The sequence below is a fragment of the Legionella birminghamensis genome, assembly GCF_900452515.1.
Lineage (GTDB): Bacteria > Pseudomonadota > Gammaproteobacteria > Legionellales > Legionellaceae > Legionella_C > Legionella_C birminghamensis.
The window spans coordinates 1153426-1384111 of record NZ_UGNW01000001.1 but is presented as its reverse complement, the minus strand read 5'-3'; the positions used below and the strand labels follow the sequence as shown (position 1 = coordinate 1384111).

The following is a 230686-nucleotide window of genomic DNA, read 5'->3' as shown; positions in this document are numbered from 1 at the left end:
TTCCATTTCAATGGCCAGAGACGCTTCAGAAATTAAATCACCCGCGTTAAGACCCACAATCCCCGCACCAAGAATACGTTTGCTGTCTGGGCAAAAAAGCAATTTGGTCATGCCCTCTTCACGTCCCATACTCAAAGCGCGGCCGCTTGCCATCCAAGGGAATACCGCTTTCTCATAACGAATACCTTTCTCTTTGGCCTCTTTTTCAGTCAGGCCGGTCCAGGCAATTTCAGGATCGGTATAGGCAACGCTGGGAATGCAACGGGGATCGAAGTAATGCTTCATGCCAGCAATCACTTCCGCAGCCACACGTCCCTCTGGCATTGCTTTATGTGCAAGCATTGGCTGACCCACTACATCACCAATGGCAAAGATGTGCGGTATGTTGGTGCGCATCTGGTTATCAACCTTAATAAAGCCTCGCTCGTCCACTTTAACGCCAGCAGCTTCCGCATTTATTACCCCGCCATTCGGTTTTCTTCCGACAGACACCAGGATTTGTGCAAATTTCATGGGCTGTTCGGTTGCATGCTCACCATCCATTGTGACATACAAAGCATCCTCTTTTGCTTCTATTCCGGTTACCTTGGTCTTAAGCAGGAATTTCACGCCTTTTTTGCTCATGCGCTTTTGCAGAACATTAACCAAATCAGAGTCAGCGCCAGGGATCAATTGATCCATGAACTCAACGACAGTAACGTTTACGCCCAGAGAAGAATAGACAGTTGCCATTTCAAGGCCAATAATCCCTCCGCCAAGAACAAGCAGATCACCCTTAATATCAGCAAGCTCCAGTGCACCGGTTGAACTGAAAATTCTTGGGTCCTCTGGAATAAATGGTAAATTCACCGACTCACTGCCTACAGCAATGATGGCATTATCAAAATCGATAGTGGTGGTCTGGCCCTCATTTTCTACTGTAATCTGATGAGTGCCTGAAAAACGTCCTACCCCAGTGACCACTTCAACTTTGCGCTGCTTGGCCAGAATTTTTAATCCGCCCGTCAGCTTGCCAATGACTTTATTTTTCCAGGCAACCAATTTGCTGCTGTCAAATTCCGGCTGATTAAAGCTAACGCCCATCTCATTCATTTCATGCGCTTCATCAACGACCTTGGCAATGTGCAGCAGCGCTTTTGAAGGAATACAACCCACATTCAAACAAACACCACCCAAGGTGTTATAACGCTCGATCAGAATAACTTTTTTACCCAGATCCGCTGCCCTGAACGCAGCCGTGTAACCCCCAGGTCCACTGCCTAATACCACCACTTCAGCTTTCATATTTACACTCATTAGACGCCTCTTTTAACGTTGTAGCACATATATTCTATTTAAACCGAACAAAATCGCTTTACAGCAAAATCTTTCGTATGTCAGCCAAAGCTTCTGCAATATAACGGGTAAAACGGGCCGCTTCTGCACCGTCAATCACTCTGTGGTCATACGACAGGGATAGAGGAAGCATTAAACGAGCTTTGAATTCTTTCCCATCCCAAACGGGTTTCATGCTGGAACGCGATAATCCCAGAATAGCGACTTCGGGACTATTCACAATAGGCGTAAAGGCTGTTCCGCCAATACCACCGAGACTGGAAATGGTGAAACAGCCCCCGCTCATATCCGCTGGCATCAATCCTTTGTCACGCGCCTTCGCACTCAATCTCGCCATTTCAGTTGCTATCCCGGCTACACTTAGCTTGTCGACTCCCTGAATAACAGGAACCACCAGGCCGTTAGGGGTTTCAACCGCAATTCCTATATTAAAATACTGTTTATAAATCAGATTTTCACCGCTTTTATCCAGCGATGCATTGAACTGGGGAAACACTTGCAAGGCTTTGCATACAACCTTGGTGACAAAAGCAAGAACTGTAAGCTTGTAGCCAGCTTTATTGGCGGTTTCTGACTCGGATTTACGGAATGCCTCAAGGTCAGTAATGTCTGCTTCGTCAAACTGGGTCACATGTGGAATGCTTACCCATGAGCGGTGGACATTTATCCCGGTTAAACGCTTGATTTTGTTCAGAGGTTTGGTTTCAATTGATCCAAACTTGCTAAAATCGATAGCGGGCGCTTCCGGTAAGGAAAATCCTGATGCAGCAGGCTTCTCGGCAAGACGGCTCTTCACATAATTCTGGACGTCTTCTTTACTAATGCGTCCTTTTCGACCACTGCCCTTTACCAGCTTTAAATCAACACCAAATTCTCTTGCCAATCGCCGAACCGCAGGACCTGCATAGGCCGTAGTATCAGAACCGGCTGCTACTGGCTTTTCTTCAATAACCGGCGCTTTTTTCACTTCCTGTTCAACTGGTTTTGGTTTCTCCGGCACAACAGCGAGATTTTCCGTTTCAGCCTGGACAGGTGTAGAGACTTCATCAGACGATTTCATAGTAAGCACCAGAGATCCCTGGGATACCTTATCACCTATTTTCACTGCAACTTTTTCAACTATTCCCTTTGCCGGAGAAGGAATATCCATTGTCGCCTTATCACCTTCCAGCGTGATTAGGGCCTGGTCTTTTTCAATCAGGTCACCGGCCTGAACCATCACTTCAATCACATCGACATCGGATGCACCGCCGATATCCGGGATGTTAACAGCCAGGAGAGATGTGCCCTGAGGGATGCTTGGTTGTTTCAGTTCGGCTGACTGGTTGACTGATGGAGCTAAAGCAGAGCTTGACTTTTCTTCTTCAGGATTAATGTCTGCCTGTGTTTGTTCCGCTGGCTGATCCAATGCATCCGTTAATAAAATGAGGATATCATCTCCTTCGGAGACCTTATCACCTACATTAACCAGGACTGACTTTATTTTCCCAGCTTTCGGTGAAGGGATTTCCATGCTTGCCTTATCAGACTCTAATGTAATCAGCGGCGTATCCACATCGATTTCATCACCAGGCTTTACCAAAAGTTCGATTACATCAACACTCGCAGCACCTCCGATGTCTGGAACCTTTACTTTAATCTCATCTGACATATTTTTCCTCAGCAAACTGGCCAAACTGTCTCGATGCAGCAGTAATCGCTGCATACTGACGCTAATTAGGATTCCCGCTTGCGCGGGAAGGATTCATTCTACTGCGTTATCGGGTTAGGTTTCTCCTGATTAATCTGATATTTCTTAAAGGCATCAGCTAACACCGACTTGGGCAAACTACCCTCTTTTACCAACGCTTCCAAAGCAGCAATAACAATGAATTTTGCATCGACTTCAAAGAAGTGGCGCAAACGCTCCCGGGTATCACTGCGTCCATAACCATCTGTACCCAATGTAGTGTAAGGAGCTGCGATATAGGGACGAACCTGCTCCGCGTAGAGGCGCATATAATCGGTAGCAGCAATGATCGGCCCCTTGCGGCCAGCCAGAAGCTGGGTAATATATGCTTCACGAGGTTCTTGCTCTGGATGCATTCGGTTATGGTGCTCTACCGCAAGACCATCCCGCCTTAACTCATTGAAGCTGGTGACACTCCAGACTTCTGAACTGACATCATACTCTGATAGCAACCATGAAGCTGCTTTTTCAACCTCACGCAATATTGTACCGCATCCCATTAACTGGACATGCGCTTTGGACTTTTTCTTATTGCTGCCATGGAGCAGGTACATTCCTTTGATAATTCCTTCTTCTACTCCTTCAGGCATGTCAGGTTGTATGTAATTTTCATTCATGACAGTAATGTAATAAAACACATTTTCCTGCCGGGAAAACATGCGCTCAAGCCCATTTCGAATTATAACGGCTACCTCATAGGCATAAGTTGGGTCATAAGACACGCAGTTAGGAATTGTCGAAGCCATAATATGGCTATGACCATCCTGATGCTGCAAGCCCTCACCAGCCAGCGTAGTCCGACCGGCTGTTCCACCTAGCAAAAAGCCGCGAACCTGCATGTCGCCTGCCGCCCAGGCCAAGTCGCCAATGCGCTGGAAGCCGAACATCGAGTAATAAATGTAAAACGGAATCATCGCCAATTTATTGGAGCTATAAGAGGTTCCTGCAGCAATCCAGGAGCAAAATGCGCCGGCTTCATTAATTCCCTCTTCGAGAATCTGGCCATCGCGTGCTTCCCGGTAATACATAACCTGCTCATGATCCACTGGCGTATAGAGTTGCCCTACGGGAGAGTAAATTCCAATTTGCCTGAAGAGCCCTTCCATTCCGAAAGTACGGCATTCATCGGGAACGATTGGGACAATTCGCGGCCCCAGAACCTTATCTTTCAATAGTACAGATAAGATTCTGACAAACGCCATGGTTGTTGAGATTTCACGATCCCCTGTCCCTTTGGTAACGGCAGAGAATGCAGAGAGCTCAGGTACTGGCAAGGCTTCAACAGCAACATTTCGAGCGGGTAAATATCCGCCTAAGGCTTCACGTTGTTTTCGAAGAAACTGGATTTCCGGGCTGTCTTCGGAAGGACGGTAAAATGGGATTTCAGTAATATCTGCATCACTGACCGGAATGCTGAAGCGGTCACGGAAAGCACGAAGCTGTTCAATAGTCATTTTCTTTTGCTGATGCGTAATATTCTGGCCTTCGCCGGCTGCACCCATACCATAACCCTTGATTGTTTTGGCCAGGATCACAGTTGGACTGCCTTTATGCTCTACTGCAGCGGAGTAGGCTGCATACACTTTCTGTGCATCGTGGCCGCCCCGGTTGAGACGCCAGATTTCTTCATCTGACATGTTTTCAACCATTTTCTTTAATTCTGGGTATTGGCCAAAGAAATGCTCTCTGACATAGGCACCGTTATTTGCTTTATAGGCCTGGTAATCTCCATCAACGCATTCTTCCATACGCTTGAGCATGATTCCTGTTTTGTCCCGGGCGAAAAGATTATCCCAGCGCCCGCCCCAAATTACTTTAATGACATTCCAGCCTGCCCCGCGGAAAATACCTTCCAGTTCCTGAATAATTTTACCATTGCCTCGAACTGGCCCGTCCAGTCTTTGCAAATTGCAGTTAACAACGAAAATCAGGTTATCCAGCTTTTCTCTTGCTGCAATCGACAAGGCCCCCAGTGACTCAGGCTCATCCATTTCACCGTCGCCAAGAAAAGCCCAGACCTTGCGTCCTTCTGCTTTTATTAAACCCCGGTTTTCCAGGTATTTCAAAAAGCGGGCCTGATAAATCGCCTGCAAAGGCCCCAGTCCCATAGAAACAGTAGGAAATTGCCAGAAATCGGGCATCAGCCAGGGATGGGGATAAGAGGATAAACCATTAACTTCCACTTCCTGTCTGAAGTTGGCTAATTGCTGTTCTGATAATCGTCCTTCAAGAAAAGCGCGGGCATATATACCAGGAGATGAATGTCCCTGGATATAGATTAAATCGCCGCCATTTTCGCCATTAGGGCCTTTGAAAAAATAATTAAAGCCGGTTTCATACAGGGTGGAGGACGAAGCGTAGGATGCAATATGCCCGCCTAGCTCAGGAGCGTACTTGCCAGCACGAAGCACCATTGCTACGGCGTTCCAACGAATAAGGGCACCAATTCGTTTTCCAAGCCCTTCATCTGGGGGCATTAGATTTTCTTCATGCGGCTTAATGGTATTTCGATAGGGAGTATGTATTTTATTGCCCAATGAAACGCCTTCTGCATTAGCCTTGTTTAACAGTTGCTGCAACAGGAATGCAGCGCGTTCATTTCCGTCATTACTGACCACAGCCTGTAAAGCATCCAGCCATTCACGCGTTTCAATGGGGTCAATATCGGTATTTATTTCATTCGCCATGAATGTTTCCTCATAAATCTAATTGGTTAACAAACTGGGGCAGCCCTCAATTCTTTATGAATTTTTCCGCCACAGGCCTGGATGCAAACCTGGTAATCAGCCTTGCAGCTACAAGTTGTTTTGCGGCATTGTAGTGGATCCCGGTAAGATTTCAACTGACGCGCAATTGTACCTCCACGAATCACCTGCTCACGCTGGTATTGGCGATAGCTAAGCTTGCTGGTTTGATTAGCGTGTGCAGAGCATTGGGTACAGTTATTCCGACAACTATTCTGACATTTTTCGTTTCTGATTTCACAACCCTGAGAGCAATTGACAAAATCAATATTATTTCCCCTGATAACACGATGCTCGGAGCATGCGCTAACGAAGAATAACAAACATCCTGTTAATACATAGACTATCTGTTTCATAGTTAAAACATTTCCTTCATTAAAATGTAATTTGGAAATCCTTTTATAACCAGGCAACCAGTGTAAAAAAGGCAATTAGCACTAAAAAAACAACCAGTGCATGCTCAACCAGTGTTTGGGCATTCGTTAAGCTCACCGCGTCGCCATCATGTAGTTTTGCAGCCAGCGTCCCACCATCACTTAGGAATTGCTCATTTGCTGCAGGGGAACTTAAAAATTGCTCTCTATAGAAAACAAATCCACGCTGAAAATTTCCAACCAGCAAGTAAAGCATGACAGTAATTCTTGCCGTTACCCAATCCAGAATATTAACCAGGGTTTCCGCTGTTTGACGGGTTGGCGCATACTTTTCGGATAAAGTGAGCAGCCTGTAAAGTAAAAGACCCACAGGGCCAACCAGGATGTACCAGAAAATAACGGCGAACAACTCGCTGTTCACTGAATAAAAATAATGCTCGGCAGTCTCGGTATTACCAGACTCCGCAGCGCCTGGATTAACTGGATAGAAAGGATTCTCAGGCCCAAGGCAATAATAAAAAATAAAAAGATGGAGCATGAATCCAATAAAACCAAAAAACCAGCCGCCAATTAACCCCAGGAGGAGCCAAAGCAATAAAACCGGAGGCAGAACAACCAAAGCCAACAATAAATAAGGATTTAATAAAAAACTGTTCTGCGGAACTGCATTAACAATACGCTGATAATAGCTGCCAAACCAGTTAAACCGCTGCTGGGAAATCGAATGAATCAGATATCGCTCACTGAGTAATGAAAGTACGATAATTAACAGTTTCATATTAGTCCTTACGCATCTTGTCGGATAACGCTATTGGCGTTGGGTATTTTAAAACTACTAAATAAGAAGAAACGATAAAGGTTAAAATAGTGGTAGCCTGAATTAAATTGGTCGCTACCTCCGAGATTAATTTGGTACTAAAGGCGATACTGGCTACCAACAACGAGAACTCGCTTGCCTGCCCCAGCCGAAGCCCGACCTCTTTCGCAACCCCTTTCTTTTCCCCCGCTTTGGATAAAAGATAATTGAATAACAAGGGTTTAAAAATTAACATCAGTACTGAGAGAATCAATGCCGGTATAACCACCTGGGATGCAAAACCAAAATTGAAGGTTGCACCGATCGAAAAGAAAAACATGACCAGAAAAAAATCGCGCAAGGGCTTAAGGCTTTCTGCAATGTAGAGGGAAATCGGACTTGATGCAAGGGCCACCCCTGCAACGAATGCGCCGATATCCTCCGAGAGTCCCACTTCCTGTGCCAGAACAGACATCCCCAGACACCAGCCGATTGACAAGAGAAACACATACTCCTGCGTTCTATCAAAGCGAGCCAGTAACTTGACCAGAACATAACGCTCTACTGCAAAGGCAAATAATGTCAGTGCAGGCAAGGCAACCCCTACCAAAACCAGATCATTGAGAGAATATCCCCCTCCCTGCTGGGCACCATTAATCAGGATAAGTACGATGATTGCAATAACGTCCTGCATCAATAGAATGCTAATCATCACCTCACCCGTGTGCTGGTGGTGAAGAATGGTGGTGGGCAACAGTTTCAACCCGATGATCGTACTGGAGAACATCATGGCGGCCCCCAAAACTGCAGACTCCATATGGCTTAATCCAAACCATAGACCAATCAGATAGGAAACCAGTGCAAACAGAACAGAGCTAATTAGTGCAATCCAGGTTATCTTTTTAAGCATATGAACGAGATTCTGGGGTTGAAGATGAAGGCCCAGCAAAAAAAGGAGGAATACAATACCCATGTCCCCAACCTGCTGAACTGTACTGACATCCCCTACCAGTTTTAAGCCCCAGGGACCAAACACTGCCCCAAGCAGAATATAGGCAACCAAAAGGGATTGTTTGGTGTATAACACCAGGGTCGAGAAGACGGCAGCTCCTGCAAAAATAAGGAAAATTGTATAAAAAACTGCACCATCATGCATAAACACTAGCCTCGAACATGCAAACCATTTTGGGAAAATATCGATTATTACGCGATTCCGGATTAAATCACAATATCACTGTATTGCGCGCGCTAAGAATAACACAGTTTAAATATCTATTGAAAGCAAGCCATTATCCGGGAATTTTAATGATAGCCCTCCTGCGTCGATTTACCACGAAATATATGATAAGCGTACGCTGTGTAGGCTATAAGTATTGGCAGCATAATTACCACACCAACCAGGATAAATAGCAAGGTAGAGGCAGGCGCCGCTGCTTCCCATATTGTCAGCTGATGCGGAATCAGATAAGGATACACGCTAATTCCGATTCCAGCATAGGCGCATAAGAAAATTACCACACTGTATATGAAAGGCCGCAGCTCCTGCTTTAAAGACAGGCTGCGCCAGGTCAGAAATATCATAAATGCCGTAACAGCTGGCAGAGGCATTAATAAGAAAAAGTTCGGGAAACTATACCATCGGGCAAAAATCTCGGCGCTATGCAAAGGAGTCCAGATGCTGACAATAATCAGGAAAAAACTGACCATTATTAAAAAACCTTTGGCAAAATGGATCATCTTTCTTTGCAAATGCCCTTCGCTTTTGATGATTAACCAGCTGGCCCCGAGCAAACCATAGCCACAGATTAAGGCAATGCCTGTCAGCAAGGTAAAAGGTGTCAACCAATCCGAACTACTGATGGTCATGGCCGACTCATTGATGGGAAAACCCTGTACGAAACTTCCTAAAACAATACCCTGAAAAAATGCAGCAGAAATCGAGCTGATGGTAAACAGCCAGTTCCACACTGGTTTTGACTTATCCGCCTTGAACCTGAATTCAAAACTGACGCCGCGGAATATTAATGCCAATAACATAAGCATTAACGGCATATACAGAATGGGCAGCAGAAGCCCATAAACCACTGGAAAAGCGCCATAAAGCACTGCTCCCCCAAAAACCAGCCAGGTTTCATTACCGTCCCAGACCGGGGCGACAGAGTTCATCATTTTATCGCGCTCAGCTTCACTCTGGGTAAATGGGAACAGAATCCCAATTCCCAAGTCAAAGCCATCCAGAATGACATACATGATGATGATAAATCCCAGAATTACCGCAAATAGAAAAGCTAGCATTATTCGTCTTCCCCTGGTTTGTCGGTCATATATTGGAAGGAGTGATGTTCAGACTTATCCGCATCAAGCGCATGAGGCCCAATCTTGATCGTCTTTATCAAATAGGTCATGTAAAAACCAAAAACAACAACATAGGCTAGAATCAGCAGGCATAAGGATATTACGACCTCCTCTACGCCAATCGCAGAAACAGCATCCCGTGTTCTCAATAGATTGTAAACCACCCAGGGCTGGCGGCCAATTTCCGCTGTCAGCCATCCGCTAATACTTGCGACAAACCCCAGGGGCGTTACCAGCAGACACCAGCGATGAAACCAGGAGGTATTATACAGTTTTCCCCTCAGGCGCAAATAAAGCCCCGCCAATGCAGTCAGCAACATTAACAAGCCTATACCAACCATAACCCTGAAAGTGAAAAAAACAGGCGCTACTCGGGGCTGCTCATCAGGTGCCACTGATTTAAGCCCCAGCATTTCACCATCCCAGCTATGGGTGTTTATTAAGCTGGCGACACCTGGAATTTCAAGCGCATAGAGGTTTTTCTGTTCTTTTTGTGAGGGCCAGGCAAATAATACCAGTGGAGCTGACTTCTGGGTCTCCCATACGCCTTCCATCGCCGCGGTTTTCAAGGGCTGATATTTATGAACATCCAGACCGACCACATCGCCCAGGAAAATCTGCAGAGGAACAACTATTAAAGCTGCCCACATGACAAATGACAAACAAGTAGTGGCAATTGCGTCATGAATGCCTTTGATTAAGAAATAACTCGCAACACCGGCCACCACAAAACAGGTGGTGGTATACGATGCCAGAAGCATATGCAGCATTCGCGGAATAAACGAAGGGTTAAATACAACTTCCCACCAACTGGATACAACATACTTACCCGCTATCAATTCGTAACCGGAAGGCGTTTGCATCCAGGAATTGGCTGACATAATCCAGAACGCTGAAATGGTAGTGCCAATCGCCACCAGCAAGGTTGCCGTGAAATGAAGACTGGGCGGCACCCGGTTCCAGCCAAACAACATCACCCCTAAAAAGCCTGCTTCCAGAAAAAAAGCCGTAAGTGTCTCATAGGCGAATAGCGCACCCAGGACATTCCCAAATTGGGCGATGAAAGGCCCAAAATTAGTGCCAATCTGGTAGGCAAGGACAATGCCGGAAACAACCCCCATCCCAAATGTCAATGCAAAAATTTTAGTCCAGAATCGGCAGATCTGAAGGTAGATTGGATTTTGAGTTCTCAGCCACAAGGCCTCCATTATCACCAGGAAGAATGCCAATCCCAAATTCAAGGTAGGGAAAAGGATGTGAAAACCGATACTAAATCCGAATTGTATTCTCGATAAGAGCTCGACCATTAGCTTCTCCAGGGGAAGTGAGAACAAACTAATTTAAGACAGGAACAGAAAAGTCCTACCATTATAGCGCTTAAATCTTCCTGGGCTCAAATGTTAATTCAAAAATTCAATAAGTGATAAGCTGAGCCGTTAATAGACAATTCCTGCACATCCTGATAATATTTTATTTTTTTCTTAACAGTCAGCCTCAACTTAGGCTAAAATATTCTGCTGTAATAGTTTTAGAGAGATTTTGTCTGTCTAATTATTTCAGGGAGCATAACATTTAATGGCCTACGGCAACGAGCACTTACCGACTAGGGACAAACAATCTCTTTCATTTCTAAAACCCTGGATAGTTTGGGGGCTTGGCTGTCTTTTCTATTTTTACGAATGGGTATTACAGGTTTCGCCAGGCGTGATGAGCAATGAACTCATGCGCGATTTTGCTGTAACCAGCCAGACACTGGGGATTATGTCTGGTGTTTATTTTTACTCCTATGCCTTCATGCAATTGCCAGGCGGTGTATTAATGGATTATTTCGGCCCGCAACGTCTGTTAACCATTGCAACACTTATCTGCGCTCTCAGTACTATAGCTTTTGGCATGACTGAAAATTTCTTCGCCGCCTGTTTTGCCCGCCTGATGATTGGTTTTGGCTCCGCATTTGCAGCAGTTGGTGCAATGAAGTTGGCAGCAAACTGGTTCCCCGCCTCGCGCTTTGCGCTTTTGACAGGCATGATGGTTACCATTGGCATGTTAGGGGCAATTGGGGGGGAAACACCCCTGGCTTTATTTATTGACTATGCAGGCTGGCGCGACAGCATGACCATTCTGGGTTGTATAGGGATTTTGCTGGCAATTTTGATTCTGCTTATTGCTAAAGACTCCCCTACGGAACCGACTCACCACGAGCATCACGGGGATGAAGAACCACTAATTTCCAGCCTCCTCACCATTGTTAGAAACAGACAACTCTGGCTTGTAGCGCTTTATGGCGGCCTGATGTATATGGCTACTCCAGTCTTTTGCGGATTATGGGGCGTCCCCTATCTTATGTTCAAAATGAACATAAGCAAACCAGTCGCCGCCAATTTCGTCTCGCTTGTTTTCGTCGGCTGGGCAATTGCCAGCCCCTTATGGGGTATTTTTTCAAACCGCATTGGCAGAAGAAAACCTTCTTTATACATTGGCAGTATTGGAGCTCTAATTACCTCGCTGCTTTTTTTATATGCCCCCCTGGACTCAAAACTTGCCATTCAATTCCTGCTATTTTTATTCGGCGTATTTTCCTCAGGGTTTCTGCCGGCATTCGCAGTCGCCAAAGAAATTTGCAGCCGCCGCTATGTGGCAACCAGCTTAAGTTTCATGAACATGATGAACATGGTTGGCATTGCTATCGCACAACCCTTGATCGGTTTTATCCTTGATCAGTTGTGGCAAGGCGAAATCGTTGATAAAGTGCGCGTCTATCCCCTGGAAGCCTATCATATTGCATTGGGTATTTTACCCATGGGTATACTGATTTCCCTGCTTATATTGCCCAGGATTAAAGAAACTTATTGTAATAATATTCAATAAAACGAGTTAAGAAGTCTATTGAATCAGAAGTAGAAGAAGCTTATGTCTAAAAAATTATATATTAAAACCAATGGCTGCCAGATGAATGAATATGATTCTTCAAAAATGGCAGAAGTCTTGTTGCAATCACACGGTTTGCAAAAAACCGAACAGGTCGAGGAAGCAGATGTTATATTGTTGAATACCTGCTCAATCCGGGAAAAAGCCCAGGAAAAAGTGTTCTCCCAACTCGGTCAATGGCGTGAATTCAAAGCGCAGAATCCTGAAGTGATTATTGGCGTCGGAGGCTGTGTCGCCAGCCAGGAAGGTGCCGATATTATAAAACGTGCGCCTTTTGTCGATCTAGTATTCGGCCCGCAAACCCTCCATCGCCTTCCAGATTTAATTGAGGAGCGCCTCAAATCCAAAAAGCCTGTGGTTGATATCAGTTTTCCTGAAATTGAAAAATTTGATCACTTGCCGGCACCGCGTGCTGAAGGCCCCGTAGCCTTCGTGTCCATTATGGAAGGATGCAGCAAGTACTGCAGCTATTGCGTTGTTCCTTATACACGCGGCGAAGAAATCAGCCGCCCCTTTGATGACGTGCTGGTGGAGTGTTATCAATTAGCAGCTCAAGGAGTGCGAGAAATTAATCTTCTCGGTCAAAACGTTAATGATTACCGCGGTAAAATGAATTCCGGGGAAATAGCGGATCTGGCTCTCCTGATTCATTACTTGTCAGCTATCGAGGGGATTGGCCGCATTCGCTTTACCACCTCTCACCCCCTGGCATTTTCTGATAATTTAATCAATGCCTATGCAGAAGTGCCAGAACTTGCCAATCATTTGCATTTGCCAGTGCAAAGCGGTTCCGATCGGATCCTGGCGATGATGAAACGCGGGTATACAGCACTTGAGTTTAAATCCAAGATTAGAAAGCTTCGTAAAATCAGACCCGATATTCGTTTGTCAACCGATATAATTGTGGGTTTTCCTGGTGAAACTGACAAAGACTTCCAGGATACTATGGACTTAGTCCATGAAATGGGATTCGACACCTCTTTTAGCTTCATTTATAGCCCAAGACCAGGAACTCCTGCAGCGAATCTACCTGACGACACGCCAATGGAAGTTAAAAAGCAGCGCTTACAAATTTTGCAAAACCGTCTGCTGACCAATGCTGCCCGCTATAGCCAGTCAATGATCGGAAGCTGCCAAAGAATATTGGTCACGGGCTCCTCCAAGAAAAACAAAGAACAGCTGGCGGGACGAACAGAGTGTAATCGCGTCGTCAATTTTGATGGTTCTTCTTCCTTAATTGGCCAATTTGTCACGGTTAATATTAGTGAAGCATTACCGAACTCCCTGCGTGGCCGCTTGGTGAACGATGAGGCACTGGCACTTAATGACTGAAAATAGTATGGCGTTAATTGTTCCCCGTGAGCTTCACGGGGAACGCGTTGATGTGGTTCTGGCTCGTATGTTACCTGACTATTCACGCTCACAGCTTAGCCAATGGTTGAAACAGGGAAAAATTACTGTTGACAATAAAATAATCAAGCCTAAAGAAAAGGTAGCCCATGGAAGCCAGATCCTGTTACAGCTTGATCAATTGGCCGAGAAGAAGACCGGTGAAGCGGAAGCAGAAGACATCCCCTTAAATATTGTCTATGAAGATGAGTTTCTAATAGTTATCAATAAACCGGCAGGGCTTGTTGTTCACCCAGGGGCAGGAAACTGGAAGCATACGCTGGTAAACGCCCTTTTACATCATCTCCCGCAATTATCCGCCTTACCGCGCGCCGGGCTGATCCACCGCCTTGATAAAGATACAACCGGGTTATTAGTGATCGCTAAAACTCTGACAGTTCATACACAGCTCGTGAGAATGATGCAGGATCGTGAAATCCATCGTCATTATCTTGCCTTGGTCCAGGGGCACTTAATCTCTGGCGGCGAAATCGATACCGGGTTTGGAAGACATCCAGTCAATCGACTTAAAATGGCAGTTTGCGCGCAGGGACGTCAGGCAGTCACCCATTATTCATTGAAAAAACAATATCAGTATTTTACATTGCTCAACGTTCAATTACTGACTGGGCGCACTCACCAGATCCGTGTGCATATGGCTCATATCAAACACCCGGTTGTGGGCGATCAACTCTATGGCAGCCGTACCCGCGTTCCAGCAGAGGCAGACGAATCGTTAATCACTTTGCTCCAGCAGTTTAAACGACAGGCTCTTCATGCATATAGTCTAAGTTTTGAGCATCCTCAAACCGGGGAAATGATAAGCGTTACTGCTCCCCTGCCCGATGATTTTACTAGTTTGTTAGCCGCCCTGGATAAATATAAGGAAAATAGATGACTTATTTGCAAGCGAACTGGAATGCGCCCACCAACGTAAAAGCAGTAACAACAACCCGGATAGAGGGATTTAGCCAGCCCCCTTACGATAAAAACAATTTAGGGCTGCATGTCGGCGATAATGCCGGGCACGTTCAGGCTAACCGGGAGCGATTGATTACTTCATTGCAGCTGCCGCGTGAACCTGAATGGCTGGATCAAACCCATAGCACCGATTGTATAATAGTCGAGCAGGATAATAATCGCCAGGCCGATGCAGCAATTACCCGTTCCAATCAGCACGTCCTGGCTATCATGACAGCGGACTGCCTGCCAATCGTCCTATCCAACCGTCAAGGCAGTGAAGTTGCCGCTATTCATGCCGGCTGGCGTGGTTTAGCCAATGGCATTATTGAGAAAACTCTGAATAAAATGAACAGCCAACCCCAGGATCTGATTGCCTGGGTAGGTCCGGCTATCTGCCAGTCTTGTTATCAGACGGGTGCTGAAGTCTATGACTATTTTCTTACTCACTATCCTTTCGTTGCTGATTGTTTCTTCCCTGATGAGTCTAAATGGCGGGCAAACTTATCATTAATCGCTGAAAAAGTGCTTATTCACCAGAAAGTTGCCCAAATAACGCAGTCTAATATCTGCACATTTGAGCAAAAAAATGAATTTTATTCCTATCGTCGTGCATCGCAAACAGGTAGAATGGCTACTTTAGTATGGTTTATTTAGTATCAGATTTTAATAACAGGAAAAAAATTATGTTTCGTCATTTGCGTTTACTGGGGAGCGGTATTTTACTGGTCCTGATGTCCTCTTCGACCCTGGCAGCTGAACAGGAAGCACCGATGCCCTCTTTGGCCCCGGTACTTAAAAATGCAATGCCTGCAATTGTGAATGTTGCGGTTCAGGGATTTCTTCCGCCGGCAGGTCCAACTGAAGACGAGGAAGATGAAGATAATAATCAGGAAAGCCCGCAGGCAACACCACCCAAACCTAAAAAATTTCAAAGCATTGGTTCCGGGGTTATCGTTGATCCAGAGCATGGTATTATTATCACCAACGATCATGTTGTCCGTAATGCCAACCTGATCACAATTACTTTAAATGATGGTAGACGCCTGAAAGCCAAGCTGATTGGCGGCGATGCGGATACTGATTTAGCGGTTTTAAAAATCGATGCAAAAAATCTGAAAACCCTGCCCATTGGCGACTCGGATAAAGTCGAAGTTGGTGATTTCGTGGTTGCAATTGGTAACCCTTTCGGCTTAAACAGCTTCGGGAACAGCCAGACTGCAACCTTTGGTATTGTCAGCGCCATGAAACGAAGCGATCTGAACATCGAAGGTATTGAGAACTTCATTCAAACTGACGCAGCCATTAACCCCGGTAATTCTGGTGGTGCGCTGGTCAATGCAAAGGGCGAATTAATTGGTATTAACACCGCCATTCTTTCCCCCTACGGCGGCAACGTTGGTATTGGTTTTGCCATTCCTGTGAACATGGCCAAAGATGTAGTCCAGCAAATTATGCAGTTTGGTTCTATCCACCGCGGCTTAATGGGAATATTCGTACAACATCTGACACCAGAATTGGCACAAGCTATGGGGTATTCCGAAGATTTTCAGGGCGCATTAGTCGCACAGGTGAATGAGGACTCCCCCGCTGAAAAAGCAGGCCTCAAACCCGGTGATGTTATTACTCAAATTAATAACACCAAAATCACCCAGGCGACCCAGGTTAAAACGACTATCAGCCTGCTGCGTGTGGGAAGCGAAGCGAAAATGACAGTACGCCGTGACGGTAAGGAAATGACACTTACAGCGGTTGTGACTGATATCAAAAAGCATGAGCAAAAACTGCAAGCCAATAATCCATTCCTTTATGGACTTGCACTGCGCAATTATGAACAGGATTCCCCTCTCCACGGTAATGTAGTCGGTGTCCAGGTCACAGGCGCGTCTGAAAACAGTGCAGGATGGCGAGCTGGACTACGTCCCGGGGATATTATTATAAGTGCAAATAAACAGCCTACCCCGAATGTAAAAGCCCTGCAAAACCTTGCGATGCAGAAAAAACAACAACTTCTGGTACAAGTTCTGCGCGGCCCAGGGGCATTGTATATTCTGGTTATCTAGAGCTTGTTCTTTAACCGGGCTATTCACAAATGTTCCCCCTCCGAATCCCCGCGGCATCGACCGCGGGGCTCATGGTGGGTTCCAAAATGAGCTTAGAAAAATCTACAAGCCTTTCGGAGTAAGATTGGATAAACTGCTCAGTAAATTATTGCTCTGAATAAGATTCATTGGACCCCGCGGTCGAAGCCGCGGGGATTCGGATAGCTCCGTGGCGGAGCTTCGGATCGGAAAACCTATGTTAGACAACAAAGCTTGTTCTTAAGAAGCACCACCAAAAGTGAATTCCTAAAAAATTTATTTTATATCTTGACAGGGAAGCCAATCCGCGACAAAATGGCGACCTCTGTGGCTATGTAGCTCAGCCGGTTAGAGCGCGGCACTCATAATGCTGAGGTCGGTGGTTCGAGTCCACCCATAGCCACCACATCTTCCTACACCTCATTAAATTGATACGCAATAATCAACGCTATTATTCTTTTTTATTATAACAAAGCAAAAGCATTGGAATACTCTCAAAGCGCCTGTTTTAAAAGGTATTTACGCATAATTAATAAAAACTCTATTGTCTCACTTCTTTTTTCGCTATGATGTGGGGCAACATGGATTTAATGGTTGTTGAATGCGAACAGGTGCGTTACTTATTTCTTTATTGTTTCTAACATTCACTGCTTTTGCCGCAGACGTTGGACTTAAAACAATAACTATCGATGGAGAAAAAGCCTATGTGCTTGAGGCTGGCGCCTTTCCTAAAGAAAGCAGCGCATTACAGCTTAAGCTTAAATTGTCTGCCCTTTTTAAACAGCCGCTAACTATTGATTATCAGAAAGATCGAAAGCTATATGTAGTCAAAATGGGCCCTCTTAAAAACCTGGAACAGGCCCAGGAACTTCAAAAATTATTAGGCAAGGACTCCTCGTCCTCCAGTACCGCTCAAACTTCTTCTACTTCGACACAAGGCGCAGTCAACTCGACAAAGAAATTATGGAATTTACGCGGTGCTGATATCAGGGCAGTTATTGCTGAGGTATCACGGGTGACTGGAAAAAACTTCATTATTGACCCACGAGTACAGGGCAAAATATCGATTGTATCGAGTACGCCGATGTCCGATAAGGAACTTTATCAGGTGTTCCTCTCCATGCTGCAGATTTCAGGCTATGCGGCCATTCCCTCTGGCGATGTAATTAAAATTATTCCTAATATTGATGCGAAAACAGTCTCATCAGACTACGAATATGATTTAAGAAACCCTCCCCGCGGGGATGATATGCTGGTGGAAGTGATTCCGGTAAAATATGTACCCTCCGAACAGCTTGTCCCGGTATTGCGTCCGCTTATGCCGCAATGGAGCAGTGTTTCCGCCTACGCCCCGTCAAATATGCTGATTCTTTCAGGCCGCGCCAGCAACATCAGGAAATTGGCGGCAATTATCAAACAGGTCGACAGTTCGTCTACGAATGGTATTGATATGGTGCCCCTGCATTATGCCCTGGCCATGGATGTCGTTGCCACATTAAAAGACCTGATGAAAACACAGCCTGGCTCCACAGCTCATTCACAAACCATGCTCGCAGCTGATGATCGAAGCAATGCCATTTTAATCAGCGGCAATAAAACGGAGCGGATTCGTCTTCGCCTTTTAATTTCCCAATTGGACAGACAGCATCCCAATGGGAGCAATAGCAATACCCAGGTGATTTATTTGAATTATCTGCGTGCCGAGGATTTGGTTCCTATTCTGGCAGGTATAGCCCAGGCTAATTTCAGCGGTAATGTGGGAACAACGATAGGCACCATTACCCGTCCTGAACTTGATAGCACTAATCCGGCATCCAATCTTGTTTCAAATAATAGTTCCACTAACAATCTTACAAATAGCAGTAGCGGAAATAATTCTTTAGGCCAGGGTGGGCAATCGGGGAATGCTGCTGCAACGCCCAACACTTCAGGCAGTACGACTCAAAATGAGGGTACGACCAAACCCACTGTTCAGATTATTGCTGAGCCTAACACTAACTCCATTATTGTTAATGCACCCGCCAGCCTTATCCGCATTCTAAAATCAGTCATTACCCAACTGGATATCAAACCAGCCCAGCTGCTAATTGAAGCGCTGGTTGCCGAAGTTGATGAAAGCGATATTAATAGCCTGGGGATTGAATGGGGTTCGGACCGTCAAACAGGCAACCCTGCCAGCTTTAGTCCCGGTTTTGCCATTATCAATAGCAAAACCAGTATTGATGATTTTCAGGCACAGATCTATGCATTAGCTAGGGAAAGAAAAGCAAATATTTTGTCTACCCCTTCTGTTGTTGTCCTTGATAACAGACAAGCGAAAATTCTGGTCGGGAAACAGGTATCAGTCGCCTCAACAACCTATCCCAACAATGCTGGGGGCACCACCACAGCCAGCCCCTATGTGACCTTTGATCGAGTCAATGTAGCCTTGCATTTATATGTGCGCCCACAGATAACGCGAGGTCAGGGAATTCAATTGCAGATCGATCAAGGGAATGACACTCTGGATCCATCTACAACACTAAATACTGATAATCCAACCTTTAAAATCAGTAGTATTGTGACCTCTGTTCATGTGGAAAGCGGCGATATTGTTGTATTGGGAGGGCTTACCCAAGATAGTCTGGCAAACGACGACAACAAGCTGCCCATCATTGGTGACATACCCGGCCTAGGCAGACTTTTCCAGCATAATATACGTAATCGTGAAAAACGCGTGTTAATGGTCTTTATTCGTCCTATAATTTTAAGAAATCCAAGAGATTCATTCTCGGTAACTGGCGGTAAATATAATGATTTGAGACAGTATCAGCTTGATTCCTTACGCCAGCAGGAAAGCTTCCACCAAAGTGATGATGAGATTGTTTTACCTGCATTGAGCGGGGCTGAATTGCCTAAACCATTCAACCGTGCAATAAAACAGGTAGTGATTACTCCAATGACGACTAAATAACGATGGAAACTCAGGATAAACCCAGGCAGATCCCTTATGGATTCGCTAAAAATAATGGCATGATTGCATCCTCACCGCGTGAAGATGGGGTTGCCCTGGTTTATCATCTCCCCCAACCATCTTTTACTGCCCTGGCTGAATTGCAGCGTTCCCTCCAGTGCCGTCTTGAGCTGAAAGAAGTTTCTGAAGTGGAGTTTCAGCAGCATCTGGCTCATCACTATGAATCGCGGTCCTCAGTACTCGATGCCGCCGAAGGTATGGAAGACGATATGGACTTATCGCTTTTGGCAGACCAACTGCCAACCAGTGAAGACTTATTAGATAATCAGGATGATGCGCCTGTGATTCGCTTAATCAATGCCTTATTTACACAGGCTATTAAGCATAAGGCATCTGATATACACATCGAAACCTATGAAAGCCGCGTATTGGTGCGTAACCGGATTGATGGTGTGCTGCACGAAGTCCTTGAAATTCAACGTGCAATTGCCCCACTGGTGATATCGAGGGTCAAGGTAATGGCCAAACTTGATATTGCTGAAAAGCGTATTCCCCAGGATGGCCGTATTGCATTGCGTATAGGCGGACACAATATTGACGTGCGTGTTTCTACCCTGCCATCCAATCATGGCGAACGCATTGTGCTCCGTATTCTCGATAAGCAGGCAGCCCAGCTGGATCTGAGCTTATTGGGAATGCCTGATTATATTTTGAAGATCATGCGCGACATGATTTCGCAGCCGCATGGCATTATTCTAGTAACCGGTCCTACAGGTTCAGGTAAAACGACTAGCCTCTATGCCATGCTCACCGAATTAAATGAAGTGAGCCGCAATATTCTTACCATTGAAGATCCCATTGAGTATGATTTACCCGGTATCGGCCAAACTCAGGTCAATACCAAGGTGCAGATGACTTTTGCCAAGGGTTTACGCGCTATTCTGCGCCAGGATCCTGATGTGGTAATGATTGGGGAAATCCGCGACCTGGAAACGGCCGACATTGCGGTTCAAGCCAGTCTAACCGGACACTTGGTGCTTTCGACCTTGCATACTAACAGCGCCCTTGGCGCATTAACCCGTCTGAATGACATGGGGGTTGAATCCTTTCTGCTATCATCCAGCCTTGTCGGTTTAATTGCCCAACGCCTAGTCAGGAGGCTATGCGCCTATTGTAAGGCCCCTCATTCTTTAAGGCCTGACGAGATAGAACTGATGAATCTCAATCCTGGCACGGATATCTCAAAAGTATCTGAACCCAAAGGCTGTGAAGAATGTAATTTCCTGGGTTATCGCGGACGAAGCGGGATCTATGAACTGATACCCATGGATGAAACTTTGCGCGGCATGATTCACCGAAATGACAGTCTGCAAGTGATTGAGAAATATCTAAGGCCTGCAATTCCCACCATACGTCAGGATGGATTCAAACGTGTCCTCGCTGGCGATACCTCAATTGCAGAAATACTAAGAGTAACGAGTCAGCATTAAGCATCAACCCTGGATTGCTCAGCGAGTATAACCTTGGGTACTGCGAACAAGTCGCATCAAGTAGACGCCCTAACTAAGTTGACTCCCCGCGGCTGCCGCGGGGAGTCGACTGTATAGATGTGATACCTATGCACTATAAGGGTGGTTTTCCTATCACAGACATAAAAATCGTTTCTTCAATGGGTGTTAAACTTGCTGTCATTTCGCCGACCGAGATCCCATCCAAAACGGGCGGCGTACTTTTACATCGCGCCTCTTTCTGCAAGGCGGAACCACTCTCTGCCTGTTTGAGCGATTGAGGCCGTCTTGGGCTTTCTTCACCCGGCATTGATCTTGAAGAACCAAAAAATAATAATTGCGTTTTTAATTTATTTAGCGCAGCTCTTGGGCTGTCCAATGCGCCTTTATTCAATGCGGATCCTTTTATACGCTCCATATGCAGGGAAAATGTTTGAAAGTAATTATCATATTGGTTGTCGGCAAGCTGAGGATATTCCATCTTTTTTACATAGGAATTGTTATATATTTCTAATGCTCTTGAAATACTCTCTTTTAAAGCAAAAACCGTTTTTTGTAGTAGTTGGTATTGCTCTTCAGATAATGAGGGAATAGATTTTACCCATTTCTGAAAAGCAGATAATATTTTTTTTAAACATTGTTCCGGAAAGTAGAAGTTTTTACCGAGTTTGATTTTGGGCAACAGACCCTCCGCCAGAAACTTTTCATTCAATCTTTCAAGTATTGGTGTAATTGTTTCAAAATTAATCACGCTTAAATCAAGCACTTCGTTTTTAGGGTATAACATATACGATTCATGGGATAATTCTTCTTCATTTGAAAGCTGATAATCCCCCAACAGTGCCGTAATATCTGTGCGAAAGTTATGTAACTTAAACTGATTTTTGTATTTTTTTTGAAACACTTTAATAAGAACGGCACCTAATTGCTCCGCCTTAGGCACAAGTTCCGGATTTCCCTCTATTCCCATTGTAATATCTGTCAAGATGCCTGGGAAAAAAGGCAGTGAGCTGTCAAAGGCATTCGTGACCTGTCGCAAACGATTGAAATTACCTGCTCCCGAAACCAGCTCATCAAGTTCATCGCAAATTTCCTGATCTGCAGGAGACATATATTCCTGCTTGAGACGCATAATCCGATGAGAATTCAATATACTGGCCATTAACATCAAATGGTGCAAATCTGCTTCCTGCTCACCCTCAAAATTACATAGGGATTGGGCAATTTGTAAAAGCAGTTGCAGGGCATTGCTTACGTCCCTGGATTTTTGAGTTAGAATTTTTTGAATGAAATAATCATTCAACTTGTTAAAATAATCAGTATATTGAACGATTGTACTCGACTTTGATGAGGCTTCTTTCTTGGTCCAGTTGCAATGACTAAACTCTTGTGGTGAAACGCGGCGATAAAATTCACGCGTAAGCGTACGCAGCTCATGGGCAACCAATTCGACCTCAGCCCCGCGTTCGGCTGGTTTCTTTTTTAAAGCGCTATCCACTAACTTGTCAAACGATATTCTTTTTTTCGGTATTTCAGGATGGTTCAACCAGGCTACCAGCTGCCGATAATTTCTGAATAGAGGAGAGTTATGAAGATTAGCCACTTCATTAGAGGTTTTATTCAGGACAATCCCCATCCCTTCAGAAAACTGGAGACTGCATTGTGTAAATGAATCAAGCTCCTGTTGGAAGGATGGATTTTGAGGGAGATTTCCAATGGAAGCATTATAATAAATTAGCTGCCAATTAATATATTGGGAGAGCATTTTCTGCCTGCCATTCAATTTGGGGTACAAAAGGCGCAACCCGGCAAGAATTTCTTCAAATGTATATTCCTGCTGTAAACCCAGGATTCGCTGGTTTAATTTCTCAATTAGAAAATGTCCATTTTCTGAAATGAGGTCTTCCATTTCGGTTATAACCCATAACCCCTTAAGTAACTCAAGCCCATCGGCATCAAGCCCTGGAAAAACAGGCATCTCTCCTTTCGTGTGTTTTTGCAGAAATCCATCAATTATAATTTGCTGCAGGGAATCTTGTATTAACTGGAAATGTCTCTCGTACAGGCGCCTGGATTCCTCTTCCACAATGGGTTGAAGCACATATAAAAGGCCCAATAATACTTCTTCACTACCCTCATTATGCAAGATAACAGAGCCAAGCTGACTTTGGGATAATGATGTTTGTTTCACTCTATGAATAAACTGTGAAAGATATTTTAGATATTCTGCGGATGAACTTTTTGTATAATACTTTATCAAATCGAGGAAATTACAGGATGGCTCATCAAGAGAACCATATTGGTCCTCAAATTGAGGAGAATTTCTTTTTTTTAATTTTAGCAATTCCTGCCAGGTCCACATGTCGCTATTTTCCAGTGCAACCGGAAGTACGTTGCTTTTAAGGGCCGGGGAGCAAAATTTTGAAAAGTCCCTTTTTATCTCAGCCCTGGTTGATGGAAAAGATAAATTACAGGCGCCAAGGCTTTGTGAACCCGCATGATTCAGTTCTTTACTGACCAGAGCACTCAGAAGGACTCGATTACCTGCTGCAAGATCAAAAACTGTCTTCCCATCATTATTTTTTTGGAGCAAGCTGATTTTTTCATGCATTGCGAGCACTTTAATAGCCCAAACGTGACCTGCCCTAACCGCCAGATGAAGTGCTGTATCACCATTTTTTGTTGGCTCATTCAGCAGGCCGGGACAATGCCTGAGGATTGTAGATAACAATCTTGAATTATCTTGCTCTTTTTTAACCAAATAGTGAATCAGGTTTTGCATCTCACTGTCTTTATGCAACAAAGTTAGCCACAGTTTCTCGGCATCGATTAGCATGAGGACGACTGATTCTCTGTTATTTTCGAGCAGATATTCAAAAAGTGACAAGCCAGTCACGCCTGAATTGCTGTTGAATCGAATATTCATCAGGCCAGGTTTTCTGGAAAACCAGCGATCTATTTTTTTAAAGATATGCCGATTTGATTTCTTATCATTCAATATGAGTTTAACGATCTTTGTCTTGCTCAAAATAAAATCCTTTTTTTAGATTAAGATACTAATTAATAGAAAAAAGCAAAGATAGAAGAAAAAAATCACATAAAGGAGAAAATTTATAATAGATTTAAATGAAGCAATTGCCAAGTGATTTGTTCAGCAATTGCAGGCTGGGCTATAAAGCCCAGCGAAAGATAGGAAGGCTAGTTTTTGCGACGCCAGCTGGTTCCTGTGGCACTATCTGCTAACTCAACCCCGCTTTGCGCCAGTTGATCGCGAATTTCATCAGCACGTTTCCAGTTCTTTTCAGCTTTAGCCTGTGCCCGTTCGGAAATGAGTTGCTCAATGACCGCTTTCTCCATTCCAGCAGGCTCGGCCTGTAAAAACTGCTCCGGTTCTGTCTGCAGCAGACCCAAAATTTCTGCTAAGTTTCTTAAGGTTGCAGCCTGTCTCGGATCTCGGGTTTTATTCAGCTCATGGCTCAATTGAAACAACACAGAAAGAGCGACAGGCGTATTGAAATCGTCGTTCATGGCCTGAATAAATTGATTTGACCAATCAGTATCCATTTCTTCATTCCCTGAAACAGGTACACCTTTTAGAGATTGATACAATCGGGTTAAGGCCTTGGCTGCATTGGACAAATTTTCTTCTGAGTAATTCAGCGGGCTGCGGTAATGGCTGCTCAGCAGAAAATAGCGGATTACTTCCGGATGATGCGCTTTCAGCACATCTTCAATGGTATAAAAATTTCCCAGTGATTTTGCCATTTTCTCATTATTAACTTGCAGCATCCCTACATGGATCCAATAGTTGGCAAATGGTTTACCAGTAGCGGCCTCACTCTGCGCAATTTCATTCTCATGGTGGGGGAATTGCAGATCCAGTCCACCGCCATGAATATCAAACTGCTGACCTAACTCATGCATCGCCATGGCTGAACACTCAATATGCCAACCAGGACGCCCTTCACCCCAGGGGGAAGGCCAACTGGGTTCACCCGGTTTAGCTGATTTCCATAACACGAAATCAAGCGGGGAACGCTTTTCCTTGACCACTTCAACTCTTGCGCCGGCTACTAAACCTTCAAGATCTTTATGCGACAGCTTTCCATAATCCTTGAAGTTACGAACCTCAAAGCAAACATCGCCATTATCGCTGATATAAGCGTATCCTTTTGCTATCAGTTTCGCAATTAACTGAATAATCGATTGGATATGGGCAGTTGCCCTCGGCTCCACATCTGGCGGCAAAATGTTTAATGCACGCTCATCATCGTGCATGGCCTGGATATAATGACTAGTCAATTCGTCAATAGGGATTCCCCGCTCTTGTGCTCGAACAATTATTTTATCGTCAATATCAGTGATATTGCGCACAAAGGTTACCTGATAACCCTGGCTGCGAAGAAAACGTACAATGACGTCAAAACCGACCATCGAACGGGCATGTCCGAGATGGCAGCGATCATATACCGTTATACCACAGGCATAGAGGCCTATTTTCCCTGGCGTTAACGCTTGAAATATTTCCTTCTGCCTTGTCAGCGAATTATATAAACTTAACATGCCTGCTCTCTTAACTGATTTTTGCCCAGGTATCTTTTAACCCTACAATGCGATGGAAGGCTTTCACCTGCCCTGCCTCGCTCTCATTGACACAGTAGTATCCCAGACGTTCAAACTGGAAGACGTCATCTGCCTTCGCTTTTGCCAGCGATGGTTCGCAAAACGCATTTTGAACCAATAGGGAATCATGATTTAAAAACTGCATGAAATCGTCTTCCCGACCCGGATTGGCATCGTTGAACAAGCGATCGTACTGGTAAACAGTGACCGGATGCGCGTGCCTGACTGACACCCAATGTATCACTCCCTTTACTTTTCTTCCAACCGGGTTTTTACCCAAGGTATCGGGATCATAACTGCAGCGCAGCTCAATAATTTCACCCTGCTCATTGCGTATTACATCTGTACAGCGGATGACATAGGCATGTCTTAATCGAACTTCCGCTCCCACTGACAAACGAAAATAATCTTTAGGGGGATTTTCCATAAAGTCACTTCGCTCAATATAGATCTCACGGGCAAATGGCAGGCTGCGGCTTCCGGCTTCCGGATCCTGGGGATGATAGGATGCATTCAACTCTTCGACCTGATCTTCCGGGTAGTTTTCAATGACCAGTTTAAGCGGATCAAGTACACATAAAGCCCGTTTAGCATGGCGATTTAACTCGTCACGAACGCAAGCCTCCAGAATGGACATGTCAATCACAGAATCACTGCGAGAGATTCCAATCTGCTCACAAAATTCACGGATGGCCGCTGGCGGATAACCTCTTTTTCGCATGCCACGAATGGTTGGCAAACGCGGATCATCCCAACCGTTTACCCGACCTTGTTCAACCAATTCCCTTAATTTACGCTTACTGGTCACGGTATGTGACAGATTCAAGCGGGCAAACTCGGTTTGAATGGGTTTGGCTGGAACTGGCAAATTATCAATAAACCAATCATACAGGGGCCGGTGGTCCTGAAACTCCAATGTACACAGGGAGTGAGTGATTTTTTCAAGCGCATCAGAAATCGGATGCGCGTAATCATACATTGGATAAATACACCATTCATCACCGGTACGTTGATGGCTGGCATGGCGAATGCGGTACAGCACCGGATCCCTCATATTGATATTACCGGATTGCATATCAATTTTTGCTCTTAGTACATGCGTACCATCAGGGAACTCACCATTCTTCATACGTTCGAATAAATCGAGATTTTCTTCAATGCTGCGGCTGCGGTAGGGACTGTCTTTTCCAGGCTCTTGCAAGCTGCCTCTATAAGCCCTGATTTCTTCCATACTAAGACTATCGACATAGGCCTTGCCTTCTTTAATCAGCAGAACCGCATAATCATACAATTGATGATAATAATCCGAGGAATGCGTCATCTCATACCAGTTAAAACCCAGCCATTTTACATCTTCAATCATAGCTTGAACGTACTCATCTTCTTCCTTGATGGGGTTAGTATCATCAAAACGGAAATAGCATTTGCCGGAAAATTCCTCTGCTAAACCAAAATTCAGGCAGATTGATTTAGCATGTCCTACATGTAGATAACCATTGGGTTCAGGGGGGAAGCGGGTGATGATTTCCTTATATTTCCCTGTTTCCAGATCATCAGTCACTAGTTGTCTAATAAAATGAGCTCTTTTCTCGTTAATATCATTCATCATTTTTCCCATCTATCGCATTTCGCATCGAATTGATTAAAGTTTTTGCCGCCAGGTTAATGTCCTGTTTATGATTGTAGGCTTCAATCATTGTATTAATTAATGCGGCTCCTACAATGACGCCCTCTGAAAATTCAGATACACTGGCTGCCATTTGCGGTGTTTTAATTCCAAATCCAACCATCAAGGGCAAGTTAGTCTGCGTCTTTCGGTATTGGTAATTGTCTTTGACTGCCTTCATATCCAACGCATCAGATCCCGTGACACCCTTCAAGGATACGTAATAAAGATAGCCTTGCCCATACTCATTTATTAATTTCATCCGCTCGTCAGAGGTAGTCGGGGAGCATAAGTAAATGCTGTATAAACCGTGAGCTTTCCAGATGGCACTCACCGTTTTGCTCTCTTCCGGCGGTAAATCGACCAGGATGGTTCCATCAACACCAGCTTGCTGCGCTTTTATTGCAAAGCGTTCATAGCCATAAATTTCCACAGGGTTAACATAGCCCATAATGACTATGGGTGTTTGGCTATCCTTGCGGCGAAACTCGCTTACCATGTCTAAAACTTGTTCACAATTCACCTGATGGTTCAATGCCCTTTCCATAGCCGCCTGGATTACTGGCCCTTCTGCCATGGGATCAGAAAAAGGGATACCTATCTCAAGCACGTCAGCCCCTGCATCCACTAAAGCATGCATTAGATCGACAGTGTGCCTGGGCGTAGGGTCGCCAGCGGTTATATAGGGGCTAAGCATTTTTTTATTAGCTGCTTTTAATGCAGACAGCGTTTTATCTATACGATTCATTCAGTCACTCTATACTTGGTTAAACGGTCATCCCATCAATTGCTGCCACTGTATGCATGTCTTTATCGCCACGGCCTGACAAATTGACAATAATATGCTGGGAACTGTTCATTTCAGCAGCGAGTTTCATCGCATAAGCCACGGCATGACTGGACTCCAGGGCTGGAATGATGCCTTCCACCCTTGTCAGAGTTCGGAAAGCATGAAGCGCTTCATCATCCTCTATGCCCACATATTCGGCCCGTCCGCTATCCCGTAACCAGGCATGTTCGGGCCCTACCCCGGGATAATCCAGACCTGCCGAGATCGAATGAGTATCCTTTATCTGACCATATTCATCGCAAAGCAGATAGGTGCGATTTCCATGCAATACGCCTGGTTTACCTGCAATCAGAGAGGCCGCATGTTCTCCGGTTTCAATGCCTTTACCCGCGGCCTCTACACCAATAATTTTAACCGTATTATCATTCAGAAAAGGATAAAAAAGGCCAATTGCGTTAGAACCGCCCCCAACACAGGCAACAACAGCATCTGGTAACCGACCCGTTTTCTCAAGGCTTTGCTGACGGGACTCTCGCCCGATAACTGCCTGAAAATCTCTGACCATTTGCGGATAGGGGTGAGGGCCGGCTACCGTTCCAATGATGTAAAAGGTGTTATCAACATTACTGACCCAATCGCGCATGGCTTCATTGAGTGCATCTTTCAGGGTTTTTGACCCTGAATGGACGGGTACTACAGTCGCTCCCAGCAGCTTCATGCGGTAAACATTGCTCGACTGGCGCTTGATATCCTCCGATCCCATGTAGACAACACATTCCATTCCCAGTTTGGCAGCAACAGTAGCAGAAGCGACCCCATGCTGCCCTGCGCCGGTTTCAGCAATGATACGGGTTTTCCCCATGCGCTTTGCTAATAAACCCTGGCCGATTGTGTTATTGACCTTGTGGGCGCCAGTATGGTTTAAATCTTCTCGCTTTAAATAAATTTTTGCCCCGCCTATTTGCTTGCTCAGGCGCTCAGCATAGTATAAAGGACTGGGCCTTCCCACATAATCCTTTAGCTCAAGATCCAGTTCTGCCAGGAATTCAGCGTCATTTTTATAAAACTCATAGGCTTTCTTTAATTCCTCGAGAGCAAACATCAATGTATCTGCAACAAACATGCCGCCATAAGGACCAAAATGACCGAAGCGGTCCGGTAGATCACTACTGCTCATTTATTCCTCCTACCAGTTCGACAAAACGATTCATTTTGTCATGATCTTTAATGCCCGGAGAACTCTCCAGGCCACTGCAAATGTCCACCGCATCAGGCTGGCAGACTTTCAGCGCCTCTGCAATATTTTCGAGGCTTAAGCCGCCGGCAAGGATAATCGGCAGTGTCCTTTGTTCTGGAATCAAACGCCAGTCGAATACCTGCCCGCTTCCCCCCCTGACTGCAAGCGAAGGCGTTTCGAGTAACAGTGCGGAAGCCTCTGCATATTTTCTCATAGCATCATTGATGCAGCTCGAAGACCTGACAGGCACCGCCTTAATATAGGGCAGATCAAACTGCCGGCAAAATTCAGGTGTCTCATCGCCATGAAATTGCAGCCAGTTTACGGGTAAGGCGTGAATAATTTCATTGACCTGCTGCACTTCTGGATTAACCAATACAGCCACAACATTGGTAAAAAGAGGCTGCTTGCCTAGTAATTCAGCGGCTTGTTCAAGCGTCACGCAGCGTGGACTCGCCGGGTGGAAAATCAACCCAATTGCATCTGCACCCAGGCGCGCCGCATGAAGAACATCTTCACGGCGCGTCATTCCACACATTTTAATTCGAACACGCTGTACCATCATTTATTCCATAGAAACAACGGACCAAGTGGTCCCTGGATTACTCCATATTCCTTAGGATAAGCTACACTGACCAGATACAGCCCATAAGGAGGTGCTGTTTCCGCTCCAAGCCGGCGATCCCTTGCCTGCAATACTTCACCCACCCATTCCACCGGCTTTTTCCCAGTACCGACCGCAATCAGTACGCCTGCAATATTACGTACCATATGATGCAGAAACGCATTCGCTGTAATATCGATCATAATCAAATCTCCATTGCGGCTAACTTCCAGACTATGGATATTGCGCATAGGCGTATTCGATTGACATTCTACCGAGCGGAAGGAGGTATAGTCGTTTTCCCCTAACAGAAAATGGGCCGCTTCCTGCATTGAATGATGCTCAAGCTGCCGATACTGCCAGGTTACATTTCCTCTAAGCAAAGCAGGTCTTATTGATGAATTATATATGATGTAGCGGTACCTTCGCGAAAGCGCTGAATAACGGGCATGGAAATCCCCCGGCATTTCTTTGCCCCATTTGATGCAGACATCTTTCGGGAGAAAGGAATTGACCCCATGAATCCAGGCACGGATAGTTCGTTGCTTGTCACAATCAAAATGGACGACCTGATTTGTGGCATGAACCCCTGTATCAGTTCTTCCTGCACATACTACAGAAATGTCGGTATCCGCAACCCGGGATATGGCATTTTCTAAAACTTGTTGAATCGTGTGCAGGCCTGTTTGCGCCTGCCAGCCATGATACTGGCTTCCGTCGTATTCAACCCCCAAGGCAATACGCATGGCATTTCCTGCTCAAAAGGCTCAATGTAATACACCATTTTTATTTTGTCTACTGAAGTTTATTATGGCCTGTTGATTCGTTTATTGTTATCCGCTCAGTCTTTTTCTTTCAGCTCATCCAAAAGTTTTCTCGCCTGGTCTTTTTGCTCCTCGCTTCCATACTCTGCTACTTCCTGCAAAGACTGTCTGGCAGCCTGCAAATCATCCATGCTGATATAGGTTTTAGCCAGGGCAAGCAGTGTGTCCAGTGCTGTTTTACTTTTGACTAGTGCTGCTGCATTTTCATCATCATCAGGCTGCTTTTCGTCGGGGCTTTCTGTCGGGTGTGAGGAAATCGGGACCTGTTCCGGGACAGCCTCTTTTTCGTCCAAATCCATTGCGGCAAAAAAATCTTCTTCATCCTTGGATAAGGGTTCTTCTTTTTGAACTTCAACTTCAGCAGTCCTTGACTCTACTGGGGAACCCTCATTTTTTTGTACGGTTTCGCCCAGGACAAAATCGACACTATTGTTGTCAGCTTCGAGAGGAGACAGTGGCTCTGACTCTTTTTTCTCGACCAGATTCTTATACAGACCCGGCTCGAATTCGACGGTGTAATCAGCTTCTGAGAGTTTTTCCTCATCGTCCGGGTTTTCATCCACAGCATTGCTATCACCGGATTCAGATGGGCTTTCCATTGGAGAGCTTTTGACTGTTTCATCTGGACTCACCTGCAATAAATCGGGTTCCAGGGGCATCGCAGACTTGTTTGAATCCGATTTTTCAGGCTCAGGAACCCTGCTGTCCTCTACTGGTGAAGGATTGGGCTCTATTGTCTCTGCTGAGGATTCCACTATCTCTGGAACAGGTTTTGTTTGCAAAGGACTTTCAATCCAGGGCTTTGCCGGCAGGCTGGCGGCCACAGGGGCACTCGCCGGCTTTTCCCGGTATTTCCTGTTAATCAGCAAGCTCATCAGCATACCCATACCCGCCCCGCCCATGATTAGCAACAGATAGGCCCACCAGGGAAGGCCGTTATTCTCGTCATTTAACTCATGAACCTGGGCTTTTAAGCCCTTCCTTTCCTTGAGGAACTGATTAATCTGCGTCTTTAGCTCCGAAAACTCCTGATTTTGCTGCTGCATTTTTTGCTGCAACTGCTTATTATCTCCTTGCAAGGCTGAGAGTTGTTTCTTCAATAGCAGGTTTTCTGAACGCACTGTATCGATAGCTGCAGAGTTAACGTCCATTTCTGCTTTCATGTTAAGATTTTGCTGCACTTGCGCGACGGTATTGGGCTTAGGCAAGATGGAATTAAACAATCCAGGCGGGGTTGTTTTATCCTGCTGAAATGCTGGAATCGGTAATACGGTGGAAACACCAGGAGCCTGCTGCCTGATTGTTTCGTCAAACTGGGAGGTGCCAGCAACGGCATCGATATATGGAGGCAACAAGACATGTTTAATTTCACTGCCCGATTTCCAGGCATCATCATGCGCTTCCACTTCTTTTTTAGCCAGATCGGCGGGTATTTTTGATACTTCTTCATTGGAAGGAATTCTGAGCCGCTCACCTATTTTCAAGCCATTCAAATTGCCCTGCGTGAAGGCCTGAGAGTTAGTTCCGACTATTGCCAGAATAACCTGCTGCAGGCTCGAATCGCTGGTCACATATCGTTGTGCAATTTGCCAAATGTTTTCATTGGCGACCGTAGGCCCATAGCTTGCTTCCTGTCGAACCTGATGGGCGGCATCGGGCAATTCCACTATGTGGGTATACACTGGTTTCTCAATAACGCCCGGTCCTTTTATTGTGTTGGTACGGACAATTTTGTGGCGATGTACAGTAGTAACCAGTTTATAGCCGGGCGGATCGAGCAGAATAGTATAGGAACGGTATAGTTGCCCTTCAGCCCATGCCAAATCAACTACCAATTGCAGGAAAGGTTCTGTAATTCTTTCAGATGAAGTCAGAGAAATTACCGGCTTTCCCTTTTCATTTAATTTGACTTCAAACTGTATAAACGAAAGGATTTCGTTTCTCTCCAGGCCTATTCGTTCGAAATCTTCCACTGATGCGAGATTCGCTTTAATACCGTTTAAAGGAATACCATCTACATCGATAAGCGGAATTTCGGCTTTAAAAGGCTGATTTAAATAGGAATTGACAGTGAGCTCGCCCATGCCTAGCGGATAAACAGAAAAAGGCATTGAAACCATTAAAATGGCGGCATGTAGGCGATTTAGTTTCAATCAACACTCCCTGTACGGAAAATTGCCAATATTCAGATAAAAGAACAAAATTAGCATCTTAAACCGATGTATTCAAGCTAAGTTCTACCCGTAGACGATTTAATATTTGCATATCATTTTCCACTATTTCATAATGCGCCCCATCAAAATTCCGATTCTGCGGCTAAGCTATTGATAGGGGAATAACTTGGGCAGCCCGCAGAATTAAAGGAGGTCATCAATGACAGCTCAAATATTGGATGGGAAAAGTCTGGCATCCCGCGTGAAGATGTCCTTGAAGGAAGAAATAGAGCAAAGACAATCCATGGGCCTCACCACTCCGGGTCTCGCCGTTATTCTAGTCGGAAATGACAGTGCATCCGAAGTCTATGTTGCGGCCAAACGGAAAGCCTGCGCCGAGGTGGGCATGAACTCCTTTGCCTATGATTTACCAGTGCACACCGATGAAAATACACTGCTGCAGCTGATTGATTTTCTCAACAAAGATGAAAACACGCACGGCATTCTGGTGCAGTTACCTCTTCCGAAGCATATTAATGAGTCAGTTATCATCGAAGCAATCTCCCCTCTCAAAGACGTGGATGGCTTTCATCCTTATAACATCGGCAGATTAACCCAGCGCGCACCTCTTTTAAGACCCTGCACCCCAGTGGGTATTATTGAACTATTAAAAAGTTATGATATCCCTTTGCGCAGCAAAGATACTCTTGTGATTGGAGCATCCAATATTGTAGGCAGACCCATGGCACTTGAGTTTCTGCTTTCAGCCGCAACGGTCACTATCGCTCACCGTTTTACCAGAAATCTGGAAAAACATGTCCGAAATGCGGAGATAATTGTAGTCGCAACCGGAAAAATGGGGGTTCTCGATATAAATTGGCTGGCAGGTCATCAGATAATAGTCGATGTAGGAATCCATCGTTTGGAAAACGGACGCATTTGCGGAGATGTTGATTTTGAAAAAGCGGTGGAAAAGGTCGCCTGGATTACACCCGTTCCAGGCGGAGTAGGTCCAATGACTATTGCCATGTTACTGCAAAATACGCTTAATGCAGCCAGGTATCTAACTGGCTATTAAACTATTCGATTACTTATCCAGTTCATCCCAATCAAAATCACCATCCAGCTCATCAATTTCCTCGCGCAGCCGCTTTTTTTCCAGCCGGTCTTCAAGCAGTTTTCGAATACGTTTTTTATGAGAAAGTTGTTCTTCGTCTTCATGAGTATATTCATAATCATTAAAGGAATGACCGTCATCATGCTCATTTCGCAAACCCATACCTGCCTCCTACACCCACATTTTGCTGATGGAATCAGCCCCGTATTTATCAATGGCAGGGACTGATGTTAATTTGAGTATAGTGCAAAAAATAAAAGAGCTGTCCAACAGTATTCTTGAACCCGTTTAAAACGTATAATTGCCTCAATTCTATTTTTGATCAGTTAATATGCTTAGTTATCAACATGGCTATCATGCCGGGAATTTCGCTGATGTCGTCAAACATTTTGTACTCAGCCGTCTAATCCACAGTCTACAGCAAAAAGATAAGCCATTGTTTTTTCTGGAAACACATGCTGGCCGAGGCCACTATGATTTACGGGATCAGCAGGCCAACAAGACAGGTGAATATCGGGAGGGCATCGGAGAAGTCTGGAAACACAGGAAAAAAGCCCCCGCGGTAATGGATGATTACTTGAAATGCGTACAAAAGTTAAATACTGAAGCGCTTCGTTATTATCCCGGGTCGCCCTTGTTAATAATTGATCATCTGCGTTCACAAGACAGGCTGACAGCCTGTGAACTGCATCCTAGGGAATTCGAACAATTAGAATCCCTGAATCGGCAGGGTAAGCGGGTTCATTTAAGCCATAGCGATGGAGTCCATAGTTTAACCGCCCTGCTCCCTCCTCCTGAACGCCGCGGCTTAATTTTTATTGATCCTTCTTTTGAAATTAAAACCGATTACAAAAATATCCCGGAAAAGATAGGGCAGGCTTATAAGAAATTTGAAACCGGAGTTTTCTGCCTATGGTATCCAATTATTGATGGGCGCCTCCATGAAAAGCTGCTTCGCAACTTAAGCGCCATCCCTGCACGGCAAACTCTGCGAGTGGAATTTAATCTGAGCATACCCCTCAGTGAGGGAATGACAGGTTGCGGTTTATGGATAATTAACCCCCCTTATCTTCTTGACGACCAGATTAAAACCGGTATGGACTATTTATGCTCTATAGTTAATCCAGGGAAATCATTTTATCAAATAGTAAAAACAGGCTATTGATCATTCATTGCAGGGAGGCAGCCTATGAAAATTATTCCAGTATCGGCATTCTCCGATAATTATGTCTGGACACTTGTTGATGAAGAGCAGCAGTCAGCGATCTGTGTTGACCCGGGGCAGGCCGAGCCGGTTTTGAATTATTTGAAGGCCCATCGTTTGCAGCTGGATGGTATTTTACTGACGCATCATCATGCCGATCATATAAGCGGTGTTCCTGAATTAGCAGATGCTTTTCCTTCTGCATGGGTTTATGGTCCCAGTGATCAGCGTATTCCACCCCCGGTTCATTTTGTAAATGGATACGATACCATTAGATGGCTTGGTTGTTATTTTGAAGTGATTGAGATTCCTGGGCATACGAGCAGCCATATTTGCTATTTTGAACCGCAACTCGAGGCCTTATTCTGTGGCGATACCTTATTTTCAGCGGGCTGCGGACGGGTATTTGACGGTAGTCTGGAAACACTTTTCTCCTCGCTTAAGCGGCTGGCCGACTTGCCGGACAATACCAAAGTCTATTGCGGTCATGAGTATACATTGCAGAATTTACGGTTTGCCAGCCAGGTTGAACCAGATAATATCAATATTCAATTGGAAATACAGAAATTCCAAAACCCGAATTACCGTTGCTCACTTCCATCAACCATTGAAAAGGAAAAGAAAATTAATCCTTTTTTACGTACTACAGAGCCTTCAGTCAGACAGTATGCGGAGAGTCGCGGTGGTTCAACTGAACCCTTTAGCGTATTTAAACAGCTGCGTGAAGATAAAAATAATTTTTCCTGAGGAAATAATCTTCAAGGGTTTATCCAGAAATTGATCTTTAGTAAACTGACTACCCTTCATTTAGAAATAGGTTCGCACATTGAAGTTTAAATTCAATTACTTTTGTGGAATATTTCTTTTTTTATCAATGAATCTAAGCTTCGGCTGGGGATTTGGCCGTTCAGTTCCTACTGTGTGGGAGGTTTTGCGAAGCCAACTCAAGCTTAATCACGAAGTGACGCAGCCCGAAGTGCAAAACCAGATACAGTGGCTGATTAATCATCCTAGCTATCTTCAAAAACTGGCCCGGGCAGAGCCTTATATGTATCACATTGTTACTGAGGTCAAAAAACGCGATCTACCGGGAGAACTTGCATTGATCCCCATGCTGGAGAGTGCTTACGATCCATTTGCCTATTCAGGGGCAGGCGCTGCAGGACTCTGGCAATTAATGCCGGGTACGGGCAACAATCTAGGCTTAAAACAGGACTGGTGGTTTGATGGAAGACGCAGTATAACCCCCTCGACCGATGCAGCCCTTAATTATTTGAAGTACCTCGGGCGCTATTTTAATGGAAACTGGGTTCTTGCAATCGCTGCCTATGACTCTGGCGAAGGAACGATTTCCCGTGCGATTAAGAACAGTGGCCAAACTGGCCGCGCCGTGAATTTCTGGGTGCTACCAGTTCCCAATGAAACCCGTTTTTATGTGCCCCGCTTGCTGGCGCTTGCCGAAATTATCAAATACCCGCAACGATACAAAATCTCTTTGCCCGAAATCCCCCATGTGCCTTATTTTGAAGAAGTGAATATCGGCAGCCAGATTGACTTGAATCACGCCGCTAAATTAGCCGGCATCTCTTATACTGACTTGATTAAATTAAATCCTGGGTACAATCGCTGGGCAACTGCGCCCTATAAACCATTTAAGTTATTAATTCCTGCAACAAAAGTAGCCGCATTCAATCGGAATCTGGCTCATGTACCCCAAGATAAACGGGTAAGCTGGACAAGGCATCTGGTCAGAAAAGGGGACAATCTGGACTCTATTGCCCAGCGTTATTTTACGACAGTGAAATTACTTCGCGAAGTCAATCAGCTGCATAATGATCGCCTTAAAAATGGTCAGTTTATTCTCATTCCCAGTACCAAAAATGCCCCCCGGGCTATAGCGAGTAATCGTGCAAAACCCTTACCTTTAATAGACAAACCGGCATCGACCCAGACCTATAAAGTTATACATATCGTCCAAAATGGAGAGGATATTCATAGTATTGAAAAGAAGTATCAGGTTACGGCAGCCAATATTGAGCAATGGAATCAATTAAATGCGAATAAAGCACTGGTAAAAGGACAGCAGCTGGTTATCTGGAGGGAAAAGATTAATCCCGGTATTTATACTGTGAAGGCAGGCGATAGTTTAAGCATAATTGCCAAACGCAATAATACCAGCGTTGCCAACCTCGCCAGGTTAAATCCCAAATTGAATATGAATGTTTTAAAACCTGGGCAACAGCTATTTGTCGGATAAGGTTTATTGAAGACCGCGTCGGTGCCTACGTACCGCGCTTTATGCGCGGTATCCATACGAATGATGGTGCATGGATAATGGCTTTGACTCATCAGAAACCCTTGTAGATACCGCGCATAAAGCGCGGTACGTAGGGGCTTGGCAACCGCTTAGCTAAATACCCTCTGGAATAGACATCAGGCTGGCATTACCACCTGCCGCTGTTGTATCCACTGTATAAGTTCGCTCGTGACACAAACGAAGCAGATAATACGGCCCCCCTGCTTTTGGTCCTGTGCCCGACAATCCTTCACCACCAAAAGGCTGTAATCCAACTACAGCGCCAATCATATTCCGGTTGACATAGCAATTTCCAGCACGAACCCGTTGGCGTATGTAATCAACGGTATGATTAATTCGACTATGAATGCCTAAGGTTAACCCATAGCCAGTGCCATTAATTTCATCAATTACTTTGTCCAGGGCTTTCCGTGGATAGCGGATAACATGGAGAACCGGTCCAAATACTTCTTTTTTCAGAGCATTGATTGAATCAATTGCAATTGCGGTTGGCGGCATAAAATACCCATTTTGACAATCATCGCTTAAGCGGCACTGATAAATGATTTCATGGTTCTTCTTCATCTGCTCAACATGCGCCTTAAGCATACCAAGCGCTTCATTGTCGATAACAGGCCCAACGTCTGTGCTTAGCCATTGAGGATCACCCATTTTTAATTCCGCCATTGCCCCTTTCAACAGGTCGATAAATCTTGGGTACACTTCTTCTTGTACATAAATTACCCGCAGAGCAGAGCAGCGTTGACCGGCACTGCCAAATGAAGAGGTCATCACATCCATAATAACCTGTTCAAGTAAGGCTGAGGAGTCAACAATCATCGCGTTTTGACCGCCTGTTTCTGCAATCAGGGGAATAATTTCACCACCACGGGTGGCCAGGGTTTTATTAATCAGATTAGCGGTCTGTGTAGAACCGGTGAATACAACTGCTTTCACTCGCAAATCAGCTACAAGACCCGCGCCGATAGTCTCTCCTGGTCCCGGCATTAATTGGATAACCCCTTGAGGAATACCTGCCTCATGCATCAACTGAACTGCCATGGCAGCAATTAAAGGAGTCTGTTCTGCCGGTTTGGCAATAACACAATTCCCGGTCACAAGCCCTGCGACTACCTGGCCTGTAAAAATAGCTAAAGGAAAATTCCAGGGACTAATGCAGAGTACTGTTCCACGCCCATGCAGGGATAATTCATTGAGTTCACCGGTGTAACCATGCAAGGACTGGGGAGCGCCCATCAATTTCAAGGCATGGGCAGCATAATAACGACAAAAATCGACTGCCTCCCTGACCTCGGCCAGGCTGTCACTCCAGGTTTTACCCGCTTCAAGGCAAAGCAAGGCCATTAACCGGGCTTGATTCTCTTCAAGCAGCGCTGCATACCGTTCGACCAGGGCAGCCCTTTCTTTTACCGGACGATGGTTCCACTGAGGGAATCCTTTCACCGACTGTTTTAAAGCCCAATCGATATCTTCAATGCTGGCTTCACTGACCTGACCAATAGGTTTATCAGTGCGTTGCGGTGAGGTGACACTGCGGTGCAGCTGCCCTGCTTCTCGGCCATTTAATAAGGGCCTGGCCTGCCAATGCGTTAAATCCTGGCTCCCATAGAAGGAACGAAGCTCCGCCAGTGCTCTTCTATCGGTGAAATCGAAACCAGAAGAATTCTGACGTTCGGGTAAAAAAATTGCAGAAGGCAAAGGAATATTATGGTTGATTTTGCTTAAAAATAAACGGGCTTTCGCTACCGGATCTTCAACCAGGGACGCAATGGGTGCTTTTTCATCAACAATTCGATTAACAAAAGAAGAATTCGCCCCATTCTCGAGCAGCCTGCGAACCAGATAGGGTAACAAATCCTCATGGCTACCCACTGGCGCATAAATTCGACAGGGGATCCCCAATCGGGTGGCCGGTACAATTTGCTCATATAGTTCCGTTCCCATACCATGGAGGCATTGAAACTCGAAATCGCGGTATTCGCCCACCAACTGCAATACCATGGCCACAGAATACGCATTATGGGTTGCAAACTGTGGATAGATGACATCTGTCATGGTAAGCAGTTTTTTAGCGCAGGCCTGAAACGATACATCGGTAAATACTTTGCGGGTGAATACTGGGTACTCTTCCAGCCCCTGCATTTGTGTTTTTTTAATTTCACTGTCCCAGTACGCCCCTTTAATCAAGCGAACCATGATACGGCGGCCTTTTTTTCTGGCTAAATCAGCAAGCCAATCCAGTACAAAGGATGCCCTTTTCTGATAAGACTGTACTGCAAGACCAAAGCCCTTCCATCCATTTAAACTGTCATCATTAAATACCGCTTCAATAATATCGAGCGATAAATCCAGACGCTCTGACTCTTCTGCATCGATGGTCATGCCAATGTCGTAATGCTTCGCGATTTGAGCCAATTCGAGTAGACGAGCAGGTAATTCCTGCATCACCTGTTCTTTTTGTGTTTCCTGATAGCGGGGGTGCAAAGCAGATAATTTAATGGAAATCCCGGCGCGCTGATAAATATTGGCTTGACGATCAGCCCGCTCTCCGATTGATTTAATCGCATCTTTATACGCTTGAAAATAGCGTTCGGCATCCGCTTTGGTGAGAGCCGCTTCCCCTAGCATGTCATAAGAATAACGGTAGCCAATTGCTTCTTTTTTCTTTGCCCGGGTTAAGGCTTCGGAAATACTCCGTCCCATGACAAATTGCTTGCTCATAATGCGCATAGCTTTGTCTACTGCCTTGCGCACGACACCTTCACCGCTTCGATTGAGTACTGTGAGTACCGCTTTGCTTAAAACTGAATCCGCTTTTTCTGGTGTCAGTACTTTTCCTGTTAACATCAGTGCCCAGGTCGTAGCATTGACAAAAAACGACTGGCTTTGACCGCGATGCGCTTTCCAGTCAGCGGCAGTCAACTTGTCCTTGATTAAGCTGTTAATTGTTGGATTATCAGGAACCCTAAGCAAAGCTTCCGCAAGACACATCAGGGCAATTCCCTCCTCGCTGGATAAAGAATACTCCGTTAGGAAAGAATCAATACCGGTACTCTTTTTGCGTTCATAGCGCACCTGTTTGACAAGGCTGGTGGCAAATTCTCTTGCGCCATCCAACTGCTGGCCAGAAAGAGCGGCCTCCTCAATGAGCTGACTGATTATCGATAATTCGTCAATTCGATAGGCTTGATTAATTTGAGCGCGCAATCCTTCCGGACCCTGAATATGATGCTTAACTAGCATTACTTTCTCCACCACAGAATTTGGTATAAAATTTAACAATCAATAATAATTCAGAATGCATTCAAATGAAATGCGCCCAAGATTAATTTCTGAAAATTTCAAGCTTGGATCATATACAGATTAGATATTTTTTTGATCTATTTGTGGCCAATTAGATCTTATATTGCACTGCCAAACACAAAAACCAGGCACAATACAGACCAATTAAGGAACTCGTTGTGCATTTTTAAATCATCATCTTGTTACCCTTCTTTACCTAAGTTTCTGAATTGATGGATTTTCCTACCTGATGGACAACGATCTTTCTTGTTATTTTACTTTTACCTCACTTGTAAATATAATTACCAACTTTTGACAGCATTGTTTTCAATGTTTCACAAGAAAAAAGGAGTATCATGAGTACAGTTATTAGTCTTTTATCCGCCCTGTTTTTTGCCCATTCCACCCCGACTCAGCCAATTACAGCAGAAGTTGCTGCCGCAGCCAAACCGGCCAATAATCTGAGCGTAAAAGTACAACATCTTAGCCAAAAGGCTCCCCAGCTTAACAAAAAAGTATTAAAGCTTGCACTGGCAGCGTATCAGAAAGCATCAGCCAAGGGCGCCGTCAAAAAACCACTCTTAACCGTAATTGATTATTCTTTACCATCCAATAAACAACGGATGTGGATTTTTGATTTGAATAAGGAAAGACTCTTATATAATACCTATGTAGCACATGGCAAAAACTCCGGCATGGACGTACCCCGACATTTCTCCAATACAATGTCCAGCAAGGAGAGCAGTCTGGGAACCTATGTAACCCGCGATACTTATTATGGTTCTAAAGGGCTATCATTAAATCTTCAGGGACTTGAAAGAGGAATAAATGATAATGCCTATAATCGAAGAGTGGTTATTCATGGCGCCTGGTATGTAGAACCTGATTTTATCAAAAAAACTGGCCGAGCTGGCCGAAGCTGGGGCTGTCCTTCTATAGCCCAAACCCTTGCTAAACCCGTGATTAACATGATCAAAGGTGGCTCGGTAGTTTTTGCTTACTACCCAGATAAATTTTATTTATCACATACGAATTATGCAATGGCGTAAAAAAATTAAAGCCAGGGTATCTTACCCTGGCTTTTCGCAGTCATCCAATCAGGACATCCTGTCCCGAAATCATCCCTGATTATTTCATTTCCATATGACGAAAGTCCTTTTAAAGACCTCAGCTCCGTTGAAGTCATGTTTAAAATTTAGCAGCCGTGTCCGCTCTATGCAAGTATGCGACTAATGAGAACATCCATACTCACAGCATACCCCAAAAAAATTATATTCTTTATATTCATAGAGTTATATAACAAGCAAGAGTCACGCAACTTGCATAATCTACATTTTCTTCAAAGTAATTGAGAAATATCTTGGGGCATCTTGAGCAGAAACGCATGTAGACTAAACAGGATGAACAAGTTCAGTACGATAGAAAATTTTAGTATTCTGGTTTAGAATAAGACCGATTAATCGACTTAAGGTAAATATGACTAATAAGTCAGTAAATAGAGTAAGAACTATGAATCAAAATAATTTAGTCAAAAAAGACAGATTACAAATTATCGATTGGCTAATTGAACATTTCCCCAATGCCTTTTTTAAAAAGCCTGTTCAGGTAAAACCATTACAAATAGGAATATTCGATGAAATTATCGAATTCTATGATCGTCTGGACTCTCCCCCCTTCAGTAAGAAAGCTTTGCGTGAAGCCTTGAATTACTACAGCTCATCGCCGGCTTATCTCAGTTGCCAGAAGGTTAATGCGGCGCGAGTTGATCTTTATGGTAATGAAGTGGATGTAGTGACAGAGGAACAGGCAAAATACGCACATCAGCGTTTTCAGAATCGGTATACCAAGACGGATAAGGCGAGCCCTGCGGATTCAAATTAGGCTTAAAAGCCTTGCCGTCATTGCGAGCATAGCGAAGCAATCCAGAGCGGAGCTAGAATGAAGCCCGAATGCTGGATTGCTTCACTGCGTTCGCAAAGACGGGAGAGGTTTACTCAGGGCTTTACTGCACACATCAAATAATTTATATCCACTGATTTGCACAACTGTGCCTGTCGGCTAAAGGGATTATAGCTAATCCCCTCTAAAGCAATGAGCTCAAACCCCTCTCTTCTCAAAACGCTTGCCAGTTCTCCTGGCTTTATGAATTTATCATAATCATGCGTCTGCTTTGGCAATAAACCAAGAATATATTCTGCTGCAATAATTGCAGCACCATAGGCCTTAAGCGTTCGATTGATCGTGGAAAGAAATAGTTTGCCGCCCGGCTTCAATAAACGAAAGCAATGATGTACCACCAACTCTGGATCGGAAACATGTTCCAGCATTTCCATGCAGGTAATAAGATCGAAGGATATTCCTTCAAAATCCTCAATAGGGATTGCTTGATAGTTAATTGATAAATTATGGGCTACTGCATGAGTATTTGCAGTAATAATCGCATCATCGTCCGCATCAATACCGCTTACCACTCCCCCTCTTTCGGCCATGGCCTCAGCCAAAATACCTCCCCCGCAACCGACATCAAGAATTACAGACTGCTTGATAGTTGAATATTTTTCTATAAATTCCAACCGGGCAGAGTTAATATCATGCAATGTTTTAAGCGGGCCGTTTTTGTCCCACCAGCGGCTGGAGAGCGCATTAAATTTTGATATTTCACGAGCGTCAATGGTTGATTTAGTCATTTACACTTAATAAATCCAAATGTTTAAAAAAATTCTGAACATTTTTATTACTTATAAAGCTCAGATTGTAGGGATGCTCAGCAACCAGGCCGGGAAAAGACCAGGTTTCTTCGAGCTGTTTGGCAATATTGCCTAATAAAATAAATTGCAGCGAAGGCTTGATCTCAGACAAATGCCTGAAAAGCACAGTCATAAAAGGCTTCCACTCTTTTGCATGATATTTGACTTGTCCATCACTGTAAACCAATGAGGCATTTAACAAAAGAAATCCTTTTTTGATGAGACCGGAAAAAAACTCTTCGGCAGTTTGCACATAATTTGTCTTATTCAGCTTTTGTATGGCCTGCTGAGATAAATCATCCACCAGATCGCCCTTCACAACCAACAGCATTTTTATAAAATTGCGTAAAGAAGTTGCCCTGTTCACCTCTTTGCTTAAACCGCTTGGACTCCATATTTCCCCTACAGCTGCATCCCAAAATGCATAACCGTTTGCAGATTGAGCCCGGGGATACGGGGATTCCCCTAGCAATACGTATTGAGTGGCATCCAGCGGCAGACTAAAGGCAGAGAACAATGCGTCTTTTCCAGGAAGCCAATCCACGGTATTTTCGAGTTGGGTCAGATAAGCTGGATTCATGGCAGACAAAGCTTCTTCAATTATCCCATGCCACTGAGAATGCGTTGCGTCTATCAAGTCATGTAGTTTAAAATTGGCAATCATACTGTTTATTTCTCTATTTTCTTAAAATAGTTTACCAAAAATCACTGCGTTCATCATATTATCTTAAGAATTCTTATTTACAATGATGAGATTAGCAGCAAGAGAAAGAATTCATGCCCTCAAATGTTTCCAGTGAGCAAATTCACAACCATAATTGCTATCTTTATTTAAGAGCTATCACAAACGAAAAACAACTTCCGGAATCAATTCAAAGTATTTTACCGAAAAGGCTTGGTTATCAACTGAATATTGTTTTAAAACAGAACCAGTATGAACCTGATTATCGTTATGCTGATCTATACAGGGATTTCTTCGCGTTTATCGACAGTGAGAGCGAGAAAATAGCGTCTCGAAAAAAAAGTCTAGAGGATCAACTCAGCGTTTTAAAAACACGACAGGGATTGCGCCCGCATCCTCAGGTTTTTGGGGATGCACGCGAGCGACTAAATGATCCTTCACGACATTCCTCTCAACAGGAAATCACCGTCCTTCAGCAACAAATACACGAACTGGAAGCGTTTATCCATAATATCTATGCGAATAATAACTTGATTCTGGATGCCACGTTTGAGACTATCAAGCATATTCCGGCAAACCACAAGCCGACTGATAAAAAGATTGAAAAAGTAATTCAGGCGCAATTGGCTGACAAGGGGAATAAACGTGTTAATGACGCGCCCTCCCCAGCGGATAATCAATCGCTTCCCTCAAGAGTAAATGCGACTTTTGGCCGCAATTACAAACCACAGCACAACACGCTTTCAACAGAGCGGCGTTATCAATACAACAAAGATAAAAAAGGCCCCCAGGAATTGCGGTTCGGCACACAGGCGCAAAGACAGGATGGGCAAACAAAAGTTAGCCCGGCATTTAAGCTATGGTTAAAAAACCAGCCATCCACAACTATAGCGTCCATGTTTTCCCCCTCTTCTCCTGCGCAAAGAATTACACATATTTATTTTAATAATCTGGGCAGAGATCGCTCCGATCCCGAAGGCTTGTCTGAACGGCGAATGACCCAGGCGCTTGAGAACCTCGAAAATGAGCATGATAATCTCGCAGTAATTACGCTGCCCGCAGACAAAGGCCTTTTTGCTGCGAACGACTATCAGACAACTACTGAAAACTTAAATTTTGACCAGGAATTTCAGCGGCTGTTTAATATAGCAACGAACAACTCCAGCGAAGCCATAAAGGATTTCTATATAAGCCCTTCTGTCAGGACAATGATATATGGAGATAAGGAGCAGGAAACCGTCAATAAACTACTGTCACTCAGTTTCAGCAAAATGGGAGCGGCAGCAGACAAGCCCTTAAGCAAGGCGCAAAGACAGGCTATCTGGTTTGATTTTAACAAATATGCCTTTCCTAATCTTGCAATCGAAACACTTGATCCAAAAACATTTAATTTTACCTGCAAAGATGCAATAGACAGAGCGGGTGTTTCTTCTGCTTATTATAATCTGATGAAGTCAATTGAACTTGAAAATCCCATGAGCCGTGAGGAGTTTGAGTGCGGATTGCATGCAGCACCCGCAATGGTTAAAGGACGCGGCATGAATCATCATGTCGAGTTATTATGGAATGCAATCGATTTCTATATTAACGCCAATTACGAAAAGCTTCGAGGACAAGTTCCCTGGCTGGTACAATGGCGCGACGACAATTGCCCTCATAACCGTGCACAAGAGGTACTCCGGATCCGTATTCAGCAGGCAAGAATTGACCTGGACAAAGCCACTTGTGATTTCCCGCTTAAAAAAGATCAGATTGCACAAACCGCCAGGTTAATCGACATGATTGAGGAGCAGGCAAAAAAGAATACCAGCGGTAACCGTTTACTGTTACAGGCAGTCAGCGATAGTATCGATTTGATTGAAAATCCCTCCCCCAGAAAAGTCAATTCCTACAAAAACCTGGCTGACCGGCTGGAAGTGAAGAACCCGACCTGGAGAGCTATTGGCGGCATTATGAAGATCATTGCTGGAATGATTACTTATGCATTCTCCCCCAAGCTGCTTCACTCGGGAATAGCCACCTTTAAAACTGCACAGAATGCAGAACAACGTAAACAAATTCAGCTTGCAATGAAAAAGATGATTCAAAAGAATGAAGAAGAGGAGATCCAACCCGGGCATAGCACACCAATAGTGGGTTAAATACCAGGCTTCTCCCTTTGAGTCTTGCATGACTTGAGAAATTTGGCTAAGGTTAGTTACCTTTTTTTCTGGATAATGCAATGGATCCTGTTACCAGACATCTGATGGCTGAACTGAGTGAAAGACAGCCGCTGATGGTTAAACAACTGTTTCAATTCTGCGAGACGAACTCTGGAACTACTAATTTAGATGGTTTGTCATATATTCATAATCACCTGAGTCAGGTCTTTAACTCCATTGCAGACTCCATTGAGTCAATTTCATTCCCCACCCTTAACAACATCGACATGCAGGGTAATACGGAGATCCTGGACTGCGGAAAGGCATTATTAATCCGCAAGCGCCCGGAAATAAAGCGGCGGATACTGCTGGGCGGTCATATGGATACAGTGTATCATGCCGACCATCCCTTCCAGACGCTTTCCTATATTAATGAAAATACCTTAAATGGCCCTGGCGTTGCCGATATGAAAGGCGGATTGCTGATTATCCTGCATGCACTGGAGTTGTTTGAGCGCCTTCCAGAAGCAGAAACATTAGGTTGGGATGTATTTATCAATGCGGATGAAGAAATTGGCTCACCGTTTTCAGGCAGCTGGCTTGAAAACGCAGCATCCACCTACCAGGCAGGTCTCATTTATGAGCCGGCAATGGATGCCAAAGGTACTTTAGCAAGAAACAGGCGAGGCAGTGGAAAATTTACTGTGGTGACAACAGGGAAGGCAGCTCATGTAGGACGCGCTTTTTCGGAGGGGCGGAATGCCATTTGCTATCTGGCAGAAGTGATTCTTGCCATTCACGCGCTTAATGGTCAGCGAGAAGGTGTCAGCATCAATATAGGCAAAATTGCTGGAGGAGAGGCACTGAATATGGTACCCGATAAAGCGGTAGCCAAACTCGATATACGCGTGAGTAGTCCGCAGGATGAGTACTGGATCCAGAAGAAATTGAATGAGATTAACAACCTACTTAAAAGAGATGATTATGGTTTAAAAATTGAGGGGCAATTCGGAAGACCCGTTAAATCAATCAACTATAAAACAGAAAAACTATTCGAATGCGTGCGGCGCGCCGGGGAACAATTAAATCTATCGGTTTCCTGGCAGGATAGCGGCGGTTGTTGTGACGGTAATAATCTGGCGCAGAAAGGCCTGCCAGTACTCGATACCATGGGTGTTCGCGGCGGAGCTATCCATAGCGCTGAAGAGTTTATCTTACTGGATAGCCTGGTTGAAAGGACTGCATTGAACCTGTTTTTATTGCGGGATTTAGCGCGCGGCGGTTTGGAGACACTTCACTCATGATGATTTTCAGGCGAGCATTCCCATCCGATCTGGATGCGATATACGAGCTGGCAATGCGCAGCGGTATAGGAATTACAACCTTGGCCAAAGACAGGCAATTATTGCAAAAGCGAATTGATTGGTCCTGTACGTCCTTTGAAAAAGAAGTCAAAAAACCGCTTAACGAATATTATTTCTTTGTCCTGGAAGATCCTGAAACAGGAAAAGTGGTCGGCACATCCGCAATCGAAGGCGCTACCGGGTATGATAGCCCTTTTTACTCCTATAAGCTTTCCAAGAGAACACGATTTTGTCATTCGCTAAATATTCGCAGCGATTATGAAGTCTTAAGCCTTGTCAATGATAACCAGGGGAAAAGCGAAGTATGCACTCTATTTCTTGATCCCTCCTATCGTAAAGACAGTAACGGCTTATTGCTTTCGCGTGCGCGTTTCCTTTTCATTGCCGCTTTCCCTAATCGCTTTTCGCCAAGCATTATTGCCGAAATGCGCGGGATTTCCGACGAGTCCGGGCATTCCCCCTTTTGGGATCATCTGGGAAGCCATTTTTTTCATATGACTTTTCCGGAAGCCGATGGGTTATCCATTTCCACGAACAAACAATTCATCGCAGACTTAATGCCTCGTAACCCAGTTTATGTGAAATTGCTTGCAGCAGCCGCCCAGTCAGTGATTGGGCAACCGCATCAATCAACCATTCCAGCAATGAATATTCTCATGAACGAAGGCTTTCGATTTTTAGGTTATGTGGATATTTTTGATGCCGGCCCTACCATCGAGGCACCTGCAGCAGAAATTTCTACGATAAAAACCAGCCAGCTAAGAACAATTGGCAGCCTCAGCGACGAGGTGAGCAGTAAACTATTCCTTGTTGCCAATACCAGCCTGAACTTTCGCGCCACTCTAAGCCAGGCTATTTTTACCAAAGGGAATACATGCATTGTAAGTAAGCAAACAGCTGAATTATTGAAACTTAAAAAGGGAGACAATGTCAGACTCTCTCCCTTGCATTCGCTTAAAAACCATAGCAATGGGGAAAATCAATGAGTATCGCGTCAAATACCTGGAATAGTCATTATATTAATGGGCAATGGCATTCAGGAGAAGGTGCTGTGTTCACTTCCATTAATCCAGCCAATAATTTATTAGTATGGCAAGGCCGCAACGCGACAGCGATTGAAATCAGTCAGGCCTTTAAATCTGCAGATAAAGCCGCAGTGGATTGGGCTGGATTGACACTGGAAGAGCGCTGTGCTTATCTGCAAAACTTTGCCAGGGCGGTGGAAAAAAGACGTGGGCAGCTCGCTGAATTAATTTCCCAGGAAACGGGTAAGCCATTCTGGGAATCACAAACTGAAGTGAGCTCTGTTATTGCCAAAGTCGCTATCTCCATTCAGGCCTATCAGGAACGTAATGCCGAAAAATCAAATTCAACAGCGGAAGCGACAGCAAGTCTTCGCTATAAACCGCATGGCGTAGTAGCAGTGCTTGGCGCTTTTAATTTCCCGGCTCATCTAAGTAATGGGCATATTGTCCCCGCCCTGCTTGCGGGAAATACCATTGTCTACAAGCCCAGCGAGTTAAGCCCCGCGGTGGCTGCCTTGATTATGCAATGCTGGCATGAAAGTGATTTACCGCCAGGCGTCATTAATTGTATACAGGGTAACAGCCAAACCGCAAAAGCGCTTCTACAACAGAATATTAAAGGTGTTTTTTTTACCGGCAGCTATCAAACCGGCAAAAAAATTCATCAGCAGTTTGCCGAGCGCCCCGAGATAATCATTGCCCTTGAAATGGGGGGTAATAATCCATTAGTAATCGATGAGGTGGATGACATTGATGCAGCTGTTTACCATACGCTTTTATCCACCATGATCACAGCCGGTCAACGCTGTACTTGTGCGCGAAGGCTTTTTATTAAAAATGATGCCCAGGGCAATGCGTTTTTACAACGATTCACTGAAATATGCCAGACACTGCTTATTGGCGAATATACGCAACGCCCGGAACCCTTCATCGGCCCAGTGATTCGTCTTGACCATGCGCGTATGCATCTTTCCGCCCAGCAAAAACTGCTGGACTCTGGAGGTAAGGCTTTACTGCCAATGAGATTGTTGAAAGAAGAAGCGGCATTTTTATCGCCCGGCATTATTGATATGTCTAATGCACGCCAGATAAGTGATGAAGAAATCTTTGCGCCATTAGTGCAGGTTTATCGCTATCAGGATTTTGAAGAGGCCATAGTAATGGCAAATCAGACGAAATATGGCCTGGCCGCCGGCCTGCTAAGCAAGCACAAAGCCCATTACGAATTATTTTATAAGCAAATCCGCTCCGGGCTAATCAACTGGAACAGGCCGACTACGGGAGCGGCGAGCAACTTACCCTTCGGAGGTGTAGGATGCAGCGGCAATCACCGGCCAAGCGCTTATTTTGCAGCCGATTATTGCTCTTATCCCATCGCAAGCATGGAGAGCGCCATGCTGGTCAGACCTGCTCAGTTACTACCCGGCATTAACCTTGGATAGACAATGAAAAACTATGAATTAAACATGGATGGACTGGTCGGCCCTACCCATAATTATGCGGGTTTATCCCTTGGAAATATTGCTTCGACCGCCAATGCCCATTCTATTGCCAATCCTCAGGCTGCCGCTTTGCAAGGCCTTGATAAAATGCGCTTTCTGCATGAATTAGGATTAAAGCAGGCGGTTTTGCCGCCCCATCAACGTCCTAATTTGGGTCTGCTGGAACAAATGGGCTTTCATGGGACAACAGAACAGCAATTAAAACTGGCTAGTACAACAGCGCCGGAAATTCTGGCAGCCGCCTATTCAGCCTCCAGTATGTGGACTGCAAATGCCGCCACTGTAACCCCCAGTATTGATAGCAATGATCGGCGTGTTCATTTTACTGCTGCGAATCTGGTTTCCAACCTGCACCGCCATCAGGAAGCAAACTTCTCGCATTATCTGCTAAAAAGAATATTTAACAACGACAATCATTTTGCGCATCACTCCCCCTTGCCGGCTAGCCTGGTAACCAGTGACGAGGGCGCGGCTAACCATAGCCGCCTTGCGGCAGATCATGGCCAACCCGGTATTCATTTATTTGTTTATGGCAAACGCGCCCTCTGGTCGTCTTTTACCCCAGGGCCAGTTCGCTTTCCAGCAAGGCAAACCTATGAAGCCTCCACTGCAATTGGGAGATCTCACGGCCTGGATCTTGATCGGCTGTTATATGTCTGCCAAAATCCAGCGGCAATCGACAAAGGCGTTTTCCACAACGATGTCATTGCCGTTGCCAACGAATCTGTGCTCTTAATTCATCAGCAGGCATTCCTTGATCAGACTACAGTATTGCAGGCACTTCAAAGTAAAGCCGATTTTGAGCTTAATATTATTGAAATCAGGGACGAGCAGGTAAGCATAGATGATGCAGTCTCCAGTTATCTTTTTAATTCGCAACTCTTAACCCTTAAAGACGGCACAATGGCACTGATTGCGCCGAGTGAATGCGAGCATAACCCACATGTCAACCAGACAATTCACGATATTCTGGCAGCGTCCAGCAACCCTATCAAGTATTGTTATTTTATGGATCTAAAGCAAAGCATGCGCAATGGCGGCGGCCCTGCCTGTTTACGCCTGCGGGTCTTACTGAATGAAAATGAACTGGCGTATATGCATCAGGGCGTGTTAATTAATGAGTCTTTATTATTAAAACTGGAACAATGGATCAAGCGCCATTACCGGGATCGACTGCATGCAGATGATTTAGTTGATCCATCACTAGTGAAAGAAGTGATGTTTGCCCTTGATGAATTGACAGAAATTCTCCAACTTGGAGCTATTTACCCCTTTCAACAGGCTTGATTTCTGATGTGGAAAACCTTTGCTGGCCGCTGCCTGTACCAGAGCACAAGCGGTGTTTCCGTTTATGATAATTTCATATTCCGCTGGTTGTCGCTGGGTAGTCCGGCAATTCAAAGTCTGATTAATATACGTAAGCCAGAGAAACCCGGCTTAAATTATATCAGTCAGTTGATTCTTCCAGCCAGGCTATTTCCCGGGGCGAGCTGTTTACTGGGATTGGGAGGAGCGGGTGCTGCACATGCGCTCTCCCCCGCCCTTAATCATTTTCCATTGACCGCCGTTGAAATTAGTGAAGAAATTATTCAGGTGGCGAAAACATATTTCCTGACTGACAGGCTAAAAAACCTTCATATCATTAACCAGGATGCCAGTACATTTATCAAAAATAATGGGGCTCCATTTAAGCATATCCTGGTCGACCTGTTTAATGCCCACCGCTTTCCCTCCAATTGCTATACACCGCAATTTTTTATCGATTGCCAGAACGCTCTTTCAAACAATGGCTACCTAAGCGTTAACCTGGCCAACCGCAATGAGCAATACCCCGTTTTCAAATGGCTAAAGGCTCATTTTGAACTGTCCACCCTGGTATTGCCAGTCAGGAAATCAATGAACATGATTATTATCGCTGCAGAAAAACCGGCTCTGGAAATTCTGATTGAACAATTGAAAGCGCGAAAAATAATATCAGCCCTTGCATGGGATCTAACCTGGAATCGGATTGCGATAACTGAATAAATCAATCCAGAAAACCCGCAGTTTATAAACGAATAGTAGTAAAGCTGCCATTTATGCTTATAATTTATATAAGATGATATTTCGGGGTTCATTATGGCCGGCATCAAGGCATTAGGGCAAGAGCTTGAAGCACTAAAAAAATTCATTAGACCAGAACGCTTAGGCTGGAAAAATGAGATCGAACGCATCGAACTGCTGGAAACCTATGAAGAATTGAGTGCATTAATTGACAGGGCAACTAAATCCGATAAGGAGCTAACGGCAGAGGAGTGCCAACCCTTTATCGATTTTCTGGCGAATCGCTGGAAACGCATTCAGCAAACGGATCTGGCATATACCTTCGATCCCCACTCCCCGATAAATCAGATCTGTTGGCTGCTTGCCGAAAGGCTCTCACCTGTTGTTAACAAAGAGGCTGTAAAGCTGTTAATGTTTAATATTGATCTCTCGGACCAGATGTCTGGTCAGGACCTGTATGAATTAAAGCCCTGGCAATTTGTTCTTAGTGATGATGTAAACAATCCGCGTATTATTATGGTGTCCGATTGTCTCTCTTTTGCCAAAGAGGACGGCGTGTTTAAACACACTAGTTTGGAAGACGGGCAAGTAAAACCACTGACTGAAAGTGAACGCGCAAGGGTGATTAAACATTCCCCTGCGGCCACAGCGTTTCATGAGGCAGCTCAGCAGCTTCGGGATTATGTTAAACGTGATTCTTCAATGTATGGATATATCAACCGATTCATTGAAAAGCTGCGTTATGGGGGAGCTCATGGAGGACGCGGCGGACAGGAGTATATTGCTGGAGCGGATGCGAATGAAGGGATTTTCGAGTTTGCAGAATTTCTGGATAAATTGACAGAGGATGAGCGTAGACGATTGTTTGCCATGACGGCTCCCCGATTCCGGGATAATATCGGCACAATCTGGAATCGTATGAAAAATCCAGGAGTGAGGGCCAATGGAGAGATTCAGAGAACTGAATTTTGTGTCGAGGTGAATGCCGCCGAGTTAAACACCATCAGTCGGGAGAATGAACAGGCGTTAAGGGAATGGACTCCCGAGTTTGTGCGGAAAATTCAAGAGGGTGCGCTAGATAATCAAAAGACTAAACTCGAAGAAAAACTTAAAGAAAAAGAGGATAGTTTCACAAAGCTCCTGGAGGAAAAAATATCCTATCAACCAGATATTACTACAGGAATTGCAGGGAATGCCCGGCTATTTGCGCAGCTGGACGGTAATCCAAAATCCCGAGCTGAAACCATAAGCGGTCTGATAGAAAAATACCCAAGCCTTGGTATCACCTTGCGAATTGCGGATAGAGCAGCGAATGAAAATCGTTTACTGCCAGCCAATGCATTTCCTGAATTTCATCAGACGGTTGACAGCGTTTGCCCTCCATTAACCAGTATTCAGGATGCCAAAGCATTAAGAACGGCGCTTTGGCAATTGACGGATGCTGACAAAATCATCTATTTGCAACAATTAGGCGATAACAAACTCGCAGAGCTGGTTCCAAACACTGCGGCTTTAATCAATCTGGTAAGCGGAGAAGAGGAAGATACCCAACATTTAAGCACCAAGGCTAAAATCGCTATCGTTAACAGTTTTCTGGCTAAACCTTATTTTAAAGAAACGATTACATCTTATGCGCCATTAATCCCTTTGATAAGTAACATTAATGTGGACAGAAGAGAATGCGACACAATTAAAATCGGTCCGGTGCTCGAGAATTGTGAAGATGCAGATCTTGGTGCTCTGGAAGCATTATTGCTTTTAATTGACGATACCAAAGTAAATGCTTTCCTTGGTAATTTAGGGAACGCTTGTCTTAAAAGATTGACTGAAAAATCGCCTGGACACGTTATAGCTGTTTTTGAAAGTAAATTGGATAAGCTTCCTCAGAAAATAATGATCGAGCAAATGCGCTCCTTTATAGAGAATCAAAAAGCCATTGCAAGGCTCGAATCACTAAGTGAAGAGAGCTCTTCCTGGGGGGCAAGGCATGGTGCGATAAAAGCGCTGATTGATTTAGCCAAAGGGAACATATCCCGCCTTCCCAACAATACGGAAGCCAGTTTTGATAATGAATTAAGAGCAATACACGCACAAATTCTGAAAAATAATCAAAACATAGTAACCGTTGGCCGTATCGAGCGTTCCCAGATTACCAATACCGACGAGCGTTTACCTATCATAATAATCGGTCCGCGAAATAGTGGAAAAACGAGTCTGATGCAACGTTATTTTAACAATAGCTATTCAGATGCACCCGTACAAGATCAGGATTTCAGGTATACCCAGGCTTATCAAAATGATGAGGGTGTAAGAGCATTGGCAGCCTTTATGGATATGGGCGATATGGAAAGCCGTCGATTCAGAAATACCAGATGGGGCTCGAATGCCAAAGTGTTTATCATAACGGTAAACCTGACTGATCCTAACAGTTTGCAAGATGCAAAAGATGAATATGCATCGCTGAGGCAGTGGTTTAATCCAGCCACTCCGGTTATTTTTGCAGGAACAATGAGTGATATGCCAAACGCCACTTCCACTCTCATTACGGAATTTGCTGCCGAGAAAGGCTGTACATTTATAGCGACCAGCGCCAGAGATAACCATGGAGTTGAAGAATTATTTGCCAAAGCGGCTGAGTTGGGAATTAACAGATCTCAGGCCTTAAATCCCAGTCAGCAGGCACTGCAGCCTGCAGTACCTGCTCCTCCGAGAACTGGCATGATGGGGCGTTTTGGTGCATTTTTCACCAGAGGCGGTAGAAACCCTTCCAGTGCACAACAGGAGGAGCCTTCAAATCGTCCGGGGCCCAGGGGAGGACGAGGAGGAGAGACTGGCAATTAACCTCCTTAATAAGAGGGAAATTGGCATCTCCCGGGTATTAAGCAAATACATGACGATGTAAAAAATTCCCTGGCTCAGGACAGCACTCTGGAACAAAGAACGACTTTATAAGGGTACAATGAACTGGATGCCTCGAACAAGCCGAGGCACGTAGGCGGTGATGTCAATACAGCCCAGCGGCAGGAGATCAATACCGCGCAGTGATAAGAGATCAATGACGCGGAGTGCTTGATACTAAATTTCCATTAAATCTTTTTCTTTAGCAGCCAGGACGTGATCGATATCCACAATGTACTTATCAGTCAACTTCTGGATGACTTCCCCTGCCCGACGCTCATCATCTTCGGAAATCTGCTTGTCTTTCACCAGATCTTTTAATTGGCTATTGGCGTCACGGCGGACATTTCGAACAGCAACTTTGGCCTGCTCTCCTTCACCACGCACCACTTTAATCAGCTCCTTACGACGCTCTTCAGTTAAAGGCGGCATAGGGACGCGGATTGCGGTACCCGCAGTTGCCGGATTCAAACCCAAATCAGAGGTCAGAATAGCCTTTTCAACCACTGCAACCATCGATTTTTCCCAAGGCGTAACTACCAGAGTCCTGGAATCACTGGTGGTCACATTGGCAACCTGATTTAAAGGAGTGAGATTACCGTAATAGTCAACCTGGATGTGATCCAAGAGACTGGCATTGGCTCTTCCGGTTCTGATTTTGGTCAACTCATGCTGCAAATTTTCAACGGACTTTTTCATTCGTTTTTCAGCATCATTTTTGACATCATTAATCATTGTTGGCTCCTACAATAGTTCCTACGCGTTCACCTGCTACAATCTTTTTCAAAGCATCTGCTGCAAACAGATCAAAAACCTGCAGTGGCATGCCATGATCCATACACAAACAAATAGCAGTTGAATCCATTACCTTTAAATTATCACTTAAGACCTGCCGGTAACTTAAATAATCATAACGGGTGGCTTTCGGATTGGTCATTGGATCATCATTATATATCCCATCAACCTTGGTGGCCTTTAAAACCACATCAGCACCTACTTCTATCGCCCGCAAACAGGCGGCAGAATCGGTTGTGAAAAACGGATTACCAGTTCCTGCAGCAAAAATTACGACATGCCCATTACGCAAATGGGTAATCGCTTTGCGGCGATGATAGGGATCGACAACGCCAAGCATCGGAATTGCAGACATTATCCTGGCAGGCATGTCGATACGCTCCAGGGCATCACGCATTGCCAGGGCATTCATTACCGTGGCCAACATACCCATGTGATCGCCTGTTACTCGTCCCAAACCCGCCTCAGACAATGCTTTACCCCGAAAGAGATTACCGCCGCCAATCACGAGGCCGACTTCAACTCCCATTCGAATTAATTCAGCGACATCATTGGCGATACGATCCAGCACTGATGGATCAATCCCAAACTGGGATTTTCCCATCAGTGCTTCTCCGCTGCATTTTAATAAAATGCGCTTATATTTTAATTGGAGGTGATTTTCACTCATCATTAATCGCGAACCTGTGCCATCACTTCTTCAACAAAATTATCTTCTTTTTTCTCGATGCCTTCACCCACTTCAAAACGCAGGAAAGCAATTACTTCTGCCGATTTTTCTTTAAGCAGCTGACCCACTTTGACATTAGGATCTTTAACAAAAGGCTGACCAATCAAGCTGACTTCATCAATGAATTTATTGATACGGCCTTCAATCATCTTGTCGATGATCTCCTGTGGTTTGCCGCTTTCTCTAGCCTGGGCAGTAAAGATTTCACGCTCATTCTCAATCGCTTCAGCAGATACCTGATCGCGGTTAACAACCATCGGGCGGCTGGCAGCGATATGCATAGCAATGTCTTTAGCCAAGGCTTCTTCACCATTTTTCAGTGCAACAAGTACTCCGATTCGTGAGCCATGCAGATAAGAGCCGATAACGCCGTCGCAAGACATTCTTTCCATACGGCGAATCTTGATGTTCTCGCCAATCTTGGCAACCAGTTCCTGACGGGCTTGTTCAACTGTACTGCCTGTACCTTTTAATGTTTCATTAGACAATGCAGCAACATCGGCAACAGCGCTTTCCAGGGCAGTTGCGGCAACTTTATCAGCAAATTGAGTGAAGTTCTCATCACGGGCAACGAAGTCAGTTTCGCTATTAATTTCAAGCATAACAGCAGTACGACCATCTGCAGAACGGGCAATCACAATTACGCCTTCAGCAGCAATTCGGTCTGCCTTTTTGTCAGCTTTGGCCTGGCCTGCTTTTCGCATTTCAGAAATCGCCAATTCGATATCACCATTGGTTGCCACCAGAAATTTTTTGCATTCCATCATTCCGGCGCCGGTTCTTTCACGTAACTTCATAACCAATGCAGCACTTATACTCATTTCATTTCTCCACATAGTAAAAAGGGGTGCGTTGCTAACAAAACAATCTAACGCGTAAGCACTAGAGATGTTTTGGCAACGCGCCCCTTTAACAAAGTTAATTATTCGCCAGCTTTTTCAGCTTCTTCCGCAGATGATACTTCAACAAATTCACTGCCTGTGGCAACGCCGCCTACAGTATTGCCGCTTTTTGCATCAGCAATCGCATCGGCAATAACACGGACATAAATATCCACAGCGCGCATGGAATCATCATTGCCTGGAATGACGTAATCAATATTATCAGGGCTGTTATTCGTATCGACCACACCAATGACAGGAATCTTCAAGCGACGGGCTTCTTCAACAGCAATGTGTTCGAAACCAACATCCACAACGAAGAGCGCATCTGGCAATCCGCCCATATCTTCGATACCACCCAATCCGCGTTCCAGCTTTTCAAGCTCGCGGCTCAACATCAGCGCTTCTTTCTTAATCATAGTTTCAAAAGCGCCTTTGTCACGCAATTCTTTCAATTCTTTCAGTCTGAAAATAGATTGGCGAACTGTTTTATAGTTTGTCAGCATACCGCCTAACCAGCGATGATCGACATAAGGCATGCCACAACGTTTTGCATGCTCACGGATGCTTTCCTGTGCAGCTCTTTTGGTACCAACAAACAGAATCTTAGCTTTGTTAGAAGCTAATCGGCCTACATAATTGGCTACATCATTCAACATGGGCATTGTTTTTTCCAGGTTGATGATATGAATTTTATTTCTTGAGCCAAAAATATACTCAGACATTTTAGGGTTCCAAAAACGGGTTCTATGCCCAAAATGAGCGCCCGCTTCCAGTAATTCACGCATACTAACGTTCATAGTTATTTCTCCAGGGTTAAGCCTCCACGCTTCCCATAAAGCACCCCCACCGGAGGCACTGCCACTGGGTTATTAAATTTCTCACCTACGTTCTGCGACTTGTTCGCAGAATCCAAGGATCTCTAGAAATGGCAGATCTTTGAACCCTGCGAACAAGTCGCAGGGCGTAGGCGGTGGCAGTACCGCTTGGGGGACCCCGCCTTATGTGACGAAACGTGTGTGTCGTTAAAAGCGCGCTAGTTATATCACATTTCAGCGCATGCAGCAATCTTATCATTGATTTGAATCCATCTTTAAAGGCTTTCAATCAAATTCAATTAATGACAAGAATTATTTTTGTTTACAGTCTATACTCGATACTGGATTAAAATAAAAAATAATAAGGAGATTACCATGTTTAAACGAATAGTGTGGCTGCCAATCCTAATGATGACCGCCTCATTGGCCGCCCCTGTTTATGCTGCAAGCTCAACGGATTCGACTGATCAGCCAGCCACAACCAGCTCACAAACCAGCAGCAGTACTGATAACAGCACTGGTAATGGCCAGCAGTGCCCTCCTATGAAAAGATGGCAGGAAATGGTTCAGACACTCCAATTAACTCAGGATCAACAAGATAAAATCAAAGCCATAAAAGACAATGCAAAAAGCACTATGAAAGATAACTGGCAGCAAATGAAAAGCATCCGCGAAGAGATGAAGGCACTGGTAATGTCCCCCACCCTGGATCAGGCAAAACTTGATTCACTGATCCAGCAAAAGACAAATTTGATGGCCTCCATGATGAAAACAAAAATCACCATGAAAAATCAGATTTATAATTTGCTTAATGATCAGCAAAAGCAACAATATCAAACGCTGATGAGCCAGTGGGAAGCCAAGAGAAAACAAATGTGGCAAAACATGGGTTGCTAGATTCTATAAAGTCATTCCTGCTTTTGCGGGAATGACAAATCTCGCCAAATTCAAATCTTTGATGTAGAAACATTATTCTTATGCTACTATTTCGAATGTATATTCCGCTCTAACTGTTGATGGACTTCGTCATGCCCGTAAGCATTAAAACACCTGAAGAGATACATAAAATGCGCATCGCCGGCAAACTGGCTGCTGATGTGCTTACTATGATTGAGCCTTATGTGAAGGAAGGTATTACAACTGATGAGTTAAATACCATATGTCACGATTATATTGTCAATGAACAGCAAGCCATTCCGGCACCGCTTGGATATAATGGCTTTCCCAAGTCGATTTGTACCTCTATAAATCATGTGGTCTGCCATGGAATTCCCGGAAAAAAAGCCTTGAAAAACGGGGACATAGTTAACATTGATGTCACAGTAATCAAAGACGATTATCACGGAGATACCAGCAAAATGTTTTTTATTGGTCAACCCTCCGTCAAGGCACGCCATGTGGTGCAGATCGCCTATGAATGTTTATTCATAGGGATAGAAATGGTTAAACCGGGTATCCGCTTGGGAGATATTGGCCATGCGATTCAACAGCATGCCGAGAAAAATCGCTGCTCAGTAGTCCGTGACTACTGCGGACATGGTATTGGCCGTGTTTTCCATGAGGATCCACAGGTTTTACATTATGGAACGCCAGGTACTGGTGAAATATTACAGGCTGGAATGACATTTACTATTGAGCCCATGGTCAATGTCGGCAAACACCACACCCGCTTGCTGCCGGATCAGTGGACTGTTGTTACCAAGGATCACAGCTTGTCGGCGCAATGGGAACACACCCTGCTGGTGACCGAAGACGGGGTGGAAATTCTGACGCTTCGTGATGAAGAGCGCTAAGCCTGTCCTAAAGCAAACTCTTAAACAGTTCAGGGAGGAACTGTGTAAGGAATTTTATCAAAAAGCCAATATTGGCAATCTTACACGAAAACTGGTTCAATTTATTGACCAAAGCCTGATAGAACTGTTTTACAAGAACAAACTTCATCTTAATAATCAATTTTGCCTGGTTGCATTAGGCAGCTACGGACGGCGTGAGTTATTACTACATTCCGATATTGATTTACTATTATTACACTCAGATGAACTGTCGCAAATTACCATCCAGCGCGCGCAAGCTTTTATTCAGGAGTGTTGGGACGCAGGTCTTAATATCAGTCATCAAATCACTACAGTTGAGGCTTGTGCTAAACTCGCCCAGGAAGACCTGACAGTGATCTCCAGTATCCTGGACATGCATCTTCTCTGCGGAAAAAGCAATTTAATGGAGGAATTACAATATCAGACTCATCCCCTTCATATGTGGCCAAGTGAAAAGTATTTTTTGGCAAAAATGAATGAACAGCAGGCTCGATACCGCAAATATGGCGAAACAGAATATAATCTGGAACCCAATGTCAAACACGGCCCTGGCGGGCTTCGCGATTTACAAACCTTATTATGCATTGGGAAAAGGCATTATGGCATTAAAAAACTGGCAGATGGTATCAGCTGCGGTTTTTTTACTGACAAGGAATATGAAGAGTTAATAAATTGCCAGCATTTCCTTTGGCGTGTGCGCTTCGCCCTGCATGCCATAACAGGTAAACAGGAAGAACGCCTGCTTTTTGACCACCAATTGAAGCTGGCCAGTTTGTTTAATTTTTCTGACAATGCCCATTCACTGGCCATCGAACAATTTATGAAGGCTTACTTCACTGTAATCAAGCGTAATCGAGAGTTGAATGAAATGTTGTTTCAATGGTTTTCTGAGGCCATTGTGCACCATGAAAAACAACAGATTCAACGTTTGGACAGTTATTTTCAATTATCCAACAATTTAATCGAAATTCGCCACACGCGTGTTTTTATCCAGCATCCCCAGGCATTAATCAAGCTTTTTTTATGGATTGCAAAAAAGCCTGACATAGTGGGCGTAAGAGCCAGCACTATTCGTTTAATTCGTGAACATCTTTATTTAATGAATAAACGATTCAGGCATTCAAAAGCGGTGACCTCTGCTTTTATGGCCATTTTCAAGGAAGGCTCGAACCCGTTCGAAGCCTTACAGCATATGAACCGTTATGGAGTCCTCGGACATTACCTGGATTGCTTTGCAGCCGTAACAGGTCAGATGCAATATGATTTGTTTCATGTCTACACAGTAGATCAGCATACATTATATGTCATTCGTAATATTGTCCGGTTCCTGAATCCTGTTTATTCCAGGCAATTTCCTCTCGCCGCATCGCTTATGTCGTCGATTAAAAAAAAGGAAATAATTTATCTGGCCGCTTTCTTCCATGATATTGCCAAAGGGCGCGGCGGTGATCATTCTGAATTGGGGGCACTTGAAGCCAGTCAATTTGCCAACAATCATAACCTTGAGGAGGAAGACCGGATTTTGCTGGTTTGGCTGGTTGAAAACCATTTACTAATGTCACAAACAGCCCAGCGCCAGGATATTTATGATCCAAAGACGATTCAGGACTTCAGCAGCAAATTGCCCAGCCTTCATTATCTGGATTATTTATATCTGTTAACAGTTGCTGATATCTGCGGTACGAATCCTTCTTTGTGGAACAGCTGGAAAGATACCTTACTGAAAGAACTTTATAAGGCGACCAAGCAGGCGCTTCTTGAAAATACTGATTTTGTTAATGAGTCCGCCTTAATTGAAGCGCGTAAACAACAGGCGCTTGAAATATTGATTGCCGAAAAGGTGCTTCCCACTCAGGCCCAAAGAATATGGGCACATTTCCAGGGCATTTATTTTTTACATGAATCGCCCAAAATAATTGCAAAACATACAAAAGCCATTCTTCATTGCAAAGAATACCCTTTAGTTATGATTCTGCCGCACCACAGTGAAGGCGGAACAGAAGTATTCATTTACATGCCCCATCATGACGAACGCTTTACAATTACAACGACAGTATTAAGCAATCATCATACAACTATCCAGGAAGCGACCATTTTAAGCTGTAATAATCAATTCGATTTGGATACTTATATTATTCTGGATGAACAACACAAGGCGCTTTTTGATAAGGAAAAAACGGAGGAGCTTAAACAAGCATTGGTGGAACAACTGGCAAAAGCCAATGAGCTTCCCTCTATTGCCAAACGCCGTGTGCCTCGTGCAATGGCTCATTTCAAATTAACACCACAAATCAGTTTTACTGAAGAACCCTATTTAAAACATACCCGCCTGTTCTTAATAACAAGGGACAGGCCGGGTTTATTAGCGCATGTTAGCCGTATTTTCACGCGATTAGGCATCTTGCTGCATGGCGCAAAAATTGCGACTGCAGGCGAACGCGTTGAAGATACCTTTTACATCTCATCCCATAGTAGTAATCACTTGACTACCCGCGAAAAAGAGCGGTTGAAAGATTTATTGACGAAAGAGCTAAGCTGAGCGGTTTATCTCAAACAGGCCGCCTATTTGTTAGTTTCAGGCAAATTTTGTATATTGATACAAGCCAGTTAAAGGATTTACAGGGGTGATATGAATAGTCAGGAACTTAGCCGAAAACAATTAGCAGCCATTATTATTGGGAATATGCTTGAGTGGTATGATTTTGTTGTTTTCTCCTTCATGCTGGTTTTTATATCCAGATTATTTTTTCCTTCCCATGATCCGGTCACGTCGATTCTTTCTACAACTGCAACATTTGGTATCAGTTTCTGCCTTCGGCCTTTGGGAGGAATCATTTTCGGCCTCTTCGCTGACCGTTATGGCTCCAAATCAGCAATGCTAGTAATTATCAGCCTAATGGCCTTTGCTACTTTATTAATCGTTTGTACCCCTACGTATAAGGATATTGGCATATATGCTACCTACATCCTGTTAACTGCCCGCATGCTGCAAGGACTGGCTACCAGCGGTGAATTTGGAACCGCAGTTAATCTCCTGTTAACGATGGCACCCGAGAAACAACGATACTTCTACAGTGCATGGCAAATGTTTGGTCAGTTATTGGCACTAACGATGGGTACTATCGTCGGTTTATTAATGACTGAATGCTTCTCTGCACAAACGATTGAAAGCTGGGCCTGGCGTATTCCATTTGTAATCGGCCTTTTGATTTTACCGATAGGGATTTTGTTAAGACGCAGTTTTAAACAATCGACAGGCAGTTTTATCAAAAAAACAGATATCAGAATAAGTATTTACGATCTGCAGGCTCGCAGAGTTATTTTAGGGATGGGGCTTGTAGCAGGCGCCACCGTACCACTGTATCTGATCGTTAATTACATGCCCACTTATGCGCATTTGTATTTGCAGTTTACATTGAAAGAGGCTTATTTCTGCTGTTTTGCAGGGCTTTGCGCAGGGCTTGCTAGTATTCTCGCAGGCGGCAAATTAGCTGATCGCAGAAATCCAGTCAGCCTGGCCTTATTTTCCCTCGCCGCTCAACTTATCCTTGCTTATCCGCTTTACAGCAATCTGGCACTGCATCATTCGCTTCTATTTTTTGCAGTGACTCAAATATTCATTACTTCTCTGATTGGTTTTTATCTTGCCTGTTTTGCACCAATGATTGCTGCATTATTTCCGGATTTTATACAAACGACCGGGATTTCGGTAAGCTATAATTTCGCCGTGATGTTATTTGGCGGCTTTGCCCCTTTTATCGTAACCTGGCTGATTCAACATACGGGCAATCCGCTGGCTATGCTTGCCTATCTGATGGCTGGAATTTCACTTGCCCTGACCTCCTGTTTGATCGCCTTTTTTTCTACATCAAAGCTCGAACGACTCGCAGCAGCTTAATGTTGAGAACGTTGTATATGATAATTATACAGTTTGCCCTAAATAAAATCTTATGATAAAAGGACGTTCACTATTGCTATTTAGAACTGTCTTATGCCTTATCAATTTTTTCGTCCCTGCCCAAAACCGAAAGTCATTCTTTTAATGGGAGGCCCTGCTAGTGGGAAAACGTCGGTAGCAAGACATTTTCCTGAGCTATATCATGTATCTGTTAGCAATATCTTACAAAAGCGCTTTGGCTCTGGCCATCCCCATGAGGCGCTTATGCGCAAAGGTGAAATGATTCCAGATGGCGAAGTATTTAAGGCGCTCTCAAAAGACCCTGCTTTTTCTCAGCAAAAGACAGTGTTACTTGATGGATTTCCAAGAAATAACCTACAGTTACACTATTTGAAAAGCTGGAGACAGCCTGATGCCCTCATCCATCTGGAAGCCAGGGAAACCACACTGAGAGCCTATTTGAAGGAGCGCGGTCGGTCTGATGATAATGAAGAAGCAATAAACAAAAGAATGGACCATTTTTATACTGTGACGGAGCCAATGATTAATTCGCTCAAAAAGCAAACGCCCAATTCATTAACCTTAAATGGTGATTTACAATCCTGGGACGAAATATTAGAGAGTGTAAGGTATTTTCTTATCCAGAAGAAGCTTTGCACAGAGGTATCAGAGCCTTGTTCCTACACAATTTGAACGATTTATATGAACTTTATTTATTTGAAACTTACTTCTGATGTTTTGCAAGCTTCGACGTCTGGTTATGGATAAATCAGGGGAAAATTTCCTGATATAATTGTAAGTGTTGTTTCAGTTAAAAAGACAATAACGAAACTTAAGATATTGTTTTTACTGCGTACCATGATAGCTATTACTCCATTAACAGCATATTTATTATTCAGTTAGTTAAATTAAAAACGGTCACCTGCTTAATGAATCCCAAAAATCGAAAACATTAAATAACCCCATCTTACCATATTTTTTCTATATACCAAGTTTCAAAAATGATAAACGGCCATATCTATTATTTCCTGTGTTATAATCACTAATAGTGATTAGCATTAGTAATCTTGGTTAATAGAAGGGAAATTAAAATAGTGAGGTTCAGATGCGTATACTCATCACTGGAGGCTGTGGTTTTATTGGCTCACATATTGCTGATTTACTAATAAAAAAAGGCCATGAAGTATCTGTTATTGATGATTTAAGCAGCGGCTCAATGAGTAACATAGCCCATCTCAGCAATCACCCTAATTTTCATTTCTCGCAAGCAGATATTCTGACCTGGCCAAAGCTGCAGGAAATGGTTAGCTGGTCTGAATGTATATACCACCTGGCAGCCATTATAGGGGTTTTTCGTGTTATTACTGAACCTTTAAATGTTATGGAAGTCAATTTAACTGCTACTGGACGATTATTCAAAGCTGTATCAGAAAGTCGATCTAAACCGCATGTGGTATTCGCCTCGTCGTCATCTGTGTATGGCCCCAGCCCAAAGAGCTCAATGATGGAAGATGATGATTTAATCGTTGAGTCGGCTTCCAACCCCTTGAGATTTTATGCTATCAGTAAACTGACTAGCGAAGCGATTGCTATGGCCTATCACAAAACCTACAAATTGCCTGTAACAATCGTACGTTTTTTCAATATGATAGGTCCGAATCAAACTGGTCGATATGGTATGGTGGTGCCAAGATTCATTCAGCAGGCCTGTACCAATAATCCTCTCACTATTTTCGGAGATGGAACACAGGTCCGCAGTTTTTGCGATGTACGTGATGCCCTATCAGCGCTTATGTTATTAAATTTTGAAGATAAAAATACCTTCAGGATAGTAAATATTGGAAATGACCGTGAAATTACGATTAATGAGCTTGCGAAAATGGTCATTAAACAAGCGAACAGCAAATCCGATGTAATCTATATTCCATACGAGGAGGCTTATGGTATGGAATATCACGATATTACAAGACGGAAACCGGATTTAAGCAGGCTAAGAAGTTTAACAGGATTCAAGAATGAATGGACTTTAGAGCAAACTATAGACGATTTGATTCGCTTGTATAAACCAAATCATACCATCCTTGCACTATGATTTGGTATAAACAGGATTTGAGTGTTCTCGATAAAACTGGGCATTCTATGTAAGTGACACCTTAGGAGACAAGGAAATGAGAAAAGTTTACACTTCGCTTAGTTGTATACTGCTGCTTTTTAGTGCATTAAGTTCAGCTTATGCGGCCGATGAAGAATCTTGCAATAGAAAATATGATTATTGTATGAGTTCCTGTGAAAGCCAATATAATCAGTGCACTTCCAATAATGATGAATCCTATTGCAAGCAGCAATACCAGCCTTGTATCCAGGGTTGCAGCAATACTCGAGACAGTTGCTTATCCCAATGAGCAAACTTTTTCGACATTTGGATTGGTATCATCAACTACAAAGCTCAATGCGGACTCTTTTGTGTTTAATAGCTAATATGTATCTGGAAGAGTCCCGCACAAACTTTACCTAATTATATTTTAATCAGAGCGCATATGAGAATCCAATTTCTAGGTGCAGTACAAACGGTGACAGGATCGAAATACCTTATTCAAACCAATAACATTAATATATTGATTGATTGCGGTCTTTTCCAGGGATACAAAGAGCTGAGGTTAAGAAATTGGGCTAGCCTCCCTATTGATCCTGGAAAAATTAATTACGTATTGCTGACCCATGCCCACATTGACCATAGCGGTTATATTCCCTTGTTAATAAAAAATGGGTTTCGTGGAAAAATCCTGTGCACAGCTGCCACAAGAGATTTATGCAGCATTTTATTACCAGACAGCGGCCATCTCCATGAAGAAGATGCAAAATATGCAAATAAGAAAGGTTACTCTAAACATCACCCGGCGCTGCCACTGTATACGCAAAAAGAAGCAGAAGATTCATTAAACTATTTTCAGGTAGTTTCTTTTGAAGAGCGCATTCAAATTGCTAAAAATCTATATGCTACATTTTATTATGGCGGTCATATTTTAGGGGCCTCTTTCATTCGTTTGACACAGGGAAATACTTCTATCTTATTTTCAGGTGATCTGGGTCGACAAAATGATCCATTAATGTTTGCACCGAAGGAGCCTCCTGATGCTGAATATTTTGTCATTGAATCAACTTATGGTAATCGCATTCATGACAATACCGATCCCTTGATTCAGTTGAAAGCAGTTATTAATCGAACTGTAAAACGTGGTGGCTCGATTGTTATCCCTTCGTTTGCGGTAGGACGAACTCAGTCGCTTCTTTATTATCTTCATGAATTAAAATCTAAAAAAGAAATTCCTGATATTCCCGTTTTTGTGGATAGTCCAATGGCTACCAATGCAACGAATATTTTTGCACGCTATGCAGAACAAAATCGGCTAACAAAAGAACAAAATAAAGCGGTATGCGCAGTTGCTTATTATATTAACTCAGTCGAAGAGTCCATTGCCTTGGATAACACAAAATACCCGGTCATTATCATTTCAGCAAGTGGAATGGCAACGGGTGGCCGTGTTATTCACCATATCCGTCATTTTGCACCTGACCCTAAAAATACGATTTTATTCAGTGGTTTTCAGGTAGGCGGAACGCGTGGCGATAGAATGATTCGGGGTGAGAGGGAGATAAAGATGTTTGGGCAAATGATTCCAATACGCGCAGAAATAGTGCAGATAGAAAATATATCAGCACATGCAGATTCCAGTGAAATGCTTAATTGGCTGGCGCATCTCAAAACAGCCCCTCGTAAACTATTCATCACCCATGGTGAACTGGATGCGGCTCGATCCCTAAAATCGCAAATAGAACAAAGGTTCCACTGGCAATGTGAAATCCCTTTATATCTGGATTCTGCAATATTATGCGAGGATCCTAAATGAAAATGCACGCCATGTTGATGAAAAATAGCCATGACAAATTAACTTATACTCAAATTGAAAAACCTTCTCCCCGCCCTTTTCAAATTCTGATAAAGGTCACCGCCTGTGGCATATGTAGAACTGATCTGCATGTGGTTGATGGGGAATTGAAATATCCTAAACTCCCCCTAGTGCCGGGTCACCAAATTGTCGGAGTCATTGAAGCACTGGGAGAAGAGGTTCGCTCTTTCACTGTAGGTCAGCGCATAGGCGTTCCCTGGTTAGGTGGAAGCTGCGGTGTTTGCCAATTTTGTTTGACCGGTCGAGAGAATCTCTGTGATAAGGCAGAATTTACTGGTTATCAGATTGACGGTGGATTTGCAGAGTACTGTGTTGCAAATCATCAATTCTGTTTTCCCATACCAGATGGCTATTCCGATGTTCAAGCCGCCCCTTTATTTTGTGCAGGACTTATTGGTTATCGGGCCCTGTTAAAAACAATGGAAGCAAAACATTTAGGGTTATATGGTTTTGGATCAGCAGCACACATATTGACACAGGTTGCATGCAAACAAGAACGCAAAGTGTATGCATTCACAAACCCCGGTGATTTTAAGGCGCAGGAATTTGCCCGCCAATTAGGCGCTACCTGGGCAGGTGATGCGGATCAATCCCCGCCCCATCCTTTAGATGCAGCGATTATTTTTGCACCTGTGGGCGCATTGGTTCCATTAGCATTGCAAAATACGGTGAAAGGAGGAACTGTTGTGTGCGCTGGAATTCATATGAGTGATATTCCGGGTTTTCCATATGAACTTCTTTGGGGCGAACGTACACTCTGCTCGGTTGCTAATTTAACCCGGAAAGATGGCGAAGAATTTTTATCATTGGCTCCTTCCATTCCGGTTAAAACGGAGGTTCACACTTATTCACTAAAAGAAGTTAATGAAGCTCTTGATGATTTACGATACGGGCGATTTACCGGATCAGCAGTTATCATCATTAACTAAAATTAAGGTCAATGAAGAGAGATATAAATTGACAATAAAAAATAGGCTTTGCTTAAAATATTTAGGCATCAACACCTATAAAGAGCCGATTGTTTATATTCGTGCCGATTGCTTTATTTGTAAGTCGGAGGGATTTAATGCTCAGGCAAGAGTGATGGTTAGCCTTAATGAGCGCTCTATTATTGCCACACTCAATATCATAGAAACTGATCTTCTGAAACACAATGAAGCCAGCTTATCTAATTATGCATGGAAGCTTTTGTCGGCTCAGCAAGGCGATGAAATTACTGTCACACACCCTAAAACACTTGAATCAGTTAATTATATTCGATCCAAAATCTATGGTAATGAATTAAACAAGCTCGAAACAGAAACCATTATTAAAGATGTCGTGTCAGGCCATTTATCGGATATTCACATCGCCATGTTCATTGCAGCCAGCGGGGGAAACAGGTTAAGCAATCAGGAAATTCTTAATTTAACCCATGCGATGGTTGACACCGGTCAGAAAATCAATTGGTCATTACCTCTGATTGTAGATAAACATTGCGTTGGCGGGTTATCGGGAAACCGGACAACCCCTATTGTGGTCGCCATCGTTGCTGCCTATGGGCTTTTAATTCCTAAAACCTCTTCTCGAGCGATTACCTCTCCAGCAGGGACTGCCGACACAATGGAGGTGTTTACTAATGTGACTCATGATATTCCATCCATGAGGAAAATCATTGAAAAAGAACAGGGCTGCGTTACCTGGGGCGGCGCTATAGGCCTGAGTCCTGCAGATGATTTACTCATCAGGCTTGCACGCACGATAAACCTGGATAGCATGGGGCAAATGGTTGCATCAATTATCTCTAAAAAAATTGCTGCGGGTTCAACCCATGTTGTGATTGATGTCCCTATAGGGACAACTGCCAAGATCAGAACAATAGGGCAAGCAGAGCAGCTTAAGGCATTATTACACTTTATAGCGGGTCAATTTGATATAGAGATAAAAGTCATATTTACAGATGGCTCACAACCTGTCGGACGAGGCATTGGGCCAGCTCTTGAAGCACGCGACATATTAGCCGTTCTTCTAAATGACAATCATGCGCCAGCGGATCTTCGCGAACATGCGCTTATTTTAGCAGGGCATTTGATTGACTTTTGTCCCAAAAGAAATATCTCAAGTGGGTTAGCAATTGCTAAAACCATTCTTGAAAGTGGTGAAGCTTTTAAAAAATTTGAAGCCATATGCAAAGCACAAGGCGGCATGAAGGAAATTCCTATAGCTCCTTTCACTCATACAGTGAAATCAAAATACTCCGGTCTAATTCGAAATATAGATAACCGGCATATAGCAACTATTGCTAAATTAGCAGGAGCCCCTGATGCAAAATCCGCAGGAATTGAACTTTTAGCAAGACTGAATTCTAATGTAGAGAAATCCCAGGCTCTTTTTAAAATACATGCAGAAACTAAAGGGCAACTCCATTATGCATTAAATTTTTTTAATGAAGGACATGATATTTTTCAAATTGAGGAAAATATATGACTGGGCCATTTTGCGCTCTTATTTGACGGGGAGAGGCTGTAATGCCGTTGTTTTATCAAAATGAATTAAGCTGTCAAATTGGTAAGGTAGCTGTGTAAAAAAATAATGGCTCAGACGTTCTGTTTCGGGTCGATAAATCACACCGATTGCTCTTTGTAAACGAGGAATTTTTAAATAATGAGCCACTTCCTCATTTCCGATCAAATGCAAACTAAACTTTTTGTAGCGTAGCTGATGGAATAGTTCCTCATAGCTTTCCTCAAAACCAGGGACAATTTTTTTGCATTCTGCGGGCATATCCCAATTAGAGGCAGCAGTGACAAAGCCTTCATAGGTTGAAAAACCGATAGAGTAGGTATCCGTATATTGCTCTCTCACCAGCTGTCCAATATTTACTTCCCCCTGCCCACCCATTTCAGTTGCTCGCGCATCACCCACATGGGAGTTATGAGCCCATATAATAATTTTTGCGGGTTTATCAAAGCGGTGTTCCAAATGATCCGCTAAAACATTAATTGTTTCCGCCATGTGTCTATCCCGAATATTCCATGAAGCAACATGCCCCTCAAACATGGACCGGTAATAAATCTCGGCATTTTTAACAACTCGGGCATTTTGAGCCGCAAAAAAATAGTCATCTTCAGCCGTAATGCCATCTTTGTGAATATATTTAAACGCATTATGTTGTATGTCACGAAGTTGTGCTATTACTTCCCGAATACAGGATTTTTTTAGCTTGCTATTTGCAAAATAGGCATACATTTGTGGATCAATCGTCATGTGATCAAAACATGCATAGCGATTTTTGGCCTCATTAGCGGACTGTGGATCCACTTTCATTAGATAATTAACAACCGCCTCCATAGATGCATTAAGACTATATAAATCAAGTCCATAAAATCCAAGCTTGTACGGTGGCCTACGTGTATCATTATGTTCACAAAGCCACTTTAGAAAAGGGGGCATGGTCGTATTTCGCCACATCCAGCTGGGAAAACGCCTGAAATCATTTAACGCAGTCGCTGAATCACTCTTATCCCAGCCTTGCAGGTAACGATGAACTCGATAGGCATCGGTCCAATCGCCTTCTATCGCAACTGCCATAAAACCTTTCTGCTTAATCAGCTGTTTCGTAATCTCAATCCGTGTTTGATAAAACTCATGCGTTCCATGGGTAGCCTCACCAATCATCACAAAACGAGCATCATCAATCTTCTCCAAAAGTGATGAATAATCACCTGTTTCCGAGAATGGCTCTATCGCATCATTAAGACAGGTAATTAACTTCTGATGAGCATCCCTATCCATTAGTCCCCCTCGCCAGTCGTACCCTAAGACGTAAAATGATTCATACTTTAGCTTTGAATGCCAACTTCCTTGATTTTCAGAATAATAAAAGTTTAGTACAAAAATAGATCGATGTGGTTACCAACGGCAGGGTCTAAAATTAATATTGATTTACCGAATGGTTGAAATAGATGCTGGATTAATAGGTGCCTATGAACAATTATATTATTTTTTCATTTCCTGGGAATAAAGACTTTGCTCAAAATTTAGCTAATAAACTCCGTATTGAAGAAGGAGAGCTTGTTATGAAGAGATTTCCCGATGGGGAATCCTATGTGCGTATCAATTCCACAGTTAGAAATAAAATAGTTATTCTATTCTGCACCATGAACAATCCAGATAAAAAGATACTTTCCCTGATGTTTACTGCACAAACACTAAAAGAATTAGGCGCCAAAAAAATTATTCTGATTTCTCCATATCTCCCTTACATGCGGCAAGATATACGCTTTAACCCTGGGGAAGCAATTACGTCCCGACTTTTTGCTAAATTTCTTTCAAACTGGATAGATTATCTTATAACAGTTGATCCACATTTACATCGCATCCACCATCTTTCGTGTATCTATTCTATCCCTGTTTTAACATTACATGCGCATAAGGAAATTGCCCAATGGATAAAAGAAAACATAAACTACCCTTTTTTAATTGGACCCGATAGCGAAAGCAAACAATGGGTCTCTGGGATAGCTGAAGAATTAAAAGCACCTTATGTAGTATGCAACAAAATTAGATTATCGGACCAAGAAGTAAAAATTGATATTCCCAGATTCTCAAGTGCTAATGAAACACTGATTCTTATGGATGACATTATATCGACTGGTTCAAGTATGGTAACTATTCTCAAACAGTTATCCTTGCAAGGTTATCGTGGAATTTGCCTGGCGATTCACCCCCTGTTTAGTAAAAAAGCAAAAGAGAAATTGGTTGCTTCTGGCGCATTAGCTATTATTACGTGTAATAGTATTTCAGACCCTACCAACAAAATTAATATATTAGATCTCATTGCTGCAAATTTAGAAAAAATTATGGGTGAAATATGAGCGCCTTAGTGCGGCGCGAACATTATCGGAGTGACATCTCTGGCTCTGGAAAAAATGGAAACGGCTACAAATAGTCAGCATTAATGTTAAAGGCTGTAAGCGTTCCGGAATGAGAGACTATAAACAAGCCTTTAGACGATAAAGATAATTTACCACCCACGTCAGCCTGCCATACAAGCTCATGTTTTTTTGATTTTGAATAGGCTCTCGTTTTTTTTCTATCTGAAACAAAAACCAGATTTTTGGTCACTACCAGATCTTCAACTTTACGAAAGTCAGACGCATCAATGCTCCAAACCACATCTCCTGTCTCTGCATTGATTGCCGTAAGCTGCGAATCTTTGATCACATATACTTTTTTATCGTCCACGGATGGATTGCTGGACACATTATTGATCGCAAACTCGACTTTATCTTCTGCGAGATTAAATTTGGTTAAGTACTGATTGCTGGTTACGAAAGCAAAATCGTTTCCAAACAAGACGGGAGTTGGATCATAGTCACGTTTCCACTCGCAATAGTCATCTTGTATTTTTGAGAGAATATCGCCTGTATTTTTATCCAGTTTATACATCACGCAGGCATTATAATAAAGGACATACTTCTCATTTACTGCAGCAGTTGCCTCCTCACCATAGCGATCAAAATGAGTAAACCAAAGTCTACCCGCTTTATGCGCATTAAAAGCAACGATCCCCGCCCTGAAGCCACCGCTTGCGTACACTTTATCATTATCTATAACGGGCGCCTTGTAACTCTGGTATTCGGCTAGAAACTGCGATGAAAAAAGGTATTCTCCGGAATTCTCATCAAACGCCCAGAGCCTGGTCTTGCGCGAATCGCCATACACCGTTTGTACATAAACAACACCATCAGAGTAGGCACTGGGCTGAACTGCCAAGTGGTTTAAATCTACTGACCAAACGACATGCCCATCCTCAAATGAAAATGCTTCTAATGAGTTTGCTTGGCCATAGTTATATCTTGAGACAAATACATACTTATGACCAATAGAAGCCTGATGAATTTCAGTATTCATGCCGGGAAAGCCATCCTGACCAACATCTACCGACCAAATCTGTTTAATCTTTGCTGTATCTATAACAATAGGAACATAGCCTGTGTGGGCAGCATTGCCCTGATACATCCCCCAAATTGAAGTATCAACTGCTTGACTCGGTTTTGAGTAAGAGAAAGAGAATACTAATAGACCTGCTGAAACAGCCCCCAGCTTCCATAATTTACTTGCTAACATCATGTTATCCTTGAATTGCACACACTGCTGCTTAAGACACTGTAATAACCACATAAGCGCTTGGAAACTATAATTATTGTCAACTGACTCGTCAATAGATGGCCGCAGCTTTTTATCTTTGCCCTAGCATTCTTACGTATGGGTATCTACACAAATGTTTTCCTCCGAATCCCCGCGGCAGCGACGCATAGGTATCTACACAAATATTTACCCCGTCCGAATCCCCGCGGCTTCGACCGCGGGGTCCATACGAAGCCTATTTAGAATATCGGTTTTATTAATTAAGGATAATGCTTAAACGATTTGTTTCTAACTACTTTTAATTGCTATTCGGCAACATTGGAATTCATCTGAGAAGCATGTTTGGCCAGCAGACATGGGCCCCGCGGTCGCAGCCGCGGGGATTCGAGGGGGGGTACGCAGCCGGGGGATTCGAGAGGGGTTACGCAGGGGGGATTCAAAGGGTTACGCAGCGGGGATTCAAAGGGTTGCGCTGCGGGGGATTCGGAGCGGGAAAATATTGTATAGATACGATGCATTCCTTACTCTTGGGAAAAAGGAAGTGCATTATTCCGGCTCGTTTAAGCCTCCCTATTCATCTAGTAAAATCCACTCCCCGGACTGGTTTAACTGATAAGGGATCTGACTTTCTGCATCGATAACTATCAAGTGCACCCATTGGTTAAAAAATAAGGTTTTTAAGATCTTATGCTTTTCAATTACTTGAGAAACCATCGATTTTGGAGCATAAACAACTGTCAATAAACGCTGGGGTTCATGATAGGCTTCCTCATCAGAGTTCATGACCGATTGCAGGGGAAGGCCATGCATAAGATCACTTCCGTTACCCTGCATCACCCCAATGGTTCCAACCACATTATGGGTTATCTTGCTTCCGCTTCCAAAAGTCACATTATCTATGGTGGAAAACAGATACTGGGTATTGATCCATTCGGCAACTACCATCGGTGCGGTTAGAATAGTTTCGAGCAAGGCGCCTTGACTATCCTGCTCAAAGCGATAGGAATGTAAAAAACAACGACCATCCAAATGGATATTTTTTGTCAGATGGCGGGGAGCCACGATAAAGGCAGCATTGCGTGCCAAACCCCATTCAGGTCGTGTTTCTGACCAGTCAAGGCTTCTTCTCATAATGTCCTTGTGAGGGTAGCGGCTTTTCAATTTCCTTCCCCGCTCTTGATTGGTTATGCGCTTTGCTTCTTTCAAATCAGTTAGAAGTTGGGATAGGAGTTCGGGATATACAGGCTTCTTCACTGACTCCTCAGCATAAAGCTCAACGCAATCCGTCGTTGTATTGTGCAGCGCCCCGTAAAATATTGTATCCAGGGGGATATGCATACCGCGGTCTTCCAGGCCATGTCGAACTTCGGGTTTATTGAGGATGGATGCCAACAAGCGGGCATTCATACCACCATGATTACCACCACAGGCGCCGCAATCCAGAGCGGAGGCATAAGGATTATTTTCAGTAGAACTTCCGTGGCCGCAGAAAATAATGAGTTTCGCAAAACCTGAAGTGAGCCCCATAAGACGTAACACGGTTTCAGCGTAATTAATCTGTTCCTGCAATGACATGCCGTGCTCGGCATCGGTTTCACTGAGTTCATAAGCTAATTTGGTGAGGATAGCAGGTTTTAGCCAGGCCTTTACGGCTGATATAGACTGATTACTTAATTCCGGTGATACGGATTTTAATGTCATGTTCAAACCACACCAAAGCCCTAAGGATTCGACTAAGGCAAAGGGTGTGGACACATTGTGTTTTAATTGCGTATAAAGGCTTTTGCAGCGATTAATGAACATCTTTCCTCGCTGATAACGTTCGAAATCATCTTTATTGGCAGCAGCCGGCATTTCTTTTACCGCATATTTCGGCTTCAATAAAACGGGGCAACAGGCTTTATTTGTATTGGTATCCAGTTCATCAATACGCACAGGGAGCCCAAAAAAACCGGCAAAACCAAAGGTTTCATAATGCCCTAAAGATTCGATGGCACGACGAAATGGCTCAGAACGAATATCAATGCAAAAAACCAATTGAGCCGCTCTTCGCCCATCCGCCGCTTGTGATTTTTTTAGCTCCGGCAAAAGCAGACTTAAGAGCTTTTGCCGATAGGAATCTTCATTATTTTTTAATTGTGCCAACACTTTTTTGACCAAAGAACCATCTTCGAGGTTTTTTTTTTCAACCGCGGCATCAGGCCAGAGGATGCAGGTTAGCACCAGGCGCACTGCAATAAAATCAGTAAGGGTGATCAGCTTTTCTTCTGGTTTCTTTGAATTCTGCCAATCGGTCTTCCATTTCACAAACCCGGCCCAACCTGGTAAATAGGCAAGCGTCTTTGAAATAAACGCTTCTTGCTGTATTTCTGGGACATGAAGCCTTTGCAGGCAGACTTTAATTGCCTCTTCTGCCGATTCGGGCAATTGTTGTAAAAATTCCTTTGCTTCTTTTTTATTACGGTGCAATTGCTTATCAAAACAAACCAATTTTAAGAATCCAAAATAAAAGCCTTTCTCCCGATAAGGCATATCAATACTGCCTTGTCCCGCATCAAAAAAGCCGCCACACCATTTGATCATTTGAATATTAACGTCCTCTAATTGCAGGTTTCGTTCAGCCCGTTGGCGTTTAATGTTACCTTTAACCTGAGCCAATGCCTCTTCAAAAGTTTGTCCCTCAAAACCTTGCAAAGGATTGCAGGCAACAAACGTTTCAAGCGGCCAGACAGGAGCGATGCATTTGGCGGCGTTTTGAACCAACTCCTGTATTTCAAGGCCTTTGCTTTTGCCAGAGTCACAGTTCGCAGCAACTTTTTTAGGCTTTATTATCAGTGGCTTATGTTCTTTTAGAACTGTTGCAGTTGTCATAGATACTCCTTAACAAGTTTAGTAGTTGTAATCGTTTCGTAAAGCGGTGACGGTTTTTCCAGAGGGCTGACTTGAGTTAAACAAGTTCATGTAAAACCAACAGCCTACTCTTGATTGACCTATGCTTTTATGCGCTTCAAGATTAAAGGAAGCCCACAAAGCTCCAAATATAGCCATTACGATCCAATGAGTAATCAATAATTGAGGTCCCTGTAGCGCTGATATATCTGGGATTAACCACTGAATCAGTTGGATGCTCGAGCCATACATGAGGCCTGAAATCATGGCAAGAAGAAGCGCCGACATGAAACTTAACACCGTGGGCTGGGCGCGGATCCAGGTGAACATGAGTTGTGCACCAGCTATGAAGGTAAAAAACAAAACAAAGCTGCTGGCCTCATGCACTGAGAGGGGCTTGTTTGTTGCAAAAGCAAAGGAAAGCATTGCCGCTACCCCGCCTGAAAGAGAAATGATAAGCATGATAAGAGACCCTTTAGAAGAATTAGTCTCTGATTTTTTTTGTTTCACCGCAGAGCCTGAACTCAGAAAAAGATAGGCTTTGAACAACCCATGCCAACACAGATGCGCTATCGCTGCAGCAAACAGGCCAACGCCGCATTGCATCATCATGAACCCCATTTGTGCCATAGTGGAGCAAGCCAACATTTTTTTTACATCATGCTGCATCAACTTCCAGGTAGTACCCAGCAATGCGGATATAGAACCGACTATGAACAATAGTGTTAGAAATCCGGGATAAAGTATCATCAATGCTGCAAATTTAACGATTAGGATTCCTCCACCATTAACAAGGCCTGCATGCATTAAGGCAGAAACCGGGGTCGGTGAATTTAAAGAACTGATTAGCCATCGATGAAAAGGAAACAATCCGGACTGGACGACTGCGCCAACCAGGATTAAACCGATTGAAGTCGAAAATAAGGATAAATGGCCGGATTGAGATAGTTGAATCAATGACGAAATTGAGCTTGTCCTGTTAGTTACAGTTAAAATAACAAAAGCGATTAAAAGACATAAACAACCTGAGGCCAGCGTATAAAAAGCCAGGCGCGCAGCGTTTTTGGAGGCTTCCCACTCCGATTTATGTGCCATCAACAGCACCAGGAATATATTGGAAACAGACAAAGCCCCCCAGAATAAAAACAGATTATCGGCAAGCACCATGATAAGCGCAGTGTAGGTGAGCGCCGATAAAAGAAGAAAAAAACGCCTGTAGAGCCTATCCCCATGCATGTACCGTAACGAAAATCGATGTACTACAAAACTCACTAATAAAACCAGACTACATAACAACAGGCTCAAGGTATTGAAGCTGATTAACAAATAAATTGCAGGATTCTGAGACAAGGATAAATAAGAAAGCAGCCCTACCCCAGTTAAAAAGCCGCCGCCAATGCTGTATCCTGCAAACCGGGCTGCAACAACTGGCCGCAAAATTAAACTGCAGTTTAAAGCAAGCGCGATAATTGGACTGGACAACATGAGGCATAAAAAAAACAGAACTATTGTATTCACATCATTCCCCATTAGAAATTGTTTTGCTACAATGAGACTATATTAGATACACTGATATAAGTGAAATTAAAAATATTTATCTTTTCTATTAGGGATTCTAATGTCACTAGATACAGTCACCCTGCAATGCTTTCTAGCTGTTGCAGATACCCAAAGCTTTACTAAAGCCGCTGCCCGTGTTGGCCGAACCCAATCAGCGATAAGCCAGCAAATCGCCAAGCTCGAAAATTTAATTGAAAAACAGTTGCTTACACGTGGACGGGAACTATCCCTAACGCCAGAGGGCGAACTTTTTTTAAGCTATGCTAAACGCATATACGAGCTGCATCGCGAATCACTTGACCGTTTCAAAACACCGGAGCTACAGGGCGAGCTTCGCTTTGGCCTTCCTGAAGACTTTGCCTCCATGATGCTTTCTGAAGTCCTGGTGGAGTTTTCAAGGCTTCATCCCAGAATAATGCTCAATGTGGAATGCGATTTAACATTGAATCTGATTAAGCGATTTCATCAGGATGAATTTGATTTAATTCTGATAAAGACTAATGAAAAAAATCAGATTTCTGAGGGAGTCAATGTATGGAATGAGCCTGTAGAATGGGTAGGCAAAAAAGAATTGCTCCCGGCACTCAATGATAAAGCAGTAATCCCATTGATTCTTTCACCCACCCCTTGCGTCTATCGCGGTAATGTGATTGAGTCCCTCAATCAGCATCACCTGAAATGGCGCCTCGCATTTAGTAGCCCAAGTTATGCGGGTAAAATGGCAGCTGTCAAAGCCGGCCTTGGGATTACAGCCATACAACGAAGTATGATTCCCAATTATCTGGATAGACTCGATGATTATTTTCTACCCGCTTTAAAAGACATTCATGTATCCTTAATTAAAAAAGAGGCGGCAAGTAAAGCAATTGATTCCCTGGAATTTTTTATCATGGATAAATTAAAACTTAAGTAAAGGATTTCGAACTCTGATGAAACAAGGAATGAATTCAATTGCTGAGGTATTAGATAAGGCTACCATTGCATCAATCGTGATGATAAGCGTGATAGTAAGCCTGCTTAGTTTAAGCATACCTATTGCAGCCCAAACTTTAGTCAATCTGATTGCCTTTGGCAAATTACTGCAACCGGTAGTCACGCTAAGTCTCATCGTACTTGTATTAATGATTGCACTGGGGGCTTTAAATATATGGCAAACTGTTATTATTGAAGTCATTCAACAGAAATTAATGGTTAATATAAGTCTTAACCTGACCCGTCAATTTACTCATTTATCACTCGATAATTTCTCTTCACACCATGGTCCTGAGCTCGTTAACCGCTTTTTCGAAGTGGCAACCATTAACAAAGCCTTATCAAGTCTTTTGCTCTACGGGGTAAACTTAGGCCTGCAACTTTTTTTTAGTTTAATCCTGCTTCTTTTTTATCATCCGCTTTTTCTCGTATTTGACGGATTTATTATATTAAGTATTGTTTTAATTATTGTTTTACCTTATCGCAAAGGATTAGCCAGCGCTGAAAATGAATGTGCTGAAAAACACCAAATAGGTGCCTGGCTGGAAGAACTGCTGACCAATCGCTTTTTATTTCGTTTTAATCGTTACCATCGTTACGCTATCTCGCAAACAGATAGACGATTGGTTCATTTTTTAAAAGCCCGGAATATCCATTTTAGGCAACTTATTAAACATCAAATTGGGTTTTATCTTCTCTCAGCAATCGCCAGCAGTTTATTACTCGGCTTGGGTGGCTATCTCGTGATTAACAACCAGTTAAGCCTGGGTCAGCTCGTTGCAGCAGAGATTGTACTTGGCGCGTTAATTTATGCGTTCAAACGATTTGGTGTTCTTTTAGAAAATTACTACGACCTGCTGGCTTCCGAGCATAAAATTGATTTGGTATTAAATCTCCCAACTGAACCAGTCAACACAGAGTTAAGCGAACTTATCAATCCCATAAAAAACATCATGCTAGTAACCAAAGAAGAGGTAACAGCATCGAGCACCCCTGGAAATCCTCTGGTCATCTGCATCAATGAAACACTCAAGCAAGAATCACTGGTCGATTTTATCCTGGGTTTTAAAAATAATAATGACCTCGGCGTGTATATCAACCAGACTCTCTGTCATCAGGAATACAGGCGCTCCCTTCGTGAACACAGCCTGTTACTGAGAGATAAAGACTGGTTTGCTGGCAGCATTTATGACAATCTACGCCTTAACCAACCGTCTTTTCCGATACAGCAATTGAAAGAACTCTTAAAATCTTTTGGACTGATGGATAAAATTATGAGCCTGCCAGGTGGCTTAAAGAGCATAATTTATGATTGGGAACAGGTGTTTACAGAGCTCGAGCTCATTCAACTCATGCTGATTCGTGCCTTAATTGCAAAACCCCAGCTTATTATTATCGATGGGCTCTTTGATAGACTGGCTCCAAATGACATTGAATTGCTGCTTTTCCATTTGGAAAATCTCAATGAGACGCTTTTGATAATAATCACTCAATATCAAAATCACATCCCATTGTCTAACTGCCTGGTGCTTTCATGAAATTACATGCCTATCAAATGATTGGCAAATTACCCAATCCTCGTAAAATAGCCAGGATTATCTTTTTAGTACTGCTTATTTTAATTTTATTTTTGAGTTTCACCCCTTGGCAGCAATTTGCCCTTGGGAGCGGAAAAGTGATTGCATTTTCGCCTACAGAACGATTACATACTGTCAACTCACCCATTTATGGCAGAATTAAAGAATGGTACGTGGACGAAGGAGCCCGCGTTAAAGCGGGCGACCCAATTGTAGAGATTAGCGACAACGATCCGGAATTGCTCAAGCGATTGGAACTGGAAAGAGAGGCCATTTTACTTCGCATCAAAGCGGCTCAGCAATCATTAACTGCAGGAAAAGCCAATGTTGAACGCCAAAAGAGTTTATATCAGCAAGGTATAAACTCAAAACGTCAATACGAATTAGCCCAAATTGAATATGCCAAATACCAGAATGAATTAGCACAAGCCAATATTGATCAGGTCAGCATTGATGTTCGCATTGCCAGACAACAAACGCAACTCATCAAAGCGCATGTCCCGGGAGTGATAGTCAAACGCCTGGCCGGACAGCAAAGCGTTGTCGTTAGAGAGGGAGAAATATTAGCTGAGATTCTACCCGTGACCGAATCCAGGGCGGTAGCCCTTTGGATCGATGGCAATGATATTCCATTCGTTTATCTCAATCAAAAAGCACGTCTCCAATTTGAAGGATGGCCAGCAATCCAATTTAGAGGCTGGCCACAGATCGCCGTAGGTACTTTTGGCGGGAAAGTGGCCTTTATAGATCCTACAGATAATGGCATGGGATTATTTCGCGTCGTGATTGTCCCTGATGAAGCCTGGCCTGATCCCACATTTTTAAGACAGGGAGTTCGTGTTCATGGTTGGGTTCAATTGGGTGAAGTACCCTTATGGTACGAGTTATGGCGTCAATTTAACGGCTTTCCGCCTGAAAGCATAGCACAAAAGGCGAACTCATGAGGAGATTAGCATTACCTGGGCTATTCAGTATGCTAATAGGCCTGGGCGCCTTATCGGCGTATTCATGTTCCTATGCATCCCCTAAAATGCAAGAATTGAGTTTGATGCAAGTACTGCAAAGTATCGACACTCATTACCCCCAAGTAAAAATAGCACGTCTTGAAATCATAAAAGCCAGTGGCGCATTTGTTAATGCAAATGGGAAATTTGACCCTACTCTAGAGGCCAGTACCCGTTCACAACCCGCTGGTGGTTATATTAATAATTACGGCGATACCCAACTTACTATCCCAACACTCTACAACGGTTTGAAACTGTTTGCAGGCTATCGAAATGGGCAAGGGGACTGGCCCATTTACTATCAAAACTTTTTAACGAACTCCGGTGGAGAATATCGGGCTGGGTTATCGCTTCCCTTGCTTCGCGATCGGCTTATTGATAAAGAACGGACTGGATTATTATCTTCTGCTCAATTGATGCTCATGAAGGCACAAGATGCCGAAGCAATCAAAATAAAAATTTACCAGGATGGAATCAAGGCCTATTGGCAATGGGTAGAAGCAGGCCTTCAAATAAAAACGTTTAAGCAACTGCTGTTATTGGCAAAAAAACGACAAGACGCCATTGAAAAACAGGCTAGCCTTGGCGATTTGCCAGAACTTGCCATCAGTGAAAATTTACAGCAAATTATTCAACGGCAACAATTACTCAATCAAGGTCAAATGATATTTGAACAAGCAAGTGTTAATTTATCTCTATATTTTCGGGACCCACAGGGAAATCCGCTGGTTCCCGGGGAACAATCCTTACCTGCATTAAGCAGTACTTCAAAGACTATAACAGGCATTCGAACATCGCTCAGAGAACACCCCGGTATTAAAAAGCTTAACCATTATGCCAATATGATGAGACTCAAACGCGAGCAGGCGCGTAACGAGCTCCTGCCTCAATTAGATGCAACTGCCTACACCTTCAAACAAAATGGATCGGGCGGATACCCTTTGTTAATACCGCAGGCCGCAATGGTCGGATTATCGTTTAAGTTTCCCTTATTACAAAGAGAAGCCAGGGGAAACCTGATTCAGGCTGAAAGTGAATTGCGGCAAATTCAAACAGAAAAGCGATTTTTTTATGAACAACTTAACAATGAATTTGCAAATATGTTAATTGGTATAAATAGAAGCAGACAGCAAGTCATCCTGTTGAAAAAAGAATTACGTTTGGCTCAAAAGGTGCAGGAAGGAGAAACAAAAAAATTCTATGGAGGCGACAGCACTTTATTTTTAGTCAATCAACGTGAGCAAATGACGACGCAAATACAACTAAACACCCTCCATGCCCAAGTACAATTGGAAGAATTGAAAGCCAGGGCTCGCTTTTTCAGTTCAACCCACAGGGAAATTCGGACTTGTAGACAAAAATAATCACTTTAGGAAACGAAAGCTGATACCTTCTCAACAGGAAAGCGTTTTAATTTCGGGAAACGCTCATTACTTAATCCGTTTTTCCTTAAAAAATTGACTCAGTAAATCAGCGCACTCCTGCTGTAACACGCCCTCATCAATCTGTATGCGATGGTTCAGACATTTTAAAGCGGGAATATTAAGCATCGTGCCCGCCGCGCCTGCCTTATAATCCCGAGCGGCAAAGACCAGCCTTTCAATGCGGGCGTGGACAGCAGCCGCTGCACACATGCAGCAAGGCTCTAAAGTGACATAGAGTGTCGTATTGTTTAAACGATAGTTTTCAATATGATTGGCCGCCTGCCGTAAAGCGACAATTTCGGCGTGGGCACTGGGATCATTAGTGCTGATTACACGGTTATAACCAGAGCCGAGTAATTCACCGCCCGCAGAAACCAGCACAGCCCCTACGGGTACTTCACCCGAGACATAGGCAAGCCTTGCTTGCCCATAAGCTTGCTGCATCCAGTAATGATCTTTATTCCCATTCAATAGTGGCTGGCGGCTTGCCCGAAATGTCATAAGTAACCCTTGAAACACCTGTCACTTCATTAATAATGCGGTTGGAAATTTTACCGAGAAAATCCCAAGGTAAATGAGCCCAGTGCGCCGTCATAAAATCAATTGTCTCCACTGCCCTTAAGCAAATGACAAAATCATATCGGCGTCCATCGCCCATCACTCCTACGCTTTTAACGGGTAAGAAAACAGCAAAAGCCTGACTTACCTGATGATATAGATTTTCTCGATGTAATTCCTCTATGAAAATAGCATCGGCTTTGCGCAGAATATCGGCATATTCTTTTTTAACTTCACCAAGTATTCGTACCCCTAATCCAGGACCTGGAAAAGGATGGCGAAAGACCATATCATGAGGCAGCCCCAGCTCAAGACCGATTTTACGAACCTCGTCTTTAAATAACTCGCGAATGGGTTCAATTAATTTGAGATTCAGAGTGTCGGGAAGGCCGCCCACATTGTGATGCGATTTAATAACAACTGATGCCCCCTTATTATGGGTCGCAGCGGACTCAATAACGTCTGGATAAATAGTCCCCTGCGCAAGCCATTTCACTCCCGGGATGCGGCTCGCTTCATCATCAAATACATCAATAAAGGTACGTCCGATGATTTTTCGCTTCTTTTCAGGGCAATCAACCCCTTCCAGTGCCTGTAAAAATCGCTCTTCCGCATTAACAGCGATCACACGGATCCCCATGTGTTTGGCAAACATAGCCATGACTTGTTCAGACTCATTCAGGCGCAATAATCCGGTGTCCACAAAAACACAGACAAGCTGATCGCCAATCGCTTTATGCAACAAGGCAGCTACAACAGAAGAATCGACCCCGCCCGAAAGCCCAAGCAATACCTGGTCTTGGCCCACCTTTTCACGAATGGTTTCAATAGAGCGCTCAATAATATTACCCGGCGTCCAATCTGCACTGGCCTGGCATATTTCCAATACAAATCGCTTCAGGATTCTTAAACCCTGTAAAGTATGTGTTACTTCCGGATGAAATTGCAGACCGTACCAGTGCTTCGACTCATTGGCCATTCCAGCAATGGGGGCATTATTCGTTTCACAAATAATCTCGAACCCTGGAGGAAGCCGGCTAACCTTGTCGCCATGACTCATCCATACATCGAGCAAAGCTTCACCCTGCTCGGTGGTTCTGTCTTCAATATTGCTAAGCAACTGGCTATGACTATGCAAACGCAGTTCCGCATAACCATACTCCCTCAATGGAGAAGATTGAACCTCTCCCCCCAGTTGAGCAGCCATGGTCTGCATTCCATAGCAAATACCCAATAAAGGAAGATTACAATCGTAAACCCAGGCCGGTGCGCAAGGAGTCTCTAGCTCGGTAACAGTTGAGGGTCCACCTGAGAGAATAATGCCGCAGGGGGAAAGTTTTAAAAAAACATCCTGGCTCAAATCATAGGGATGAATCTCGCAATATACACCTATTTCGCGCACGCGGCGCGCAATAAGTTGTGTATATTGGGAACCAAAATCAAGGATCAGAATAGGTTGCCGCTTAATAGAACTCATTTTTAATTATCAACCTGATAGTTAGGTGCCTGTTTGGTTATACTGACATTGTGGACATGTGATTCGCGCATGCCCGCATTGGTCACTTCCACGAATTGTGCTTTTTCATGCAGCGCACGAATGGTTTGACATCCGGTGTATCCCATGCAGGAACGCAATCCGCCCATCATCTGCTGAATGATTGTCAGCACCGGCCCCTTGTAGGGAACACGGCCTTCAATTCCTTCAGGAACCAGCTTTTCAGCACCCTGGCTAGCATCCTGGAAATAACGATCGCTGGAGCCCTGTGCCTGAGACATAGCTCCGATAGAACCCATTCCGCGATAGCTTTTATAGGTTCTGCCCTGATACAATTCGATTTCACCGGGAGATTCTTCTGTACCGGCGAACATACCGCCCAGCATCACAGTATCCGCTCCTGCAGCAAGTGCCTTGCAGATGTCGCCAGAGAAACGAATGCCGCCGTCAGCAATAACCGGTACAGCGCCTTTCACGCCTTCAACCACATTGGCAATAGCAGTAATCTGGGGAACACCGACACCGGTGACGATACGGGTCGTACAAATTGAACCAGGCCCAATCCCTACCTTTACTGCATCAGCACCCGCCTCTACCAGGTCCCGGCCTGCATCAGCAGTGGCTATATTGCCGGCAATGACCTGAACACTGGGAAAATGCTTCTTAATCCAGCGCACCCGGTTTAGAACACCTTCAGAGTGCCCATGCGCGGTATCGACAATTACAACATCCACGCCTGCATCAATTAAAGCTTCAATCCGCTCATCAGTGCCTTCCCCAACGCCAACGGCAGCTCCCACTCGCAACTGTTCGGAACTGTCTTTACAGGCAAATGGATTTTCTTTTGCTTTCTGAATATCTTTCACAGTGATGAGCCCGCGCAGTTGAAAAAGATTATTCACAACCAGCAACTTTTCAAGGCGATGCTTGTGCAAGAGGCTGCGGATCTCTTCGCGGCTCGCCCCTTCCCTGACAGTAACCAATCGTTCCTTTGGAGTCATGACTGCTGAAACTGGCAAGGACAAATTGGTTTCAAAGCGGATATCCCTGCTGGTAACAATACCGACAAGTTGATCACTTTCAACAACAGGTACACCGGAAAAATTGTGTTTAGACATTACTTCCAGAAGCTCGTGGACAGTCACGTTGGGGGCTACTGAAACGGGATCCTTAACCATTCCACTTTCGAATTTCTTGACTTTTCTAACCTGCTCAGCCTGAGCCTGAATTGTCATGTTTTTATGAATAATCCCAATGCCGCCCTCTTGGGCCATCGCAATAGCCAGGCGTGCTTCCGTTACGGTATCCATTGCAGCAGATATTAAAGGAATATTTAACTGTATATCACGGGTTAATTGGGTTTTGAGAATAACTTCTTTAGGCAGAACAGTAGAATGGGCAGGTAGGAGGAGCACATCATCAAAGGTGAGTGCTTTTTGTAAAACTAAAAGCGTCATGTTAACTCCTGCGGTGAGTTTAACCGAATATTATATCATAAGTTTAAGAAAAAATACAGTTTCTGTTTGTTTTTTTACTATATTGTATGTAAAAATTTCATGAGTTGACCAGGGTATAATTAATGCGCATGACAGCCAAACTTAATCTGGGCCTGATACAATTTATTCTTCCTGCCTTCAATGATGTTTTCAGTGCGGATTACCTCGTACCAGGCCAGATTTCCATAAGATTTTGATGCTTGTACAATCGCATCAGTAATTGCTTCTTCAACCCCTTTATCTGAGGTACCGGTTAATTCCATAATCTGATACGCAGAACTTCTCATTTGTTATTCCTCCTTGAATAATAATCGGGATTGAATGCCTGCAGTCCCATCTTTCCGGATCTGGTGAAGCAGGCAACTAATTTAAAAGTGTATACGAAGATTGACAGATTTCAAAAAATCTTTGTGCTAACAAATAGTGCATCCACCATGGGTTTCTTCAGGAATAACACTAAAATGTTCATAATCCTTAATAAAATGAAAAAGGCTGTTCGCAACAGACCAGAACGGCGAAGTGCCAATGATTGTCCGATACAGTTCAGGCGTACTCTTCTCCGAACTCTCATGCTGGTTCAGTAGTTTTTCCGCATAGGACTGATTAAACTCGCCCCATAGCTTAAAAATCTGCTCTTTTCTTTCAAATTTATAAGCACTTTGAAAAAAAGGAATACTATCCAGGCGGCGGTTATGAAACAGGTTACCCATTAAAAACAGAAGAAATACTCTTGTTTCCAAAAAATGCAAGGGATTAGCCCCGCTAACCGATGGGACCAGCAATTTGATAATTAGAAATACCGGATCAAAATTTTTCGCCACGAAATAACTATTCCAGCTGGTGTACAAATCCTGCCATAACTTATCTATCAGAAATTCACAGACGAGTTTGGGGCGCGGGTTTAGTTTAAGTTGCGGCAACAATGGATGTGTGCAATCCGGACCTGGGTTATCTCCCTGAGGCAGGATCATTTCTCTTGATACATAACGGTTGCTATATCCCTGGGCTTCCATATCAGCAATCAATCCACATCCGCTGCAGGCATTCGCATAGGCGCCATGATGCGCATCCTCAGCGGTGGCTTCCAGAATATTGAAAGCTACGTTTTTTACAGATTCACTGTATTCCTGATTGAACTCCTTTGGGGAAATTTTTTTGTTCCACAAAGCCAGCTTATGGTGATTGATGAACTTTTTCGCTTCCTGTTTAATAAACGATGGATCCTGATTGCCATCGAGCCGGCGCAGAAATGCCCCTGCAGTCTGCGCTGGATCCACCGATATCACTTTCAGTGTCTTGAATGCAGAGGCATCCTTTCGGTGATTAAAAAATAAATAGCCTAAGGGATTCCCTGGCATGGGTGTATGTCTTTGTTGAATAATTAACTTATAGACATCCTCGTTAAAGCTAACGCTATTTGCCATCGTTGCAGCAAATGCCTCAAACAGACAGAGCAGATTAACCTGGAGATTAATTACAGGCAGTACTTTATCGAGCTCCTTCTCTGAGATAAGCTGCTCTTCCTCAATACGCCCAAGTAAATTGGCAAAGGGCTCAATTTCTAAAATTATCGCCATAACCCTGTCAACCAGCATTCGGACATCGATTGCCTTTGTTCTGGCATGATTAAGAAACTCAGCAATATTTTTATCTTCCGGGTTAAAATCATCCATTCCAAGGAGCGACAGCGTTTTACAGATAAGCCCTGGATCTGTTTTCAGTTCAATTTTTGAGGCAATACGTGTTAAAAACTGCTGCGCAAGCGCTTTCGCTTTCGGCATTAGATAACTCCCTGTAGTCTAATGATCTGGAAATTACTGTGACAGTATCAGCGCTTAATTGTCAATCCCCGCGGCTCCGACCGCGGGGCCCATACCGGTTGAAATAGTATGGTCCTCACAACTTTCAATGTTGCCAAAAAATAGGGTTTAACAGGTAGTCATAAATAAGTGTTCCTAACATTAAATTGGCTTCGTGTGGGCCCCGCGGTCGAAGCCGCGGGGATTCGGGTGGCTTCGACCGCGGGGATTTGGGTGGCTTCGGCCGCGGGGATTCGGTTAGCTTTTCCGTGGATTCGAGCCCCCTTTTACCTGCTATCCTGCGAAGCTGCTTTACTTATCGCCTTGCGGATCATCAATGCATCCCTGGATTTGGGAGGAACAAGCGCCAGGAGACGTTGCCAGTAAGTTATAGCTTCTTGAAAATTCTGGCTTTGATAAGCATCGATTGCCAACATTGCCAGCGCATCCGGTTGCTGAGGGTTTGCTTGTAATAAATTGCTGCAAAGTGCCCTAATTGAATTGTTAAATTTTCCGCCGTTTAACTGCAGCTGGCTTTCTGCAAAATTGACCATCGTTTGTTCATCCTTTGGCTGAAACTGATAGGCCTTGCTGAATGCTTTATTCGCTTCGGGCCAGCGATTTTGACTGGCATATAATCTCCCCAATAAATACCAGCCGCGGGCACTGGAAGGACTATCGTCCAGGCGTGCTTTTAATTTATCGATTAGTTCGTCAGGGCTTTTAATGGTGGCTAACACCTGCTTAATTTGCTGTTGATTACGTTCCTGGCTGACAAATTGCTGCCATTCAAACCAGCTCCCCCACTCCCAATAGGCTAAAACAACAGCTGTCATGACCATAGGACTAAGAATCAGCATAGTTTTTTTAAATTGCCGAAGCGGATAAACCATCACTAATATCGCCAGCAACAGTATCAGCCCAAGATAAGAAACCAACAACCATTCACTCATTTACAGTCCGCCTCAGACAAGTGCGCCAGAATATAAAAAACCCTATCAGCAAAAATAATAAAGGGCCAAACCACAGCACCAAAGTAATTGACTTCATGGGCGGATTAAACAGTATAAAATCCCCGTATCGGTCGGTTAGAAAGTTGATAATTTCACTATCGCTTTTGCCCTCTTTCACCATTGCATAGACTTGATCCCGCAAATCCTTCGCCAAACCGGCATTCGAATCCGCCAGATCCTGATTCTGACATACGAGGCAACGCAGTTCCTTCAATAAGTGGTTGAACTGCGCATCCTGTCTTGCTGTTTCCAGAGGATACATTGAATTCGCAATTGCTATATGCACCATAAACATAGTGAGAACGGCAGCGATAATGATTTTAATCATCCCCTTTTCTCCAGCTTTTCCATGCGGGGTAGAAACTCCGTTGCCCAGCTTTGCTGGTCAAGTATTCCTACATGTCTGAAACGAATAATACCCTGCTGGTCAATTAGAAAGGTCTCCGGTGTCCCATAAACCCCTAACTCCATAGCGACCTTGCCATTCAGATCCTCACCAATCGCTGTATAAGGATTTCCCCATTCATGTAACCAATTCCGTGCGTCTTTGGGATTATCCTTGTAATTGAGTCCATAAATTTTGACGCCCTGCGCGGCAAGGTCCATCAGGAAAACCTGTTCAATGGTACAAGCTTCGCACCAACTGGCCCAAACATTTAAAATGGCAATCTGGCCCCTGAACAGTTCAGGCGAAAAAGATCGCTCATCCTGTTGCAGATCCGGGAGGTTAAATGCACTTAAGGCTTGCCCAATACGTGCGGAAGGAAGCTTCTGGGGATCAAGGGATAAACCCTTCCATAAAAAACCCGCTAAAGCGATAAACAATATTAAGGGAATGCTGCGAAGCAATGCTTTTCTCATACGCTAATCTCTTGATTAAGTTGGGTTGCCGGTGATTTTTTCATCTGAAAATAGCGCCGATCAGATAAGGCTAAAAGCCCCCCCGTCAAAATAAGAAACCCACCGCCCCAGATCCAGCGCACAAAGGGTTTGAAATATAGCCGCACTGACCAGGCTGTATCACCCAGAGGTTCGCCTAATGCTACATAAATATCACGAAACACACTGACATCAATGGCGGATTCGGTCATGGCCATTTTACCCACGTTATAGATACGCTTTTCAGGATAAATTGTTTTTGTCTGGCCCTTTGATTTGATTTCAAATTCTGCGCGCGTACCATGATAATTTGGTCCGTTTAAAGAGGATTCGCGGATAAACTGAATGTCGTAACCAGCCAGTGATATTTTGCTGCCCGGCGCCATGCGCATATCATCCTGAATACCATAATTTGTGGAAACCGCAATACCAATTACCGTTGCCGCCACTCCCAGATGGGCTGCAATCATACCGATGAAAGCCCGATTCAATGCAGAAAAACGCTTCTGTTTCACTCGTAAACCGACTAAAAACAAGGTGCTTAAAATAATCCAGAACGCCAGGCTTAATCCTAGCAAACAATATGCATTGACTTCAGGGGCAAACCATAACAGCAGTACAAAAGGCAAAAACACACTGGTTATCATAACCGGCAAGAGCTTTTTTACAGTTCGCCGGACAGGATCCTGGTGCCAGCGCAAATGAATGCCTAAGCCCATAATCATTAAAAGAGGAATCATCAGCGGTACAAAAACAGCATTAAAATACGGAGCGCCCACCGATAATTTGCCCAAGCCCAACCCATCAACCAATAAGGGATAAACAGTTCCCATTAAAACAGTCAGCATGGCCACCGCTAAAAAAACATTATTGAGTAACAAGGCACTTTCGCGCGAAAAAATTCCGGGATTCCCCTGTCTTTGCAAATTGCTGGCCCGCAGGCTAAAAAGCAGAAGGGAACCACCAATGACAAGCAGTAAAAAACCGAGGATAAATAACCCTCTTTGCGGATCTACCGCAAAAGCATGTACGGAAGTTAGTACCCCGGAGCGAACTAAAAATGTCCCTATCAGGCTTAACGAAAAGGCGGTTATTGCCAGCAGTAAAGTCCAGGCTATAAATTGTTTTCGCTGTTCGCTGACCGCTAGGGAGTGTAATAAAGCAGTCCCAACCAGCCAGGGCATGAAGGAGGCATTTTCAACCGGATCCCAGAACCACCAGCCGCCCCAGCCTAATTCACGGTATGCCCACCAGCTCCCCAAGGTGATTCCCGCGGTTAAACAACACCATGCAGCAAGGGTCCAGGGTCTTGCCCATTTAGCCCAGCCTGCTTCAAACTCCCCCGCCCATAAGGCTGCAATAGCGAAGGCAAAAGCGACAGAAAATCCGACATAGCCCATATAGAGCATGGGCGGATGGAATAGAAAGCCTGGATCCTGTAACAGTGGGTTCAAATCACGCCCTTCCGTATTCAGCATCTGGAATTGACGCAAAAATGGATTGGAGGTTAACAACAGAAACAGCAAGAAGCCGATACATAGCAATGCAAGTACAACTAAAACACGAACCCGAAACCTTTCCTCCAGTGAATTACTGGCCAGGCTGACTGCCAAAGCCCAGAAACTCAGGATAGCCACCCAAAGGAGCATTGATCCCTCATGGCCGCCCCATACCGCACAAAGCTTATAAAACCAGGGCAAGGAGATGCTGGAATTTGTAAGCACATAACTGACTGAAAAATCATCATTTAAAAAGCAGACGGTTAAACATAGATAAGCTAGGGCGATGAAGCTGAATAAACCAAACACATAATAATTTGCGCTTTTAATCAGGACAGAATGATGCCTGAGTAATCCTAGCGTGGGCACGACTGCCAAAAGAACTGCAAATAATAGAGCCATAATGAGACAGAACAAACCAATTTCAGCAATCATTAACTTATACTTCTCTTTGTTTTGGCCAAACCGGCTTTGACTTCAGGGGGCATATAGTTGGCATCGTGCTTAGCCAATACTTCAGTTGCCTTAAACTGACCGTCATCCAGCAAGAAACCTTTGGTTACAATTCCCTGATTTTCCCGAAATAAGTCGGGTAAGATACCTTTGTAGTGAACGATTACCTTCTGATTAAAATCGGTAAGCTCAAATTGGACAGAAAGATCCTCTGACGAGCGCACAATACTTCCTCCGGCAACCATGCCGCCAAGCCGTATGACCTGCTGGTGCGGCGCTTCTCCGGAAACCACCTGGCTTGGTGTATAAAACAGGCTGATATTCTGCCTCAACGCATACATGACCAGAGCAGTTACTATCCCCAGAATTAAAAGGATAAACATTAGCCGGGTCAGTTTTTTGCGGCGCACAGGATTCATGACTGGTTTCTCTTTAACCAACGCTGCAGCTTTCTCCTCGTCTGCCGGCGTTGCCATTTAATGCCCAGCAAGTTCATAACCAATAACACACAGACCAGGCCATAGGCAGGCCAGATGTAAATGGAGTATCCTCCCATGGAAAACCAGTTTAAAAATTCGTCAATCATACATTTCCTTCCAGGAGTTTTCTTACCCACTGCTGTCTTTTTTCACGTATCAACAGCTCGTTACTCGCCTTGTGTAACATCACCCACAAACAAAAGAAGGAAAATCCTGCGAGGGTAAATAACAAGGGATAAAGCATTGGCAATGCAATTTTCGGTTTTGCAAGCAAAGACAGTGTCGCGCCTTGATGGAGTGTATTCCACCAGTAAACAGAATAATGAATAATGGGTAAATCAATCACCCCTACCAATGTTAGAACAGCAACCAGGCGATCAGCCTGTTCCTTATTTCGGAACGTTGCGCCTGTAGCGAGGATAGCAATATAAAGAATTAATAATATAAGTTCAGAAGTTAAACGGGCATCCCATACCCACCAGGTACCCCACATTGGCTTTCCCCAGATACTGCCGGTAACCAGGGCAATCAAAGCCATGCTGGCACCAGTCTGGGCTGCAGCACTTAACATTATGCCTGCCAGCTTGATTCGCCACACCAGTAAAAGCACTGCAAGGAATGCCATAAAAGCATACAGGGATAAGGAGAGGAAGGCAGCCGGAACATGGATATAAATAATGCGAAAAGCATCGCCCTGCTGATAATCGGCTGGCGCAAATACCAATCCCCAAATAAATCCCATAATTAGAAAGACACAGCCAAACGCGCCCAACCAGGGCAACCAGGGTTGAGTTGTATTAAAAAAGCGCTGCGGCGACGCCATTTGATATAAAAATTTCCACATAGGGAATTTATCAATCAGAAAAAATTCTCAATTCTATCACGCATTAATCACTAAGGCTAATCCGAATCACCACTGAAATAGCAAAAGGTAAAAAACTGATGGCTAAAAGTGAAATGGCTGCGAGTATTGCCAGATAAGCGGGGGCGGAGGTACCCTCAAGAACAGCCAGGCTTGCGCCGCTGCCAAAAATCATGACAGGAACAACTAAAGGCAAAAGAACCAAAGCCATAAAAATGCCTTTCTGCTGCAAGCGGGTACTAAACGCCGCAGCCAGGACACAAAGCGCTAGAATAGCCGGGGTACCCAGAATAAGGCTTACCGCTAGCAAGCACATTTCCTGATAACTGAAGCTAAACAGAAATGCCAGCAAAGGGCAGAATATAAGCATTGGAATAATTGAAAACAGCCAATGAACCAACATCTTCGCAGAAATTATTAAATTGAGTGAAAAACCGGATATCAGCCACTGCTCAATTAAGCCATCTTCATAATCCTGCTGAAATATTCTTTCTGAAGCCAATAAAAGGGAAAGCAGCATAGCCGTCCAGATTAAGCCTGGAGCTACCTGATGCAGCACCTCTTTGACGGGAGGAATTGTAAGAGGAAAGAAAATAACAATCATGAAAAAAAAGAGGCTGGTATTCAGTACCACCCGGGGCTGACGTAAATAAATCAGCAACTCGCGCATTAGCTGATTCTTAAATGTTATCCAGGCAGACATTAGAGACAGTACTCCACATTCGGGGTTAATTGCTGAGGTAGTTGTTGATGAGAGGTCATTACCACCAGGCCGCCCCGCTGCAAATGCTGGTTCAAACAACTCGCCAGACAACCAATAGATAACTCATCCAGAGCAGTTAATGGCTCATCAAGTAGCCATAGATCTGCTTTTGCCATTAAAATTCGGATAAGCCCTGCACGCCGTTTCTGCCCTGCTGAGAGCTGTGAGACAGGCTTGTCAGCAACTTCTATTAACTCCAGGCGGGAAATGATTTCATACAAATCATGCTGGCTCTGCCAATGTAAATCATAACGGCAATTTTCCCGGACTGTTAATAGAGGACTAAGACCAGATTTATGTCCTACATAGCAAATATGCCGATGATAGAAAGGTAAATCCTCAAAGATGGATTGGCCGTTAAAAACAATATCGCCCTTGGCTGGCTGAATCAGTCCAGCCATTAGACGTAAAAGAGTCGTCTTTCCTGAGCCGTTTGCACCTTGCAGATGCAATAATTGCCCGCGGGCAAGTGAAAAATCGACATTTTCGAATAATTGCTGGTCTTCGTATTCGAAGCCTAATGCAGAGACGCTGAGCATAGTGGATTTGATAACAAAATGATCATTATAACGCAGAGTGCGTAACTTACAAATTTTCTTGCTTTATCCTTAATTATGAAGGATCTTATGCAATTTGAATTTTGAGGGTCCATATGGAATTTCTTGCCCAGTACGGGATGTTTCTCTTGAAGAGTCTTACTATTGTGATCAGTTTTTTACTTGCCATGGCTGGAATTGTGGCAATTAGTAAAAAACCGAGACCTAAGCTTGAGATTATTTCGCTCAACAAGCAATATGACGAAATCAGGCAACTAATGCTGAAAAAAGTCACCGGTAAAGCGGAGAAGAAAAAGAAAATAAAAAAATCCGCGCTTGCAGAGAAACCATCATTGTACGTTCTGCAATTTCATGGAGACATTAAAGCCTCTGAGGTTGAACAGTTACGCGACAGCATCACGGCAGTTTTATCGATTGCAGGCAATAAAGACGAAGTATTGCTTCAACTGGAAAGCCCCGGCGGCGCAGTGAATGGCTATGGTCTGGCTGCCTCTCAATTACTTCGCATTCGAGACCAGAAAATTCCCCTAACGGTTTGTATTGATAAGGTAGCAGCCAGCGGCGGATATCTGATGGCCTGCATAGCGGATAAAATCGTTGCGGCACCTTTTTCCATTGTCGGCTCAATTGGCGTGGTATCTCAAATTCCGAATTTTCATCGCTGGCTTAAAAAACATAACATTGACATAGAACTAATCACCGCTGGCGAATATAAACGAACACTGACGTTACTCGGGGAAAATACAGAAAAAGGCAGACAAAAATTCCAGGAAGATTTGGAAAAAATCCACCAGGCTTTCCGTGAGTTTGTATTACAGAATCGCGGACAAATCAATATTGACCAGGTATCAACCGGCGAGCACTGGTTGGCCCTTGACGCCTTAAATCTGAGGCTGGTCGATGAATTGAAAACCAGCGATGAGATTATTACTGAAAAATTAAACCAGTTTAATGTGTTTAAAGTGGTTACCCACCATCGACAATCGGTAGTTGGCAAACTGCTAAAACCAGCCGCTAAAATCTTGCATCCCTGGGCATAATAATGTAATTTCTCGCGAAATTTATTAAATTAGATATAATTAAATTAACAGATAGTTAAAGACGAGTGGAGAATGCGATGTCTGATTTTAAATCCAAGCTTCCTAACTTGCAAGAAATCACCTCTTTCGCAAGCAAACTGTTTAAGGATGTAAAAAACAGTGTAGGCGAAATTGTTGACGAATACAAAAAACACCGTGAAGAAGCTGCTGAGGAAGCCCGAAAAACTGAAGAAACGGAAATCGTAAGCTCAAAAACTGAAACAGAAGTGGTTGCCAAAAAAACTGAAAAAGCGCCAGCAGATGAGCAATCAGCAGACAAAAAAAGCTGATCTCCTTCAGATTTGGTTAAACACTCTTTCTCTATATAATTCCCTTTTAATTGAATCTCCGCGGTGGAGCTACTCGTTTCTCCGCGGCTAATACTCTGATCTAGCGTCTACCTCCCTCGGCTTGTGCGAGGGATCCAGAAGACTCACAAATGTTTTCCCCATCCGAATCCCCGCGGCATCGACCGCGGGGCCCATGCCTGTTGGATTAGTATGGTCCTCAGACAAGTTTCAATGTTGCCAAAAAATAGGGTTTAACAGGTCGTCATAAACAAGTGTGCTTAACATTAAATTGGCTTCGTGTGGGCCCCGCGGTCGATGCCGCGGGGATTCGATAGCTTTTAATTCTCTTGCAGCTATACACCTCGCCGCGGGGATATGAGGGGAATTTCCGCCGCGGAGCTCCACTAAGACTGTAGTCTTTCTGGCCTGGTCAACCCGTATTTTCTCATTTTTTCCACCAATGTGGTGCGCCGCATATTCAAATAATTTGCAGCATGGGCGACAACCCAATCGGACTCGTTTAATGCCTGGCTTATCAAAGCAACTTCTGTTTTCTCCAGATGCTCCTTCAAATCAATCCCATCGGCGCCCTGCTCCTGGCCCATAATATTCAGAAGCGTTTCTCGTTCAGATCCAATTATCCCCGGGGAGCGGGTGCCTGCTTTAAATCGGCTTGGCAAATCCGCAATATCTACGATTCCATTAGGATATAATATACTTAAACGTTCAATTAAATTGGCCAGTTCTCGGACATTACCCGGCCACTGATAATGCTCTAATACTTCCAGAGCAGAGGGTAATAAGCGCACCCCGGGTTTACCCTCCCCTTCAATTCTGGCGACAAGCTCGTTGATTAGCAAAGGCAAGTCATCTTTTCGCGCATGCAATGGCGGCACATCAATAGGAAAAACATTCAGACGGTAAAATAAATCCTCGCGAAACTTCCCTTCTTTTATCGCCTGCTCCAGATTACGATGTGTTGCAGCAAGGATGCGTACATCGACATCGATACTTTTATTGCTGCCTACCCGCTCAAAACACCGCTCCTGCAATACTCTCAAAAGCTTGACCTGCATAGCCAGAGGCATATCGCCAATCTCATCCAGAAATAAGGTCCCTCCATTTGCCAGTTCAAAGCGTCCCTGTCGGGAGGTAATTGCCCCGGTGAATGCGCCTTTCTCATGACCAAATAATTCACTTTCCAATAATTCAGCGGGAATTGCTCCGCAATTTATGGGAATAAAGGGTTTTCCAGCTCGCTCGGAAAGCGCGTGGATATTTCGTGCAACGACCTCTTTGCCGGTTCCCGATTCACCGAGAATGAGAACATTCGCTTCGCTGTTGGCAACCTGAGCAATGAGCTTGCGTACCTGCCGGATAGATTCACTATTCCCCACCAGACTTCGGAATAACATGGGTTGATTGCCATCTTCCCGTTTCGTATGCTGACGTTCAAGAACAATCTGGCATTTGTGCAGGGACTCAAGAATCTGATGGTACGTGAATGGAAACTCAAGCGCGGCAATTACGTTACGAATTTTTGAAATGGTCTGGGAAACGGGTGGATCTATCAAGATGACCGGCACCAGCGGCTCTCTCGCGGCCAGTTGATTGAGTGCATCTTCCAGCCGATTCTGTGACTGAACACCAACTATTGCAATTTGCCCTTGCAGATTCTTTATTTGAACGAAAGTCTCAAAATCAAGAACAGAACAAGGCCTGCCAATAAAATCAAGAATGACCCTGAGTTTGTCTCGACGTATCTCATCTTCATCAATCACAAACACAGTCTCATTACCAAGCATAACTCTTATCCTTAAGTCTAAATTACTTACTGTTTAGTATTGGTTAACAGTTCGTAGGCTGTCAAATAAATGACAATCAAATCTAAATACATAGTTTTTTTGACGATTCGTTATCGATAGCAATCGATTTCGGCAAAGGCATGGCAGGCAGGCCCAAAGCAAAGCTTTTGATTGCCAATGGCCTGGGTTGCTGCTACGCATTTCTGTATCTGATACTTTTTAACGTTGAGATATCCCATTCGCCGACAGAATGAGTAGGCAGCACGACGTCCGCAACCGTGTTCGCCATCATAACACCAGGCTACGCGGTAGTTATTATAGCGCGGTACTACATAACGTCGGTATCTGTAATGATAAGGCTCTGCCGGATTATGGGAAATATCCCCCACACAGCGGATGGTTTTAAATCCGCTGCATTGCCAGCCTTTGCAACTCATTGTAGTTACCAGATAATGTGTCAGGCCGATGTTATTATCTTTTATCGCATGATCGGCGCGCTGATATCCCATCATTCGGCAATAAACAGTCGCCAGTTCCAGCCCGCATTTTTTACCATCCAGAGAACAGTAATTCAGTCGCTCGCCGTGATACATGGGATGCCAGAAACTGCGGTGAAAAACCTGCTTCTTCGACACAGCAGCATAACTGTTCATCGACAGGATTATCGATAACAAAATAATTATCCGAGATAAAATGGCCATATTAACAATCCATTACAAAAATTATCACCATGTTAGCCTATTCGTAGGCTGGGCTGTCAAGCCCAGCATATAAAACTGTTGGGCTTGACAGCCCAACCTACGATTAATAACACATTCTTACATTGTCATTACCTAGCAATTCCCGCAGCATATTCAATAATTCGTCACTGGGTGAAACACAGTATTGCGTACCCAGGCTTAACATTACGCTGGCTTTCTCTGCCTGGTACAAAACCTGAGTTACACAATGACCCTTGTGATTTTTTAATATCGATTTTAGTTCGCCTATGAACTCACTATCTCTGAAGCTGAGATTCAATTTCAAAGATTTGGCAAAGCGGATTCGCGCTTCTGCTATAGTTAAAATCTGGCTGGCAGACATTTTTATACCGCCGTTAAAATCGTCCCGGCTAATTTCTCCCTCGATCACGAGCATCATGCCGTTTTGGATTTCTGTAGTTACTGTATCAAAAACCTCTGAAAAAACAACCACATCCATTTTACCTGACACATCTTCAACCGACAGAATAACCAGTTTTTTCCCACGCTTGGTTATGACACGCCGCAGTCCGGTGAGTAACGCACAAATCCAGGCCTTTTTTGCGCCGCTTGGATTTAACTTACTAATCGGTGTCACATTGCTCTTTAATTCCTCAACATACTGCCCCGCCGGGTGTCCGCTAAAATATAACCCCAACGTTTCTTTTTCGCCATCAAGACGCTGCATCTGGTTCCAGGGACGAGCCTGTTGATAATCTTCCTTTGTTGAGGAATCCTCAATCAGGGAAAATAAATCAGTCTGGCCGCTATTTTGATTCTGCTGCGCGGCATCCGCAATTTTCAGCGCCTTTTCCAGCGAGGCAAATAATACGGATCGCTCCTGCTGCCAGACATCCATTGCCCCGCATTTGATGAGCGCTTCCAGAACGCGGCGATTCACTTTTCGAAGATCGAGCCGATGGCAAAAATCAAATAAGCCGGTAAACGCTCCCGCCTGCTCGCGCTCCTGAATAATACAACTGATTGCAGATTCCCCCACTCCCTTGATAGCCCCCAAACCGTACAAAATCGTATTGTTATCCGCCACAGTAAATTTGAATTGCGAGGTATTGATTGAAGGCGGCAGCACGTTTAGTTTCATCTGATAACATTCATTGATAAACGTGACCACTTTATCGGTATTGTCCATATCCGAGGACATTACCGCGGCCATAAACGCGGCAGGAAAATGAGCCTTGAGCCAGGCAGTCTGATAAGCAACCAATGCATAGGCAGCCGAATGCGACTTGTTAAATCCATAACCGGCAAACTTTTCCATCAAATCGAAAATGTAAGTTGCAGTGGCCTCCTCGACCCCCCGTCCCACAGCACCCTCAGTAAAAATAGCCCTCTGCTTTGCCATTTCCTCAGGCTTCTTTTTCCCCATTGCACGGCGCAGCATGTCGGCAGCTCCCAGCGTATAATTAGCCAGCACCTGAGCAATCTGCATCACCTGCTCCTGGTAGAGGATAACTCCATAAGTCGGCTTTAGAATAGGCTCCAAATCCGGATGGGGGTATTCCACTTTGGCGCGGCCATGTTTACGGTCAATAAAATCATCCACCATCCCGGATTGCAAAGGACCTGGCCGGAATAAGGCCACTAAGGCAATAATGTCTTCAAAACAGTCAGGCTGGAGACGATGGATCAATTCTTTCATACCGCGCGATTCCAGCTGGAAAACCGCAGTTGTCTGACAGGCTTTTAATAAATCAAAACTTGCTGAATCATCGGTAGGGATTAAGCCAATATCGATCGGCGGTTCCTGTTGTGCTGCTCTTAGCTGATTAACAGTCTGCAAAGCCCAATCAATAATAGTCAGTGTTCGCAAACCGAGAAAGTCGAACTTTACCAGACCGGCGGCTTCCACATCATCCTTATCAAACTGGCTGACAATCTGGGAAGAGCCTTCTTCGCAGTAGATGGCAGTAAAATCAGTCAAGGTTGAAGGCGCAATGACCACACCTCCGGCATGCTTACCGGCGTTTCGGGTAATTCCTTCAAGTTTCATTGCCAAATCAATCAGCTCTTTAACGTCCTCTTCCTCGTCATAGCGGCGTTTGAGCTCTTCCTCATCCTGAAGTGCTTTTGCCAGCGTTATCCCAATCTCAAAAGGGATCAGTTTGGCAATTTTATCAACAAATCCATAGGGGTGTCCCAGGACACGCCCCACATCACGCACAACCGCTTTGGCGGCCATAGTTCCAAAAGTAATAATCTGGGAAACGCTCTGCCGTCCGTATTTTTCAGCCACATATTCAATAACCCGATCGCGTCCTTCCATACAAAAATCGATGTCAAAGTCCGGCATGGAAACCCGTTCGGGATTCAAAAACCGCTCAAACAGTAGTTCATAGAGCAGCGGATCCAAGTCGGTAATCTTCAGGGCATAGGCCACCAGCGAACCCGCCCCTGACCCCCGTCCCGGTCCAACAGGAACGCCATTTTGCTTGGCCCATTGAATAAAATCCGCCACGATGAGAAAGTATCCGGGAAACCCCATGCGATTAATTACATCCAGTTCAACTTGTAAACGCTGGTCATATGCATCCCGTTTACTTTGTAGTACTTCTGGCGGTTCATTACGGAATATCTGTATTAGACGTTCTTCAAGCCCTTCCCTCGACAGTTTGGATAAATAATCAGCTTCGCTGGAGCCATCCGGAATTGGGAAGTTAGGGAGATAATTCTGTCCCAACTCAAGTTTAACAGTGCAGCGTTTGGCGATCTCAACGGTATTTGCCAGGGCCTGCGGCAAGTCAGCAAAGAGCTTTTCCATTTCTTCAGCCGAGCGCAGATATTGTTTATCACTATATTCCTGGGTACGTCTGGGATCAGCCAGGGTATAACCCTGATGAATGCACACTCTTGCCTCATGGGCATGGAAGTCATTCTGAGAAACAAAACGGACGTCATTGGTTGCTACCAGCGGGATGCAGAGGCTTTGCGACATTTGTACTATCGCTTCATTATAAAAACTTTCATCCTTTCTTCCAGTACGCTGGATCTCCAAATAGAAACGTCCTGGAAATAGCTGATTAAAATGATGTGCCAGGGTATAAGCCAGATCCTGATCACCGCTTATCAATGCTTTGCCGATTATTCCCGTCCGCCCTCCAGAAAGCGCTATGAGACCTTCTGCGTGCTCGGTCAACCATTCATAATGAATATACGGCTGTCCCTGATACTGTCCAAACTGATAGGCTCTGGACACTAGACAGGTCAGGTTTCGATATCCCTGATCATTCTGACAAAGCAAAACCAATGAGGATACTTCTTCGGGTTTATCGGCATAATGACAACTTAAATCACTGCCGATGATAGGCTTGATCCCTGCATCAATAGCGGATTTGAATAGCTTTACTGCAGCGAATAAATTGCAGTGGTCAGTCACAGCAACGGCGTTCATGCCTCGTTCAATTACCGCCTTCATTAATGGTTTCATTCTCACTAAACCATCAATCATCGAAAACTCGGAATGAATGCGTAAATGGACAAACGAGGATTTCATAGCACTAACTCTTATGACTGGATAGGCAGCACTCTACCCAAGTCATCCGGCAACAGCAAGGTTTTTTGTCTATCGTTGCTGTTCCTGCCAGCGGATAATAGCCATGTATTTATTGTTGACACCCAATTTTTTATTGGCATTCTGTAGATGGAAATTGACAGTCCGGTTTGACACTTCAAGAAGTTTGGCAATTGCTTCCAGCCTCAACCCCTGGGAAGTTAATTCAAGGCATTGCATTTCACGCAGCGTCAGGTTAGCGTCTTTCACTGCTTCATGGGCCAGAAAATGCCTTAACTGCTGGAAATAAATTGCGGCAATTATCATCCATTCATATTGTTTTTCCTGCCAGTCCGCCAAACCGTTTTCCGCATGCCGCTGATGCAAAACCAGGACAATAAAATCCCCCTGCGGTCCATAGACAGGAATACTCAGGCCAGTCTCAATTCCATAAGTGAGCGATTCCTCGCGAATACGTTGTTCGCGTTTGTTTTTAGCATTTTCTAACTGATCTTTAACACTCCAGTAAACAGGCAGCAGGGATTTTTCGGAATACTCCAGGGTTCTGTCGATATCTGCATAGCCTTGCTCTAGATAGTATTGGTGCCATATTTTTAAAGCAGGACTTACCCAATCATAGATAAGCCTGCTTCCAGTTTTTGTATGCCGATGGTAATAGGTCACCGCAAAACTATGGATACCAGCATTTCCCAAATAGTCAGAAAGTAAGCCATTTAAATGTTCCAGAGAGCTTGCGCTGGCAAATAGCTGACAAGTTTGATGCATCCTTATCCCTATACCTGTCAGGAAAGACAGGAAGCAATACATGTTTATTTATTATACATTAATAGCAACCGTAACACACTGAGAGGTTATCATGTTAAAGATAATACCTGTTGTTTTATTGATACCAGGCTTCAGTTATGCCGCTTCGATGACTAATGAGATCAGTGGTGTAGGACCTGGCGGCTCTGTAAAACCCTATATCTGTATTCAAAATGGAAATGGCGCAGTCACACTTCCTCTGGCGCCCGGTCAATCAGGGGATGCCAATGCAGCCTCAGGTAATCAGTACTATGCGGGGGCAACATTGCGTTTTGGCGGTTGTTCTGGAAATAACACTTATCTAGGCTACGTGGGATTTAGTATTAATAATTCCGGCAATAATTCTGTAAGCAGTTATAATCCTCCTGAAGGCGTTCATATTACCTATAAGGATCCTAAAATAGATAGCCAGGGATTAGTCACCGGGCAAATTGATTACACCCCTATTGATGCTAATATGAATCTGCCAGCCGCAGTGCCAAACAGTAATTGGCAGTTTGCCGGGATTAACTTATCTGGCCTGGAGTTTGGAAAAACCATTGATCCAGTGGTTGTCCCCAATCTGTCGGAAGCTGATGCAGCTAAAGCGAATTCTGACTTAAAAGATACTGAAACATTCATAAAGGCCGGCGTGAATACTGTAAGAATCCCCATCAGCTGGGGTTATGTGCAACTGGATGGCGCAGGCAAAGGCGGCATTAACAAGGCCTATTATGAAAACTATTTGCGCCCTTTGCTGCAAAGTCTTACTCATGCCAAAGTGAATACCATTCTCGATTTGCATGCCTATATGCGCTACTCCAAATTTGGGGAAGAATATTCCGGCTGTGGTCCGGAAGGAAAATGCCCGGATGGAACCCTTGTTCTTGATCAGAATGCTTATGAATCCGTCTGGGGGCAGTTAGTCGATCTGATTCAAAAGGATGACCAGATTGATAAAAACTATATCATGGTAGACCTGGTGAATGAACCAGTTGATATCCCCGATAACAAGGTATTTACGATTCAGGCCGATTTAATCAAATATCTGCGCAATAAAGGATTTGAGGGATATATTCTGGTAGAAGGCAACAGCTGGACAGGATTACACTCCTGGACTACCTACCAATGGACAGGCAGCGATGGCCAGGTTTATTCCAATGCCTCCCTGTTTACCCGTGAGAATTTTGCCGAGGCAGGCATTACTGATCTTTCAAAAGTTCTGATTAATGTGCATCAGTATCTGGATAGCGATTATAGCGGAACGCATAATGAATGCCTGTCGGATCTAACAACAAAAGGCCCAAATGGCTTCAACCTGGACGAGTTTGTTGATTATTTGCAGGAAAACAAATTAAAAGCAATTGTGACCGAATTCGGTACGGGCACTAATGCTGCCAGCTGTACAGCGCCCTTACAAGAGTTCTTGCAATACCTCCAGGATAATAGCGCCAACGGCAAGGATTATGGGTTTGCGGGATGGACCATCTGGTCTACAGGCCATGGCTGGGGCGGGTACAATCTGCGGGTTAAACCCGATTCTTATCAGTTTAATGTAATGAAAAACTTTCTGTAAGGAGAACGTAAAATTAAAAGTCATAAATTGTCAGATTAGTATTTTGAACTATCATTAGATTAAAAATTGATGGCTTACACACACCAGACATCCGTCAATGCAGAAACTGATGTCTGGCAAAGCCAGGAAAGAAGTCTACTGATAATAAGCTTTTAATCTTGCCGAGATAAGAAATGGACGATCTGAACCTTGATGAAGTAGATGAAAAAAGAATTATGGAACGATTGTCAAATACTCCCATATTTGCCAATTTAAGCCAGGAACAATATCACATACTCTTAAAGCTTTCCGAAAAAGTTTATCTGAAAAGCGGCAGCATCCTCTTTAACCAGGGCGATAGTTCCGATGGCTTGTATATTGTCATTTACGGACATCTTATCGCCTATATTCCCAAAGAAAAATCAGTCAAAATGGTAGGCGTAATCAAGGAGGGCGAAACTGTAGGGGAGCTCGGTGTCTTTTCTAACAGACCGCGTACTTTATCAGTTAAAGCCTCTCAATATTCCCTCTTACTTAAAATTTCACGCAGTGCCTTCATTGAATTTTGGAAGAATTTTGCTGGTGTCGATGTGCAGTTACAAATTACTGACAGTATCATTACCCGATCCCAGTCCGTCATAAAACTTCTGTCAACAGACAAGCTTTGCCGGCATATTGCGATTATTCCCGCTACCGAGACTCCCATACCGGCTCACTTTATTGAACAATTGAAAGCGAATATTCAGGATAAACATCAGCTTATGGTTATCGAAGCCAACCCCTTAACCGAGAACAAGCAGTGTATTATTCAGGATGCGCTTGACCAAGCTGAGAATCAGAATAAAACCATCATTTTTATTCTGTCTGACGTTGCAATCCTTGAATATTATTTTAATATTCTTGCCTCTAAAGAAGGGACCATAATTCTCGAAAATATTGATGCCATTTTTTGTATAGCAAGCGGGCATCAGGAACCGCATTTAAATCAATTTGCCTCACGACTTTTAGGTGAGATGAATCTGCCTTTTGTTTCAAGAAAAGAATTAGTCCTCCTTCATGGCAAATTGAATGCCCTGCTTCCCGAAAAAACTTCATCCTGGCTCAGCTTGAGTTCATTTACACTGCATCATCAAATCCGTATGAGTTATCAAAAAGATTATCAGCGACTAATCCGTTTTATTATCGGCAAGCCTGTTGCATTGGTTTTAAGCGGTGGGGGCGCCAAAGGCTGGGCGGCATTAGGAACATTAAAAGCACTGTCGGAGGCCAATATCGATATCGATGCCATTGCCGGGACAAGTGCAGGCTCCCTGGTAGCGGCCGCTTATGCCCTGTATCAGGATTTTAATATCGTTCATCAAAAACTGCTGCCGCTAACAAAATTGGGACAGAAAAGCGTATCCTTTCTTAATCTTTCTTACCCGCTCGTATCAATCACCAATGGGAAGGAATTTACTGAAACTATCTATCAGATATTTGACAATCTGTATGCGGAAGATCTATGGCTGCCATTTTTCAGTATGGCCTGTAACTTAAATACGGGCAAGGAAGTCCGAGACGCAACAGGACTACTAAAAGATAATCTACGCTGCAGTTGCTCCCTTCCCCTGGTTTTCCCCCCGATGGTCAAAAATGGGCAATTATATGTCGATGGCGGTTTATTAAATAATCTTCCGGTTGATCAGATGCGCAGCCTGATTGGAAAACAAAGTTATATTATAGCAGTCAATCAGTCAGAAACAGCTGTGGATCACCATATCTATAATTTTCCCGCAATAGTCTCTTTTAAGATGGGTATTTTACGGCGAATTGGATTAAAATACCGTGAATGGGTCTATCCACCCTTACTGGAAACATTCTTAAAATCCTTGTTAGTCGGCTCAGTTGCGAAAACGGCTGCGAATTCCAAAGCAGCCAATTTACTCATTGAACCTCCCATGAACCATCTTCCCTTTCTCAACTTAAAGCAGGATAAGATCAAACAAGTGATTGATATTGGCTACGAAACAACAAAAAGCGCCCTTGGGAATGCTGATATAACACCCCTATAATCTGGGAATTTATTGCTTCCCATTTCCTTGATGTCCAAAGCGTGTCAAGAATCTAAGCGCTATCAGGACAACTGCACCCAAAAGCAGCCAGCTGAATAAGGCAGTTCCCAATCCATTATGGAAAAACAGGCTGGCCAATAAGCCTCCCAGCAAGAAACCGCTCAGACCGCTACGCCAGCGGCTGGCTTTACCAGCCGTTGATGTTTTTGGAGCCGATACATTTTTTGAAGAATAGTTTTTACTGCGATAGGAATTAAAGCTTCGTACCCCGCCAAAACGCTTCGCCGATACTTCATTGGTCATTAGTCCCATAGACAACAGAACACACAAGACCATCCAAACCACTTTTTTCATTGAGTTCACCTTTAAATAATCAGAATTGCCCTTTATACCTGGGTAACAAACCTTGTTCAAGTGTTAAAGCCGCAGCCTCTACGTCTTCAATTATTTTTAACTGCTTCAAAAATGTCTCGAGCCAATCGTGGTAAACGGACTTTATTCGTATTGGTCAAAATAATGATTGAAATTTTGTCGTCTATGTGACGAATAATAAAACTACTGTAGCCACGTATAGCACCATCCTTTTGGGCAACCAGTTTGCTATTGCGAAAAGATACCTGCCACCCCAAAGACCAGAACAACCCATTCCTACCGCTTGGCTGCCCATTCTTCAAACTGACCGGGCCCCACATTTGCGCATAAGTTTTCGAGCTCAAAATTTGCCCAGCAGTCATGGCCATATCCCATTTCGCCATATCGTCAATAGTCGACACAATACCGCCTGAACCCCACATTTGCTGCCAGGGTTTACGGTTAGGTGCTGGAACGAATTGACCATTCACAAAATGATAGCCTGCGGCCAATCCAGGCGGATTCAAGCTGGCAGGGAAACCTGTATGAGACAGGGAAAGCGGGTTAAAAATAGTATCCTGCAGATAAACTGCCAGACTTTGCCCGCTCACACGCTCTATGACCCGTCCCAACACAATAAACCCGAAATTGTTGTATCGGGTCTGAGTCCCGGGCGTAAACTGCATCGGCCGTTTTGCAAGCTGCTGCCAGACTTTAAGCCAGGGCAAATGAGGTCCCTGGTGCTGAGGGATACCACTGGTATGAGATAACAGCTCCCGTATGGTCACCGCCCGCCAGGCAGACGGAGCGTTGGGCAAGTATTTTAATATGGAATCATCCAGCTCGATTTTACCTTCCTGTACTAACTTCATTATTGCAAAAGCGGTGTACACTTTTGAGATCGAGCCTATTGCAAACAAGCGGTTTGTGGTAACTGGTTGTGAGGGATTTAATTGTGCGTTGCCATAGCCCTTAATTAGCAAAGGCTGACCATCTTTAAGCACTGCTAAAGCCAGGCCTGGAATGTGGTTGTTTTGCATGGCAGCCTGTACTATTGGGTCAATTTTTGCTTCAACCGAAATGGCAAGCGCTTTTTCCGAAATTACAAATATAAAAACAAACAGACGCAAAAATTTCATTGAAATATCGAAAAAAATGAAAATTCTACTATCCCATCAAGAAGTAATTTTTTCAAGTCTGATCACGCTTCTATAATTCACGCTTCTATAATTGTTATTCTTTGATTTTTTATCCCTATACAGGCAAAATGGCAGATCACTCTATTTGGCCGGGTTGGCAGCAGGATTGTAAAATGATTAATGGAAATATTAAAAATACGCTTATCTGGCTCGCTCTTCTTATTCCTGTAACCCTTATATTTTCAGGCACGGCTGCTGCTGATGAACCAATCAGCCCTTGCTCGGGCCCCACTGCCTTTTTAAATCTGATTGACAGACCCAATTATGCCGATAGCTCCTGTACGGTTCCCTATAAATCAGTCATTATTGAATCAGGTTATCAATACCAGAGACTAACCGATAGTGATGGCAGTTTACAAACCTACCCTAACCTTGAAACCCGTTTTGGATTACCCGCTAATAATGAGCTCTATATTTTATGGCCTACTTATAACCAGCAGTCCTTTTCTCCCCGCTATGGCAACAGTGAAACCATGGCTGGCTTAAAGCATATGCTTGTTAATAATGACCAATGGATAATTGCAGTTGAAGCTGAGATATTTCTCCCGGATGGCAGCGCCGCCTATGGAAGTAAATCGACTGGCGCAGGGGCTAATGCCATTTTAACCTATAGTATTAACGACAAATGGAGTTTTACCACTATGCTAGGAGTCAGCAGTTTAACCGAATCCAGGTATAATGGCGGCGAACGTTACAACAACTTTATCCCCGATCTGGTCTTAAGCTATTCTTTAAGCGATCGGCTAAGTGCCTATGGAGAGGTTTATGGTGAGACCAAAACAGGTCCAGGCGAACATAGCGGATTCAATGCCGATGCTGGTATACTGTTTTTAATCAGGCCATCCATCATTATCGATATTAATGCCGGTCAGCGGATAAGCGGCTATCCAGGCTCTTTTGAAAATTACTTCGGGGCCGGGATTTCTTTTATGATTTAGTCAATCCAGGAATTAACGATGGAAGAAAGCACGCAGGTAGTCATTGTTGGGGCAGGTCCCGTTGGTCTAAGCACTTCTATTGCCCTTGCCCGCCAGGGCATCCGATCGGTGGTGATTGAAAAACATCCAGCCACCACTAATCACCCAAAGGCAAGGGGCATCAACACAAGAACCATGGAAATTTTCCGTTTATGGGGCTTGGAATCTCAGCTTCGAAATTATCAACTTCCAGCTGAGGCGCATCGTTTTATCTGGCTGGAATCACTCCAGGGGAAGGAACTGACACGAGTCAATGCAAAACCCAGACCCTCAACCTTCAGCCCCACTGAAATAGCCGTTGTTTCACAAGACTGGGTTGAGCAAATATTACTGGCTGCAACACAAGCGTATCCTCAAATCCAATGCTATTTTAACGCCAAAATGCTTAGTTTCGAGCAGAATGAATCGGGAGTAATCACTACTGTTCTGGATACGGTTTCTCAAAAACAATATCGCATTCATTCGGAGTATATGGTCGCTGCGGATGGGGCCAACTCAACAACCCGTCCAGCGCTAGGGATCGACATGCATGGCAAAGATAGCCTGGGAGAGTTTTGTAACATCTATTGCGAGATGGACTTGTCCAAATATCTCGCTAACCGCCCAAGCGTAGGATTTATGTTCACACGCAAGGATATTATGGGCACCTCGCTGCTTTCAAAAGACGGATCGAAGCGATGGCTTGTTGGCGTGCGTTATGATCATATTCCTGAGCTCACAAAAGAAAGTTTTACCGATCAATTTTGTATAGAATTGATCGAAAATCTTATCGATGATCCCTCCATAGAAGTGAAATTGATTAACAAAGCCTTCTGGACGATGGCAGCCCTGATTGCTGAAAAATACCGCGAAGGCCGCATTATTCTTGCAGGTGATGCCGCCCACCGCCTTCCGCCGACAGGCGGGCTTGGAATGAATACCGGGGTTCAGGATGCACATAATCTGGCATGGAAACTTGCTGCGGCCATCAGAGGTGAGGCGCCTCTCTCACTGCTTGATACTTATTATGAAGAACGCGCTCCTGTAACAGAGAATAATATTGCCTGGAGCACAAAAAATGCCATGCGTTTCAGCCGAATTTTCGAAGCGATATATAATGAGGATTATGAGGAAATGGCTGCTGCCCTGGAAGAGCAGAATGAGCATCTGAACCAGGTAGGGCTGGATATTGGTTTCCGCTATGAGCATGGCGCCCTGATTGAGGAGGATAATACCCCTCCTGAACCGAATACCTCTGATTACCATCCTTCAACTTATCCCGGAAGCAGAGCCCCCCATTATCCCCTGGAGCACCACGGCAAACCTATTTCCACCCTGGATTTATTTGATGATCGCTTTGTCCTTCTCAGCAGCGACCAGAACGATGAGTGGCATAACGCAGCCCGCGCCATCCAGAAATACCCAATTAGAAGTTATCGTATTGGCCAACAGGGCGATTTACAGGATCCGCTTGGCAACTGGGCGAAAACCTATGAGATTGGGCAGGATGGAGCCGTGCTCGTTCGTCCTGATGGCCATGTAGCCTGGCGCACAATGGAAAAACCAGTTGACTTGCAGGGCAGGCTGGAACAAATTATGAATACAATTTTAAGAGCCAATTAAATTGGAGTAATATACGAATGAAATGGACCAGGATGGCTTATTTTGCTGTTCTCTTGACAGCTCTCATCGGGAGTTCCTTGCTTTTGAGCGCCTGTGATACTACGGATAAATATCCTCATCCCGTAGATGAAGATTATGGCGGTGGAAGCGGAGGCGTAGGGGGTGTTGGAGGACACGGAGGGCATTAATTGCATTGATTAGTGTAGCCTTATGCATCAAGGCTACACTGTTTATTGATTAACTTGCTAATGCATCCGTAGCAGTCACATACTCATACCCCAGATCACGGGCAACCGCTTCATGGGTAATCATTCCTTTATGAACGTTCAAACCATTCAGCAAATGACCATCGCTCAATAATGCCAGTTTAACCCCTTTTGTGACCAAACTAAGTACAAAGGGAAGCGTTGCATTGTTTAAAGCAAAAGTAGATGTTCTGGGAACTGCACCCGGCATATTAGCCACACAATAATGCACCACGTTATCAATAACATAGGTTGGCTCATGATGCGTTGTTGGACGGCTTGTTTCAAAGCATCCACCCTGGTCAATGGCCACATCCACGACTACCGAACCTGGACGCATGGATTTAAGCATGGAACGCGTAACTAATTTGGGTGCTGCGGCTCCAGGAACCAGAACGGCACCAATAACCAGATCCGCATTAATCACATAATGCTCTAAAGCTTCCGCTGTTGCGTAAATAGTATTCAATTTTGCGCCGAATTGAAAATCAAGCTCATTCAGGCGCGTCAAGGATTTATCCAGAACAGTGACCCTTGCCTCCATACCCATGGCCATTCTTGCAGCATTAGTACCTACAACCCCTCCGCCGATGACGACTACATTGGCAGGTGCTACACCCGGAACACCGCCCAGGAGGACACCACTCCCGCCCTGCGCCATTTCGAGACAATGTGCACCGGCCTGAATAGACATACGTCCAGCGACCTGAGACATGGGGGTAAGCAAAGGCAGGCCGCCGTCATTTTGTGTCACCGTTTCATAGGCAATTGCTGTCGCACCGGACTCTTTCAGTAAACGGGTCTGCTGTGGATCTGGCGCCAGATGAAGATAAGTAAAAAGCGTCTGCCCTTCGCGAAGACGATGGCATTCAACCGGCTGAGGTTCCTTCACTTTTACAATCAATTCAGCCCGTTCAAATATCTCATCAGCAGTAGCCAATATTTCAGCACCGGCAGCACGATATTGATCATCAGTAATTCCAATACCGAGGCCAGCCCCCTTTTCTACAAATACAGTGCTTCCAACTCGCGTAATTTCCCGCACACTAGCTGGAACCAACCCCACACGATTTTCCTGTGGTTTAATCTCTTTTGGAACACCGACAAACATATTTACCCCCCGATTATTGTTTTAACCGCTCGATAAGTTGAGGTATCAGCTCAAATAAATCACCTACCAGCCCGTAAGTAGCAATTTGGAAAATAGGCGCATCCTCATCTTTATTGATTGCGACAATCACTTTGGAATCTTTCATCCCTGCCAAATGCTGAACAGCTCCTGATATACCCACTGCGATATATAAGTCTGGAGCAACAACTTTCCCCGTTTGTCCCACCTGGTAATCGTTAGGCACAAATCCAGCGTCTACAGCCGCTCGGGATGCGCCGACCGCAGCGCCCAATACATCAGCCAGCTCTTCAATTAATTTGAATTTTTCCGCATTCTGTAAGCCCCGCCCACCCGATACAATAATTTTTGCACTGCCGAGCTCAGGTCTCTCTGACTTGCTTAGCTGGTGACTGATAAAGCGGCAGTTATCTTCTGTAATTGCAGTATTAATTCTTTCGATACAACAAGGAGTCTGCCTCTCATTGATACTGTCAAAAGCCGTAGTTCGGATAGTCAGCACTTTCCGAGCGTCCAATACTTTAACTGTTTCTATGGCATTTCCTGCGTATATCGGATGCTGAAACTCATCGGAGGAAAGAATCCTGCTAACATCAGAGACCTGGGTAACATCCAGCAGGGCGGCGATGCGCGGCAGAATATTTTTTCCGAAAGTTGTTGATGCAGCAAGAATAGCGGTAAATGACTCTGCCAGACCTGCAACTAACTGGCTGGTATTTTCCGCTAGCTGGTGTTCGTAGCAAGGGTTGTCGACCAGTAACACCGAATGAACACCGGCAACAGCCGCTGCTTGTTCCGCAACCGCCTGACAATTATGCCCGACAACAAGAAAAACGGGTTCTGCATCAAGCTGAAGCGCTGCTGCCAAAGTATTCAATGACGCAGGGTGCAGTTGTTTATTGTCATGTTCCGCAATCACTAAAACGCTCATGATCTCTCCCTGGATTAAAGCACTTTGGCTTCATGTTTTAATTTGTCAATCAAAGCGCTGACTGAATCGAGCTTGATCCCGGCACTTCTGGATGAAGGAGCAGTCACTGACAGTACTTTCACATGTTCTTTAAGCGCAAGATTCATGCTGCTCAATTCCCTGACTTCAAGGGGTTTCTTTTTTGACTTCATGATATTGGGCAGGCTTGCATAGCGAGGTTCATTGAGCCGCAAATCAGTGCTGACAACAGCTGGCAATCGCATGCTCAACGTTTCCAGGCCACCGTCAATTTCCCTGATTACCGTTATTGAATCATTATCAATACTTAAGGAAGAGGCAAAGGTAGCCTGAGGCCAGTTTAATAGGGCTGCAAGCATTTGCGGTGTCTGGTTATTATCGTCATCAATGGATTGCTTACCCATTAATACCAGCCCTGGCTGCTCATTTTGTACGACCGCGGATAAAATTTTAGCAATATTCAGGCTGCAAAATGATTGATCCGTTTTCACCAGAAGGGCTCGATCCGCCCCTAATGCCAGAGCATGTCTTAATGTTTCCTGAGACGCATCACTGCCTATTGATACGACCAGAACCTCAGAAGCCAGGTTTTTTTCCTTCAGACGAAGGGCTTCTTCAACTGCAATTTCGTCAAAAGGATTCATGGACATTTTAACATTCTGTGTTTCAACCCCTTGATTATCTGTTTTAACACGAATTTTCACATAAGGGTCAATCACGCGCTTCACTGCAACCAAAATTTTCATATATCCTCACCGATTCATTCGTTATCAGTTTTACGAGTAACTTTTCTGACTTGCCAGGGCTGTCTCTTAGAACAGCCATACATCTTGCCAGAGAAACAGTGCATAATTCAATAGAAATGGGCACCGTGTTTTTTTACAATCCAACTACTCTATGGAAAAACTGATTTCCTCTAAGAATTGATTAAAACTTTCACCGATTTCAGGATGACGCAATGCAAATTCAACACTAGCCTGCATATATCCCAATTTTGAACCACAATCGTAACGCTTGCCATTAAACTGGAAAGCCATGACTTTTTCATGGTGTAACAAGCGTTTAATACCATCGGTGAGTTGAATTTCTCCGCGCTCATCTGCTGGAGTTTCACGTAAAGCAGTAAAAATTGCCGGGGTAAACAGATAGCGCCCTACTGCTGCCAGATTGGACGGAGCCGTTTTTGGCGCAGGCTTTTCAATCATCCCGGTTACTTCTGAAAAACGCTCCTGGGAATTCACAAGGCTAACAACGCCATAGTGGTGAACATCATGCCAGGGAACTGACTGAACCGCTAAAATGGATTTTTTTTCTTTTGTATAAAATTCAACCATAGCTGAAAGACATGGCGTACGAAGCTCATCAATAAGATCATCCGCCAGTAAAACAGCAAATGGATCCTCGCCTATCACATGTTCAGCACAAAGCACAGCATGCCCTAAGCCTAAAGGTTGATTTTGTCGAACATAGGTAAATTGAATACCTTCGGGAGAAACATTACGAACCAATTCCAGAAGATTTTCCTTACCCTGTTCCAAGAGCCGGCTTTCCAGCTCAAATTGTTTATCAAAATGATCTTCAATAGCTCTTTTGGTAGAGCTGGTAATAAAAATCATATGATTAAAACCAGCTCTCGCCGCTTCCTCTACTGCATATTGTATTAATGGTTTATCCACAACCGGCAACATCTCCTTTGGAGTCGCCTTGGTAGCAGGTAAAAAACGTGACCCTAATCCAGCAACAGGAAATACCGCCTTTCTAATTGGCATTGCAGTCACCACCTAATCGTTTAATCCAGTAACAACCGGACGTCCTACAGAATAATAATGATGTAACCGGGCCTCTTCTACTGCCCTTAAATCATAACAATTACGTCCATCAAAAACCGCCGCCTGTTTAATGCATCGCTTCATTTTCTGGAGAGAATAGTTTTTAAATTCAGACCACTCTGTTGCAATAACCAAAGCATCCAGTCCTGAATTAAGTACCTCTTCAGCAGTTTTTGCCCATACAATATTATGCTCGCCCTGAAAAAGCAATCGCGCAGAATCAATTGCAGCGGGATCATAGGCCACTACCATAGCATCAGCCCTGAGCACGGATTGAATCGCGGTTAAACTACTGGCTTCCCTTAAATCGTCAGTATCCGGTTTGAATGACAATCCCCAGAAACCAATCTTCAAACCGCTTAAACGATTATTAAAATGCTTCATCAACTGCTTGATAACCCAATTCTTTTGCTGGGTATTCGTTTGGTCAATCGCATTCAACAAAACAGGGTCGAGCCGCAGATCGGCTGCTGTCTCTGCAAGCGCCCTCACGTCTTTGGGGAAACAGGAACCACCATAGCCAATTCCGGCATTTAAAAAATGAGGGCCAATGCGTTCATCAAGTGCCATACCGCGACGAATATCTTCAATATTTGCCCCGGCCGCTTCTGCAATCTGACTTATTTGATTCATAAAACTGATTCGGGAGGCCAGCATTGCATTCGCAGAATATTTGGTCAACTCCGCAGAACAGCGGCTCATAGGGAGAAAGGGTATTCCTTTATTTATCAGGGGTTGATAGATTGCCTGCAGGCAGGTGATTGCGGACGGCTCCCCGCCCACAATAATGCGATCAGCATTTAAAAAATCAAATACCGCGGATCCTTCGCGCAGGAACTCCGGATTTGAGGCCAGTTCTACTGTGATGGTTTTATTTAAAGACTGCAATTGTTCTTTAACCAGAATTTCAAGCCTTTCTCCCGTGCCGACAGGTACCGTCGACTTACAGATAATAAAACAATCGCGGCTAGCTAGTTGTGTTATTGTTTTAACTACAGCTTCAACTTGCGACAAGTCCGCACGGCCATCTGCCAAACCGGGTGTGCCCACCGCAATGAAATGAATATCCGCAAAATCAATGGTCTTCTCTATATCAGCGCTAAACTGCAGGCGCCCAGCCTGGGTCTGTTCATGCAGCAATTCCGGCAGATTTTTTTCATGAATGGGACAGTGTCCGGATAACAGCGCATCGACTCGTTCCTGATTTAAATCAGCACATAATACATCATGGCCCAGACTGGCCAGACAAGCAGAAGACACTAGGCCGACATAGCCAGCCCCATATACAGCAATTTTCATATTCATTGTATCCTGTTAAAACGGTCTATTAACACAGGCTGGCACTGTTTCGCATTCAGTATCTAACAATCCTGGTTCTGATTCGTTCAATTTATCCTGCGCATCTTTTAATACCTTTATTGACTTGCTGACAGCGAAAGCAGCCTCACTCTTGCTAGGACAGATCTTCTTATCGTAAGCCAGTATTCTAAGCGCAATTTCAATTTTTTGTAACTTGGTTTCCAGTGATTCATTACTAGCGTCTATTTGCTTGAATTGTTGCAAAGTCTCTTTCATTTTATTGCTTTTGGTATGTCCAAACCGTAAAGGGGCTATCGTTTGCAGCGATTGTTTATAAATGTATTCCTCAAGATGAACTGCAATCAGTTTAATTTCAAACTCTCTGAAGTAGTATCCCCACAATCCAATTTCTGCCGAAAGATCTAGGCCAGTTTTCACTGGAGGAGGCATTATGGCTTTCACTATATTTTTCTGTGTCTCAAGGCTTAGTACCAGAGCAACATTATAGAGCACATAAATCAGATTGCTGCCATATGCTAATCCTGTCATAGCCAATTGAGAGAAGAGGTTAATGAATCGCTGCGCCTGGCTTCCAATGGATTTAATCATTTCGGATTGGGATTGCTCAAGCCAGCTTGCCCCTTTTGATACCACAAACACAGCTGCAAATAATAAAGCCAGCTCTTCAATAAAGAGGCCTGCGCCAATCGCTGCAGTGACCGGAGGAAATTTATTAATAATAGCCTGAAACCAGTTATCCGGTAATTGTCTGGTAGTCTCATGATAATCCTGGATAGACCCGAACATAGTAATAAGACTATCGAGCAATGCGCTTTTTACAGGATTTTCGGTGCTTTCTTTATCGCTACGCAATTTGGCTACCATTTGATCAATATTCGATATGCTGAGATATTGGGTGGCATTAGGGTTTGGCTTGTTTTTTTGTAAAGCTTGATGACATTGGGCAAGCAAATAGCTACAAATCCCTTTTTCATAAACAGCATCCTTAATCTGCTGTTCGATCCAGAAAATATAACCAGTATCCCGGTTCGCTTTTATCAGTTGATCAAGTTCGGCATAAGCATGCTCAAGTTTGTCTGGTTCACCAATGGATTGTCCCAGTATCTGAGAAAAACAGGTGACTACTCTGGATTTCACTTTTTTTTGTTGATATTCATCAAGCTCGATATGGTTATTGACATAATAACTTACAATGGAGCCTAATTTTTTTTCCAGTTCCTCTATAGTCATCCTTATCCCCTTATCTCTATCCAGCGTTGAACTCAGACATTATCTTTTAAGTGAAATAGTGTTAGCATAGCTTCCTCAATCGGTTAATTTTCCAGCCAGAATGGATTGAGGAAAAGCCCTAATCTACAGCTAAACATTTTAATGGATATGAATCAACCAAGTCATCCAAGAGAAACCAGACCCGCAGCAATTGCCGCAATTTTTGGTTTTTGCCTGCTTATTATATTTGTACGTCTTTTTCTGCGGGGTAGTCTACTGGAAATTGACGAGGCGGAGCAAATAGTTCTCGCCCAGCATTTTTCATGGGGTTATCTTAACCAGCCTCCTTTATATAACTGGCTGCAATGCGCCGTATTTTGCTTATTGGGAGCCAATGTCAGCAGTTTAATTGCTTTAAAAGCATGCTTACTCTTTGCTTGCCTCTTTTATTATTATCAAATATGCAAAATTCATTGCCATGATTCACTAATAGCTTCCTGCGCCATGCTCTCCTGGGCATTTATTCCGGCGATTGGCCTCGACTTGCTCAAAGACAATACGCATTCGGTACTTGCCTTGTTAATGGCCTGCATCACCTGGTATTTCATTTTTAAACCTCGAAGCCTTTTCTCGTTTCGCGATTACTGTGTTCTCGGTCTGATTATCGGTTGCGGGCTTCTTTCAAAATACAACTATCTGCTCTTCCTTTTCCCCTTGTGTTTAACGCTTTTCAGCTTTCAGGAAACACGTTACAGAATCAAACCTTTCTATTTATTGCTATCCTTCACCATTGGCTTAATAATTGCCAGCCCTTATTTATTATGGCTTAAACATTATGCCGCCATCGGTTTACATGCAAGCTATAAGCTGGTACCACAACATAAATCAATCACACAGGGGCTGCTACAGTTGATCAAAGGCATTTTATTATTTATCCTGCCTGTCACACTGCTTAGCCAGATTTTTTTTCCAAACCATTTTTCGTTTAAGCCCAAACGATTAATTTCCCGCATCTTGAATGTTTATTTAGTCTATGCTGTCAGCAGTTTAATTATCCTGGTGCTGGTTTGCGGAATAAAAGACTTCGAAACCCGATGGCTGATCCCGATACTGTTTATTATTCCATTGGTTTTCTTAAGCCAAGTCAAAGAAATTAATTTCAACCCACGGCGATTTTATGTTTATATTGGGTGCTGCCTTTTTTTACAAAGTTTTTTTCTTTCCGCTCTGGTTTATCGTGCCCATTTTGGAAACCAGCGCAACATGCATTTCCCATTCACAGAACTAACAGATGCCCTTTCCCATACAGAAATTCCATTTAACTATATTCTTTCTGATTCATTCTGGCTGCTGGGAAATCTCCATGCTAAAACACATACTGAATTTCGATTTATTGATACATTAACGCCCTTTAATTATCCTAAAGGCCATTTATTTCTAACCTGGATGGGAGCAGATACACCGCCCTGGGTGAGTGTGCTCTTCCCCAATCAAAAAGTAATCACTCATCCAGTTTATTCAACTGCCACTCAGAAAGTAATTGGCGGCTGGGCGGAATATAACGGTCCTCTGCCTTTCATTGCCCATCATTCAGCGACAATAAAAAATTCGCAGGCTTCCCTCGCACTGGTACAAACATAACCGGTGTAGATATCTATCCAGTTTGGATCAATGCGCGGGGGTAATTTAACAATTGTTTGCCGCCAGATTGAATAATCACCTGCTGAATTTCGATAAGTACAGCTAACGCCTCTCCCAAACCCTGCGACAAGAATATTGGCCTTGACAAATAGCGTACCCGGCTCTCCATAAGGTGGATTAGCAGAAAAAGGATTTTTTAGCCAGGGATACGGAGGCTCGCCCCACTGAAGAGAACTATTATTCGGATCAGGACAGGTGCTTGCGAAGGAGTTAATGGAAAGCGCCAAAAGCCATAAAAGCAGCCTGGATTTCATTCTTAGTTCTCCCTGAAAATAATCCGAACGCATGTAATTATTTGATTATTTTTCTAAATTTGTCAATCGAATATGTGAACCTCGGCGATCATATTGTACAACACCAAATCTTATTGATCCCGTTTTAAACGGCTGCTAGAATGAGCCACCTTTAGTCAATTTGTTAATCGAATGTCAGTACTGGTGAGCTTAATATGAAACGAAAAACCGATTCCAGCGCAGAACAGAATAACTCACAAGCTCCAAGCCATCGCTTGAAATATATTTCTGGCCTTGTCGCTTCTATTGTTGATTTGGGAAAAGCCGATCGCAAAACTCAGAACGTAACTGGCGCGATTAGAAAACTGCTTGCTGAATTTCTTATTTTACTTAATGAACAATTTGATGATTTGCAAGCTTGGATAAGCTATGAACTGCAATTTGAATCCAAGCGAAATGATACCGAAGTTAATTTGGGATATATCATCAAATTTATGGGTATTTTTCTAAAGGACGATAATCATTGCGCGCCCATCCCGGCTGATAATTTAAACAAACTTCTTCTTCTGATACCCTTCGACTGGAGCGTTAGTAAAACACTTTGTTTTCATGGACTCGCCAACTTAACCAGAAATAATCGTATAGAGGGAAAGCTCGCAACTGAACTGCTTCAGGACATATTAATAAATTCCTCGAGAGGCAGCTCCTGGACTGAGTATCATACTCCGCTCCTGTTTAGTCTGTCTTTTTTAATGGAATACAGCGCCTTGGACAAAGATGTTGATATTGCAAGTATAAACAGCCACTTGACAGGTATTGTAAATTATCCCCTCAGAGATATTGATTATCGGAATGTTCTCTATTTTTATAGAATATTAAAGGAACGGAATCTGTTAACTATCGAACGTGATTCTCCAATAATACACTTACTCATCAAGAGTTGCCGGAGAAGAATTTCTTTTGAATATAGCGAAAATCTGACAAATATTTTTTCTTCCATTGCCATTCTTCTGGATGAGTCGTTTGTGGTTGGTTTTTCACCAATACGTGCTGAATACATAAACGAAATACTGGTCAACATTCAACACTACTCTCAGAACTTATCCTCTGAGCATATTTCACTTCTCTTCAATAATTTTGCCCATCTGGCCAAAGTTGGTGCTATTAGCGGCCGTCTTTCATTTGATGCTCTCCAAGGAATTATGTCCCGATTTCATCTTGAAAGCTTGAGTGCAGATTCGCTGTATCGATTTTTTGAAGCATTGTCAATTCTACAACAATCCGCAAGCATTGATCGCTCGGTATCAGACGCGCTGATTACCCAATTTATTAATACCATTTTTAAAAAAGAACCACAGATAACGCCAGGCAAAGCAACAAAATGTTTGCGGATGATAAGTTTGTTAATAGTAAATCCACAAGTAATCAATCAGAATGAGAGACTCATTGCTGAGCTATTGCGCATCAGTACGAGGGAGATTGATCACAATCCAGCAAACCTCATCCCCCTTGTAACTATTATTTGTTTTTTAAGAGATCATCGCAACTTTGATAATTACTTCAGGTTCCTGCTTAATAAAATAAGTGTGCACTATGTCCTTTTCACCGAGAACCAAAAAAATGAGTTGAATAGAGTATTGGATATTTTGAAAGACTCCCCTTTGTGGCTGCAAAATCTAAAGCTGACGCTGGAAAAAGCAGCTTCTCATCCTGACAGACCGGCTTTGCCAGTCCTTCGTCCCGCCAATCCAGTTGCGCAGTTAACACCGCAGGCAGACATTGAACCAAGACGCATACAAATTACTCAACCGCCAACTGGTACACATAAAAGACCAAGTACTGACATCCAATCGGGAAGCAATAAACGGCTAGCCAGTGGTGAAATCATCCCTGTTCCAGCACAGCCATCCAGCACGCCCACATCAGGGAGCACTTCTCGCGGCCCCAGACAAGTTTCTTCGGCAAATGCATCCAGAACGACTGGCAATACCAGACCGGCAACACCCGCCCGCCCAGCATCCTGGCAAAACGCCTGTAATACCAGCCGCATTTTCGCAGCCATTGCCAATAACGATATCAATATTCTGGAAACAATCCTTCAAGTCCATGATCTAGCTTCGACAAGAAGGAGTTCTGAGAAACAAGTTAAACAGGCTGCGGCCACTTCCAAATCACAAACCCCATTAGCCCCTTTGTTGAAACCACAACATCGCCCTGAATCAACCCTGACGCCAATTGAGGTCGAAGTCCATAACTTTTTGACTAACACTGATAAAGATGCCCTAATCGCGCTAATCAAGAGCAGCAACTGTCACTTTTTTGGTCTTCTCTTAAAGCCCTGCACCCGCCATAACCGCTACCGATTTATTTATGAAGGTGTATTTGATTTGGTTTTCACACATCTTTCGTTGGTTGAATTGAAAAACTTTATTCCTCTTTTATTGGACCGGGAAGTGTATCGCTCAAAAGAAGCAATTTTCCATGTACAGAGAAGAATTAATCTGCGCTGCAAGCAAAATCCCCAGGAATCATCCACCTTGTTAGCAGCTGAACTTGAGTTTTTAAGTGGCTCAAGGGATTTTCACGCCAAAACCGAACTGCATCCCCATCTGACACAAGAGCTTAACATGCGCATTCGAAATGTCAGGGAGCGGCAAAAAAGGCTGAATATTCCAGCAAACCAGGTAAGCTCACCTACTACCAGCTCCTCTGTAAAACAAACCAGGTCGACCTCGTCAGGCTCTTTTTTCACGCCCAATCATTCATACCTGTACGATTCTGAAGATATGATAGCTATCCTTAAAGCGAGATTGGAAGAATTTAATTATGCCACGGTGATTGGTGTCAGCCAGATGAACAGCAATGTGCCAGGAAACCGGATTAAGGATCAGATTCAACTGGTACTCAGAGAAAACGCCGCGCTGAACTCATCCCATCGAATCACCCTGGTAATACCGATACAGGTAAGCAATCACTGGATTGGGCTTCTTGTTACAATAACAGGAAGAAAACTCGATTCCGCCCTTTATCTTAACAGTATGGATAATCGTCCCAGCGAGGCCAGAGCCAAGCTTATTATGGATGAGTTAAGCGCCGCAGGCCTGGACACTACGGGTAAAGTTCTCAATTTTCCTGCCAGAACAATACAGCAGCCCTTAGGAAATCATACGGACTGCGGTCCTTGTCTGGTTGAAAACTTCCGCTGCGCCCTCTCGCAAAACTGGCCTGCGATACTGGATGACCCTAATAAAATACTTGAGTTTCGCCGTACTCATATACAATGTCTACTTGAAAAACGACCTGACTACCATCCTGTTTTTCGTGAAAAGCATAGAACGATCGGCGCTAACTTCCCAAACATCCAGCAGCAATTACGCAGCCATGGTGTTGAAGAAGATGAAAGCGATGTCTCTTTGCCTAGTATGAGGCATTAATCTGAACTGTTGGGCTTTACAGCCCAACCTACTCCTTAAAGTATTTTTCACTAGAAGCATTGTTTATCAGAATTTCTTTGTTATAATCACAATCGCGTGCCGGGGTGGCGGAATTGGTAGACGCGCCGGATTCAAAATCCGGTGGTGGTGACACCGTGTGGGTTCGAGTCCCACCCTCGGTACCAAGCCTTCAATTTTTTCTATTTATTTTCCCAGCGATTCCTATCTTATCGCAAAGACAAAATCAGCAGCTTATTGCTTTGCCATTTCAGAACTCAAGCGTTCATCATCATACACTACAAAGCAATGGTTGGACTCATCGCAGGACAGTGAAACGCTGTTTCCTGGATTGACTGGCGAACTAATGTTGCCATCCTCACAGTGGATTTCAAATACACCGCCCTGTCCTACAGCTGGATTTAGTTTAATACGAAACTTATTACCGCCTGCATAAGAGGCCTCAGCCATCACCAGATGGGTACATCCATTATAAACAGAGCAATCAGCCTGGGTCTTAAGTGTATAAATGCCCTGCCAGTGCCCGGGAATTTTGCTGCAATTGTCATTGACACCCACAGCTTGTACCACAGACGCTGGTAAAGTTAAACAAAGAAGGAACGCGCTTAATTTATCCATTATTCATCCTTGTAGTTAAATATTATGAACTGTTCACCATACTGCGAATCTTAGTGTGCAACACTCAAACTATTGATAGTTTCCTTTTCATCCATCCGGGTTTGATTTTTGATTAACAACAGGAATGGGATAAAAGCCAATGCAAGAACAAATGAAAACTCATAGAGTCCAACCCAGCCTGTCCATATCTGCAATAAGGCAGCGATTGGCCCTGAGAAAGTGCGTGGTAGAGTTGATATTGCGACTAAAAGGGAAAACTGGGTTGCGGTGTATTGACGATTTACGAGCCGCATGAATAAAGCGACCAACGCAGTGGAGCCCATCCCTGCAGCAAAATTATCGAGAACCACGGCAATAGCAAATAAAGTCAGATTTTTTCCTGTAATAGCCAGGGCAATAAATAATACATTTGTCAATGCCTGAATAATCCCGAAAACCAGTAAAGCCTGGTACAAGGGCCAGCGCAGGAGGAGAAATCCGGCCGCCAAACCGCCAAGCAGAATGGAACTGATGCCAAGCATTTTATTTACATAGCCAATTGTATCCAGTGAGAATCCCAGGCCTTGAATCAAAAAAGGCATGACAATACCGCTGGTAGTCGTGGTGAAGGCTTCACCCAGTTTATAGAACAGAATAAACAGTATAAGAGGAATAATGCCTGGTCGATTCCATAACTCCTTCAAAGGTTCGAGAAACAATTGTAAAAAGTTGGGCTGGACATTTGCTGGCTGCGAAGGCTCTGGGCTCCATAATGCGGCAAATATCCCTAAACCCATCAGGGCTCCCATTATCCGGTAGGTGAAGCTCCATCCCAGACTATTCGCCATTACCAGCGCCAATCCCCCAGCAATAAATAAGGCAAGGCGGTAGCCAAAAACGGCCAGCGAAGCGCCTAGCGCAAACTCGCTTTCCTGCAAATATTCGGTACGGTGTGCATCTATTGCAATATCTTGTGTGGCTGAAAAAAAAGCGATTAACAAGGCTAGAAAGGCCATCCATTGGGGAGATTGATTAGGGCTGCACCAGGCCATCAGATTAAAGCTCAGGAGCAAGAGGATTTGCATTGATAATATCCAGCTTCGCCGCTTGCCAAGGGAAAACAGGGAATAACGATCCAGCAGTGGCCCCCATATAATGCGGTAGACATAGGGCAAACCAACAAGGCTCAATAGGCCAGTAGCCAGCACAGACATACCGGCATCTGCAAACCAGGCCTGCAAAGTACTGGTAATTAAAGCCAGAGGTAATCCGGAAGAAAAACCTAATAGGAAAATAATGAACAGCCGTGTATTCATCCTGGTATGATACTCTTGAAAATAGAAGTTCATGATACGGGAATCCTTAAATCGTCCCGTTCAAACCTTCGAGCGGATTTTCTGTCTTTTAATAGCTAATACGTCATCGTAGGCATAACAAAACAATCCAGGACTTGGTGCCTCATTCATGCAACGTCGCTCTGGATTGCTTCACTTCGTTCGCAAAGACGAAGTGCCTCCTTGCAAACGCCCCCCGCCATTGCGAACATAGCTCGCAATGGCGTTAAGCAGACTTTCCCATTAAGCGCCAGCTTTCTTTACAGAAATCAAATGAATCTTGAAAATTAAAGTTTCATTTGGACCAATGGGCCCGCCAACACTTCTTGGACCGTAAGCCAGCCCTGAAGGAATATAGATTTCCCAGGTTGAGCCAGCTGGCATTAACTGCAGCGCTTCGGTCCAGCCAGGAATGACCTGAGATACTTTGAAGGTAGCCGGTTTGCCAGACTTGTCAGTGCTGTCAAATACCTGACCATCAATTGTTCTGCCAGTGTACTCTACAGTTACTGTATCGTCTTTAGCAGGTTTTGCACCGCTGCCAGTTTCAATAATTTTGTACTGGAGTCCGCTGGGTAAGCTGACAACACCTTCTTTGGATTTATTCTGGCTTAAAAAGGTTTCACCTTTTGCTTTGTTTTCTTCAGATTTTTTACTGAACTCCGCATTTCGCTTAGCCATCAAATCTTTTTGAAAGTTGTTCAGAACTTCTTTCATCTGATCTTCAGTCAACATGAGCTGGCTGCCGCTCATACCATCCTGTAAGCCTTTCGCCATTGCTGTTGGGTTTATTTCAATACCTTGTTTTTTGAAATTTTTACCCAAATCAGCGCCAATACTGTAGGATAATTTATCCATGTCAGTAGAGAGAGTCACATCGGACGCAGCAATTGCGGTGGACATAGCCAGACCCATGGTAGCTGCAGCGACCAGTTTCATCTTCATAAACAATCCCCTTTTATTCTTGGACAAGAATCAAATTCAGGGCTTATTGACGATTCGTTTTCCGTCTCAAAACAAACATCAACAACACCTGGTTAAAATGCCCATTCATTCTGCCTAAGTTTTCATAAAATTTCCAGTCACTGAAAAATATTTAGCTTCTAATGGCTTAGCTATTGTTTGCTGCACAATTTCCTTCTAAACTTGCCATAAATGCACCATCTTAGGTTAAAATATAATGAGTATTAGTTTGTTTGACTTATTTTCTATTGGAATTGGCCCATCCAGTTCGCATACCGTTGGCCCGATGTCGGCCGCTAATGAATTTCTTAAACTATTAATAGGTCAGCAACATTTAAGCGATACAGAGCGTGTTCTTGTTGAGTTGTATGGTTCACTGGCACTGACAGGCAAAGGTCATGGCACCGACAAGGCAATACTGAATGGGCTTGAGGGTAAAACCCCGGAAGGTGTTGCCCCGGAAACCATGGTGCCGCGTATGCGGGAAATCGTCAGTTCTCAACGGCTTCATTTGGCCGGTCTTAAGGAAATCCACTTTAATGAGAGTAGCGATTTTCTTTTTCTGCAAAAGGAGCTGTTACCGCGGCACAGTAATGGCATGCGGTTCACTGCATTTGATAAAGCAGGTTCCGTCCTTTGCAGCCAGGTTTATTATTCCATCGGCGGAGGGTTTATAACCACCGAAGAGGACTTTGATGAAACCAGTTCGGACATTACCCCAGTTCCCTATCCTTTTGATAATGCCTTTGAACTATTAACGCTTTGCCGTGATAATCATCTTTCTATTGCTGAACTCATGATGGTGAATGAACTCACCTGGCGAGACAAGCATGCGGTGCATGAAGGGATCCTGGCTATTGCGAAAGTGATGAATGAATGCATTGAAAACGGATGCCATCACCCGGGTGTACTACCTGGCGGCTTGCAACTGAAACGCCGCGCGCCTGAGCTTTATCAAAAGCTGATTAAGCATCAGGGTATTCCCAGTGTTTTTGAGCAATCCGATATTATGAACCGCCTCAACCTCTATGCGATGGCTGTCAATGAAGAAAATGCAGCCGGCGGCCGCATTGTCACTGCCCCCACCAATGGTGCCGCAGGAATCATTCCAGCCGTATTGCGCTATTTTCAGGAAGCCCACATCAAATTGAGCAAAGAAGATATTTATACTTATTTTCTGACTGCAGCCGCTATTGGTATCCTCTATAAAAAAGGAGCTTCCATCTCTGGGGCAGAAGTCGGCTGCCAGGGAGAGGTAGGCGTTGCATCTTCTATGGCGGCGGCGGGTATTACTGCCGTGCTGGGCGGTACCCTGGAACAAATAGAAAACGCAGCAGAAATTGCTATGGAGCATCATTTGGGAATGACCTGTGATCCAGTACTTGGCCTGGTTCAAATCCCCTGTATCGAACGCAATGCCATGGGTGCAGTTAAAGCGGTAAATGCCTCCCGTATGGCTTTAATTGGCGATGGCCAGCATCAGATTTCGCTGGATAAGGTTATCAAAACAATGAAACAAACCGGTATGGATATGCAAACGATTTATAAAGAAACCTCGATGGGCGGGTTAGCGGTCAGTTTGCCGGAGTGTTAGTGGCGCTTGGGGATAGGCCCCGCGCTCGATGCCCATAGCTATCTACACAATGCAGTCGAATCCCCGCGGCGTCGACCGCGGGGTCCGCACGAAGCCTATTTAGAATATCGGTTTTCCTAATTGAAGGATAATGTTTGAAAGACTTGTTTCCTAACTGCTTTTAATTGCTATTTTCGGCACCAGACATGGGCCCCGCGGTCGCTGCCGCGGGGATTCGAGGGGGGCGCAGCCGCAGGGATTCGAGGGGGGCGCAGCCGCAGGGATTCGAAGGAGTTGCGCCGCGGGGGATTCGAGTGCTTAGCTTGGATTCTCTGATGTCCCTGGTTTGCTTTCAATGACATAAGTATGCGGCAAATCCTTTTGAAAAAAAGTATCGGAAATTGCATATCCTATGACCATCGCGAGCTCCCCGTTAATATACAGCAGCGGAATTTTCTCCCTTAGCCACTGAGGAACTTGCCATTCCTGAAATAATTTTTTGAGTGATTTGGATTGCCTGTGCAAGCGGATTTGCTCGCCCCCCTGACGAAATAAAATCTCAACCTCATCATCGGGTAAAATACGAATCCCAGCTGGAGCAGGGATCGCTTTAATTGACATTGCAGGAGCTACTAAGGTCTCAGGGAAATCATGCCATGCAATTCGTGATAGTTTTGGAACCATCGGTTTATTTTCGAGAAACAAACAGGTTTTGTACCTCCTTATTACAACCCTCCCCCAGTTCACTACAGCTGCGGCATCGCTTCGGCTTAGTAATAATTCTGAAGTGATACGGTTAAACGTCAAGCTATCGGGCATTGTTACTTGATTTTGTTTAAGCCAATAGCGAATTATATTATTAAGCCTGTCTTTATCAAGCGTCAGCAAAGCAGCGCAGTCCAGTATGTCTGAACGCTCTTGCAGCTGCGGGCAGTCAATCAAGGCTAAATCATTTAACAAGCGCTGTGCCTGCTGGCAATGCGCAGCCGTTCGGGCAAGGTTATCGTTGATCCCCGGCCAGCGTTGCTTTATTAGTGGCATTAGCGTATGACGCAGGAAGTTTCTCGAAAAATGCGTTTTCTCATTACTTTCATCATTAATCCAGGGCAGCCTATGATCATTCGCGAAAGCTTCTATTTCTGCACGGGTGTAATCCAGCAAAGGCCTGAAAATAAGTCCCTGACCTAAGGAACGCCAGGCAGGCATAGCCGACAAACCTTCTATACCTGCGCCACGAAACAACTGTAGAAGTAAGGTTTCTGCCTGATCATCACGGTGATGCCCCAGCAACAGGCAAGTATTATCCCTGAGTAGAGTTGTGAAAACCTCATAACGCTTTTCCCGTGCCAGCTTCTCAATATTTGATGTGATATTCAGACGCAGCTGATAAGCGATAAGCGGAACTTTCTGTTGCTGGCAGAATTGTTGACAGTGAACTTCCCAGGCATTCGCATTTGGGCTTAAGCCATGATTAATATGAACAGCAATCAATTTCTTTTTGAGCTTGGGAATCTGGCTTAGAGCATATACTAATACCGTGGAATCCAGCCCGCCGCTAAATCCCACATAAATTGGGTCAAAATGGCTCAGCAGCGGGCTGATGGAGTCGAGATTTAAATTAATCGCAGGCTCCCATCGCCATGAATTTATTGTATCGCTCTTCCAAAAGTGTTTTAAGAGGCATTTTCTTTAAGTTGGCAAGCTCTTCAACCAGAATACTTTTAAGTCGGCCGGTCATTGCCTCGAGATTACGGTGGGCTCCTCCCAGAGGCTCTTTAATAACCTGATCAATCAAGCCAAGTTCATAGATTCGCTCAGCAGTAATGCCCATGGCACGCGCTGCCTCGCTGGCTTTGGCAGCATCTTTCCATAAAATGGAAGCGCAGCCTTCCGGGGAAATAACGGAATAAATGCCAAACTGCAGCATGAGCACCCGATCACCGACGCCAATTGCCAGAGCGCCGCCAGAACCGGCTTCGCCGGTTACTGTGCAGATAATTGGTGTTTTAAGTTTTGCCATTTCCAGAAGATTTCTTGCAATAGCCTCTGACTGATTCCGCTCTTCTGCGCCTATACCAGGATAAGCGCCCGCAGTGTCGATAAAGGTAAAAATAGGCAGGCTGAATTTCTCCGCCATTTTCATCAGGCGCAGGGCTTTTCGGTATTCTTCAGGACGGGCCATTCCAAAATTCCGATACACCTTTTCCTTGGTCCGCTTTCCTTTCTGATGGCCAAGAACCATCACCGGCTCACCATTCAATCGGGCAAGCCCCCCTATTATTGCCGGGGCAGACGAATAGTGGCGATCACCATGAAGCTCCTGGAAGTCCGTAAAAATCTGTTCGATATAATCGGTGGTCTGAGGCCTTAACGGATGCCTTGCCAATTGAGCAACCTGCCAGGGCTCGAGATTAGAAAAAATACCGGCAGTCAGCTCCTCACATTTGCTCTCAAGACGCGCGATTTCTTCGCTTAGATTGATTTCCGTGTCACCGACCATGCGCAGTGCCTGAATCTTTTGATTCAATTCTTCGATAGGTTGTTCGAAATCCAAAAATTGTCGACTCATTAATTACTCATTGGCGAATTAAAATGCATGCGTTATGATACCCTTAACTGCTTCCAGACGCTACCCATTGAATCATCTGAATGAGTAAATTCCAGGTCACACCGATGCCATTATCGGATTGCTTTCTGCAGGAATCCAGAATTGATATCTGGCAGTTTCCTCTCACCAGCTATCCCGAGTTAAGCCTGATCCTTCTGGATAGTGCCGAATGTCAACGCGCAGAACGCTTTCTGTTCGAAAAACACCGCCGCCGGTTTATTGCAGCACATGCAGCGCTCAGGCTTATTTTATCCCGATACTTACAAATGCCAGCCGACAAAATTGAGTTCACACGCGGGTATCATGGGAAACCGGCTATCAGGCATTGTTCGGAAATAGAGTTCAATCTTAGCCACTCGGGGGAAATCGGGCTGCTAGGGATTGGCTGTAAACACCCGTTAGGCATTGATATTGAACAATTTTCACCACGTTCCCTCATTGGGTTGGCCAATTATGCATTTTCTTCCCTGGAAATTCAGGCCTTTATGCAAGTTCCCAGATGCCTGCAGTTCATTACTTTTTTTAAAATATGGGCAAAAAAAGAAGCCTTCATTAAAGCCTCAGGGCTTGGCCTGCATTACCCCACCCAGCAATTTACTGTCCCGGTGTTTGACGATCAATCGCTTATTTTTGATTCCAGGCATCAGAAAAACTGGCAAATGTATTCCTACATCCCTCAACCTGCCTATGCAGCAGCACTATGCTATGAGCCTGAGATTTCAACACTGCGTGAATTAAAACTGGAAAGCCTGGAACTGTTATTGAATGAATAGCGCGAATACGAAAGCATTTAATGAGCTACAGCGGCAAATTCTCAATTATCTTGCCGACGGACAATGCCACAGCGGTGAGTATCTAGGAGGATTGCTTGGCGTATCGAGGACGGCTATCTGGAAGCAAATCCATCAATTGGCTGCGTCAGGGATTCCTGTTGAGTGCCTGGCAAAACAGGGATACCGATTACGAACAGCCTTTATTCCTTTGGATAAAGAACAAATTTTAAAACGGCTTCCCGATACATTACGAGAAGATATTTGTATATATCAATTTAGTGAAATCGATTCGACTAATCGTTTTTTAAAGGATTTGCCGGTGCAGAATAATTGGCATGTTTGCTGTGCTGAAAAACAAAATCAGGGACGGGGTCGATTTGGCCGCTCCTGGTCATCGCCTTTTGGCGAAAATATTTATTTGTCTATACGCAGGGAAGTTCAGGACTCATTGTCCCGGCTATCCGGCTTAAGCCTTATCGTAAGTATCGCTGCTATCCATGCGCTTCAAGCCGCGGGTATTCAAAATGAGATACGAATAAAATGGCCTAATGATCTGATATGGGAGGAAAAAAAGCTAGGCGGAATTCTAATTGAAATGGTGGCAGAATCTCATAGTGCAGCTTCGGTCATTATTGGAATTGGGCTCAATGTAAATTCTGACCCGAAGCAAACTAATTTATCTGAGAATCCCTGGTGCTCCCTTCTGGAGATCTGCGGCCAATATTTCGATCGAAATGATTTAATTGCTTCTCTTCTAAAGATGCTGGATGAACGAATTGAAGAATTTTTACATACTGGCCTATCTGGCTTCCTTAAAGATTGGGAGGAACTGGATTACCTGAAAGGGAAAAATATTACAGTTCAGCAATTCAAAGGAAAAATTGCAGGTGAAGCTTGCGGGATTGATCAATATGGACAATTATGCCTGCGTGATGCTCAGGGGCAGATGCATTATTTATCGTCAGGGGATACAAGTTTACAAAAACTCTAGCGTGATTTTGCCCCGAGCTACTCTATTTCACTCGGGAACGGGATGACTGCGAGGAAATCCGGATTATACAGCTTCTTCACCACTATCAGTTGACTCTTTTTCTTGCTGAATACGCAAATAAATCTCTTCGCGATGAACAGAAACGTCTTTAGGAGCGTTGATACCCAGTCTAACCTGATTACCTTTCACACCAAGAACAGTAATATTGACATCATCGCCAATAATTAAAGTTTCACCGATACGGCGAGTTAATATTAACATGTTTAAATCTCCCTAATTTGCATATTCCAACCCGCTCCATAGAAAGCACTCTTCCATGGTGGCTTCGAAACACACAGTTTGTACAAAAAACAATCTTTGATTGTCTGGATAAGTTTATACTAGAATTCTTAACGAAATATTAAGAAATCTTAAAATATACAAATTTTTATAAACCAGTGCGTTTTATATAAAAAAACTTGATTCTTTTTCTAATTATATGACAAATAAGAAAAAAAATCTGTGAATCTGCCTGGTCGCATCCGCTAGTTAATTGCACGCGCAGCATTTAGCCTGGAAGGCTTTCCCGCATTGAATAAAAATGCCAGGAAAACCAGTGGTAAATAAGCAATTAAACAGCAAATAAAACCATTTACCCAATCTAATCCCGCAAAAAATGCCCAGGGAAAAAGCCAGATTATATTAATAACAAGGACACCCAGCGTAACCGGACGATGGCCTTCATAATGACGAGAGGCATGTTGATAGGCATGCGTGCAATGCGCCTCCCAAATGCGTTGACCGTTTAAAGCGCGCCGCAATAAAGTGGTTGTTGAATCGACTATAAATACACCCAATAAAATCAGCCAGCTCCAGAAAAGGGACGGTGATAAAAATGCAGCATGAATGCTGAATAATCCGATCATAATTCCCAGGAAACCACTGCCCACATCCCCCATAAAAATGCGGGCCGGGGGGAAATTCCAAATCAAGAAACCGGAAACCGTGGCTGCAAGCCCAATGGGCAGGAGCATCTCGGAAGAATAGCCAAGAATCCAGTACAAACTGGCAGCAGCCAAACAGGAAAAAACAGTTTCTGAAGCAGCCAGCCCATCGATTCCGTCCATGAAATTAAAAAGATTAAGCATCCAGGTTAAATAAAACAAACCCAGACCATTCATAATCCAACCCGAAGGGACAATCCAGTTTGCGATCTGGATTGAAGGGAAACAGCCAAAACAGTACAAAACGAACCCACTAGCCAGAAAATGACCAGAGAATCTTATTTTTGGCGACAAATGGCGTTTGTCGTCAATAAAACCTAAAAATGCGACAAATAAACCCGCGGCGGAGCTTGCCAGAGCAAACGGCGTGGAAATTAAACTTGCCTGGTATAAAAAAACGACGATACTGAAAAAGATAAGCACAAAGGCGAGGCCGCCACCTCTGGGTGTTGGTCTTTTATGCGAGCTGCGATCGTTAGGAATGTCAATTAACTGCAGCGCTAAAGCGTATTTTCGAATGGCACGTGTCAAAAGGAACGATCCCAGAAACGCCATGCACATAATTAACACAATCATAAAAACCCCGTTAAATGCTATCGTTATCAAATACAAACTGCCGTTGAATAATTAATTTTCTTGCCATAAACTACTGTAAAAAAAACACTCTGATGGAATGGAACGCATGAAGCACCTAACTCAACTGGATAGCTGGAAAGCACTTAAATCACATGCAACACATCTGCAATCTCATTCAATTTTCGAAATAAAGCAAAACAATAGAACAGATAACACTCTATTTAATTATTCAGCAGGCCGACTCGATATTGATTTTACAAATCAAAAAATTATACCAGAAACCTTAAGTTTATTGGTTGAATTGGCAAAAGAACGAGAATTATCACAAAGAATCCAGGCCCTTTTCGGTGGAGACTGCGTAAATTTTACAGAGAATCGCCCCGCTTTACACACAGCACTTCGGCAAATGCATAATAAACCTTTAGTCATTAATGGAAAAGATATAATGGCTGAAATATTTGCCGCGAGAGCGCACATGGATGAGATTGCAGAAAAAATAAGAAACGGTAACTGGCTGGGTTATACCGGAAAGCCGGTTACTGATATCGTCAACATTGGTATTGGCGGTTCTGATCTGGGTCCCCGTCTATGTATTTCAGCGCTTGATGCCTTGTGTCATCGCGATTTGAAGTTTCATTTTGTCAGCAGCGTTGACCCTTTTGATTTTAATTACACGGTCAAATCGCTCAATCCCGAAACAACTCTATTTCTAATATCTTCGAAGTCGTTTACTACGCGGGAAACACTTCAGAATGCTAAAAAGGCCGTAGGATGGCTTGGCTTAAATGCCCTGCATGAGCGCCATTTTATTGCAATCACAGCTAATGGTAACCAGGCACGCGAATTCGGATTCAAAACCATTCTGCCAATCTGGAGTTGGGTGGGAGGAAGATATTCCCTATGCTCTGCCATTAACCTGATAACCATGATTGCTATCGGCTATGAGAACTTTGCCCAAATTCTCCTGGGCGCACATCATATGGATGAGCATTATTTACAAGAAGATCTTTCGCAAAATATCCCTGCATTATTAGGGCTTATCGGTGTCTGGAACAATAACTTCCTCGATATTCATAACTTGCTCATGCTAACTTATGCCCAGCAACTGGAATATTTTGTACCTTATATTCAGCAGCTGGATATGGAAAGCAATGGGAAATCGACCAACCGTAAGGAAGAGATTGTCAATTATGCGACAGGTCCTATGGTCTGGGGGGGGCTGGGTAATCAGGCACAGCACAGCTATTTCCAGCTTTTATGCCAGGGAACCCACCGCATTACCGGGGACTGCATTGGCGTTAAATCCTACAATGAAGAAACCATTAATCAGTTCCTTCATGAAAAACTGCGGATCCTCAGTGACGGGATCCATGATACTGAACATTTAAATAAAATGATTCACGGGAATATCCCTTTAAACCTGATTAGCCTGGAAGAAGTGACCCCTTACACACTTGGTTCTCTTATTTCTCTATACGAGCATAAAATTTATACTCAAAGTGTGATCTGGGATATTAATCCTTTTGATCAGCCCGGAGTTGAAAGTGCCAAGCAAACTTTTCGCCGAAACAAGGAATTGGCCAAAGAGATATCGATTTTATAATTCATTCCTGGCCGTTACTACTGAATCCCCTGTCATGTCCATAGCTATCTACACATCCTGAAAACACAGTATGCTCTAAGCTTCTACTTCCCTCGGCTTGTCCGAGGGATCCAGAAACTCATAGAGAATCACCGGACCCTGCGGACAAGCCGCAGGCGTAGGGGATGTGTAGATAGCTATGCGTCATGTCGCGGGGATTGCATTGCCCGTAAAATTTAATAAATGTTATAAAAAACAATAAAGAATAGTCGCAAGCAGGCTTGTTTGGGGATATACTGTCCGAACGTCAATTAATTGGGTATCTACATGTCCTTGAAGGCCATGTATAATCAAGTTTCAGGCCATTACGCTACTGCTGATCGGTTTGGTTCAATTAGCCGCAGTCATCACGAAGCGATTGAACAAATAAAAAAAGCACATCTGGGAACACGCCCCAATTATAAAGTGTTAGACCTGGGGGTTGGAAATGGTGGTTTTTTAAATCATTTAAAGCAATATATGCCCGAGGCTGATTTTACTGGGATTGATGTATCTTCCGAGATGTTAAAACAAGCCAGTAAAACCCTGGACTTAACTGCTATCGAAGGAAGCGCAACAGAGGCCAGCCGCTTTTTACCTCCCCATTCACAGGACTTGGTACTGGCTCATTTTATAAATGCCTATATCCCTATTCACACTTTATTTAACGAAGCTAATCAGCTTACCCGATCAAACGGCCATTTTTCCTTAATAACCACGACCTATGAATCATTTCCTGTTGCCCAACAACAGCTCGCGCAATTCATTGCTGAAGACAGCCTTATTAGCACTGTTGTAGGCCATTATTATAAGGCCATGGTTAAAAACACGACAGTGGCATCTGGTCTTGATGAGTTAATGCATGTTTTTGCCCAGCATCATTTTAAAATTGTAGAGCACAAACGCCTGTGCATTCCGATTACATTGAATAATATTGATGAGCTGGCAACGTTTGGAATAGAAGGAACATGGTTTCTTAATAGTATTTCTATTCGCATGTTACCGAAAAATTTTCTCATCCAGCGCCTGAAACGACTTTTCAGTAAAATATTCACATTTCCATATCATGATACGCATATTATTGATGTGGTGCTGGCCAAGAAATAATTAAGATACAGGCTGGTTACCGCGCATAAAGCGCGGTATGTAGGAACTTATAAGGCAAAGTACAATACGAAGTGTTGTAAGAGTCAAAACGCTGATGTTGCTATTCTCATTGTCAATGGAGTAGCCTCACTTAGCCCACCCGGCTTATTCCTTATCTGTAAGCAAAAAAAGATATCCTCCGTTAAACCCTCCGGAATATTGGCTTCTAGTTTATTATTATTAATCCTGAGCCAGGGAGGATTTGATATTCCCAGGCATTCATCACTTAAAAAAACCTGGTAAGCGATTGTTCGATAATCAGGATAGATTGTTTTTTCCCTGACAAAATCAAAGGAATAGGCTTGACCCGTATAGGCTAAAGGCAAAATGAGGGATGGATCTTTTAATCGGGGCTGATAAACGGGGTTAGCTGCCACATTAAGAGGGATGATAACCGCTTCCGAGTTTCCCCCCTCTCGGCTTGCAGCATGAACCGTCATCTCAAAAGTCTCACCCATGGCATCCAAAGGAATCTCCCCCTCCAGACGGGTTTGCGAGCCGGCACCATAATGAATCCAGGGCGCAGCGGGCTCCACCTTGTCAAGATAGAGTCTGATACCCGAATGCTCTTTGCGATTAACCAGCAAATCTTGAATATCAAGCGAGAAATAATCCCCTGCTTTTACACCTAATCTACGGGATTGGATTATTGGTTTTTTTTCAGGATCAATTGCCTTTTCAATAACGAAGGTTTTAGCGGCTGAATCTCCGCCAGCGTTTGAGCTGGCAATCAGGGTAAAGCTCCAAAAAGACTCATCATTATCCGGAACAATTCCCTCAAGTTTCTGGCCATCAGCACTTAATTTTATCCAATCGGCATTGGCCTGCCGGGTATCCAGCCTGAATCGGATTTGATCACTTGAAAAAAAATCACTATTAGCCATCAGAAAAGAAGACAGATTAAGCTGATACAATTGTGACGCCATCGCTGGCGGCAAAATTAACTCGGGAATAAATACGGGTTTTTCTTTGGCATTTTCGCTTACATTAACAGTAAGAAGCCCCGCTGCAGTTCTGCTGTGCAAATTACTTGCAGTCAATTTAAAATGATAAACTCCCGGAAGTCTTGGCTTACCGGTTAAACTCTGGCTCGCAGGATTAAATCGCAGCCCATTCTGTTCAACAGGTTCCACCTGAATAACAGGAGGCGCGCCAGCCTGCGCATTTTCCAAATAATAATTGACTGCATTGGCCAAATTAAAGTTGAAATTCAGATTAGCTGTTGCACTCTGCTCTGGAATGGCAGCAATTGATAGCGGATGGGGAATGACCTTCACTGTAAAAAACGGAGAATGCGCCTGAAATTCATTTCCTCCGCAAGTACCACGCGAATTAAAGCTATGATTATGGTAAGCAATTTCGCCGTTTATAGCCTGGTTCAGATAGCTCGGAATCGTGACATCGAAATAGCAGAACGAAAATGGAGTTCTGGGATCGATCTTGCCGATATTCAGCAAGGGACAATTACCAGACACATAAGTCAACACTGCGTTTACAGGGGCTTTCCAATAGTAAATACAATGCTGGCCAAGAGCAAAAAAATCAGCCCGCACCCGAAAACGAACAGGCTCCCCTGCATAAACAATTTGGGGAGGAGGAAAAACATAATCGAGAACAGCAGCCCCCTGTGGATTTCCTCGAAACGGGAAACAGACAAGTGCCTTGAAAACGAGAACTAACAGTAGTGATATCTTTATCATTTGAATAATCCATTAAATCAACCATTGCGAAGGAGGAATGATGATCAATGTTTCAATCAAAAAAGAGGAAACGCAATAGCGCAGCGTTCAGGTTGGCCTTCATTTTAAAACTCCAGATTTTTCCATAAATGTCCTATTGAACTTCGTATACCAGTTCAATTAGGAGTGATGTTAATGAGGTTGATTTTTGAAGTCAATATTTATTGTCAAGGCTGGGCTTTTATTAGGGGAGTTATAGCAATAAGGATTTTAACTTCTGCTTGGCAGACTCGACTCTCTCCAATAACTTTTTGATATTCTCCGCTGTCTCCCCAGTCATGAATGCTGAATTTTGGGTAGACTTGAGTGTACACAGGGTTTTCGAGCGGATAGGAAATACCCAGGAAGGAATAACCTTCTTTGTTTAACCAATACGCCAGGAAATCCTTTTCATTTCCCTTTGGAAAGCCGTAGGAAATTCTGGCAAGATGGGAATCGCCTGGGACAAATACAACCAAGGGCTTATCAGGCTGCCCTTTTTTGAAGTATTAAACGCTATCGAATCCCCGCGGCTGCGACCGCGGGGCCCACACGACGCCAATTTAATGTTAAGAACACTTGTTTATGACGACCTGTTAAACCCTATTTTTTGGCAACATTAAAACTTGTCTGAGGACCATACTACTTCAACAGGCATGGGCCCCGCGGTCGATGCCGCGGGGATTCGGTGGTCGATGCCGCGGGGATTCGATGGTCGATGCCGCGGTGATTCGGTGGTCGATGCCGCGGGGATTCGTCTGAGTTGACGCGGGAGCCCTGCATTTTAATCCTGTGGCCTCATATGCGGGAAGAGAATTACATCACGAATTGAAGGTGAATTGGTAAACAGCATGACCAAACGGTCAATCCCAATGCCCTCACCCGCAGTAGGCGGCATGCCGTACTCCAGAGCTTCAATATAATCATGATCATAATGCATGGCTTCAAGATCCCCGGCATCCTTGTCTTCTACCTGTTTACGGAAGCGCTCCGCCTGATCTTCAGCATCATTTAATTCCGAAAAACCATTGGCGATTTCACGACCGCCGATGAAGAATTCGAAACGATCAGTGACCTCAGGATCGTCATCGCTTCGTCTGGCTAAAGGTGAAATTTCGGTTGGGTAACCGGTAATAAATGTTGGTTGGATCAGTTGATGTTCAACAGTTTCTTCAAAAAGGATCATCTGCAGTTTACCAAGACCGTCATTCTTGCCATAGGGCAAGGATAGACTATCCAGCACAGCACGGCAGCTTTCTATCGAAGAAATCTGGCTGCTTGCCAGTTGCGGATGGAATTGCAATATTGCTTCGCGTACAGAGAGTCTTGCAAACGGTTTGGAGAAATCGAGCAATGTCTCCTGATATTGGATATGTCTTGAACCATTGACTACATCACAGAGATGATGAAGCAAACTTTCGGTGAAGTTCATCATATCGTTATAATCCGCATAGGCCTGATAAAATTCAACCATAGTGAACTCAGGGTTATGACGAGTCGATAAACCTTCATTACGGAAGTTTCTGTTAATTTCGTACACTCTTTCAAAACCGCCAACCACCAGTCTTTTCAGATAGAGCTCAGGCGCAATGCGGAGGAACATTTGCATATCCAGACTGTTATGATGCGTCACAAAAGGCCTGGCCAGGGCGCCGCCTGGAATAGGATGCATCATTGGTGTTTCCACTTCCAGAAAATCATGGTGATCCATAAATTGCCGCAATGCAGTAATTAATTTTGACCGGATAAGAAAAGTTCGCCGGCTTTCCTCATTGGCAATCAGATCCACATAGCGTTTACGGTAACGCATTTCCTGATCAGCAAGACCGTGGAACTTGTCAGGCAGGGGACGAAGTGACTTGGTTAGCAATTCGGCTGCATCGGCATGAATGGATAGCTCCCCTGTATTTGTTTTAAACAATAATCCTTTGACACCAACAATATCACCCAAATCCCAGTGCTTGAATTGTTCATACACTTCCGGTAAATCATTCTGGCGAATATAAACCTGAATACGGCCTGAAACATCCTGAATGTGGAAAAAGCTGGCTTTCCCCATTACTCTGCGCAGCATTATACGACCAGCCACTGTTACATGAATGGCCTGGGATGCCAGGCTTTCTTTATCCAGATTTTCATATTGCATTAATAAATTTGCTGCCAGGTATTGGCGGCGAAATTGATTAGGAAAGGAAAATCCCTCCCCTCTCAAGCTTTCCAGTTTTTGTTTGCGTATCTGATATACTGTACTTTCGTCTAAATGTTCTTCTGTCATTCTGCACCTATTCCTGCTTTTAAACTGGCCTCTATGAAACGATCCAGATCGCCGTCAAGCACTGCCTGTGTATTACTTGTTTCGACCCCGGTACGTAAATCCTTAATACGCGACTGATCGAGAACATAGGAGCGGATTTGGGATCCCCAGCCAATGTCAGACTTGGTGGCCTCCAGCGCTTGCTGCTCTGCATTTTTCTTTTGCATTTCCAGCTCATAGAGCTTTGCGCGAAGTTGCTTCATCGCCTGATCTTTATTTTTATGCTGGCTTCGATCAGTCTGGCATTGCACCACAATTCCGGTCGGCTCATGGGTGATTCTCACAGCGGAGTCGGTTCGGTTAACGTGCTGGCCTCCCGCACCTGACGCGCGGTAAGTGTCAATGCGCAAATCAGCTGGATTAATTTCGATTTCAATATTGTCATCAATTTCAGGCGATAAAAATACAGCGGCAAACGACGTGTGCCGTCTATTTCCTGAATCAAAGGGCGACTTGCGAACCAGACGATGGACACCGGTTTCCGTACGCAACCAGCCATAGGCATATTCACCCTTAAAATGGATGGTAGCGCTTTTTATGCCAGCAACATCACCAGCGGAGCATTCAACAAGTTCGGTGTCAAAACCATGCTGCTCACCCCAGCGCAAATACATACGCAAGAGCATTTCAGCCCAATCCTGTGCCTCAGTGCCGCCAGAGCCGGACTGAATATCGAGATAGGCAGGCGCCTGATCCATTTTGCCGGAAAACATACGCCTAAACTCCAGGCCCGCTACCTGCTGCTCAATATCCTGTAACTCTTGCGATACATCATTGATTGCCGATTCATCATTTTCAGAACGGGCCAGTTCAAATAATTCACTCAAATCAGTAATATTTTGGCCCAGTTGCTCAAGCTGATTGACAACGGCTTCCAGTTGCGCCCGCTCTTTTCCCAGTGCCTGTGCTTTTTCCGGATTGTTCCAAACTTCAGGAACCTCCAATTCGCGAATGACTTCCTCTAATTTTTCTTTCTTAACCTCAAAGTCAAAGATACCCCCTAAGCGCCTGGATACGCTTGGAGAGATCTTCCAGAGAAAGGGTGATTTGATTAACTTCTAACATGAATTTCTCATTAATTGAATAAAAAATGTCTAATTTTGCCTTCTCCCGCAGGAAAAGGAATCAAGCCTGCTAGTTTAACGCGAAAGCCGCTTTGAAACCATAGTTGTATTTTAAGACTACAATTTTAGAATAGATATTAAATAGAATTTAACAGGAACTTAACATTTTTCCCCAGGCGATAAGCTTGCAAACTATGTTATCATTCCAGGACTTAATGACAGAATATTATACTCCTTATCGAGATTGGAGATAAAGATGACCAAAGCTAAAACCCAGAAACATAAAGAGCAACTTGAAGCCGAACGTGCGGCAGCCCAGGCAAGAGAAGCGGAAGCGCAAAGGCAGGCCGCCTTGCAGGAAGGGGCTGTACCTGAGCCGGATAAAAAGAAAAAAACCGAGGAAGAAGCAGCGCCAGAACCTGTCACGATTAAAAAGCACTCCATAAATGATGAAGACTGGGAAAAAATTGCTGAGCAATTCAAGCAGGATTTCGGTCGTGAGCTGGAAGAAGACGGCAGTATGGTTTTCCCTTCGCATGAGGCCGCAGTTAACTTTTTCACTGAGCAGGCTGCCAAAAAGCTGGAATTCCTCGCTATGCAAATGCAGGATAACAAACCCACAGGCTTTGCAGTTTTCTCCTGCGGCGATGGCCAGCTCTATCAAGGGACTATTGAGGAAATCAAGGCGGCGATAGAAATTGCTAATCAGGAAAATCCCCAGGCTATGTATACTAAAGCCCTAAAGACGCTTTCTGAAATCCCATCATTCAATCCAGCAAGTTCCATGCGAGGTGCGCTGGATAATTTGAAGAAGCCGGATGTTGAGGAAGCACCGGGGTCTGGGCCAGCTCCGAAATGATGGATGGATGGGTCCCGCGGTCAACGCCGCGGGGATTCGGATGGGTCGAAGCCGTGGGGATTCGGATGGTCGCAGCCGTGGGATTCAGATGGTCGAAGCCGCGGGATACGGTAGCGCGCCTCCGCGGGAGACGATAGCCCTCCCCGTCTATCGAATTCCCGCGGCTCAGACCGCGGGATCCATTCCAGCAGCACTCAAACCTGTTCCGAAGTCTTTATCGCTTCCCTGTAAGCATGCAAATTCATGAGTAACTCTGCTTCTGCATTGGATAAATGGCAATTATCAATGATCTCCTCTTTATCCCCGCCCATTTGCAAAATGCGCAGGGCATGCTGATAACCACCGTCATTGTTTCGTTTGTTTTCAATTTTCTGAACCTGTGATTCAATACTTCCTAACTGACGATTTAATTCCGCTAATTGTTTGGCAAAAACCAAATCGGCATTAACCAATGCAGTCTGCTCCGAATGATAGCGTTCAACTGATTTGCTGAGTTGTTCAAGCCGAATAAATAACTGAGAGGTTTGCTTTCTCTGTTTCAATAAGAGTAAGCCCAAAAAGCAGGAAATGAGTAAGCCGCAACTGACGATTAACATCATGGTGTCTCCTTGACTAATGGTATTACCATATCAGTTTTGGGTTGTAATGAAAGGGGTGGCTCATTGTTTTTTTGATTAGTCTCAACACTAAATTGATTTTTGCCCTCTGCCGGGTTTAAAAGGCGGGGGATGGTTTTATCTTTGGCAATAATAAGATTAACCCGTCGATTCTTCGCTCGGCCGTCATCCGAGTTATTTTCGGCAACCGGGAATTGCTCCCCATATCCGGTAACCGTAATACGTCCAGGATCAACACCATAGGTAGTCAGAATTCTGGCAACAGCAGCCGCTCTTGCCGCCGACAGCTCCCAGTTTGAAGGATATTGCGGAGTACTGATGGGAAGATTGTCAGTATAGCCTTCCAATGCAACAGGAAAGGAAACTTTCTTCAGTATATTGGCCACTTTCATCAGCTTTATAACAGCGAGCGGACGTAACTCGGCGCTACCGCTGTCAAAAAGCGCTTCTGCCTTTATATCCAGTTCAATCCAACCATTCTGCCTGTTAGCACTGTAATCAGAGTCCTGTAACTCAGCCAGTTTTTGTTCTAGATCATTAAAAGCATCGATGTCTAATGTGCCGCCCAGTTGCCCGTCTTTTTTATTATCCATAGGGGCTTTCTGTTTACCGTTCTGATTAAAAGCAGACTGCATTCCATCGGCGAGGCTTTTATACTTGGAAACGTTGACGGAAGATATCGCATACATGACCACAAAAAAAGCAAATAGCAGCGTAATGAAATCAGCATAGGAAACCATCCAGCGATGTGTATCTTCTTTTTCAATCTTTTTTGCTTTTCTTCCGCGCATTCTCTTGATGGAGTCCATAGTTGTTTAGCTTTAAGTTTAGCATATTCGGGCTTTCTCCACCGGCCATAGCTACGAGCCCCTCCACCAGCATCTCATCATGGTGAATTTGATTGGCTATACAGCACTTCAGTTTATTGGCAATTGGAAGGAAAACAAGATTGGCTAAACCGACTCCATAAATAGTGGCAACGAATGCTACAGCAATACCCACTCCTAGCTCAGCGGGATCGGCCAGATTACGCATCACCTGGATCAATCCCAGGACGGCTCCGAGGATTCCGATTGTAGGGCTATATCCTCCCATACTCTCAAATACATGCGCAGCACGAAGATCATAATCCTCCCTGCGGTCCACTTCTGATTCAAGCACATTGCGGATAGTAATTTTGTCCACACCAATGACTAACAACTCCAGGCCCTGACGCATCAGGGGATTATTTTCAGTCTCCATATGCTGCTCAAGTGTTAGAAGCCCGTGTTGTCTCGCTTTCCGCGCTAAATCAATCAGTTGATCTTTGCTTTTCTCAAAAGAATTTTTCGGCGGGGAAAATATCCAGGGGAAAATTTTAAATGCCCTTTTAAAGGTGTTCCATGGAGTTTGCACCATAACAGCACCCAAAGTGCCTCCCATGACAATAAATAGCGCCGGGAAATTCATGAGGGAAGCCAGACTGCCGCCCTCAAACATTTGGCCGATAATAATCGCCGTAAAACCGGTGATTAAGCCCAGAAATGTTAAACCATCCATAATTACCTATTCTTCTGTTGACAGGCGTGCCCTGATACGAAGAGTCGCTTGAGTGTGTATCTGTGAAACACGCGATTCACTGACGCCCAAGACCTCCCCGATCTCCTTTAGATTCAAATCCTGCTCATAATACAGGGATAAAACCAGCCGTTCTTTTTTCGGCAAACCTTCAATAATATGAGTCAGTCTTGCCAGCATGTCTTCCTGAATAACATGCGTATGCGGTTCGCTTTGATAGCCCTCACCCTTTAATACATCTTCGGTGACACCCAAATCATCAAATCCATATAACTGACTGCCCGCCGAGTCCTGCAGCATTTCATAATATTCATCAAGCTTTAAATTCAGCTCTGCTGCAACCTCGCTGTCTTTGGCTTCACGCCCCAGGCGGTTCTCGACCTGCTTGACCGCTTCAGAAATCATTCTCCCATTGCGATAAACCGATCTTGGCACCCAGTCATTGCGGCGCACTTCATCTAACATATGCCCGCGGATCCGGATACCGGCATAGGTTTCAAAGGAAGCTCCTTTAGTAGAATCATAATGCCTGACAGCTTCGAGTAGCCCCAGCATTCCTGCCTGGATGAGATCATCGAGCTGCACCGTTTGCGGTAAACGAACCATCAGATGATGCGCAATTCGTTTAACCATAATGGCATGCGCTTTCACCAGAGTTTCCTGGGTTTGCTGATTTACCTTGCCGTAAGCTGCCAAAGCATCCACGACTGTCTCCTTATTTTTCTTATTGAAAAATTCCTTTTCAGGACAGATCCTAATGTTCACCGGCTACCAAACGCTCCAGAAAAAAGCTGGTATTGCCTCCCAATACAGGTTTAAATGGCCATTTTTCAACATTTTTTGCCAGGTTTCTAAATGCTTTCGAAGCATTCGAGTCCGGGAATGCCGCAAGCACTGCTTTCTGTTTTTTTACCGCTTCATGCACTCTTTCATCAAAGGGGATTGCTCCAAGATAATCCAGACTGACATCCAGAAACTGTTCTGCGACGCGGTAAAGTTTGTTAAATAACTCACGTCCTTCGCGTAAATTTCTCACCATATTCGCAAGGATATGGAAATGGCTCCACTCATAACGTTTGCTCATTACTTTGATTAAAGCATACGCGTCAGTCAATGAAGTCGGTTCGTCACAAACAACCACAACCACTTCCTGTGAAGACCGGACAAAGCTCAGAACAGTATCTGAAATGCCTGCCGCCGTATCAATAATCATATAATCAAAATCATCCGTTAGTTCATTAAAGGCATCAATAATACCAGCATGCTCACTGGGGCTTAGCTGGGTCATGTAATCGGTACCTGAGGCAGCAGGAACAATACGAATGTCATAGGGGCCGGTTAACAGGATATCTGCCAGATGGCATATCCCCTGAATGACATGCGATAAATTAAATTTGGTGTGTAAACCAAGCATGATATCAATATTGGCCAGTCCCAGATCAGCATCCAGCAACAGCACTTTCTTATTCATCTGCGCAAGCGCTACAGCCAGATTGACAGAGACATTGCTTTTACCAACACCGCCTTTTCCAGCGGATACAGCAATCACCTTGACCGGTTTTGAACGGCTAATATTTCGTAAACCCGCAGCCTGATCATCAATAGCCTGCTCAATCTTCGACATAAAACCTCCTCGCAGCACTCTGAATCGTTTGGGCCGCATTGTTATATTCGTTGATGCGTTGCTCCTGCTCGGCAAACTGTTCGATTAGCTGATAACGGGTTGCCAGTTTGATATCTTCCGGCACTCGTTGCCCATTCGTTACATAACTGACACCAATACCGGTTTCGGCAATAGCGCTCAATACCCCTCCCAGGGCCAGACATTCATCCAGCTTTGTAACTACACACTGCTCCACGCGGCTGGCCTGGTAACGTTTAATGGCTTCAATGATGACCTGATAATGACTGGTTGCAGGCAATACCAATACCGTAGAAATTGAATGGAGATGGCTGCTTAGCAGATCCATTTGCCTGCCTACACGCTCATCCGCAGGATTCATCCCTGCAGTATCAATTAAAATAAGTTTTTTATCATTAAGCTGGCTGATGACCCTGGATAAAGACAGTTCATCATGAGCCACACAAACCGGCACACCCAGAATTTTTCCGTAGACAATTAACTGCTCCTGAGCAGCTATTCTATAGGTATCCATGGTAATCAAACCGAGTTTGTCAGCGCCAAAACGCAGAACAAACCGGGCGGCAATCTTTGCCAGTGTTGTTGTTTTGCCAACGCCGGTTGGCCCAACGAAGGCATATATGCCTCCTTCTTCTATGCGTCGACTGTCAAAAATAGGCAATGTCTCGGAGAAACGCCCCAAGAGTTCCTGCCAGGCACTCTGCTGGTTAAGCGCAGGATTGATATGCGCTATCAGTGATGATGCTGTTAATTGACTGGCGCCAAGGTAGAGCAGTTTTTGCATCAGAATAGTATGAAGAGGCTCTTGCCTGCCAACTGTTCCCCGCAACTGTGCCTCCAGCATACCCCTTAAGGTCTGGATTTCCTGCTTCATTTCATCCAGGGGGGAAGACACTGCTGCAGCTGGCTCGCTGCGTTCGACAGTGGATAGAGCAGCTTCAGGGCTTAGAATTGTTTCATCGAAATCAATAGCAGCCACAATCTCCACACCATTGTCCACTTTTGAACTGGATAAAATAACTGCATCAGGCCCAAAAACGGATTTGATCTGCTGCATAGCGGAGCGTGTATCTGTTGCGGTGAAACGTTTTATTTTCATAAAAATCCCTTATTATCCAACTGTACCCACTATTCTAATCTGTTTGTTATCCGGTATTTCCTGATAGGACATTACATGCAGATTACTGGAAATATTACGCACAAAACGTGCCAGGATGGATCGAATCCCCGGCTGGACTACTAAAACGGCCAATTGCTGACGCGCTTGTTGCTGATTGGCAAACCCCAGTAAGGCTTGTTGTATTTTATCTGCCATACCTGGTTCAAAGCTAACGTTTTGTCCATTACTATTTTGCAGTGAATGCTGCAATAATTGTTCCAGCTCAGGCTTGAGCGTAATAATTTGCAATTCTTCATCCAAACCGCTCATTTTCTGAGTTATCAGACGCGACAGGGAAACTCTGACCTGTGCAATCAGGTAATCTGGATCTTTCGATTTTAAGGCCGCCTCCGCCAGGGTCTCGACGATAGTACGGATGTCAGTTAAGGGGATATGCTCAATAAGCAATCCTTGGAGTACCTTATTGACCGCTCCCAGCGATAAATTATCAGGCACCAGTTCTTTAACCAGTTTTGGGGAAGACAATGATAATTTATCGAGCAGCTGCTGAGTTTCCTCGTAACCTAATAGCTGCTGGCTATTCTGCTCCAGGATTTGACTCAGGTGTGTGGCGATTACGGTTGAAGCATCCACTACGGTATAACCATAAGTATGAGCCAGTTCTTTTTGACCCTCATTAATCCAAACTGCATCCAATCCAAAGGCCGGATCGCGGGTAGCCTGTCCATCCAGCTCTCCAAAAACCTGACCAGGATTGATTGCCAGTAACCGATCATTAAACACAGGGGCTTCGCCCATAATTACACCGGCCAGACTAATGCGATAGTGATTGGGTTTCAGATCCAGATTATCCCGGATATGCACGGTTGGAATCAAAAAGCCCAATTCCTGGGAAATCTTTTTCCTTACCCCTTTTATTCTGGATAACAGTACGCCGCCCTGAGTACTATCAACCAGTGGGATAAGGCGATACCCCACTTCTAGTCCAATGACATCCACCGGGTTAACATCATCCCAGCTTAATTCGGAAGCCAGTAAATTATCTCTTGCCGGCTCGAGCGCCGCCTCTACCAGCTTATCCCTTTTCGCTTTTTCCTGATTGCCCCGAATTAAAAGATAAGCCATAGTCCCTATTCCCCCTGCTAATAGCAGAAAGGCAATATGCGGCATACCCGGCACCAGACCTATCAGGCCAATTATACCCGCCGAGATAATCAGCGCCTTGGGCTGGCCAAACACTTGTTTGACTAAAGCCTGACTCATGTTTTGCGCGCTGGATACACGGGTAACGATAATTGCCGCTGCGGTTGAAAGCACCAGCGAGGGCACCTGTGCCACCAGGCCGTCACCGATGGTTAGTAAAATGTAATTGTGCAAAGCATCATTTAAAGACATGCCATGCTGCAAAACACCAATGATCAAGCCGCCGATCATATTAATCAGCAGGATTAAAATACCGGCAATCGCATCTCCGCGTACAAACTTGCTGGCTCCATCCATCGATCCATAGAAATCGGCTTCTTGTGCCACTTCCGCCCGGCGTTTAACCGCCTGCTCCTGATTAATCAGTCCCGCGTTTAAATCAGCATCAATTGCCATTTGCTTTCCTGGTAAAGAGTCTAAGGTGAAGCGTGCGCTCACTTCTGAAACTCTTCCGGCCCCCTTAGTGACAACGACAAAATTAATGACGACCAGAATAATAAAAACCACTAGCCCTACTGCATAATTGCCGCCAATAACCACCTCACCAAAGGACTGGATAACCTGGCCGGCAGCATCTGTTCCGTTTTGGCCATTCAGCAAGACAATGCGTGTAGAAGCGACGTTTAACGCAAGGCGAAGCAATGTGGCAATAAGAATGACGGTTGGAAATACCGCCAGATCCAGCGGACGTTCACTGTAAATAACCGCGAGTAGTACGATAAGCGATAAGGCGATGTTGAAGGTGAAAAAAATATCTAACAGAAAGGCTGGTAATGGAAGCATCATCATACTAAGCATGATCACCATCATTAACGGTGTGCCAAGCCCCTGATTAATCCATAATTTAATCGTTTGTAACCAGGAATTCATCAGTTGCCCTCCTCGCTGCGTCTTAGTTCCTCTGGGATAGGTAAATCGTTTAATGTTGACGGTTGCCGTTCATAATATTGACGATTTTTTAATTGGAAAATGTAGGCCAGGACTTGTGCCACTGCTACATATAAGCCTCTCGGGATTTCCTTATTCAGACCGGTCGAAAAATAAATTGCCCTGGTTAGCGGCGGCAAGGACAGGATGGGAACCTTATGGGACAATGCCACTTTATTAATCTGGAATGCGATCATGTCCTTACCCTTGGCAACAACGACTGGCGCCCGATTTCCCTTTTGTTTATACTGGAGCGCGACTGCAAAATGTGTCGGATTGGTTAGCACGACGTCCGCTTTCGGCACTTCCGCCATCATACGCCGTCGGGAAATCTCCTGCTGCATTCGTCTGATATGCCCTTTAACCTCAGGTTTACCCTCGGTTTCTTTATATTCATCTTTCACTTCCTGACGAGTCATCTTTAACTGTTTCTGATACTCATACCATTGAAAAGGGACGTCCAAAGCCGCAATCAGGATTAAACAGGAACAAACCATCAGAAAGGAAATTGAGATTATTCGAAGCCCTTCGCCAATAGCTGTCTCAACAGAGAAGTTGGCCAGTGCCATCAGGGATGGGATTTGCCAGTGTAAAATAATCAGAGCCACTGATGCGACGAGTAAAAATTTAAGAAAGGACTTGGTCATTTCAACCATCGCTTTAAGGGAAACCATACGTTTGAGACCTTTCATGGGGTTCATACGTGAGAGCTGTGGCCGCACTGCTTCAAAGGAGCAGACCCATCCGCCAATCAGTAAAGGGGCAATCACCGACAGAAGAAGAATTAGCAACAGGGTGGGCAGTCCAATGCCAATTCCCAGGGACAGGATTTCCCGTATTTTATAAAACAGGTCGGCATCAGTTTTAAACAAATCAAGATTGAAATGAAGGGATTGCTGCATTAATGATTTTGATTTATCCGCTAAATGACGGCCTAAAAGTAAAAAGCCCAGGCTTGAGAAAATGAGAATAAGCGTCGCATTGAAATCCTTGGAACGAAGCACCTGCCCTTTTTCCCTGGCTTCCCGAATACGTTTGGCCGAAGGCTGTTCGGTTTTTTCCTGGGATTGTTCTTCTTCGGCCATCAGTGCAACATCCCTTTGATAAGTGTTAGACCCTGCTCAATGCTATCAGCCATTTGATCGAAGAGGCCGGGCAAACTGAAGCGTATAATAATAAAGCCCATCAGCAAGGTGATTGGAAATCCAATCGAAAATAAATTAAGTTGAGGCGCGACTCTGCTCATGACGCCAAAAGCAAGACTGACCAGTAACAGCGAAAGAATAGCGGGAAGGGAGACCAGGACTGATTCTTTCATCATCCAGGCAGAAAATCCCAGTACTGAAGAAAACTCGGCAATCCCCACATTAAACTGGCCGATTGGTTTTATTCTGAAGCTGTCAAGAAAGATCTCCAGTAAGGCAAGATGGCCATTCAAAGCCAGGAATAAAAGGCTGACCATTATTAAATACAGCTGACTGACTAAAGGAACGCTGGCTTTGCTGGCCGGATCAACCATTACAGCAAAACCTAGTCCCGCCTGCATGGCAATAATCTGGCCGCCGATAATAAAAATCTGAAACACTAATTGCAGCACGAAGCCCATTAGCAAGCCTAGCAATAATTCATTGATCAGAAAAAACAGATGGTCTAACTTAAAATATAAAAAAGACATCGACTGAGGAATAAACGGCATGACCAGCAGAGCCAGAGTAAAAGCGAAAATAATGCGGATACTTCTGGGCAGTAATACTGAAGAAATCAGTGGCATTGCTAAAAATAATCCGGATATCCGCGCCAGCGGCCAGATAATCTGGCTTAGATAAAGAATGATGCTTTGGTAGGAAATGGCCATATTAATCCAGTAAATAAGGAATATTACTGAATAAGTTATCAGTGTAATTGATCATTGTTTTCAATAGCCAAGGGCCTGCTATCACCATTACTAAAAAAGTAACCAGCAGCTTGGGAATAAAACTTAAACTGGCTTCGTTAATTTGTGTCGCAGCCTGAAACATGGCGACAATCAAGCCCACCACCAGTCCCGGGACAATCAGAACCAGCAACAGGAGAATCATTACATAAACAGCTTCGCTGAATAAGGATAAAACAGAATCGGCTGTCATGATTTTCTCCTAGCTCATTGCAAAACTCGAGGCAAGCGACCCCAATACCAGAGTCCAGCCATCTACCATTACAAACAGCATTATTTTGAAAGGCAAAGAAATGATAAGGGGGGATAACATCATCATCCCCATTGCCATCAGCACGGAAGCCACTACCATATCAATAATTAAAAAAGGCAGAAACAGGATAAAACCGATTTGAAAAGCGGTTTTCAATTCACTGGTCACAAATGCAGGAATGACAATCTGCATGGGAATATCAGACACATTGGCGAATTGCTCCTTGCCAAACTTTTCAAATAAGGCCAGATCATTTTTTCGCGTTTGCCGGAGCATGAATTGCTTTAAAGGTTGCGTGGCCCGGTTCAAGGCCTGGGGGAAATCAATTTGTTCACTGATGTACGGTTGGATGGCTTCCTGATTGATTTGATTAAATACTGGCCACATCACAAAAAAGGTCAGAAAAAGTGAAATACCTATCAGAATTTGATTGGTGGGTGTCTGGCCTAAGCCAATCGCCTGGCGTAACATTGATAAGACAATAATGATACGCGTAAAGGAGGTCATCGCCATCAACAGGCCGGGAATAACGCTTAACAGTGTCATTAACAGAATAATCTGTAAATTGACGCTATAGGTTTCACCATTGGCAGAAGGGCTGACCGTCACTGCCGGCAATGAGAGATTAGACGCGAAGGCAAGGGAAGGAATCAGCAAAAACAGTAGGGCAAAAGTAAATCGTTTCATTAAGACTTTGTCCTCAGGGCGTTTTTAAGAAGGTCAGCGAAACCAGCCTCTTTCTGTTTTTCAAAACCTGATGGAAGTTGCTCTCCAAAATCGCAAAGGATACTGATGTTATTGCTGGTCACACCTAATAATAAATACCTCGCACCCGCCCGCAACACCAGTATTCTTTCGCGCGGGCCTAGAGGTGAGGAGCTAATCACCTCAAGATTAGCGTTTTTATAATTTCCCATTCGATTTAACTGTTTTAACAGCCAGGTAAAGGCAAGAATTAATACAATGACAAACAATAAGCCAATGAGAATTCTTAGCAATTCAGCATTACTTAAACCCGGTTCCCCTGAGCCTGCTGCATGTGCAGCAGTGGCCAGGAAGAAAAAAAGAGCCAGTCCCTTACCTAGTAATTTCATCTTAAACGCTTAATTCTCTCTGCTTTACTGACAATATCCGTCAGACGGACACCAAACTTGTCATTTACAACAACCACCTCACCATGTGCCACCAAAGTTCCGTTGACCAAGACATCCAGCGGCTCGCCTGCCATGCGATCCAATGCCACAATCCCACCCTGGTTAAGTTGTAATAAATTTCGGATAGACATTTTGGTGCGGCCGATTTCCACTGTTACAGTCACAGGAATATCCAAAATCATTTCCATTTTTTCACTCTCTGCACTTCCTGCCGCATCCTGTGTCAATTTGGCAGTGACACCTTCTGTATTCTCACTCATACAAATCCTTTAATAGCTGATTTTTTTGATTATTTTTAATGCTCTTTTATCATTGACCTTGCCCACAGTGGCGATGAAAGCCGGGGTTCCTTCAATATCGACAGTCACTTCCTCATGCATTTCGAGCGCCAGGAAATCACCTGCCTTCCAGTCCATCACTTTGCCCAGTGTACTGGTGGTCTGCGCCATCACTGAACTGATGGTCAATTCCACTTCCATCAGTTCTTCTTTAAGGGACATGATCCAGTTGGGATCGATATCCTCGTCTGGTCTGGCCGCCCCTAACTCAAGCTGTTGTTTAATCGGCTCAACCATCGAATAGGGCAATATAAAAGCAAAAGTGCCCTGCTCCTTTCCAAAATCCAGGCTGAATTTACTGACTAACAATAATTCGTCCGGTTCCCCGATATGGACGAGTTGAGGGTTGGTTTCGTCATTGACTCTAATGGGCTCAAGATGAATAATCGGGGCCCAGGCTTGTTCGATATTACGCACCAGTTTTCCTATTACAATATCCATCACCCGCAATTCAGCAGCCGTGAAATCAGTTTTATCGGTTTGTGCACAAAATTGGGAGCTGCCGCCGAAATAATAGTCCACCAGGTCATAAACAAAGGTGCTGTCAAACACAATGAGCGCTTTTCCTCTTAAAGGCTTGAAGCGATAAATCGTCATTAAACTGGGGTTTGGCAAAGCGCTGAGGAACTCACGGTGCTTTACTACCGCCATGGGTTCTTGCTTGATGTGAATTTCTTTCGCCATCAAAAGATAGATATCATTGGCAAAATACCGCGCAGCCCGATCGTGGATTTTATCCAGAACAGGAAGCTCACCGCGTACAATGCGTTCCTGGCTGGCAAAATTGAGGACTTCAACATGCTCGGTTTTATTGGCGGTTTGTGCAGCGGGGATATCCTGCCCAGGTTCTTCAGATGAATCAGCATTATCGCTGCTTACAGCGCCTAGCAAGGCATTAATTTCTTCTTGCGATAATACATCCTTCTCAACCATGAGTTATCCTGAAATCAAGCTTAATCATTAAACTGAATTTGCTTTAGCAATTAATGTGCCAGAATTAGGAGACAGATTAATTCTGATTCCTGAGACGAGTCCATAGGCATGGCATAGAAATAAAGCTAGCGAATCCCCGCGACAAAGACCATCCAAATCCCCGCGGCTGCGACCATCCGAATCCCCACGGCTGCGCCCCTCGAATCCCCGCGGCTGCGACCGCGGGGCCCATGTCTGTTGGAGCAGCATGCTCCTCAGACAAGTTTCAATGTTGCCAAAAAATAGGGTTTAACAGGTAGTCATAAACCAGTGTGCTTAACATTAAATTGGCTTCGTGTGGACCCCGCGGTCGCAGCCGCGGGGATTCGAGAGCTTTTAATTCTCATGCGCTTGTGTAGATAGCTATGGGTCGCAGCCCATAGCTATCTATCTACACAAATATTTTCCCCGTCCGAATCCCCGCGGCACTGACCGCGGGGGCCCATGTCTGTTGGAGCAGCATGGTCGTCAGACAAGTTTCAATGTTGCCAAAAAATAGGGTTTAACAGGTAGTCATAAACAAGTGTGCTTAACATTAAATTGGCTTCGTGTGGGCCCTGCGGTCGCAGCCGCGGGGATTCGGATGGCCGCAGCGGAGATTTGAGGGGTGTAGCCGCGGGGATGCGACTTCAACCAGGAATTTTAGTCTTATTGGCCAAGCAGCTTGTTTGCAAACCCCACTTGACTAGTCAAAAACTTGACTAGTCATCAGCTGCATCCTGACACTTATCCTCAGCTTCAGATTGACATTTATCATTACAATCAGTATCAGAGGAAGTCATACAAACGCTATCAAGACAATCCTGGGTGTAACGTTCAATGCACATCTTTTTATCATAGTTTTCAGAACCGATAACTACCGTAGGGAGATCAGCTGCGAGAATGACAATGGGGAAAAACAATCCTGTTAGTAAAACACTCCCAGTCAATTTTCTCATGATATTCCTTTTCTAGCTTGTTACTCTAACTCGAAGAACTTGGGGAATTGGCAGGTGAACCAGGAACCTCATCAGCCGCTTTCTCATCGCTTACTGCGTCCTTCATTGCTTTTTTCGAATCACCAAACAGTCTCATTGCATGAGATAAACCTTCCCTGCCTGTTTTTGCTTGCTGCCAACTCTCTTTGGCTGTAGTGGAAAGACTTTGCATAGTGTCCTTAGCTCGTCCAAAGGTCGCAGCTGCCACTAACCATCGAGCAATAAGAGTCCCCAGCGCTTTCATTGCAGCACCCAATCGTCGCCATCCAGAACTTTGTTGAAGCGAGTTGGCATATTCGACATAATCCTCAGCTTTCTGCTTGGTGGGCTTTTCCAAAAGATCGACTGTCTTTTCTGCTGCTGCAATTAAAGTGTCGTAATCGGGCGAGGAAAATTTAGATGCTTTTTCTAACTCAACAACAACCCTATGCAGCGGCAATTGCATTGATGCCTGAGTATCTATTTCGGTAAGTTTTTTGAGAAGACGGTCGAATATATCGGCCTTACCTGGTTGCTCGAAACTATTTTGCTGTTCACGATGAACGTCTTGAGCTGCAGTTTGCTGAACCTGTACATCCGGCTTTTTCGGATTGACAACATGTCCGGGTTCCGGTTCGGTTTGCTTTTTGGGTGCAGGTTGGTCTGAAGATGGGGGCGCTGTTTCACTGAATGGAGCCGTCGAACGAGCCTCTTTTTGCAGTTCGACATCTTTTGCGGATTCGATAGCTTTTGGCTGCATTAACTGCCAGACCCGCGGGTTTTTTTCCCTGATTATCTCTGACGCACTTCCAAACGGAAGGTTTTTTTCCATATCCTCTTTATAGCCAGGATTTTTATTTTTTAAATATTGCAGTATTCTTTCATATTCTTTGGAGCCTTTAGCTGGAACCTCCGTCATTCCAAAACGCCTTATCGTTCTTGCGATATCATCTTTTAGCAGCTTTGCCTGCTCTTGATCTTGCGGATTATTAGAAGCTTCAAGGGCGGGAATAATTGTTTGCTGAAAAGTGTATAAACAATCCAAAGCCCACATAAAACCATAGGATGGCTCACTGCTTGAAGGATAGTCATCAAATTGTCCGAACATCATATAGCTGGCGACTTGGCGTAAAGCAGAAATATGCCCCATTTCAGCAGGTTTTATAAAATGCCTATAAACATCAACCCATTGGGCAAGCAAACCACTATCCAATTGTTTATGCACCATCGCAATTGCAAACAAATCATCTGCTGTTTTTGCCTTTTTACTCAATTTGTCAAAAAGCTCAAGCTCAAAACTGATAAGCTCAGGGGTTACCCTGGATAATATGGCATTTTTCGCAAAGAGCCTCGCTATGTCTGGAATAGTTAAATTTTCATCTGGAGTACCCAGATTATTTATTTCCTTTTCCAAAACGTTCATCACTACTTGAGCCGATTCGCAGGCTTGGAGACGTTCTTGCAAAAAATCATCCAGATTAACATCAGGAACGAAGCCTTCATTGCTTTTGTCCTTCTCTTTATATTCTCCATTATTTCGCCGTAGATTGGCCGCAATGCGATCGATTGCCGCACCAATGAGTTTGCTTGCTTCGTTAGAGCGAGGAGAGTTATCGTTATGATCAGGGTGATACTTTACGCGATATTTTTTCGCATAAAGGGCAAACTGGTGCGACTGGTCTTTAGGTTGGCCTTTTCTATTGTTTTGCTTAAAGAAATCCGGTTTAAGTCCCAGTATTTCCAGATCACTTAATTTTCTTGGAGTGTCATTATCGTCCAACAAATAACTGAATTTATCTTGAGGCATATGATTCCCACCTTCACAGGCATATTTTGCTAAGAGTATAGAACATCTCGCACTATTTGTAAACACCATGCACTCAATGTGCACTTCTTTCCAGACCAGTATTCCAGGGTGCGTTCCAAGCCTCATTTACACTAACAATTGTTATTCTGCAGAAAAGCTGTCAAAATTTAATTTTTATCATAGCCATAGCAATGCAGCCTAAATTAATGCCTTTTGGCAATTTCGCCCATAATCTGCAGACAGAATCGAAGTGCTTTCGTCCAGACACGGAAAAACAGATAGAGGATTTACAGCTATCTGCAAAAGATTCCATTTTGGCCCGCGGAGCAGGAACCAGTTATAATGACTGCTGCCTGAATGACCAGCATTCTATTCTCGATACTACCAGGCTTAATCACTTCCTTTCTTTTGACTCCGTAACGGGATTACTGGTTTGTCAGGGAGGCGTTACGTTTGCTGATTTGTTCAGCATTGATCCGAACTTTATTCCTCCGGTTATTCCAGGGACACTACGCGCCACTCTGGCCGGAGGAATAGCTAATGATGTCCATGGAAAAAATAATCCCAGGGAAGCCGCCTTGGGCCAGCATATTGAATGGCTGGAACTGCAGTGCCAGCAGGAATCTGTTCATTGCAGCCCGAAAGAAAATGCCGATCTGTTTTATGCAACGATTGGCGGATTGGGGTTGACAGGGATTATCAAACGCGTGGGGCTTAAACTAAAAAAAGCACCGCAGTTTGTAAAAAGTCAAAATGAAAAATTTCAGCAATGGGATAGCTTGATTCAAAGAATGCTGGAATTGGCGAACAGCGCTGACTACCAGGCCGCCTGGCTCGATTTATTAAATCCTGAGCGCTCCGTGCTTTCTTATGCGCACTATGAGCAGCATGTTGATAAAGAGACATACCGTTCCCATAAGCTCCCGCCAATTCCTTTTCGCCTTATTAACCGTGTCGGGATGAAGCTCTTTAATCAGTTTTATTATTATCGCTCCTCGTCTCAATCACAGCTTCTTCCTCTTCCTGTATTCAATAACCCCCTCGATAAAATTAGCAACTGGAGTGGTCTGTATGGAAAGAAAGGACTGATTCAATTTCAGGCCGTAATTGATAAAGCCTTAATAAAGGAATGCCTGACGCAGTGCTTACTGATTAGCCGAAAATATCAGGCATTGCCGAGTCTGGCTGTATTAAAGTATTTAAGTCAAAACGGCAGAGGTTTACTCTCCTTTACCCAGCCAGGATTTACTATTGCTATTGATTATGTAAACCAACCCCAGGCAAGGCAAGCGGTGATGGATTTAAATGATTGGGTTACAAGGCATGAGGGAAAAGTTTACCTGGCAAAAGATATTCTGCTTACAGCGGAGCAGTTTAAAATACAATATCCTAATCACGACAAATTCATAAAACTTCTCGCTACGCTTCCCCATCATCCCTGCTCCGATTTGGCAAGACGATTGGGGATCTGTATATGAATAAAACAACATGGGTTATCAGCGGCGCCAGTTCGGCAATCGCCCGTGAGTTTGGCCACTTAATGGCAAGCAAGGGACACCCTTTAATCTTAATTGCCCGTGATGCAGCTGAATTAAAAATTATGGCGGCGGATTATACGCTGCGCTATAAAATTCCCTGCCAGACCATAGTTTTCGATTTTTCCAATGACAGCAGGGAATTATGCCTGCAACTTTTTGCCCGACAGGAAAACCTCGGTTTATTCCTGGCTCATAGTTTAATTCTGGAAAACCAGGAACTTGCTTATTCTGATATAAACTTGTTAACCAAGGTGAATATAACAAGCACTTTTGAAATCATCTATGGCTATCTGAACAAGGAACAAGCCACGCATGAACTTATTTTTCTAAGTTCGGTGGCAGCCTGTCGAGGACGCAGCAAGAATAGCTTATACGGAGCAAGCAAAGCAGCAGTTGAGGTATATCTGCAGGGCTTGCAGCAATCCGCCCGGCCCTCCCAGACATTGACGATCATGCGCCTTGGTTTTATTGACACCACACAGACATTTGGAAAGCCCGGGATTTTTTATGCCTCTGCACCCAAGGACTGCGCGAGGGCATGTTATAAGGCATTTTCGAGGAAAAAAAGAATGAGTTACCATCCTTTTTTCTGGCGTTATATTATGGGGGTTATTTCGAATTTGCCTTTTATTATTTATCGGCGGATGAAGCTTTAATTGAAGCTGATCGTATCCCCGCGGCATCGACCCATAGCTATCTACACATCCCTGAAAACACAGTCTGCTCTTAGCTTCGACTTCCCTCGGCTTGTGTATCCGAGGGATCCAGATGACTCATAGAAAAACTGGACCCTGCGGACAAGCCGCAGGGCGTAGTGGTGATGCGTAGATACCTATGGGCTACGACCGCAAGGTCGAAGATTGAGCTGGGTTGTGGGTCCCGCGGTCGTAGTCGCGGGAATTCGGGGAGCTTTGCCGCAAAGAACCACTAAAAAAACCAGGTGATATATCCGCATGGCGCTCCAGATGATTATCAGGACGGTGTTTGCAATACTCACAAAATGCCTGGCGGAAAGAATCTTCCTGGATGCGTAAGCGAAAATATTTCAATGCATTCTTGTCGCCATAACTGACAGCCAAATCAAGCCAGTTAAAACCGGCATCCATATCCGCCTCAAAGAATTCCGGCAACTCGACCTTTATATTCGAATCCATTTCTTTTTCCAACTGCTGTTTGTCGCCAAATCCAATCAATGCTATTTCAAACTGTGCCCCACTGTATTTTTGTGTTCGGGAAGATGAATTGATATGCGTCGCATCGGCAAGGAGCTCAGCGCAATAAGCCTCATAAGAAAGGCTATTGTTGGCTTGCTCGGGTTTTAATGGATCCACAGGTAATTTCTTCTGCGATCTAAGATTGAAATCCTCTTTTTTTCTGACAAAAACTGTACCCGGCATAATCCATCCTTGCTATTGGCAGTCGAACGTTCAGCTGTCAATTTACTTTAAAATACGAATGGGAGGCAATATCGTATTTATCACTCCAAAGAATTGCAGGATATATATAATCAAAACGATTAGTACCAGAATATTCAATAAGGACTTGATGGCAGCAGGCATTGGTATAAAAACATTGATTAACCACATTGCCAGTCCAAATACGATAATAATTGCAATTAAATTAAGAAGTTCATGCATGATCGTGGTCCTTATAGATCCTGATAATTGGAGTATAGTATTTTTTTATTATTCTGCAGAGTCACCACAACTCCCCTATGACTGAATGAACTACACTATAAAAAAGTAGGGAGATAAACCGTATACAATCAGGTGAGTAATGAAGATTTCTTCAAAGGATGCTGATAGGGATTCACAGCATAAACAGCCAAAGCGTAAACCGTCTGGCTACGAGGCATTGCTTCAGGTGGAAAGAAGGGTTTTTGAATTAATTCTCAGCAATACGCCTCTCTCAAAATTATTGGAAACGATTGTCCTGGGTATCGAAGAAATTACCCAGGACGCAAAAGCCTCTGTTTTGTTACTGGATAAGGATGGTATTCACATTCGGCTTGGAGCTTCTCCTCATTTACCCCCTATTTATACAGAGACTCTTGAGGGAATGGAAATTGGACCCGCACAGGCCTGTTCGGGTTCTGCCATGTTTTTGAAAAAGCGGGTTATTATCCCTGACGTAAGCAAACACTCCTCCTGGGAGGAATATACCGATATTGCAAAACAATATAATTTAAAATCTTGCTGGTCTACTCCTGTTTTTGACAGTCATCAGAAGGTCATTGCGGCTTTTGCTTTATATTATGAACATTTGTATGAGCCGACTGCCCGGGATTTTGAATTAATTGATCATGCCAGTTATCTGGTAAAAATTTGCATTGAACTTCACGAAAAAACGAATGCTCTGCAAACAAGCGAATCGCGATTCCGTCATGCATTTCAGGATGCGGCCACTGGTATTGCCATTACGGATCTGAATGGTTATTTTTTACAGGTCAATGCAGCTTATTGCCAGATGCTTGGTTATTCTGAGCAGGAGTTATATCAAAAAACATTTATGGATATCACTCATCCGGATGATAGAGATATCAGCTGGGAGCTTACCCGTTCATTATTTACTACAGAGACAGGACACACCTTTGAAAAACGGTATTTGACCAAAAACGGTCAGATAATCTGGGTGCGGCTCAGCATCTCAGCGCCGCGGGATGAGACGGGTCAACCGATTAATCTAATTGCCGTATGCGAAGACATCACTCAGAAGAAATTGATGGTGGCTGAGCTTGAAGAGAAACAATCTTTTCTGCGTATGGCTTCGCAGATAAGCCGGGTTGGCGCCTGGTCAGTGAAGCTCCCGGAATGCAGTTTTATCTGGTCTGAGGAAGCACAGTCAATGCATGAAGTGCCTACCTGTTTCCATCCCTCTCTCGCCAATCTCATCGCCCTCTATCCCAAAGAATATCAGCAATGGCTCGACGATGCTTTTAAGCAGTGCATGCAGCAAGGAACGCCTTTTCATCTAGAAATACCAATTCTCACTTCACGGAAAAATCATCTATGGATTAAAATCATGGGAGAAGCTGTTCGGGATGAAACAGATACAATAATTAAAGTTCAGGGCGCTTTTCAGGATATAACCGAGCAAAAGAGGCTGGAGGAAATCCGACAGGAAACTGAGCACCGCTTCCGTCAACTGACCGAAAATATCCAGGAGGTTTTTTGGCTGACCAACGCAACCCATGACCAAATCTTATATGTAAGCCCGGCTTATGAACAAATCTGGGGCCGATCCTGCCAGGAACTCTATGAGCATCCCCGGCAATGGCTTGATGCTATCTTTGAAGAAGATCGCAGCAAAGTCCTTGAATTAATTCAGAAGGCAAGTGAGGGATACAATGAAGAGTACCGTATCCTTCGACCCGATGGTGAACTGCGCTGGATTCTTGATCGTTCGTTCAATATCTACGATGCAAATGGACAGTTATACCGCGTCGCGGGTGTAGCAAAAGATATCACGGAAAGAAAAAAAACAGAGCAATCGCTGAGTGAAAGTGAGGAACGTTTTCGCCTTCTTTCCAAAGCAACGAATGATGCCATTTGGGATCTCAATCTCCAGGACAACGCAATCTGGTGGAACGAAGGCTTTGAAACGCTCTTTGGTTATCAGCGCAATGAAATTTCACCCAATATCAGCTCCTGGATGAATTATATTCACCCCGAGGATTTTAACCGGGTTATCCAGGGTGTTTTTAAAGTAATTAATGAAGGGAAAGATCATTGGAGCGCTGAATACCGCTTTCGCCGAAAAGACGGCAGCTATGCCAAAGTATTTGATCGCGGCAATGTAATTCGTGACGAACGCGGCAAAGCCGTACGGATGATTGGAGGGATGACTGATCTGACAGAACGCTACGCGCTTGAAGAGCAACTTCGCCAATCCCAGCGGCTTGAGTCCCTGGGCCAGTTAACCGGAGGTGTCGCACATGATTTCAATAACATGCTCACAATTATAATGGGTAATGCCGAATTATTAGCGGAAGAATTGTCAGAGGATGCCAGTCTTAATGAAATGGCCGTTATGATTTATAACGCGTCGCAACGCGGTGCAGAATTAACTAAAAGGCTGCTAGCCTTTGCCCGACGCCAGGCATTGGAACCCCGGTTGATTGATTTAAATGTGCTCCTTGAGAACATGATGAGCCTTTTAAAACGAACAATTGGTGACAACATTGAAATAAAATTTAAAAAGGAAGCGCAACTTTGGCCGGCAATGGTTGATCCTTCCCAACTTGAAAATGCTATTTTGAACCTCTGTCTCAATGCTCGTGATGCTATGCCTGCCGGGGGACAGCTTATTATTGAAACCCAAAATACCGAGCTGGATGAAAGCTATGCCGATATGCATGCTGAAATCAAACCCGGATCCTATGCCGAAATACTGATTTCCGATACCGGCAGCGGCATTGCACCGGAACATCTGAAAAAAGTGTTTGAACCTTTTTTTTCAACGAAATCCAAGGACAAAGGAACCGGGCTTGGGCTTAGTATGGTATTTGGCTTTATTAAGCAATCGGGTGGGCATATCAATATCTATTCAGAGCCTGGAAACGGCACTACGGTAAGACTTTATTTGCCCAAGGCCGCTTATTCAGCCATTCCTGAGGAAGAAAAGAAACCGCAAGCAAAACTGCATGGCCATGAAAAAGTGCTTTTGGTCGAAGATAACGAAAAAGTACGCCATTATGCCTCGGAACAGCTCAGAGCTGCTGGCTATGAGGTCACAGAAGCCTCAAATGGCCTTAGTGCCCTGGATATTTTAAAAACGAGAAAAGATTTGGAGTTGCTTTTTACTGATATAGTAATGGAAGGAGGTTTAAGCGGAACAGAACTGGCCGCTCTGGCTCAAAAATTAAGACCCGATTTAAAGGTATTGTATACTTCCGGTTACCCCGAGGATATCGTAATCCACCAGGGTCAACTGACACCCGGTGTACATTTGCTCAGCAAACCTTATCGACGTGTTGATTTATTAACCAAGATCAGGGAAGCATTAAACAGTGCATAACAAGGAAGGCCCAGGATGAGTAATCGTTTATTAATTCTGGATGATGACATGATGATCTGTAAAACCATTCAAAATATTGCAAGGTACACAGACATCGAGGCCCAGTATACTACTAATCCGGAATTATTTTTAAATAAGGTAAGGGAATGGAAGCCGCAGCTGCTCGCTATTGATTTGATCATGCCAGGTATGGATGGTATCCAGGTCATGACTGAGTTGGCGAAACACCGCTGTAAAGCCAAAATTCTCATTACCAGTGGTGTAGGCAATCGCGTTCTTGACGCAGCCCAGCGGACCGCCTCAGAGCATGGATTGAATGTTGTTGCTGTTCTTCCAAAACCATTTTCATTGACTGATTTAAGAAAATTATTGAAACAGCTTAGCACATCGTCACAAATCCAACCCGCTTCTTTTAATTTTGTAGAGAAACAGCCGGAGCTTCTGGCCAAAAGCGATTTATCCAATGCGCTGGAGCAAAAAGAAATTTATGTGGTCTATCAACCTAAAATCGATTGCCAAACATACGAACTGAAAGGTTTTGAAGTATTAAGCCGCTGGGTTAACACACGATTTGGAATTGTACAGCCTGATCAGTTCATACCATTTGCCGAGTCCTGCCAGTTAATTGATCGAATCACCTTTGAAGTGCTTGATCAGGCTTTGCACTGGTTCCGTGAAGTAACTCAGGGCCCTGTCTATAAGCAGCTTCTGCACGAGCAGACGATAAAAAATTTAAAACTTTCTGTCAACATCTCCCCCTCTTCTTTAAAAAACACTGCACTGTTCGAGCAGTTGGGCGACACCATCCATCGACTGGGTTTGCATCCTCATTGTCTAATCCTCGAACTGACAGAGACTGCGGCAATGGAGGATCCTATCGCCTCACTGGAAATTCTAACCCGTTTAAGAATGCAGGGCTTCGAATTATCAATCGATGATTTCGGAACCGGCTTTTCTTCCATGCTGCAGTTAGTCAGGCTGCCATTCTCCGAGATTAAGATTGATAAGTCCTTTGTAATCAATGCAAAATTTTCGCTGGAATCAAGAGTCGTTATCAAATCCATCGTTGATTTGGGTAAAAGTCTGGGTTTACAAACTACCGCCGAAGGGCTTGAAGATAAAGAAACACTGGATTATCTCTGTGAAATTGGCTGTGATCTGGCACAGGGTTATTATATTGCACACCCACTGATTGCCGCTGAAATGCTTGAATGGATTAGAGGCAGATCGAAAAACATTTCAACCAACTGACCAAGTAATGCAAAGTTAGCAAAAAATATTGATTTAAATTTAAAAGCTGCTATCTTATACAATACGTTTGAGGCCGAAGGAATAGACTCAGTGACGAAAACGCCCGATTTTTTCGATTTCACCCTGCTATCCAGGGATGATATCGCTCGGCTCCTGAATCAATTCAATATTCGTCTGACAGTAGACGAAGCACTAACCATCCAAAACTCTTTTTTAAAACGTCCCCCCACCTATGCAGAATGCATCTTATGGTCCATCCAGGGCTCAGAACATTGCTCTTATAAAAGCAGCCGAAAACACCTGAAACAATTTAATACTGAAGGTCCTCACGTCATTCTTGGGCCAAAGGAAGATGCAGGGATTATTGCTGTTGCCGCCGACAGGCAAGGCCAGCGCTATGGTATTGTAATGAGCCATGAATCCCATAACCACCCTTCCCAGTTAGTCCCCTATGAAGGGGCGGCAACCGGTGTCGGGGGAAATGTCCGGGATGTCTGCTGTATGGGCGCGGAAGTTATTGCTGTCGCTGACAGCCTGCGCTTTGGCAGCATTGATCGGGCAAAAACCAAGTGGATACAGGAAGGCGTAGTGCACGGAATTGCCGGCTATGGCAATCCTTTAGGAATTCCAAACCTTGCGGGTGATGTGGCCTATGATGAAGGGTATAATGAAAACTGCCTGGTCACTCTGGTTACTCTGGGAGTGGTCAAAGAAGATCAGATCATCCATTCCTATGCGCCGCTCCACGCAAAGGATTATGTCTTTATTCTGGTGGGTAAACCCACCGACAACAGCGGTTTTGGCGGAGCCGCTTTTGCTTCTTCAACCTTAAACAGCGAGCAGGAAAATGAAAATAAAGGCGCTGTACAGGAACCCAATGCCTTTCTGCAGCGGCATATCCTGAAAGCCAACTATGCCATGTTCGAGCAACTGCGTAATGATAATTTGATTGCAGAAGTTGGATTTAAAGATTTGGGTGCGGGTGGAATAGCCTGTGCCAGTGTAGAGCTGGCTGATGCCAGCGGCTTTGGTGCTGAGATTGATCTTGAAAAAGTTCCTACCGGGATGCCTGATTTACTCCCCGCGGTTATTCTATGTTCAGAAACCCAGGAACGGTTCATGTGGGTTGTACCCTCTCATCTTGCCGACCGGTTTCTCGAACATTATAATGTTCGTTTTGCTCTCCCTGATATTTGTGATGGCGCCCAGGCGACTGTTATAGGCAAATTACGGCTGGATGATCAATATATTGTTAAATACAAGGATCAAACCATTGTCCAGGCAAAAGCGAGCGACATTACCCAGGGCATTGTATACTCAAGGCCTTACGAAAAACAGCAGCGTGCTTTAGACACAACCGAAATTGCCCCGCCCGAGGATTATAACCAAACACTGCTTCAGCTATTAGCGCATGAGAATATTGCCTGCCGTGCCCCTGTTTATGAAACCTATGACAAACAGGTTCAGGGCCGCACCTGGTTTGAGCGAGGTGAGGCGGCAGCGGGTGTTCTTACACCCTTTAATGAAGACAAATACCCGCCGGAAATTCGCCCAACGGGTGTTGCCCTCGCAGTAGGGCAAAATCCAGCTTATTGTAAAATTGATGCGTACTGGGGAGCAGTAAATGCTGTCCTTGAAACTGCCCGAAAAATTGTGGCGGTTGGCGCCTGGCCTGTTGCCCTGACTGACTGCCTCTGCTTTGGCAATCCTGAAAAGCCGGAGCAAATGTCAGAACTCATTGAAGCAATCCAGGGCATCATTGATGCATCCAGGGCAATTCCAGTGATTGATTATCCTCAATATAGTCTTCCGATAATATCTGGCAATGTATCGCTCTATAATGAATCCCTTACAAGCTCCATCCCGCCAAGCCCCATCATTAGTTGCGCTGGCGCCATGCCGGATGCCCGCAAGGCCGTAACCCACTCTCTTCAGCACCCCGGCTCAGTGATTATGCTTGTCGGTGAGCGAAAAGACGAGTGCGGTGGCAGTGTTTATTATCAATTGCAACAGAAACTGGGCGAACAGCTACCCAAACCTGATTTAGAAAAAGCCGGCCTCGAATTAATTGCAGTTTATCAGGCCATACAAGAGGGTCTCGTACTCTCTGCTTCAACGATTTCAAGCGGGGGTATCGCAGCGAGTCTGGCGCAAATGAGCTTTAAAAATCAGATAGGGGTTGATGTTTCCCTGCAGGAAACCTTTGCTGCCGATAAATTACTGTTTAGCGAAGCTGGTGGTTTCCTGCTGGAAGTTTCCCCGGGACAGGTTGACGATATCCTTAACCTCTTTGCAGACTATCAGCTCAACCCGCAAATCATTGGCGAAACCACTGGCACGCCTTGGTTAAAAATTAACTCCGTAATTCATTTGGCTATCGAAGACGCTCGTTCTGCCTGGACAAATGGATTACGTAAAAGGCTATTATCATGACAAGCATCGATTATAAGACAGCAGGTGTTGATGTTGAAGCGGGAAACCAGGCTGTCCGCCGCATCAAAAGTGCTGTAGAAAGTACTTTTTCGAAGCAGGTTTTAACCGGCATCGGCAATTTTGCCTCCATGTATGATCTAAAATTTTTAACAGAAAATTACCAGCATCCAGTATTGGTACAAAGCATCGACGGTGTAGGCACCAAGATGATGGTAGCCAGAATGATGCAGAAATTCGACACCATTGGTATTGATTTGGTGAGCGCCACAGCAAACGATATCATTGTTTTAGGCGCAAAGCCGCTGACGCTATTGGATTATATCGCCAACGACAAGCTCAATCCTTTGATCATCGAAGAAATAATTAAAGGGATGGTAACCGCCTGCCGGGAAAATGGTATTTCATTAGTGGGCGGGGAAATGGCTGAAATGCCGGGAACTTACTGCCCGGGCGAACTTGATTTGGCAGGAATCATCACCGGCGTTGTCGAAAAAGACAAAGCTATTCTTGGGCACTCGATTTGCGAGGGCGATATTATAGCCTGCTTCCCGTCCAGCGGCCTTCATACCAATGGCTACACCCTGGCAAGAAAATTATTTTTCGATGTCTCCGGGTACCGGGTCGACTCCCATTTTCAGGATTTTGATCACAGCCTTGGTGAGGAATTATTAACCCCGCACATAAATTACACCCAACCGATTATGCACCTCCTGGACAACAATATTCCAATTAAAGGCATGGCTCATATTACCGGCGGCGGTCTGCTTGAAAATATTCCCCGCGTTTTACCGGCAGGCTGTGCTGCGGAAATAGATAAAAACAAAATTCCCAGGCTGCCCCTTTTCAGTTTGATTCGCCATCTCAGCCGTCTGGAGGATCAGGAACTCTATCGTACGTTTAATATGGGCGCAGGAATGGTTCTCATCTTCGCCCCTGAGACACAGGCAGCTATTGTTGAGGCATTAAAAGCATTCCCCGATTTTCCATTATACGAAATTGGGCAGATTACTAAAGGTAACAGAGAGGTCACTCTATTATGATCCGCATCGGCCTGATTCAATTCCCTGGTTCAAACTGCGAACGGGAAACTGCTCTGGCAATCAAACGGGCGAAGATGGAGCCTGTCGAGTTCCTGTGGAATGAACCGCTTCACAAACTGGAAACACTGGACGGCTATATATTGATTGGCGGCTTTTCCTATGAGGATCGCTCCAGGGCAGGAATTATTGCAGCACTTGATCCTGTTCTGAATGACTTAAAAAAACAGGCTCATAAAGGAAAACCGATATTAGGAATCTGCAACGGGGCGCAGATTCTCGTCGAATCAGGCATGATTCCTGGCTATGGAGAAATCGCACTCACCGAGAATAAACGAATTAAGGAAGGCAAAATTCTAGGAACTGGATTCTATAATGCCTGGGTCAATATGCGCCTGGATGATAAGCATCAGCATAATGCATTTACCCGTTTTCTTGATTCTAAAACCATCATTCATCTTCCCGTAGCCCATGCCGAGGGACGTTTTATCATGCCTGAATCCCTGTCCCGGTCTCTACAGGAGAAAGGCTTATGCCTCTTCCGTTATTGCGATGAAAAAGGACAGATTATTGACGATTTCCCTATTAATCCCAATGGCTCCCTGCTCAATATAGCAGCCATTTCCAATGAAGCAGGCAATGTGATGGCCATGATGCCCCATCCAGAGCGAACTGAAAACGGCGATGCCATTTTCCACTCAATGAGGGAATATATTTTGAATCGAATCCCCGCGAACGCCCATATTCCGGACCGAATCCCCGCGGCCCAGACCGCGGGGCCCACTGCGCTCCCCGAAATACGCCTCCATCCCTATCACCCCCAAGCAGGCTCAAAAGAATACCTCATCCAGCTGAATATCACAGATAATCAAGCCCTTACCGTTCAAAAAACACTCGAAAAAATGGGCTTTCCTGTGAAAGTAAAGCGTTTCAATCACTGGGAAATTTTTTCTGAATCGACAGAAACCCTCCAGTCTGTTGAATCAAGCGGTGTTTTATTTTGCGAGCGCAAGGAACAAATTTACAGGCCTTCAGCCTATACTGAAGAAGATAATATTTTTTCATGCCTGGTAAGAACCAGAGAGGATTTAATTGGGCAGCAAGCCAGACAAATGCTCAATGCCCACCATGGAATAGATGCTGCCATTGGAATTAAACATGGCGTCGTCTGGCAATTTCATAGCGACACGCTGCCTGTCAGCCTGTTCGTGAATGATATTCTATCAACAAACATTATAGGGAACCGGTATGCTCATGAATACTTCAACTATGACTTCCCGTTATCTGGAAAAAATACGCGCTGAACAGCCTTTTGTTCTGGATCAAACGAACCTGCCTGTTGGTCAAAAATACACAGGCAAAGTCAGGGATTCTTATGACCTGGGTGAATATCTCCTGCTGATAACCACCGATCGCCTTACCGCTTTTGATAGACCCCTTGCCTTAATCCCCTGCAAAGGACAGGTGCTCAACCTGACCAGCGCCTGGTGGTTCGAACAGACCAAAGACATTGTACCCAATCATCTGGTTGCCATCCCTGATCCAAATGCAGTGATTGCCAAAAAATGCCAGGTATTTCCAATTGAATTCGTGATGAGAGGCTACATCACCGGGACCACCGATACCTCCTTATGGACACAATATAACAAAGGGGTTCGAAATTATTGCGGAATATCCTTTCCTGAAGGCCTGAAAAAAAATCAGATACTCGAAGAAGCGGTATTAACTCCGACAACCAAGGAAAAAATACATGATCGCCCGATTTCTCCAGAAGAAATTATCGCTGAAGGCTGGATGAAGGAAGATCATTGGCATCAGGCAAGTGCTTTGGCAAAAAAATTATATGCACGCGGCGTGGAGATTGCCCGAAAACACGGACTAATACTTGTCGATACCAAATATGAGTTTGGTCTGGATGCTTCCGGCCAAGTTATAGTAGTCGATGAAATCCATACGCCTGACTCAAGCCGTTACTGGTTAGCCAACTCCTACGAGCAGCGAATTGCCGAAGGCTTGGAGCCCGAAAACATTGACAAAGAATTCCTGCGCCTCTGGTTTGCAAAAAATTGTGATCCCTATAAAGACAATGAATTACCAGAAGCTCCCCAGGAACTGGTTGAGCAATTATCCCTTAGATATATTCAGCTTTATGAGATGATTACTGGCCGCCCTTTTGAATTTCAAACGCATCATGAAACAGCAGAAAAACGCATTTTGCATAATATCGCTGAGTATATAAGGTAGTCAATTATGTGTGGGATTGTCGGAATATTTAGCCAGGAGCCCGTTGCCAACGAGTTATTTGACAGCCTGATTCATCTACAACACCGCGGTCAGGATGCCGCCGGGATTTTAACCTGTGATGAGCGTTTTTATACGCATCAGGGATTAGGTCTGGTTCGTGAGATTTTTAATCAGAAAAATGTCAACAGCCTCCTGGGCAATATTGGAATTGGCCATACCCGCTATCCCACAGCAGGGGGTTATACAAATACCGATATCCAACCGCTATGGATTGGCAGCCCGCGCGGTATTGCAATGGCGCACAATGGCAATTTGACCAATTACCAGGAATTGGCTGAGCAAATCCGTAACAAACAGAAACGCCACCTCAATTCCTCCCTGGATTCCGAAGTGCTCCTGCTCACTCTGGCCGATCAACTGGCCGAGTCGTATTTTGATGAAGACGATGAACGGTTTTTCGAAGTGCTTTGCCGGGCGGTTGAATTCATCTTTAATTACGTCAAAGGGGCTTATTCCATTGTCAGTGTGGTTATTGGCAAAGGCCTGGTCTGTTTTCGTGACCCGCATGGGATTCGCCCGCTTGTCTGGGGTTCCCGTGAAGGATTATCCGGTAAGACAGATTACATTTTTGCCTCTGAAACGACGCCTTTATATGCCCTGGGTTTTACAGAGGAAGGCGATGTACTGCCGGGGGAAGTGGTTTTCGTCAATCAATCGGGAAAAATGTTTCGCCGGGTCATAAACAAAAGAGGACTTGAATTCAGGCCCTGTGTTTTTGAATACGTTTATTTTGCAAGGCCGGATGCGACAATCAATCATGTGAATGTTTACCGCGCCCGCTTACGCATGGGTCAAAATCTTTGTAAGCAATGGAAAAAGGTACATCCTGACGTTATCCCTGACGTTGTAATTCCCGTACCTTTTACAGCAAATACAGCGGCTCTTTCTTTTGCACGTGAAATGGGCGTTCGCTACACAGAAGCCCTTTATAAAAACCCGTTTATTGGCCGCACCTTTATCATGCCGAATGAAAAGGCACGCAAGCGCAATATTCGCTACAAGTTAACCCCTCTGCGCACAGAAATAAAAAATAAATCCGTACTTATTGTTGATGATAGTATCGTTCGCGGTGCGACATCCCGGGAAATCGTCAAGATGGTAAGGGAGATGGGGGCGAAAAGGATTTATTTAGTCTCAACCTGCCCTCCCATCAAATCCCCCTGCTTTTATGGCATTGACATCCCAAGCTCCAAAGAATTGATAGCCGCTAATAAGTCCGAGGAAGAAACCGCTCAGGAAATCGGAGTAGATCTTTTACTTTATCAATCCCATGAAGACCTGATAGAGGCAGTGACGCGGCGAGGGGATCATCAAATCCGGAAACCCTGTATGTCTTGTATGGACGGTGAATACTTTTGTAAATCGATTACAACCGAAAAGATAAAATCGCTTGAGTTACAGCGGGCAAAGGATAAAACCAAGTAAATACGCCTTCTACCGCCGATTAAAAATAAGATTAAAATAGGAAGAAATTGCTGTGAAAATTCTGGTTATTGGTTCAGGTGCACGCGAGCACGCTATTGTTAAGGCATTGCACCGCTCTTTGCAGCGGCCCTTAATTTACTGTATTGGCTCTTCTGTAAATGCTGGCATTAGAGAGTTTACAACAGACTATCTATCAGGAGAAATCACAGATTGTGAAATGATAGCGCAGCAAGCGCATGAGTGGAGCATTGATTTATGCATTATCGGACCGGAAGCGCCCCTGGAAAAAGGGCTTGCTGATACGCTCTGGCAAATTGGTATTGCGACCATTGGGCCTAAAAAAAATCTGGCTATGATCGAAACCAGTAAAGAGTTCGCAAGAAACCTGATGCAAAAATACCATATCCCGGGTTTGCCGCTTTACCGAACCTTCCACTCAATGGATGGCGTTGAAGCCTTTATTGATTCACTCAACAATAATTATGTCATTAAGGCGAATGGCTTGATGGGGGGTAAAGGGGTGAAACTGTTTGGTGAGCACCTCCACTCCAAAGAAGAGGCGCTGCATTTCTGTAAAGAAATCCTCGCTAAAAAACAATCCATCATCATTGAAGAAAAACTCGAGGGTCAGGAGTTTTCGCTGATGTGTTGTGCAGACGGCGTGCGTTTGTTACCGATGCCGCTGGTTCAGGATCATAAAAGAGCTTATGCGGGTGATGAAGGGCCTAACACCGGCGGTATGGGCAGCTACTCTGCGGCCAATCATAGCCTGCCCTTTTTATCCACCAGTGAGGTGCAAGCGGCACTTGCCATTAATAACGCGGTATATCACGCATTGACACTGGAATGCCAGGAGAAATACATTGGATTTTTATACGGCAGCTTTATTGCCACTGCCCATGGGATTTATGTCATTGAATTCAACGCGCGTCTCGGAGATCCAGAATCATTAAATGTATTATCGATTCTGGAAACAGATTTTGTCACCCTTTGTGCAGCGATGGTAACAGGCCAGCTGCATTTGACCGATCTCCATTTTGCTAAAAAGGCAACCGTTTGCAAATATACTGTGCCTGAAGGCTATCCCGATAAGCCTTTGAAGAATTTTTCAATTGATATTGGCTCGGTCGCCAATCCAGAACACCTTTATCTGGGGGCAGTGGATCAAGTAAATGATCAAATGCTGGCTACGGGCTCCAGAACAGCCGCCTATGTCGGAATTGCCGATGATCTGCATCAGGCGGAAGCCATTGCGGAAGCGGAAATTTCCCGGATAGGCGGTTCCCTTTATCATAGAAAGGATATTGGAACTGCGGCCTTAATTGAACAACGCATTAACCATATGCAGAGGTTGAAAGCCCAATGATCAATTTAGCGGTACTTGGTTCAACAAGGGGAAGTAATCTGCTTCCGCTGCTCGCTGCCAGTCAGGATGGCAGTATGGATGCAAGGCTTAAGCTGGTAATAAGTAATAAACAGGATGCCCCCATCCTGGAAAAAGCGCTCAAACACGGCATCCCTTCCCACTTTTTAAACCCTGCCGGTTTAAGCCGTGAAAACTATGACGAAAAAATCTCCGAATTACTGCGCGCTTATTCAATCGACTTACTTGTTTTAAGCGGATACATGCGAATCTTATCGGCGAAGTTCGTTAGAGCCTGGCCGAATCGGATCATGAATGTACACCCGTCCCTGTTACCGGAATTTTCAGGCCTGATGGATTTGGATGTGCACAGGGCAGTCCTTGCTGCCGGAAAGTCTTATTCAGGCTGTACAGTCCATTATGTGACTGAAGAAGTGGATGAGGGACCCATCATTTGCCAGCTTAAATGCCCGGTGCTTCCCGATGATACGCCCGAAGACTTAAAGACAAGGCTGCAGGCCCTTGAGGCTAAAGCCTTGATTAAAGCAATTAATGCGCATAGCCAGAACCGGATTTCGCTGCCTGCAGATGAATTGCTCTGCTACACTTGATTTCTAACATTAAAAATAGGATCGATAATGCCAACACCACTAGTTGCTGTTTTAATGGGATCAAAATCAGATTGGACACTTATGGAAGAAACCAGCAAGACGCTTGACGGCCTGGGTATTCCACATGAAGTACGCGCCTTATCTGCTCATCGAACGCCAGATGCCTTGATTAGTTATCTGGCCGCCGCCGAAGAAAGCGGTGTTGAGGTGTTTATCGCTGCTGCCGGCGGTGCTGCCCATTTGCCTGGGGTAGTCGCTTCTAAAACCCTCTTACCCGTCCTTGGCGTACCAATGCCCTCTTCCACCTTTACTGACGGTCTTGACGCCCTGCTTTCAATCGTTCAAATGCCTGCAGGGATTCCAGTAGGAACTTTAGCCGTAGGTAAAGCCGGAGCAGTGAATGCGGCCATTCTGGCTGCGTCAATTCTGGGTAATAAATACCCTGAATATCGCAATGCCGTTCAGAAACACCGTGATCAGCAAGCGAAAAAGGTATTGGATAATGCGGTGATCCGCTAAGTGCATGTAGGTTGGGCCTTGGCCCAACATTAAACTCTGGAGTGGTTCCAACCATTTTGTTGGGCCAAGGCCCAACCTACTATAATTCTTCAATAACGAAGATTTTTTATTTAAAATCAGGCTTCTCTCCAGTTAGCTCAGCATACTCCTCTCTGATTTTAGCCAACTCCGTTTGCCGCTGAGTCCGGGTATTAAAAAAGCCTTTATTCTTATACCCACTAATCAATGCACCTATAACAGTGGCCGCAAGGGCTATTTTCTTCAGCCACAACTTCCATTCAGCGCTATGATTGTTGGTCTCACTGTATGCATCTTTCAATGTTTTCGAAAATGTAGCCTGCGCCGGCTTCACATTTGCATTACTAAACAAGTCCTTAGTGTAACTTTTGGTATCCTCAGATAACTTTTCTGCATAACTTACGGCAGTATCCCCGTCCCCACTGCTTCTGCGTTCTTTCTGCAAATTTTCGCCATAAGCTTTGAGTCCAGCAATGCGCTCATGCAATTTCAATATTTTTTCAGCATCCTGCAAACACTTCTTCATTTCAGGGGAGGGAGCGCCTTTCATGGCTCGTTTAACATCCACCAGCTTTATATTGTTTGTCCCAATTTGTGAACAAATTAATTTTACATTTGCTATATCATTCTCTAAAACAGCCACTTGAAACCTGCGGTGTTCCGCTTCCTCAGCGGTTGGGGGTGTCGGGGGTGAAGTTTCTTTATTTTTCTTTGCTCCCAGCTCCTTAAGAAATTTCTTTAACATTGGCTCTATGTTCCGATCGACGTCCGGAGGTATTTGCTTTAAAGCGGTCCTAACAGCGGCTTCACCCGGTACGATTGGGTTTGCTCTATTAAGGAGAAATTCAACCATTAGATAACCGTAAAATGGCGATTTGACTGCAGTGATCAAACCTTGATCGATAACCATTTGGTCAAGATTGCCATTCTTAATCAACCAGCGCACTACTTCATAGGAGCCTTTCGTAATTGCTTTATTAAACGCATTGATTTTGGTTTGCTCATCAGGAAGAACTGTTTGTCCTTCTTCATAGAAAAATTCCAGAACGTCGACACCCTTTCCCAAACTGGCGGCATTCATCACTGCTTCATTAATTAACGCCTGATCCAGCTCAAGTCCAGGATGCCCATAGAGGTCCTTGACTACATTAACATGACCGCCGAGAGCTGCGGCAATAAAAGCGTCCTTAAGCGTTTTAGAATCCGGTTTTTTTTCGGCGGGTAGTTCATCGAGAAAACGAATAACATCAAGTCCTCCCACTTTCGCTGCAGCAATAAAGGCCTGAGATATAGCCTCTGCACGAGGGGAGCGTTCAGTTTCGAGTTGACATAATACCTTCACAGTATTGATTACATTTCTACCGGCAGCCCGAACAAACACTCGCTCTACCGCCTCCTGATCCGGTTTATTATTTCCCGTCATTTGCGACAATTTATTAATCAATTGCCAATATCCATAATTAGCCGCTATGTAATAGGCTTCTTCCACATAGTCTTTTTCAGGTTGGTTATCCGATTGCATAGCACAAATAACTTCCACTATGGTCCAGTCATTGCTTAAACCTCTATCAGTGTGTGCTTTCCTCAGGGCATTGTTAATTCCCTCCTGGCTTGGCTTGTTTTCGCCAGTCATTCCACAAATGGCTTTAACAGTGTGCAGACTATCAGCGCCTACTGCCCTCAATAAAACCGCATCAACCGCTGCCTGGCTGGGTCTATTTCTTACATCCGGTTGACAGAGTTTTTGGACAGTAGGCCAATAGCCATTATTTGCAGCATATTTAAACACCTCGTCCACCAATGCTTGCCCGGGTTGGGCATCATTCGATTTCAGTTCGAATAGGATGAATTCGACGGTTGACCATGCATACTTCAAATACATTTCCTTATAAGCCTTGCGCAAAGCATTTTCAATCCCTTGCTTGCTTGGCCTATTTTCACCAGCCATTCCACAAATCAATTTAACAGTGTCCAGACGATCGACGCCTACTGCCTTTAGTAAAACCGCATCGACCGCTGCCTGGCTGGGTTTATTTCTTGCAGCCGGTTGACAGAGTTTTTGGACAGTAGGCCAATAGCCATTATTTGCAGCATACTTAAACACCTCATCCACCAAGGCTTGCCCGGGTTGGGCATCATCCGGTTTCAGTTCGAGTAGGATGAATTCGACAGATGACCATGCATTCTTCAAATACATTTCCTTGTAAGCCTTGCGCAAAGCATTTTCAATCCCTTGCTTGCTTGGCTTATTTCCACTAGCCATTCCACAAATCACTTTAACAGTGTCCAGACGATCAACGCCCACTGCCTTTAGTAAAATCGCATCGACTGCTGCCTGGCTGGGTTTATTTCTTGCAGCCGGTTGACAGAGTTTTTCGACAGTAGGCCAATAGCCATTATTTGCAGCATACTTAAACACCTCATCCACCAAGGCTTGCCCGGGTTGGGCATCATCCGGTTTCAGTTCGAAAAGGATGAACTCGACAAATGCCCATGCACTCTTCAAATTTCTTTGCGAATAAGCCTTGCGCAAAGCATCTTCAATCCCTTGCTTACTTGGTCTATTTCCGCCAGTCATTCCACAGATTTGTTTAAAAGAGTCCAGACGATCTACGCCTACTGCCCTCAGTAAAACCTCATCCACAGCCACTTGGCTGGGCTTATTCTTTGCATTCGGTTGGCACAGTTTTTCAACGACACCCCAATAGCCTTCAGCTGCAGCATGCCTGAACACCTTATCCACCATAGCTTGCCCGGGGTGGTTATCCTCTGGTCTCAGTTCAAAGAGAATAAAATGAATCACATCCCAGTTATGTTTTAAAGTCTTCTGCTGCAAAGCCATTTCCAAGGCCTCATCCATCGTTTGCTGGCCTGGTTTGTTTTTGCCAGTCACTCTGCAGATGAGCTGAAAGAATTCCAGACGATCAGCCATAACTGCATGCAATAAAATTTTATGTACTGCTTCCTGATCGGGCTGATTGTCCCCTTGAATTTGGCATATGTCTTGAATTATGCCCCAAAAACCCTGATGGGCAGCCTGATCCATAACAGCAGCCAGGGTATTAGAATCGGGGGCATCCTTTTTCGAATTGATGAACGTCCTCGCTAGGGGAAGATTGCCTTGCTTCAAGGCTGCAAGTATTGCTTCAAGAATTTCTTTCTGGGTCATCTGAACTACTTTCTAATTTACTTGCAGTAATTGTACAAAATAATTACATGTTAGGCAATAAAAAGCAGCTCAGATCAATAGATACAGATGGCATTAGCCTGTGGTGGTTTCATCATCAGAATAAGGCAGAATTGTTACCCCGGTTCCGATCGTCATGAACTGCTCATTTAACCATTTGGCAGCACTGGGAAATACACGGACACAACCATGGCTTGAATTGGCATAAGGCACTTCATAGCCTGCATGGATAGTAAATCCGCGATAGAAATACATGCAATAAGGCATCTTGGCGCCCCCTGTCGTTTCTACAGGATACTCGCCCGAAAGGCAGTTAATGCCCCGTTTATTATAGACACGGAAAGTACCTGTGACCGTTCGGCATGGCTGGCCTACATCTTCACAGAAGTCTTTACCGCCAGAGGCAGCACCGGTCATGACCCGATTACCTTCCTCATCGTATGCAGCCCAGGCATAGGCTTTTGGATCAAAGATAAACTGCTTTCTTCCTGTGGCAGCAGCCTTTACCGGAAAATGATCCCGCCCTCGTTTGTCCTTGGTATAGTGAATGGTATGGTGTACCTTCCCTACGTCATCGGTAATGTAGGTTGATTCATCGAACTCAACACAACCGGTTAAACTCACGGAGCACGATAACCCCAGCCAAAACAACTTATTCATATTTAGAAATCTCCACAAGAGAAAATCATAGCCTCTACGTTCCGCGGCTTGTCCGCGGAATCCAACAGCCTGGTTCCTGCGGACAAGCCGCAGGACGTAGCACTAGAAGCTGCATAACGCGGCACGAGATGTCCCTACGTTCCGCGGCCTGTCCGCGGAACCCATAGTTAAGATAAATCCAATCAACCCATCCTCATCAATGTTTCAAGCGGCGATATTTAATCCGTGAAGGACGATTTGCCTCATCGCCAAGCCGTTTCTTCCTGTCGGCTTCGTAATCGCTATAATTACCTTCAACAAATGTAACCTGAGAGTCTCCCTCAAAGGCCATTAAATGCGTGCAAATACGATCCAGGAACCAGCGATCGTGGGAAATAACGATTGCACATCCAGGGAAGTTTAAAATAGCCTCCTCCAATGAACGCAAGGTTTCGACGTCCAGATCGTTACTGGGTTCGTCAAGAAGCAGCACATTTCCCCCGCTTTTCAGCAACTTGGCTAAATGGACCCGGTTTCGCTCTCCCCCGGAAAGCTGGGACAACTTCTTCTGCTGATCAGTACCCTTGAAATTAAATCGCCCCACATAAGCTCGCGATGGCATTTGAAAAGAACCCACCTGCATAATGTCCAAGCCATCTGAAATTTCTTGCCAGACGGTTTTGCTGTCATCCAGATGATCACGGAACTGATTCACATGGGCAAGATTCACTGTTTCTCCAATGCGGATTTCGCCGGAGTCAGGTTGTTCCTCTCCAGTGATCATTTTCAAGAAGGTTGATTTACCTGCGCCATTTGGACCAATAATACCCAATATACCACCTTTGGGTAACTGAAAACTCAAACCATCAATCAGCAGGCGATCGCCATAGGCTTTTGAAATATTTTTGGCTTCGATAACCAAATCACCCAGACGTTCACCAGGTGGAATATACAACTCATTGGTTTCATTGCGTTTCTGGAACTCTTTTGAACGCATTTCTTCATAACGGGCAAGCCTTGCCTTGCTTTTGGCATGCCTTCCTTTGGGAGAGGTTCTAACCCACTCCAGCTCTGCTTTCAAAGCACGCTCATGACCGGCCTGCTGTTTTTCTTCCATTGCCAGCCGGGCTTCTTTCTGCTCAAGCCATGAACTGTAATTTCCTTTGTAAGGAATACCTTCGCCCCTATCCAGCTCAAGGATCCATTCTGCCGCATTATCAAGGAAATAACGATCATGGGTAACTGCCACAACCGTGCCCTGGAACTCTTCCAGGTATCGCTCTAGCCAGGCAACGCTTTCCGCATCCAGATGGTTAGTCGGCTCATCCAGTAACAGCATATCTGGACTGGACAGCAATAATCTGCAAAGCGCTACACGGCGGCGCTCTCCACCGGAAAGTTGCTCTACTTTGGTATCCCAATCCGGCAAACGTAAGGCATCAGCAGCAATATCGAGCTTCCGATCCAAATCCCAGCCGCCGCAGGCTTCAATTTCATTTTGCAGCTCACCCTGCTTTTCAAGAAGACTGTTCATCTCCTCATCACTCATTGGCTCTGCAAAGCGCATGCTGATTTCATCAAACTGGGTCAGCTTTTCCTTGATAGAGGCAACACCTTCCTCCACCACCGCTTTTACCGTTTTTTCAGGATCCAGTTCAGGCTCCTGAGCCAGATAGCCAATGCGGATCCCTGGTTGAGGTCTTGCTTCCCCTTCAAAGTTCTGATCCACGCCAGCCATGATTTTTAGAAGAGTGGACTTTCCCGAACCATTCAAACCTAATACGCCAATTTTGGCTCCCGGGTAAAAACTGAGCGAGATATCTTTGAGGATTGTCTTCTGATTATCTACCAGCTTACTTACGCGATTCATCGTAAAAATATATTGCGCCATTATACTCTCATTCTTTTCAATTCAACTTATGCACTCATAACCAATCCAGAATAACTTTTCCAGATTGACCAGAAGCCATAATCTGAAAAGCATCCTGGTAGGCATCTACAGGGAAGTGGTGGGTAATTACCGGGGAAATATTCAAGCCGCTTTGCAGCATCGCTATCATTTTGTACCAGGTTTCAAACATTTCTCGTCCATAAATTCCCTTAATCACCAATCCTTTGAAAATGACCTGGTTCCAGTCAATGGCGGTTTCCTGGGGGGGAATGCCCAGCATGGCCACATGGCCGCCATGGTTCATTACTTTCATCATGTCATTTAAGGCCATGGGATTGCCGGACATTTCCAGACCCACGTCAAAGCCTTCCTGCATGCCCAGCTCTTCCATGACCTCTTTAATTGAACGGTATTTCACATTGACAGCTGCCGTTGCACCCATCTTCCGTGCTAATTCCAGGCGGTGATCATTGACATCCGTAATGACTACATGACGGGCACCAATATGACGCACGATGGCAACAGCCATGATACCAATCGGACCGGCACCGGTAATGAGTACGTCCTCTCCGACGACATCAAAAGCAAGCGCGCAATGCGTCGCATTGCCAAAAGGATCCAGAATAGAGGCCTGATCACCGCTTATATCATCCGGGAGAACCAGCACATTGCTGGCAGGCATTGCCAGATATTCAGCAAAACAGCCCGGGCGATTGACGCCAACACCGAGAGTATTGCGGCAGAGATGGCGCTTGCCAGCACGGCAATTACGGCACATTCCACAAGTAATGTGCCCCTCGCCTGATACTCTTTGGCCTGGTTTTAAGCCCTGAACCTCGCGGCCAACTTCAACGATTTCGCCATAAAACTCATGACCTACTGTCATTGGTACAGGGATAGTTGCCTGCGCCCATTCATCCCAGGAATAAATATGGATATCCGTTCCGCAAATTGCAGTTTTATGAATTTGTATTAACACATCATTCACACCGTATTCTGGTACAGGTACATCCTGCATCCATATGCCAGGCTCAGGTTTGGCTTTAACCAGTGATTTCATAGTTCTCCCATCAACTCATCTGTATATTTATTGGTTGGATTAATACTTACTTAATAACCCCAAGTTGTCTGCCAATTTTGGCAAAGGCTTCAATAGCGCGATCTAAATGATGGATTTCGTGACCGGCTGACATCTGAGTTCTGATTCGGGCCTTCCCTTTTGGTACGACTGGATAAGAGAAACCAATCACATAAATGCCCTCAGCCAGTAATAAATCGGCCATTTTACCGGCCAGCGCAGCATCACCAAGCATTACCGGAATAATAGGATGCTCACCAGGCACCAGGTCAAAGCCCAATTGAGTCATTGCTTTACGGAAATACTGTCCATTTCGTTTTACTTTATTTGCCAGTTCATTACTTTGCTCCAGGCGGTTAAGAACGGCAATGGAACATTGGGCAATAACCGGAGCCAGTGTATTGGAAAACAGATACGGTCTTGAACGCTGCCTTAACCAGTCAATAATAAGGGCATTGGAAGAAGTATACCCTCCCGAGGCGCCGCCAAGTGCTTTACCAAGTGTACCGGTAATGATATCGATGCGATCAGCTACACCGCAATATTCCGGTGTACCGCGCCCGGTTTCACCCATAAAACCGACTGCATGGGAGTCATCCACCATTACCATGGCATCGTATTTGTCAGCGAGCTCACAGATGGCAGGAAGATTGGCAATGATGCCGTCCATAGAAAAAACGCCATCCGTTGCAATTAATCTGAAACGAGCGTTCCGGGCAGCAATTAATTGTTGCTCAAGATCTTTCATATCATTGTTTGCATACCGATAACGAGCAGCCTTGCATAAACGCACGCCATCAATAATACTGGCATGGTTCAGCGAATCGCTGATGATCGCATCCTCTTCACCCAGCAAGGTCTCAAACAGACCGGTATTCGCATCGAAGCAAGATGAATAAAGAATGGTATCCTCAGTTCCTAAAAACTCACTGATCTTTGCCTCAAGTAGTTTGTGAGGTGTTTGCGTTCCGCAGATAAAACGAACTGAAGCCATTCCATATCCATAGGTTTGCAAGGCATTCTGGCCTTCAGCAATCAGCTCGGGACTATTGGCCAGCCCGAGATAGTTATTGGCACAGAGGTTAACGACCTCTTTTCCATTGACCTCGATATCGGCTTGCTGCTGGCTGCTAATGATTCGTTCGGACTTATATAAACCTTCTTTTTTAAGGTTATTTATTTCGGAATGCAAATGATCCAAAAACCGTTCAAGCACGCTGTTCTCCCCAAGTATAAAAAACTGAGGCAATCATAACAAATTCTAGCATTGTGCACTAGAAGCGGCGGGTTCAATGACGTAATTGCTGCATTATTCAAAAAAGAGTGAATTATTATGCCGATAGTAATCGCACCTGATGGTAAATCTTGCTAAAATGCCACTAACGTTTTAACCTAGGTTCAACAAAACCCTATATCACTTCAGGTAGATGGTAAGATTTCAATGATTAGTCAAAACGCTCGAATAAACATGGTCAAGCAGCAACTAAGAACCGGTGATGTTTTAAATGAAAGAATCCTGGCTCTGTATGACAAGTTCCCTCGCCACGAATTTGTGCCTCGAAATATGCAGGAGTTTGCTTACTCCGATATGCAAATCCCTTTAGCACATGGCCAACGTATGCTTACCCCCCTGGAAGAAGGTTCCATTCTCCAAGCCTTAAAGCTGCACGGAAATGAAACAGTGCTGGAAGTGGGTACAGGCACAGGCTTTTTTACTGCATTGCTCAGCAAACTTTGCAAGAAAGTAATCTCTATTGACTATTATTCCGATTTTACAAATATGGCTCAGAAAAATCTGCAGAGCCATCAGGTGGATAATGTTGAATTAATTACTGGCGACGCAAGCCGCGGATGGCTGGATAAAGCCCCCTACGAAGTCATTATCTTTACTGGTGCGATTGAAAAAGTGACTGAAACGCTTCGGTTGCAGCTCCTTCCCGGCGGGAAAATGATTACGATCGTAGGCCGGGATCCGGTAATGCAATGCCAGTTACATACTCTCGATCATAATAACCAGTGGCAGGAAACTTTCCTGTTTGATACCAATATCCCTTCATTGGTGGATAGACTAAAACCCAAAGAATTTGTTTTCTAGGACTTGCTCAATGAAAAAAACGCTTTTAAGCTGTCTTTTGAGTGTGGGTTTATGCACGATTTCCTATTCCGCTGATTTGATGGATATTTATCATCAGGCACTGGAAAATGATCCTGTTTTCAAGCAGGCATACAGCACTTACATGTCCAGTAACGAAGCGCTTCCCCAGGCGCGCGCTGCACTTTATCCTCAGTTGACGACCACAGCACAGGTCGCCAGGAACCGTGAGGATGTCAGAAGCCAGGGCACAAACATCGAGCAAACATATAATAGCAACCAATGGCAGGTGACTGCTTCCCAGGCCGTATTTAATTATCAGGCCTGGGCAAAAGTCCAGCAGGCAAAAGCCTCTGTTAAAGCGGCGCAGGCTACTTTTAATAATTCGGCGCAGGATTTGATTTTACGAACGGCTAAAGCCTATTTTGATGTATTGCTGGCCAGGGATACGCTTAATTTTGCTGAAGCCAAGAAACGGGCGAACAAGAGGCAGCTTGATCAGGCCGAGCAACGATTCAAGGTGGGTCTGGATGCGATTACGTCCGTATATGAAGCGAAAGCCGCTTATGATCAATCCGTTGCGGAAGTGATTAGCGCACGTAATAATCAGATCAACCAGAATGAAAATTTACGCAAGTTGACAAATCATGTGTATGAATATCTTGCTCCCCTGCGTGACAGCCGTATCCCGCTGATCAAACCCGAACCTGATAATGTCGATGAATGGATTAATCTGGGCTTGGATCAGAACTACAATTTATTTGCCGCCAAATACAATCTCGCTTCGGCGCGTGAAAATATTAAAGCCCAGGCAGCTGGCAGCTGGCCAACACTGACTTTGCAGGGAAACAGCGGGCAAACGCATAATGATGCTGGAAATGGTTCTTTTTTCATTCCCTCCCGGCAAAGTAATTCCAATGTTGCCCTGGCCTTGAATTTTCCTGCTTTCCAGGGAGGACTGGTTCAGTCACAAACCCGTCAGGCTCAGTTTGATTTTCAAACAGCGAGTGAGGAACTGGAAAGGACCTATCGTGATGTTGAGGTAAACAGCCGTATTGCCTTTAATACGATTATTGACGGAATCAGCAAGGTTAAAGCGGATAGGCAAACTGTTATTTCAACCCAGAATTCTCTGGAAAGCACTGAGGCACAGTTTCAGGTAGGTACCCGTACCATGGTGGACGTGGTGAATGCGCAGCAACGTTTATTCGAAGCGCAGCGTCAGCTTGCCAGTGATCAGTATGATCTGATTAATGCCCTGTTGAATTTAAAATATCTGGCAGGAACATTGAACGCCAACGATATCGAAGAAGTGAATTCATGGCTGGCTACGACACGGATCAATGCATTTCCACCTAATCCAACACCGATACGGCGAAAATCCTAATAATGTAAGCTTATCCGGCGATAAAGTCTGATGGAGCAACGCTCTTCTACAATAATTTTGAATTACAGGTTGTATATTATGTCATCGACACCCACATTTGTTGAAAAAAAACTCTTGCATTATACCGGTAAAGCAATTGCCGATTTTAATATGATCCAGCGTGGCGATCGGGTTATGGTTTGTTTATCGGGCGGGAAGGATTCATTTACCTTATTAACCCTGTTGCATAGTTTAAAACGCCGTTCCAACAATAAATTCGATCTTTTCGCCTTCACTCTCGATCAGGCACAGCCCGGTTGGGATGACAAAGCACTGCATGCCTGGTTAAAAGCAAAGGAAATCCCTTATGAAATTTTAACCCGTGACACTTACAGTATCGTCAAAGAAAAAATCCCAGAAGGTAAAACCTACTGTTCCCTTTGCTCACGCTTGAGACGTGGCATTATTTACCGCTATGCTGAAGAAAACGGCTTCACTAAAATTGCTTTGGGCCACCACCGGGATGATTTGGTCCGCACATTGATGATGTCTATCTTATACAACGGTGATATTCGTTCAATGCCCCCTAAACTTTTGAGCGATAACAAAAAACATATCGTTATCAGGCCTTTATGCTATGTCCAGGAAAAAGATATTATCAATTTCGCCAACGAGCAGGCCTTTCCGATCATTCCCTGTACCCTTTGCGGCTCTCAGGAAAACCTGGCAAGAAAGAAAATTGGCAGATTAATTGATCAGCTTGCAGAAGAAAACCCCAAAATACCAAGCAATATTCTCCACGCCTTGCAGAGCGTCAAACCCAGCCAACTCATGGATCAGGATTTGTGGCAATTTAAAAACCTGGAATCAGGACTGCTGACAACCCATCCAGTGGGAGAGACAATTATTGATGAAGAGGCAATGACTGAGTTGGGGGTGTTGGAAGTTCCATAACGCTACGTATCGCGACTTGTTCGCGATATCCAAACTGCTGCTCAAGCAAAGTGTTTAGTCATTGCTGGATACTGCGAACGAGCCGCAGTAAGTAGTATAATTCCTAATCTTGATTAACTCTTTGGATGCATAGCATCTGCATTGTCTGCAGCAGGCGCTGCTGGCTCAGGTTCTAGATATCGACCTGCAGAACTCCAGATAGACTTGAAAAAATTCAAGACGTTATTGGGCACAGACCAGATTTTAAGATCCCAGGCATATCGGTTGAGAAGCGCCTGATCTTTCTCCAAAAGTGCTAATGTGGGCTCCGCATATAGCTTCGCCATAAAAGCTGTCACATCGACAATTCTTTTTGTTCCTGTCTGCGATTCTTCATCCTGATAAAGTTCAAGCCGAATCGATGCCGGATCAACAATACATTGTTTTTCATAGGCCTGAAGCTGTTCAACACAGGTCAGAATAATTTGCTGACAAAATGTACTGCTTTGCTCTTCACGCAATAGCCACAACATCAGGCGATAATGAGCCATTTTGACTGGTATATCGGTTATTTGCAGATTCCAGAATCCTTCAATAATTTCAGACTTCATTGTCTGTGGACAATCGGTGTCTCCAAGCTCTGATAATAAAGTAGCTGTCTTTAGAATATCTCTAGTCTCGGTTGCTCGCTCAATTTGAGGCCAAAAGGAGGAAAGAGCCTGATTCCGATGAAGATGACTTGCAATAGTACTTAACGACTGGACAGCTTCATAATCCTGCGTAATTAAAAATTGATGTACATTATCAATACTGAGCCGGATATCGTTAATTTTAATTTCAAGTAAACTGAAATTGTCTGCCATCGCAGCGGCCTGTTTTACGAGCGATTCGTTATCCAGATCGCAGTTGTACAGGGCCAGACGTTGGATACTTTCATTCGCTGCAAATAATTCAGCGAGTTTTTCTCCCGAATGATTTGCAAACCCAGTATCTCTGATTTCCAGATCAGTAACCGTTTTCGATGATTCAAAGAAATCGGATAATACATTTACAGCCTGCTCGCTGAGTGGGGCAAGCGCTATTTTTTTAAGTGTCGGGCAGCCTTTAATAAACTCAGTAATTTTTAATGCTTCAATTAGCTCGATTGGTTTGCCCCCTTGAAAACCCAACTCAACCAATTGCAGAGATCGTTGCGCCAGATACTTCAAACTTTTATGGATTACTATGTCTCCAACGAAGTAAAGGCCAATCCCCTCTTTCCCCCTCAAAGCGTCAACCACTTTTTCGAATGATAGGCCAGTAAACTGGCAATTTTTAAAGGTCAGTCTTTGCATTAATTTATATTTGGCCAAAAATTCAGCCATAATAAGGCCATGTTCTGTTGTAAAGCAGAAACTGGTAAATGTAAGCTCAGGCTGATCGCCGTACTTGATTAACATTCCCTCAAATTGTGTTAGCGATATCAGCTTAAACTTTAACATGCGCAAAAACCAAAAATAAGCAAGAGCCTAAACTTGCAAATGAAAACAAACGTGTCAAGTTAAGAAATATTTCTTTTTTGTAAAGAAAGGGGTTAACAAAATGTGCAAACTGCGCTAACATTGGGGAAATCTATCTACCTTTTTGTAAAGCATATGAGTGAGAGTATTTCAAATAATTTGAGAAAATTAAGGGTTTATAAAAGCCGAGGTCTTAAATTTGATGTGGTAGCTGCAATTGTTGTGTTTCTCGTTGCCATACCGCTTTGCCTTGGGATTGCACTTGCATCAGGAGCCCCTCTTTTTTCAGGCCTTCTAAGTGGTATTATTGGTGGTATCGTTGTCGGCAGCCTCAGCGGTTCGCAGGTTAGCGTGAGCGGTCCCGCCGCAGGAATGGCCGCAGTAGTTCTGGCCGCTATTGCACAACTCGGCGATTTCAACACCTTCCTGTTTGCTTTGGTTCTCGCCGGTCTGTTGCAAGTGATAGTAGGTACTTTAAAAGCTGGATTTGTGGCCGATTATGTCCCCTCAAATGTCGTTCAGGGATTACTCTGCGCTATTGGTATCCTGCTCATTATTAAACAGATTCCATTTACCTTTACATTATCTACCGAACTGAAGGAACTGCAAGCCCATTTGCTGGAAACCGCAGAAAGCGCTTCAATCAGTCCGCTATCCGACTTATCTTACCATATCAATACAGGCGCGATTATTATTTCCCTGATTTCGCTGGCCATATTGCTTTATTTTGAAAAAACCAAGAATTCCTGGCTTCAGGGAATTCCAGCGCCAATCGTTGTCGTGCTTGCCGGCATTTTATTGAATGAAATATTTATCAATATGGGTTCTTCCCTTGCCCAGAATAATCCGCATCTGGTAAATATCCCCAAACATGATGGCCTGGCAGATTTCTTCAGTCAATTGCAATATCCCAATTGGTCGGCCTGGACGAATCCAAAGGTTTATCTCTATGCCTTCATCATAGCTATCGTTGCTTCCCTTGAAAGCTTGCTCAATGTTAAAGCAGGGGAAAAACTCGACAGAAAGCATCGTTACTGCTCCAAGGATCAGGAATTGCTGGCACAGGGTGTCGGTAATTTTACTGCCGGGCTGCTGGGTGCCATTCCAATTACCTCAGTAATCGTTCGCACTTCAGTGAATGTACAGGCAGGCTCAAGAACGAAAATGTCCACTATTTTCCATGGAATCTTCCTGTTACTAGCCGTTATGCTGATTCCCGGGTGGCTGAATAAAATCCCCCTTTCATCTTTGGCAGTGATTCTAATTTTTACGGGTTATAAGTTAACCAAGCCTGCCATCTACAAATCAGTCTATGAGCAGGGAATGGACCGATTTATTCCATTCATTGCAACAGTAGTCAGCATTGTTGCCTTCAACTTGCTGGCTGGAATCAGCATTGGTTTGGCAATTAGTTTATTCTTTATTCTCAAAACCAATAGCCAGGCAAGATTTGATATCATTAAGGAAAATTATCCTAATGGCGTGGTTAACCGTTTAATTCTCCCACAGCAGATTTCTTTCCTGAATAAGGCCTCTCTGATAGGCGAACTCAACTCTATCCCGCGCAACTCCCAATTGATTATCGATGCTCGATACACCAATTACATCGATAAGGAAATCATTGAGCAGATTAAGGAATTTAAGGATGAACAAGCGCCGATGAAACAAATCTCCCTGAACCTGATGGGTTTCAAAGAGCATTATGATATCCATAATTATATTGATTTCATCAATGTAACTACTTATGACGTGCTGGCTACGATAGAGCCCGTGGAAGTGTTGAATCTCCTGCGCGAAGGGAATCAACGATTCCTTAAGGATACCCGCATTCACCGTAATCCTAAAATTGATATCAAACAAACTGCCAAGACCCAGCATCCAATGGCGGTAGTTCTCGGATGTATCGATTCCCGTGTTCCAGTTGAAACTATCTTCGACATGAGCTTCGGCGATCTGTTCTGTGTGCGTGTGGCAGGAAATGTTGTCAATGACGATGTATTGGCCAGTATAGAATATGCCTGCCACGTGGTCGGTGCTAAATTAATTGTTGTGCTCGGCCATACACGCTGCGGTGCGATTCAGGCAGCCTGTAATAATGTTGAAAAAGGGCACATCACTGAATTACTTGCCAAAATAAAACCTGCTGTTAATGCAGAAACGGAAACTACTCAAAATCGCACTGGGGAGAATGAGGAGTTTGTAGGCCATGTCACTTCGCTGAACATTGCTAACACGCTGCAGCAAATATACCAGGATAGCGAAATTTTACGTATTATGCTGGATCAAAATGAAATCGGCATCGTTGGGGCGCTTTATGATGTTGAAAGCGGCCGGGCCAGTTTTGGCGATTATACGAAGGAGCTATCACAGGTTTGTCCAAATACTGCAAATGCGCTTGGCGATAAAATGAAGAAACTAGTCAGCGGTAAATAGCAGCCTCAGGCCTCGTCTATGCGAATGCATCGAAGCAATCCAAAACAATCAAACTCCGATTTGGATTGCTTCGCAAGGCTCGCAATGACGGTACAATGGTATAATACCCGCCCGTCAACCCGTCTTTGCGAACAAAGTGAAGCACTCCAGAACTTCGTGCCTCATTCACCCTCTGCTTGCTTCAAATACTGGCTCTCAAAAATATAGTGATAATTACGTCTTTACCGAAGAAATACGGTTATTAATTAACCAACCAACAAGTATAATATGTCATTGCAAACAAATCCTCCTATGCATATGAAATACAATATACAAAAATTAAAGCAAAATATTTCCTTTGAAGAAATTAACCAGCTTACTGAACTCGTTGGCTGGGGAAAAAACTATTTCCCTTCTCCAGAAAAATGGGAACGGGTATTAAGTGCTTCGAGTCATGTTGCTTATATCAAAATTGATGATCAGTTAATTGCTTTTGGCAGAATCATAGAAGATGGGCAAATGTGCATGTTCTATGACATTTGTGTCCATCCACAGTATCAGCAGCAGAAAATTGGCAGTCAACTGATGAATCATCTAATTGACAGGATTAAAGATGGAAACTACGTTTCGATAGGTTTGTTTGTGTGGCCTGGGAATACTTCTGCCAAAGAATTCTATCAAAAATTTGGATTTGAACTATCGGCGGCCATGGAATTAAAGAATCAAATGAAGCCTGCTGGAAAAAAAGTCAATGAATAACATTGTGCATCAACTTAAAAATCATCCCGTCTTTCTGGAAACAGAGCGATTAAAGAAACTATGCGAACCGTTGCAGCATCTGAATATCAGCACATTTTCCCATATCAGAAATTATAATAATAGTAATTTTTCCTTGCTTTGCAATCACCCTGAATTTGTACTTAATTATGCAGAAAAAGAATATTACAACGCCGACCCCTGTGTTCAGATCAAGTCAGAAGCCATTGATTTTGGAGAATACATCGTCTGGGATATGTTAGACTGTCGAGGATTAACTGCTGCCATGTTAAAAGACTCAGCAGAGTTTAACTTCAAACATGTCTTTACCCTGGTCAGGCAGACGGCAGACCACGCTGACTATTTTCATTTTGGCACTCATCTAGCCTCCATAGAGGTTTATCAAACTTATATCAACAACCTGGACTTACTTGAACGCTTTATTGAGTATTTTCAGATGAAGGTTAATGAAGACGAATGTCTGGCATTGGCTTATAAGAATCGGCTCGGGTTCGAGAAGAAAGACAATTTGATTAGCCTAAGCAAAACCAGTATTCCGACTTGCAATCGAACATTATTTTTAGAATCCTTATTGCAAACCCCTCTAAGCCTTCGAGAAATTGAATGCGCACAGTTACTGATGACTGGAAGAACTACCAAGGAAATTGCCAAAGCCTTAAAACTGTCGCCAAGAACTATTGAGGATAAAGTTGAGTCTTTGAAATATAAGTACAGGGCGAGAAACAAACAGGAATTAATTATTAGATTATTGAAGGGGTGTCCTTGATGCGCTAAGCGCATCAAGGCCTAAGGATTAACCTACGACAGATTAGCCTTTTAACGCAGTCCTGATTTGACCCGTTCTTGAGTTCTCATCAGCTTCTTCATAAGCCCTTTGTGCGTCTTCGGAATATAAATTCTTCGAGTTCGGAGAGCATTTGAAGAATCCGCTATTGTCGTAAGCGTATTTGTGAATCTCTCTGACCAACTCCATGCTTTCCATGTTACCCATGTATCTGCGAGCAAGACTCACCGCTTTAGCAGATCTGGATTCAGGTTTAGCATCAATGTGCTTCTGAATTACTTCCTTCGTTATCTCCTGCTGCTCAATAAAGTTGCGGGATTTAAAAAACGAAGACTGGCCAGCGTACAAAGCCTGGTAAATCTTTTTGAATGCTTCAACAAATACACGATCTTCCTCGGATGTATTTTGTAGTCCCTCAGCCGCATCCACTGGTTTAGCAGGGACTTTGACTTGCACTTTCTCTACCTGGGCCGCTTCACGCAGCTTTTCCAATGTTTCTTCATCCAAAGCATTGTCAGCCTTAGCCGCCTGCCATGCTGTAATATAACCTGCCGCTTCAGGATTGGCCGGTTTAATCCGGGCAAAACGGGCAACCATGTCCCATTGCTTAAGATGTGCAGCCAGTTCTATTGGAGTTCGGCCATTATATTTCAGCTCTAATGGGGATTGCTGTGCAGAATTGGTTTGGGACTCAATCAGGGCGTCCAGAAACTCTGCTTGTTTCCACTGAACAGCAAGATGGAATGCATTAAATGATTTTGGCGAAGTACCCAAAAACCAGTTAAGTTTTGCACCTTTTTGTACTAACTCCGTTGCCAGTTTATAAAGCTGATTATAGGCGGCAGATAACATAACCGGGCCATATTGCAGGCTATCAGCGTCATCCGTTTGGGCTTGCGATAAAAGTGCTACGGTATTCCAATCCTTAACACGGGATGCTAGTCGAATGGCGTTAAATCCACTCGCGGTTTGGACTGTTAAATCAGCTTCATCTGCTAACTGGTCTATCTCCTCTTTGCGTTTACGCAAAATGGCGAGGTGCAAAGGGCTTATCGCTCTGTTGCTTTCTTTATCCTGAAGCAACCACAGGGTATCCGGGTCTGCAGACTCCAGCATTTTTTTAGCTAATTCAGGATTAACTTTTTCAGTGTAAAGAATCGCCTCGGCGAGTAATTGCTGATCCTCAACATCCTTCCTGATCTTTGCCGCGTTCAGTAATGTCTCAACCAGGTAAAATTTTTGAGACTTGACAGCAAGCAGAAGTGGAGTAAAGCCGTTAATATTTTTCTTCCTGCAATTTTCATGCATGTTAGCTCTTTTGAGAAGCTCTTCAATTTTCTGAATTGCCGCTTTCTGTCCTTCCAGATCATCGGTATCAGGCGCAGAGGCTACTGCACAATGGAGTAGCGTCCATTCATCTTGTGATACATTTGTTTTTTCTAACAATTTCATTGCCAAATCGGTATTGCCACATTTGATTGCAATAGAGGCAGCTCGACCGAAATTCTCAGGATCATTGCTGCTCACATCAACACTCAAAAAGGCCTCAACTTTCTCCCAATCCTCTTGCGATGCCCAGTAAACAATAGGCGTTTGTTTCTTTTCATTGGTTTGGCTTAACTCTGACTTCTCTTTGAGATTTGTCAGCAGGCCCTGCAACTCCTCTACAGACTGCACATTAAATAAACTCATTAATTCTCTCCGATAGATAATAATGTCTGCTATCCGGCATCGCCGTGCTTTAAAGATAACTTTGGTGCGCCATTTTTGCACACAAAAGTTAATTGGTCAACATTTGCTGAATTCGCCGGATAGCGCCCTGACAATCCGTTTTACGATAATTTTATTTTTCATCTATACCCAAATACCAAAGAATGCTATGGTTTGAACAGGTAGTTGCTGGATGAAATATTCACAAGGAGTGATTGTGTTTTCTCAAGCTGCAAGGAGTGACTCTTCCATTTTCGATACACGTAAACAGCAAACCAATAATATTGTGCTCATTACTTTCTGGAGCCAATTTGCGGTTTATGCCTTAAATACTATTTTAATCTTATTTCTGACCCGCCCATTCCTTGAACATGGATTGGGATATAGCCATGCAGAGGCCTATGCATTTATCGGCGTATCACAGGCCACCGGCTATCTCATGCCGATATTAGGCGGCTTTATGGCAGATCAGGTGCTGGGAATACGGCGCTCCATTTTATTGGGAGGCTTCCTACTTGCCCTTGCCTACTTATTCGTGATGCTAAGCGGTTATTCGCTCAATGAACATGGCGATAAACTGTTTATTATGGCTTATGCCCTGGTTCCGGCAACCAACTCCTTATTGATGGGAACTGCTTCTGGTCTGGTGTCCCACATCTATAGTGATGATGCTATCAGGGCCAAGTCCGCTATGACTTATTACTATATGGCCATCAATGTCGGCGCCTTGTTGGCAACGATGATTGCGCCGGCATTGCTGGATAGCCGTTATGGGCCTTTATCCGTTTTAACTTTAGCTTTTGCTGGAAAATCAATTGCTGCATTGAATTTTGCCAAAAAGTACAGCCTCTACGATAATGTTGTTTATGGGAAGGATGCGCAACCTTTTACCCGAAAAATGGCGGGCCAGTTAAGCGCTTATATTCTTGCTATTTATCTCTTTACTTTATTTGCCTATTCACACGTGCATTTATCAATTATTTTAATCAGCATCGGTTGCGGCTTTGGTATACTCTGGTTTTTAGCTAAAACTTTAAAACTGTCATCTACTGCGCGAAGCAAGCAGTTGATCGCAGTTCTTCTCATTGTTGAAGCCATTATATTTTTCGTTATTTACAATCAGATGAACAGTACTTTGGTTCTGTTTGCCAAGAGTAACTCTGATCTGCAGCTGTTTGGACTCAAGATTTCACCGGCACATTACCAAATTCTTAATCCGCTGCTTATTATCTTATTAGGCACGCAGCTGCCGCGCTTTTATCGTAGTATTCCCCGTTTTACCATCCCCTATCAATTCGCCAGCGGCACGATTTTAGCCGGTGTTGCCCTTTTGATCATGGCACTGGCAGGTAGTTTGTCGGTCAATGGCTTAGTCAATGGCAATTTCATTGGCTTGACCTATGTACTTATTACGTTGGCAGAACTTTGGGTCAGTGCAATTGGCCTGAGTATGATTGGCCTTTACTGTGATAGTAAAGATCTGGCATTTGCTATGGGCGTCTGGTATCTGGCAAGTTCCTTATCGAATACCATTGCGGGAAAGATAGCTGGTTTTGTCGCTATTCCTAAAAATCTGCCAGCAATTGAATCCCTGCCTGTTTACCAGGATTATTATCTGAAATTTGGCGTGGTTGCTATCATTCTTGGTGTAGTAATGTGGCTTCTGGCTTATGTAATTCATGGGAGAATGAGGCGACGCCATATTGAACTGGTGTAGTTGAATTCCATCTTTTCGAACAAACTGAAGCAAGCCTGGGTGCCCGCTTCTAGCTCCGCTCTGGTTTGCTTCGCTACGCTCGCAATGACGGTAGTAGTCTTTGCGAATTCTGTGTAGCTTCGACGCAAAGACGAGGAGATTAAAAACGCAAGGACAAACAACTCAAACCGCCGTCTAATTTACGAAACTCACTGCAATCAAGCTCAACCAGCTTATGCCCTAACTGCTTCAATCGAAGGCTGATTTTTGAAAAGCCGCTGGGTATTAGTAAATAGTCATTCACCAGAATACAATTTGCGGCATAAGCCTCATCCGCTTCGACAGTGATTTGTTTAAGCGGCTCCCATTCAGGGTGATTTATTAACTCACCTCCTACCAGCAAATAGCCGTTGCCAATATAGGAGACGCCGGTTTTTAAATGCAGGAATTTATGAAGCGGGATAACGGATGCCGTGTAGCCATGATTATTCAGCAATGTAATCAACTGCTTGGCCCCCTCCATGTTGGAACGTGCTGACAAGCCAATGTAAAAATGATTCTCAACTCGTAACACGTCACCCGCATCCAAAGTGCCCGGCTCCTGGATTTTTACAATATTGGAAGAGTAAAAGCGGCGAATACTCTCTTCCAGAAGCTCAACTTCCCCTTGGCGGCTTTCTGCACCTGGGCGGGTTAACACTGCCATGCGTTCTGTAAGTAAGGCAGCATCTTCAACGAAGCAGGAATCGGGAAAATCGTCAGCCGGAGGCAGGACAAGCACTTCAACGCCACAATTTTCAAGCGTAATAATGTATTGCTGATGTTGTTGCAAAGCCAAATGATAATCCGGAAGTCCCAGACCTGCGTTTGAAAGACCCTGCGTCATGGTTTTAGCAGGTGTGCGGACAATTGCTCGTTTGAACATTGAATTCCTTTTCCTGAATATTAGTAGTTATAAGCCCAGATTATCTTTCTTAAACACTCGATCAGCACGGTAACTTGAGCGGACCATAGGGCCGGATGCCACTTCAAAAAAGCCCTTTGCCAAACCAATTTCTCTAAATTCAAGAAATCTTTCAGGCGTTACATAGCGGAGCACGGGCAAATGATTTTTTGTGGGCTGTAGATATTGCCCTAAAGTTAAAATATCAACATTCTGCGCCCGCAATTCATCCATGGTATGGATGATTTCCTCATCTGTTTCGCCCAGCCCAAGCATGAGGCTTGTTTTGGTCAGTACATCAGGGCGATAACGCTTGGCAAAAGCGAGTACATTGAGGGTTTGCCAGTATCCTGCACGGATATCACGCACTGGATGCGTGAGACGCTCAACTGTTTCAACATTCTGGGCGAATACATCTACACCGCTGTCCAGTAAAACAGCAATATGCTCTTCAACCCCCTGGAAATCAGGAGTCAGGGCCTCCACTTTAGTATTCGGGCAACGCCGTTTGATTGCCCGGATACTGTCTGCATAATGTCTGGCACCTCCATCAGGCAGATCATCACGATCGACGGATGTTAATACCACATAATCCAGATTCATCAAAGCGACGGTATTGGCTGAGTTCTCAGGTTCCCCGGGATCAAGCCAGCCACGCGGATTGCCGGTATCAACCGAACAGAAACGGCAGGCGCGAGTGCATATAGCGCCCATGAGCATAATAGTAGCGGTTCCATGCGACCAGCATTCAGCAATATTGGGGCACTTGGCTTCTTCACAAACAGTAGCCAGACCATGCTCTTTAACTCTCTGTTTGACTTCAAAATAACCGGGACTGGTATTATTAACAATGCGAAGCCATTTAGGCTTGGGTAAACGGGGAGCTTCTTCAGCAGCCGATTTAATTCCATCTTTAATTGCAATAATGCCCTGGGAGCTAGTATATTTTCTACCACTCTCTACAACAACAGGAATATCCTTCAGTTTACTCATACCAGCGCTACCAAAAAAATTAAATCTTCTGATGATCCCAAATCTGCAAGTGCAGATCAAGCGAATTCTTATATTATAGGATCACCTACGTCAGAGTTGCCCTCAGCTTATTTTCTATTTTTCATAAACTCACGCAGCAATCTTGCATGAGACCCATCGCAAAGCGGCGGGTCTTTGGTTTCTTTGCAATGACAAAAATAGACCGTTTCTGTCAGCGCCGACTTATAAAGCACTTTTTTTTGACAATCCGTTCTATCGCAAAAAGGCGGCGTTTTAGTTTCCCCGCAACCGCACCATTGGTAAATTTGCCCTTCTTCTACATCCCAGGCGATGGGAAAATACGGCGGGACCCCTGAGTCATCAACATCCATTCCTAATTTGTCCTTCGCTTATAATATTTTAAGCCCTGCGCTAAAATAACTGCCAGAATCACTGCCACAACCATATAAATTGCACTGCCTATCGCATAGGGATAGACAATTAAAGTCAGGGCAGTCAACAGCAGGAACGCACAGGCAAAATACTCAATAAACTGCGCATAGCGCTGAGCCCGTTTCATTCGTGTAATGGCATAGGTCAACACCCCGAAAAGGCCAAGGAAAAGCAGATAAAGTGTATTATATGCCAGTAAAAACAAATGCTGTTTCATATTACTGTAGTCCTGCGCCTCCAGCCACTGTTTAAAAATCAAACTAAGGTTAGGCCAGCAGCCTTGCTGATACACCTGGGCTGCCAAAGCAGTAAAAAAGCTAATCCCTAAAAATACTAAAACCCTCAAGTTCCTGCGCTCATATAAATAATAAACAAATGCCGACAGGGCTACTCCCAGAGCGATTGCAGGAACTCTCAACCAGGGCAATAAACTGTAAAAATATACGGTCTGGCTTTGCTGAATGAGATGTATCAGACCGACAGGCAACAAAAACAGCACAGCAGTCAATAGTCGCTGCTCCTTGTTCACAATTAGAAATGCAAACAATAGCATCACCATGATGGAGGCACAGGGATTTAATGCGTCAATTAAGGCCATTAACGGCAACAGCACTTGGGGTGAAGCGGAAGTTCCCTCTTCCAGACTGGCCTCCATCATGCTGGTAGTCGCCATGGTGTCTAAAATCGAAATTGTATTGGCAGTTAATACACCCCGCTTTTCAATTTGTCTGCGGCATAATTCCAGACCCTGCAAAATGGCTTTTCCACTATTATCCGCTTCACTAAACCCCACCCACCTCGTGTTGCAGAAAAGAATGGCGGGTACCGAAAAATTCGTAGAGTTCTGCTGGTTCAGATACTGGCTAAAGGTTTCTAAAGCGTTCTTGTCTTTATCAATATAATGACGGTTGACTTCTAACCATTTATTTTGTGGTTCAATGGATTTGAAATAGGCATCTGCTTTCTGGCAATGCGGGCAAGTGGAAGACAGGAACATCTCCACTTTCAATATGACCTGGTTATTTGAATCCAGCTTATACCATTCGCTATTGGCATCAGCAGCCCATGCCAGCGAAACAAAACAGGATAAGAAAAAGGCCAGGATCCGCTGATAGTATATAGGCATCGACACTTCCAGAATATTGCTGAATTAACAGTGATTTAGAAGTGTAATAGACTGCAATAGGAGTTTCAATAAGAATCACTCTGAGGTAGATCCTAATAAGTATGGATATAATTTTCCAGCTGCTCGATGGTACGGGCTTTATCTTCCAGCAAATGAAACAACAGATCCCCAATAGAGAGAATGGCTGTCAGTTCTCCGTTTTCAGTAATTAACAAGTGACGGCGTTTGGTCAGGGTAATTATTTCCATTGCCTTTTCAATAGGATCATTTACTGAGAGAATACTAACGTTTTTCCAGGCAACATCAATAGCAGGGGTTTCATCAGGGCGTAGATTTTTAAACAGACATTCGCGAATGATGTCACGTTCGCTAACCAGACCAAGCAATGACTGTTCATCACGAACGACCAGGGCGCCAATATCCCCTTTTGTCATCATTTCGACGCATTGGGTAACCGTTAAGTCCGGTTTGATGAATATAATTTCTCGCCTGGGATGCGGTAAAGCCGAGTATATAAGATGAGCCATAGCAAACTCCCTGCAGAATCTTATTAAGGGGGCATATGTTCAAATATAGCACAACTTTGAGAGGAATTACTTTGCCATAGATTTGCAAAGATAATAAACCCTTCGTCTTTGCGAACGCAGTGAAGCAATCCAGGCTCGGTGCCTCATTCTTGCTTCGATGTGGATTGCTTCGCTATCGCTCGCAAAGACAAGGTGAAGCATTAAGCACGGCCTATCAGCTTACAACCCGCCAGGAGCCATCCGCTTGCCGGCAAGCTCTTCCATAAATTTCCTGGGTTTTACCGCCAATCAACGCTCTGGTTGTGTACTCACGGCAGGGTTGTGAATTCGTGTAATAGGTTTTCTGCGGTGTAACAGTGTATGTGTTGCCACTGTCAGGATTGCGCCAGACAACTGCTTTTCCGCTCGGTGACGATTCAAGGGCCCGTTGCATTTCCAGGCGATCAAGCCGATCCATCGTGCGGCCTATATTTCCGCCCAAATATGCACCTAACAAAGCGCCGCCTGCAGCCGCTGCAACTTTTCCTGAACCACCGCCAAACTGGCTGCCGATCAGTCCACCAACAACGCCGCCAGTAACTGTCCCTACGCCTTCATTCGTGACTTGAGCACAACCTGAGAGCAGCACAGACAAAGATAATGAGGCTAACATTAGTTTCTTCATGTATTCACCTTTGATAGGTTGTAAAAACGATGGCCATTTTACCCCACATTCGGCCATAGGTCTATTTCTGTTTAAATTTTGTTTACAGCTTATCCCTTCGCACACGTGGGGAAAGCTGGCAAATTAATTCATAAGCAATGGTTCCTGCAGCATTAGCGATTGATTCAACAGGAATATGCACTCCCCATAACTCTACCGCATCGCCAACCGCCGCCTGGGGCAAATGAGTTAAGTCAACCGTCATCATGTCCATTGATACTCTGCCAACTATGGGAGCCTGATAACCATTAATCCAAACCGGCGTATTGGCAGCAATATGGCGGGGATAACCATCACCATAACCTACTGCAACCACACCGATTTTCGAATGTTTTTGCGTTTGCCATTCACCGCCATAACCTACACGGGCACCCGAAGGATAATGCTGTACTGCAATAAGTGAAGAGATAAACCGCATTACGGGCATGAGACCGAGATCCTGACCGCATGATTGCTTAAAGGGCGAGATGCCATATAGCATGATTCCAGGGCGAACCACGTCGGCATGGCTCTCAGGTAAAGAGAGAATGGCTGCCGAATTACCAATGCTTCTGGTGAGTGGGAGTTCGGGTAAATGCAGATCCGTGAAACGTCCTAATTGCTGCTGATTCGAAGGATTATGTAATTCATCCGCACAGGCCAGGTGAGTTATCAATCCGATTTGCGGATCAACCCAGGGACAGTTATGCAAGGCATTGAGCACATCATAGACCTCTTCAGCCGCAAATCCCAGACGGTGCATCCCTGTATTTACCTTTACCCAGACACGTACAGGTTTCGGCAAAGGCTGAGCCAATAGCCATTCCAGTTGATAAGCTTGATGAATAACGACCTGCAAATTATGCTCAACGACCAGCGATAATTCATCCCGATTAAAAAACCCCTGGAATAAAATACAGTCCGTGCATGCACCTAGTGCTTTAATTGCCAGCGCTTCTTCTATGCAGGCAACTCCAAAAGCGTCCACATGCCCTTCCAGTACGGGAATAACCGAATACAGGCCGCAGCCATAGGCATTTGCCTTCACCATCGCAATGATCTGCCGACCCGGCGCATGGCGTTTTACCTGCTGTACATTATGCAATAAAGCGGTTGCATCAATTTGAACTTTGGTTGGCCTTGTCACTTAATCAACCCCTTGGTAACCGGTATAAGCCAGATCTTCAAAGCGGGTATATTTACCAAGGAAGGCCACTCTGACCTTTCCAATTGGGCCATTTCTTTGCTTGGCAATAATAATTTCTGCCGTTCCCTTATCGGGGCTATCTTCATGGTAAACTTCATCCCGGTAAATAAAGCAAATTAAGTCCGCATCCTGCTCAATCGCTCCGGATTCCCGTAAGTCTGACATAACCGGGCGCTTATCCTGACGCTGCTCAAGGCTTCGGTTTAACTGGGATAAGGCAATCACCGGCACATGTAATTCTTTAGCCAGGGCTTTTAAGCTTCGGGAAATTTCCGAGATTTCCGCTGTCCTGTTTTCCGCTTTAAAACCAGGCACTTTCATTAACTGCAGATAATCCACTACAATTAGTCCCAACTGGCCATGCTCTTTCGCTAATCGCCGTGATCTTGCCCTCATTTCAGAAGGGCTAAGCGCTGGCGTATCATCAATAAACAAAGAAGCTTCTGACAACAGGTGGACCGCTGAGGTAACACGGGGCCAATCGTCCTCCTCCAGTTTTCCGGTTCGAATGCGGTGCTGATCAATTCGCCCAAGTGAAGACATCATCCTCATTGCCAGCGAATCGGAAGGCATTTCCATTGAGAAGACCAATACATTTTTTTTACCCTGAATGGCGACATTTTCAGCCATATTCATAACCAGGGTGGTTTTACCCATCGAAGGACGACCTGCAACAATGATTAAATCAGAAGGCTGAAGCCCCGATGTCATTTCGTCCAGATCAGTCAAGCCTGTCGCCATCCCTGTAATGGCATCGCCGTTATGATAGAGCGCATCAATTTTTTCAATCGCTTTGGTAATAATTGTCTTGATGCTCTCAGGCCCGCCGCTGCCTCCTGTCTGTTCGGCAATAGCAAATACCTTGGTTTCTGCTATGTCCAGCAATTCACTTACCTCACGACCTACCGGATTGTAAGCTGAATCGGCAATTTCGCCTGCAATATTAATAAGCTGCCTTTGAACAGACTTTTCCCTGACAATATCGGCATAGGCTGAAATGTTGGCCACACTGGGTGTGTTATTGGCTAACTCGAACAGATAGGTTTCACCGCCGGCATTATCCAGCTCGTTTCGGGATTTAAGGCTGTCGAGCAGAGTCACCACATCAAAAGGCTGTTCCCGCTTGGATAGCTCAACAATGGTTCGAAACAGTATTCGATGCTCAGAACGATAGAAATCTTCTTCGCAGAGTTTGGTGCTAACTTTATCCCAGGCCTGATTATCAAGCATCAGACCACCGATAATAGACTGCTCCGCCTCGGCTGAATGGGGAGGTCTCTTCAAGGTGTCAACAGGGGTATTTTTACGGGGTTTAACCTCGAGCATATCAAAACCTGATTCTCAAAAACCCTATTGTAATGCTCTAAATAAAAAAAGGCACACAATTGTGTGCCTTTTATGCAAAAAAGATTCGCTTATCTGACCCAGACCTGAGTACGTCCCAAAGCCGAAACCCCTACATAACCACGGACATAAAGTTTGTTGCCTTGCAAAGTTATTTTAGCGCGATACACTTTGCCAGATTTTGGATCGAGGATCGAACCGCCGCTCCATTCACCATTGCCTTGATCTTTTAAGCCCCATACAAAGGTCAAGCCTTTAATGGGTTTCCCTTTAAATCCACCTGGGCATTTGGAGCAGATACCTGTATCCCCTGCCTGTGGATAAACCTTTACTATAGTGCCACTTAATGTACCACCAGAGACATTAATGCGTACCACAGCTCTTTTCTGGCCTGTTGCATCATCGATAGTCGTCCAGGTTCCAGCTGGAGAAGCACCGGCTAATGCGAGAGGGGAAAAAAGGATGAATAATGCCGAGGTGAGCAACACTTTCCATTGTTTCATTTGGGATTTCTCCTTAAGTTCTGACATAAGAAGCATAGGCTAAGATGAGCCGATTTTCAAATAACTGACCAAATATCTCAATCTTCCGTCAGAGGCGCAAAAAATTGCTCAACATCTTTTACTGTTAAATTCTGCAAGGAACCCGTCTGTTCCCCCAGAACTCCTTCAATCAGTTGCTTTTTCTTCTCCTGCATGGCGAGAATCACTTCTTCAACCGTACCTGCGGTAATCAATTTATAAACAAACACCGGATTTTTCTGGCCAATCCGATGGCTTCGGTCGGTAGCCTGTTCTTCGGCTGCAGGATTCCACCAGGGATCATAATGGATAACAGTATCAGCCTTTGTTAAATTCAAACCAGTGCCACCTGCTTTCAGACTGATAAGAAATAAAGGGATATTGCCTTCCTGGAAACTGGTAACTAACTGATGACGATTAGCTGTCTGCCCAGTGAGCTTGAGGTATTGCAAGTGATTGGCTTTCAATCGTTCCTCAATTAATTCGAGCATGGAAGTAAACTGGGAAAAAATGAGAATGCGCCGGCCTTCTTCAGTCAGATTAACCACTAAATCCATTAAAGCATCAAGCTTGGCAGACGTACCATGAGCGATTTTAGCCTCAGGAATCGATAGAAGACGCGGATCGCAGCATACCTGGCGTAATTTTAACAAAGCATCCAGGAGTACAATATGGCTTTTCCCCATACCTTGACGGGCAATCGCCTCCCGCACCTTCTGTTCCATGGTAATACGAATAGCTTCATATAAATCCCGCTGAGCATCCGCTAACTCAATTAACTGTACGACTTCCGTTTTGTCGGGCAATTCCCGGGCCACCTGGTTTTTGCTTCGGCGAAGCATAAAAGGCTGCACCCGGTTCGCAAGTAATATCCTGCGCTCCTCGTCTGCATTCTTCTCAATAGGAATTTTAAAAAAACGACGGAATTGGCGCGCATCTCCCAATAGCCCTGGCATAAGGAAGTGGAAAAGGGACCATAATTCGCCCAAATGATTTTCCAAAGGTGTGCCTGAAAGGCACAATCTATGCCTGGCCTGAATTTGCTGGATGATCTGGGTAGTCTTGGTTCTGGCATTTTTAATGAATTGAGCCTCATCAAGAATCAGAAAATAAAAAGGGTAATTGACAAACCGTGTTTTATCGCGCTGAATCAGTCCATAAGTCGAAACAATCACATCATATTGGTCAAATTCATCCTGATGTCGATTTAATCCATGGAACACCAGTACTTTGAGTTCTGGAGTAAAGCGCTTCGCCTCTGCCTCCCAGTTACCCATCAGGCTGGTGGGCGCCACAATCAGACTGGCATGTTGCAAACGTCCTTCCTCTTTTTCAAGCTGTAAATGAGCAAGCGTTTGCACCGTTTTACCAAGGCCCATGTCATCAGCCAAAATGCCGCCGAACCGGCATTCCCGTAAAAACTGCAGCCAGTTTAAACCTTCCAGCTGATAGTCGCGCAGACTGGCATTCAAACCTTTTGGGGGCAACTTCTCAGGAAGTGATGTTTGGCCCAGTAACTGCCGGAGTTGGGAACGGAGTTGATCCCCCCCTTTCCAGCGTGACGCTGCCGCAGCCAGGGCGAGCTCCGTTTCCTGCATTAGAATGAACTGATACCGCCTGATTTGCAGTTGATTCTCGCTATCAATAGATCGCAAACCATACTGCATAATAAATCGAATTAACGGCTTAATCCTGCCCATTGGCAGCTGAAACTTCTTGCCCTGTCTTAAAGGAAGCTTGACCAGACGCTCATCAGGAATAGTATCAAGTTCACTCAGATTCAATCCTGAAATTAACTCTACGACCAGTGGCACAATATTAACTGGCTTGCCTTCAACTAGAATACCCAATTGGTAGGAAAAGAAGTCCTCGCCTGACTCTTTCAATTCAGAATACCATTCTACCTCTTCTGCTGAAATCAACTCTTCATAAACGTAATGATTAAACTCCACCAGCCAGCCTTTTGACTTTAAAAGTGGTATAACCTGAGCGAACAAGCGCGCAATATCCTGTTCTGACTGGTAGTGGACTAAAATATTGTCGCATTCAAGCGCTTGTTCGCAGTTTAATTTTTCCCAGATTGTGGCATGGCGCGTCGGTAAAATTGATTCAATATCCTGAATATATTGCTTTTCCTGTATGGCGTTTCTTTTCAACTCAACCAGCTTAGCTGATTCCTCATAGATTAAAGAGGTATTTTCATCTTTAGCTGGAACACGAAGCGTTTTTTCATATTCAAAAATAATTTTAATAGTAAATAAAAAATGCGCGGCCTCATCGGTTGTAGAAACCAGAGACGCTGAATCGCTTCGCGATGCATCCAGGGCCAGTGCATCAAACTGAATGACTGGTTTGGGAGCGCCCTGTTTTTGAATCCGCTCAATAAAGGAGATAGGCGATGGCAGCGGCGGGTCATACTGGTTTATTACTGGAACAACACTGTCCGCCGCATCCAGCTCAATAGGCGGCGTTTGCAAAATCGATTTTAACTGGCTGGAATGGTAAGACGTTTGCAATAGCCCCAATTCAGCCTCGCTTTCTAAAAAATACCAGGGCTTATCTAATAGTAAGGGGGCCAATCGCTGACCATCAACGTCCTCCATTAGCAAATGCTGCTGCCCCTGCTGATTTAAGTGCCAGCGTAAGGCGAGTTCGCGGGGCTCACCCAAAGTCAGGCTCTGCGATATACCATCCCGATACACATAAGCCCTTTCAGTTTGCAAAATCTGTTCAAGTAATTCACTGTTACGAGTGGAAAGCTGGTCAAACACCCCGCTGCTGTTGGTTTTTAACAAAAGCGCATTAATGATATGCTCATCCTCTGCCGTACAATACTGCTTCTTACTCTGGGTAAAATTATTAAAGAGCAAATATTTGCCATAACTCCCGTTGCGCTTTAAACGCTTGGCCAAAGCGGGATAAACCAGGACGCGGTGCTCCCAATGGCTTCTGCGGATATCAAGAAGATACAGAATATCATGAGTGAAAGAACGCGGTTTGGCGGTCACCTCCGTTGTGCGCAATGTCTGCAGCCAACTTGATAATGATTGCTCCTTCTGGCCGGAAACTGCGGGGGCGGGGACATTCAGATTCTCTTTGATTTGAAGCGCGAAAAAGCTTGCTGCCGCATGTATGCAGTTATTAACCTGGGCACAATTACAGCGGGCAGGCTTTCTGGGCCAGGATTTTAAATCGGCATATACATCATAAATCTGGCCGCTTTTGCCTTTTACCCGCGCTTTCAACAACCCGTCGCTAAGACGAATGTTTAAAACATAGTTTTTTTGCTGATATTCTTCCCCCTGCATTAACACGGCAGGAGAAAAAATTTCAGCCATCCGTGATAAAGCATCTTTCAGCATAATTGAGTATAATTAAGAGTAAACCGTAAATTATAGCAAATAGATTTGAACCTGGATATCTATCCCAATTAATTCCTTTAACTAATTTGAATATGCACGTCATGAACAATTCCATAACAATATTAATGGCGCAAATTAATCCGACTGTGGGTTCTATTTCCGCGAATGCAAGAAAAATAATGGCTATCATTGAAGAACATCAGGACAGTCATGATTTAATTCTTTTTCCTGAACTGTGTTTGACCGGCTATCCTCCGGAAGATTTACTGTTACGACCAGCCTTTCTTGAGGAAGTCAGTCAGGCAGTCAGGGAAATTGCAGAACAGGTTAACAACTGTCATGTCATCCTGGGGTTTCCCAGTTTCGATGATAATCATTGCCATAACTCTGCTGGTGTTTACTTCAGGGGAAAACAAAAAGCCCTTTATCATAAACAGGTTTTACCTAATTACGGAGTATTTGATGAGCAGCGCTATTTTAAACCAGGCACAGAGGCTAGCTGTGTTTTTGAATTGGATGGCTATCGTTTTGGCCTGTGCATCTGTGAAGATCTGTGGCAACCAGGACCAGTTGAACAATTAGCAAACAGTCAAATTGATGCGCTTTTATGTATAAATGCGTCTCCCTTTGATTACAGTAAACAGATGAAACGGGAGCAGTTACTGAGTACAAAGGTTCAACAAGGATTTCCCATTTTCTATGTGAATCTGGTCGGCGGCCAGGATGAACTGGTATTCGATGGCCAGTCCATCGTAGTGGACACAGAGGGTTCTACCTGTGTACGTCTCCCGGCTTTTGAGGAGAAATTGAGCTCAGTACGTTTTTCCAAACAGCAAATTAAAGGCGAGCTAAGCCCTCTTCTGACCCAGGAGGAACAAATCTATAATGCTTTGAAACTGGGTACCCGGGACTATATTGAAAAAAATGGTTTCCCTGGTGTACTTCTCGGGCTTTCAGGCGGTATTGATTCCGCCCTTACTCTGGCGATTGCAGTCGATGCCTTAGGCGCCGAGCGGGTCACCGCCCTGCTGATGCCTTCACGCTATACAGCAGACATGAGTAATGAAGATGCCTGGCTTCAATTGCGGACGATGAACGTTATGGGCGAAGCACTTCCCATAGAACCTTTATTTAACGGTTTTCTGCAAACGCTGGAGCCCTTGTTTGCCAACCGGCCCAAAGACACGACGGAAGAAAACATCCAGGCGAGAATTCGCGGAGTTTTGCTGATGGCTGTATCCAACAAAACCGGGAACCTCGTTTTAACTACTAGCAATAAAAGCGAAACCGCCGTGGGTTATGCCACTCTTTACGGGGACATGGCCGGTGGTTTTTCAGTATTGAAAGATGTGTTAAAAACACAGGTTTATGAGCTGGCCCGTTACCGCAATAGCATCTCCCCCGTTATTCCCCAGCGTGTTCTGGAAAGAGCGCCTTCTGCAGAGCTGGCGCCGAATCAGACTGATCAGGACAGTTTGCCGGACTACTCTATTCTCGACGGGATTATTCAGGGCTTCATGGAGAATAATTTATCGGCAGCCGACTTAATCAGGCAAGGCTTTCCAGAAGCGGATGTACAGAAAGTAATTCGTCTCATTAAACGAAATGAATACAAGAGGCGTCAGGCAGCTCCAGGTATAAAAATAAGTACCCGTGCATTTGGGCGCGATTGGCGTTATCCAATTACATCAGGGTAAATGGGATCAATCTGGCGAAAAGACGCAAGCAGACTATACAAATGTTTTTGCGAGACCGACGCCCCGTAGCTGACTATCCGCCCCCGCGGCAAAGACCACCCGAATCCCCGCGGCAAAGACCACCCGAATCCCCGCGGCAAAGACCACCCGAATCCCCGCGGCGAAGACCGCGGGGCCCATGGTGGGCTCAAAAAAGAGCTCAGAAAAACTACAATCCCGCCAAAGCAAAAGATTGAATGACCTGCTTAGTGAATTGGGATTCTGAATTAGATTCATTGGGCCCCGCGGTCGCAGCCGCGGGGATTCGATAGCTAATGCATTTGTGTAGATATCTATGGGCGACGACCGCGGGAGTCGAATGGTCTGCCATACCTTTAACAAGTACTATCCATCTTAGGCGTACTGGCTATATCTGCCTTTGCATTCTCACCAGCCGGCTCTTCTCCCCTGTTCGGAAAAAAAATAAGCTGGGACAGCTGGGACATTCTTGCTGGATCCAGCTTCTTAATTTTTGGTGGCGGTGGTGGTGGCGGCACTGTGCTTTTACCGGGATCCAACTCGGATTCAGACTCAACTAAAAGCTGCGATGCAGTCTCTACCGCCTGGACTTCGGCGCTATCTTTTTCATTTAGAGGAAGCTGTGGGGCGCTTCCTTTATTTCGCGCAAGAAAATACTTTTCCACCTCTGTAAACTTTTCGCGTTCCAGTGATTTCTTGATTGAAATCTTTGCCAGCAGCATTTCCAATTTTTCATGTTCTTCCTCTGTGACCACATGCTCACTGCTTTGCCATAGTTCAATTGTCGCTTTAATATCTGGAAAATCTGCCCATTCAACCGGAAAACAGCGATTTAAGGCATCAAAATAATAGAGCTTCCAGTCTTCCCTTGACAACAGGAAAGAACAGATTGGGAATTCTGTGTAGACATGGTTAGAATCCGGCGTAAACGTATTCATTAACTGGCAAGAACTGGTTTTGGCAGAGTTTGCTACCACATTGCGCGAACTCGATGAACTGGCTTTATTGCCGAGAGTTGGGTTGGCTTCTGTAGTCACTGTCTTACCCGCCAAAGCTTCAGGTGAATGCATTAAGTTGCGAATCTGGCTTTCAAGTATCGATTGTACTGTCTTGCTTTTACTTGCTTCAACCAGACGGCGAATTTGAATAGGCTGTAAGAAGAGTTTGATTTTATGTGGGTCAGCAGTATTGGATGTATTCTCTTTCCTGAGGCACTCCTGCAATAAAGGGTATTGCGCCAGAGGAAGGCTATGAGGCTCGAGTGCAAGGGTATCGTACCAATCCAAAGCATAACTGGATACTAATTTGTTCTCGGTCATTTTTTCAATTATTTGCAGCTGAGTGTCTGTCAGCTTGGTGATGAGCAAGCCTTTTTCAAGGCTGACTGACCAGTCCAGATTTAAAGCCTGTTTTAAGCCGCTAAACGCTTCATTCGAAGCAGTAAGCTCTCTCAATGGCTCTCCGCGGCTGTGGTAAAGAAATTTTCCCGAACCCGTCACGATACAGGCTGCATGAAGTCTCGCCAGAAAATTTTCGCTTATTGCTTTTTCATCGGCAAAGAAATAAACGGGGATCCCATCATGAAATACATAAGTTGTTGATAAATTGAATGTACGGCTAAGATCCGGATTAATCTGTAAATTGATTTTATCCAGTTGCTGCAAGACCAACTTGTTCAGCGCGATTTTAAGATTATAGAATTTATGGCTTTCTTCTGGCGGTATCTCTGCCGCTTTAGGACCTGTAATTTCCCTTAGAATTTCATTGGTAAGCGCCATATGGCTGACTCGACCCTGATGGTCATAAGAGCTAAGCTGCCATTTGGCAGGGGTGAGTACTGTGTGTTTTTTTCTGGCGGTTATTTCGAGCAGATTATTCAGAATTTCTTTTTGCGGATCTTCCGGTAAACTGCCTTTTTCCAGTGCATTGCACAGCACCTCCCAATTTTCATCAGAATTGAAGTCTTTTTTATTGATTACGCCTTTAACCATGGGTACTTCAGGAACAAAATTAGCAACTGATTCCAGAATGTCTTTTTGTGTACGCCGCAGCTCCTCCACAACGACACGGCTCTTCTCTTTTAGCTCCAGTTTCACGCTGTCAAGAAAGACTCCTTTCTTAATTTCAAACTCTTTTTTAAGTATCGCCAAACCATCTTTGATCAGTTCTAACTGCTGTATTTCAAGCCTGCCGTCGTTTAGGCGTTTTAAATAGAAAAGACGATTGTCTGTAGTTAATATATAGGCAAAATTTAAATTGTCATAGGCTGGATCTTCGACTGTCGGCCTGGTGGATTGCAGTATCAGACGGCACTCACTTCCTTTTCGGGTCACCACATAATTAAGGCTGTCATTTTCCCCTTTTTCCAGATAGAGGCTTCGATATTCCGGTTTAGCGGCTTCAAGCGCTTTAACGCCCCATTTATAATTTTTGGCTGGGGTTGCCTGTTCCGAGCACTTTAAATAAAAACTGTGTTTATCGGGATGTTCACTCGCAAATTTCTTAGCTTCTAGCGGCTCTCTGAACAGATAAATATTTATACTGTCATCGAGGCTTTCTTTACAGCAGACCTTCAGTTTACTATGTGCATCGCTGCCTTCCGCCGGAAACTTTCCACCTAAATTATATAAAATATCCAGCATATTTTTGGGGATTGGCAATGCATTTCTGGCGCCATTCAAATTAACCCAGAACAGCTGCCAATTTGGCTCAGGCCTAATCAGAAAAATATGGTGGCCCGGATTTATTGACTGATAGTCACGGGCTTTGTCCAGCACCTCATCTATTTTCCCAATGTCCCAAAATAATTTAACATCGGGTAACCTGGAAAAAATAACCTCTCTTTTCTTTTCAAGCTCCTTGTCTTTTTCGGTAATTTGTACTTCCGTTGCCTTTTTCACTTTTTTTTGCGTTGCAATCAGAGCACGCAATGCTTCGGTTACCGGAGAAACGATGTGTGCACGCAGAAAATAGTTGTCTCGCTCCTGATACTCCTCAGAATGCTCCTCCATATAACATCGAATTGCAGCGATAATCATACGGGTATTTGCGGAATTGGTCTTCCATGTTCCTGTGCCAATAAATTTGTCAAATATCTCCAGACAGGAATTTAAATCATGAAAACGGGCCAACTCATTTTTTATATCTTTAAAGCTATCTTCGCGGGTTTTATTTTTTCCTTTGGCTAAGTATTCCTTTTCAGCTTCGTCAATAATTTTATTTATATTAGCCGGGATGAACTCAAGCAATTTTTTGGCAAATTCTTCAGGATTTACCTGTAAATTTTTGGGTTCCGGCTTTATTGTTTGTCCGGTTGTCGATTCCGTTTTAGACCTCATGTCATTCCCTTTATTTTTCGATAATCCATCTACCATCTTAACGCAATATTTACCGATTACAAGATAATTTTTCACCAGGCCTAGACTGTATTTTGGACAAACTGTTATTGATTTTTAACTGAATCTGAGCCCTATTCAAAAAGTTCCGGGCTTTCCACTTGCAAAATAAACGCAAACCGCTAACATGTGGTTGCTTCAAAATAATTATAACAAGGGAAGCCATGAGAACTGTATTTTTTTCGGCCGCATTAATGGCCTCCGGTGCAGCCGGGGCAGCTGTTCCTTTAGATGGTTGGTACGCAAATGTATTCGGAGGCGTTAGCGCTGTTCAGGATAATATTAACACTGTAAATCTGGGCTTGCATCGCTCCAAGGCAGGCTATGATAGTGGTTATGATGTTGGAGGCCGCATTGGCTATAAGTGCAATCCCTTGCGCTATGAAGGCGAGTTGACTTACCTGACTGTCAAACTCGATCATTTTTATATCAATGACATCCGTCAGACCGGCACCACAGGCGATAGCAATGCAATTCTTGCGATGGCCAATGTCTACTATGATTTTCCAGACATGGTTCCAGGGATTCAACCTTTCCTGGGTGTTGGTATCGGCTACGCCTTTGTCAATGCTGATTTAAACGCTACAGGGCCTTTCGGAGTGACCCGTTATAGCGGCTCAAACAGCGTATTTGCCTATCAGGGAACCGGCGGCTTTACCTACAATTTCAGCGAAATTTATGCCGTGGATATTGCCTACCGGTATGTAGGCACCCAAAAACCGGATGAACTGGGTAAAGTCTATCAGGCACATCTAGGCTCAGTAGGTGTTACCTATCGCTTTGACGGATCTCGATATAAATAGTAAGGATTTCTCATGAATTATTTTTCTCGACTAAGCCTGGCCGGCCTATTGCTGACTAACAGTATTGGATTCGCTGCCGTTACCCCTCTTCCCGGCTGGTACGCAGGTCTGATGGGAGGCGGCGGTTGGACTCAGCCTGTAAAATTTACCGTGGCTCCCAATTTATTACTGACAGGCACTTACCCCTATTACATTAGCCCCACCAGTATTGATCTCAGCTATAAAGGTTTTGGTAATGGCGGCGGCCAGATAGGATACCGCTGCAACAAGTTCCGCTTTGAAGCCGAAGCCCTGTATACATTTAGCGGCTACAAGAAGTTACAGGTGCAGAATGCTACTTTTGGAACTTATACCGTTCCAAGCTTTAGCAATAGCTATTATTTTCACTTAAACGGCGAGACTACCATGGTTTCCGGTCTGGTGAATGTCTATTATGACTTCTTTACCCCAGATGGCGATGTCACCTGGATGCCTTATGTAGGGGCAGGTATAGGATTGTCCTATATAGAGAATAACATTAAATTCTATTTCAACAACCAGCAGGTCTTCCCCGCACCCAACTCCGATTTTGGGAAGGAAAATGGCTCAACATCAATTGCCCAGGCCATTTTGGGTATAAGTTACCTGCTTGATGACTATACGACCGTCGGCACCGATATTCGTTTGATGCGAACAGGAAATGTTACGCTTATTCCCAAAGGTCGTTTTGGTATTGCCAACGAAGTAGAGGAGCATATGACCCTGTTCGCATGGAATATTAATTTCAACTTTACTTTTGACCAGCCTTCGACCTAGATTAAATTCTGGCTCATAGGGACTTTACGGGATTTTTATGCACTATCTGATTGCTCCTTCCATTCTCTCCGCTGATATGACTCGCCTTGGCGAGGAAGTGTCAGCAGTGCTCGATGCAGGAGCCGATATGATCCATTTTGATGTGATGGATAACCATTATGTGCCTAACCTCACGATTGGTCCTTTTATATGCAAGAGTTTAAGCAAGCGGTTCCCGCAGGCTGTTATTGATGTACATCTGATGGCTAACCCGGTGGATGAGCTCATTAAACAATTTGCTGATGCCGGTGCGAAACGAATCAGCATTCATCCCGATGGCACTATTCATCTGGACAGGAGCCTGCAGCTGATCAAAACACTGGGCTGCGAAGCGGGTCTGGTTTTAAACCCGGCCAGTTCGCCTGAAGTCATACAGTGGTGTCTGCATTATCTTGACTTTATACTAGTAATGACTGTTAACCCTGGATTTGCAGGCCAGAAACTAATTCCTGCTGTTATTGATAAAATTCGATGGTTGAAATCCAACTACCCAAATCTGCCTGTTTGCGTTGATGGCGGTGTTCAGGCTGAAAATATTGCCCTATTAGCCGAGGCTGGAGCTACCCAGTTTGTAGCGGGTTCTGCTATATTCTGTAGTGACAATTACAGAAGCACTATTGCTGCTATGCGACAACAACTAGCCACAGTTCAATGACTTCCCTGTTAATTGCATAAGCTATCACTCCTTTATTGTGGAATACTATGAAAAAGATTCTTTTTCTGATCACTTTGCTGTGCCTGTCGATTACTGGCAATGCGGCAAGTGCTGGCGAAACTTATGTGCTTCGTTTTATGAACTATATGGAATGGAGCCAAAACCTCCCTCAGCAGGCCACGCCTGAATTTTTAGCGTTCATCGGTGATGATACTCCTTTGGCCAATCGGTTACGGGAAAAATGGTTGTATCAATTGGCAAGGCAGAGAGACTGGGCTAATTATACAGCCTTCTATCGCCCCTCTTCTGACGTCAGCCTGCAATGTTTCGCAAGGCTCGCCGAGTATTTTCAGGGAAAAACCGAGCTTGCGCTTGAAGGCGCCAAACCCTTGTGGCTTAAAGGAGACTCACAGCCAGGTGCCTGTAATCAGCTTTTTGATTTTCTAATAAAAAGCGGGCAATTTGATGAACAACTGATAACCGATCGGATCCGACTCGCTTTGGACAAACGAAATCTTGGTCTCGCACGATATTTGTTAAAACTATATCAAAAACCGCGGCTGGAGGATGAAACCATACTCGTTGGTATTTCGCAAAATCCTGCCCGCATCGCTCAACTGCAACCCAAAGAACTTCACGATGCTTTTTATTTATATGGCTTAAAACGCCTTGTTTCAACGAATATGGATCTGGCTATTAAACTCTGGCAGCAGCCAAAAACCAGAAAAATATTATCCGAAGCCCAGCAACAATCCTTTCTCGTGCAGCTAGTCATTTACAAGGCAATGCGTAATCATGAAGACACAGAGCAATGGTTTTCGAGAATTAAACCCGTTTACTACAACGATGCCCTCCTGGATTGGGAAATAAGGGCCGCTCTTAAACAACAGAACTGGCCTAAAGTTGAAAAACTAATCCTTTTTTCAACGAATAAAGACAGTCCCTGTTGGCAATATTGGTTAGGCCGGGCTAAAGAAGCCCAGGGCAAAAAAGCCGAATCCCAGGCCATTTTTGGGATTTTAGCGGAAACAAGAAACTATTATGGATTTTTGGCCAGCCTGCGCCTGCATAAGAAACCAAGCTTCGTCAATGAAACTGTGGTGAAAGACCCGAATGTACTTAAGCCATACCGGGCATTCACCAGCACTATAAAAAATCTGTATGCAAATAAACAGACCTTGCAGGCATCAAGAATGCTCAATGATTTTGTACTGGAGCTTCCCAAAGAAGACAAGAGCGCACTTATCTACTGGGTTGCCAATGAGTTGCAATGGCATGGTAAATCCGTTTACCTGAGCAATACTGAAGAATTAAGTAATCAGCTCTCTCTTCGCTTCCCCCTAGCGCATGAACCCACTGTAACGGCTTACTCCAAGAATTATCAAATCTCCAAAGAATTTATTTATGCAATTATCCGCCAGGAGAGCAGCTTTCGCGAAGATGTGGTTTCAATGGCAGGCGCCCGGGGCCTCATGCAGATTATGCCTGACACAGCCAAGATGGTTGCCAAACAGGAGAAGATTGCTTACGGGGACAAGAATCAACTTTTTTCCAGCCAGAAGAATATCAATATTGGGGTTGCCTATCTTAAGCAGTTAGCCAAACGTTACCATGCACATCCGGTTTTAATGGCTGCCGCTTATAATGCAGGTCCAAGACAGGTCAATTATTGGCTTAAGAACCACCCGCCAAAACAAATTGACATATGGATAGAAACACTTCCCTGGCACGAGACTAGAAATTATTTGAAAAATGTGATTGCATTCTATGCGGTCTACCAATTCAGAATGCAACAAAAACCAGACTTAAGTATTTTCATGCAGCCAATCAACTGAGCGACTCCATCAAGGCAACTTGGTAAATCGCCTTGATGGAGCGATGCTTAGGCTAATGCTGCTTTCAATGCCTGTCCAGAAGCAGCATAGGCCAGTAAAGCCGCTTCATAATGGGACGGCAGGGCGCAAAAATCATGCAGGATTCCCCCAAACTCAATAAACTGCGCCTTATTGCCCCCTTCCACTAACTTCTCATAATAGCGCTTGGCATCATCATGAATTGGATCACACTCGGCTGCAATCACCAAAGCAGGCGGCAGATTTTTGAAATCGGTCTGAAACTGTGGATTGGCCTCAGGACTCTTTTCGTCTTCCGGTTTCCCTAGATACTGCTTTCTCATCCAGTGAAGTGAGGCTGTTTCCAGAAAGTAACCTGACTCATAGGTTTTATCGGAAGGCATCGTATTGTTTAAATCCACCCAGGGATAATAAAGCAACTGGAAGGAAATGTTGACGTCTTTATTTTTTTTAGCTTGATGGCAAATGCTTGCTGCAATATTACCGCCTGCGCTATCACCGCCAATAGCCACTTTTCCATTACCACCAAATTCCTGAGCATGTTTTTGCACATAGCGGATGACATCATAGCAATCATTGTGTGCCGCCGGAAATTTATGCTCCGGCGCTCTTCGATAATCCACTGCTACCACCAGGCAATTAGCTGCTTTACTCAGAAAGCGGCAGGTATAATCAAGAAACTCCAGATCCCCAAAAACAAATCCGCCCCCATGACAATAAATCAAGGCAGGCAGATTGCTCGACTCTTTATTCGGTTTATAAATACGGACTTTAATCTGACGATCAGCAAGATTAATTTGCCTGTCTTCAGTGTTTACCTCAATCGGCTTTAGCTTGTCAGGAACTGCAGCGATGAGCTTGTTAAATGCCTTGCGGCCTTCATCGGGTGCCATTTCTAAAAGATTTTGACCATCCAGTGCAGCAGCAGCTCTTTCACCCAAAAGTTTGATAAAATTACTGGAATCGGTATTAATATGTTTCATTTTACTTTCCTTAGTTTTTAACAGGAATCAGCCCGCTAACAGTGGCAGTTTTAACTCGCACAGCGTTAGTATCTTTCTAAAAATAGCAGAAAAAAAACAAACAGTAGATAATTAGAAATCAAATAAACCTGGTTTCTCAACAGGCTCCTTCTCTTCTTTTGTGATTTTATAGTAGTCAGGATGAAATATTAACATATTGCCCCCAATCATAATGGTTTCTATCCTTTCAGATGAATCCATGCAAATTTTCTCCAATATTTTTGGATCCAGGATCTCCTCCTCCTCGAAATCGAACAATCCCGGGCTTGGCCTCTCGGGCTCCTGCTCAGCCTGTTTAATAAGCTCACTCACCATATTGTTAATCAGTTTTTGATCTCTGATATTTGCAAAATCAGTCTTTTCAAAATGTTTTTTAAACAGGCTGTGAATAATTCGACTTAAAGTTCCGGAGGTCATGATCGAAATATGGCCATGGTCAGGAAGTTTCTGATTGGCGTCAGAATGCTTATAACCAGAGACCGTTGCACAACCTTCCAGCACTATCCAATCACGACCGGCCTCAAAAAAATAATAGCGATAATCAGATTGTTCAACCGCTTTTTTCAAGCGTTCAAGAAATTCACTCCCTATTTGCATTTCCTCAACTGATTTTGAGAAATAGGCGAGAACGTCCAGGGCCAGATAGGAACCGCCAAAAGGTGCACATATCGGCACAACCATTTCAACTTTAATATTATTCTTTGCGGCACAAAACTCTGCAAAGCTACTGGCAATTATGCCCCCTCGCGAATGTCCCATTACAACCACATGATCATCACCATTTGCAAGAATCTGCTGCAAAAGCTGCTCCTGATAATCTTCTTCGATACCCGCCCCTGTTGCCCTGTTTTTAAAATTAACCAAAACTATATGCTTGATACACTCGGGCAATTTTAACTTTATTAATTGATTGGCCATTGTTAAAAAGGACAACTCACGATCAGCTGTTCCATGGACACAATAAATTGCCACCGATTTACCCGCCTGGGGGTTAAAGCCGGGATTAGGCAGTATTAGCTGGGAAGATCGCGCCTCTAGCCAGCGCATTGTATGAAGCAGAATACCAGTCCAGCTAACGGGATGATTTTGTTTAATTGTCTTTGCCAGATAATGCGGGAATTTCCCGAGCAGGGATATCATTGCCCTGGATGAGCTTGCCATCGAAATAATCCTCCCTGATTACGATTTAAATTAATCCGAATCGTTATTACGCTTATGTCTAATCAGAAGATAATTAGCCCTGTTCACTGCATCGTTCAAGGCTTTTTCTGGAGTCTTGATGCCCGCAAAAATACTTTCCATTGCTTCATCATTTGCCGCACGTATCTGATTTTGCGGCCCCTGGTAATGTCCCATATATTCATTCTGAGGTGTACCGAGTTCCTGCTCTGCCAGCGTTAAAACCGGGTGCTGGCTCTCGCGGGCCAATTCAGAGTAAATGCCGCTTAACCCAAGCGGAATATAGCCGGTGTTCAAATGCCATTGTTTTTGTATTTTTGGCTGTGCAATAAATTGAAAAAACAAAGCAGTTCCACGATATACCTCGGGGGATTGTCCCGCAACAGCCCAAAGAGCAGCTCCTCCAGCGACATTGCTATGCCTTTCAGCTGCAATCTGCGAATCAATAGGAAGCCTTGCAACCCCCAGCGGAAATTGAAGCATTTCAGCCAGACTATTATAGGCACCCGAAGATTGGCTGAATAAGGCACAGCGGCCACTGGTAAATAATGCGGTGGCATCACTGGCTCTACCTCCATATTCGAAATAATTTAGCTTCTGCCAGCGCTGCAGGCGCTTGAGGTGGTTTAATACTGCAGCATTATTATAGATCGCATTACCCTTTACCGGATCCGTTAACGCAAGTCCATTTAAGGCAGAAAAGGATTCAATGTTGATCCAGGCAGGATAAGCACTGGTATAGCCACAGACTTGTCCTTTCTGCTTCAAACGGTCAAGCATCACTTCCAGCTCATCCCATGTCTTTGGAAAATTGGCTTCCGAAACACCCACTGCTGCCAGTTCAGTTTTATTGTAAAAAAGAACAGGAACGGACGTATTGAATGGCATTGCCTGCAGTTTACCTTTCTCACTATAAAACGTAAGTACAGAAGGCAGGAAATATTGCTGGGGGAAATCAATCTGCTGTTCCCGCATTAATTCATCCACGGGTTTGTGAATGCCGGCCGGCGATAACATGGTAGCGGTGCCCACTTCAAATACCTGAACAATCGCAGGCGGTTTCCGGGCACGAAATGCAGCAGCAAAACTGGTCAGCGAATCGGTGTACTCACCTTTGTAAACCGGCTTGATTCGATAATCAGCCTGACTCTGATTAAATGCTTGCACGAGGCTTTCGACTTCGTCGCCAAGATGGCCAGCCATCGAATGCCAAAAAACAATTTCAACAGGCGAAGCCCATACACTCCAGCTCAGTAAATAAAGTGAAAGCAAGCTTAACAGCGTTTTCATGATAGTAAATCAGGGTAGTCGCTGAACACCGCATCAACCCCCCATTCGATTAATTTTTTAGCCTGACGCTTCCAATTGACGGTGTACACATACAATTGATAGCCCTGGTCTTTAATTTCCTTAACACGCTCTGCAGTCAATGCTCTCCTATTGATATGAATGGAAAAACACTGAAGCTCTTTAGCTTTTTTGAGCCAGTCTTTTTCCCAGCGATCAAGGAGCAAACCCAAGGGTAACTCTGGAGATAAACTGCGGCACAAGGAAAGGACATTGTAATCAAAACTGGATACCAGAGGCATTTCTCTTGACTGAGGCCAAAAACGATTAATATAAGACAAAACTGTAATTGCGGTTTGTTCTGCAGTGCCAGGATAGGGCTTTATTTCAACATTGGCAGTCACATTTGAAAATACCAGCCATTTAATCAAATCACGAAAATGCAGAACCTTTTCAGATTTATACTGTTTTGAAAACCAGCTGCCGGCATCCAGGTTTTTTACATAGTCAGCATTGACCAGTCCCAACTCACCCTGTCCATTGGTGGTTCTTTTAAGATTTTCGTCATGAAAAACATAGGGCTCACCATCAGCAGTCAGCATGATATCGAATTCAACGGCAGTACACCCCAGAGCCAGCGCTTTGTCAAAAGAGGCCTGGGTATTTTCCGGGGCATAACCGGCAGCCCCGCGATGGCCAATCACATGATTATGGATTTGAAGCGGCATTGCACACCTTTACCGGTCTGTTAGATCCTGCTTCAACCACAGCACTCATAATCAATTCATTGCTAACAGTCAGAGGGGCTGCGGCTGCGCCCATAACCATGGTATTCATTTCCTTGGCCTGATAGGCTCTTGGCTGAACAGGCACTGGATTATCGCCCTCAACAACATATAAATTATTTACCGTATATTGCTGGGATGTATAAACTTTATTCATTCTACCCAGCTCATCATTTACTAACTGATAAAGTTTATCCCTTAATTGGGATTTGACAGTTTGTACTTCTTCAAGGCTCGGGGTGAAATCAACGCCATTAATAGTATAAGTCGCTCCCGGTTTGCTTACATCTTTCGCTAATTGATAAATATCCGTCAAATTAGTCTGAGGCACTCTGACTTGAGCTGCTACAAACAACTTTTCCAGCCCAGAACTATCCTGTGAGCGATCAAATTGGGTAAGATGCCAGTCGCCTGCTGCTATTTTGCTTAAATTAGACATAATATCTGCGCGGGCTTTCACCAGATCAGCGTTGTTTAAAGTGGCGTTGACATTGACAGTCAATAATGCAGATTGGGTAGTAACCCATTGCTTGGCAGACACCTGAAAAACAACTTTATCAAGCGGCGCTTGCTCCTGGCAGCCGCAGGCAAGAGCAGCATGATTCAATAATGAAAAAGCGAGTATCCCGACAATTTTTTTCATATAACTCTCCAAAGTATTTTTCTGTCTCGAGCCAGAAAATTCAATACACTCAAACCGACCTAGTGTATACCAAGTTCCAGGGTTCTGTGAACGAGTTATTGTATTTACAGAAGCCGACGATACAAACTGATTTGTACTTTTCATTGATTTAGTTCTCGAATGGGTCTATAACATGTGCACGTGATTTTTCTTGGAGCCCTTAGATGATGTCTGTTGAAACAATAAGAAAAAATGATCCTGTCTCCCCCATTCATGACGATTTTTTGGAGTACGCATTAGGACATGGATTTGGAGAGGTGCATTTTAAGGTTGACTCCGCAACCGGGATGAAAGCAATGGTGGCTATACATAACACCAAGCTTGGCCCGGCTTTGGGTGGTTGCCGTTTTATTGAATACCCGAATACACAAAGCGCAATTTATGATGCCATGCGTCTTGCCCGGGGAATGAGCTACAAAGCCGCCTCTGTCAATTTACCGCTCGGAGGAGGCAAAGCCGTTATTATTAAACCAGCCGGGAATTATGATCGGGATGCCTATCTCCATTCCTTTGGCGAATTCGTTAATGATTTGGGCGGACGCTATATTACAGCCCTGGATAGCGGTACAGAATTGCGCGATATGGATATCATTGCCCAGCACACAAGGCATGTAGCCAGTTTATCCAGCCATAATGGGGATCCTTCACCGTCTACTGCAAAAGGCGTGCTCAGAGGTATTCAGGCTGCGGTGGAATTTAAACTGGGTAAAGGTAGTTTAGCGGGTCTGCATGTAGCCGTTCAGGGTTTGGGACATGTTGGATTCTTACTAGCCAGGCATCTTCATGAACAAGGTGCGATTCTTAGTGTTTCTGATGTGAATCATGAAGTCGTTGAGCGAGCGGTCAAAGAATTTGGCGCCACAGCAGTTCCAACGGATATTATTCATAAACTTCCCTGCGATGTATTTGCCCCTTGCGCCCTTGGTGCAGTGATTAATGATATGAGCATTGGACAATTACAAACAACAATTATTGCCGGTGCAGCTAACAACCAGCTCGCTCATAGCTATCATGGTCAATTGCTGCATGAAAAAGGTATTCTTTATGCTGCTGATTATGTAATCAATGCGGGCGGCCTGATTTTCGCGGCCAGTAAATACCTCCATACACCCGAAGAGCAGGTCAATCAGCAAATCGACAGCATCCGCAGCCATCTGCTTGAAATTTTCTCCCGCTCACAAAGAGAAAACCAGCCAACCAGTGTGATTGCCGATACGATGGCTCAGGAAAAATTGGCATAATATCCTTCTTCGCAGTTTAATCAGAAAAGGGTAATGAATGAAACAATTAAATCTCACCCCTGAGCTGTACGACTATATGTTGTCAGTTTCGCTTCGTGAACATCCCGCATTGAAAGCCTTGCGGGATGAAACCTCGACCATGATGCTTGCTGCTATGCAAGTGGCTCCTGAGCAAGCGCAATTCATGCAGTTTTTACTAAAAATGCTGGGCGCGACCAAGGTGCTGGAAGTGGGTACTTTCACCGGCTACAGCGCTTTGGCAATGGCTTTGGCTTTACCGGAGTATGGAAAAGTTATCACCTGCGACATTAGCAGGGAATGGACCGATAAAGCACATCCATTCTGGGAAGCATCAGGGCAGGCAGATAAAATTGATTTACGCTTAGGCCCTGCAGTTAATACGCTGCAGGCTTTGCTTGATGATGGGTATCAACGCGAATTTGATTTTATTTTTATTGATGCCGATAAAACCAATTATGTTAACTACTATGAAATGGCTTTAAAACTTGTCAAAACAAATGGGATTATTGCAATCGACAACGTTTTTTGGGATGGTAAAGTCATTGACAGTTCGGAAACCGGGGGGCAAACCCGGGAAATAAGACGTCTCAATGAATTGCTTAGACAGGATGAGCGGGTAGATACCAGCCTGTTGGCAATAGCTGACGGTCTGTTTCTAGTTAAACTGAAACCTGAATTTGCAGAATCATAAGAGAAGACCGGGGTCTGCTAACTTTTTTCCACTGCTCTCACAGACCCTTATATGTGCGCAACCAATTAACAAGGAGTTTAATATGCATCATAAGCATTTAGAGCACAATCCCTGCGGTTTGGATGGTTTCGCTTTTCTGGAATTTTCTGCGGAAAATCCCAGCCAGCTACATAAACAGTTCGAGCAAATGGGATTTACAGCAATTGCTACCCATAAAACTGAGGATATTACCCTTTATCAGCAGGGACAAATTCAATTTATTGTTAATGCTGCGAAAAACTGTCAGGCGGAAGAGCATGCTAGAACTCATGGCGCTGGCGCCTGTGCAATGGGCTTTCGGGTTAATGATGCTAAAAAAGCATACGCCTATGCATTACAGCATGGTGCCACTGCATTTCAGGATTGTAAGCATGCCGATCATGGCTTATTAGGCATTCAGGCAATTGGCGGTAGTGTGATTTACTTTGTTGATGACAGTCAAAAACCCTACACCGATCATTGGAACATCATCAAAGTAGAGGATGCTGAGGGAACAGGTTTAACCTTTATAGATCATTTAACCCATAATGTTTACCGCGGTAATATGGATAAATGGGCGCAGTTTTATGAAGAAATATTTAATTTTTCTCAAATTCGTTTTTTCAATATCAAAGGGCAAATGACTGGCCTAATCAGCCGGGCATTGGGCAGTCCCTGCGGCAAAATCAAGATTCCGCTTAACGAATCCAAAGATGATCAATCACAAATCGAAGAGTTTCTGCATGAATATCGGGGCGAAGGCATTCAGCATATTGCTTTAAATACCAACGATATCTGCCACACCGTGCAGGCCTTGCGCCAACATCAGGTGCAGTTTTTGGATGTTCCTGATACTTACTATGAGATGATAGATAGCAGAATACCCTGGCATCGTGAACCTATTGCCAAATTAAAAGAACAAAAAATTCTGATTGATGGTGAAAGGGAAGAAAGCGGCGGCCTGCTGCTGCAGATTTTTACCGAGAACGTCTTTGGACCGGTATTTTTTGAAATCATCCAGCGTAAGGGCAATGAAGGCTTTGGTGAAGGGAACTTCCAGGCTTTATTTGAAGCGATTGAACGCGATCAGATACGCCGCGGTACTTTATCTGCTTCTTAATTAAAATGTTAACATGCGTGAAGGAAAGCCCTTATGAAGTTAGCCAGCCTCAAATCGGATTCCAGGGACGGTATTCTCTGTGTGGTTAATCAGCACGGAACCCAGGCAGTGCAGGTAAGTACTATTGCATCAACCCTGCAATATGCACTGGAGCGATGGACCCAGGTGGAAGAGCCTCTCAGAGAAGTGTACCAGCTGCTTAATGAAGACAAGCTGGCAGACGCTTTTCCTCTTGACCCCCGCAATCTACACTCCCCTCTTCCCAGGGCTTTTCAATGGGCAGATGGCAGCGCTTATGTAAATCATGTGGAATTAGTCAGAAAAGCGCGTGGTGCCGAGCTTCCTGCCAACTTCTGGACAGATCCACTCATGTATCAGGGAGGCTCTGATGCCTTTCTTGGCCCAAGAGATCCTATCCCAGTACGTGATGAAGCCTATGGCATTGATTTTGAGGCGGAAGTCGCAGTTATCACAGACGATGTTCCTATGGGTATTACACCCGAAGCAGCGATAAAGCATATTAAACTGCTTATGCTGGTCAATGATGTCTCTTTGAGAAATCTGATACCGGATGAAATTGCAAAAAGCTTTGGTTTTTTTCAATCCAAACCTGCCAGCAGTTTTTCGCCATTTGCAGTCACTCCTGATGAATTAGGTCAGTACTGGGATGGTAATCGCCTGCATTTGCCGCTTATAAGTCACCTTAACGGCCTGCTTTTTGGACAACCCGATGCAGGAACAGATATGACCTTTTCTTTCCCTCAACTTATCGCCCATGCAGCGAAAACAAGGCATCTCGCGGCAGGAACGATTATTGGTTCAGGAACCGTATCAAATACCGATCGAAGCAAGGGCTCATCCTGTATTGCTGAGCGCCGCATGCTCGAAGTACTGGAACAGGGGAAACCATCAACCCCTTTTATGCGCTTTGGTGACCGGATTCGAATTGAAATGCTCGATGACCGGCAACAATCTATCTTCGGCGCAATCGACCAGGTTGTTCAAGCTTATCCATTGAAAGGTGAACTGTGAAACTTTATGATTACTATCGCTCAACAGCAAGTTATCGGGTCAGAATCGCACTAAATATCAAAAACATAAGTTATGAAAGAATAGCGGTACATTTAGTCAATAATGGCGGTGAGCATCATCATCCAGATTATTTAAATCTTAATCCTCAAGGTCTGGTTCCAACCCTGGATGAGCATGGACATATTGTCACGCAGTCACTAGCGATTATTGAGTACCTGGATGAAATATCCCCTACTCCGCCGCTTCTTCCAGCAACGCCTTTTGGACGGGCGCAGGTAAGAAGCCTGGCTTTACTGATTGCCTGTGATATGCATCCACTAAACAACCTGCGCGTGCTAAACCAGTTACGCAGTCAGTTTGGCGCCGATGAAGCCCAAATCCACGAATGGTATCACCGTTGGTTAAAAGAAGGCTTTGATGCGTTTGAGAGACGGCTGTCGGCCATACCTCATAAACACCACTACTGTTATGGCAACGAAGTGAGTCTGGCAGATATATGTCTGATCCCGCAAGTGTATAACGCCAAACGATTTGGTTTTCCGATGGATGAATATCCGCTAATTAATGAGATAGAGGCTTATTGCCTTGGTTTAGCTGCTTTTAAAAATGCAGCACCAGAGGGTTGACCTTGTGAAACAGCCCGATTTCATGCAATCGGGCTAGAATGCAGTCGTCATTACCAATTCATAATATGAAAGTTACCATTGAACGCCTGGAATCCATGGGAAATCAGGAAAACCCCAAGAATGCCGACCAGCGCCATAATCACATAATAGGATCCACCAGAATAAACCCTTTGCGCTATCCCCAGCATGCTTTCAGGAAATGCCAGCCATAGAATGGATTTAACGACAATGAGCCAGGCGATCACAGTGACCAGCAGCTCATAATCCCATTCCCAGATATTATGAATAACAACCATTATCAAACCAAAGACCAGCGAGAAAGAAGCCCCAACCAATATCCATCCGCTATTGGTTCCTACCCTTTTCATCAATTCCTGATAATACGGCCCCCTGGCAATCAAGATCAGCGCAACAATTAATAAATATAGCCCAAGAACTTGCTCAATTAACAGCGTATGGAATGGTACAGTAATCATAGTTTAGCTCCCTTATTCTATTATTACTAAGTGTAGTATAGATTGGAGAGCCATTGATAAATAAAATTAAATTTTATAGGAAGTTTCCAGTTTAGAACCATGCCTTGACGATAGGGACAGTATCTACCTTGCCATTCTGCTCATGCATCAGCATGCTCCATTCGGCTTTACAACGCTGCAGGTGCCCCATCAAAATTCCCTGATGTTCACATTGATAATGAACGGGCATTCCATCATACATACTACCCTCATCGACCGCCAGACATTTTTCGCCGCTTGCTAATTCCACTACCCAGGGATACGTTCTGGAGATGTCCAAAGCAGCCTGAGCCGACTCATTAACTGCATTTCTTAGCTTAATTTCGACCGATTGTTTGCTCCAGGGGCTGCCTGGACAAAATGCCGATGATTTTTTTCCAAAGGGCTTTATAAAGCAAGGATCAAAAATCTTCCCCTCTGCAGCACAGCGCCAGGCATCCTCGCGTTTTATCTTCTGGGATTGCTGCCAGCATTCGCCTTCATAACTTGATACTACTGTCGCTGCAGGAACACCTTCTATTCCTTCAAATGGATGATAAAATTCCAGTTCAGTATCCTTTGCAGTGGCTGTAATTGCGTTTATGAATATAAAAAACATCATCCCGAAGCGCAACATGGATTCCCCCGTCTGTTTTATTTGGTATATTATTCTGTTTTTACCATAGACAATTTACGATACTGTATTTATATATGTCTATTATTTGCTTTCGGAGTACATCATGACAGAGGTTTATACGATAAAACAATGCCTTGACGGTGAAATTAGTGTCGATGAGACAGTTTGCGTGCGGGGCTGGGTAAAAACACGCAGAGATTCCAAAGCGGGCCTCTCATTTATCAGTGTGCATGATGGCTCTTGCTTTGCCCCGATCCAGCTGGTTGCTTCAGAAAGCTTGGCCAATTACCAAACTGAAATTTTAAAATTGACAGCCGGATGTGCCATTATCGCAACTGGCAAACTGGTCACCTCACAAGGAAAAGGGCAATCCTTTGAGATCCAGGTTGAAAATCTTGAAGTAGCAGGTTGGGTTGAAAACCCTGAAAGCTATCCTATCCAGGCGAAAAGGCACACGCTTGAGTTTTTACGTGAAGTAGCCCATCTTCGTCCCCGCACCAATACAATCGGCGCAGTAACCCGTATACGTCATTGCCTGGCTCAAGCTGTCCATCGATTTTTCCATGAGCGCGGTTATTTCTGGATTCACACCCCCATCATCACCGCCAGCGACTGCGAAGGCGCAGGTGAAATGTTTAGAGTCAGTACCCTGGATCTCACCAATTTGCCGCGAAACCAGGACGGAAAAATTGATTTTTCCAAAGACTTTTTCGGGCGAGAAGCATTTCTGACCGTTTCAGGCCAGCTTAACGTAGAGGCCTATTGTCTGGCGATGTCGAAGGTCTACACCTTTGGCCCGACATTCCGAGCTGAAAACTCAAACACCAGCCGCCATCTGGCAGAGTTCTGGATGATTGAGCCAGAGATTGCATTTGCCGGCTTAAGTGATATCGCTGCATTAAGCCAGGAAATGCTACGTTATCTTTGTAAAGTGGTTCTTGATGAACGCGCTGACGATATGGAATTCTTCAACCAGTTTGTAGCGCCTGGCTGTATCGAACGTCTGGAAAATATTGCAGAGTCTGAGTTTGAAATAATGTCTTATACTGACGCCATTAGCGCATTGCAGAAAGCAGACAAATCTTTTGACTACCCTGTTTCCTGGGGGCTGGACTTACAATCAGAGCACGAACGTTATATTGCGGAAGAGCTCTGCAAGAAACCAGTGATTCTTACTGATTATCCCAAAGAGATTAAAGGCTTTTACATGCGACTTAATGATGACGGCCGAACAGTCGCAGCCATGGATGTTCTTGCACCAGGCATTGGTGAAATCATCGGCGGCAGCCAGCGTGAAGAGCGCCTGGAGGTACTGGATCAGCGCATGGATGAATGCGGGCTGAATAAAGAGGATTATAACTGGTATCGCGACTTGCGCCGTTACGGCACAGTGCCCCACGCGGGCTATGGCCTTGGATTCGAACGCTTAATCAGTTATGTGACTGGGGTCGGCAACGTTAGAGACGTTATTCCATTCCCACGTACGCCTGGTAATGCGAATTATTAATTTCCTCGCCCGAATCTCCGCGGTCGACGCCGAATCCCGGCGATACCAACCCGAATCCCGGCGACACCAACCCGAATCCCGGCGACACCAACCCGAATCCCGGCGACACCAACCGAATCCCCGCGGCTTCGACCGCGGGGACCATCTCTGTTGGTAGAAAATGCTCCTCTGATGAGTTTTCAATGTCGCCGACCAATAGAGGCTGAAAAGGCAGTCAACAGAATGTCTTTCAAAAATTATTCTTAATCGGCAAAACTGATACCCTAAATAGCTTCGTGTGGGCCCCGCGGTCGAAGCCGCGGGGATTCATTGGTCGCAGCCGCGAGGATTCATTAGTCTTAGCCGCGGGGATTCATTGGTCGCAGCCGCGGGGATTCGATGGTCTTCGTTGCGGGAGTCGAATAGCTGTGATGTCGCGGTTCTAAGCGATTAAGCCAACACCCCATCCTGGATTGTCTTCACCCTATTCATTCTGGAGGCCAGCTGCTGATCATGGGTCACAATCACCAGCGCAGTATTTAATGACTGATTAAGTTCAAGCATCAGTTCAAATATTCTTGTGGCTGTCTCCTGATCCAGATTACCTGTAGGCTCATCCGCCAGTACAAAACGTGGCTTATGCACAAGTGCTCTGGCGATCGCGACACGCTGCCGCTCACCGCCAGAAAGCTGTGAGGGCTTATGCGTTAGTCGATGCTGCAAGCCCACTTTTTCAAGCATGGAATGAGCCAGAGACTCTGCTTCAGCAACTGATTTATCCCCAAGCAGGAGCGTCATAGCAACATTCTCCAATGCAGTAAACTCGGGCAATAAATGGTGAAACTGATAGACAAATCCCAGATTTTGATTGCGTAAGCGGCAACGCTGCTTCTCAGAAAGGCTTTGCCAGTTTTGTCGATCAATCATCACATCCCCTCCGCTTGGCTTGTCCAAGCCTCCCAGCAAATGGAGCAATGTACTTTTTCCTGAGCCAGATGGGCCAATAATAGCCAGGCTTTCTCCCTGTTCCACACTCAAATTCACACCCTTCAACACATCAACCGTTGAAGTACCGTCATGATAGGATTTGCTTAAATTAGTGCAGGATAAACTGGTCTTACTCATAATGAAGTGCCTCCGCAATCACTGTTTTTGAAGCGCGCCAGGCAGGATAAATAGTAGCCAGAAAACTCATTGTCAAAGCAGCAGCGCAAATTTTAACTAAATCACTTAGCATAATTTTCGAAGGAAGGTAATCCACAAAATAGATGCTGGAAGACAGAACACGGGTATCGAAAAAGGCCTGCAGCCAGTTCACAATCGCCGTGGCATTGCTTGCAAGAATAATACCGCCTACAAGTCCTATCAAAGTTCCAATCACACCCACAAGCATTCCCTGAACAATAAATGTCCATAGAATAATACCGGGCGTAGCCCCGATGGTTCTCAGGATGGCAATTTCTGATTGTTTATCGTTCACAACCATCACCAGTGAAGAGACCAGATTAAATGCCGCCACGCCGATAATCAGTAAAAGGATAAGGAACATCATTGTCTTTTCCATTTTAACTGCATCAAAAAAGGCACCAAACTGGTCAGTCCAATTGCCGACCTGATACTCTTCCCCAAGTTTTGCAGCGATTACTTCTGACAGTTTAGGCGCATTATAAATATTATTGATTTTCATCTTAAGCCCGGTAACATCATTACCAAGCTGCATGAGTTTTTGCGCATCATTCAAGTTGATAAATGCCAGTTTACTATCAAAATTAAAGCCATTTCCCGCCGAAAATACCCCTGCTACAGTGAAACGCTTGAAACGCGGCACCATTCCCGCCGGGGTTACTGTGGCTTGTGGAATCATAATCGTAACTTTATCCCCGATCATTACCCCGAGACTATCGGCCAAACCCCGTCCAAGAATAATGCCAAAATTTTTTAGATTTTTCATATCGCCAATCAGCATTTTTTCTTTGATATGGCTGACTTTTTCCTCCAGCTCCGGATCGACACCGGTTAAAATAATCGGTAACACCTGGCCTTCATTCGTTAATAAGCCCTGCCCTCCCACAAATGGAACGACAGCTTTAATGCCTGGAATTTGGGTTAACTCTTTTTCCAAAGAGGGCCAGTCGCTGATTTTCCCATCTCGTCCGGTGACGGTAATTTCAGGAGCCATGCCAAAAAAACGCCGATGAATTTCAACATCAAAACCATTCATCACCGATAGCACAGTAATCAGAACCATGACTCCCAGACCAATACCCAGCATGGAGCTTAGGGAGATGAATGATACAAAGTGATTCTTTTTCTTGGCACGCGTATAACGTAATCCGATATAAAGCGCTAGGGGTTTGAACATAGGTAGTTTTCTTTATAAAAAGAAACATTGTAGTTAAAATTTGGCTGCCAAGATAGCCTCAGGATCTTCCTGGTCCTGAAATTATATTTTTGAATGACTCCTTGATGGTTTTTGTATGTTCACTATTTGAACTCCCCAGACTAAACGCCGGTGCTTTTAGCCTGACTATCTGCAACTTTGTATCAAAGGTTGAAGCCGCGATAATCTCCATTTGCTCCCGTTGTCTAACCGACATGAATGTTTCAGATTCCTCGCGGACAGCTTTCTTCATGATTTCAATGGCAGGAAGATCATAAGCATTGGATAAACCCAGTCCCATGCAAAGATAAGCATTATTTATCGCGTCATCAGAACTATCAAGGCATAATTGGGCTAAATGCAGTTGCTCCCAAAGACTTTGATAAGCGGCCATGATCTGCGCTGCACTTCCTTGCTTTTCTATCAGTTTGCGTGCAAAAAAGTGAAATCCACTCGCTAATAATAAAGCCCCTGGGGTTCTATGTTTAAGCAAAACCGGCTTCCAATTGATTAAAACCTTGCCAACATTATCTACTAAATCCTGAACACTTGACTTTTCATTACTCACTTCCACTTGCAATTTAGTCAAAGCAATACGAAATGCCTGAATCGAACCATATTGCATCGCCAATTTTAAATATTTAAGAAAAGCTTCTTCATATTTAGGCAATGACTTTTGCTGATATTGTTTTTTAAAACTC

Annotated in this window: 191 protein-coding genes, 2 tRNA genes and 1 pseudogene (2 of these 194 running past the window's edge); 82 read left to right on the top strand and 112 right to left on the bottom strand. The window is 44.3% G+C overall.

The genetic code is table 11. The features are described 5' to 3' along the window. From lpdA to DYH42_RS05825, 8 genes are all read right to left on the bottom strand, one after another. Positions 1–1296: the 5' portion of a dihydrolipoyl dehydrogenase gene (lpdA, locus tag DYH42_RS05855; RefSeq protein WP_058524493.1), read on the bottom strand. 132 nt of this gene lie to the left of the window's left edge; the window shows 1296 of its 1428 coding nt (coding positions 1–1296); it begins with the start codon at positions 1294–1296; its stop codon lies beyond the left edge, outside the window. A 58-nt stretch (positions 1297–1354) separates the two neighbouring features. Next, positions 1355–2986 carry a dihydrolipoyllysine-residue acetyltransferase gene (gene aceF, locus DYH42_RS05850; protein WP_058524959.1) on the bottom strand — a complete coding sequence of 544 codons (1632 nt, stop codon included), beginning with the start codon at positions 2984–2986 and terminating at the stop codon, positions 1355–1357. Between the two features lie 98 nt (positions 2987–3084). Then, the gene (gene aceE / locus DYH42_RS05845) at positions 3085–5751 is read right to left on the bottom strand and encodes a pyruvate dehydrogenase (acetyl-transferring), homodimeric type (protein WP_058524494.1); all 2667 of its coding nucleotides are present in this window, start codon (positions 5749–5751) and stop codon (positions 3085–3087) included. 26 nt (positions 5752–5777) lie between these two features. Then, entirely contained in the window at positions 5778–6164 is a 387-nt protein-coding gene (locus DYH42_RS16445; protein WP_131792977.1) for an acyltransferase, read from the bottom strand. 43 nt (positions 6165–6207) lie between these two features. Then, complete coding sequence (locus tag DYH42_RS05840; protein WP_058524495.1) at positions 6208–6960, bottom strand: hypothetical protein; 753 nt, start codon at positions 6958–6960, stop codon at positions 6208–6210. Position 6961: 1 nt separating this feature from the next. Further along, positions 6962–8134: a cation:proton antiporter gene (locus DYH42_RS05835; protein ID WP_058524496.1), complete on the bottom strand. Its 1173-nt coding sequence runs from the start codon at positions 8132–8134 to the stop codon at positions 6962–6964. A gap of 146 nt (positions 8135–8280) precedes the next feature. Next, positions 8281–9273 (bottom strand): cytochrome d ubiquinol oxidase subunit II, encoded by a 993-nt coding sequence (cydB, locus tag DYH42_RS05830; protein ID WP_058524497.1) that lies wholly within the window; start codon positions 9271–9273, stop codon positions 8281–8283. Next, a complete protein-coding gene (locus DYH42_RS05825) occupies positions 9273–10640 on the bottom strand; it encodes a cytochrome ubiquinol oxidase subunit I (protein ID WP_058524498.1) in 1368 nt (455 codons plus the stop codon). Before DYH42_RS05825 ends, cydB begins: the two co-directional genes overlap by 1 nt. 268 nt (positions 10641–10908) lie before the next feature. On the opposite strand from DYH42_RS05825, the gene DYH42_RS05820 reads away from it, so the two are divergent. The 8 genes from DYH42_RS05820 to lspE all read left to right on the top strand — a co-directional run bounded on the left by DYH42_RS05820 (position 10909) and on the right by lspE (position 21134). Then, positions 10909–12201, top strand: coding sequence for an MFS transporter (locus DYH42_RS05820; RefSeq protein ID WP_058524499.1), 1293 nt, complete (start codon positions 10909–10911; stop codon positions 12199–12201). 42 nt (positions 12202–12243) lie between these two features. After that, positions 12244–13593: a tRNA (N6-isopentenyl adenosine(37)-C2)-methylthiotransferase MiaB gene (gene miaB, locus DYH42_RS05815; protein WP_058524500.1), complete on the top strand. Its 1350-nt coding sequence runs from the start codon at positions 12244–12246 to the stop codon at positions 13591–13593. Then, the gene (gene rluD / locus DYH42_RS05810) at positions 13586–14548 is read left to right on the top strand and encodes a 23S rRNA pseudouridine(1911/1915/1917) synthase RluD (RefSeq protein WP_058524501.1); all 963 of its coding nucleotides are present in this window, start codon (positions 13586–13588) and stop codon (positions 14546–14548) included. Before miaB ends, rluD begins: the two co-directional genes overlap by 8 nt. Continuing rightward, positions 14545–15267, top strand: a complete 723-nt coding sequence (gene pgeF, locus DYH42_RS05805) for a peptidoglycan editing factor PgeF (protein ID WP_058524502.1) — start codon at positions 14545–14547, stop codon at positions 15265–15267. The genes rluD and pgeF overlap by 4 nt, the downstream gene beginning before the upstream one ends. A gap of 77 nt (positions 15268–15344) precedes the next feature. After that, the gene (locus DYH42_RS05800; protein WP_420324129.1) at positions 15345–16673 is read left to right on the top strand and encodes a Do family serine endopeptidase; all 1329 of its coding nucleotides are present in this window, start codon (positions 15345–15347) and stop codon (positions 16671–16673) included. Between the two features lie 347 nt (positions 16674–17020). Continuing rightward, positions 17021–17097 (top strand) — tRNA-Met (locus tag DYH42_RS05795). 195 nt (positions 17098–17292) lie between these two features. Then, entirely contained in the window at positions 17293–19644 is a 2352-nt protein-coding gene (gene lspD / locus DYH42_RS05790; RefSeq protein WP_058524503.1) for a GspD family T2SS secretin variant LspD, read from the top strand. Between the two features lie 2 nt (positions 19645–19646). Further along, on the top strand, positions 19647–21134 hold the full coding sequence (gene lspE, locus DYH42_RS05785; RefSeq protein WP_058524504.1) for a GspE family T2SS ATPase variant LspE: 1488 nt from the start codon (positions 19647–19649) through the stop codon (positions 21132–21134). A 133-nt stretch (positions 21135–21267) separates the two neighbouring features. On the opposite strand, the gene DYH42_RS05780 is transcribed toward lspE, so the two are convergent. The 8 genes from DYH42_RS05780 to DYH42_RS05745 all read right to left on the bottom strand — a co-directional run bounded on the left by DYH42_RS05780 (position 21268) and on the right by DYH42_RS05745 (position 33049). Further along, positions 21268–24180, bottom strand: coding sequence for a RasGEF domain-containing protein (locus DYH42_RS05780; protein WP_058524505.1), 2913 nt, complete (start codon positions 24178–24180; stop codon positions 21268–21270). Positions 24181–24350: 170 nt separating this feature from the next. Continuing rightward, a complete protein-coding gene (cysS, locus tag DYH42_RS05775; RefSeq protein WP_058524506.1) occupies positions 24351–25715 on the bottom strand; it encodes a cysteine--tRNA ligase in 1365 nt (454 codons plus the stop codon). Between the two features lie 10 nt (positions 25716–25725). Then, positions 25726–27381 (bottom strand): glutamine--tRNA ligase/YqeY domain fusion protein, encoded by a 1656-nt coding sequence (locus DYH42_RS05770; protein WP_058524507.1) that lies wholly within the window; start codon positions 27379–27381, stop codon positions 25726–25728. Further along, positions 27374–28189, bottom strand: coding sequence for a tryptophan synthase subunit alpha (gene trpA / locus DYH42_RS05765; protein WP_058524508.1), 816 nt, complete (start codon positions 28187–28189; stop codon positions 27374–27376). The genes DYH42_RS05770 and trpA overlap by 8 nt, the downstream gene beginning before the upstream one ends. A 19-nt stretch (positions 28190–28208) precedes the next feature. Then, entirely contained in the window at positions 28209–29408 is a 1200-nt protein-coding gene (gene trpB / locus DYH42_RS05760) for a tryptophan synthase subunit beta (RefSeq protein ID WP_058524509.1), read from the bottom strand. Continuing rightward, positions 29398–30033, bottom strand: a complete 636-nt coding sequence (locus tag DYH42_RS05755; RefSeq protein ID WP_058524510.1) for a phosphoribosylanthranilate isomerase — start codon at positions 30031–30033, stop codon at positions 29398–29400. Before DYH42_RS05755 ends, trpB begins: the two co-directional genes overlap by 11 nt. Beyond that, positions 30030–30818, bottom strand: a complete 789-nt coding sequence (gene truA / locus DYH42_RS05750) for a tRNA pseudouridine(38-40) synthase TruA (protein WP_058524511.1) — start codon at positions 30816–30818, stop codon at positions 30030–30032. The genes DYH42_RS05755 and truA overlap by 4 nt, the downstream gene beginning before the upstream one ends. Positions 30819–30913: 95 nt before the next feature. Further along, positions 30914–33049 (bottom strand): motility hub landmark protein FimV, encoded by a 2136-nt coding sequence (locus DYH42_RS05745; RefSeq protein ID WP_058524512.1) that lies wholly within the window; start codon positions 33047–33049, stop codon positions 30914–30916. A 220-nt stretch (positions 33050–33269) separates the two neighbouring features. Between DYH42_RS05745 and folD the strand changes: the two genes are divergently transcribed. After that, complete coding sequence (gene folD / locus DYH42_RS05740; protein WP_058524513.1) at positions 33270–34127, top strand: bifunctional methylenetetrahydrofolate dehydrogenase/methenyltetrahydrofolate cyclohydrolase FolD; 858 nt, start codon at positions 33270–33272, stop codon at positions 34125–34127. Between the two features lie 9 nt (positions 34128–34136). Here folD and DYH42_RS05735 read toward each other — a convergent pair whose 3' ends face one another. After that, positions 34137–34328, bottom strand: coding sequence for a PA3496 family putative envelope integrity protein (locus DYH42_RS05735; RefSeq protein WP_058524514.1), 192 nt, complete (start codon positions 34326–34328; stop codon positions 34137–34139). 169 nt (positions 34329–34497) lie between these two features. On the opposite strand from DYH42_RS05735, the gene DYH42_RS05730 reads away from it, so the two are divergent. The 3 genes from DYH42_RS05730 to DYH42_RS05720 all read left to right on the top strand — a co-directional run bounded on the left by DYH42_RS05730 (position 34498) and on the right by DYH42_RS05720 (position 37627). Next, positions 34498–35331 carry a 23S rRNA (adenine(2030)-N(6))-methyltransferase RlmJ gene (locus DYH42_RS05730; protein ID WP_058524515.1) on the top strand — a complete coding sequence of 278 codons (834 nt, stop codon included), beginning with the start codon at positions 34498–34500 and terminating at the stop codon, positions 35329–35331. A 24-nt stretch (positions 35332–35355) separates the two neighbouring features. Then, positions 35356–36117 (top strand): hydroxyacylglutathione hydrolase, encoded by a 762-nt coding sequence (gene gloB, locus DYH42_RS05725; protein ID WP_058524516.1) that lies wholly within the window; start codon positions 35356–35358, stop codon positions 36115–36117. Positions 36118–36244: 127 nt separating this feature from the next. Continuing rightward, complete coding sequence (locus DYH42_RS05720; protein ID WP_115316971.1) at positions 36245–37627, top strand: lytic transglycosylase; 1383 nt, start codon at positions 36245–36247, stop codon at positions 37625–37627. 153 nt (positions 37628–37780) lie between these two features. Here DYH42_RS05720 and putA read toward each other — a convergent pair whose 3' ends face one another. After that, positions 37781–40930, bottom strand: a complete 3150-nt coding sequence (gene putA, locus DYH42_RS05715) for a bifunctional proline dehydrogenase/L-glutamate gamma-semialdehyde dehydrogenase PutA (protein ID WP_058524518.1) — start codon at positions 40928–40930, stop codon at positions 37781–37783. A 395-nt stretch (positions 40931–41325) separates the two neighbouring features. Here putA and DYH42_RS05710 point away from each other — a divergent pair, with 395 nt between their 5' ends. Together DYH42_RS05710 and DYH42_RS05705 are read left to right on the top strand one after the other, a co-directional pair. Further along, positions 41326–42018, top strand: coding sequence for a murein L,D-transpeptidase catalytic domain family protein (locus tag DYH42_RS05710; RefSeq protein WP_058524519.1), 693 nt, complete (start codon positions 41326–41328; stop codon positions 42016–42018). Between the two features lie 460 nt (positions 42019–42478). Next, the gene (locus tag DYH42_RS05705; RefSeq protein WP_058524520.1) at positions 42479–42850 is read left to right on the top strand and encodes a ProQ/FINO family protein; all 372 of its coding nucleotides are present in this window, start codon (positions 42479–42481) and stop codon (positions 42848–42850) included. A gap of 113 nt (positions 42851–42963) precedes the next feature. Here the strand turns inward: DYH42_RS05705 and ubiG are convergent, their stop codons facing one another. Together ubiG and DYH42_RS05695 are read right to left on the bottom strand one after the other, a co-directional pair. After that, positions 42964–43656 carry a bifunctional 2-polyprenyl-6-hydroxyphenol methylase/3-demethylubiquinol 3-O-methyltransferase UbiG gene (gene ubiG, locus DYH42_RS05700; protein ID WP_058524521.1) on the bottom strand — a complete coding sequence of 231 codons (693 nt, stop codon included), beginning with the start codon at positions 43654–43656 and terminating at the stop codon, positions 42964–42966. Next, on the bottom strand, positions 43649–44380 hold the full coding sequence (locus DYH42_RS05695) for a uracil-DNA glycosylase family protein (protein ID WP_058524522.1): 732 nt from the start codon (positions 44378–44380) through the stop codon (positions 43649–43651). Before DYH42_RS05695 ends, ubiG begins: the two co-directional genes overlap by 8 nt. A 113-nt stretch (positions 44381–44493) precedes the next feature. Between DYH42_RS05695 and DYH42_RS05690 the strand changes: the two genes are divergently transcribed. The 7 genes from DYH42_RS05690 (at position 44494) to DYH42_RS05660 (ending at position 55314) form a co-directional block, all read left to right on the top strand. Beyond that, positions 44494–46539: a hypothetical protein gene (locus DYH42_RS05690; RefSeq protein ID WP_058524523.1), complete on the top strand. Its 2046-nt coding sequence runs from the start codon at positions 44494–44496 to the stop codon at positions 46537–46539. Positions 46540–46619: 80 nt separating this feature from the next. Continuing rightward, positions 46620–47843: a hydrolase gene (locus DYH42_RS05685; RefSeq protein ID WP_083503179.1), complete on the top strand. Its 1224-nt coding sequence runs from the start codon at positions 46620–46622 to the stop codon at positions 47841–47843. Continuing rightward, on the top strand, positions 47840–48889 hold the full coding sequence (gene astA / locus DYH42_RS05680; RefSeq protein WP_058524524.1) for an arginine N-succinyltransferase: 1050 nt from the start codon (positions 47840–47842) through the stop codon (positions 48887–48889). The genes DYH42_RS05685 and astA overlap by 4 nt, the downstream gene beginning before the upstream one ends. After that, entirely contained in the window at positions 48886–50370 is a 1485-nt protein-coding gene (gene astD / locus DYH42_RS05675) for a succinylglutamate-semialdehyde dehydrogenase (RefSeq protein ID WP_058524525.1), read from the top strand. Before astA ends, astD begins: the two co-directional genes overlap by 4 nt. 3 nt (positions 50371–50373) lie before the next feature. Then, on the top strand, positions 50374–51717 hold the full coding sequence (gene astB / locus DYH42_RS05670) for an N-succinylarginine dihydrolase (RefSeq protein ID WP_058524526.1): 1344 nt from the start codon (positions 50374–50376) through the stop codon (positions 51715–51717). Between the two features lie 6 nt (positions 51718–51723). Continuing rightward, the gene (locus tag DYH42_RS05665; RefSeq protein ID WP_058524527.1) at positions 51724–52455 is read left to right on the top strand and encodes a spermidine synthase; all 732 of its coding nucleotides are present in this window, start codon (positions 51724–51726) and stop codon (positions 52453–52455) included. Between the two features lie 93 nt (positions 52456–52548). Next, complete coding sequence (locus tag DYH42_RS05660; protein WP_058524528.1) at positions 52549–55314, top strand: P-loop NTPase family protein; 2766 nt, start codon at positions 52549–52551, stop codon at positions 55312–55314. Positions 55315–55548: 234 nt separating this feature from the next. On the opposite strand, the gene frr is transcribed toward DYH42_RS05660, so the two are convergent. The 4 genes from frr to rpsB all read right to left on the bottom strand — a co-directional run bounded on the left by frr (position 55549) and on the right by rpsB (position 58577). Further along, positions 55549–56106, bottom strand: a complete 558-nt coding sequence (gene frr, locus DYH42_RS05655) for a ribosome recycling factor (protein WP_058524529.1) — start codon at positions 56104–56106, stop codon at positions 55549–55551. After that, positions 56099–56839, bottom strand: a complete 741-nt coding sequence (gene pyrH / locus DYH42_RS05650) for a UMP kinase (RefSeq protein WP_058524530.1) — start codon at positions 56837–56839, stop codon at positions 56099–56101. Before pyrH ends, frr begins: the two co-directional genes overlap by 8 nt. After that, positions 56839–57717 carry a translation elongation factor Ts gene (gene tsf, locus DYH42_RS05645; protein ID WP_058524531.1) on the bottom strand — a complete coding sequence of 293 codons (879 nt, stop codon included), beginning with the start codon at positions 57715–57717 and terminating at the stop codon, positions 56839–56841. The genes pyrH and tsf overlap by 1 nt, the downstream gene beginning before the upstream one ends. A gap of 101 nt (positions 57718–57818) precedes the next feature. Continuing rightward, positions 57819–58577 carry a 30S ribosomal protein S2 gene (gene rpsB, locus DYH42_RS05640; RefSeq protein WP_058524532.1) on the bottom strand — a complete coding sequence of 253 codons (759 nt, stop codon included), beginning with the start codon at positions 58575–58577 and terminating at the stop codon, positions 57819–57821. 393 nt (positions 58578–58970) lie between these two features. Between rpsB and DYH42_RS05635 the strand changes: the two genes are divergently transcribed. The 10 genes from DYH42_RS05635 to DYH42_RS05590 all read left to right on the top strand — a co-directional run bounded on the left by DYH42_RS05635 (position 58971) and on the right by DYH42_RS05590 (position 70741). Next, entirely contained in the window at positions 58971–59492 is a 522-nt protein-coding gene (locus DYH42_RS05635; RefSeq protein ID WP_058524533.1) for a Spy/CpxP family protein refolding chaperone, read from the top strand. Between the two features lie 131 nt (positions 59493–59623). Next, positions 59624–60388, top strand: a complete 765-nt coding sequence (gene map / locus DYH42_RS05630; protein WP_058524534.1) for a type I methionyl aminopeptidase — start codon at positions 59624–59626, stop codon at positions 60386–60388. Next, on the top strand, positions 60375–62948 hold the full coding sequence (gene glnD / locus DYH42_RS05625) for a [protein-PII] uridylyltransferase (RefSeq protein ID WP_058524535.1): 2574 nt from the start codon (positions 60375–60377) through the stop codon (positions 62946–62948). The genes map and glnD overlap by 14 nt, the downstream gene beginning before the upstream one ends. A 90-nt stretch (positions 62949–63038) precedes the next feature. Continuing rightward, the gene (locus DYH42_RS05620) at positions 63039–64307 is read left to right on the top strand and encodes an MFS transporter (RefSeq protein ID WP_058524536.1); all 1269 of its coding nucleotides are present in this window, start codon (positions 63039–63041) and stop codon (positions 64305–64307) included. A gap of 93 nt (positions 64308–64400) precedes the next feature. Then, positions 64401–65000, top strand: coding sequence for a nucleoside monophosphate kinase (locus DYH42_RS05615; RefSeq protein ID WP_058524537.1), 600 nt, complete (start codon positions 64401–64403; stop codon positions 64998–65000). 412 nt (positions 65001–65412) lie between these two features. Next, positions 65413–66399: an NAD-dependent epimerase/dehydratase family protein gene (locus tag DYH42_RS05610; protein ID WP_058524538.1), complete on the top strand. Its 987-nt coding sequence runs from the start codon at positions 65413–65415 to the stop codon at positions 66397–66399. 194 nt (positions 66400–66593) lie between these two features. Next, positions 66594–66785, top strand: a complete 192-nt coding sequence (locus tag DYH42_RS16550; protein ID WP_058524539.1) for a hypothetical protein — start codon at positions 66594–66596, stop codon at positions 66783–66785. A 59-nt stretch (positions 66786–66844) separates the two neighbouring features. Then, complete coding sequence (locus DYH42_RS05600; RefSeq protein WP_058524540.1) at positions 66845–68215, top strand: MBL fold metallo-hydrolase RNA specificity domain-containing protein; 1371 nt, start codon at positions 66845–66847, stop codon at positions 68213–68215. 2 nt (positions 68216–68217) lie between these two features. Then, complete coding sequence (locus DYH42_RS05595; protein ID WP_058524962.1) at positions 68218–69204, top strand: zinc-dependent alcohol dehydrogenase family protein; 987 nt, start codon at positions 68218–68220, stop codon at positions 69202–69204. Next, positions 69152–70741 carry a thymidine phosphorylase family protein gene (locus DYH42_RS05590; RefSeq protein ID WP_115316969.1) on the top strand — a complete coding sequence of 530 codons (1590 nt, stop codon included), beginning with the start codon at positions 69152–69154 and terminating at the stop codon, positions 70739–70741. Before DYH42_RS05595 ends, DYH42_RS05590 begins: the two co-directional genes overlap by 53 nt. A gap of 18 nt (positions 70742–70759) precedes the next feature. On the opposite strand, the gene DYH42_RS05585 is transcribed toward DYH42_RS05590, so the two are convergent. Then, positions 70760–72049 (bottom strand): erythromycin esterase family protein, encoded by a 1290-nt coding sequence (locus tag DYH42_RS05585; protein ID WP_058524541.1) that lies wholly within the window; start codon positions 72047–72049, stop codon positions 70760–70762. A 191-nt stretch (positions 72050–72240) separates the two neighbouring features. Between DYH42_RS05585 and DYH42_RS05580 the strand changes: the two genes are divergently transcribed. After that, positions 72241–73131 carry a ribose-phosphate diphosphokinase gene (locus DYH42_RS05580; RefSeq protein ID WP_058524542.1) on the top strand — a complete coding sequence of 297 codons (891 nt, stop codon included), beginning with the start codon at positions 72241–72243 and terminating at the stop codon, positions 73129–73131. 64 nt (positions 73132–73195) lie between these two features. Here DYH42_RS05580 and DYH42_RS05575 read toward each other — a convergent pair whose 3' ends face one another. The 3 genes from DYH42_RS05575 to DYH42_RS05560 form a co-directional block, all read right to left on the bottom strand. Then, positions 73196–74407: an outer membrane protein assembly factor BamB family protein gene (locus DYH42_RS05575; RefSeq protein WP_172464985.1), complete on the bottom strand. Its 1212-nt coding sequence runs from the start codon at positions 74405–74407 to the stop codon at positions 73196–73198. A 570-nt stretch (positions 74408–74977) separates the two neighbouring features. Beyond that, positions 74978–77278, bottom strand: coding sequence for a DUF2309 domain-containing protein (locus tag DYH42_RS05565; protein ID WP_058524545.1), 2301 nt, complete (start codon positions 77276–77278; stop codon positions 74978–74980). A gap of 18 nt (positions 77279–77296) precedes the next feature. After that, positions 77297–78814, bottom strand: coding sequence for a proton-conducting transporter transmembrane domain-containing protein (locus tag DYH42_RS05560; RefSeq protein ID WP_058524964.1), 1518 nt, complete (start codon positions 78812–78814; stop codon positions 77297–77299). 100 nt (positions 78815–78914) lie between these two features. Here DYH42_RS05560 and DYH42_RS05555 point away from each other — a divergent pair, with 100 nt between their 5' ends. Genes DYH42_RS05555 through DYH42_RS05540 form a run of 4 tightly spaced genes read left to right on the top strand, consistent with a single transcriptional unit; the run spans position 78915 to position 83773 of the window. Beyond that, a complete protein-coding gene (locus tag DYH42_RS05555; protein WP_058524546.1) occupies positions 78915–79769 on the top strand; it encodes a LysR substrate-binding domain-containing protein in 855 nt (284 codons plus the stop codon). Positions 79770–79782: 13 nt separating this feature from the next. After that, entirely contained in the window at positions 79783–81366 is a 1584-nt protein-coding gene (locus tag DYH42_RS05550) for an ABC transporter ATP-binding protein (RefSeq protein ID WP_172465003.1), read from the top strand. Further along, positions 81363–82349: an HlyD family secretion protein gene (locus tag DYH42_RS05545; protein WP_058524547.1), complete on the top strand. Its 987-nt coding sequence runs from the start codon at positions 81363–81365 to the stop codon at positions 82347–82349. The genes DYH42_RS05550 and DYH42_RS05545 overlap by 4 nt, the downstream gene beginning before the upstream one ends. Continuing rightward, a complete protein-coding gene (locus tag DYH42_RS05540) occupies positions 82346–83773 on the top strand; it encodes a TolC family protein (protein ID WP_083503182.1) in 1428 nt (475 codons plus the stop codon). Before DYH42_RS05545 ends, DYH42_RS05540 begins: the two co-directional genes overlap by 4 nt. Before the next feature lie 66 nt (positions 83774–83839). Here the strand turns inward: DYH42_RS05540 and tadA are convergent, their stop codons facing one another. From tadA to ccmA, 14 genes are all read right to left on the bottom strand, one after another. Next, positions 83840–84334, bottom strand: a complete 495-nt coding sequence (gene tadA, locus DYH42_RS05535; protein ID WP_058524548.1) for a tRNA adenosine(34) deaminase TadA — start codon at positions 84332–84334, stop codon at positions 83840–83842. Beyond that, positions 84291–85868, bottom strand: a complete 1578-nt coding sequence (gene guaA / locus DYH42_RS05530; protein ID WP_058524549.1) for a glutamine-hydrolyzing GMP synthase — start codon at positions 85866–85868, stop codon at positions 84291–84293. The genes tadA and guaA overlap by 44 nt, the downstream gene beginning before the upstream one ends. 2 nt (positions 85869–85870) lie before the next feature. Beyond that, positions 85871–87343 carry an IMP dehydrogenase gene (gene guaB / locus DYH42_RS05525; RefSeq protein WP_058524550.1) on the bottom strand — a complete coding sequence of 491 codons (1473 nt, stop codon included), beginning with the start codon at positions 87341–87343 and terminating at the stop codon, positions 85871–85873. Between the two features lie 119 nt (positions 87344–87462). Then, a complete protein-coding gene (locus DYH42_RS05520; RefSeq protein ID WP_058524551.1) occupies positions 87463–87669 on the bottom strand; it encodes a dodecin family protein in 207 nt (68 codons plus the stop codon). A gap of 126 nt (positions 87670–87795) precedes the next feature. Continuing rightward, positions 87796–89163, bottom strand: a complete 1368-nt coding sequence (locus DYH42_RS05515) for a hypothetical protein (protein ID WP_058524552.1) — start codon at positions 89161–89163, stop codon at positions 87796–87798. A 305-nt stretch (positions 89164–89468) separates the two neighbouring features. After that, positions 89469–90134 (bottom strand): tetratricopeptide repeat protein, encoded by a 666-nt coding sequence (locus DYH42_RS05510; protein WP_058524553.1) that lies wholly within the window; start codon positions 90132–90134, stop codon positions 89469–89471. Beyond that, the gene (locus DYH42_RS05505) at positions 90127–90522 is read right to left on the bottom strand and encodes a cytochrome c-type biogenesis protein (RefSeq protein WP_058524554.1); all 396 of its coding nucleotides are present in this window, start codon (positions 90520–90522) and stop codon (positions 90127–90129) included. Before DYH42_RS05505 ends, DYH42_RS05510 begins: the two co-directional genes overlap by 8 nt. Further along, a complete protein-coding gene (locus DYH42_RS05500) occupies positions 90519–91055 on the bottom strand; it encodes a DsbE family thiol:disulfide interchange protein (protein WP_058524555.1) in 537 nt (178 codons plus the stop codon). The genes DYH42_RS05505 and DYH42_RS05500 overlap by 4 nt, the downstream gene beginning before the upstream one ends. Beyond that, positions 91052–93007: a heme lyase CcmF/NrfE family subunit gene (locus tag DYH42_RS05495; protein WP_058524556.1), complete on the bottom strand. Its 1956-nt coding sequence runs from the start codon at positions 93005–93007 to the stop codon at positions 91052–91054. Before DYH42_RS05495 ends, DYH42_RS05500 begins: the two co-directional genes overlap by 4 nt. Beyond that, positions 93007–93444, bottom strand: a complete 438-nt coding sequence (ccmE, locus tag DYH42_RS05490; protein WP_058524557.1) for a cytochrome c maturation protein CcmE — start codon at positions 93442–93444, stop codon at positions 93007–93009. The genes DYH42_RS05495 and ccmE overlap by 1 nt, the downstream gene beginning before the upstream one ends. Further along, complete coding sequence (gene ccmD / locus DYH42_RS05485; RefSeq protein ID WP_420324128.1) at positions 93441–93611, bottom strand: heme exporter protein CcmD; 171 nt, start codon at positions 93609–93611, stop codon at positions 93441–93443. Before ccmD ends, ccmE begins: the two co-directional genes overlap by 4 nt. After that, the gene (gene ccmC / locus DYH42_RS05480; RefSeq protein WP_058524558.1) at positions 93608–94348 is read right to left on the bottom strand and encodes a heme ABC transporter permease CcmC; all 741 of its coding nucleotides are present in this window, start codon (positions 94346–94348) and stop codon (positions 93608–93610) included. The genes ccmD and ccmC overlap by 4 nt, the downstream gene beginning before the upstream one ends. Positions 94349–94391: 43 nt before the next feature. Next, positions 94392–95069, bottom strand: a complete 678-nt coding sequence (gene ccmB / locus DYH42_RS05475; protein ID WP_058524559.1) for a heme exporter protein CcmB — start codon at positions 95067–95069, stop codon at positions 94392–94394. After that, on the bottom strand, positions 95069–95668 hold the full coding sequence (gene ccmA, locus DYH42_RS05470; RefSeq protein WP_058524560.1) for a cytochrome c biogenesis heme-transporting ATPase CcmA: 600 nt from the start codon (positions 95666–95668) through the stop codon (positions 95069–95071). The genes ccmB and ccmA overlap by 1 nt, the downstream gene beginning before the upstream one ends. Positions 95669–95781: 113 nt before the next feature. On the opposite strand from ccmA, the gene sohB reads away from it, so the two are divergent. Both sohB and DYH42_RS05460 read left to right on the top strand, forming a co-directional pair. Further along, positions 95782–96726, top strand: coding sequence for a protease SohB (gene sohB, locus DYH42_RS05465; protein WP_058524561.1), 945 nt, complete (start codon positions 95782–95784; stop codon positions 96724–96726). A 77-nt stretch (positions 96727–96803) separates the two neighbouring features. Next, positions 96804–97055 carry a hypothetical protein gene (locus DYH42_RS05460; protein ID WP_058524562.1) on the top strand — a complete coding sequence of 84 codons (252 nt, stop codon included), beginning with the start codon at positions 96804–96806 and terminating at the stop codon, positions 97053–97055. 404 nt (positions 97056–97459) lie between these two features. On the opposite strand, the gene DYH42_RS05455 is transcribed toward DYH42_RS05460, so the two are convergent. The 4 genes from DYH42_RS05455 to DYH42_RS05440 all read right to left on the bottom strand — a co-directional run bounded on the left by DYH42_RS05455 (position 97460) and on the right by DYH42_RS05440 (position 103894). Then, positions 97460–98860 carry a sigma-54 dependent transcriptional regulator gene (locus DYH42_RS05455; RefSeq protein ID WP_058524563.1) on the bottom strand — a complete coding sequence of 467 codons (1401 nt, stop codon included), beginning with the start codon at positions 98858–98860 and terminating at the stop codon, positions 97460–97462. A 110-nt stretch (positions 98861–98970) separates the two neighbouring features. Further along, positions 98971–99561, bottom strand: a complete 591-nt coding sequence (locus DYH42_RS05450) for a hypothetical protein (RefSeq protein ID WP_058524564.1) — start codon at positions 99559–99561, stop codon at positions 98971–98973. 103 nt (positions 99562–99664) lie between these two features. Further along, positions 99665–103111 carry a DNA polymerase III subunit alpha gene (gene dnaE, locus DYH42_RS05445; RefSeq protein ID WP_058524565.1) on the bottom strand — a complete coding sequence of 1149 codons (3447 nt, stop codon included), beginning with the start codon at positions 103109–103111 and terminating at the stop codon, positions 99665–99667. A gap of 69 nt (positions 103112–103180) precedes the next feature. Next, on the bottom strand, positions 103181–103894 hold the full coding sequence (locus tag DYH42_RS05440) for a helix-turn-helix transcriptional regulator (RefSeq protein ID WP_058524566.1): 714 nt from the start codon (positions 103892–103894) through the stop codon (positions 103181–103183). Between the two features lie 91 nt (positions 103895–103985). Between DYH42_RS05440 and DYH42_RS05435 the strand changes: the two genes are divergently transcribed. Together DYH42_RS05435 and DYH42_RS05430 are read left to right on the top strand one after the other, a co-directional pair. Continuing rightward, positions 103986–105488, top strand: a complete 1503-nt coding sequence (locus DYH42_RS05435) for a glycoside hydrolase family 5 protein (protein WP_083503183.1) — start codon at positions 103986–103988, stop codon at positions 105486–105488. Between the two features lie 173 nt (positions 105489–105661). Next, on the top strand, positions 105662–107518 hold the full coding sequence (locus DYH42_RS05430; protein WP_058524568.1) for a patatin-like phospholipase family protein: 1857 nt from the start codon (positions 105662–105664) through the stop codon (positions 107516–107518). Between the two features lie 9 nt (positions 107519–107527). On the opposite strand, the gene DYH42_RS05425 is transcribed toward DYH42_RS05430, so the two are convergent. Together DYH42_RS05425 and DYH42_RS05420 are read right to left on the bottom strand one after the other, a co-directional pair. After that, on the bottom strand, positions 107528–107872 hold the full coding sequence (locus DYH42_RS05425) for a hypothetical protein (RefSeq protein ID WP_058524569.1): 345 nt from the start codon (positions 107870–107872) through the stop codon (positions 107528–107530). 86 nt (positions 107873–107958) lie between these two features. Continuing rightward, complete coding sequence (locus DYH42_RS05420; RefSeq protein WP_058524570.1) at positions 107959–109008, bottom strand: serine hydrolase domain-containing protein; 1050 nt, start codon at positions 109006–109008, stop codon at positions 107959–107961. 173 nt (positions 109009–109181) lie between these two features. Between DYH42_RS05420 and DYH42_RS05415 the strand changes: the two genes are divergently transcribed. The 3 genes from DYH42_RS05415 to DYH42_RS16545 are packed head-to-tail and all read left to right on the top strand — an operon-like array spanning position 109182 to position 111835. After that, positions 109182–110006, top strand: coding sequence for a transporter (locus tag DYH42_RS05415; RefSeq protein ID WP_058524571.1), 825 nt, complete (start codon positions 109182–109184; stop codon positions 110004–110006). A gap of 18 nt (positions 110007–110024) precedes the next feature. Beyond that, positions 110025–111647 (top strand): FAD-dependent monooxygenase, encoded by a 1623-nt coding sequence (locus tag DYH42_RS05410; RefSeq protein WP_058524572.1) that lies wholly within the window; start codon positions 110025–110027, stop codon positions 111645–111647. 17 nt (positions 111648–111664) lie between these two features. Beyond that, on the top strand, positions 111665–111835 hold the full coding sequence (locus DYH42_RS16545) for a hypothetical protein (RefSeq protein ID WP_165483348.1): 171 nt from the start codon (positions 111665–111667) through the stop codon (positions 111833–111835). Positions 111836–111884: 49 nt separating this feature from the next. On the opposite strand, the gene ald is transcribed toward DYH42_RS16545, so the two are convergent. The 6 genes from ald to DYH42_RS05380 form a co-directional block, all read right to left on the bottom strand. Beyond that, positions 111885–113003 (bottom strand): alanine dehydrogenase, encoded by a 1119-nt coding sequence (gene ald, locus DYH42_RS05405; RefSeq protein WP_058524573.1) that lies wholly within the window; start codon positions 113001–113003, stop codon positions 111885–111887. A 13-nt stretch (positions 113004–113016) separates the two neighbouring features. After that, positions 113017–113952 carry an electron transfer flavoprotein subunit alpha/FixB family protein gene (locus tag DYH42_RS05400; protein WP_058524574.1) on the bottom strand — a complete coding sequence of 312 codons (936 nt, stop codon included), beginning with the start codon at positions 113950–113952 and terminating at the stop codon, positions 113017–113019. A 14-nt stretch (positions 113953–113966) separates the two neighbouring features. Further along, positions 113967–114716 carry an electron transfer flavoprotein subunit beta/FixA family protein gene (locus DYH42_RS05395; RefSeq protein WP_058524575.1) on the bottom strand — a complete coding sequence of 250 codons (750 nt, stop codon included), beginning with the start codon at positions 114714–114716 and terminating at the stop codon, positions 113967–113969. A gap of 144 nt (positions 114717–114860) precedes the next feature. Next, positions 114861–115739 carry a UTP--glucose-1-phosphate uridylyltransferase GalU gene (gene galU / locus DYH42_RS05390; RefSeq protein WP_058524576.1) on the bottom strand — a complete coding sequence of 293 codons (879 nt, stop codon included), beginning with the start codon at positions 115737–115739 and terminating at the stop codon, positions 114861–114863. A 12-nt stretch (positions 115740–115751) separates the two neighbouring features. Then, on the bottom strand, positions 115752–117098 hold the full coding sequence (locus DYH42_RS05385) for a UDP-glucose dehydrogenase family protein (protein ID WP_058524577.1): 1347 nt from the start codon (positions 117096–117098) through the stop codon (positions 115752–115754). 15 nt (positions 117099–117113) lie between these two features. Further along, positions 117114–118349 carry a hypothetical protein gene (locus DYH42_RS05380; RefSeq protein WP_058524578.1) on the bottom strand — a complete coding sequence of 412 codons (1236 nt, stop codon included), beginning with the start codon at positions 118347–118349 and terminating at the stop codon, positions 117114–117116. A 147-nt stretch (positions 118350–118496) separates the two neighbouring features. Between DYH42_RS05380 and DYH42_RS05375 the strand changes: the two genes are divergently transcribed. Further along, a complete protein-coding gene (locus DYH42_RS05375; protein ID WP_162263111.1) occupies positions 118497–119969 on the top strand; it encodes an ArnT family glycosyltransferase in 1473 nt (490 codons plus the stop codon). Here DYH42_RS05375 and DYH42_RS05370 read toward each other — a convergent pair. Continuing rightward, on the bottom strand, positions 119915–120283 hold the full coding sequence (locus DYH42_RS05370) for a DUF3757 domain-containing protein (protein ID WP_058524580.1): 369 nt from the start codon (positions 120281–120283) through the stop codon (positions 119915–119917). The two genes, DYH42_RS05375 and DYH42_RS05370, sit on opposite strands and share 55 nt — an antisense overlap. Before the next feature lie 194 nt (positions 120284–120477). Between DYH42_RS05370 and DYH42_RS05365 the strand changes: the two genes are divergently transcribed. Both DYH42_RS05365 and DYH42_RS05360 read left to right on the top strand, forming a co-directional pair. After that, entirely contained in the window at positions 120478–123696 is a 3219-nt protein-coding gene (locus DYH42_RS05365; protein ID WP_058524581.1) for a hypothetical protein, read from the top strand. Between the two features lie 98 nt (positions 123697–123794). Further along, positions 123795–123881: transfer RNA gene (locus tag DYH42_RS05360), tRNA-Leu, on the top strand. 67 nt (positions 123882–123948) lie between these two features. Here the strand turns inward: DYH42_RS05360 and DYH42_RS05355 are convergent. The 3 genes from DYH42_RS05355 to bamJ form a co-directional block, all read right to left on the bottom strand. Then, positions 123949–124332: a hypothetical protein gene (locus tag DYH42_RS05355; protein WP_058524582.1), complete on the bottom strand. Its 384-nt coding sequence runs from the start codon at positions 124330–124332 to the stop codon at positions 123949–123951. A gap of 50 nt (positions 124333–124382) precedes the next feature. Continuing rightward, positions 124383–125627: an AmpG family muropeptide MFS transporter gene (locus tag DYH42_RS05350; RefSeq protein ID WP_058524968.1), complete on the bottom strand. Its 1245-nt coding sequence runs from the start codon at positions 125625–125627 to the stop codon at positions 124383–124385. A gap of 261 nt (positions 125628–125888) precedes the next feature. Then, positions 125889–126590 (bottom strand): BamJ family beta-barrel-assembly machinery protein, encoded by a 702-nt coding sequence (gene bamJ / locus DYH42_RS05345; protein WP_058524583.1) that lies wholly within the window; start codon positions 126588–126590, stop codon positions 125889–125891. 301 nt (positions 126591–126891) lie between these two features. On the opposite strand from bamJ, the pseudogene DYH42_RS05340 reads away from it, so the two are divergent. Beyond that, positions 126892–128202 (top strand): annotated as a pseudogene (locus DYH42_RS05340) (L-serine ammonia-lyase); the annotation flags it as partial. 297 nt (positions 128203–128499) lie between these two features. Here DYH42_RS05340 and tilS read toward each other — a convergent pair. Next, entirely contained in the window at positions 128500–129747 is a 1248-nt protein-coding gene (tilS, locus tag DYH42_RS05335) for a tRNA lysidine(34) synthetase TilS (RefSeq protein WP_237759051.1), read from the bottom strand. A 52-nt stretch (positions 129748–129799) separates the two neighbouring features. After that, complete coding sequence (locus DYH42_RS05330; protein ID WP_058524586.1) at positions 129800–130750, bottom strand: acetyl-CoA carboxylase carboxyltransferase subunit alpha; 951 nt, start codon at positions 130748–130750, stop codon at positions 129800–129802. Between the two features lie 80 nt (positions 130751–130830). Between DYH42_RS05330 and DYH42_RS05325 the strand changes: the two genes are divergently transcribed. Both DYH42_RS05325 and DYH42_RS05320 read left to right on the top strand, forming a co-directional pair. Then, positions 130831–131562 (top strand): 4'-phosphopantetheinyl transferase family protein, encoded by a 732-nt coding sequence (locus DYH42_RS05325; RefSeq protein ID WP_058524587.1) that lies wholly within the window; start codon positions 130831–130833, stop codon positions 131560–131562. Further along, complete coding sequence (locus tag DYH42_RS05320) at positions 131555–132553, top strand: biotin--[acetyl-CoA-carboxylase] ligase (RefSeq protein ID WP_058524588.1); 999 nt, start codon at positions 131555–131557, stop codon at positions 132551–132553. Before DYH42_RS05325 ends, DYH42_RS05320 begins: the two co-directional genes overlap by 8 nt. A gap of 63 nt (positions 132554–132616) precedes the next feature. On the opposite strand, the gene csrA is transcribed toward DYH42_RS05320, so the two are convergent. Together csrA and DYH42_RS05310 are read right to left on the bottom strand one after the other, a co-directional pair. Then, entirely contained in the window at positions 132617–132814 is a 198-nt protein-coding gene (csrA, locus tag DYH42_RS05315; protein WP_058524589.1) for a carbon storage regulator CsrA, read from the bottom strand. Positions 132815–133077: 263 nt separating this feature from the next. Then, the gene (locus DYH42_RS05310; RefSeq protein ID WP_058524590.1) at positions 133078–134112 is read right to left on the bottom strand and encodes an MraY family glycosyltransferase; all 1035 of its coding nucleotides are present in this window, start codon (positions 134110–134112) and stop codon (positions 133078–133080) included. A gap of 106 nt (positions 134113–134218) precedes the next feature. Here DYH42_RS05310 and pgi point away from each other — a divergent pair, with 106 nt between their 5' ends. After that, positions 134219–135715: a glucose-6-phosphate isomerase gene (gene pgi, locus DYH42_RS05305; protein WP_058524591.1), complete on the top strand. Its 1497-nt coding sequence runs from the start codon at positions 134219–134221 to the stop codon at positions 135713–135715. Between the two features lie 306 nt (positions 135716–136021). Then, positions 136022–136840 carry a class I SAM-dependent methyltransferase gene (locus DYH42_RS05300; RefSeq protein ID WP_058524592.1) on the top strand — a complete coding sequence of 273 codons (819 nt, stop codon included), beginning with the start codon at positions 136022–136024 and terminating at the stop codon, positions 136838–136840. A gap of 83 nt (positions 136841–136923) precedes the next feature. Here DYH42_RS05300 and DYH42_RS05295 read toward each other — a convergent pair whose 3' ends face one another. The 4 genes from DYH42_RS05295 to prfB all read right to left on the bottom strand — a co-directional run bounded on the left by DYH42_RS05295 (position 136924) and on the right by prfB (position 141976). Further along, positions 136924–138579, bottom strand: coding sequence for an Ig domain-containing protein (locus DYH42_RS05295; RefSeq protein WP_058524593.1), 1656 nt, complete (start codon positions 138577–138579; stop codon positions 136924–136926). A 206-nt stretch (positions 138580–138785) separates the two neighbouring features. Beyond that, a complete protein-coding gene (locus DYH42_RS05290; RefSeq protein ID WP_058524594.1) occupies positions 138786–139076 on the bottom strand; it encodes a hypothetical protein in 291 nt (96 codons plus the stop codon). Positions 139077–139381: 305 nt separating this feature from the next. Then, on the bottom strand, positions 139382–140872 hold the full coding sequence (gene lysS / locus DYH42_RS05285) for a lysine--tRNA ligase (RefSeq protein WP_058524595.1): 1491 nt from the start codon (positions 140870–140872) through the stop codon (positions 139382–139384). Further along, positions 140869–141976, bottom strand: a protein-coding gene (gene prfB, locus DYH42_RS05280) for a peptide chain release factor 2 (protein WP_115316964.1) whose coding sequence is annotated in 2 segments (ribosomal slippage) — positions 140869–141900 and positions 141902–141976 — 1107 coding nt in all. Because the reading frame shifts where the segments join, the coding sequence is not laid out codon by codon here. Before prfB ends, lysS begins: the two co-directional genes overlap by 4 nt. 255 nt (positions 141977–142231) lie before the next feature. Here prfB and DYH42_RS05275 point away from each other — a divergent pair. Further along, on the top strand, positions 142232–142834 hold the full coding sequence (locus DYH42_RS05275) for a hypothetical protein (RefSeq protein WP_058524597.1): 603 nt from the start codon (positions 142232–142234) through the stop codon (positions 142832–142834). Positions 142835–143028: 194 nt separating this feature from the next. On the opposite strand, the gene DYH42_RS05270 is transcribed toward DYH42_RS05275, so the two are convergent. The 16 genes from DYH42_RS05270 to DYH42_RS05190 form a co-directional block, all read right to left on the bottom strand. Further along, positions 143029–143433 (bottom strand): DUF2802 domain-containing protein, encoded by a 405-nt coding sequence (locus DYH42_RS05270; protein WP_065232850.1) that lies wholly within the window; start codon positions 143431–143433, stop codon positions 143029–143031. Next, positions 143430–144260 carry a flagellar motor protein MotB gene (locus tag DYH42_RS05265; RefSeq protein ID WP_115316962.1) on the bottom strand — a complete coding sequence of 277 codons (831 nt, stop codon included), beginning with the start codon at positions 144258–144260 and terminating at the stop codon, positions 143430–143432. Before DYH42_RS05265 ends, DYH42_RS05270 begins: the two co-directional genes overlap by 4 nt. After that, positions 144214–144990 (bottom strand): flagellar motor protein, encoded by a 777-nt coding sequence (locus DYH42_RS05260; RefSeq protein WP_058524598.1) that lies wholly within the window; start codon positions 144988–144990, stop codon positions 144214–144216. Before DYH42_RS05260 ends, DYH42_RS05265 begins: the two co-directional genes overlap by 47 nt. Before the next feature lie 6 nt (positions 144991–144996). Next, on the bottom strand, positions 144997–145713 hold the full coding sequence (locus DYH42_RS05255) for an RNA polymerase sigma factor FliA (protein WP_058524599.1): 717 nt from the start codon (positions 145711–145713) through the stop codon (positions 144997–144999). Between the two features lie 49 nt (positions 145714–145762). Next, complete coding sequence (locus tag DYH42_RS05250) at positions 145763–146632, bottom strand: MinD/ParA family protein (protein WP_058524600.1); 870 nt, start codon at positions 146630–146632, stop codon at positions 145763–145765. Next, entirely contained in the window at positions 146619–147749 is a 1131-nt protein-coding gene (flhF, locus tag DYH42_RS05245; RefSeq protein ID WP_058524601.1) for a flagellar biosynthesis GTPase FlhF, read from the bottom strand. The genes DYH42_RS05250 and flhF overlap by 14 nt, the downstream gene beginning before the upstream one ends. A 12-nt stretch (positions 147750–147761) precedes the next feature. Next, positions 147762–149843: a flagellar biosynthesis protein FlhA gene (gene flhA / locus DYH42_RS05240; protein WP_058524602.1), complete on the bottom strand. Its 2082-nt coding sequence runs from the start codon at positions 149841–149843 to the stop codon at positions 147762–147764. Further along, a complete protein-coding gene (flhB, locus tag DYH42_RS05235) occupies positions 149843–150985 on the bottom strand; it encodes a flagellar biosynthesis protein FlhB (RefSeq protein WP_058524603.1) in 1143 nt (380 codons plus the stop codon). The genes flhA and flhB overlap by 1 nt, the downstream gene beginning before the upstream one ends. Then, entirely contained in the window at positions 150985–151755 is a 771-nt protein-coding gene (gene fliR, locus DYH42_RS05230) for a flagellar biosynthetic protein FliR (RefSeq protein ID WP_058524604.1), read from the bottom strand. The genes flhB and fliR overlap by 1 nt, the downstream gene beginning before the upstream one ends. Position 151756: 1 nt before the next feature. Then, positions 151757–152026 (bottom strand): flagellar biosynthesis protein FliQ, encoded by a 270-nt coding sequence (gene fliQ / locus DYH42_RS05225; protein WP_058524605.1) that lies wholly within the window; start codon positions 152024–152026, stop codon positions 151757–151759. Between the two features lie 9 nt (positions 152027–152035). Beyond that, positions 152036–152773, bottom strand: a complete 738-nt coding sequence (gene fliP, locus DYH42_RS05220) for a flagellar type III secretion system pore protein FliP (protein WP_058524606.1) — start codon at positions 152771–152773, stop codon at positions 152036–152038. After that, positions 152773–153180, bottom strand: a complete 408-nt coding sequence (gene fliO / locus DYH42_RS05215; protein ID WP_058524607.1) for a flagellar biosynthetic protein FliO — start codon at positions 153178–153180, stop codon at positions 152773–152775. The genes fliP and fliO overlap by 1 nt, the downstream gene beginning before the upstream one ends. Further along, positions 153177–153500, bottom strand: a complete 324-nt coding sequence (fliN, locus tag DYH42_RS05210; RefSeq protein WP_058524608.1) for a flagellar motor switch protein FliN — start codon at positions 153498–153500, stop codon at positions 153177–153179. Before fliN ends, fliO begins: the two co-directional genes overlap by 4 nt. 9 nt (positions 153501–153509) lie before the next feature. Continuing rightward, a complete protein-coding gene (fliM, locus tag DYH42_RS05205) occupies positions 153510–154511 on the bottom strand; it encodes a flagellar motor switch protein FliM (RefSeq protein ID WP_058524609.1) in 1002 nt (333 codons plus the stop codon). Between the two features lie 740 nt (positions 154512–155251). Continuing rightward, positions 155252–155488 carry a hypothetical protein gene (locus DYH42_RS05195; RefSeq protein ID WP_058524611.1) on the bottom strand — a complete coding sequence of 79 codons (237 nt, stop codon included), beginning with the start codon at positions 155486–155488 and terminating at the stop codon, positions 155252–155254. A gap of 25 nt (positions 155489–155513) precedes the next feature. Next, a complete protein-coding gene (locus tag DYH42_RS05190) occupies positions 155514–157313 on the bottom strand; it encodes a hypothetical protein (protein ID WP_058524612.1) in 1800 nt (599 codons plus the stop codon). Between the two features lie 206 nt (positions 157314–157519). Between DYH42_RS05190 and DYH42_RS05185 the strand changes: the two genes are divergently transcribed. After that, entirely contained in the window at positions 157520–158791 is a 1272-nt protein-coding gene (locus tag DYH42_RS05185; protein ID WP_244923630.1) for an FAD-binding oxidoreductase, read from the top strand. Beyond that, a complete protein-coding gene (locus DYH42_RS05180; protein WP_058524614.1) occupies positions 158788–159507 on the top strand; it encodes an SDR family NAD(P)-dependent oxidoreductase in 720 nt (239 codons plus the stop codon). Before DYH42_RS05185 ends, DYH42_RS05180 begins: the two co-directional genes overlap by 4 nt. Positions 159508–159690: 183 nt before the next feature. On the opposite strand, the gene DYH42_RS16695 is transcribed toward DYH42_RS05180, so the two are convergent. Beyond that, positions 159691–160248, bottom strand: coding sequence for a hypothetical protein (locus tag DYH42_RS16695; RefSeq protein ID WP_065232852.1), 558 nt, complete (start codon positions 160246–160248; stop codon positions 159691–159693). Positions 160249–160290: 42 nt separating this feature from the next. Beyond that, the gene (locus tag DYH42_RS05170) at positions 160291–160488 is read right to left on the bottom strand and encodes a Thivi_2564 family membrane protein (protein WP_058524615.1); all 198 of its coding nucleotides are present in this window, start codon (positions 160486–160488) and stop codon (positions 160291–160293) included. A 139-nt stretch (positions 160489–160627) separates the two neighbouring features. On the opposite strand from DYH42_RS05170, the gene DYH42_RS05165 reads away from it, so the two are divergent. The 10 genes from DYH42_RS05165 to purE all read left to right on the top strand — a co-directional run bounded on the left by DYH42_RS05165 (position 160628) and on the right by purE (position 174810). Next, positions 160628–163867, top strand: a complete 3240-nt coding sequence (locus DYH42_RS05165; protein ID WP_058524616.1) for a PAS domain-containing protein — start codon at positions 160628–160630, stop codon at positions 163865–163867. A gap of 15 nt (positions 163868–163882) precedes the next feature. Then, positions 163883–165118, top strand: a complete 1236-nt coding sequence (locus tag DYH42_RS05160; protein ID WP_058524617.1) for an EAL domain-containing response regulator — start codon at positions 163883–163885, stop codon at positions 165116–165118. A gap of 90 nt (positions 165119–165208) precedes the next feature. Continuing rightward, entirely contained in the window at positions 165209–167551 is a 2343-nt protein-coding gene (gene purL, locus DYH42_RS05155; protein ID WP_058524618.1) for a phosphoribosylformylglycinamidine synthase subunit PurL, read from the top strand. After that, positions 167548–168591 carry a phosphoribosylformylglycinamidine cyclo-ligase gene (purM, locus tag DYH42_RS05150; protein WP_058524619.1) on the top strand — a complete coding sequence of 348 codons (1044 nt, stop codon included), beginning with the start codon at positions 167548–167550 and terminating at the stop codon, positions 168589–168591. Before purL ends, purM begins: the two co-directional genes overlap by 4 nt. Next, on the top strand, positions 168588–169892 hold the full coding sequence (gene purQ, locus DYH42_RS05145) for a phosphoribosylformylglycinamidine synthase I (protein WP_058524620.1): 1305 nt from the start codon (positions 168588–168590) through the stop codon (positions 169890–169892). Before purM ends, purQ begins: the two co-directional genes overlap by 4 nt. Beyond that, positions 169843–170832, top strand: coding sequence for a phosphoribosylaminoimidazolesuccinocarboxamide synthase (locus DYH42_RS05140; RefSeq protein WP_172464984.1), 990 nt, complete (start codon positions 169843–169845; stop codon positions 170830–170832). The genes purQ and DYH42_RS05140 overlap by 50 nt, the downstream gene beginning before the upstream one ends. A gap of 6 nt (positions 170833–170838) precedes the next feature. After that, a complete protein-coding gene (purF, locus tag DYH42_RS05135; RefSeq protein ID WP_058524622.1) occupies positions 170839–172317 on the top strand; it encodes an amidophosphoribosyltransferase in 1479 nt (492 codons plus the stop codon). A 52-nt stretch (positions 172318–172369) separates the two neighbouring features. Beyond that, a complete protein-coding gene (purD, locus tag DYH42_RS05130) occupies positions 172370–173683 on the top strand; it encodes a phosphoribosylamine--glycine ligase (RefSeq protein ID WP_058524623.1) in 1314 nt (437 codons plus the stop codon). Then, positions 173680–174291 (top strand): phosphoribosylglycinamide formyltransferase, encoded by a 612-nt coding sequence (gene purN / locus DYH42_RS05125; RefSeq protein ID WP_058524624.1) that lies wholly within the window; start codon positions 173680–173682, stop codon positions 174289–174291. Before purD ends, purN begins: the two co-directional genes overlap by 4 nt. A gap of 27 nt (positions 174292–174318) precedes the next feature. Continuing rightward, the gene (gene purE, locus DYH42_RS05120) at positions 174319–174810 is read left to right on the top strand and encodes a 5-(carboxyamino)imidazole ribonucleotide mutase (protein ID WP_058524625.1); all 492 of its coding nucleotides are present in this window, start codon (positions 174319–174321) and stop codon (positions 174808–174810) included. Positions 174811–174916: 106 nt separating this feature from the next. On the opposite strand, the gene DYH42_RS05115 is transcribed toward purE, so the two are convergent. The 5 genes from DYH42_RS05115 to DYH42_RS05095 all read right to left on the bottom strand — a co-directional run bounded on the left by DYH42_RS05115 (position 174917) and on the right by DYH42_RS05095 (position 182839). Further along, a complete protein-coding gene (locus tag DYH42_RS05115; protein ID WP_058524626.1) occupies positions 174917–177997 on the bottom strand; it encodes an ankyrin repeat domain-containing protein in 3081 nt (1026 codons plus the stop codon). 93 nt (positions 177998–178090) lie between these two features. Continuing rightward, positions 178091–178675 carry a L,D-transpeptidase gene (locus DYH42_RS05110; protein ID WP_058524627.1) on the bottom strand — a complete coding sequence of 195 codons (585 nt, stop codon included), beginning with the start codon at positions 178673–178675 and terminating at the stop codon, positions 178091–178093. A 196-nt stretch (positions 178676–178871) separates the two neighbouring features. Then, entirely contained in the window at positions 178872–180545 is a 1674-nt protein-coding gene (gene ettA, locus DYH42_RS05105) for an energy-dependent translational throttle protein EttA (protein ID WP_058524628.1), read from the bottom strand. Between the two features lie 34 nt (positions 180546–180579). Further along, positions 180580–181605 carry an L-threonine 3-dehydrogenase gene (tdh, locus tag DYH42_RS05100; RefSeq protein WP_058524629.1) on the bottom strand — a complete coding sequence of 342 codons (1026 nt, stop codon included), beginning with the start codon at positions 181603–181605 and terminating at the stop codon, positions 180580–180582. A 46-nt stretch (positions 181606–181651) separates the two neighbouring features. Beyond that, the gene (locus DYH42_RS05095) at positions 181652–182839 is read right to left on the bottom strand and encodes a glycine C-acetyltransferase (RefSeq protein ID WP_058524630.1); all 1188 of its coding nucleotides are present in this window, start codon (positions 182837–182839) and stop codon (positions 181652–181654) included. A 225-nt stretch (positions 182840–183064) separates the two neighbouring features. Between DYH42_RS05095 and DYH42_RS05090 the strand changes: the two genes are divergently transcribed. The 3 genes from DYH42_RS05090 to ttcA all read left to right on the top strand — a co-directional run bounded on the left by DYH42_RS05090 (position 183065) and on the right by ttcA (position 186035). Continuing rightward, a complete protein-coding gene (locus DYH42_RS05090; RefSeq protein WP_058524631.1) occupies positions 183065–183718 on the top strand; it encodes a protein-L-isoaspartate O-methyltransferase family protein in 654 nt (217 codons plus the stop codon). A 10-nt stretch (positions 183719–183728) separates the two neighbouring features. Continuing rightward, complete coding sequence (locus DYH42_RS05085) at positions 183729–185102, top strand: TolC family outer membrane protein (protein ID WP_058524632.1); 1374 nt, start codon at positions 183729–183731, stop codon at positions 185100–185102. 78 nt (positions 185103–185180) lie between these two features. After that, positions 185181–186035 (top strand): tRNA 2-thiocytidine(32) synthetase TtcA, encoded by an 855-nt coding sequence (gene ttcA / locus DYH42_RS05080; protein WP_058524633.1) that lies wholly within the window; start codon positions 185181–185183, stop codon positions 186033–186035. A 113-nt stretch (positions 186036–186148) separates the two neighbouring features. Here ttcA and DYH42_RS05075 read toward each other — a convergent pair whose 3' ends face one another. Then, positions 186149–187495: a leucine-rich repeat domain-containing protein gene (locus DYH42_RS05075; RefSeq protein ID WP_058524634.1), complete on the bottom strand. Its 1347-nt coding sequence runs from the start codon at positions 187493–187495 to the stop codon at positions 186149–186151. Between the two features lie 153 nt (positions 187496–187648). Here DYH42_RS05075 and DYH42_RS05070 point away from each other — a divergent pair, with 153 nt between their 5' ends. The 3 genes from DYH42_RS05070 (at position 187649) to DYH42_RS05060 (ending at position 191468) form a co-directional block, all read left to right on the top strand. Further along, a complete protein-coding gene (locus DYH42_RS05070) occupies positions 187649–189946 on the top strand; it encodes a bifunctional SulP family inorganic anion transporter/carbonic anhydrase (protein ID WP_058524635.1) in 2298 nt (765 codons plus the stop codon). Positions 189947–190213: 267 nt separating this feature from the next. Beyond that, the gene (locus DYH42_RS05065; RefSeq protein ID WP_058524636.1) at positions 190214–190684 is read left to right on the top strand and encodes a GNAT family N-acetyltransferase; all 471 of its coding nucleotides are present in this window, start codon (positions 190214–190216) and stop codon (positions 190682–190684) included. Beyond that, positions 190677–191468, top strand: coding sequence for a helix-turn-helix transcriptional regulator (locus DYH42_RS05060; protein ID WP_058524637.1), 792 nt, complete (start codon positions 190677–190679; stop codon positions 191466–191468). The genes DYH42_RS05065 and DYH42_RS05060 overlap by 8 nt, the downstream gene beginning before the upstream one ends. A 42-nt stretch (positions 191469–191510) precedes the next feature. Here DYH42_RS05060 and DYH42_RS05055 read toward each other — a convergent pair whose 3' ends face one another. Further along, the gene (locus tag DYH42_RS05055; RefSeq protein WP_058524638.1) at positions 191511–193178 is read right to left on the bottom strand and encodes an ankyrin repeat domain-containing protein; all 1668 of its coding nucleotides are present in this window, start codon (positions 193176–193178) and stop codon (positions 191511–191513) included. Positions 193179–193407: 229 nt separating this feature from the next. Between DYH42_RS05055 and DYH42_RS05050 the strand changes: the two genes are divergently transcribed. Further along, on the top strand, positions 193408–194913 hold the full coding sequence (locus tag DYH42_RS05050) for a peptide MFS transporter (RefSeq protein ID WP_058524970.1): 1506 nt from the start codon (positions 193408–193410) through the stop codon (positions 194911–194913). 139 nt (positions 194914–195052) lie between these two features. Here DYH42_RS05050 and DYH42_RS05045 read toward each other — a convergent pair whose 3' ends face one another. The 10 genes from DYH42_RS05045 to DYH42_RS05000 form a co-directional block, all read right to left on the bottom strand. Further along, entirely contained in the window at positions 195053–195817 is a 765-nt protein-coding gene (locus DYH42_RS05045; protein ID WP_058524639.1) for a dimethylarginine dimethylaminohydrolase family protein, read from the bottom strand. Positions 195818–195844: 27 nt separating this feature from the next. Beyond that, complete coding sequence (lipA, locus tag DYH42_RS05040; protein ID WP_058524640.1) at positions 195845–196828, bottom strand: lipoyl synthase; 984 nt, start codon at positions 196826–196828, stop codon at positions 195845–195847. A 107-nt stretch (positions 196829–196935) separates the two neighbouring features. Next, on the bottom strand, positions 196936–197199 hold the full coding sequence (locus DYH42_RS05035; protein ID WP_058524641.1) for a CDGSH iron-sulfur domain-containing protein: 264 nt from the start codon (positions 197197–197199) through the stop codon (positions 196936–196938). A gap of 2 nt (positions 197200–197201) precedes the next feature. Beyond that, on the bottom strand, positions 197202–198386 hold the full coding sequence (locus DYH42_RS05030) for a hypothetical protein (protein WP_058524642.1): 1185 nt from the start codon (positions 198384–198386) through the stop codon (positions 197202–197204). Positions 198387–198478: 92 nt separating this feature from the next. After that, a complete protein-coding gene (locus DYH42_RS05025; RefSeq protein WP_058524643.1) occupies positions 198479–198913 on the bottom strand; it encodes a CBS domain-containing protein in 435 nt (144 codons plus the stop codon). A 214-nt stretch (positions 198914–199127) separates the two neighbouring features. Continuing rightward, complete coding sequence (locus DYH42_RS05020) at positions 199128–199577, bottom strand: RT0821/Lpp0805 family surface protein (RefSeq protein WP_058524644.1); 450 nt, start codon at positions 199575–199577, stop codon at positions 199128–199130. A gap of 82 nt (positions 199578–199659) precedes the next feature. Continuing rightward, positions 199660–200742: an alanine racemase gene (alr, locus tag DYH42_RS05015; protein WP_058524645.1), complete on the bottom strand. Its 1083-nt coding sequence runs from the start codon at positions 200740–200742 to the stop codon at positions 199660–199662. Then, positions 200743–202128, bottom strand: coding sequence for a replicative DNA helicase (dnaB, locus tag DYH42_RS05010; protein WP_058524646.1), 1386 nt, complete (start codon positions 202126–202128; stop codon positions 200743–200745). 89 nt (positions 202129–202217) lie between these two features. Then, positions 202218–202649, bottom strand: a complete 432-nt coding sequence (locus DYH42_RS05005) for a DUF2147 domain-containing protein (RefSeq protein WP_058524647.1) — start codon at positions 202647–202649, stop codon at positions 202218–202220. Between the two features lie 77 nt (positions 202650–202726). Further along, entirely contained in the window at positions 202727–206029 is a 3303-nt protein-coding gene (locus tag DYH42_RS05000) for a DEAD/DEAH box helicase (RefSeq protein WP_058524648.1), read from the bottom strand. 101 nt (positions 206030–206130) lie between these two features. Between DYH42_RS05000 and DYH42_RS04995 the strand changes: the two genes are divergently transcribed. After that, entirely contained in the window at positions 206131–207726 is a 1596-nt protein-coding gene (locus DYH42_RS04995; RefSeq protein ID WP_058524649.1) for an NAD+ synthase, read from the top strand. 374 nt (positions 207727–208100) lie between these two features. Here the strand turns inward: DYH42_RS04995 and DYH42_RS04985 are convergent, their stop codons facing one another. After that, positions 208101–211082, bottom strand: coding sequence for a hypothetical protein (locus tag DYH42_RS04985; protein WP_058524651.1), 2982 nt, complete (start codon positions 211080–211082; stop codon positions 208101–208103). Positions 211083–211303: 221 nt separating this feature from the next. Between DYH42_RS04985 and DYH42_RS04980 the strand changes: the two genes are divergently transcribed. Genes DYH42_RS04980 through DYH42_RS04965 form a run of 4 tightly spaced genes read left to right on the top strand, consistent with a single transcriptional unit; the run spans position 211304 to position 215266 of the window. Next, positions 211304–211942, top strand: coding sequence for an outer membrane protein (locus DYH42_RS04980; protein ID WP_058524652.1), 639 nt, complete (start codon positions 211304–211306; stop codon positions 211940–211942). A gap of 12 nt (positions 211943–211954) precedes the next feature. Next, complete coding sequence (locus DYH42_RS04975; RefSeq protein ID WP_058524653.1) at positions 211955–212737, top strand: P44/Msp2 family outer membrane protein; 783 nt, start codon at positions 211955–211957, stop codon at positions 212735–212737. A 37-nt stretch (positions 212738–212774) separates the two neighbouring features. Then, entirely contained in the window at positions 212775–213431 is a 657-nt protein-coding gene (gene rpe, locus DYH42_RS04970) for a ribulose-phosphate 3-epimerase (RefSeq protein ID WP_058524654.1), read from the top strand. A 47-nt stretch (positions 213432–213478) separates the two neighbouring features. Then, positions 213479–215266, top strand: a complete 1788-nt coding sequence (locus tag DYH42_RS04965) for a transglycosylase SLT domain-containing protein (RefSeq protein ID WP_058524655.1) — start codon at positions 213479–213481, stop codon at positions 215264–215266. A gap of 47 nt (positions 215267–215313) precedes the next feature. Here the strand turns inward: DYH42_RS04965 and DYH42_RS04960 are convergent, their stop codons facing one another. From DYH42_RS04960 to DYH42_RS04940, 5 genes are all read right to left on the bottom strand, one after another. Further along, positions 215314–216267, bottom strand: coding sequence for an alpha/beta hydrolase (locus tag DYH42_RS04960; RefSeq protein ID WP_058524656.1), 954 nt, complete (start codon positions 216265–216267; stop codon positions 215314–215316). A 111-nt stretch (positions 216268–216378) separates the two neighbouring features. Further along, on the bottom strand, positions 216379–217467 hold the full coding sequence (locus tag DYH42_RS04955) for a lipase family protein (protein ID WP_058524657.1): 1089 nt from the start codon (positions 217465–217467) through the stop codon (positions 216379–216381). 30 nt (positions 217468–217497) lie between these two features. Continuing rightward, complete coding sequence (locus tag DYH42_RS04950) at positions 217498–218775, bottom strand: extracellular solute-binding protein (RefSeq protein WP_058524658.1); 1278 nt, start codon at positions 218773–218775, stop codon at positions 217498–217500. Then, entirely contained in the window at positions 218772–219500 is a 729-nt protein-coding gene (locus DYH42_RS04945; protein WP_058524659.1) for a glycerophosphoryl diester phosphodiesterase, read from the bottom strand. Before DYH42_RS04945 ends, DYH42_RS04950 begins: the two co-directional genes overlap by 4 nt. After that, entirely contained in the window at positions 219481–220200 is a 720-nt protein-coding gene (locus DYH42_RS04940; RefSeq protein ID WP_058524660.1) for a hypothetical protein, read from the bottom strand. The genes DYH42_RS04945 and DYH42_RS04940 overlap by 20 nt, the downstream gene beginning before the upstream one ends. A 203-nt stretch (positions 220201–220403) precedes the next feature. Between DYH42_RS04940 and DYH42_RS04935 the strand changes: the two genes are divergently transcribed. The 5 genes from DYH42_RS04935 to maiA all read left to right on the top strand — a co-directional run bounded on the left by DYH42_RS04935 (position 220404) and on the right by maiA (position 224988). Beyond that, complete coding sequence (locus tag DYH42_RS04935) at positions 220404–221480, top strand: Leu/Phe/Val dehydrogenase (protein WP_058524661.1); 1077 nt, start codon at positions 220404–220406, stop codon at positions 221478–221480. A 37-nt stretch (positions 221481–221517) separates the two neighbouring features. After that, entirely contained in the window at positions 221518–222192 is a 675-nt protein-coding gene (locus DYH42_RS04930) for a class I SAM-dependent methyltransferase (RefSeq protein WP_058524662.1), read from the top strand. Positions 222193–222274: 82 nt separating this feature from the next. After that, positions 222275–223330 carry a 4-hydroxyphenylpyruvate dioxygenase gene (gene hppD, locus DYH42_RS04925; RefSeq protein WP_058524663.1) on the top strand — a complete coding sequence of 352 codons (1056 nt, stop codon included), beginning with the start codon at positions 222275–222277 and terminating at the stop codon, positions 223328–223330. A 33-nt stretch (positions 223331–223363) separates the two neighbouring features. Further along, on the top strand, positions 223364–224362 hold the full coding sequence (locus tag DYH42_RS04920; RefSeq protein WP_058524664.1) for a fumarylacetoacetate hydrolase family protein: 999 nt from the start codon (positions 223364–223366) through the stop codon (positions 224360–224362). Then, on the top strand, positions 224359–224988 hold the full coding sequence (gene maiA, locus DYH42_RS04915; protein ID WP_058524665.1) for a maleylacetoacetate isomerase: 630 nt from the start codon (positions 224359–224361) through the stop codon (positions 224986–224988). Before DYH42_RS04920 ends, maiA begins: the two co-directional genes overlap by 4 nt. Before the next feature lie 50 nt (positions 224989–225038). Here maiA and DYH42_RS04910 read toward each other — a convergent pair whose 3' ends face one another. Then, positions 225039–225464, bottom strand: coding sequence for a hypothetical protein (locus tag DYH42_RS04910; protein ID WP_058524666.1), 426 nt, complete (start codon positions 225462–225464; stop codon positions 225039–225041). Positions 225465–225555: 91 nt separating this feature from the next. After that, on the bottom strand, positions 225556–226119 hold the full coding sequence (locus DYH42_RS04905; protein WP_065232853.1) for a hypothetical protein: 564 nt from the start codon (positions 226117–226119) through the stop codon (positions 225556–225558). Positions 226120–226222: 103 nt separating this feature from the next. On the opposite strand from DYH42_RS04905, the gene asnS reads away from it, so the two are divergent. Next, positions 226223–227626, top strand: a complete 1404-nt coding sequence (gene asnS, locus DYH42_RS04900; protein WP_058524667.1) for an asparagine--tRNA ligase — start codon at positions 226223–226225, stop codon at positions 227624–227626. A 429-nt stretch (positions 227627–228055) separates the two neighbouring features. Here the strand turns inward: asnS and lolD are convergent, their stop codons facing one another. The 3 genes in view from lolD to mesI are tightly spaced (at most 58 nt apart) and all read right to left on the bottom strand, a layout consistent with a single transcriptional unit that may run on beyond the window. Continuing rightward, the gene (gene lolD / locus DYH42_RS04895; RefSeq protein ID WP_058524668.1) at positions 228056–228730 is read right to left on the bottom strand and encodes a lipoprotein-releasing ABC transporter ATP-binding protein LolD; all 675 of its coding nucleotides are present in this window, start codon (positions 228728–228730) and stop codon (positions 228056–228058) included. Next, positions 228723–229967: a lipoprotein-releasing ABC transporter permease subunit gene (locus tag DYH42_RS04890; RefSeq protein ID WP_058524669.1), complete on the bottom strand. Its 1245-nt coding sequence runs from the start codon at positions 229965–229967 to the stop codon at positions 228723–228725. Before DYH42_RS04890 ends, lolD begins: the two co-directional genes overlap by 8 nt. Before the next feature lie 58 nt (positions 229968–230025). Then, a protein-coding gene (gene mesI / locus DYH42_RS04885; protein WP_058524670.1) for a Dot/Icm T4SS effector metaeffector MesI crosses the window boundary here: on the bottom strand, positions 230026–230686 show its 3' portion. 287 nt of this gene lie beyond the right edge of the window; the window shows 661 of its 948 coding nt (coding positions 288–948); its start codon lies off the right edge, out of view; it ends in the stop codon at positions 230026–230028.

Excerpts from the sequence above, each read along its gene's own strand:
- aceF (WP_058524959.1), bottom strand. The coding sequence starts at position 2,986 with ATGTCAGATGAGATTAAAGTAAAGGTTCCAGACATCGGAGGTGCTGCG.
- aceE (WP_058524494.1), bottom strand. The coding sequence starts at position 5,751 with ATGGCGAATGAAATAAATACCGATATTGACCCCATTGAAACGCGTGAA.
- DYH42_RS16445 (WP_131792977.1), bottom strand. The coding sequence starts at position 6,164 with ATGAAACAGATAGTCTATGTATTAACAGGATGTTTGTTATTCTTCGTT.
- DYH42_RS05840 (WP_058524495.1), bottom strand. The coding sequence starts at position 6,960 with ATGAAACTGTTAATTATCGTACTTTCATTACTCAGTGAGCGATATCTG.
- DYH42_RS05835 (WP_058524496.1), bottom strand. The coding sequence starts at position 8,134 with ATGCATGATGGTGCAGTTTTTTATACAATTTTCCTTATTTTTGCAGGA.
- cydB (WP_058524497.1), bottom strand. The coding sequence starts at position 9,273 with ATGCTAGCTTTTCTATTTGCGGTAATTCTGGGATTTATCATCATCATG.
- DYH42_RS05825 (WP_058524498.1), bottom strand. The coding sequence starts at position 10,640 with ATGGTCGAGCTCTTATCGAGAATACAATTCGGATTTAGTATCGGTTTT.
- DYH42_RS05820 (WP_058524499.1), top strand. The coding sequence starts at position 10,909 with ATGGCCTACGGCAACGAGCACTTACCGACTAGGGACAAACAATCTCTT.
- miaB (WP_058524500.1), top strand. The coding sequence starts at position 12,244 with ATGTCTAAAAAATTATATATTAAAACCAATGGCTGCCAGATGAATGAA.
- rluD (WP_058524501.1), top strand. The coding sequence starts at position 13,586 with ATGACTGAAAATAGTATGGCGTTAATTGTTCCCCGTGAGCTTCACGGG.
- pgeF (WP_058524502.1), top strand. The coding sequence starts at position 14,545 with ATGACTTATTTGCAAGCGAACTGGAATGCGCCCACCAACGTAAAAGCA.
- DYH42_RS05800 (WP_420324129.1), top strand. The coding sequence starts at position 15,345 with ATGTCCTCTTCGACCCTGGCAGCTGAACAGGAAGCACCGATGCCCTCT.
- lspD (WP_058524503.1), top strand. The coding sequence starts at position 17,293 with ATGCGAACAGGTGCGTTACTTATTTCTTTATTGTTTCTAACATTCACT.
- lspE (WP_058524504.1), top strand. The coding sequence starts at position 19,647 with ATGGAAACTCAGGATAAACCCAGGCAGATCCCTTATGGATTCGCTAAA.
- cysS (WP_058524506.1), bottom strand. The coding sequence starts at position 25,715 with ATGTTAAGTTTATATAATTCGCTGACAAGGCAGAAGGAAATATTTCAA.
- DYH42_RS05770 (WP_058524507.1), bottom strand. The coding sequence starts at position 27,381 with ATGAATGATATTAACGAGAAAAGAGCTCATTTTATTAGACAACTAGTG.
- trpA (WP_058524508.1), bottom strand. The coding sequence starts at position 28,189 with ATGAATCGTATAGATAAAACGCTGTCTGCATTAAAAGCAGCTAATAAA.
- trpB (WP_058524509.1), bottom strand. The coding sequence starts at position 29,408 with ATGAGCAGTAGTGATCTACCGGACCGCTTCGGTCATTTTGGTCCTTAT.
- DYH42_RS05755 (WP_058524510.1), bottom strand. The coding sequence starts at position 30,033 with ATGATGGTACAGCGTGTTCGAATTAAAATGTGTGGAATGACGCGCCGT.
- truA (WP_058524511.1), bottom strand. The coding sequence starts at position 30,818 with ATGCGTATTGCCTTGGGGGTTGAATACGACGGAAGCCAGTATCATGGC.
- folD (WP_058524513.1), top strand. The coding sequence starts at position 33,270 with ATGACAGCTCAAATATTGGATGGGAAAAGTCTGGCATCCCGCGTGAAG.
- DYH42_RS05735 (WP_058524514.1), bottom strand. The coding sequence starts at position 34,328 with ATGGGTTTGCGAAATGAGCATGATGACGGTCATTCCTTTAATGATTAT.
- DYH42_RS05730 (WP_058524515.1), top strand. The coding sequence starts at position 34,498 with ATGCTTAGTTATCAACATGGCTATCATGCCGGGAATTTCGCTGATGTC.
- gloB (WP_058524516.1), top strand. The coding sequence starts at position 35,356 with ATGAAAATTATTCCAGTATCGGCATTCTCCGATAATTATGTCTGGACA.
- DYH42_RS05720 (WP_115316971.1), top strand. The coding sequence starts at position 36,245 with ATGAATCTAAGCTTCGGCTGGGGATTTGGCCGTTCAGTTCCTACTGTG.
- putA (WP_058524518.1), bottom strand. The coding sequence starts at position 40,930 with ATGCTAGTTAAGCATCATATTCAGGGTCCGGAAGGATTGCGCGCTCAA.
- DYH42_RS05710 (WP_058524519.1), top strand. The coding sequence starts at position 41,326 with ATGAGTACAGTTATTAGTCTTTTATCCGCCCTGTTTTTTGCCCATTCC.
- DYH42_RS05705 (WP_058524520.1), top strand. The coding sequence starts at position 42,479 with ATGAATCAAAATAATTTAGTCAAAAAAGACAGATTACAAATTATCGAT.
- ubiG (WP_058524521.1), bottom strand. The coding sequence starts at position 43,656 with ATGACTAAATCAACCATTGACGCTCGTGAAATATCAAAATTTAATGCG.
- DYH42_RS05695 (WP_058524522.1), bottom strand. The coding sequence starts at position 44,380 with ATGATTGCCAATTTTAAACTACATGACTTGATAGACGCAACGCATTCT.
- DYH42_RS05690 (WP_058524523.1), top strand. The coding sequence starts at position 44,494 with ATGCCCTCAAATGTTTCCAGTGAGCAAATTCACAACCATAATTGCTAT.
- DYH42_RS05685 (WP_083503179.1), top strand. The coding sequence starts at position 46,620 with ATGGATCCTGTTACCAGACATCTGATGGCTGAACTGAGTGAAAGACAG.
- astA (WP_058524524.1), top strand. The coding sequence starts at position 47,840 with ATGATGATTTTCAGGCGAGCATTCCCATCCGATCTGGATGCGATATAC.
- astD (WP_058524525.1), top strand. The coding sequence starts at position 48,886 with ATGAGTATCGCGTCAAATACCTGGAATAGTCATTATATTAATGGGCAA.
- astB (WP_058524526.1), top strand. The coding sequence starts at position 50,374 with ATGAAAAACTATGAATTAAACATGGATGGACTGGTCGGCCCTACCCAT.
- DYH42_RS05665 (WP_058524527.1), top strand. The coding sequence starts at position 51,724 with ATGTGGAAAACCTTTGCTGGCCGCTGCCTGTACCAGAGCACAAGCGGT.
- DYH42_RS05660 (WP_058524528.1), top strand. The coding sequence starts at position 52,549 with ATGGCCGGCATCAAGGCATTAGGGCAAGAGCTTGAAGCACTAAAAAAA.
- frr (WP_058524529.1), bottom strand. The coding sequence starts at position 56,106 with ATGATTAATGATGTCAAAAATGATGCTGAAAAACGAATGAAAAAGTCC.
- pyrH (WP_058524530.1), bottom strand. The coding sequence starts at position 56,839 with ATGATGAGTGAAAATCACCTCCAATTAAAATATAAGCGCATTTTATTA.
- tsf (WP_058524531.1), bottom strand. The coding sequence starts at position 57,717 with ATGAGTATAAGTGCTGCATTGGTTATGAAGTTACGTGAAAGAACCGGC.
- rpsB (WP_058524532.1), bottom strand. The coding sequence starts at position 58,577 with ATGAACGTTAGTATGCGTGAATTACTGGAAGCGGGCGCTCATTTTGGG.
- DYH42_RS05635 (WP_058524533.1), top strand. The coding sequence starts at position 58,971 with ATGTTTAAACGAATAGTGTGGCTGCCAATCCTAATGATGACCGCCTCA.
- map (WP_058524534.1), top strand. The coding sequence starts at position 59,624 with ATGCCCGTAAGCATTAAAACACCTGAAGAGATACATAAAATGCGCATC.
- glnD (WP_058524535.1), top strand. The coding sequence starts at position 60,375 with ATGAAGAGCGCTAAGCCTGTCCTAAAGCAAACTCTTAAACAGTTCAGG.
- DYH42_RS05620 (WP_058524536.1), top strand. The coding sequence starts at position 63,039 with ATGAATAGTCAGGAACTTAGCCGAAAACAATTAGCAGCCATTATTATT.
- DYH42_RS05615 (WP_058524537.1), top strand. The coding sequence starts at position 64,401 with ATGCCTTATCAATTTTTTCGTCCCTGCCCAAAACCGAAAGTCATTCTT.
- DYH42_RS05610 (WP_058524538.1), top strand. The coding sequence starts at position 65,413 with ATGCGTATACTCATCACTGGAGGCTGTGGTTTTATTGGCTCACATATT.
- DYH42_RS05600 (WP_058524540.1), top strand. The coding sequence starts at position 66,845 with ATGAGAATCCAATTTCTAGGTGCAGTACAAACGGTGACAGGATCGAAA.
- DYH42_RS05595 (WP_058524962.1), top strand. The coding sequence starts at position 68,218 with ATGCACGCCATGTTGATGAAAAATAGCCATGACAAATTAACTTATACT.
- DYH42_RS05590 (WP_115316969.1), top strand. The coding sequence starts at position 69,152 with ATGATTTACGATACGGGCGATTTACCGGATCAGCAGTTATCATCATTA.
- DYH42_RS05585 (WP_058524541.1), bottom strand. The coding sequence starts at position 72,049 with ATGGATAGGGATGCTCATCAGAAGTTAATTACCTGTCTTAATGATGCG.
- DYH42_RS05580 (WP_058524542.1), top strand. The coding sequence starts at position 72,241 with ATGAACAATTATATTATTTTTTCATTTCCTGGGAATAAAGACTTTGCT.
- DYH42_RS05565 (WP_058524545.1), bottom strand. The coding sequence starts at position 77,278 with ATGACAACTGCAACAGTTCTAAAAGAACATAAGCCACTGATAATAAAG.
- DYH42_RS05555 (WP_058524546.1), top strand. The coding sequence starts at position 78,915 with ATGTCACTAGATACAGTCACCCTGCAATGCTTTCTAGCTGTTGCAGAT.
- DYH42_RS05545 (WP_058524547.1), top strand. The coding sequence starts at position 81,363 with ATGAAATTACATGCCTATCAAATGATTGGCAAATTACCCAATCCTCGT.
- DYH42_RS05540 (WP_083503182.1), top strand. The coding sequence starts at position 82,346 with ATGAGGAGATTAGCATTACCTGGGCTATTCAGTATGCTAATAGGCCTG.
- tadA (WP_058524548.1), bottom strand. The coding sequence starts at position 84,334 with ATGACATTTCGGGCAAGCCGCCAGCCACTATTGAATGGGAATAAAGAT.
- guaA (WP_058524549.1), bottom strand. The coding sequence starts at position 85,868 with ATGAGTTCTATTAAGCGGCAACCTATTCTGATCCTTGATTTTGGTTCC.
- guaB (WP_058524550.1), bottom strand. The coding sequence starts at position 87,343 with ATGACGCTTTTAGTTTTACAAAAAGCACTCACCTTTGATGATGTGCTC.
- DYH42_RS05520 (WP_058524551.1), bottom strand. The coding sequence starts at position 87,669 with ATGAGAAGTTCTGCGTATCAGATTATGGAATTAACCGGTACCTCAGAT.
- DYH42_RS05515 (WP_058524552.1), bottom strand. The coding sequence starts at position 89,163 with ATGCCGAAAGCGAAAGCGCTTGCGCAGCAGTTTTTAACACGTATTGCC.
- DYH42_RS05510 (WP_058524553.1), bottom strand. The coding sequence starts at position 90,134 with ATGAGTGAATGGTTGTTGGTTTCTTATCTTGGGCTGATACTGTTGCTG.
- DYH42_RS05505 (WP_058524554.1), bottom strand. The coding sequence starts at position 90,522 with ATGATTAAAATCATTATCGCTGCCGTTCTCACTATGTTTATGGTGCAT.
- DYH42_RS05500 (WP_058524555.1), bottom strand. The coding sequence starts at position 91,055 with ATGAGAAAAGCATTGCTTCGCAGCATTCCCTTAATATTGTTTATCGCT.
- DYH42_RS05495 (WP_058524556.1), bottom strand. The coding sequence starts at position 93,007 with ATGATTGCTGAAATTGGTTTGTTCTGTCTCATTATGGCTCTATTATTT.
- ccmE (WP_058524557.1), bottom strand. The coding sequence starts at position 93,444 with ATGAATCCTGTGCGCCGCAAAAAACTGACCCGGCTAATGTTTATCCTT.
- ccmD (WP_420324128.1), bottom strand. The coding sequence starts at position 93,611 with ATGATTGACGAATTTTTAAACTGGTTTTCCATGGGAGGATACTCCATT.
- ccmC (WP_058524558.1), bottom strand. The coding sequence starts at position 94,348 with ATGTGGAAATTTTTATATCAAATGGCGTCGCCGCAGCGCTTTTTTAAT.
- ccmB (WP_058524559.1), bottom strand. The coding sequence starts at position 95,069 with ATGTCTGCCTGGATAACATTTAAGAATCAGCTAATGCGCGAGTTGCTG.
- ccmA (WP_058524560.1), bottom strand. The coding sequence starts at position 95,668 with ATGCTCAGCGTCTCTGCATTAGGCTTCGAATACGAAGACCAGCAATTA.
- sohB (WP_058524561.1), top strand. The coding sequence starts at position 95,782 with ATGGAATTTCTTGCCCAGTACGGGATGTTTCTCTTGAAGAGTCTTACT.
- DYH42_RS05460 (WP_058524562.1), top strand. The coding sequence starts at position 96,804 with ATGTCTGATTTTAAATCCAAGCTTCCTAACTTGCAAGAAATCACCTCT.
- DYH42_RS05455 (WP_058524563.1), bottom strand. The coding sequence starts at position 98,860 with ATGCTTGGTAATGAGACTGTGTTTGTGATTGATGAAGATGAGATACGT.
- DYH42_RS05450 (WP_058524564.1), bottom strand. The coding sequence starts at position 99,561 with ATGGCCATTTTATCTCGGATAATTATTTTGTTATCGATAATCCTGTCG.
- dnaE (WP_058524565.1), bottom strand. The coding sequence starts at position 103,111 with ATGAAATCCTCGTTTGTCCATTTACGCATTCATTCCGAGTTTTCGATG.
- DYH42_RS05440 (WP_058524566.1), bottom strand. The coding sequence starts at position 103,894 with ATGCATCAAACTTGTCAGCTATTTGCCAGCGCAAGCTCTCTGGAACAT.
- DYH42_RS05435 (WP_083503183.1), top strand. The coding sequence starts at position 103,986 with ATGTTAAAGATAATACCTGTTGTTTTATTGATACCAGGCTTCAGTTAT.
- DYH42_RS05430 (WP_058524568.1), top strand. The coding sequence starts at position 105,662 with ATGGACGATCTGAACCTTGATGAAGTAGATGAAAAAAGAATTATGGAA.
- DYH42_RS05425 (WP_058524569.1), bottom strand. The coding sequence starts at position 107,872 with ATGAAAAAAGTGGTTTGGATGGTCTTGTGTGTTCTGTTGTCTATGGGA.
- DYH42_RS05420 (WP_058524570.1), bottom strand. The coding sequence starts at position 109,008 with ATGAAATTTTTGCGTCTGTTTGTTTTTATATTTGTAATTTCGGAAAAA.
- DYH42_RS05415 (WP_058524571.1), top strand. The coding sequence starts at position 109,182 with ATGATTAATGGAAATATTAAAAATACGCTTATCTGGCTCGCTCTTCTT.
- DYH42_RS05410 (WP_058524572.1), top strand. The coding sequence starts at position 110,025 with ATGGAAGAAAGCACGCAGGTAGTCATTGTTGGGGCAGGTCCCGTTGGT.
- DYH42_RS16545 (WP_165483348.1), top strand. The coding sequence starts at position 111,665 with ATGAAATGGACCAGGATGGCTTATTTTGCTGTTCTCTTGACAGCTCTC.
- ald (WP_058524573.1), bottom strand. The coding sequence starts at position 113,003 with ATGTTTGTCGGTGTTCCAAAAGAGATTAAACCACAGGAAAATCGTGTG.
- DYH42_RS05400 (WP_058524574.1), bottom strand. The coding sequence starts at position 113,952 with ATGAGCGTTTTAGTGATTGCGGAACATGACAATAAACAACTGCACCCT.
- DYH42_RS05395 (WP_058524575.1), bottom strand. The coding sequence starts at position 114,716 with ATGAAAATTTTGGTTGCAGTGAAGCGCGTGATTGACCCTTATGTGAAA.
- galU (WP_058524576.1), bottom strand. The coding sequence starts at position 115,739 with ATGCCAATTAGAAAGGCGGTATTTCCTGTTGCTGGATTAGGGTCACGT.
- DYH42_RS05385 (WP_058524577.1), bottom strand. The coding sequence starts at position 117,098 with ATGAAAATTGCTGTATATGGGGCTGGCTATGTCGGCCTAGTGTCTTCT.
- DYH42_RS05380 (WP_058524578.1), bottom strand. The coding sequence starts at position 118,349 with ATGACTATAGAGGAACTGGAAAAAAAATTAGGCTCCATTGTAAGTTAT.
- DYH42_RS05375 (WP_162263111.1), top strand. The coding sequence starts at position 118,497 with ATGAATCAACCAAGTCATCCAAGAGAAACCAGACCCGCAGCAATTGCC.
- DYH42_RS05370 (WP_058524580.1), bottom strand. The coding sequence starts at position 120,283 with ATGAAATCCAGGCTGCTTTTATGGCTTTTGGCGCTTTCCATTAACTCC.
- DYH42_RS05365 (WP_058524581.1), top strand. The coding sequence starts at position 120,478 with ATGAAACGAAAAACCGATTCCAGCGCAGAACAGAATAACTCACAAGCT.
- DYH42_RS05355 (WP_058524582.1), bottom strand. The coding sequence starts at position 124,332 with ATGGATAAATTAAGCGCGTTCCTTCTTTGTTTAACTTTACCAGCGTCT.
- DYH42_RS05350 (WP_058524968.1), bottom strand. The coding sequence starts at position 125,627 with ATGAATACACGGCTGTTCATTATTTTCCTATTAGGTTTTTCTTCCGGA.
- bamJ (WP_058524583.1), bottom strand. The coding sequence starts at position 126,590 with ATGAAGATGAAACTGGTCGCTGCAGCTACCATGGGTCTGGCTATGTCC.
- DYH42_RS05330 (WP_058524586.1), bottom strand. The coding sequence starts at position 130,750 with ATGAGTCGACAATTTTTGGATTTCGAACAACCTATCGAAGAATTGAAT.
- DYH42_RS05325 (WP_058524587.1), top strand. The coding sequence starts at position 130,831 with ATGAGTAAATTCCAGGTCACACCGATGCCATTATCGGATTGCTTTCTG.
- DYH42_RS05320 (WP_058524588.1), top strand. The coding sequence starts at position 131,555 with ATGAATAGCGCGAATACGAAAGCATTTAATGAGCTACAGCGGCAAATT.
- csrA (WP_058524589.1), bottom strand. The coding sequence starts at position 132,814 with ATGTTAATATTAACTCGCCGTATCGGTGAAACTTTAATTATTGGCGAT.
- DYH42_RS05310 (WP_058524590.1), bottom strand. The coding sequence starts at position 134,112 with ATGATTGTGTTAATTATGTGCATGGCGTTTCTGGGATCGTTCCTTTTG.
- pgi (WP_058524591.1), top strand. The coding sequence starts at position 134,219 with ATGAAGCACCTAACTCAACTGGATAGCTGGAAAGCACTTAAATCACAT.
- DYH42_RS05300 (WP_058524592.1), top strand. The coding sequence starts at position 136,022 with ATGTCCTTGAAGGCCATGTATAATCAAGTTTCAGGCCATTACGCTACT.
- DYH42_RS05295 (WP_058524593.1), bottom strand. The coding sequence starts at position 138,579 with ATGATAAAGATATCACTACTGTTAGTTCTCGTTTTCAAGGCACTTGTC.
- lysS (WP_058524595.1), bottom strand. The coding sequence starts at position 140,872 with ATGACAGAAGAACATTTAGACGAAAGTACAGTATATCAGATACGCAAA.
- DYH42_RS05275 (WP_058524597.1), top strand. The coding sequence starts at position 142,232 with ATGACCAAAGCTAAAACCCAGAAACATAAAGAGCAACTTGAAGCCGAA.
- DYH42_RS05270 (WP_065232850.1), bottom strand. The coding sequence starts at position 143,433 with ATGATGTTAATCGTCAGTTGCGGCTTACTCATTTCCTGCTTTTTGGGC.
- DYH42_RS05265 (WP_115316962.1), bottom strand. The coding sequence starts at position 144,260 with ATGGACTCCATCAAGAGAATGCGCGGAAGAAAAGCAAAAAAGATTGAA.
- DYH42_RS05260 (WP_058524598.1), bottom strand. The coding sequence starts at position 144,990 with ATGGATGGTTTAACATTTCTGGGCTTAATCACCGGTTTTACGGCGATT.
- DYH42_RS05250 (WP_058524600.1), bottom strand. The coding sequence starts at position 146,632 with ATGTCGAAGATTGAGCAGGCTATTGATGATCAGGCTGCGGGTTTACGA.
- flhF (WP_058524601.1), bottom strand. The coding sequence starts at position 147,749 with ATGAAAATAAAACGTTTCACCGCAACAGATACACGCTCCGCTATGCAG.
- flhA (WP_058524602.1), bottom strand. The coding sequence starts at position 149,843 with ATGAATTCCTGGTTACAAACGATTAAATTATGGATTAATCAGGGGCTT.
- flhB (WP_058524603.1), bottom strand. The coding sequence starts at position 150,985 with ATGGCCGAAGAAGAACAATCCCAGGAAAAAACCGAACAGCCTTCGGCC.
- fliR (WP_058524604.1), bottom strand. The coding sequence starts at position 151,755 with ATGGCCATTTCCTACCAAAGCATCATTCTTTATCTAAGCCAGATTATC.
- fliQ (WP_058524605.1), bottom strand. The coding sequence starts at position 152,026 with ATGACAGCCGATTCTGTTTTATCCTTATTCAGCGAAGCTGTTTATGTA.
- fliP (WP_058524606.1), bottom strand. The coding sequence starts at position 152,773 with ATGAAACGATTTACTTTTGCCCTACTGTTTTTGCTGATTCCTTCCCTT.
- fliO (WP_058524607.1), bottom strand. The coding sequence starts at position 153,180 with ATGAAATTACTAGGTAAGGGACTGGCTCTTTTTTTCTTCCTGGCCACT.
- fliN (WP_058524608.1), bottom strand. The coding sequence starts at position 153,500 with ATGAGTGAGAATACAGAAGGTGTCACTGCCAAATTGACACAGGATGCG.
- fliM (WP_058524609.1), bottom strand. The coding sequence starts at position 154,511 with ATGGTTGAGAAGGATGTATTATCGCAAGAAGAAATTAATGCCTTGCTA.
- DYH42_RS05195 (WP_058524611.1), bottom strand. The coding sequence starts at position 155,488 with ATGAGAAAATTGACTGGGAGTGTTTTACTAACAGGATTGTTTTTCCCC.
- DYH42_RS05190 (WP_058524612.1), bottom strand. The coding sequence starts at position 157,313 with ATGCCTCAAGATAAATTCAGTTATTTGTTGGACGATAATGACACTCCA.
- DYH42_RS05185 (WP_244923630.1), top strand. The coding sequence starts at position 157,520 with ATGCCTTTTGGCAATTTCGCCCATAATCTGCAGACAGAATCGAAGTGC.
- DYH42_RS05180 (WP_058524614.1), top strand. The coding sequence starts at position 158,788 with ATGAATAAAACAACATGGGTTATCAGCGGCGCCAGTTCGGCAATCGCC.
- DYH42_RS16695 (WP_065232852.1), bottom strand. The coding sequence starts at position 160,248 with ATGCCGGGTACAGTTTTTGTCAGAAAAAAAGAGGATTTCAATCTTAGA.
- DYH42_RS05170 (WP_058524615.1), bottom strand. The coding sequence starts at position 160,488 with ATGCATGAACTTCTTAATTTAATTGCAATTATTATCGTATTTGGACTG.
- DYH42_RS05165 (WP_058524616.1), top strand. The coding sequence starts at position 160,628 with ATGAAGATTTCTTCAAAGGATGCTGATAGGGATTCACAGCATAAACAG.
- DYH42_RS05160 (WP_058524617.1), top strand. The coding sequence starts at position 163,883 with ATGAGTAATCGTTTATTAATTCTGGATGATGACATGATGATCTGTAAA.
- purM (WP_058524619.1), top strand. The coding sequence starts at position 167,548 with ATGACAAGCATCGATTATAAGACAGCAGGTGTTGATGTTGAAGCGGGA.
- purQ (WP_058524620.1), top strand. The coding sequence starts at position 168,588 with ATGATCCGCATCGGCCTGATTCAATTCCCTGGTTCAAACTGCGAACGG.
- DYH42_RS05140 (WP_172464984.1), top strand. The coding sequence starts at position 169,843 with ATGAATACTTCAACTATGACTTCCCGTTATCTGGAAAAAATACGCGCT.
- purF (WP_058524622.1), top strand. The coding sequence starts at position 170,839 with ATGTGTGGGATTGTCGGAATATTTAGCCAGGAGCCCGTTGCCAACGAG.
- purN (WP_058524624.1), top strand. The coding sequence starts at position 173,680 with ATGATCAATTTAGCGGTACTTGGTTCAACAAGGGGAAGTAATCTGCTT.
- purE (WP_058524625.1), top strand. The coding sequence starts at position 174,319 with ATGCCAACACCACTAGTTGCTGTTTTAATGGGATCAAAATCAGATTGG.
- DYH42_RS05115 (WP_058524626.1), bottom strand. The coding sequence starts at position 177,997 with ATGACCCAGAAAGAAATTCTTGAAGCAATACTTGCAGCCTTGAAGCAA.
- DYH42_RS05110 (WP_058524627.1), bottom strand. The coding sequence starts at position 178,675 with ATGAATAAGTTGTTTTGGCTGGGGTTATCGTGCTCCGTGAGTTTAACC.
- ettA (WP_058524628.1), bottom strand. The coding sequence starts at position 180,545 with ATGGCGCAATATATTTTTACGATGAATCGCGTAAGTAAGCTGGTAGAT.
- tdh (WP_058524629.1), bottom strand. The coding sequence starts at position 181,605 with ATGAAATCACTGGTTAAAGCCAAACCTGAGCCTGGCATATGGATGCAG.
- DYH42_RS05090 (WP_058524631.1), top strand. The coding sequence starts at position 183,065 with ATGATTAGTCAAAACGCTCGAATAAACATGGTCAAGCAGCAACTAAGA.
- DYH42_RS05085 (WP_058524632.1), top strand. The coding sequence starts at position 183,729 with ATGAAAAAAACGCTTTTAAGCTGTCTTTTGAGTGTGGGTTTATGCACG.
- ttcA (WP_058524633.1), top strand. The coding sequence starts at position 185,181 with ATGTCATCGACACCCACATTTGTTGAAAAAAAACTCTTGCATTATACC.
- DYH42_RS05075 (WP_058524634.1), bottom strand. The coding sequence starts at position 187,495 with ATGTTAAAGTTTAAGCTGATATCGCTAACACAATTTGAGGGAATGTTA.
- DYH42_RS05070 (WP_058524635.1), top strand. The coding sequence starts at position 187,649 with ATGAGTGAGAGTATTTCAAATAATTTGAGAAAATTAAGGGTTTATAAA.
- DYH42_RS05065 (WP_058524636.1), top strand. The coding sequence starts at position 190,214 with ATGTCATTGCAAACAAATCCTCCTATGCATATGAAATACAATATACAA.
- DYH42_RS05060 (WP_058524637.1), top strand. The coding sequence starts at position 190,677 with ATGAATAACATTGTGCATCAACTTAAAAATCATCCCGTCTTTCTGGAA.
- DYH42_RS05055 (WP_058524638.1), bottom strand. The coding sequence starts at position 193,178 with ATGAGTTTATTTAATGTGCAGTCTGTAGAGGAGTTGCAGGGCCTGCTG.
- DYH42_RS05045 (WP_058524639.1), bottom strand. The coding sequence starts at position 195,817 with ATGTTCAAACGAGCAATTGTCCGCACACCTGCTAAAACCATGACGCAG.
- lipA (WP_058524640.1), bottom strand. The coding sequence starts at position 196,828 with ATGAGTAAACTGAAGGATATTCCTGTTGTTGTAGAGAGTGGTAGAAAA.
- DYH42_RS05035 (WP_058524641.1), bottom strand. The coding sequence starts at position 197,199 with ATGGATGTTGATGACTCAGGGGTCCCGCCGTATTTTCCCATCGCCTGG.
- DYH42_RS05030 (WP_058524642.1), bottom strand. The coding sequence starts at position 198,386 with ATGCCTATATACTATCAGCGGATCCTGGCCTTTTTCTTATCCTGTTTT.
- DYH42_RS05025 (WP_058524643.1), bottom strand. The coding sequence starts at position 198,913 with ATGGCTCATCTTATATACTCGGCTTTACCGCATCCCAGGCGAGAAATT.
- DYH42_RS05020 (WP_058524644.1), bottom strand. The coding sequence starts at position 199,577 with ATGAAGAAACTAATGTTAGCCTCATTATCTTTGTCTGTGCTGCTCTCA.
- dnaB (WP_058524646.1), bottom strand. The coding sequence starts at position 202,128 with ATGCTCGAGGTTAAACCCCGTAAAAATACCCCTGTTGACACCTTGAAG.
- DYH42_RS05005 (WP_058524647.1), bottom strand. The coding sequence starts at position 202,649 with ATGAAACAATGGAAAGTGTTGCTCACCTCGGCATTATTCATCCTTTTT.
- DYH42_RS05000 (WP_058524648.1), bottom strand. The coding sequence starts at position 206,029 with ATGCTGAAAGATGCTTTATCACGGATGGCTGAAATTTTTTCTCCTGCC.
- DYH42_RS04995 (WP_058524649.1), top strand. The coding sequence starts at position 206,131 with ATGAACAATTCCATAACAATATTAATGGCGCAAATTAATCCGACTGTG.
- DYH42_RS04985 (WP_058524651.1), bottom strand. The coding sequence starts at position 211,082 with ATGAGGTCTAAAACGGAATCGACAACCGGACAAACAATAAAGCCGGAA.
- DYH42_RS04980 (WP_058524652.1), top strand. The coding sequence starts at position 211,304 with ATGAGAACTGTATTTTTTTCGGCCGCATTAATGGCCTCCGGTGCAGCC.
- DYH42_RS04975 (WP_058524653.1), top strand. The coding sequence starts at position 211,955 with ATGAATTATTTTTCTCGACTAAGCCTGGCCGGCCTATTGCTGACTAAC.
- rpe (WP_058524654.1), top strand. The coding sequence starts at position 212,775 with ATGCACTATCTGATTGCTCCTTCCATTCTCTCCGCTGATATGACTCGC.
- DYH42_RS04965 (WP_058524655.1), top strand. The coding sequence starts at position 213,479 with ATGAAAAAGATTCTTTTTCTGATCACTTTGCTGTGCCTGTCGATTACT.
- DYH42_RS04960 (WP_058524656.1), bottom strand. The coding sequence starts at position 216,267 with ATGAAACATATTAATACCGATTCCAGTAATTTTATCAAACTTTTGGGT.
- DYH42_RS04955 (WP_058524657.1), bottom strand. The coding sequence starts at position 217,467 with ATGGCAAGCTCATCCAGGGCAATGATATCCCTGCTCGGGAAATTCCCG.
- DYH42_RS04950 (WP_058524658.1), bottom strand. The coding sequence starts at position 218,775 with ATGAAAACGCTGTTAAGCTTGCTTTCACTTTATTTACTGAGCTGGAGT.
- DYH42_RS04945 (WP_058524659.1), bottom strand. The coding sequence starts at position 219,500 with ATGCCGCTTCAAATCCATAATCATGTGATTGGCCATCGCGGGGCTGCC.
- DYH42_RS04940 (WP_058524660.1), bottom strand. The coding sequence starts at position 220,200 with ATGAAAAAAATTGTCGGGATACTCGCTTTTTCATTATTGAATCATGCT.
- DYH42_RS04935 (WP_058524661.1), top strand. The coding sequence starts at position 220,404 with ATGATGTCTGTTGAAACAATAAGAAAAAATGATCCTGTCTCCCCCATT.
- DYH42_RS04930 (WP_058524662.1), top strand. The coding sequence starts at position 221,518 with ATGAAACAATTAAATCTCACCCCTGAGCTGTACGACTATATGTTGTCA.
- hppD (WP_058524663.1), top strand. The coding sequence starts at position 222,275 with ATGCATCATAAGCATTTAGAGCACAATCCCTGCGGTTTGGATGGTTTC.
- DYH42_RS04920 (WP_058524664.1), top strand. The coding sequence starts at position 223,364 with ATGAAGTTAGCCAGCCTCAAATCGGATTCCAGGGACGGTATTCTCTGT.
- DYH42_RS04910 (WP_058524666.1), bottom strand. The coding sequence starts at position 225,464 with ATGATTACTGTACCATTCCATACGCTGTTAATTGAGCAAGTTCTTGGG.
- DYH42_RS04905 (WP_065232853.1), bottom strand. The coding sequence starts at position 226,119 with ATGTTGCGCTTCGGGATGATGTTTTTTATATTCATAAACGCAATTACA.
- asnS (WP_058524667.1), top strand. The coding sequence starts at position 226,223 with ATGACAGAGGTTTATACGATAAAACAATGCCTTGACGGTGAAATTAGT.
- lolD (WP_058524668.1), bottom strand. The coding sequence starts at position 228,730 with ATGAGTAAGACCAGTTTATCCTGCACTAATTTAAGCAAATCCTATCAT.
- DYH42_RS04890 (WP_058524669.1), bottom strand. The coding sequence starts at position 229,967 with ATGTTCAAACCCCTAGCGCTTTATATCGGATTACGTTATACGCGTGCC.